Source organism: Citrobacter sp. Cf116, from assembly GCF_030336505.1.
GTDB lineage: Bacteria > Pseudomonadota > Gammaproteobacteria > Enterobacterales > Enterobacteriaceae > Citrobacter > Citrobacter freundii.
Window position 1 is genome coordinate 518,788 of record NZ_JAOWEQ010000040.1, and the last position, 230,686, is coordinate 749,473.

Sequence of the window (230,686 nt, forward strand, 5' to 3'; positions counted from 1 at the left end):
CAAAAAATGACCGAATCAGTAGCCCGTTTGCGTGGCGACCAGTTAACGCTGGGTTATGGCAAGTTTACCGTGGCGGAAAACCTCAATGTGTCGATTCCCGACGGTCACTTCACCGCGATTATCGGGCCAAATGGCTGCGGGAAATCGACATTGCTGCGCACGCTTAGTCGCCTGATGACGCCCGCGAACGGCAAGGTCTGGCTTGACGGCGAACATATTCAACACTATGCCAGCAAGGAAGTCGCCCGAAGAATAGGTTTGCTGGCGCAAAACGCCACCACGCCGGGAGATATTACGGTACAGGAGCTGGTTGCCCGCGGGCGCTATCCGCACCAGCCGCTGTTTACCCGCTGGCGGCAAGAGGATGAAATTGCGGTCTCAAACGCCATGCAGGCGACGGGTATCACCCACCTGGCATCACAAAGTGTGGATACCCTTTCCGGCGGACAACGTCAACGTGCATGGATTGCGATGGTGCTGGCGCAGGAAACGTCGATTATGCTGCTTGATGAACCCACCACCTGGCTGGATATCAGTCATCAGATCGATCTGCTGGAACTGCTGAGTGAGTTAAACCGGGAAAAAGGCTACACGCTGGCCGCCGTTTTGCACGACCTGAATCAGGCCTGTCGCTATGCGACGCATCTGATTGCGCTGCGAGACGGAAAAATTATTGCCGAGGGAGCACCGAAGGAGATCGTCACCGCGCAGCTTATTGAAAAAATCTATGGACTGCGCTGTATGATTATCGACGATCCAGTTGCCGGAACGCCGTTAGTAGTGCCGCTTGGACGCAGCAAATAACACGCGTTATCGTAAGGCGGCTGGCTTGCCGCCATACGACAATTCATCACACCAGTTGCTGATCAATAAACGTCATTTTTTGCTTACGCGACACCATAGCATAGTTCAGCAAAACGCCACCACACGCCACCATTCCACCCAGTAATGCGGCCAGAATAACGATCATTGATTTAGCCGGGCCATCTTTTTTCACCGGCAGCGAAGGCGTAAGTTGATATTTAAACGGTGTGAATTTTACGTCGCTCACATTCATCGCTAACAGTTGCTCAACGTGATACTGCCGATTACGTAATTCACCGTTAATTTCAGCAACATCCGTTACTGATTTTTCTATTTCTAATTTACGTTCGATGCCGTCAGCACCCAGTGAAATAGAGAAATCGGGGTCATCCTTCACCGCCTGACCATTACTGTAGACCGGCTTTTTAATCCCGGCGGCATTGGCAATCTCCAGCGAGTAGTTCAGTCGCTGGATATTTGCTTCCAGCTGGTTCTTGAGCCTGACGCGATCCATCTCCAGCCTTTCTTTCTCGAAGCTGGTTTTGATCGACAGTTTATTGCGAATATCTTCCAGCGTTTCTTTCACTACAATATCAGAAATATACTGGATATATCCCTTCAGCACAGACTGAGCTTCTTCGGCATGAGGTGCGGTAAAACTCAGCGTCCATGAGGTATACAGCGAAGTTTCGTTCTTCTTACCCAGGTTAGTATCAACCGCTTTCATTTTCTCACTAAGCCTGACAATTGCCTGATGCAACTCCATTTCGTCGATATCAGCGCCTTTCAATTGATCCATCACGTAAGGTGAAGAGCGCAGATATTCTTCTAACAATGAAGGCGACTGGAATTTTTTGATAAACAGGTTAAACACATCACCACGGCTAACGCTAATATCCATATCCAGCACGCGCAATTTGGTCAACATATTCTCGAGACTCTGCCACTGAACCGGTTCTGCGGGGGTCACGATTGCCTGACTGGTCCATTTTTGCGGAAGCAGGAAAGATACCAGAATACCCACACAAGCAAAGGCGAAAACGGTCGCTATAATTTTCGTTCTTGCTCGCCATAAGATTTCGATTAGGTTCACTAAATCGATTTCATTTGCGTTTGCCGCTGGCTGAGGATAGCCAGTAAATTCCGAAACGTTATCTTGCTTAATATTTAATGATGACATGTTGCGTGACCTGAAAACTTTCCTAAAAGAAAAACATTCCTGTGGGAGAAGTCTACCAGCTAGTCAGAATTATCCGAAACACTCTTTGCGCTTATCGCCCTACCAAAAATTATATTCGGAATTTATTCACCCCTTTCATCACCTCGCACCGCACAAAAACAACAACTCCACAACATATTTTTTACATTGTGAAGCTGTTCGATCACCGCGACTGCAATATTCGTCTTGTTACACAGATTTATTAATCAGCGTATTTATTACAGGTCCTATCGCCTCAAACGCGGTGGGGGAAATAATATCAACATGCGCGCAGTCGTGGCGGTAAACATCCAGACTGGATATCCACGGCGACCAACTGCGTTCAGGGCTCACACCCGGTGCTAACGTGCGCTCAGCAACGAACAGCGTGGCGTGACCTGCAAACGGCACGCTGTGCGCCGTGGTGAGCAGGCGAACCGCATCGGCGTAGTTGCCTTCGATAGCGTTAAATAAGGCCTCTGACGCATTCCCCTGCTGCGCCGCCAGAAAGGCTTCGCGTTCACGCTCGATCTCCGCCAGCACCGCTGGATCCAGCCCATTGGCCTCTTTTTCTTGCCAGTTTTGCGTCTCTGGCGGCCAGGTATCCAACAGACCGAGGAATGCAACCGACTCTCCTCTGGCATGTAAGCGCGCGGCGATCCCCTGTGCCAGCGTGCCACCCAGCGAATAACCTAATAAATAGTAAGGTCCGTGAGGTTGTTGACTGAGCAGCGTTGCCAGGTGATGTTCGCATACCGAGTCGAGATTTTCCGCCGTTTGCATCGGGCCATCCGGTCGTGGCGACTGAATACCCATAATCGACCACTGAGGGCTGAGATAACGCGACAGCACGCTAAACTGCCAGGCAAAACCCGACGCCGGATGGAAGCAGAACAACGTTGGGCCGTGACTTTCACGCAGTGGCAATAGCGTCTCGAATCCCAGACGCTGCGACTGTTCATCATCATTGCTCTCCAGCAATGCGCTCAGTTGTTCCACGGTGGAAGCCACCATAATCTGCCCGGGCGTCACCTGACGCTCAAAAATGCGGCTCAACTGCGCTGCCAGCTTCATCGCCAGCAGCGAATGCCCACCAAGCGCAAAGAAATCAGCCTCTACATCATTCACCTCACAATCCAGCAAGGCCGCAAAAGACTGCGCGATGGTGGTCTCAGTCCCTGCTCGCGGTGCGCGCCCGGAAACACGCGACGTCAACTGCGGCATCGGTAGCGCTTTACGATCCAGTTTACCGTTCGCGCTAAGCGGCAACTCCGCCAGTTGTAACAATACCGTCGGTACCATGTGCGCAGGCAGTTTTTCGCGCAGACGTTCCCGCAACACAGCCGTATCCAGCGGCAAACCCGATTGCGACACCAGATACCCCACAAGTTGACGCGCATCGCCGCCTGTCGCCGCAGCCTGGTTGAATACGCAGGCATGGGCAACGGCATGCTCGACATCAGGCAACTGCTGCATCACCCGGTCAATCTCGCCGAGCTCAATGCGCTGTCCACGAATTTTAAGCTGGTCATCGCTGCGCCCGAGGTATTCCACCGCGCCATTTTCCAGCCAGCGCGCCACATCTCCGGTACGGTACATACGTTCACCGACGTTAAACGGATCGGCGATAAAGCGGCTCGCCGTCAGATCCGGACGCCCCAGATAGCCTTGCGCCAGTTGGATCCCCGTCAGATACAGGTCACCCGCTACGCCGAAAGGCACCGGGCGCATCATGGCATCCAGAATGCGTAAACCGGTATTCCATACCGGATAGCCAATCGGTACGCTGTTGCCGGTTACGGCAGCGAGATCTTCTCCCCAGGCTGGATACCAGCTCACATCGACCGCAGCTTCCGTTGGTCCGTACAAATTGTGCAGTGGCGCATGAGTCAACTGCTCCCACTCACGGCATAAATCGGCTGGCAAGGCTTCGCCGCTGCAAAATACCCGTTTCAGAGAGGCACAACTCTCCCGCGCGGTTTCCGGCGTCAGTGAAGCGACAAAAGCGGCCAACATAGAGGGGACAAAGTGCGTGGTCGTCACCCCATAACGGGCAAAGAACTGCTGCATCGTCAGCGGATCGCGGTGCGCTTCAGGTTCTGCCATGACAAGTTTTGCCCCGGCAATAAACGGCCAGAAAAACTCCCATACCGAGACGTCAAAACTGCATGGCGTTTTTTGCGCCACCACATCATCTGCGGTCAGCGGATAGTGATTTTGCATCCACAGCAGACGGTTAACGATGGCGGTTTGCCCAACCATCACCCCTTTTGGTCTACCGGTAGAACCGGAAGTAAAAATGATATAGGCCGTATGATTGGGTTGAGATAGCGCCAACGGAGCAGCATCTTCTGCTGGCAGCGGCGAGTCATAGCAGAGACTTTCCAGCCCTGGGATATCGCTAAAACGCGCCAGTTGCTCTTCAGTCGCTATCAACAATTTTGGCTTCGCGTCTTCGAGCATCATCCGCAGGCGATCGTCCGGGTATCCGGTATCCAACGGCAGCCAGGCAGCTCCGGCTTCCACAATACCGTGCAGCGCCAGCGTCAGGAACACAGAACGCGGTAATGCCACAGCTACGCTGTCGCCAGGACGGACGCCGCGTTCGCGCAGAAGGCTCGCCAGCGCCACGACCTGCTGGCGCATTTCGCGATAGCTAAACTGATAACGGGCATCGGCCAGCGCCGGGGCATCCGGCGTTTTATCGGCCTGCTGTGTCACCAGTGCGCTAAGCGTAGTGAACGGGATCTCCACGGTCGTGTCGTTAATCTTCGCCAGCCGCTCATGTTCTGTAGGCAACAGCATCCCGGCGTCGCCGCAGCATAGCGACGGATTGTCAGCAAACTGCTCGATAAGCCCGATTAAACGCGAGGCATGCTGCGCCAGCGTTTCTGCATCGTAGCGCTGTTTATTGGCCAGGATTTCAATACTCAGCCCGCCGTTTTCATCCGGGAACAACGCCAGTTCAAGATCGTTCACCGGTCCTGTCGCCAGCGTATGAGTTTGCGCCTGAACGCCGGGAATATTCAGATGATAGTCGAATATTTTCACGTTCAGCACCGGGCCAAACAGCGGCTCTGCACCGGCTGCACGCCCGCTGTCGCGAACGATTTGTTCGGCATCATAACGTTGATGCCGACGCATTTTCTTCAACTGTCCGGCCAGTCGTTGTGCAAGCGCAGGCAAGTTTTCTGCCGCATCCAGCCTCACACCAAATGGCAGAACGTTTAAAACCGGTCCAGTGGACGTCAACGCCGCCGAGCCCATGCGCCGCATAAAGATAAACCCGGCGGCATAATCCATTCGGCTGCATAAACGTCCCAGCCACAATGCCACCAGCGCGAGGGCCAGATCCGCACGCTGAACGTCAGGCATGCGTGCCGCAAGCCGGCGAAACGCTCCTTCAGGCGCGGTTAACTTCATGCGAATAATATCCGCGCTGGCCGAGCGTCCCGGCAACGGATTGTTCGACAGCGAAGCAGGAGGTGGGAGTTGCTTTCGCTGCTCGCGCCAGAAGGCGCCGTCCCGTTGCCAGGCATCACTTTGACGGTACTGTTGATACTCTTCCACCACCTCGGCGAACGGCGTAAAAGGCGAGTCTGGCGTAGACTCGCCATGTAGCCATGCGCGATAGATTGCGGCTATCTGGCGGGTAATGGCCGGGAAGCTGAAGCCATCGACCAGCAAATGATGGTAACGCTGATACCAATACCAACGTTTATCTCCCACCTGTAAAAGCTGGTGAAAAACCAGCGGCTTATTGCCGTCAGCACGTATGTCCTGCTGCAGGTCTGCCTGCATCAACGCACGCGCCGCCTCATGTGGGTTGGATTTTTCGCGCAGATCGATGATTTCGGGTTGCGCAAAAGTGAGCGCAGGATCCACCCATTGCCAGACCTCGCCGTTATCTTCGCTAAACTGCATTCGCAAGGTATCGGCCTGCTCCAGGCCCGCCACAACCGCTTTCGCCAGCAACAACGCGTCCAGTTCGCCGGTTAATTCTACGTAGTGCGCCACGCTCCACGCCGAGGGCAATGTGGAGAGTTTTTCCGCCATCCAGATCCCCGGCTGAGCCGCCACTAACGGTAAACGCTGAGTCATGGAGCCTCCTGCACATCGACATAGTTCGCGGGCGTCAGCGTGGTCCAGTTTGCATCCAGCCATTGCTGGCAGGCTTCCTGGGATTGGGGTTCGCAAGCAATTTGCCAACCAGCAGGAAGTGAACACTGCTGCGGCCAAAGGCTAAACTGACGTTGGGGATTTTGCAGAATGTAAAACTGGCCCTGCGGATTATCGAAGGGGTTACTGAATTCCATACTCAACTCCTGTCGTGGAACGTCGTCCGGTTAAATCGTGTCGGTAAGCGGTTGCCAGAGCGTCATTAGCCCTTGCATCAAACCGCCGCGCCAGCAAAGCGCATCGTGTCCACCATCAACCTGACGCCAGAAAATAGACTGTGGTGCAGAAGGTAACTGGGCATATAACGCCTGATTAGCGCGATAAATAATGGGCTCGCGGAGCCCCGCTTCCAGGACAATACGCAGTCCCTGAGCGCTGATGGTCCCGGTCTTCAGTTGCTCGACGATCGCTCCGTCCTGACCACCACCACGATGCGGCCACCAGTAAGAGCCCGACTGGCTAAGAACACAGCCAAAGCGCGCGGGCCAGTTCAGCCCGGCATACAGAGATGACAACCCGCCAAAACTTTGTCCGGCGACCACAGTACGCTGTGGATCGTCACTGAACGCGGTCGTCGTCTTCACCAGTGGTAATAGCTCCTCTTGTACCGCCAACCAAAAATCAGCGTTACACGGCAGTTCGCGGCTACGGTGAGCCGTGTCAATGGCATCAATCAGGAGATAAACGGCAGGAGGAAGGTGTCCACGATGCGTAAGTGAAGTTAGCGCAGGCCAGACCGGCATACTCTGTGCCCAAAACTGCCCATCCAGCAGGATAGCCAGCGGACGAGATTCCGCTTGGGCCTCACCGGTGGTAAATACCCATACGCGACGCGTATTACCAAGCCTTGCGCTACGCCATTGCAGGCAAACTGCGGGTGAATCGGGGTTTTCAGGTCGATCCCATCCGGGCTGTACGGGCGCCTCCGGCATTTCCAGCGCAGACACCGCATGGCCGCGACCGCCCTGCCAGCTCTGCGGATTAAGGGGATCGGCAATGGCCTGCGGCAGCAATTGCCGCCAGCCTTCACGCAGTGCGCTTCGGTCAGGCGCTGCGCCCACCGCCAGCGAGGAAAAGATATCGTTTCGTGTTGTCGGGATAAAACAGTAGCTGCCGCGCCAGTTGGCGCTGAGAGAAACACGCCAGCACCAAACATTTGTTCCATCAATGCGTTGCATCGACTGAGGGGTAGCGTTTTGATGATGATCGGTGACGCCAGTGATATAGACCCACACGCGATGAATGGCTGACTCTTTCTCCGTTCCCTGCGGGTCACGCCACCAGAAGGCTACCCGATAATTTCCGTTGTCTTCACGCTCCCACTCCGGGCCTTTTTTTGACTGCCACCACGCCTCGCTTCCCATCTTTAACGTCGTCACCGCCATAACCCCATGTTTATTGTGAAATTTTATGATCTAGCGTGAAATATATTGATAATATTATTGATAACTATTTGCATTTGCAATAGCGTATTGTCGCGCTGTGGGAAGCGCGCACAGTTTTTCACCACTTATAAACCGACCTGGCGCTGCGTACTTTTTCTGGAATGGATAGTTTACGCAGATGCGGGCGACATCAGACCAAATGCCGCACCGAGGCACATTGGTACTCGTGGCTAAAAGAACAGCAGGACATACAATGAACAACAAGATTCATTCACTGGCCTTATTGGTCAATTTAGGGATTTACGGGGTAGCCCTGCCAGCAATGGCAGAAGATCAAACCGATAGCGTAGCTGTCTCTCATGAAGACACCATCGTCGTTACCGCCGCCCAGCAGAACCTACAGGCGCCGGGCGTTTCAACCATTACCGCTGATGAAATTCGTAAGAACCCTCCCGCTCGCGATGTGTCGGAAATCATCCGTACCATGCCTGGCGTTAACCTGACCGGTAACTCAACCAGCGGTCAGCGCGGCAACAACCGCCAGATCGATATTCGCGGCATGGGGCCAGAAAACACCCTGATTTTGATCGACGGTAAACCGGTTACCAGCCGTAACTCCGTACGCCAGGGCTGGCGCGGCGAGCGTGATACCCGCGGCGATACCGCCTGGGTTCCACCGGAAATGATTGAGCGTATTGAAGTGCTGCGCGGTCCTGCCGCGGCACGCTATGGCAATGGCGCAGCTGGCGGCGTGGTGAATATCATCACCAAAAAAGGCAGCAATGAATGGCACGGTTCCTGGGATACCTATTTCAACGCCCCGGAACACAAAGACGAAGGATCGACCAAGCGCACCAACTTTAGCCTGAATGGTCCAATGGGTGGGGATTTCAGCTTCCGCCTGTACGGTAATCTCGATAAAACCCAGGCCGACGCATGGGACATCAACCAGGGTCATCAGTCAGAACGTACCGGCACATATTCAAATACCTTACCAGCCGGTCGTGAAGGGGTGATCAACAAAGACATTAACGGTGTGGTTCGCTGGGATTTCGCCCCACTCCAGTCACTGGAATTGGAAGCCGGTTATAGCCGTCAGGGTAACCTGTATGCGGGCGACACTCAAAACACTAACACCAACCAACTGGTGAAAGATAACTACGGGAAAGAGACCAACCGTCTTTACCGCCAGAACTACTCTCTGACCTGGAATGGCGGCTGGGATAACGGCGTCACCACCAGCAACTGGGTGCAGTACGAACATACACGTAACTCCCGTACGCCTGAAGGTCTGGCGGGCGGTACTGAGGGTATCTTCGACCCGAATGCGTCACAAAAATATCTCGACGCCGACCTGAGTGACGTCATGCTGCACAGTGAAGTCAGCATTCCGTTAGATCTGCTGGTCAACCAAAATCTGACGCTCGGTACTGAGTGGAACCAGCAACGCATGAAGGACATGTTGTCCAATTCACAGACCTTTATGGGCGGTGATATTCCAGGTTCGAGCAGTACCAACCGTAGCCCATACTCAGACGCAGAGATTTTCTCTCTGTTTGCTGAAAACAACATGGAACTGACCGACAGCACTATGTTGACGCCGGGTCTGCGTTTCGACCACCACAGCATCGTTGGCGACAACTGGAGCCCATCTCTGAACCTGTCCCAGGGTCTGGGTGATGACTTCACGCTGAAGATGGGGATTGCGCGAGCCTATAAAGCACCAAGCCTGTACCAGCTCAACCCGAACTACATTCTGTACAGCAAAGGCCAGGGTTGCTACGCCACCGGTTCCGCGACGGGCATTGGTTGCTACATGATGGGCAACGATGACCTGAAGGCCGAAACCAGTATCAACAAAGAGATTGGTCTTGAGTTCAAACGTGACGGCTGGCTGGCCGGGGTAACCTGGTTCCGTAACGATTACCGCAACAAGATTGAAGCGGGTACGGTACCGTTCGACAGAACGTCTATCACCAGCAAAGGGAAGACGACTTACACTGATATCTATCAGTGGGAAAACATTCCTAAAGCAGTGGTTGAGGGTCTGGAAGGTACGTTGAACGTACCGGTTAGCGAAACCGTTAACTGGACCAACAACATTACCTACATGCTGCAAAGTAAGAATAAAGAGACCGGCGAGCGTTTGTCGATTATTCCTGAATACACGCTGAACTCAACGCTGAGCTGGCAGGCGCGTGAAGATTTATCGCTGCAGTCAACCTTCACCTGGTACGGTAAACAGCAGCCGAAGAAATACGATTACCAGGGTAAACCCGTAACCGGTAGTTCGGCGAGTGAAGTCAGCCCGTACAGCATCGTCGGCCTGAGCGCGACCTGGGATGTGACGAAAAATGTCAGCCTGACTGGCGGCGTGGATAACGTCTTCGACAAACGTCTGTGGCGTGAAGGCAATGCCCAGACCACGGGCGATATTGTAACCGGGAACTATATGGCGGGCGCAGGCGCGCACACCTATAACGAACCGGGCCGGACGTGGTTCATGAGCGTTAATACGCACTTCTGATAACGTTTCTCCCTCTCCTCGCTACGGGGAGAGGGAAACAATAACGACGATGCACACAACGCACACAACGCTCACTTTCGCAGACCACACGCTGCACATTGTCGAGTTCGATCCCGACACCTTCCAAGAGCACGACCTGTTCTGGCTCCCCCACCATACTCAGCTTCAATCCTGTGGGCGTAAGCGTAAAGCTGAGCACTTAGCGGGGCGCATTGCCGCAGTACATGCATTACGTGAATACGGTATCAAAACTGTGCCTGGCATCGGCGGGCAGCGACAACCGCTGTGGCCACAAAAGTTGTTTGGCAGCATCAGCCACAGTACGTCAACTGCACTGGCGGTGGTATCGACGCATCCCGTCGGACTGGATATAGAAGCTATTTTTACACCACAAACCGCAGTTGATCTGACTGGCGGCATTATCGATAACTGTGAACAACGGCTTTTACAGTTCAGTTTGGTTCCCTTTCCGCTCGCCTTAACCTTGGCGTTTTCCGCCAAAGAGAGCGTGTATAAAACATTTTCCGCGCAGGCATCGGAGCTGCCGGGATTTGCCAGCGCCAAAATAGTTGCACTCACAGCGACACACTTAACGGTGCAAATCACCCCGTCATTTTCGCAAAACCTCGCCGGGCAGGAAGTTAATGTTCGCTGGTTTCAGCATGATGAAAACATCATTACTCTGTGTGAAGCGACTTTGTAACAAAGTCAGCCATTGACCGGCGTTGCCGCCCGTGTTCATCAAAGTTCTCCGCCGCCAGCCAGCGTTGTAACACGGCGTCACACTGGGGCCATTCACCGTCAATCATCGATAACCAGTCGCTGTCGCGATTGCGACCCTTGCGCACAATCTTCTGACGAAAGCGTCCTTCGAAGATAAACCCAAGGCGCTCCGCCGCCCGGCGCGAAGCGGTGTTCAGAGAATCGCATTTCCACTCCACGCGACGATAACCCAACGCAAACGCCTGGCGCAGCAGCAGCCAGATGCTTTCGGTGCCAAGTACCGTATTTTTCATGCGCGGTGACCAGGTCACATGACCAATTTCGACCGAACCGTGCTCGCGTTCGATCGCCATAAAACACACCAGTCCAACGGCACGTCCGAAACGCTGCTCAATGACGGCATAGGGAACCAGAGAGGCATCAGTGGATTTCCCCTCAACCCAACAAGCTGCAGCCTCAACGCTTGTGGGGCGAGAGCTTGCAAGCCAGGTCCAGTCGCGATCGTCCGGTGCCTGCGCGTAGGCATCAAACAGATCGGCGGCATGGCTGTCGGCATCCAGAGGAACCAGTCGACAATATTGACCGACAAGCGTTTCCCGTGGCAGTACGGCAGCGCCATTCCAGTCCGGCACAACATCGCCGACGGTCTGCCCATAAAGATTTATTTCCGGCACGATTCAACCCCAGTTGCAAAGTAAAAAATAGTTATAACACCAGCTATTTCACCTTCAAAGCGTCACCAGGGAATATCTGACAACGAACAGAAAATCAGCCGCCCTTCTATACTGATTAAAAATCAACGCTGAAGAGAGTCTTATGCCACTTCCCGATTTTCATGTTTCTGACCCTTTCACGTTAGGCATTGAACTGGAAATGCAGGTGGTCAATCCTCCGGGCTACGACCTGAGTCAGGATTCTTCCCGGCTGATTGACGCCGTAAAGTCACGGCTTACCGCCGGAGAAGTGAAGCACGATATCACGGAAAGTATGCTGGAGATGGCGACCGGAGTTTGTCGCAATATCGACCAGGCGAGTGCTGAATTATCCGCTATGCAGCAGATAATCACGCGGGTTGCTGCAGAGCAGCACCTCGCCATTTGTGGCGGTGGTACGCATCCATTTCAAAAATGGCAACGTCAGGAAGTCTGCGATGACGAACGCTATCGGCGTAACCTGGAAAATTTCGGTTATCTTATTCAGCAGGCGACGGTATTTGGCCAGCATGTGCATATCGGCTGCGCAAACGGCGACGATGCCATATACCTTCTGCACGGCCTGTCGCGATTTGTTCCGCATTTTATTGCGCTCTCTGCCGCTTCACCTTATATGCAGACGTCCGACACGCGGTTTGCCTGCGCGCGACTGAATATATTCTCCGGATTTCCCGATAATGGCCCGATGCCATGGGTGAATAACTGGCAAGAATTCGAGGGGCTATTCCGTCGACTGGCTTACACCAGCATGATTGATAGTATTAAAGATTTACACTGGGATATCCGTCCCAGCCCGCACTTTGGCACGGTAGAGGTTCGGGTAATGGATACGCCACTGACCCTTGATCATGCGGTCAATATGGCAGGGCTTATTCAGGCTACCGCCCACTGGTTACTCACCAAACGGCCGTTCAAGCACCAGGAGCGTGATTACCTGTTGTATAAATTCAATCGTTTTCAGGCCTGCCGCTTTGGTATGGCGGGAATCATCACCGACGTCAATACCGGCGACGGTTGTCGCCTGTCAGATGACACATTGCGACTACTGGAGAATGTTGCGGTTTCTGCGGATAAAGTGGGCGCGACCAGCGCGATTGAAGCTATACACCTGCAGGTTAAAAATGATCATGATGAAGCACAAAACATGCGTGACTTCGTCGCCGAAGGCGGGTCACTGAGTGGTCTGGTGAAAAAACATTGTGAGATTTGGACCGGGCTTTGAGCGTGGGAATTTGCGTTGCCCGCAGAGATCCCGGACAATGGCTTTTTAACTCAAGTTTAACAATGTTATGAAACACCCGCTTGAATCACTGATGACCGTAGCAGGGATCCTGCTGCTGGCTTTTTTGTCTTGCCTGCTGCTGCCCGCCCCCTCGCTTGGCCTGGTGCTGGCGCAAAAACTCGTCGCCATTTTTCATCTGATGGATCTCAATCAGTTTTATACTTTGCTGTTTTTTCTGTGGTTTTTACTGCTGGGTGTGATTGAATATTTGGTGCTGCGCTTCATCTGGCGGCGCTGGTTCTCGCTGGCGGATTAGACCCGCGAGAACCCTTTGCTGTTAATGCGTTCGGCTATGATTTTCTTTGCGATAAGCGCCCGGCGGCTGGCTGAACGTACGGGTGAAAATACGCGTAAAGGTCTGCTGCGAATCGAATCCGTATTTCAAACAGATGTCGTACACTTTCTGGTCGGTATCGCGTAGATCGCGCGCGGCCAGTAGCAGCTTACGTTCCCGAATGTAACGCCCGAGGCTTTCGCCTTTATACTGCATAAAAAGACGCTGCAGGTGCCATTTTGAATATCCCGCATGGCGTGCAATATCATCAATGCGCAATGGTTGATTCAAATTATCATCAATCCATTCAACAATCGTATCAATTACCTGAGCAGAAATCGTCATCATGCTCTCCCCTGTATTCATTGAGTCACCTGTTGCCACCAGGCCGTAAACAGTTGGTCCGGTTCGGACAGTATTACCGGTTCACCCAACATTGGCGTCAGCAATCGGTAATTGTAACGACGGCTGGCAAGCGCCAGTCGTTTGTAAGGATCATCCCAGGTATGTTTCGCCAGAACGAAACGACCTGCATGCCCTGGTAGAACGGCTTTCGCATGCAGATCGACCGCAGCCTGTGCCGTCTCTTCCGGCATCATGTGAATAAACTTCCAGTCATGGTCATACTGGCCGTTCTCCATAATCGCCAAATCAACCGAGCCAAACTGCTCGCCGATGGCTTTAAAATGCGGTCCATAGCCGGAATCGCCGCTGTAATAAACGTTCTGCTCCGGCGTTTCAAACATGAAACTCGCCCATAGCGTCTGATTGCGCTTGATGCCTCTCCCCGAAAAATGACGGGCTGGCAACGCATGAACGATCAGCGAATCCGTTACTCTGATGGATTGATTCCAGTCCATCTCGTCGATTATCTCGCCGCGCATTCCCCAATAACGCAGATGTGACCCTACGCCAAGCGGCGTAATCACCCGCTTAATTTTCGGCATTAACGCCTTGATCGTGGCGAGATCCAGATGGTCATAGTGATCGTGCGAGATAATAAGCAGATCGATCTCCGGCATCGTCTGTGCGGACCACGGATAATCACCGGCAAAGGCTTTGTTCAGGAATGAAAGCGGTGCGGCATAGTTGCTAAACACGGGATCGATCAGGATACGTTGACCGGCCAGCTGCAAATACCACGAAGAGTGACCCAGCCAGACAAGCGTGTCCTGCTCTGGAGATAACCCGGCGAGATCGGTCGCCACCAATGGCAACGGATGTGCTGGCCGCGCATTTTCGCGCTTAGCGACCAAAAACTCCCACCAGGCAGCCAGCATACTTTTGTTGCCGGTATAGCCCGGTGTTGGCACCTGGTTATGAAACTGTCCATCACGATAGTGCGGTGACTGTTCAACCTGACTCAGCTGTGCCCCTTTCGGTGCCTGACCAAACCCGGCATTGAGTAAAAACGGTAAACTTGCAGCTGCGCCAATGAGCATAATAACAACCACACAAACTGTGAGACGCTTCATATCCTGACCTTAAACACGCCCCCTTTCCGCTGGTTTGCGTGACTGACTCTTGATTATGAGTGAGTAAGCACTCATTATAGAAATCGAAAGTTCGCCGTCAAGATGATTTTCAATCTTTGACATTCACCGTTGCGGTGCTGCAAAGGCCGTGATTCAATCATGCTTTTTACAACTTAAGGGTAAAGTGTAGTGGCTCGTCCGAAGAGTGAAGACAAAAAATTGGCATTACTGGAAGCTGCAACCACAGCATTTGCACAATCAGGTATTGCGGCGTCTACCGCCGTAATTGCCCGCAATGCAGGTGTTGCGGAGGGAACATTGTTTCGCTATTTCGCGACCAAAGATGATTTAATCAACGAGCTTTACCTCTTTTTAAAGCACGATCTCTGTCAGTCGATGATGGCAAATCTGGATCGCTCAGTGACCGATGCCAAAACCATGACTCACTATATCTGGAACAGCTACATTAGCTGGGGCCTGAACCATACCTGTGGGCATCGCACGATTCGCCAGTTAGCCGTTAGCGAGAAAATCAGCAAAGAAACAGAACAGCAGGCTGACGATATGTTTCCCGAACTGCGCGATCTTTGTCATCGTTACGTACGACCTGAGTTTATGTCTGACGAATATCGCGCCTTTGGCGATGGCCTTTTTCTCTCTTTGGCGGAAACCACCATGGAGTTCGCTGCCCGAGACTCTGCCCGGGCCAAGGAATACATATCGATGGGATTTGAAGCGATGTGGCGCGCTCTAACCCGCGAGGAACAATAATGGACGGCCAGACCCTACCTACCTGTGCGAAACGCCTTGCGCTCGAACTGCCTTTTACCGAACACTGCTGGCCATTCGGCCCGGAGTACGATGTCTTCAAGGTTGGCGGTAAAATTTTTATGCTGGTCACGGAGCTTCGCGGACGTCCGCTTATTAACCTGAAATCCGATCCGCAAAAATCACTGTTAAACCAGCAGATCTACCCCAGCATTAAACCCGGCTATCACATGAATAAAAAGCACTGGATCTCGGTCTATCCGGGCGACGACATTACCGAGTCATTACTGGCAGAGCTGGTGAATGATTCCTGGCACCGCGTCGTTGACGGCTTGCCGAAGCGGGATCAAAAACGCCTGCGTCCAGATTGATTTATCGCTAACCCCGATAAGTGTTTTTGCATTTTCCTGTCTTATCTTTTTCCTGCTAACCCTGTACCCTGCTGAAACAAAACGTACCCGCAGGGTATAAAAAACCACCAGGAGTAGTTATGGATATTGTTTCTGTCGCCTTAAAACGTTACTCCACTAAGGCATTCGATCCGACTAAAAAACTGACCGCTGAGCAGGCAGAAAAATTAAAAACGCTGCTGCAGTTTAGCCCATCCAGCACCAACTCTCAGCCATGGCATTTTATCGTTGCCAGCACTGATGAAGGTAAAGCGCGTGTGGCCAAATCCGCAGCCGGCGGCTTTGTGTTCAACGAACGTAAAATGCTGGATGCTTCCCACGTAGTAGTGTTCTGCGCCAAAACGGCGATGGACGACGCGTGGCTGGAGCGCGTGGTGGATCAGGAAGAGAGCGATGGCCGCTTCGCCACCCCTGAAGCTAAAGCTGCAAACCACAAAGGTCGTACCTTCTTTGCTGATATGCATCGCAAAGAACTGAAAGATGACAACCACTGGATGGCAAAACAGGTGTATCTGAACGTTGGTAACTTCCTGCTGGGCGTTGCAGCAATGGGTCTGGATGCAGTGCCGATCGAAGGCTTTGATGCAGCGGTGATGGATGCAGAGTTTGGTCTGAAAGAAAAAGGTTTCACCAGCGTAGTGGTGGTCCCGGTGGGTCATCACAGCGTAGAAGATTTCAACGCCGCGCTGCCGAAATCCCGTCTGCCGCTGGAAACAACGCTGACAGAAGTCTAGTCCCCACATTTGCATAAGCTCCACACAGCGGTCATCATAGACCGCTGTTTATTAAGGAGACGTTATGCAGGAATTGATATCTCAGGTAGAAGAACTCGGCATTGAAATAAATCACACCACTTCGCTGGTGATGATTTTTGGCATTATTTTTATCACCGCCATTATTGTTCACGTTATTTTGCACTGGGTGGTATTACGCGCATTTGAAAAACGCGCCAGCACCAGTTCCCGTCTGTGGTTGCAAATTATCACGCAGAACAAATTATTCCACCGCCTGGCGTTTACGCTGCAAGGTATCATCGTCAATATACAGGCCACGCTCTGGCTACAAAAAGGCAGTGACGCAGCAGATATATTAGTGACTTGCGCACAGCTGTGGATCATGATGTACGCCCTGCTGTCCCTGTTTTCTCTGCTGGACGTTATTCTCAACCTGTCACAAAAGCTCCCAGCCGCATCCCAATTACCCTTAAAAGGTATATTTCAGGGTATCAAACTGATCGCCGCCATCCTGGTCGGGATCCTGATGATTTCCCTGCTGATAGGTCAATCGCCGGCAATACTGATAAGCGGTCTGGGTGCCATGGCAGCCGTGCTAATGCTGGTATTTAAAGACCCGATTCTCGGTCTGGTGGCCGGAATACAGCTCTCGGCCAACGACATGCTTAAGCTTGGCGACTGGCTGGAAATGCCGAAATACGGTGCAGACGGTGCTGTTATCGATATTGGTTTAACCACCGTCAAAGTGCGCAACTGGGATAACACCATCACCACGATCCCCACCTGGTCACTGGTATCAGACTCTTTTAAAAACTGGAGCGGAATGTCGGCTTCAGGTGGTCGGAGAATTAAACGCAGCATCAGCATTGATGCCACCAGTATCCATTTTCTTGATGAGGATGAGCGTCAGCGACTGCATAAAGCACACCTGCTGAAACCGTATTTGACCACGCGTCACCAGGAAATCAACGAGTGGAATCAGCAATTAGATGCGCCTGAATCGGTATTGAATCACCGCCAAATGACCAATATTGGTACCTTCCGCGCTTATCTGAACGAATATTTGCGTCATCACCCGCGTATTCGCAAAGATATGACGTTAATGGTGCGCCAGCTTGCGCCAGACGATCACGGATTACCAATCGAAATTTATGCTTTTACCAATACGGTGGTCTGGCTGGAATATGAAAGTATTCAGGCTGATATCTTCGACCATATCTTTGCCGTGGTCGAAGAGTTTGGCCTGCGCATTCATCAGTCGCCTACCGGAAACGATATTCGCGCACTGTCTGGCGCGTTTCAGCGTTAATCTGCAGAATAGATAAATCACCGATCTCATCACCAGGATGAGATCGGTAGAAACTTAGCGGGACTTACGACGCAGCAGTTTAAAGGCCACAAACAAGAAAATGATCCACACTGGCAGCAGGATAGCTGACAGGCGCATCTCATCCATCGTACACATCAGCACCAGGATCATGCCAAGGAAAGCAATACACAGGTAGTTCCCTGCTGGATACAGCAGCGCTTTAAACTGTGTGTCACGTCCTTTGCGACGCATCGCCGCCCGGAATCGCAGATGTGCCAGGCAGATCATAATCCAGTTCAGCAGCAGCGTCGCCACCACCAGCGCCATCAGCAGGCTAAAGGCCTTTTGCGGCAGCACATAGTTGATCAGTACCACCAGCGACGTAATAGCACCGGAAAGGATCAGTGAATTCACCGGTACGCCGCGACGGCTGACGCGGGTTAAGAACTTCGGTGCGTTCCCCTGAACCGAGAGACCAAATAGCATACGACTGTTAGAGTAGACGCCACTGTTATACACCGACAGCGAAGCCACCAGGATGACAAAGTTCAGCGCAGAAGCCACCACGTTGCTATCAAGATTATGGAAAATCATCACAAACGGGCTGCTGTTGGATTTCACTTCCACCCACGGGTATAGCGCCAACAGCACCACCAGAGAACCGATGTAAAACAGCAGAATACGGTACACCACCTGGTTTACCGCCTTTGGAATGCTTTTCTGCGGATCCTGCGCTTCCGCGGCGGTAATCCCGATAAGCTCCAGCCCGCCAAAGGAGAACATAATCACTGCCAGCGACAGAATTAACCCGTTCCAGCCGGTAGCAAAAAAGCCGTTGTAACGCCATAGGTTATCGATGCTTGCATGTTCCCCGCCGTTACCGGAAAACAGCATCCACACGCCAAAACCTATCATGCCGATAATGGCCAGCACTTTAATCAGTGCGAACCAGAATTCCGTTTCGCCATACAGACGTACGTTGACCAGATTGACGGCGTTGATGATCACGAAGAATGCCGCGGCCCAAATCCAGGTCGGGACATCGGGCAGCCAGTACTGCATGTAGATCCCGGCCGCTGTCAGTTCCGCCATACCGACCAGCACAAACATCACCCAGTAGTTCCAACCGGACAGAAAACCCGCGAACGGTCCCCAGTATTTATAGGCAAAGTGGGCAAAGGATCCGGAAACGGGTTCTTCCACTACCATTTCGCCCAGTTGACGCATAATCAAAAAAGCGATGATCCCGGCCACACCGTAACCCAGTAACACCGCAGGTCCCGCCATCTGAATAGCCGGGCCAATGCCTAAAAACAGGCCCGTACCAATTGCACCGCCCAGTGCAATTAACTGAATATGGCGGTTTTGCAACCCTCGTTGAAGCGTCGGCTCATTTGTTGACGCGGCATCAGACACGCTGGTGTCAGATGCAGTTGACGCGTTTTTCACGCCCTTCCCCTGTGTCGTTTTTATTGAAGGGGCTTCTTTTAACATTTCAACCTGGTTGTCGCAAGGCGCAATCGATTGGATACGCCGGGCTTCCTTGCCCAACGCACCGAGGCTCTGCAGAAAAACAATAGAAAGAAGGCGAGTTGTTATTGTTTATTCAGGTCAATACGTACCACGTTATCTGGCGCAGAGGTGGAGTGGTCTTTATTAAATTTCTGTTTCACGGTGACAAACAGGGTTTGCCCATCTGCCGAGAGCAGCAGGCTGTTGGGGTTAGGCGGTAAGTCCCAGCTTTTCTTCACACGGTAGTCGGTCGCATTCAGGCTGAGTAATTTCCCTGAATCACGCTGGGTAATATAGATTTCGTTGCGTTTTGCGTTGAATTTCACCGCCAGCGAATCACCCACATCCAATTTTTTCAACAGCTTACCGGTATGGATATCCAGCACCAGGGTGGTCTTCGCTTTCGAGTTGTCGGTAACAAACAAGCGACCCGTTTGCGCGTCCTCTGCCATATTCAGCAGCAGCGCAGGTTGTTCCCACAGCGGCTGCCAGCGTTTCTCAACACGCTGATTACGCGGGTTGATGACAAGAATTTCACCGCCGCCGTTAGCCGCATAAATTCGCTGCGTCACGTCAGAATAATGCAGTCCGGTCATCCATTTACCTGTATTTTTAATGCGGGTTTTCAGTGTCAGGGTTTCAGCGTCAACCACCCAAATCACCGCCGGATCCGCCACGGCGCCAATATAGAGCAAGCCGTTATGCAACAGAACCTGACGTGCACCGTACGGGAACCCTTCTGGGTTACGTTCCGGGAACAATACGCGATTTTTCACTTTACCGTCAGCGGTATTCAGCGCGCTAAGGCCGCCATCCAGTGAGTTGGTGACATACACCGTTTTACCGTCCGGCGAGATAGCCATACCAAAGTTTTTCATATCGGTATGACTCAAGCCGAGCGTTTTAAGCGTTTTCGGATCCAGCTTGTAAACCACACCGCCCTGCACATCTTTAAATCCTTCGGCGCTGGCAACGTACAACGCATCCCCTGCCGGGCTAAGCGCCATTTCATATAACCCAGCCGCCAGCGCGCGTTGCTGTACATCGGTGACGGCAGGTTGCGTTGTTTTTTCCGTAACGCTGGCGTTGCTGGCTGGCGTGGTATGCGGCGCACAACCGCTTAACGCCGCAACAATCAGCAATGCCAGCGCGGATGTTGTTTTTTTCATTGTAGGGATCCTTACCAGAAGTAATACAGAGAGCTAATAACAAAGGAGAATGAGAACTATACGCATTATCTTTACTGAATCAAGAATAATTACCCGAGAGTAAAAAACATGAAACAGAGGTTTGAAGATGCAGACAGGTGCGCGCGACTTCCGGTTTTTCATAATTACAGTGAATTATTCTGGACGAAAAGGCATCGCAGGCCACAGAATGCGCTTTACTGTTTTTCTAACATTTTCAAACGGGTGAACCTGTTGTACTTCAGCCACTCGTTTTTTAGCCAGGCCAGGCAACGACTGTCATGAATAAGATCATCAAACGACTGGAAATCGTCAAAAGCGCTATTGAACTGGAAGATGAGGAGATTATTTTCCAGCAGGTGGCGCATCTTAAAAATGAACCTTTGTCAGTCGTACCTGGCACCATTGTGCAGGCGATCGAAGAACGACGTTTTAGTGATGCCCTGCGTGAAATCTCGGCCTGGCTGCAATCTCAACGGGCAGTCTCTACGTGGCAGGATCCAGCCATTGCCGCTAGTAAGCTGGAACTCAAAGCGCTCGAAACACAGCTGCGTGACCTGATCGATAAGCGCAACACGCGCATTCAAATCCTCGATGATTTCAACGATCTGTATCACCTTCGTCTTGGACCGCTGATGAGCCGCATTCTCGAACTGCGTAAACAGCTCGCCGCCAGCGCCCAGCGCAAACAGGAAGCGGAGCGAAAACGCCGGGAAAAAGACTATCAATCCTGCCAGCACTATATTTCCCAGGCTGTTGATCAACTGGCCAGGCTCAAGCAGCACTGGATGAACCAGAATTCAGATTCGCGCGAATCGGTGGAAACACGCCAACGTATTCAGCAACAAACGGAACTGATTACCGCCCTGCTGGCGGAGATTCGTGAGTTGGAAAACGACTTTTCTCGCCAGGACGACAGCGCAACCCGTCAGGCACAGGAAGAGGCCAGCCATGAATATGATGAATATCAGGAGCAGCAGCAGGATGCGCAGCATCGTTTTAGCCGTGACCAGCGGCTTTCCTCTGATGAACGTAATGAGCTAAAACGCCTGTGGCGTCAGGCCAGCCGTCTTTGCCACCCGGACGTGGTAGCCGATGATCTGAAAGAGAAAGCGCATCAGATGATGGTGCAGCTTAACCAGGCGCGCCAAAATGCCGATCTTGCCGCCGTCCGGGCGCTACTGACTCAATTGCAAAGCGGCCTCGAACCGATGATGGCGAGTGACCGATTGAACGATTTGCAGCATTTACGCAGCAAAATACAACAGCTCAGAGAACACATTAACGCGCTGCTGAAAGAGATTACCGAACTGGAAGCGGAGAACGCCTGGCGGCTTGCCACCTCCGTGACAGATAAAGAGGCCTACTTCTCCGATCAACAACGGGCGCTTACGGAAATCCGCAATACGCTGGAACAACAGGTGCAACAAGTTGAGCAGGAGCTGTTGGCGGGCTAAGCGCTATCGCTAGCGCATTAAGACAAAATGACACCTGCAAGCCAGATTTCAACATTAGGCACAAAAAGACCAAAAAAGGATAAAGCACTAATAAACTGCTTTAACGTAGAAATATCATCTGGAATAATCCTATTTTTAGCCGATAGGTGTAAATTCGGCAATATTTCCCTCTTCTCCTGACCTTCCACCTCCTACGTCCTGGCCAGGATTAAGAATTCTCCTACCCTCAATTAATCCCATGAAGAAAAATGAGTATCTTATTGAAATTAAAGCCATTACATATAAATACCTTTCTTTAACCCTAGGAATACCCTGCCTTTATACAAACCTCCTTCTTGTTATTATCCCGATCCATAAGCGAAATCTATCAATCATTTACGCAGAGCTGAAATAAACGATTTATCTTAAATTTTAACAAAGTGTAATATCCACTTTAGGATAGTTAATGATTCTAATTAATACAGAGAATTTCTGTTTGATCTGGAATTAATAAGGATACGTTCACAGCACAGAACGTTATACGAGATTTAATTAACATTTCACGCGTCGCAAGAAACTCTTTTTTAACCTAAAAAAAGAGGCGACTGCTTGCACCAAAATTTCAAGGAGATCGTTATGTCAAAAGCTATTTTTTTGGGTGACTCAATTTACCCTTGGCTAGGCATGCGAGAAATCCTACGTGGCTCATCATTATTTATTGATATCACGTACTACTCCTCCCAGACACTTTCTGCTGTCAAAATGCTCCCTTATGAAACGGATTGCATCATCATTAATCCTGACAAATCAGATTTTTTAAAATATGCCAGGATTATCCGCAACATGGCTTTACGACCTGTCACCAAAATTATTGTTTTGGCAGATGAAGCTACCTTTGCCATTTTTCAAACCGTTTGCGGGAAGAACATGCAATTTCTCGATCAAGACACCAGCCTTGATCAGCTATTACAGACCGTCACACGTATCACGCAAAACAAAAAACAACAAAGTATCAAAGAACTACACACAAAAATTACAGCTAACGAATTTAACGTAATGATGATGCTTGCCCGAGGATGGTCACTGACACAAATCGCCGGGGCATCACAAAAAAGTGAAAAAACCATCGGGGCGTACAAAAGCAATATTGCCAGAAAACTCGGCAAAAATAACACCCGGCTCAAGTACACCATTTCCCACTATAGCCAGCCGTAACTGACTTATTTAAAGACAATTATCACGGTTATTATTTAAAGAGGTTTTCTTTCGACTCGCTTTTTTAATTCCGCATCGCACGGAAGGGAACCCTATTTCCAAAATCCATTACCGGGTAGCACATCCGCGTGCCAACCATAGCCAACAACTCAACGTATTAACACATACATAACAGGAATGTAGACAAGGGTTATATATGAACAAAGTTTACAGCATTATTTGGAACGCGGCGCTCGGTATCTGGGTGGTCGTTTCTGAATTAACGAAAGGAAAGAAAAAAAGCAGCTCGCGTAAAACTGTCGCCGTACTGGCAGCTGGCGCATTAAGCGGTGCTTCATTGCTGGCTTCTGCAGCCCAGATTACCGCAACGGGTGAACACGATATTCATGAAGACTTCAAGACAGGTATTTCCGCTGGGGTTTATGAGGGTATCCACGACTACGGCTTCTTATATGAAGATAACACCACCGGTCAGGCACTGAATATCAGTGGTGCAATCCCAACATTTAGCCCGGGTCAAAGCGGCGTTGTTGAATCAACCACTATCCGGGAACTGCTGGAAAGCGGCAAAATCACCCTGCTGGCGACCAGCCCTGACCAGAGCGTAAAAACCATTACCAACTCTGAAGAACTGGCGGAATACTTGACTTACAACCAGTCGTCAACGCCTTCGCAGAGCACAGAATTTGATATCAACGATCCGGCGTTTCCCGGCGAAAAAACAACCATCAAAGTCTTTGATACCAATGAGTTAAATGGTTTTCTTACCGAAGCGCAAGTCGGCGATGCGGTATTAAACACCTTTGATGCTCAGAAATCAGAAATCTATAAGCAATTTGGTATCGCCCTGGCGACAAATGGCTCCATTGCGAATCTGAATATTGGCGACGACACCCTCAATGTGCGTGACAAAGCCAATACCATCGAATTGCTGGCAAAAGATTCCTCGCTGCTGGAAGCGCAAGGTACTGCAAGCCAGGTGAACTGGCAGTCAGATAACTATATAAAATTTAACGCAGCCCCGGTGATCCCTGAAAAAACGTTCACCGGTTCAGCGCAAACCTCCGTGTTTGGCGATGAATTTTCGCTGATGACCTATGGCTATGACGAGGATGGCAAGGTCGTCGAAACCGGGGAGCGCACATTTACCATTACCAACACACAAGAACTGGCCGAATTCAATGACTGGCTGTTGGGCAAAAGCGACGACGCGGCACAAAACCCTGATGGTGAAAAAGTCAGCCAAATCCAGCTGTGGATAGATGCGGAGGAAGTCACAACCGTCACCGCAGCACAAACAAAGTACGCCGAGCTGATTGAAAATCTGCTCACCTCCGGTAAGCCAGCTGACATACTCAGCTGGGATTACGACGTCTGGACCGACGGTTTGTCACATACCAACAACGCGACCGCTGGCCGTGGTGAGTTACATGCCATCTATGCCAACGGCGCAGGCACCTCCGGCACCTTGAACAAAGACGCGATTATTGCCGTTGACGGCAGTATTAATGGCGTGATGAAAGCCATTAATGGTGGGGTTATCACTAACCTGGGCGAACTGAACGCATTACGCACGTCTACCGGGCAAAGCCTGGCGATTGGCATGCTGGCAAAAGACGCGACGGCAACCAACAACGGGATCATCAACTCCGGGCTGTTTATTGATAAAGACGGCAACCAAAACGTCAACAGCTATGGCGCATTTGGTATGCAGGGGCAAGGCGCCAGTCAAATCACCAACGAAGGTACCATCAACCAGGCGATCACCACCGATAACTTCGGTACCGCTTCTGCCGCCGATCCCTGGAGCAAGGACAAACCCACTGACTCGCTGACGCTGGCCATTGGTATGCAACTGTCTGACAATGCGCAAGGGGTCAACAACGGCGATATCAACGTCGTGGACGGGCGCAAAAACGGTGCATCCTACGGCAGCGGCATCGCCTATGGCGTAGAAGTCGCCGACAACGCCACCTTTACCAACAGCGCAGGTGCCTCTATTTATCTTGGCCGTAACGCAAGTGATCCGTCTAAAGATGTCACCATGTCAGGCGGTTCAAGTCTGAGCGCCGGGATCATGACCAAGAGCGCCAAAGAGGTGATTAACAACGGCCTTATCACGCTGGGAACCGGTGTACGTAACGCCGCGGGTATGCTGATTGGTAACGCGACCGGCAACGTCATCAATACCGGTAATATCGTGATCAATGGCGATTCCAGCGCGGGGAGTAGCAGGAACTACGGTATCACCGTGCGTGACAGCGGCGCGGAAAATAATCAGGAAATCCGCAACGACGGCAAGATTAACGTCAACGGCACCAACAACGTCGGCATCCACGTCAGCGCAACTAACAAAAATGCCGAAGCCACGACCAGCGCTTCAGGCTCTATCGTAGTTGATGGTGAAGGTAGTGTCGGTAACCGTAACTATGCCGTCTGGGCTGAAGGTGAAAAAGGACAGGCGGTTGTCAACGTCTATTCCAACATCACGCTAAACAAAGCCGGGAACATCGGCGTACACGTGCGTGATAACGCCGTCGCTAACGTCGACAGTCTGAGTAGCCCGGCATTCAACAGCACCGATCAGATTGGCTATTACCTGTATGGTAAAGGCGCAACTGCCAATATTGGTCAGGCGGTAATGAATGACAACGGGCAGGATCGCACAACCATTTTCCGTATTGCCAATGGCGCAATGCTGGCCGGTAACACCACTACTCCTGACGGTCAGGCCAGCTCTAACCTTGACCTGACCTTAAGCGGCGAACAGTCCGTTGGCGTATTAGCGACGGGCACAGGCAGTAGTGTGGATACCGGCGAAGCCACGTTCACCGTGCAGGGTACCGACTCTGCCGCGCTGCTGATAGAAGGCGGTGCCACAGGTAACATCAGCGATAAAACCACCATCAATTTAACCGGTGAAAGAACCATTGCCGGGGTAGTGGACGGTCAGGCTCATCAGTTGAATGGCAACGCAGAAGGTAGCGCCACTCCGACCATCCTCACTTCAAACGCAAAAATCACTTCAGAAGCCAGCGGCAACAAGGTTATTGCCTATGTGGCAAGGAACCAGGGCAGCCTGATCCTCGATACCCAGGCAATTATCGATCTTGCCAGCACCGACAGCATTGGGGTTAACGTGCAACAAGGCGGGAGTTTAACCAATAACGCGACCGCTGCCTTACATGTGAGTAACGGCATTGGCGTACAAGCTTCGGGTTCGAACGCACAGATTAAAAAATTGGGTCAGATTCAAGTTGATGATGGAACCGCAGGGGTTCTGCTGACCAACGGTGCCAGCCTGAGTATTACCGGTAATGCCGGTGATGCCATCACGACTAATGGTTCGGCCGATGGTATTCGTCTTGATACAGGAGCCGGTAAGCTGGCTGCCAAAGGGATGATTATTAGTGCCGAAGGTACTGGTGCTGGCATTCAAAACGACGCCAACAATACCGATATCACACTCAACGATGTCACTATCAATGCCAACGACGGTCCGGGGATCCGTACCAGCGTCGCGTTAAACATGAAAGATGGCCTGAATAACATTCTGAACGTTAACGGTAAAGGTACCGGCTTCGCCTTTGAGCAGCGCAATGGTGACGCAGTGACAGGCAATCTGACCATCGGCAAAGGCTATACCGTTGAGGTGCATAACAGCGAAGGCAGCGGTATCCGCGCCAATACGGACGGTAAGGTCACCACCAATGCCGATATCAACGTCTACGACAGCGCAGGTGGTTCTGCAATCATCGCTAAAAATGTTAGCGCAATAGCCAATAGCGGAAAAATTATCTCTGCCAGCACCACCGCACCCGTTATTGATGCCAGCGGTGACAGCAATAAAAAAATCACCAATACCGGTACCCTTCAGGCTATCAACGATACAGCAGTGGCGATTCAATCTGGCAAGGGCAATGACACCATTGATATCAGCCAGGGTATCACCAGTGGCGTGATCAACACCGGAGAAGGCAAGGACACCTTTAACTGGCAAAGCGGAACCTTTGCGGGCGAGGTGAATTTCGCCGGAACCGGCGGCAACAATAAAGCCAACATCGGCAATGTGACGCTGGATAAAACGCGCCATATCACTACCGAAGCCGGCAGTGGCAACGCCCTCACCTTCACCAATACACACGGTAACAGTGCGAAAATTGGCAGCCTGAGCAGCGATAACCTGACCACCGGTACCAACATCGGCACGGGTTGGGACTCACTGACAATTAGCGGTTCAAGTGCAGATATGCGCATCGTCGATCGTCTGCAACTGGCAAGTAAAACCATTGCGGTTACCAATGGCGCAACGCTGCGTACCGGCGATCACGGCGAGTCCACCAGCACTGCCGCGACCATCGCTGACTACAATGTGACGACTCAGGGTGCAGGCAGCCGGGTCATCTTTGACACGCAGGGCGATACGGCGGCTGCGCAGATCTATAACGGCGTCATCAGCGGTGATGGGAAGTTTGAACGCGCGGCGGGCGGCACCACTGTCTTTACCGCCAACAACACCTATACCGGCTCTACCACTATTGATCAAACCGGTACGCTGCAGTTGGGTGACGGCGGAAATACAGGCGGAGTCAACGCCGTGTCTGACATCATCGACAATGGCGTACTGGCGATTAATCGGGCCAATGATGTGCTGCTTGGCGGCGTAATCTCCGGGATCGGTGCGTTACAGCAGATTGGTAACGGTATTACTCGCCTGACGGGCAATAACACCTATACCGGCGACACGACCGTCACCAGCGGTACGCTACTGGTGAAAGGGAATCAGAGTGCCGCGACGGGTGTGACCAAAGTAAGCGGTACGGCGACGCTGGGGGGTAACGGGGTGATCGGCGGCGACGTGCTGATGAACGATGCCTCTACCCTCAGCGCCGGTGACGGCGGTGCGGGTACGTTATCCATTAACGGTAATCTGCAGCTTGGCAGCAAAACGACCTCCGCTTTCGAACTGGGTCAAGCCTATACGCCAGGCGGCGCGCTAAACGATCTGATTAACGTCGCAGGCGATCTGCAACTGGACGGGACTCTGGACGTCACCACTTCACAGGGTGGTAACTTCGGACCGGGCGTGTACCGTATCTATAACTACGGTGGCACGCTGGATAACCAGACGCTGGAATTAGGCGCGATACCGAATAGCCAGGATAAGAGCAATATTTTTGTTCAAACCTCCATCGACAAACAGGTCAACCTGGTGAATGCCAACGGCGTTACCCTGCAGTTCTGGGACGGCGCAACCGTTAATCAGAGCCACGGCGCGTCCGGCATTGAAGGCGACAGCAAAATTGACGGTGGCGATGGCAAATGGATGGCAATCGGCAGTCAGGGTGATAACAACTGGACCACCGCAACCGGTGAGGGTAACGCCCCTTGGGCACAGAAGTCCTTCGCCGTCTTCACCACCAAAGGCGGTACCGTTACCGTGGATAACGCCGCGGGAGAAGTTAACTTCTCCGGAGCACAGTTTGATGCCGATGGCTATGTCGTTAAAGGCGATGCGCTTAACGCGTATGCCACCACGGAAAACGCGACCCACGCAGGCCAGACGCCGGGGACTGGCGAACTGCTGGTGCGCGTTGGCGCTGGTGGCGCGGGGCAAAACTATACCGCGACCATTGAGTCCGTTATCCGCGAGGCCAGTACTGCTGACAAGCTGACGCTGGTGAAAACCGACCTTGGCCGTCTGATCCTCAGCGGTGACAACGAATATCGCGGCGGCACGCGCATTGATGGCGGCACGTTGCAGATCTCCTCCGACAGCAATCTCGGCCAGAGCGGAACTGACCTGGCCATCAATAACGGTTCAACGCTGCAACTGGGCGCGGACCTGACCAGCAATCGCACCATTGAGCTGGGAGCGAATGAGAATGCTGCGGTGTTTGACCTTAATTCGCACCACTTCACGCCAACCGGTGAGATTACCGGCGAGGGTAAACTGAAAGTTACCAGCAGCTCTAGTGATGCGGGCAGCACCTTGTCGCTCGACCGCGCAAACAGCTACAAAGGCGACACCGAAATTGCCGGTACCGGAAACGCCAACAATGTGACGGTCAACGTCAGCAAAACCGGAGCCTTTGGCAGTAATGAAAGCAGCACCGTGAACGTCAATAAGGGTGCGACGCTCAATGTCAGCGGGACAGATACCAGCCTGAAATCCCTGACTATGAACATCGCCGACAGCCTGTTAACGCTGGCGGATAACATCACCGCCGCAAGCGCAATGCTGAACCTGACAGGCACGGCGAAAGCGGTGTTAACCAACAACGCCAGCGCGGGCAACGCGACGGTTAACGTGTCAAAAGACAGTACCCTGGCGCTGGAAGAAAATGCCAGCGGGGGCAATGCCACCGTGAATAACAGCGGACTGATGACCTTTGCTGACTATGCGATGGCAGAGAACACCGTCGTTAAAAACCTGGTTGGCGGTAAGGTCGATATCAGCGCAGTCGACAGCGCAACGTCTATCGGCTCGTTGTCCGGCGCGGGTAATGTCGAACTGGGCAATAAAGAACTGTCGCTGGGTAATCTGCATCTTGATGACACCATCAGCGGTATTATCAGCGGCAACGACGGCAGCCTGGTGAAAATCGGTGACGGTACGTTGACGCTGACCGGCGATAACACTTACACCGGCACCACGGACGTCAATGAAGGCGTGCTGCTGGTCAACGGTAATCAGTCTGCGGCTACCGGCCAGGTGACGGTGAAATCCGGGGCAACGCTCGGCGGTAACGGTATTATCGGCGGCGCGGTTGATGTGCTGGACGACGCGCATATTACCGCGGGTGCAGCTATCAACAGTGTGGGTAAACTGACTACCGGTTCTCTGACGCTCAGTGATAACGCCCAACTGGATTATCAGTTTGGTCAGGCTTATACCCCGGGCGGTGCCTTCAACGACTTGATTGACGTAAATGGCGATCTGACGCTCGACGGTAAGCTCAACATTGAAACCTCACCAGGCGGAAGCTTTGATGTGGGCGTTTACCGCGTCATCAACTACACCGGCACATTGACCAACAATGTGATGGATATTGCTAACGCACCGGAAGCAGCTGACAGCCTGTACGTGCAGACATCGGTGAAAAATCAGGTCAACCTGGTCAACCACGCCGGACTGACGCTGCGCTTCTGGGACGGCACCGGCGGTGAGAATGGCGAGCTGAAAAATAACGGCGTCATCAACGGCGGCGACGGTATCTGGCAATCCAGCCAGGGTAACGACAACTGGACTACCGATGAATCGACGCCAGAAGGCGCGTTGAACGCACCGTTTACCGATGCCGCATTCGCCGTCTTCCAGGGTGAAGCGGGCAACGTAACCGTCGATAACAGCAAAGGTGATGTCATCATCAGCGGCGCGCAGTTCGCCACCGATGGTTATCGTGTGGGCGGCGAAGCCATTACCACCGACACGGCAAACACCCTGATTCGTGTCGGCGATGGCACAGTAGACGGCGCTAGTTATACCGCCACTATCGACAGCGTTATCCGCGGTGCCGGCGGCCTGAATAAAGGCGATCTCGGTACGCTGATTCTCACCGGCGACAATACTTACAGCGGTGGCACCACCATCACCTCAGGGACGCTGCAGGTGGCGGGTGATACCAACCTGGGTGCGGCAGATACGGGAATTACCTTTAATGGCGGTACGCTGAAGTATGGCGAAGCGTTTGATACTGCCCGTCAGGTGACGCTGGAATCCGGCGGCGGGACATTCGACACCAACGGGCATGACGTTTCTCTGCTGACGGAAGTCGAAGGTAACGGTCAACTGACCAAAACCGGTAAAGGCTCCCTCACCCTGACGCTGGATAACACCTACACCGGTGGCACCACCATCGAACAAGGTGTTTTACAACTGGGTAACGGCGGTGATATTGGCAGCATTCAGGGGGATGTCGTTGATAACGGCGTACTCAACGTCAATCGTGGCGATACCCTGGCGCTGACCGGCAATATCAGTGGTAAAGGCCAGTTGCATCAGACCGGTAGCGGCATTACCGAGCTGCAAGGTGAAAACAGCTACAGCGGCGCTACGTTGATCGCCAACGGCGTGCTGCAAGCGGGTAATACCAACACCCTGAGTAGCGCATCACACCACTATGTAGTCGCAGACACCACGTTGAACACGCAGGGCTATAACCAGACGGTAGCGGGCCTGAGCAACGGTGGCGATGTCTCGCTCATCGGTCAGCAGACTGGCACAACCTTAACCGTCAAAGGGGATTACACCGGCGAAAAAGGGACTATCAACATGGCAGCTATCCAGAATGGTAGCGGAGCAGGCATTGCCGACCGTCTGATTATCGATGGCGGTAAAGCCAGCGGTAGCACACTGCTGGATGTCGATGGCTCTGGTCTTGGCGCGCCGACCATTGGGGATGGTATCGAAGTGGTGACTGCGCTCAATGGCGCAACCACAACCGCGCAAACCTCACGGGATGCCTTCCATCTTGCCGCCGATCGTATGGCTGCAGGTGCGTTTGAGTACCAACTACATGCGGGTAATGCTCAGGGCCAGGGTGAAAACTGGTATCTGAGAAGTGAATACCGTCCAGAAACCATGCTGTATTCTGGCCTCGCCAGCGTAGTACGTCAGGGTGATATTAGCCTGTTAGGTAACATGCACCAACGTATGGGGGACGAGGTTAAACCGGGCATTGATGAAGACAATCGCGCCTGGGCAAGAATGATTGGCTACTCCGGTAAAACCAAACTGGATGATGCTGCCGGTACGCAAACCAGCTCCCATACCATGGGTATCCAGGTCGGCGTTGATATGTATGCTAACGAAAGCTGGAAAGCCGGGATGTATACCAGCATCCTTGATATCGACAGCAACGTGAAAGGCACGAAGACAGGCAGCGATGGCAAAGGCGGTAACATCGACGACAACGCATTTTACGTCGGTGGCTATGCGACCTGGTTCTCGGGTGACGGTATGTATGTTGATAACGTCCTGCAGTACGGTAATCATAAATCCCGCCTGGCGGCGACCGGTAACAACGGCTCGTATACCGTCAGAGGCAACACGCTGACGGCGTCGACAGAGGTGGGTAAATCGTTCCGTTTAGGCGCCAGCGCATGGAGTCTGGAGCCTCAGGCTCAGTTGATCTACCAGTACAGCGACTTTGATAACAGCACGCTGGATGGTGTGACCCCAACGAAAGTGAAAATGGATACCGCAGACTCCTTTACCGCGCGTCTGGGCGTGCGTCTGGTCGCTGACTATGACACCAACCATGGCAAATTCCAGCCGTACGGCAGGGTTAACGTCTGGCAGGGTCTGGGTTCAAAAGACAAAACGCACTTTAGCAATGCGGTAGCCACCACTACGCTGGAATCTTCACAGCAGTACTCCAGCACTGAAGTTGCAGCCGGCCTGTCATGGTCTATCGACAGAAACCTGCAGGTCTACGGTGAGCTGGGTACGCAATTCAGCAACGGCGGCAGTAAGTCGCAGGTCGAAGCGCCGGTCAATGCCTCTATCGGCTTTAAGAAATCGTTCTAAGCTGACATAAACTCGCCAGCCTCCTGTTCAGCAGGGGGCTTTTTTTTGCTTATAGTATTACAGGGGTGGCTGATGCGCGACGCGTATCAGGCCTACAGACTTACCAGCAACGTGGAACAATCAAGGGATTGGGAAACGTAAATACGGAAGGATTAACGATTATATTGCGCTAAGAGTGAAGGGATCTCTTGTGCCTGTACCGGGGGAGAAATGAAAAAGCCTTGAATTTTGTCACAACCAATCTGCATCAACCGGTCCAGTTGGGACTGGGTTTCCACCCCTTCGGCAAGGACTTCGATACCAAAATTATGCGCCAGTGAAATAATACCCTCAACAATCTTTGTCGATCGGGTGTCGGGTTCAATGCCAGTGACAAATTCTTTATCAATTTTTAAGGTATCAAAAGGATATTTCAACAGGTAATTAAGATTAGCATGCCCGGTTCCAAAATCATCAAGCGCAAGCTTGACCCCTATCGCCTTTAATTCCGTCATATTTTTAGCCGCAATCTGACTGTCGTACAGCGGTGACGTTTCGGTGACCTCTATTTGGCATCGATGGACCGGCAATCCGGAGGTGGCAAGATTTTGTCTGACGCGTTGGGGTAACAGAGGATCGCAGAATTCAAGCGCGGAAATATTGACGGATAATACAATGGGGTCAGGCCAGGAAGTTGCAACATCCCACGGAGAGTGAGTAACCATATCTTCAATTGAAATAATATTGCCGCTATCTTCCAGTAACGTAATAAAAACATCGGGAGAGATCATACCCATCTGAGGACTATTCCAACGCATTAATGCTTCAAATCCGCTTATACACTGGGCATGTAAGTTGAAAATAGGCTGATAAACCATATAAAGTTGACTGGTATTCAAAGCCTTTTCAAGCGCGGTTAGCACCTCACTGGAATTAAACATTCCCCTATCCTTCTACAAATCATAACATTAAAAACCAGTCAAAATCACTCCCGAATTGTATCTACTATTAGGTGTATTACATCAGAAAAGAATGGTCAGGTTAGGGTAAAAAAGACATACGATGGGTAAATCTGACAATTAACTTATTTAAATCAGAGGTATTGGTCAGGCCAAGCTTGGCGACGACTCTCATCTTATGTGCCTGAATCGTTTTATAGTTCAGGCTAACTAACTCAGAAATTTCTTTGGCTGTATAACCACTTACCAGTAAGTTCAGGATCTGCTGCTCTCTTTCGGTTAATCTTTTCTGCGAACGATACAGTCGGGGGTTCCATTTCCCGACTGATAATGTCGCCAATTGACCAAAATCACGCAATGAAGATTTTTCAGTCAAAACTATTATTTTTTCGACATATAATAACTCTACGCATAATTTCGCCACCAAACTATCAGCAACAATCACCACGACGTTATTATAAAATTTGAATCGGTTTTTATTCAAAAACTGAACAATGTCCGAACACGCATGTTCATTATCGATGATATTAAAAACCATGGTTTGATGCTGGCATAATGATGACTGATGCAACATATCCTCAAACTGGAATGTTTGTATCGGTACATGTTTGCTGGTGAGGTAGGCAAACATACCATTGCCCACAAAATTATCACTGCCACACATCAACATCCTGTTCACCGTTCCTTATAAGCTTCTAATCTTGTTACTCATTAAAAATTTAATAATAATTTTCTCGACTTCAGTCTCTTCACGACGATTTTTAAAATCAAACTCACACGAAATCTGATGACAGGAATACAACTGGTTATCCTCATCAAACTCATTGATCAGGACGACATCGATCACTTTTAAGTCCAGTTGTAAACTGCCAAATGTATCGAAATCCAGAGATGCATTTTTAATCACCGCATCTTTATAAAGAAAACGGGCGTTTACATCTTTAACGATTAACGCACAACCACCCTGCGAGATATTTTTGATCTTGAAAGAGTAGTTTTCTCCATTTTTGTAACGACCAAAACAGAAAAAGTCATACCCCTTCATGAAGGAAAAACGCTGATTTTGTCTCTGCTGGGCAAAGAAAATCAAATCCGGTATGAGGTAGGATAATCCTACTTCTGCACCTGCTGATGGGGTTTGCTCGAATCTGGCACTAAATTTCACAATCCCGCTTTCGCTGTGCAGGATAAAGTATTGGACCTTTTCAGGAACAATGTCTTCGTGCCAGGAGATAACAAACCGCTCGAAATCAACCTTCTCTAACTGCGTGATAACGCTACTGTTTTCACATAACACTTCCAGTTTCGTTTTCTTGTGCAGCTCTTCACGAAGGGTAGCTATGATTTCAAACTTATCTTCCTTTGCTAATCCAAAGCTCATTCTAAAACCCTTATTTCCATATTTAAGATATGTCCCGCGTTTGGTGACTCACAAAACGCGAGATCAGCATCCACCCCTGGTGCTTAATTACCATAGTGGATTCCATGTCGAACAGTTGATTAAAAATTAAGTTTTTAACTATCTTTAGCCATTTATTGATACGTAAAAACATTTAATCAAAGTTAATTCTAGCTGAAGTCATGCCTAAAACCATGCGAACGTGTTGTTTAATTATAACAAAAGTGAATAACAATCTTTTTTAAAGTGTCATTTTGAGATAACAAATAGCAAGAATTGTACAGAAAAAAACAGAGAAAAATGAATGGGTTTTGATGGAGGAACTACGCAATATGCGAACTGGTGCGCTATCGAAAGAAGAAAGAAGAAAGAAGAAAGAAGAAAGAAGATGCTTACGTCACTATATTATTAATCAGTAATATAAGTCCGACTGGTTATTGTGGCAAAGCGAATCATTGTATTTCATGTATAACATAAATTTCCCTTAGGGCAGAAAAAAGGCCAGCGTCCTGCTGGCCCGGTAATTACCGAATCGAACTATAGTGGCTTACTGTCTTGCAGAGGGTACAACGTTAAAAATTCAATACTTTTGCTTAATAATTAATCGGGAAGAATCCGCGATGATCATCACCGCTCCCGCCAACATTAACGTATCTTTTAACACCAACCGTCCAGCGCCTGACAAGTACGGAAATCCGTGGTGTAAATCACCCAGCGGCATCACCCATGCTTCTGGTGTGGTTATTAAAAATGATAAAGTTACAATTGGTGTGGCAAATGCCAGAACGCCGCCAATTAATCCCAGCCAACGGCTAACAGGATTAGCCAGCACCAGCAAAGCGATAAGAACTTCGACTACGCCCAGGCCATTTGAGAACGTATATGTGTTATTCGCCGTCTGCCATTCACGAGCCTGCGGTTTGAATTCACCTTCGTGGGTTAAATGTTGTTTGTATTCTTCTGGATGCTCATAAAAAAATGACATTACCGGACTATTGGCGACAAACGGCGTAATGCTGTCGGCTTCGTAAGGTACAAATTTTAATAACCCAATCCAGATAAAAACAATCGCGATACTCAGGCGAATCAAGGTTAATCCAACCCTATCACCTTTGCCCAATATACGAAGATATTTTTCCATTCCGGCTCTCCTCACTTGTACAAAATTGCCGTTGCGTGAGTGCTGCTATCAATGCGCATTGAGGTAATTTTCCAGGAAGTCGCTTTCTTTTCCTGTGCCAGTTTCGCAATGGCATCTTCCACCACGGAAGGAGTGCCAGACACAGTCGATACGCTCACGTGGGCAACCTCGGTTTGCGCTAACACGGAAAATGTCACCGGAGCAGTCAGTAATGCAGTCATTAGTAACGTAGTTTTAAACATGTTCATTTCTATTCCCATTAACAAGTTATTTCAGTGGGAATATAATAAAACATGTCACTTTATTTTATTTCATCCGTAACGCCAAAATAACTGTCAATTAGTATCAGGAAATATAAAAAAAGCCCCACACGGGTGGGGCAAATATGTAGACTACGCTATTATTATTTAATGAGAGAAAAGAGATCGTTTAGTGATTCGCTCATGCTTGGATGGGTAAATATTTGGTCACGCAATGTGGTATAAGGTAACCCCGCATCCATAATCGTCTTGATGATATTAATCATTTCATGAGAATCCACGCACAGCAGCGACACACCTAATATTTGTTTCGTTTCGCTATCCACCACCGCTTTAAGTACGCCACGGGTATCATTCATCACCCGCGCACGCGGGATAGCCGCTACCGGCAACGTCACGACCTGCACCGCCGCACCGCTGGCACGAGCCTGTTCTTCAGTCATTCCGACGCGGGAAAGCGGCGGCGTCATAAAGACGGAATATGGTACATTTTGACGATCGCCCGTGTTACGTACCCCCTCGCCTAGCAGGTTGTCGCGCACAATACGGAAGTCATCCAGCGAGATATAGGTAAATTGTAATCCACCAGTGACATCGCCCATTGCCCATATGTTATCTGCCGAGGTACGTAGATATTTATTTACAATAATGGCACCGCGGTCGTTTACATCCACACCCGCATTCTGCAGCTGCAGATTTTCAGTCGCCGGTTTGCGACCCGATGCCACCAGCAGCACATCCACCGTCTGGGTACCTTCCGGCATGTGCAGCTGTACTGCACTATCGTGAGAGGAGACAGACTGCACGTTGGCATTGAGGATCAGCTCAACGCCTTGGTCGCGTAAAATGTTGGCGATAGTGTCAGCAATATCCCGGTCTTCACGAGGCAAAAACTGCGGAGCTGCTTCATAAATAGTGACTTTGCTACCAAAGTTGGCAAACATCGATGCGAATTCAACGCCGATATACCCACCGCCCAAAATGCCCAGACGCTCGGGACGTTGCGTCAAATTCAACAACCCGGTGCTGTCAAATACGCCAGGCGTCGTGGTTAATCCCTCAACGTTCGGAATCGTTGACTGGGCGCCAGTATTAATAAAGATTTTCTCGCCGCTCAGTTCAACCTCACCTGTTGGCTGCACGACCCGCACTGTATGGTTATCAATGAATTCAGCACGACCTTCAATCACATCCACGTTTTCCAGATCGGCAAGATTGTGGAAGTTTTTATCGCGCAGAAAACTGACAACGGAGGTCTTGCGCTGCATCGCTGCGGCAAAGTCATGCTGAAGTTCAGCATCGTGTACCAGGGTTTTGGTGGGAATGCAGCCGATATTGATGCATGTCCCACCATACATGATGTTTGACTGTTCAATAATCGCTACCCGCCAACCCGTTTTGGCCAGTGTTGCCGCCAGCGTTTTACCCGCTTTACCAAATCCGATAATAATCGCCTGATACTGATTCATGCTGTCTCTCCGCCATGTCACTGTTCGTTTGTTGAACTGAATTATAGGTTTAGAGATGCACGAACAATGTATCCATAACGCGCCAATTACTGTCAGATCGTCTAAAAAGCCACTCTTTCCCTTCCACTCAACCTATTGAGTAATTAAACTAACACCATAAAATTATTAATAAAGCTATGTGTTATAGCGTTGTTTTCATCTCAATTAGCATTAGCAAAAACTGCCCAGGAGTCTTCATGGACGCACTTAGCCGATTACTTATGCTTAACGACCCGCAGGGCTCGATTGATCAAAACTGCCTGTTGAGCAGGGACTGGCAACTGCCGCATGCGGCGGGTGAACTGTCCGTTATTCGCTGGCATACGGTAACCCAGGGATTCGCTCAACTGGATATGCCTGACGGAACATCTTCCACATTACGCCCTGGAACAATAGTCATTCTGCCGCAAAACTCCGCGCATCGTCTGTGCCAGACAGGGGAAGAACAAACGCATATTGTCTGCGGGAGCCTGCGATTACAGGCATCTTCACGCTATTTTTTAACCGCGCTTCCGGAAGTATTATTACTGGCGCCTGAGGAGAACAGCTCCGTCAGCCATTGGCTGAAGGCCATGATTGCGCTAATGCAGGAGGAATACATCAACGACCTGCCTGGCTCCAGCATCGTTTGCAGCCAGCAATGCGCTACGCTGTTCGCATTAACCGTTCGCGAGTGGCTCGCCCAGTCGACACCCGCTAAAAATGTGCTGAATTTACTGCTGCACCCCAGGCTTGGATCCGTTGTATTCATGATGCTGGAGTCACCGGCTTTTGCCTGGACCGTCGAAGAACTGGCAAAACGAGCACATATGTCGCGGGCCAGCTTCGCACAGCTATTCCGTGAAGTATCAAACTCCACGCCGCTGGCGGTGTTAACCGCGCTGCGCCTGCAGTTCGCAGCCCAGATGCTATCGCGCGGTACACAGCCGTTAATCGTTATTGCCGAGTCGGTGGGTTACGCCAGCGAATCGTCGTTTCATAAAGTCTTTTTACGGGAATTTGGCTGCACGCCGGGCGAGTACCGCAAACGCGTGAAAGCGTTGACGGTATAACGCAACGCCTGCTTCGGCAGTAAAACCGAGGCAGACGAGCGCTTCAGGGCATTACTTTTGGTGGCGATGCCTGTGCAGCCACATCAGCTTATAAGCGGCCGGAATAATGAACAGAGAGAGCAATGGTGCGGTGATCATGCCGCCAATCATCGGCGCGGCTATGCGGCTCATGACTTCTGAGCCAGCTCCCGTCCCCCACAAGATAGGTAACAGACCCGCAATAATCACCGCCACGGTCATCGCTTTCGGGCGCACGCGCAGCACAGCACCGTGATATAACGCTTCATCCAGCTTATCCGCCGTAAAGGTTTGCGGATTTTCCAGCGCGGGTTCGGCTTCAATAGCGTGGCGCAAGTACATCAGCATCACCACGCCAAACTCCGCAGCAACACCGGCCAGGGCGATAAATCCGGTTCCGGTTGCAACCGACATATGGAACCCCATCCAGTAAAGGAACCAGATGCCGCCCACCAGCGCAAAAGGCACACTGGTGATAATCAGCAGCGCTTCACCAAAGCGACGGAAGGCCAGATAAAGCAGAACGAAGATTATCATCAGCGTCATCGGCACCATCAGTTTGAGCTTATGACTGGCGCGCTCAAGCAGCTCGAACTGCCCGGAAAACGCCACGCTGGTCCCCGGCTTTAACTGTACGTTTTCAGCGATCGCTTTTTTCAGATCGTTCACCACTGAGACCATGTCACGATCGCGGGCGTCGATGTAAATCCAGCTGGTTGGTCGCGCATCTTCGGTTTTCAGCATCGAAGGCCCCGAAACCACCGTCACATCGGCGACATCCGCCAGCGTGATTTGCTGTTTCATGGGCGTCAGAATGGGCAGATTACGCAGCGCTTCCGGGCTATCACGATAGCTCTGCGCATAGCGAAGGTTAATCGGATAACGTGCAATCCCTTCCACCGTTTCGCCGACCATTGCGCCTCCGACCGCAGAGGTGACAAACAGTTGCACCGCGCCGACGGTCATTCCGTACCGGGCCGCTTTCTCCCGATTAATATCCACATTAATATAGCGCCCCCCGACCAGGCGCTCAGCCAGCGCCGAAGAGACGCCCGGCACGGTTCTGGCCACCTCTTCAATTTGCTCCGCCGTGGCGTCGATATCTGCCAGAACATTACCTGACACCTTAATGCCAATTGGGCTTTTGATCCCCGTAGAGAGCATGTCGATACGGTTACGAATCGGCGGAACCCACAGATTCGCCAGTCCCGGCAAGCGTACGGTTTTATCCAGCTCGGCAATGATTTTGTCCATCGTCATCCCCGGACGCCACTGGTCCTGCGGCTTCAGTTGGATCGTCGTTTCAACCATTTCCAGCGGTGCGGAGTCTGTTGCGGTTTCTGCCTTACCGGTTTTACCAAACACGCGCGCCACTTCCGGAACGGTCATGATCAGCTTGTCGGTTTTTTGCAGCATGTCCGCTGCCTGCGCCGCTGAGATCCCCGGCAATGTCGAAGGCATATACAGCAGGTCACCTTCGTTAATCTGCGGCAGGAATTCGCCACCGACTTTATTCAGCGGGTAGATAACCGTCAGTATTGAAAGCACCGCCATCAGAATGGTGGTCTTGGGCCAGTGCAATACCTTCAGCAATAGCGGATGGTAAATACGGATCAGGAAACGGTTAAGCGGGTTGCTGCTTTCTGCAGGTATTTTTCCGCGGATCCAGAATCCCATCAGGATCGGAATAACCACGATGGCCAGAAACGCCGCACCTGCCATGGCATACGTTTTGGTGAACGCCAGCGGCCCGAACAGTCGCCCCTCTTGCCCCTCAAGCGTGAAAATAGGGATAAACGACAATGTGATAATCAGCAGGCTGATGAACAATGCCGGGCCGACTTCTACCGAGGCGTCAGTAATAACCTTCCAGCGCGTTGCGTTATCCAGCTTTTCATGCGGATGCTGATGCCCCCACTCTTCCAGCCGCTTATGGGCGTTTTCAATCATCACGATGGCGGCATCGACCATCGCCCCGACGGCAATGGCAATGCCCCCCAGCGACATGATATTGGCGTTCAGCCCCTGGAAATGCATCACGATGAACGCGATACACAGCCCCAGCGGCAGGGAAATAATCGCCACCAGCGCAGAACGCAGATGCCACAGGAACAATGCACACACCAGCGCAACAACGATAAACTCTTCCAGCAGCTTGTAGCTCAGGTTATCAATGGCGCGGTCAATGAGCTGACTGCGATCGTATGTTGTAACTATTTCTACGCCTTCCGGCAGGCTACTTTTCAGCGTATCGAGCTTGGCTTTAACCGCGGAGATCACCTCACGCGCATTTTTACCGGACCGCAGAATAACCACCCCGCCCGCCACTTCGCCTTCGCCATTCAGTTCGGCGATCCCACGGCGCATTTCCGGCCCAATCTGTACGCGCGCCACATCGCGCAGGTAAACAGGTACACCGTCGGCCCCTGTTTTCAGGACGATGTTATTGAAATCATCGAGCGTTTGCAGATATCCACTGGCGCGGACCATATATTCCGCTTCAGCCATCTCAACAGATGAGCCGCCCGCTTCCTGATTCGACGTATCCAGCGCCGATTTCACGTCCGCCAAACTGATGCCATATTGCGTCAGCTTCATTGGATCAATAACAACCTGATACTGTTTAACCACGCCGCCTACCGAGGCGACTTCCGCTACGTTGGGAATCGTTTTTAACTCATACTTTAAAAACCAGTCCTGAAGAGAACGTAATTCCGCCAGATCGTGTTTCCCGCTGCGATCCACCAACGCGTACTCAAATATCCAGCCGACACCCGTGGCGTCCGGTCCCATTTCCGCGCTAACGCCAGCCGGCAATTTTCCCTGAACCTGGTTGAGGTACTCCAGTACGCGCGAGCGCGCCCAGTAAGGATCGGTACCATCTTCGAAAATGACGTACACGTAGGAATCGCCAAACTGCGAGAAACCGCGCACAGTTTTCGCGCCCGGTACCGACAGCATGGTGGTGGTCAGCGGATAGGTCACCTGATTTTCAACAAGTTGCGGCGCCTGACCCGGATAGCTGGTTTTGACGATCACCTGAACATCAGAGAGATCGGGCAGCGCATCAACCGGGGTATTGATGATGGTCCAGGTTCCCCAAATACTGAGAAACAGCGCCCCCATCATCACCAGAAAACGGTTTGCCACCGAGCGGCGGATAATCCATTCAATCATTTATCATATCCTCAGTGTGAATGGGTAGCCTGGGCTGGCATGGCGGCTGCGTCTTGCGTCTTACTGTTCTGGGCGCGCATACGGTCCAGTGCGCCAGAGATATTCGCTTCGGAATCAATCAGGAACAGACCGCTGGAAACCACTTTTTCGCCTTCGGTCAGGCCGGAGCGGATAGCCGTCAGTCCTTGAGATTCATGGAATACCGCAACCTGTTTCGGCACAAATCGGCCTTCGTTATCAACGGTGATTACCCGCTGCTCGGTACCCGTATCAATTAGCGCTTTAGACGGGATCAGCAGCATTGGCTCGCTTTGTGTTTTCAGTTGCAGGTAAGCATTCATCCCGGGCTTGAGCGCCTCGTCAGGATTATCGACCTGTAAACGGAGCTGGAGCGTACGCGTGGTAGCATCAACGCTGGGTAAGATACTCCACTTGCTGATGGTGAAAGGCTTATCCGGCCAGGCGGGCACGGTGATGGTAAATTGCGAGGCGTCTTTAATCAGCCAGGCGATAGATTCCGGGACCGACGCGCTGACCCATACCGGGTCCATACCCTGAATTTTCGCGACCACATTGTCTTTGGAAATGTTCATACCCGTACGCAAATCGAATGCGGTGATCACCCCATCAATAGGCGCTTTCAGGGTAAAGCGGGTCTGAATTTTACGCGTCGATTTTAAGCGCTGAATATCCGCTTCAGGCATTCCAGCCAGACGTAATCTCTCCAGAATTCCTTCCACCTGCGTCGCGCTGCCGCCAGTTTCTCGCAGCAATAAATATTCGCTCTGCGCCTCAACCCAATCAGGAATAGTCAGGTCGATCAGCGGCGCGCCTTGTTTAATTTTGTCCCCCACGGTCAGTGGGTAAACCTTCTCGATAAAGCCCGCTGAGCGTGCCTGGACAATAACAAACTGGTATTCGTTATAACTAACGTTGGCCGGAAAAGTTTGCGCGTAGTGCAGTGGTCCACGACGCACTGGCTCTGTTTTCAGCCCCAGGTTCTGGGTCTGTGTAGGATCGATGCGCACGCCTGGTGATGACGCGTTCGCGGTCTCTTCATCGGCATATTTCGGGATCAGATCCATATCCATAAATGGCGATTTACCCGGTTTATCAAAACGCGTGTTTGGGTACATGGGGTCGTACCAAAACAACACTTTTCTGGCTTCTTTTGGCGAAGCCTGCCCGGTTTCAGCCGTTGCTTTTGCGGATGAATAATAAGTATAAATACCGACAGAAATAACCCCACCGACAATCATGCCAGCGAGAATAAGCGCGGTATTTTTAATATTTAAAGACGCCATAGTGATTTCCATTGCGCGATAGTCTCACCCGCGTTCGCAAAAACCCGGGCAAGAATAAAAGAGACCAACGAGAACGTTATTTACTGATGTGAATATCGCGTAACACAGAGAGATTTCCCTGCTGAACAAACGTAAACGCGACCTTATCGCCTGGCTTAATATCATCAGCCTTCGTATCGGCAACCAGTGTAAAACGCATCGTCATGGCTGGCCAGTTCACCGCAGGAATAGGATCATGCTTGATCGTAATCTTTTTACTTTCCATATCAACAGCTTCAATCACCCCGGTAGCGCTAATGAGTTGTTCCTGTTGAGCCGCTGGCTGCATATTCATCATCTCACCATGCTGATGCTCATTGGCCTGAGCGTTAAACATGATCATAGAGAAAAGACTAAACAGCACAGCTTTGGTGGTAGTATTCATAATTGATGCTCCTGAAAGGTTAATATTAAGGATTACTCCACCCAACCGCCGCCTAAGGCAGCAAACAGCTTAATTTCATTAACCTGTTGGGCGTAATTAAGATCGAGCAGCGATTGCCGCGTAGCGAATAAAGAACGTTCTGCGTCTAATACTTCGATATAGCTAACTGCACCATTCTGATAAAGCGCTCTGGCGCGTTGTAGTGTGATTTGCAATGAATCCAGATAACGCTGCTGCCCGCTAATTTGATCGGCAATGCTTTGGCGCAACACCAGTGCATCCGCCACTTCTTTAAACGCGTTCTGAATTTTTTGTTCGTAATTCACTACCGACTGTTGCTGGCGAATTTCTGCCAGGTCGAGATTGGACTGATTACGTCCAGCGTTGAATATTGGAATATCTATTTTGGGGACAAAATTCCACATGCCGCTGGCGGCATTAAATAAACTGGAAAGATCGCTGCTGCTACTGGACACGGAACTGGTCAACGTTATAGACGGAAAAAATGCCGCTCGCGCAGCACCGATATTGGCATTTGCCGCCAATAATCCGTGCTCAGCTTCCATAATATCCGGGCGCTGCAACAGTATTTGCGACGAGAGCGATGGCGGCAGCGTTACCGGTTTAATATCCCCACGGCTGCGCGCGTGGTCATCAGGTAATTTCCCGTATGTACCCAGCAACAGCTGCAGCGCGTTATTGGCCTGCGCCAGATCACCTTTACGCTTGGCAATTTCGCTACGCGTACTTTCGATCACACCGCGCGCTTGTTCCAACGCCAGTACGTTGGTGCTACCGGTTACCAGTTGCTTCTCTACAAAAGCGTAAGAGCGCTGGTAGTTTTGCAGTGTTTCTTCAGCAACTTGCAACTGCGCGTAAGCCAGACGCTGATTAAAATAACTTTGCGACACGTTGGAGATTAATGAGATATGCACCGCCCGACGCGCTTCTTCGCTGGCAAAGAAATTCTGTCGCTCAGCTTCACTCATATTTTTTAGCCGCCCAAAGAAATCCAGGTCGAAACTAAGATTGAGTCCAGCTTCGAATTCACGATCGGTGCTGCTATCACCTTTTAATTTACCGCTGTAAGTACCACTGGAGCCTGCCGTGAGCTGCGGGTAGCGGTCAGCGTCCGTGACGCCATATTGCGCTCTCGCTTCCTGAACTTTTAGCACAGCCATACGTAAATCGCGGTTATTAACCAATGCCTCGCCAATCAGCGCCTTTACCTGGGAGTCAACAAAGAAGCTCCGCCAGCCCGTGTCCTGATATTCACCTGGAGCCGCTACCAGGGCATTCTGGCTTAAAGAAAATTGATGCGGCACCGGCAAAGCCGGGCGCTGATAGTCCGGCGCCAATGAACAACCGGCGAGCACGAATATAGCGCTGAGAGTAAGAAGCTTAAATTTGCTCATAGTTCTTCTCGTCCTGACCGGACTGATGTCCCTAAAATGTGTAGGAATTTATAGTGCTGTACTTTAACCAAGTGACTCTGTTTAACCGGTGACAGGAAAATGACAAAACTGTCATTTTCCCAATAACCGATTGCTATCCGATCCCGCTTCCCTAGAATTGAAAGTCCGCACACCAGTGCGAGAAGGAGAATGCGATGAAGGTTTTGATAGTCGAAGATGAGAAAAAAACCGGTGAATACCTGACAAAAGGCCTGACGGAAGCGGGTTTTGTCGTGGATTTAGCGGATAACGGCCTGAACGGGTATCACCTGGCGATGACCGGCGATTACGACCTGCTCATACTCGACATCATGCTGCCGGACGTAAACGGCTGGGATATCGTGCGGATGCTGCGTTCCGCCAACAAAGGAATGCCCATTCTTCTTCTCACCGCACTGGGTACCATTGAACATCGGGTTAAAGGTCTGGAATTGGGTGCTGATGATTACCTGGTTAAACCGTTTGCTTTCGCCGAACTGCTGGCACGTGTCAGAACGCTGTTGCGTCGAGGCGCGGCGGTGATTGTCGAAAGCCAGTTTCAGGTCGCGGATTTAATGGTCGATCTGGTCAGCAGAAAAGTTACCCGCAGCGGTACGCGCATCACTCTGACCAGCAAAGAGTTTACGCTGCTTGAGTTTTTCCTGCGCCATCAGGGGGAAGTTTTACCCCGCTCGCTGATCGCCTCCCAGGTCTGGGATATGAATTTTGACAGCGATACTAATGCCATCGACGTCGCCGTTAAGCGTCTGCGCGCCAAAATTGATAACGATTATGAGCCGAAACTGATTCAGACCGTGCGCGGCGTGGGATATATGCTTGAGGTTCCTGATGGCCAGTAAACGATGGCGGCGCCCTTTTTCACTGGCGACACGACTAACCTTTTTTATCAGCCTGGCGACAATTGCTTCATTTTTCGCCTTTGCATGGATAATGATCCACTCCGTGAAAGTCCACTTCGCCGAGCAGGACATCAATGATTTACAAGAGATTAGCACCACGCTGGAGCGGATTATTAACCAGCCTAACGAGCCAGAATCACGCCGACTGGAAACGCTAAAAAATGTGGTGGCGGGTTACTCGAACGTCATTATTTCTCTGGTAGATAGCAACCAGAAGGCCATTTTTCATTCGCCCAATGCGCCGGATCTTCGGCAATTTATCGCCAGCGCAAGGCCGGATAAAAATGCTCATGCCAGCGACGTTTTTATTATCTCAGGCCCTACACTGCAAACCTCCAGACATATCCACGGACAGAAAACATCGTCTAACTGGCGAATGATTCGTCTGCCAGTAGGAAAGCTTGCCGATGGAAAACCAGCGTATACGCTGTATCTGGCGTTATCGATCGATTTTCACCTGCACTATATTAACGATCTGAAAAACAAGTTAATTATGACGGCTTCGTTGATTAGCATCATGATTGTTTTTATCGTGCTGTTCGCCGTATACAAAGGCCATGAACCGATCCGTAATGTTAGTCGTCGCATCCAAAATATCACCTCGAAAGATCTCGATGTCCGTCTCGATCCGCAGGCTGTGCCTATTGAACTGGAACAACTGGTTAGTTCGTTTAATCACATGCTCGAACGCATCGAGGACGTATTTAAACGTCAGTCGAACTTCTCGGCGGATATTGCCCATGAGATCCGCACGCCAATAACTAACCTCGTCACCCAAACAGAAATTGCGCTCAGCCAGACCCGCAGCCAAAGAGAACTGGAAGATGTGCTGTATTCCAATCTCGAAGAGTTTGGCCGAATGTCGAAAATGGTGAGTGATATGCTGTTTCTGGCGCAGGCAGATAACAATCAGCTGATCCCAGAAAAAAAAGCGCTCAATCTGGCTGATGAGGTCGGTAAAGTGTTCGACTTTTTCGAAGCCTGGGCAGAGGAGCGTGAGGTTGGTTTACGGTTTGAAGGACACGCATGCTGGGTTTCAGGCGACCCATTAATGTTACGCCGGGCAATGAGTAACCTGCTGTCAAATGCCATGCGCTATACGCCAAAGGGTGAGTCGGTAACCGTGCGGGTGAAAGAGGCGGATGACCTGGTCCAGATAGTCGTTGAGAATCCCGGAACCCCCATTCCCCCGCAACATCTTCCGCGACTCTTTGACCGCTTTTATCGAGTGGACCCTTCACGGCAGCGTAAAGGCGAAGGCAGCGGTATTGGTCTGGCGATTGTGAAATCGATTGTGATTGCCCATCACGGAAAAGTCTCGGTAACTTCCAATCCTTATGTCACTCGCTTTATTCTGACGCTTCCCAAGCACGCGATGTAATTTATGGTGATGACGCTTATACCTGTCATCACCTATTCTCTGACACAACCGTCATAATCCTGTCACGCCATTGACAGTCCCCATTAATTATACTTTCTTCCGTAAACCCAAACAGGAGAAATATGATGAATAAGATGTCCTCTTTTTTAGCTATCGCGTTTTTTATTTCAGCTGGCGTTAATGCGGCAGAAACACCTAAAGTGCATCAACAGGCCGCAATGGCTCATGAAATGATGAATAACAGTGATGCCTCTGCACATCAACAAATGGCGCAGGCACATGCCTCGCAGGCAAATAATTCATCGTCAACACCAACCAATGCGCAATCATTTTCACAAATGAATGAGCATGAAAAAGCAATGGTTGTTCACCAATCAGTAAATAACGGCCATTCATTTGCTCATGAGATACAGGCCGAGCAGCACCGCGCACAGATCTCCACTCAAGGGTAAAGACGAGCTGTATTGACGACAATATCCATAAATACGCTAAGTTTGAATATTGTGGACTACTCTCCCCATGCAGGCCTGTTTATATACAGGCCTGCATCCTTGTTCATCGTTAATGTCAATATTAATAATTCATTAAATCTTCTATTAAAAAGTAAAAACCTTTTAACCCTCCATTCAGATTGTATAAAAATCGTAAATCAACTACTCATTATGTTGCGTATCACAACATTTATCACCTCACCCTAATTATAAATTAGGATTCCCCCTGGTATGCGTCGTTAATATTTAATGGGAGACTGCCGTCGTCGTAAAAATGACAGCCAAAAAATTCGTATTCCTATAAATAAACTTAATGATGATAGTGAGTGAAAAATGAATAAACGTCTGCTGACCCTCCTGGTCCTTGGCCTGACAACGGCCACAACGGCATGTGCAATTACCCCGGCAATGCAGAAAAAGTATGTACGTTCAGGTTGTACGCAAATGAGCGAACTCAATGGTTGTGATGTGAACAAATCCTATCAATGGAACCACGATCATGGCTTTATCGAGAACGATAACAGCCAGCAGAATCGTCATCATCGCCATGGTGAAGAGCAGCAAAATACCACAGGCCGGGATAACCACGATAATGCGGGTATTGATGGCAAATTCAGCGGAAATTACGTGGCCAAATTTGCTAATGGTCAACGCAGCGTTGATATTCACGTCGAAGATTCCGGCGTTTACGTCAACGGTAAGGAAGTGCGTGACGTAAATACCTATAAGGATACGATGACCTTCCGCGTCGGTTATGCCACTTACACCATTAAAACAAATGGTCGCGGTAGCTGGAATGACAGCGATGCAGGAAACGCTGGCAAAATTGTGCGTGAATAACAGATATCGCTAAAGAGCGCTGCGATCACAGCACCCTCAAAAGCCATGCATTACAGTATGCTGTTTTAATACTGGAGTCAGACATGGCTTTGACCCTCACGGTGCTGCTTGAAAACCGACGTGCTGCTGGCGCTGGAAAAACATTACTGGCAAAGCCTGGATTAAGTCTGTTAGTTCAGGATGAAACGACCACAATAATGTTTGATACCGGGCCGGATGGCAGCTTCATGCATAACGCTGCACAAATGGGCGTGGACCTGACGCACTTAACCGCCGTGGTGCTGTCGCACGGCCATTACGATCACTGCGGCGGCGTGCCGTGGCTTGCGGATAACAGCCGTATCATTTGCCATCCCCAAATAGCCTGTGAACGATACGCCTCAGTTACGGTTGCGGGAACACCACGAAAAATTAAAAAACTCTCGCGTGATAACAACTACTCTCGATTCATCATGGAATACACCCGCGAGCCGCTGGCTATCAGCGATCGCTTTTTGTGGTCCGGGGAAATTAGCGTCCCCACGCCACAGTCCTATGGTGTGATTAGCGAAAAAACACTCCAACCAGACTACATCAGTGACGAAGGCGTGTTGATCTATAAATCTGAACGCGGGTTAGTCATCATTACTGGTTGCGGGCATCGGGGAATAGAGAACATCGTACGCCATTGCCAGAAAATCACAGGGGTTAACCAAATTTATGCCCTGGTCGGTGGGTTTCATTTACGTGCTGCCTCCCCCGCTAAGCTATGGCGGACCCGACAATTTATTAAGCAACAGCAACCCGAAATACTACTCGGCTGTCATTGCACCGGTTCATGGGGTCGATTGTGGCTACCGGGAACTGACGCCCCGGCAACGGGAGATGTCATTGTGCTGGCAGAGTAACGACAGTAAACGTTGCCCAAACAGCAATAAAAAACGGGAGCCTTACGGCCCCCGTTTATCAGCCATCATCATTACATGGTGACAATTGCTGGCTCATCAAAGACGGTGAGTTTTGGCGCTTCACCGGTGAATTTTTCTGCATATACCAGGCTGGTATTCCCCGCACAGCCATTCGCCAGCCGTGAGGTTGGGATATCCGCCGTCAGCACGTTCGCGCCGCCATTTTTACAGATACCGTTTTCAATATCCGGCCATGCGCCTTCATGGATACAGATGATTCCCGGTTTGATACCGTCGCTGACGTGCGCCCCCACCAGAACCTGTCCGCGAGCATTCCATACACGAACCAGATCGCCCTCGACAATCCCTCTGGCTTTCGCGTCATCCGGATGAATCGTCACCGGTTCACGATTGGCAATCGCGTATTCTTTACGCAGCGACGCGTAGTTCAGCTGGCTATGCAGACGATGTGCCGGGTGTGCCGTCAGTAGCTGCAGCTGATCTTTATCCGCAGTTCCTTTCCATTCATCCGGTTCAATCCAGGACGCATGCGGCGGACAGTCTTTATACTGATAGCCTTCAATCGTTTTCGAGTAGATTTCTATCTTGCCGCTCGGCGTTCCCAGCGCATTCATCACCGGATCGCTGCGGAAATCCGCGTAGCGCACATATTTGTTATTCTTTTCATTCTCACGCATTTCGATCAGTTTATTCTGCTGCCAGAACGCGTTGAACTGAGGCATGGCGACACGCTGGGCGCGGGCGGCTTTTTGCGCAACGTCATAGAACTGCTTCAGCCACGCCATTTCGTCTTTGCCTTCGGTGTAGACCGCCTTACCACCCGGCTTGAGCATCTCAGCCAGATCGGCAAATACGTCAAAATCACTACGCGCTTCAAACTGCGGCGCGATGACCTGCTTCATAGGCACCAGATGCTGGTTACTGTAATCACCGGTCATGGTCAGATCGTTACGCTCAAACGAGGTGGTGATTGGCAGAACAATATCGGCGTGTTTGGCCGCTGCGGTCCAGTAACACTCAGAGATGACAACCAGTTCAGGCTTCTGCCAGGCTTTGATTAAGCGGTTGGTATCCTGATGATGGGTAAAGTTAGCGCCACCAGCCCACCAGATCATTTTGATATCCGGGAAGGTTTGCTCTTTACCGTTATGCTGATATTTGCCGCCTGGGTTTTCCAGCGCCTCGACAATTCGTGCTACCGGCAGGCTGGTCACCGCATCAGAAACCGCCCAGTCGTTGCCAGCAGATGATCCCCCCTCAATTTTGGCGGATATTGCTGGCAATACCCCACCGGTGCGTGTTGGGTTACCGCCGTTAGAATAGTGATAAGAGAACCCGAAACCACCGCCTTCGGTACCAATTTGCCCCAGCATCGCCGCCAGAGTTACCAGCATCCAGTGTTTTTGCTCACCGTATTGCTGACGCTGAATCCCCCAGCCTGCCATGAGCATGGTTTTGTTGCTGGAGAAAATTTCCGCCAGCTTTTCCAGTTGCTCAGCAGGCACGCCACACACGCCAGATGCCCACTCGGCGGTTTTCTCAATTTTGTCGCTCTTGCCGAGCAGGTACTCTTCAAACTGCGGATATCCGGTGGTGTATTTTTCCAGGAAGGCTTTGTCGTGAAGATTTTTCTTCACCAGCGTGTGGGCGATCCCTAACATCATCGCCACATCGGTCCCCATATGTGGCGCAATCCAGGTCGCATTATCACCAAAGAACTCGATGGTTTCAGAACGCATCGGATCGATGGCGATGACGCTTTTCCCTGATTTTTTCAGCAGATTAAAGTATTCAATCCCCTGTTCATCCGTGCTGCTCCAGGCAATTTTAAGGGTATTGAGCGGGTTCATCCCCCACAGCACCACGACCTGACTGTGCTCTAGCACCATCGGCCAGGTGGTTTGCTGCTCATAGACTTCAACCGATCCCACAACGTAAGGCATGATCACCTGCGCTGCCCCGGTTGAATAATCTCCGGTATGACCGGCGTAGCCACCGGCCATGCTCATATAGCGTTGCAGTAGGGTTTGCGCCTTATGCAGAACACCGCTAGAGCGCCAGCCATAGGAACCGGCAAATATTGAGGACGGGCCATAGCTGCTACGGATCCGGCTATGCTGCTCGTTAATGAGCTTCAGCGCTTGTTCCCAACTCACGCGCACGAAAGGATCGTTACCACGTTTACCATCCGCTTTACCCGGGTTTTCCAGATAGCTTTTGCGCACCATCGGATACTTAACGCGGATATTGGTATGAACCTGATCCGGCGCGGTTTGCTGTAATGAGTTCGGCACCGTTTTCGGCAACGCACCTTTTGAGGAAACCACTTTGCCGTCTTTGACTTCCACGTATACCGCACCCCAACGTGCTGCCGTCAGGATTGCCCCACCATTCTGGCCTTCGGCCCAGGCCGGCATTGGGATCACCGAAGAAATCGCCATTGTCCCGGTTGCCGCGCCAGCCGTCTTGATAAAGTCACGTCTTGTGAGTTTCATGATTTCTCCTGATTTATCGCTTATTTGTTCATGTCTTTCGCGTTGTACTGGAAGTAACGGCTCAGGATATCCAGTTCGTTTTCACTGATATTGGTACGAGCACCCATCCCTTTTGCCACAGAAGGCCAGGCGTTGAGCGTGAAATGATTCGCCGGAATTGGCGCATGACAACCCGCGCAGTACACATTGTCGAGTTTGCGTGCGTAATCCCACATGGGTTCGCGGCTGGCGAGAGCGGAACCGCTCCATTCGCCCTGCAGCACGACATCTCGCCACGCATTGCCGTAGTCATCTTTTTTCCAGTCGGAGAGGATCTTCAGCGACTGCTGACCTTTTTCACTCAGGCTGGCAAGAATCAAACGCTGCCCTGCTGCGTAGTAAATAACCTGTTCACTTCCCTGCATCTGGCTACCGCGAATCTCGACCAGTCGCGCGTTGTCCGTTGTTTTCAGAACCTGCATTTTTGTTGCCGGGTAAACGGTTCCCAGATCGCCAAGCGCGGTATTGCTTACGGCATAAAGCTCAGTTGCCGAGGCTGGAGTAGAGGCTGACTGCGCTTCAAGCCCTTTAAGCGCACTGTCATCCATTTTTATTTCAGGTGGGAAATGGGCGACGCCTTTATGGCAATCAATACAGGTTTGCTTTTCCGCGATGCCCATTTTGTGCATCTTCTGGGCATCCGCGCTTTGTGCAGCAAGATCCATGGCGTCCATACTGTGGCAGCTACGGCAGGTCGCAGAATCACTCGCCTTGAGCTGTGCCCAGACGGTTTGCGCCATCTCCAGACGATGTTCTTCAAATTTTTCCGGGGTATCGATTTTTTTGGTTATGAACTGGTGATAAACATCTTTTGAGGCCCGCAGCTTAGCCACCAGATAATCCAGCCCGCCCTCCGGGATATGACAGTCCGCGCACTCTGCGCGAATGCCTTTCTGATTCTGGAAGTGAACCGAGCCGGTATATTCCTCGTAAGGTGCCTGCATCGTATGGCACGACAAACAAAATTCCGTGCTCGAGGTTTTGTGCAATGTCCATTGCCCTGCCAAAACAATAACTGCACCAAGAACAATGCACAGCAGCATCGTCCATATAATAGTTTTATTTATTTTTCTCATCTTATATTTCCATCAGACGAATACCCTTTTAGAGGTAGACAATAAATATACTAAAGCAGCTACTTATTGATATTCATCAAGCGAAGAGAGAAATAAGAATCAGCCAACGGGTAAGTTTGAAGGGGCTCGCATAATTAATGAGAACGAAATGTAAATATCAAATTTCGTTTAAAATTAGAATTTTAAACCAAACATAAAGTTTGATTAACTATTAATCACACAAACATCAGAATAAAAGTTTGATAAAGATTAAAAGCTGCTGAAATTAATCCTTTGGTGACAATCGTTATATAATTAAATATATAATGAAAACACATAAAAAAGAACCCTTTTCTGTTTTTTGATTACACGTATTAATGAAGATACCTGTCTTACAGTTTTGCTCACATATACATATACGGCCAGACATGCGACATACACATTTCATTGACGCACATTTATGCACGTAACCTTGATCTGGTCACTTATTATACAAAGACAACTTTCGCTACACTCAGAGTAGAGGTAAACAAACAGGAGGTAGTGAATATGTATCGCTCAATTCTGGTGCCCATTGATATCTCTGAAACCGATTTAACTCGCCATGTTGTTCCACAGGTTCAGGCGCATGCCAAAACCGCGAAGGTTCACTTTTTAGCCGTTATTCCTACCGTTCCGTTCTATGCCTCGCTGGGGCTAGCCTACTCTACCGAATTCCCGGACAGAAGTGGTCTGCAGGCCAAGGCCAGCGAAAAACTCGAAGAGATTATTAAGCAGTTCAATATTCCTGCAGGCAGGAGTCAAACTCATGTCGTTTACGGACCGCCAAAGGATCAGATCCTCAAACTGGCAGAATCAGTAGACGCCGAGCTTATTGTCATCGCCTCACATAAACCCGGTTTTAGCACTTATCTGCTGGGGTCAACGGCAGCAGCCGTGGTACGCCACGCGAAATGTCCAGTGCTGGTTGTACGGTGATAGGGTTCAAACGGGAGCGAATGTGCTAATGCCATTCAGTTCACGAAGATGAAAGACCATGGAAATAACTGGGGGTGGAACAACCATAGCGAGGTCATCGCTTCAACGCCCTAATTTCCAGTTAAATCTGTTTTGCTGTTCAGCGATTTTCAAATAAAAGCGCAAGAGGTCAAGTGTGGACTGGTCCGGCTGAAAATTGCCGACGTGTTTCCGTAAGGCCGGGAGAACCCGCAGGGATGCGGGTTCAGGGCGCGTTTTACAGGGATGTTGCCTCGCGCCCGGCCCGGTAGCCTGAAGGAATAAGCGGAGGGTATTGCGCAGCAACAATTTTCCCGCCGGGAGCCGGGATTGTTAAGGGTACGGCGATAGTACCCTTAACACGTTCACAGGCAGTATCGTTTCAGAGAAGTGAAAAACATAAGGTGAACGTAGCAATACGACGGAGGCAACAGATTCATTACCGCCGGATGTGCTGCTCTCAGCGCTGATTATCCAGTCTGACCAAAGCCAGCAACAGCTGACTTAGCGCGCCGTAAAAACCAAAGTCATCATACCGACAGCATTTAGTGGTGAACTCCGGTAACCAGCGTAACAGCCCTGCCAGCGTTTCTCTGCGCAACGCATCAACCTGCTGATGACGCGGTCCTGCCTCTGCCAGGGAAAAATGCAGATGGCTCAGCAGTTCGATAAAAATCGCCAGATGATCGGCTGACTCGCTAAACGTATCGCTTACCTGCATGCCCGCATCAGATAATAGTTGTTTAATGACCCCATAGTTTGGCCCTCCTTCAAGATGAGCCGATGCATAGGGTAACGCCGCGTGTTTATCCGACATCAGGAACAAGCTGCAAAAATCAGCCGCCAGTTCCAGGGTAGCGTCTTCCCGTACCTTGAGCGCGGCAATTTTCGCCTCTAGCAAAAGGACCTGCGCCTCAAGCAGCGGCTCACCTTTGAGCACCGCGAACCACTCAGCCATTTCGCTGGACTGCAATTGCGCTAATCCTTCACCATCACGCTCTCGGGAAAACATTTGCGCCAGCCAGGCATAAACGCAGGCCATCTGTTCTGTTGTCAGGGAGGTGTCTTTCATCATGACTTCACCTGCTCAGCCGGGACATATTCACACTGCGCCACCATTTTTATCGGGCCACTGAACGCCGTCACGTTATCCACCTTGCCGGTATACTTCTCAATTTCCACCAGCGTAGTATGGGCGCTGGTCGCCTGTGCCAGCTGAGACGTGCCGATATCTATCGTTAACACGTTCGGATTGCCGTATTTACACATCGCTCCGATTTCTCCACCGTTATCAGGATCGTACCAGGCACCTTCATGGATGCGCGCCACGCCCGGCGAGTAGAGATCGGAGACAACCGCCCCGGCCAGCACTTGTCCACGCGCGTTAAATACACGAACTATATCGCCGTTGCGAATTCCCCTGGCGCTGGCATCCTGCGGGTTGATAAACACCGGCTCTTTGCCACTTACCGCATAATGCTTACGCAGCGCTTCGGACTCGCAGAGCTGTGAATGCAGACGGAAATCCGGGTGCACGGATTGCAAATGTAGCGGCCAACGCTGCGATCCGGGTCCTCCGTGTGAGCGTTCGATTTTCTCAAACCACATCGGATGCCCCTGGCAATCGTCATATTGCATATCGGCAATGGTTTTCGAATATATCTCGATCAAACCGCTCGGCGTGCCCAGCGGTTCAAGGTCGGGATCTTCACGGAAGGCCTGATGACGAACAAACATCTGCGGATGTTCGAATTCAACGTACTCTTGCTGATTCCAGAAAACGTCGAAGGCCGGAAGATGAACGCCGCGTCCCTTCCCTTGCTGGCTTCCTTCCTGCCAGATGCGCTTCAACCAGCCCATCTCATCCAGCCCTTCAGTGAACGCTTCTTCACGGTTAAAGCGGCGGCAAAGATCGCGGAAAATATCGAAATCATTACGCGCTTCAAACTGCGGCTGCACCAACTGCTTCATGGCGATAATTCCGCGGTTGGAGTGGTTGCCATATTGGTCAAGATCGTTACGTTCAAACTGGGTCGTCGCCGGCAATACGATGTCGGCGAATCGACAGGTCGACGTCCACTGATTATCGATGGCGATGACGGTTTCCAGCTTACGCCATCCCTCAATAATGCGATTAATCTGCTGGTGACGATGGAAAGGGTTGGTCCCGGCAAAAACGCACATCTTCAGCGGCGGTAACTTAACGGTTTTGCCGTTCCAGTTAATGTTTTTGCCCGGCTCCAGAATCGCATCGATAAAACGCGCGATCGGAATAGTACTGCTGTAGCCCTTATAATCGGTGCTGTCATGCACAGGAGGCACGGTGGTGGAGCCAGAAAAACCGCTCAGGATAATCCCTTTACGCCCCGGGGTGCCCGCACCGTTGTAATGCCAGCCAAAGCCAAAGCCGCCGCCGGGTAAACCGATTTGTCCGAGCATCGAGGCCAGCACCACGATCATCCACGCCCACTGTTCCCCATGCTGCATACGCTGCACGCACCAGCCGGCAATAATTTGCGTTCTGCCGCCCGCCATCTGCCGCGCCAGTTCACGAATCGTATCTGCATCAATTCCGCAGATTTTTTCCGCCCACTGGGCATCTTTAGGCTGTCCGTCACTTTCGCCCAGCAGATAAGGCAGAAATTGCTCAAACCCAACGCAGTAGTTATCGAGGAAATGCTTATCGTAGAGCTTCTCGGTATACAGCGTGTGTGCCAACGCCAGCTGTAGCGGCACATCAGCCTGCGGGTTCACGGCGATGTGCTTAACCTTGTCGCGGCCCAGATAGTCATGCGTTGAGGTGACGACCGGGTCAACGCTGATGACCGAAATCTCACCCCGCGCCACTTTATCCTTCAGTTGCTCGTAGTATTCGTAGACATCATGATCCGGACACCACCAGTTCGCCTGCTGGTTTTTGATGAGATCGGAACCCCACAGCACAATGGTTTTGCTGTTTTCTAGTACCAGCGGCCAGGAGGTCTGCTGCTCATATACCTCCATTGACCCTACAACGCGCGGCAGAATGACCTGAGCGGCGCCGGTGGAATAGTCTCCCCCGGTACTCACGCTGTTGCCATGCAGCGCAATGGCACGTGCCAGCATCCCGGAAGCATTGTGGAACATCCCAGTCGATTGCCAGCCGCTGGCAGTCAGCAGCGCGCTCGGACCATAGGTCTTCTGAATGCGTTCCAGCTCCTGGTAGAAGAAGTCCAGCGCTTCATCCCACGAAACGCGTACAAAGCGGTTATCTCCGCGCTGAGTGGTATCGCTCTGATGGCGCTTACGCAACCAGTCCACGCGGACCATCGGGTAGCGAATACGCGCTCCACCGTGTACGTGATCCGGGAGTCCAGCGATCATTTTTGACGGGTATTTATCATGCTCAAACGGTTTGGCCTCAATAAAACGACCATCAACCACGGTGGCACGGATAGCCCCCCAGTGAGAACCGGTCAGAATCCCCTCTTTGACGCCAGTGCCCTGGACTTCTGCGGCGTTGGCGCTACGCGGCGTGAGCAGCGAAGGCCCTAACATACCAGCTACGGTCAAGCCCCCCAACTGCATTAGAAAACGTCGGCGAGATGCCTGAAAGAGATCGTTATTTTTCATTGCTTTCTCCCTTATCGCCATGCGGCTTATCCGTAGTGTCAGAGGCATTCATCTGCAAATATTTCAGTAAGGTACGTTCTTCACGTTTATCCAGACTGGTAAAGCCAATCATGCCGTTCAACGTGCCAATCCAACCGTTAGCATCAAAGTGTTCTTTCTCTGGCGCGCCGTGGCATTGGTTACAGGTTCCGTTATAGAGCGAGTCGGCATAAGCCCAGATAGGTTTGATGTCGTTGACCATATCGCCCTTCTGCATCCAGGCGGTGGCCTGCAATTTACTCCATGGCGTATTCGTTTCCGCAACGGTGGTTTGCTCCAGCGTCTTCACGTGCTGCTGGATGTCGCCACGAATGGAAGCCACAAAAATGCGCTTGCCCGGCAGTTGCGCCAACACGCGCTGACGCCCATTACTCTCGGTCCAGCCCACAATTTCAATTTGCAGCCAGTCACCGTCACGCTTTAACACTTTCACTTCAGAAGCGGGTAGCAGTGATCCTGCAGGTTCTTTATCACCTTTGGCGGCATAAATAGGTTTGATGTCCAGAGAGTAGAGCGTCTCGCCATCGTCGTTTGCATTGGCGCGTAACTGGTCAAACTGCTTACGGAAACCGCTACTCATATCGGGAAGCTGATGCGCAATACCTTTATGGCAGTCGATACAGGATTGGTTGTCCTTGGCCGCAATCTTCATCTGGCGCGCAGCTTCAGGATGTTGTTTAGCGTGGTCCATCGCATCATAGTCATGACAAGAACGACAGGTCGCGGAGTTGTTCTCCTTCATTCGCGCCCATTCGCGCTCCGCCAGCTCAGCGCGTTTGGCTTCGAATTTCTCTGGAGTATCAATAGAGTGGGCAACAAAGGTTTGGTAAATATCGTTGCTGGCCTCCAGCTTACGTTTCACCATGCCTGGAATATCGGATGGAATGTGGCAGTCATGACATTCTGCGCGTACCCCGGAGGCATTCTGAAAATGCGCAGACTGTTTATATTCTTCGTAAACCGGCTGCATACTGTGGCAGCTCACGCAAAACTCGGTAGAACTGGTTAATTTAATACCAACGTGCGGCAAGACGATCAGCGCAATACCGACCACAATCCCGATAACGACCAGCGCCAATACTGACCAACGTGCGCTCGGTCTGAGCAGCGCCCTCCATAGTTTCCGCATAATAGCCCCTGTAATCTTATGGTTTAGTTACAGAGGATCTTATTTATCAAATGTGAACAGCAACACTGGTCAGGATGAATGACTTACGGCACAATGTGAACAGATATGAACAGAAAGAGCACGCCATCAGGATGTCGCATCACATTGTAATTGTTGAAGATGAACCCGTCACCCAGGCGAGGTTACAGGCATACTTTGAACAGGAGGGTTACCACGTCTCGGTCACCGCCAGCGCTACAGGCCTACGTGAAATCATGTCACAACATCCTGTCGATCTTATTCTGTTGGATATCAACCTCCCGGACGAAAATGGCTTAATGCTGACCCGTGCCCTGCGCGAACGCTCAACGGTAGGGATCATTCTGGTGACGGGTCGTAGCGATCAAATTGACCGGATCGTTGGCCTGGAAATGGGCGCTGATGATTATGTCACTAAGCCGCTGGAGCTACGTGAACTGGTGGTTCGGGTTAAAAATTTGCTCTGGCGTATCGATCTTGCCCGCCAGGCACAGCCGGAGACCAAAGATAACTGCTATCAGTTTGCCGGATACTGTCTGAATGTCTCCCGGCATACTCTGGAGCTGGGCGATGAGACGATCAAACTCACCCGCGCCGAGTATGAAATGCTGGTCGCCTTTGTCACCAATCCGGGGGAAATTCTCAGCCGCGAACGTTTACTGCGTATGCTTTCGGCACGACGGGTAGACAATCCAGACTTACGCACCGTGGATGTATTGATCCGCCGTTTGCGCCATAAGCTACGGGCCGATTTACTGGTGACGCAGCACGGCGAAGGTTATTTTTTAGCAGCCGACGTGTACTGATACAGATAAACCGGACGGAACCCGCCAGGAGAAAGTGAGCGCTGAACATGCTGGCTGTCGGCATTTTTCGGGGTGAGCACCAGGATCGGCGGACTGATATTTTCCGGCACCGGTTGCCCTTGTAATACTCTGATAGCCTGTTGAATCGCCAGTTCACCTTGCCAGACCATTTGATCGCTGGCAGCCATAATGATTCTTTCGCGTTTAAGTCCGCGGTACACCTGATGCGACAGGTAAAAAGAGACCACGGTTAGCGGCGTCCCCTGATTCCGCTTCTCTCCCATCGCTGCTTCCGCTGCAATTGCTGTACCGGCAACCACATCGACATCCGGGTGACGTTCAAGCATTTCTTGTAACAGGTTGCGCTGAACTTCAATATCATTATCCCCCAACGCCACATCCACGATGTGCACCTGACTACCGGCAATCGCCTGACGGAATCCTGCCACCATTTCGCGGCTGCCTCCGGCGTCATCAGGTCCGGGCAATAATAAAACCTTTAACGGTTTTCCCGCGCTCCACTTAACCAGATAGCGGCCTGGCTGGTAACCCATCTGGAACCATGGAACTCCAACCCGGGCTTTCACCGTCGGATCGTGTATCGCATTCACTACCTCAATGACCGGCAACGTACCAACCTGCGCCTGCAAATCCGGAAAAGTCGTTGTGCTGCTGCCCAATAAAATGGCATCCGCGCCCCACTGCTGGCACTGGGCGATTTGTGTTTTTTGCGTGGTGAACTGACGATACCCTCCCGCCTCAAACACCTTCAGGCTTACTCCATATTTTTTTGCCGCCTCAAGCATGCCGTAATTCACTGAAAGCCAGTAGGAATCCTTCAGGCTGGGATACAACGCGCACAGTTTCCAGACTTTGCTTGCAGTAACGTCCGTCTGCGGTACCGAGACTGACTGCCGGGTATCCTGCCAGCGCAGCAGTGCAGACCCGGCCGCGTGACTTAAGCCGGGAAAAAGTGTGATAAGCAGGAAAACCAATACGCGCATGATAGCCTCAACATTGATAAGGCTTTATCCTAGTTGCTTTCCTCTTTTGGACTCAACCTTTTTAATCTGTGGCGACCAGACAGTGAATTTATCTCTGACTAAACGACTGTGGATAGGCTTTGCGCTGATGGCGGCACTGACTCTTATCAGTACGCTGACAGGCTGGTATAACCTGCGTTTTGTCAGCCAGGTTGAGCAGGCCAATACCCAGGCGCTAATTCCAACCATGGATATGGCGCGCCAGCTCAGCGAGGCCAGTGCCTGGGAACTGTTTTCCGCACAAAATCTGACCACCGCAGACAATGAAAATATGTGGCTGGCTCAGGGGAGAATGCTAACCGCCCAGAGTCTGAAAATAACCACATTACTCAAAACTCTTCGTGAACAGGGCTTTGATACCTCGGCCATTGAACAACAGGAAAAAGAGATCGCCCAGTCGTTAAGCCATCAGGGGGAGATGGTTGGCGAACGCCTGAAATTACGCGCTCAACAGCAACAACTTAGCCAGAAAATTATTGAGGCCACCGCTGACGTTGCCGAAATGGCTCGCGGCCAGGCCAGCAATGCAGCTACTTCGGCGGGCGCCACGCAGGCAAGCATTTATGATTTAATTGAGAGTCATCAGGGGCAAGCGGCTGAACACGCGTTGGACAGGCTCATCGATATCGATCTGGAATATTATAACCAGATGAATGAGCTGCGCCTGAGCGCGCTACGCGTGCAGCAAATGGTGATGAATCTGGGGAATAACCAGGCGCAGAATAACCTGGCTGCGCTGGAAAGCCAGTTGAATGCCGCCGTCAGAGTGCTTCACCGCCGACAAATACGTATTGAAGATCCGGTGGTGCGCACTCAGGTGGCCGACACCGTCAATACGATTAGCCGTTATATTGAGCTGCTGTCCCTGTATCGCCAGGATAATGACATCACGACCCAATTGCAGATCTTATCGCAGAATAATATCGAACAATTTACCCGTTTCAGTAGCGAAGTCAGCCAGTTGGTGGAAATCATCGGCCAACGCAATCAAAGCGGACTGGCACATCTCAAACAGGCCAGCCAGCGCGGGCAACACTTGCTGCTGCTGTTAGGTGGCGTGTCATTATGTTTGTTGATTCTTATACTTTGGCGTGTGGTTTATCGTTCAGTCACACGCCCACTGGCACAGCAAACCCAGGCGTTGCAGCGTCTACTTGAGGGGGATATTGACTCCCCATTTCCGGAAACCGCAGGCGTTCGTGAACTGGATACCATCGGGCGGTTGATGGATGCCTTTCGCAGCAGCGTTCACGCCCTCAATAACCATCGCAAACATCTGGCCGCACAGGTTAAAGCTCGCACCGCCGAGCTGCATTCTATGGTATCTGAACACCGGCAGGCCCGTGCAGAAGCCGAGAAAGCCAACCAGGCAAAATCGGCGTTTCTTGCCGCCATGAGCCATGAAATACGCACCCCGTTGTATGGTATCCTCGGCACTGCGCAGTTGCTCTCAGACAATCCCGCCCTGACACAGCATCGGGAAAATCTACGCGCAATCACCGACTCGGGCGAGTCTCTGCTGACCATCCTCAACGATATCCTCGACTATTCCGCCATCGAAGCCGGTGGAAAAAATGTTGCGATAGGCGATGAGCCTTTTGAACCCAAACCCTTGCTGGAAAGTACGCTTCAACTCATGAACAGCCGCGTTGCCGGTCGTCCGGTCGTGCTGGTTGCGGATTTTGCCGATAACGTTCCCGCTTCCCTACGTGGCGATCCGCGCCGCATCCGGCAAATCATTACTAACTTATTAAACAACGCACTACGCTTTACCGATCGAGGACACATTATCCTGCGTAGTCGGCGTGAAGATCAGGACTGGTATGTTGAGGTTGAGGATACGGGATGCGGAATTGACCCTGCCCGTCAGCACGATATTTTTCAGCCGTTCGTTCAGGTAAGCGGTAAACGCGGTGGAACCGGACTCGGACTCACCATCAGCGCCAGTCTCGCCAAGGCAATGCAGGGAGAGCTAAGCGTCACCAGCACACCCGGCGTCGGGAGTTGTTTCCAGCTGCGTCTGCCATTGCGGGCAACCACGATGCCCATCATTAAACCCGCACAACGTTCCATATCGTTACAGGGCTTACGCTTATTGCTTATCGAGGATAATCCTCTTACGCAGCGCATCAGCACAGAAATGCTCACTCTCAATGGCGCACAGGTCACCGCTGTCGACTGTGCCGAGGAGGCGTTAAGCCTGTTGCGGGAAGATGCCAGCTTTAATGCTGCTCTGGTTGATTTCGATCTTCCTGATATCGACGGGATCACGCTGGCGCAGCAGTTAGCCCACGACTATCCGGCACTTAACCTGATCGGCTTTAGCGCACACGTCATCGACGAAACGCTAAACCAAAGAACCAGTACCCTGTTTCTCGGCATTATTCAAAAACCGGTTCCACGGGATGAACTCAGTCGACTTATTACGCATTATCTGCACGCCAACGAGTCTCTCCCGCTTGCATCAGACAATGACAACAAACGGTTAGATTTTCAGCAATTGGCTGGGGATATCCAGGTCATGGGATGGCAAAAGGTGCACGAATGGTTAGCGCTCTTTAAGCAACACGCCCTTCCTTTATTAGATGAAATTGACACGGCGCGAGATTTAAATGAGCGCGAGCAGATAAAACGTCTGGCACATCAGCTCAAAAGCAGCTGCGCCAGCATGGGAATGCACTCAGCCAGTACGATGTGTGCAGCACTTGAACAGCAGCCGTTGGGTGATTTTTCACTCAGAGAGGAGATCCAACAAAGTCTTTATGAGGTAGAACATTGGCTGGAAGCAGAAAAACCGTCCCACTCGTAACGGTGCGTTGAAGCTGAGCATAGGGACTAACTTTGAATGGTACGCCCTGTAGGATTCGAACCTACGACCTACGGCTTAGAAGGCCGTTGCTCTATCCAACTGAGCTAAGGGCGCATTGCGAAGTAATTACTTCATGCAGATGAAACGCGTGAATTATACGGTCAGCGCCTGCTGAGTCAATGCCTTTTATTTCAGTTGCTGGCGAAGTGTACGAATGTTGATTTTTTCTGCTTGTTCAAGGGTATCCAGGAAATCACCTGGTAACAACTCAGCCCACGAAACGCCAGATTTAAGGATACATGTATTTAGAATATTTATGATTTTGCTTAACATTCCCTTACCCCTCTAGCGGTTCAGGAACTCTTTAATGTTAAGTATCGCCATCAAGGAAGAAAACAGTCACTTCGAACATGGACTGAAAATCATCATCTCCCATCTGGCAAATCAGTGGCATCAGGAGATCTGCTTTTTACCTGTCGAGAATATCGATCGCGCTGACATCGCGTTTATCTCCCTGGATGAAGATTGGCTCAGCGCCGATTGCTATCAGATTCCGATCCATACCCGCCGCCAACACCGGGTTGTCATCTGCAACAGAAATGATAAAGATAAGCTGATGTTCCGGCCCTGCCTGTACATGTTGCCGCTGATCTATCGAGAAGATGACGTTGAGGAAATGACTAAAAAATTAGTCCCCATCCTGCAAAAACGTGCGCTGCGCAGCAACGTGCCTGCAACTATCTGCCATTACTGCACTACCCGCAACTTTTCTGTCGACGAACGCAAGTTCTTAATGTTTCTCGCCAGCGGATATACCTTAGCCGAAACGGCTCACTTACTCTCAATAAGCGATCTTCAGGCCAAAGCGACCCGCCGCGGCATAATGAAAAAGCTGCATGTGAAAAACGATCAGCAATTCTTAAGATACATCCGCGCCCATCTGAATTTTCTACAAAATTAGACGGGGTATCTCTGCCTAATTTTTATTGAGAAATATCTCATCCTCGATTAAGTATCGACTCCTACTGTACCTATCCTCTGCCTGCCAGAATAATCCAGCCATACTATTTCCGGGGTAACAGAAAGACACACCCGGTAATATTTTATCTAATATCAGAGAGAGGTTGAACTGGATAAAACGATCTTTTGGGCATTGAGTAAGACATCAGAAAACTTCCGGCAGATTATTCTGATGGGATACGCAATTGCCAGTCTGATGATTGTTGAAGTACTGAAACCCAACGGCACAAGGACATTGACCTTTACGCTGGCAAAAATTTGGGTCAGGGATGTTTATAGTCAGCAATTTATCCAGACCTGCCGCAACAGAAATGGAATAGAAAAGGATGCACAGCGCAAAACGCCGGGACCGCTATCGCCGCATACGAAACACTAACTGTACCTGGCAATATCCCCACTGTACCTCACAAGTATTTGACCGGCTCGAGTATCTGGCGCAAAAACTCGAATACACATTACCGGACGACACTATATCTCAGGCGATAATTACAACAGACTACTACCTGGCCTACGCGTTAAGTCGACATTTATTCTCAGGCACACGTACGGCGGTCTTCCAGAGCGTTGAGTCGGCCTTACCCAGCATGCAAGAACCAGTAATTAGCCAGTTAGTGATTGACATAGAAAGCTTAACACTCCCCTATTTCGATATACTTGAACGTTTGCGCCAGCTAATTAAGCAGCGTAATGACATCCAGATCTTCATAATGCTTTCAAGTCGTGATGAAGACCTGACTACCTTTATTTCACTATCCGGTCCATTTTATATCCTATCACGCAATTTACGCCTTCCGGAGGTGCGTCACGCCTTATTATCGCCGGTTCCTGACTATATTCATTCCAGACGCATAAATCAGCTCGATTGGGAGATGATTGCCTTACTTTTACAAGGTAACTCCTTAAAAAAGATTGCATTGTTACAAACACAACCTTACCACCGTATCATCTATCGCCTGAACCAATTGATTACGCGCCTGGGGTTATCCAGCAGACAACGCTTTTTGCATCTGATACACCGCCTCAACGTTACCTCTCTTCATTTAATTTAACACCATAACCCTATGTGCGATAAGATTTTTTAGGAAACTACTTATTCTTGAATAAGAAAAAAGATCTAATTTTTACAAATATTTAATATTTACAACTATTCCTGGTATTATGCCTGGTGCCACTGTCACACTTAACCTTACTGATTCTGTGCATTTCAATATAAAAAAGCCTAATTGCAGTCTTAACAAAACCTAAACAATTGGTTTATTGTATCGTTTTTACTATTTAAAAAAATTTTCAATCTGCCATAATTCGAACTGCAGATAAATACTACCAATAGTCATTAACACATCTGGATCTTTCAGAATATCCTAACTGACATTAACAACCGGGATGTTGTAAGTCTTTTCCGAAAGAACAGAGCAGGTATAATCCCCACAGTTTCCTGATTAATTGTTAGTTTTCCCGGTGTGAAATGGATTTTCCACAAATTCATTGTTCTGCAGAAGAACAACCGAATAAACAAGGATGAAATAATATTTATTCGGTTTTCCCGCAGAACAATTCTTGGCTATTTGACAATATTATAACGCCTGATGTTTTATCAAATTCGCAAGATACGCAAACAGTTTGAGGCATACAACAATGAAACCAGCATCCGTTATCATTATGGACGAACACCCTATTGTCAGAATGTCGATAGAAGTACTACTCGAGAAAAACAGTAATATTCAGGTAGTATTGAAAACCGACGACAGCCGTACGGCAATAGAACACCTGCGCACATACCCGGTCGATCTTGTCATCCTGGATATTGAACTACCTGGTTCGGATGGATTTACATTACTCAAGAGAATAAAGTCTCTGCAGGAGAAAACTCGGGTGCTGTTTCTCTCTTCTAAATCGGAGTCTTTTTATGCCGGGCGTGCTATCCGGGCCGGTGCAAATGGTTTTGTCAGTAAACGAAAGGATCTCAATGATATCTACAATGCAGTAAAAATGATTTTATCGGGATATTCTTTTTTCCCGTCGGATACCCTTAATTTCATTAACAATATAAACGCACAAAAAGGTGTGCTGAATGACATGCCGCTCTCTAACCGCGAGGTTACGGTTTTGCGTTATCTGGCAAACGGTCTGTCCAATAAGGAAATTGCTGAACAGTTGTTACTCAGCAATAAAACGATTAGCGCTCACAAGGCGAATATCTACTCCAAGCTCGGGTTGCACACCATCGTTGAGCTGATCGATTATGCAAAAATGCATGAGTTAATGTAATAACACTCCCGGCGAGATGTCGTTCGGGAGCGTTTTGTCAGCTTATTGATTAGTTATAGTTAATCATAAACGTGGCATCAGCCCTGGCGACGCCAGGCTGAACTCCATCGGCTAACGCGATATAGTTGGCGAAAAAGGTCAGCGTGGCATTGCCGTTCTCATCAATCCCCACGGCCTGGCTCGCCTGTTCGAGCGGTAATCGCGTACGATCGCTGTCGTGCAGTTCAATCGCCACCTTTTGCGCCATGACCGCATCATCAAGCGCCAACAGCGTCGTGCCCGGAGCCGGAGTACCGGAAAACGTTATCGACGCGGATCCCGGCGGGCAACCTTCAAGCTTCAGCGTAAACGCGACCGGTTGAGTGGTATCTCCGCTGGTCTGAAGCTGCTTTGTCGGCCAGGTCCCCAACTCCACCGACTTATTGCTGTCGCTGGCAATCACCGCACAGGTAAAGTCCACCACGTTGCCACGCAGCTCAATATTGATTTCCCCCAGCGACGAGGCGGCATGGCCCAACGAACTGAATGTTAGCAGGGACACCATCGCCAGAAGCGCCCCTGCGAATGGTGTTTGCTTGTTAGTCATAATCCACTCGCAGATAGCCACGAGCCGTAAAAGGCCCTTCGGTAGGTTTATTCCCCGTCACGCTGACCGGCCATGCCCGAATACCGACCCTGGCTGCGGCGTTATCATCCAATTGAAATGGGATATTGCTGGACAAATTGTTAGGCGTCAGCGGGTTACCACTGCTATCGGCGACGATAAAACCTAAATCCGGGTTGTCAGAAACCATCATTTGTCCGGTGGCTTTCTCAGCCTCTACACGCATGGTCAAGTAGGCCTGTGCGGCGACGTTGGTGCATTTTATCGCCACGGTTTTGGTCTGCGGATTAATGCCTTCGGGCCGGTTTCCTGCCCCCGCCTTGCTAAACAACGATGCGCCAATATCGCCAAAATCAAACTCAACAATCTGCCCGGCGTTCACTTCACAGTTTTGTGGAACCTCCACCTTACCGCTGTAGCTGATGGTGTACACCGGCGTGCTTAGTGCATCTCCGGTACTGGTCGTGACATAGACGCTGAACATCGTCTGACGCGGAATCGGAACCATGTTAATAAACGAGCGGATCACTTTGAGTTTAAACACCAGCTTTGAATCCATTACGCCAAAAGGCTGCTGCTTAGGTACGTTGGGGTGAGTCCCCATACGGATATAGCTACGCGGGGGATAAAACAGCCCGGCATAGCTGTCGGTGATGCTCATGGCTCCCAGCAGGTAGTCATTGAGCTTCAGGTACTGAAAACCGCCCTCGGTACTTTGAACAGGAAGTTCAGTGACATAACTTCGGTAGGTGTAATCAACCGTCGTTCCGGCCGGACAGGTGGCATTCACGCCAATCCAGCCCGATTTTTCCGGTAACGTTACCACCTGTCCCGGCTGGTTGTTGCTGCTGTTAAAGACATTCGACAGATCGTAAAAAACATCCGTTGGCGTGCCATTCGAGTTATGGCAGACCGTCGCCCATGACGAATGGGCCATCAGCAGTAAGGCGCTTCCCAGTAACAAACCCGTTTGTCTTTTCATCGTATTATTCCTGTCGTGCCGTTGGAGATTCGCACGTCACGTTCGTGAGCGTCACCGCCTGTTTCAGACTCTCCTCAGGCAAGGCATAGCGCGCCACGCAGCGAGCGTTTGCGCCTTCCCCCCATTGGATCAGCAACTCGCCTTTTAGCGGCAGACCACTGAGATAAATTTGCCCGTCTTCGCCCACCATACTGGTCACGCCGCTGGTGTTTTCCCGCACAATAGAGCCAAACGGCACGGGTTTACCGGCATATTTGGCGGTAATCAGCGCCCGCACACCGATTCGTGTATCAAACGCCGCTCGCACCAGCGCCCCTTGCGTTGGTACTACGCTGCTGACGTTATTTTCCACATCGGTATTGTTGTTCATGGAATTGGTGTCTAACGCGACGCGGTTATAGCGATAGACGGTGGCATACGGCATCACCGCGTATCCACGCCAGTCGGTTTGAACGCCGGTCTGGTTTTCTATCCGCACACCCTGTGCGCCAGGCGCTTTAATCAGCACGTTGGTATCACCCAGAGGCTGACTGAGCGTAATGCCATCCGCATGCCCCACCACGCCGCCAGAGAGTTGCCAGTTGTAGTCATGCTGATCGCGATCGTAGTTGTATCCCACGCCCAGCGTGCCATAGGCCGCCTGCCAGTTGGCACTGGCGTTTCCGCTGTAGCCATTGGTGCTGCTGTGCCCCTGATTCACGCTGTAGCTCAGGTTGCGTCCATCCAGCAACGTACCGCCGATCCCGCTCTGCCAGCTGTTTTGTCCATTGCTATTACGGTTAGCATTAAAGGTGGCGTAGGTGCGATCGAAGGCGCTATCTCGCGAGTAGCGCCGTCCGCTCAGCAGGCTGAACGGTATTGACATATTGAACGCGACAATACGGTCGGTGTCGGAGATGCCAACCGATTCATTCCACGACCAGGAGAGTGAATAGCTAATACCTTGCCAGCCGCTGGCATAGCCCAGTTGATACCAGGTATTGGTGTCTGAGGTATTCCAGTACGTTTGCTGACTACCCGAGACATACAGCGATCCGTAATCCCCCAGATTCTGCGAAATGTTTATCTGGAAACGGCCCTTTTTGCTGTAGCTCAGGTTGTGGTAACTCTTCACATCGGGCACATCGTGGCGATTGCCCTCGCTGTCGTATTCGTACTCATAGCCTTCCATACTGCGATACGCCACATCGTCGAGGGTGTAGAAACCACGCGTAGAGTAGCGATATCCCAACAACTGAAAGTTGGTGCCAAAATTGTTCAGCGATTTCGCATATAGAAAACGCAATGACTGCCCCTGATGCGTACTGTCATCCGCCAGTTGGCTGCGGGCATGAGTTAGATCGACAGAAACAGCCCCCCAGTCCCCCAGGTTTCGGCCGGTGCCTAAAACCACCGCCGTGTAGCGTGAGGCCAACTGCGTACCGCCGTAAGCGGTGTAGCCTTCTGGTAACCCAGCAATTAATGTTCCCTGGAAAAAGAATGGAGAAGATTGTTGGCTATTGCCGCTGCGAAAATCCCCTGCGACCACGTCATATTTGAAACGCCCTTCTCGCTGTAACAACGGAACCGTGGAGTACGGCACCGTATAGCGCTGTTGGCTGCCGTCCTTTTCGTCCACCGTCACCTCAAGGTCACCGCTGGATGACGTCGGGTTGAGATCGGTTATCGAGAAAGCGCCCGGTGAAACATAGCTTTGATAAATCACATAGCCATTCTGACGAATGGTTAGCTTTGCCGCTGTTCGCGCAATACCGCGAACGGTAGGCGCGTAGCCCTGTAAGCTGTCGGGATACATACTGTCTGAAGAATAGAGCCGCGCCCCGCGAAATCCGACGCTGTCAAAAACGTCGTTACCGGTGTTGCTGTCACCCATCACCAGCTCGCCCTTCAGCGGGATAATCGCGCGCTGAAGCCATGTGCCGATGTTTTTCCAGCTTTGTGAGTGATATCCGTCACCTTTGGAATAGCTCCATGCGCCGTTATTTCTCAAGCGCCAGGGACCATAGTTCAGGCCACTGAGCATACTTAAGAAATAGCTGTCCGTATCACTCCCGCGGCTGCCGGTAAAGCTGTAGTTGACCAGCGCGGCCGGGATGCCTTCATCCCACTCTTCCGGTGGAATATAGCCACGCGCGCTGTTTAACATCGACGCCTGCGGCAGGCTGACGTTTAGTCGCAGGGTAGAAAAATCAAACGCAATCTCGCTGCCTGGAATCGCCTCAGGTAGATTGATACAGGTATCGTTCGCACCCTTATTGAGTGCCGGAAACGCGGCGATATTGACACCAAGGCGCTTCACCCAGTCGAGCCCAAAGCACGGCATCAGCCCACCAGACTTCTCCCCGGCTTTTCCCGCGCTGGTCGTAAAGCGAATATCCTGAGTAGCCACAAACTCATCGTTGCGCCAGATATCCACGCGATAAACACCTTCAGGCTGGTGATTACCTTTTTCAAAACGTGATAAATCCGCCACGGTTGCCGTATCCGCAGATAAAAAGGCCGGATTAAAATAGCTTTCACCATGGCTTAAAGAGGGAAAGAGCGCCGCCAGCGTGGACAACGCCACCCCCGCCAGCGGTGGCGTAACCCCCGGAAACAGGCCAGGAAAATACGTTGTCTTATTCATCGTTATCTCAACGCACGCTAACCGTTTGGGCCGGGGTCACAGCGCCATAATCATTGACCGTCTGGAACGTAACGTTACCCTGCACGCCTGTTGGCAACAGAACCTGCGCATCGCTTTTCGGTGCAACCATCACGTTATCGACCTTCGTTTTCCCCACGTTGAGATTGACCAACGTGACGTAATACGCTGACGGATTGTTAATTTTCAGGTGGTTGCCGGAACGGGAGAATTTCAGCATCCCGGGCGCATCTTCCGGAATTTGCGGCAAATTATTCGGGCGCACAAAAAGCTTGATGCGGGACAGAATCGCCAGTTGCAGAACGTTTTTGCCCTCAAGGCTGTTTTTATTGACTGACGGAATGGCTTTTACGTTCATCCAGAACAGCGACTCACGATCTTTGGGCAACGGAACACCTGCATAGATAATACGCAACGTGTTTTCGCTTTTGGGCTCGCTGACAAACAACGGAGGCGTAACCACAAACGATGTTTCTTTAACACCTGCGCTATTCTCAATCCATGAATTGACCAGGTAACGTTCTTTGGTATCACTATTGCTAATAGACAGTGACGTTTGTTTGGCATCGGCTGGATAAATAACACGGGTAGCGCCTAATGCAATGCCTCCGGCAGCCTGAACACTGGCAACAGGAAATAAGAATAGTAAAAGGATAAAACCTGATTTTAGATAATTAAACATAGCTACAAATACCTTTGGTGTGATTATCGTTGGGAAATAAATCAGGGATAAACCAACGTAAACCACACGTCTGAACGAAGCGTTCCCGGCGTTATATTTTCCGAGACAGCCCGATAACGAGCAGTGAAATGAAACGTCATCTCTTGCGTTATAATCGGCGCATAATGAAGCGGCAGCGCATTCGGAATAATTTGCCGTTGGCGCTGGTCAAATAACGCCAGGCCGATCCCCGAAGCCGCAGACGCATCTCCACTGGCAAGGAAAACCTGCGGATCTTCCGCTGGCGTCACGCCTGCAAACGCAATCCCAACGTGGTCATAAACATCGGAGCTGCATGACGTTAAGCGCAGTGAAAACGGCACGCTGGTAGAGGCAAAGCTCCCCGTCCCGGAGAAAGCATTGGTGCGATACTGCCCCATTTGCACCCGCAAATTTTGGCTGTCAGTAGCGACCGTACAGGCACCATTGACGAGCTGCCCCCGTAAGTGAAGGCGGCCACTTTCCAGTATTACCGTATGTGCAAACACAGGCAGTACGCACAGCATTCCCGCCAGCGCCACGCCTTTCCCTATCATCTGCCGCATCCTTCATCATCCCCGGAAATTGCCTCATCCAGTGAGGCGAACGTCATCCTTGCGCAAATCAAAACGGCTTATTCGTACTTCATGATGAACGTCGCGTCGGCATTTGCCTGACCCGGCGTAGCGCTGGTGGCAGTGGCTTTGTAACGCGCAGAGAAACGCAGGGTGTTGGTTCCTTCTACCAGCGCCTGAGCGGTAGAGAAGGTGGCTCCATCCGGCTTCAGCGCGGTGGACGTGTTGTCCAGAATTTCGATACCAACACCGCCAGCAGTAGTGGTGTTATTCCCTGAAGAAACAGCCAACAGAGCCGAGTTGGTGGCATCTGCCTGACCAGAGAAAGCAACGGCTGCGGTTGCAGCAACTTTCGGATCACAATCGTTCAGCACGATGGAGAACGGAATTTGTGCCGTTGTATCACCTACTGCGGCAAAACTGGCAGTACGATACTGGCCTAAGGTGACAACCTGATCGGATGACTGAGTACTGACTGCACAGGCTGCATTGACCAGTTCACCTTCAAAATGCACAGTACCGCCGCTCACACTTACCGGATCGGCTGCAACCGCAGCACCTGCGACTAACATCAGGCTGGCAATAACAGAAGAGGTCATTAATTTACGTTTCATGGATTTCCCTTGAATTACACACATCCGGCTCCAGCATCCTGCGGGATCCGTTTTCATTATCGACATTAAATGTCAGGCTAATTATCTCTGCATCCTGTAAAGATATATATCGCAAGAGAATTAGCTAACCTTTTACCCCGACTCTCCTGAGTATTTGATTTACTAATTATCCTTCGCGAATATGACTATTCGTCACAGCGATAAATTAAACATTTCAATTAATGAAAAATACCTGCAAATCCTTTTAATAGCCCTGGTTAATTCTTAATGGGATCTAAGAAAAGTCTTGGTTAATATTACCTAAATGCCGCCGTAATAGTACGTAACAGTCTGGTTTATGAAGCATTACCCATAAAGAACCCAGGGTGATGAGATGTTTCATTCACGTTAATTTTAATTAGCATGCTTATTATTTATTCGTAAGGCTTCAGCCTTTGTGCCGACACCATTTGCAGCCCTGACGGCCCTGGCGCACATAAAAACGCAAACGAAAACTGACAGCACGTCCCGCTTCTGACAAAATAGTGGCATCCCCTTCGATTTAACGTAACAGACGGAATCCTCTCTCTGATGGCAGCAAAGATTATTGACGGTAAAACGATTGCGCAGCAGGTGCGCTCTGAGGTTGCTCAAAAAGTTCAGGCGCGTTTAGCGGCTGGATTACGCGCCCCAGGCCTGGCTGTTGTGCTGGTAGGCAGCAATCCGGCTTCGCAAATATACGTCGCGAGTAAACGCAAAGCCTGCGACGAAGTGGGGTTCGTCTCCCGCTCCTATGACCTGCCCGAAACCACCAGCGAGGCGGAGCTTCTTGAGCTGATCGATACGCTCAATGCAGATACCACCATCGACGGTATTCTGGTACAACTGCCGTTACCTGCCGGTATCGACAACGTTAAAGTGCTGGAGCGTATTGCACCAGATAAAGACGTTGACGGTTTTCATCCGTATAACGTCGGTCGCCTGTGCCAGCGTGCGCCGCGCCTGCGTCCTTGTACCCCGCGCGGTATCGTGACCCTGCTTGAGCGTTACAACATCGACACCTACGGCCTTAATGCGGTCGTCATTGGCGCTTCAAACATCGTCGGTCGCCCAATGAGCATGGAACTGCTGCTGGCTGGCTGCACCACCACCGTCACCCATCGCTTCACCAAAGATCTGCGTCGCCACGTTGAGCATGCTGACCTGCTAATTGTTGCCGTCGGTAAACCGGGCTTTATTCCTGGCGAGTGGATTAAAGAAGGTGCGATTGTGATTGATGTCGGCATCAACCGTCTGGAGAATGGTAAGGTTGTTGGCGATGTGGTCTTTGAAGATGCTGCCGCACGCGCGTCATATATCACGCCAGTGCCGGGCGGCGTTGGCCCCATGACCGTAGCCACACTTATCGAAAACACGCTGCAGGCGTGTGTTGAATATCATGATGTAAAGGACGTTTAAGATGGCCACATTTTCACTGGGTAAACACCCGCATGTTGAACTCTGCGATCTGCTGAAGCTGGAAGGCTGGAGCGAAAGCGGCGCCCAGGCAAAAATTGCTATTGGCGAAGGGTTGGTGAAGGTCGATGGCGTTGTTGAAACGCGTAAACGATGCAAAATCGTTGCCGGACAGACCGTGAGCTTTGAAGGTCACAGCATTAGCGTCGTGGCGTGACCCTAAGTGCCGGATGAGGTAAACACCGTATCCGGCCACTTCTCCCTCTCGTTTTCAGATAATGACTTCATCCCCGCTTCACAGTGAACTGTTAGCATGTTGTTTTTCCACACGAAGCGATCATCATGCCCACTATTGTTACCCACGCAGCCGTTCCGCTCTGTTTAGGGTTAGGTCTCGGACTTAAAGTCATCCCCCCACGATTACTGTTTGCTGGCGTCGTTCTGGCTATGCTGCCAGATGCCGATGTGTTGTCATTTAAGTTCGGTGTCGCCTATGGCAATGTGTTTGGCCACCGGGGATTTACCCACTCACTGCTGTTCGCCTTCGTGGTACCGCTGCTCTGCGTATTGATTGGCCGACGATGGTTTAAGGCGGGATTGATTCGCTGCTGGCTATTCCTGACGGTTTCACTGCTGTCACACAGTCTGCTGGATTCCGTTACGACAGGCGGCAAAGGCGTCGGCTGGCTGTGGCCGTGGTCGGATGAACGCTTCTTTGCACCGTGGCAGGTGATTAAAGTCGCCCCGTTTGCGTTATCACGCTACGCCACACCGTATGGGCATCAGGTAATAACTTCGGAGTTGATGTGGGTATGGCTGCCGGGCGTTATGATGATGGGTGTGCTGTGGTGGTACAAACGTCATTAATAGTGCCTGATGGCGCTACGCTTATCAGGCCTACCGATCATTCCATCGTAGGCCGGATAAGGCGTAAGCCGCCATCCGGCAATATAGAGAGTTACTTACGACGCCAGGTGGTGCCCTGCGGGCCGTCTTCCAGCACGATGCCCATCTCATTGAGACGGTCACGCGCGGCATCAGCCGCCGCCCAGTCTTTCGCTTTACGCGCATCCAGACGCTGTTGGATTAACGCTTCAATTTCAGCAACTTCACCGTCATCCGCCTGCGCCCCGCTTTGCAGGAACGCTTCCGGATCCTGTTCCAGCAGTCCCAGCACGCTGGAGAGCTTGCGCAGATGCGCAGCCATACCGTTAGCCGCCGCCATATCTTCACCCTTCAGGCGGTTAACTTCACGCGCCATATCAAACAGCACAGAGTAAGCTTCCGGCGTGTTGAAGTCATCGTCCATCGCTTCAATGAAACGTGCTTCAAAGGCCTCGCCACCCGCAGGGGCAACGGATTTGTCGGTACCGCGCAGTGCAGTGTACAGACGCTCCAGCGCAGAACGCGCCTGTTTCAGGTTCTCTTCGCTGTAGTTGAGCTGGCTACGATAGTGACCCGACATTAGGAAGTAGCGGATGGTTTCGGCGTCGTAGTATTTCAGCACATCGCGCACGGTAAAGAAGTTGCCCAGCGATTTAGACATTTTCTCGCGGTCAACCATCACCATCCCGGAGTGCATCCAGTAATTAACGTACTCACCGTCATGCGCACAGGTGGACTGCGCGATTTCGTTTTCATGGTGCGGGAACATCAGGTCCGAACCGCCGCCGTGAATATCGAAATGGTTACCCAGTTGTTTGCAGTTCATCGCCGAACATTCGATGTGCCAGCCCGGACGACCAGCGCCCCATGGAGACGGCCAGCTCGGCTCGCCTTCTTTGGACATTTTCCAAAGCACGAAGTCCATCGGGTTACGCTTCACATCAACCACGTCAACGCGAACACCCGCCTGCAGCTGATCCAGATCCTGGCGTGACAGCTGACCGTAGTTCGGGTCAGTCGGCACGTCGAACATCACGTCGCCGTTATCAGCAACGTAAGCGTGACCTTTGGCAATCAGCTGCTCAGTGATTTCGATAATTTCAGCGATATGGTGCGTAGCGCGCGGCTCCAGATCCGGGCGCAGAATATTCAGCGCATCGAAATCGCTATGCATTTCCGCGATCATTCTGTCGACCAATGCGACAAAGCTTTCACCGTTTTCATTCGCGCGCTTGATGATTTTGTCATCAATATCGGTAATGTTGCGTACATACTTCAGCTTATAGCCGAGGAAGCGCAGGTAGCGCGCGACGACGTCGAAAGAAACAAAGGTACGTCCGTGGCCAATATGACAGAGATCGTAAACGGTAATACCACACACGTACATGCCGACTTCCCCGGCATGAATAGGTTTGAATTCCTCTTTTTGGCGCGTCAGTGTATTAAAGATTTTTAACATCGAAGATTCCGTGTAGACGTGTGTGGATAGTAAAGTCTGTATAATACCCATAATTTAGACCGGAAGCAGCACACTTTGCGAGGTGATCACAGCTTGCGGTTATGCTATAACACACCCCTAACTCTGACCCTTGACGGGGTCGAAGCACCAATCTATCGGAACAGGATGCAAAAATGGTTACTTTCCACACTAATCACGGCGATATCGTAATCAAAACGTTTGATGATAAAGCGCCTGAAACAGTTAAAAACTTCCTGGACTACTGCCGCGAAGGTTTTTACAACAACACCATTTTCCACCGTGTTATTAACGGTTTCATGATCCAGGGCGGCGGTTTCGAGCCAGGCATGAAGCAAAAAGCCACGAAAGAAGCGATCAAAAACGAAGCGAACAACGGTCTGAAAAACACCCGTGGTACGCTGGCAATGGCGCGTACTCAGGCTCCGCACTCCGCAACCGCACAGTTCTTCATCAACGTTGCTGACAACGACTTCCTGAACTTCTCCGGTGAAAGCATGCAGGGTTGGGGTTACTGCGTGTTCGCTGAAGTTGTTGAAGGCATGGACGTGGTTGATAAAATCAAAGGCGTTTCCACCGGTCGCAGCGGTATGCACCAGGATGTGCCAAAAGAAGACGTTATCATCGAAAACGTGACCGTCAGCGAGTAATCGTGGCGACACTGTTTATTGCAGATCTTCATCTCTGCACAGAAGAACCGGCGATCACCGCCGGTTTTCTGCGTTTTTTAGCCGGCGATGCGCGCAAGGCCGATGCGCTATACATTCTCGGCGACCTGTTTGAAGCCTGGATTGGCGATGACGACCCGAATCCGCTGCATCATGAAATGGCCGCAGCGATAAAAACGCTGGCAGATTCCGGCGTCCCCTGCTTTTTTATTCACGGCAACCGTGATTTTCTGCTCGGCAAACGTTTTGCCCGTGCGAGCGGCATGACCTTGCTTCCCGAAGAAAAAGTGCTCGATCTGTATGGCCGCAAGGTGCTGATCATGCATGGCGACACCTTATGCACCGACGACGCAGGCTATCAGGCGTTTCGCGCCAAAGTGCATCAACCCTGGCTACAGAAGCTGTTTCTCGCCCTGCCCCTGTTTGTTCGCCAGCGCATTGCCGCAAAAATGCGCGCCAACAGTAAAGCCGCCAACAGCAGTAAATCGCTGGAAATCATGGATGTGAATCCGCAGGCCGTGATTAACGAGATGGAAAAACATCAGGTCCAGTGGTTAATTCACGGACATACACACCGTCCGGCTGTCCACGAACTCACGGCCAATGAGCAACCCGCTTTCCGCGTGGTATTAGGCGCATGGCATACCGAAGGCTCAATGGTGAAAGTCACGCCCAGCGACGTTGAGCTAATCGCGTTTCCGTTTTAATTCTGCAGATATCCAGTTCCTCTTTACACAAAACTATTCGAGTTGCATCGAGGCGGCAAATCTGTGAGTCCCCAGGAGCTTACAAAAGTAAGTGACTGGGGTGAGCAGATGCAGCCAACAAAGAGGCAGCTTGAAGAGTGAAGTGTAAAGCGCGCAATCGTTTTCCTTGAAGGTTAATTATGCTATTCTCTGTGGCCTCAAAAGTCGAGTGTAGTGCACCACAGGAGTTTTCAGACGCATGTCTTCCCGCAATAATCCGGCGCGTGTCGCCATCGTGATGGGGTCCAAAAGCGACTGGGCTACCATGCAGTTCGCCGCCGAAATCTTCGAAATCCTGGACGTTCCGCATCATGTTGAAGTCGTCTCCGCCCACCGCACCCCAGACAAATTGTTCAGCTTCGCCGAAAGCGCTGAAGAGAACGGTTTTCAGGTGATTATTGCCGGAGCCGGTGGCGCAGCGCATTTGCCAGGCATGATTGCGGCGAAAACGCTGGTGCCAGTTCTCGGCGTTCCGGTGCAAAGCGCAGCGTTGAGCGGCGTAGATAGCCTCTACTCCATCGTTCAAATGCCGCGCGGTATTCCGGTCGGCACGCTGGCGATCGGCAAAGCGGGTGCGGCCAATGCGGCCCTACTGGCAGCGCAAATTCTGGCCACACACGACAACGCATTACACCAGCGTCTGGACGACTGGCGCAAAGCACAAACCGATGAAGTGCTGGAAAACCCGGACCCGCGAGGTGCGGCATGAAGCAGGTCTGCGTACTCGGCAACGGTCAGCTAGGACGCATGCTGCGCCAGGCCGGCGAGCCGCTGGGCATTGCGGTCTGGCCCGTCGGGCTGGACGCTGAACCGGCTGGTGTCCCTTTTCAGCAAAGCGTGATCACCGCAGAGATTGAGCGCTGGCCGGAAACGGCGCTCACTCGCGAACTGGCGCGCCACCCGGCATTTGTTAACCGCGACGTCTTCCCGATTATTGCCGACCGTCTGACGCAAAAGCAGCTTTTTGACAAGCTAGGTCTGGCGACCGCGCCGTGGCAACTGCTGGCAGATAAAAGCGAATGGTCTGCGGTATTCGACAAACTCGGCGAGCTGGCGATCGTCAAGCGTCGCGTCGGCGGCTATGACGGTCGTGGACAGTGGCGTTTGCGCGCAAATGAAACCGCACAACTGCCGGATGATTGCTATGGCGAGTGCATCGTCGAGCGGGGAATCAACTTCTCTGGCGAAGTCTCACTGGTTGGCGCTCGGGCGCATGACGGCAGCACCGTTTTCTATCCGCTAACCCATAACCTGCATCAGGACGGCATTCTGCGCACCAGCGTGGTGTTCCCGCAGGCTAACGCCAGACAGCAGGCACAGGCTGAAGCGATGCTCTCCGCCATCATGCAGGAGCTGGGCTATGTCGGCGTGATGGCGATGGAGTGTTTCATCACCCCGGAAGGTCTGCTGATCAACGAACTGGCTCCGCGCGTGCACAACAGCGGACACTGGACGCAAAACGGCGCCAGCATCAGCCAGTTTGAGCTGCACCTGCGCGCCATTACCAACCTGCCGTTACCTACGCCGGTGGTGAACCATCCTTCGGTGATGGTAAACCTGATTGGTAGCGACCTGAACTACGACTGGCTGAAGCTACCGCTGGTACACCTGCACTGGTATGACAAAGAAGTGCGTGAAGGGCGTAAGGTGGGTCACCTGAACCTGAGCGACAGCGATACCGCGCGCCTTAGCGCCACGCTGGAAGCGCTCATTCCCCTGCTGCCGCCGGAATATGCCAGCGGTATTATCTGGGCGCAGTCAAAGCTGAAATAAGCCATTAATGCCGGGGAATGGATTTTATCCTTCCCCGGCCCCTCTCCTGGCGCGTAAAATCCCCTCCATTGCTGTTTTGTATTTTCAGGATCAAACATGAACGATGGAACGGACTATCGCGCAATTCTGCTCGCCGGTACGCCTTTAATCGATGTACGCGCCCCCGTCGAATTTCAGCAGGGCGCCATGCCGGGCGCAATAAACCTTCCCTTAATGAACGATGACGAACGTGCTGCCGTGGGTACCTGTTATAAACGTCAGGGGCCTGAGGCCGCCCTCGCGCTCGGCCATCAACTGGTCTGTGGCGAGACTCGCCAGCAACGCATGAAGGCCTGGCTGAATGCCTGTCGTCAAAATCCTGCGGGCTACTTATGCTGCGCGCGCGGCGGCCAGCGTTCGCACATTGTGCAGCAATGGCTGCACGAGTCCGGTACTGACTACCCGCTAATACAAGGCGGTTATAAAGCATTGCGTCAGGCGGCGATTCAACTGACTGAAGAGCTGGTACAAAAACCGATCGTCTTAATAGGCGGCTGTACCGGGAACGGTAAAACGCAGCTAGTGCAACAGCAGCCAAACGGTGTGGATCTCGAAGGTCTGGCGCACCATCGCGGTTCCTCGTTTGGTCGCACCGTTGAGCCGCAGCTGAGCCAGGCAAGCTTTGAAAACCTGCTGGCGGTCGAAATGCTGAAAACCGACAGCCGTCAGGATCTGCGTCTGTGGGTACTTGAAGACGAAGGCCGCATGATCGGCGCTAATCATCTGCCCGAATGTTTGCGCGAACGCATGAGCCAGGCTGCTATTGCGGTGGTGGACGATCCTTTTGAGCTACGGCTGGAGCGACTGCGCGAAGAGTATTTTGTGCGCATGCACCACGATTTCACTCACGCTTATGGCGAGAGTCAGGGCTGGCAGGAGTACAGCGAGTATCTGCACCACGGTCTGTTTGCTATCCGCCGTCGTCTGGGTTTGCAACGTTTTGCCGAGCTGACCACCCTGCTCGACGTGGCTCTGCGCGAACAGCAGGCAACGGGCAGCACCGACGCGCATATGGGCTGGCTGGTGCCGTTGCTCAACGAGTATTACGACCCGATGTATCGCTATCAGCTGGAAAAGAAAGCCGCGAAAATCGTCTTTCACGGCTCATGGCAGGAGGTGGCTGACTGGCTTAGCGTACAGTAATCAATGTCTGTCGCGCTTGTCTGCGCGTTTCGCCAACCAGTCGCCCAGCACCTGAACGACTTGCACCAGAATAATCAGTGCCACCACGGTGACGATCATGACCTGGGTTTCGTAGCGGTAATAACCAAAGCGAATCGCCAGGTCGCCGACTCCACCGCCGCCAACGATACCGGCCATTGCGGAGTAACCGATCAGACTCACCAGCGTTATCGTCAGCCCACGCAGCAGACCCGCGCTCGCCTCCGGTAACAGAACGGTGCAGATGATGCGCATCGGGCTGGCGCCAAACGCTTCCGCCGCCTCGATAATGCCTTTATCGACTTCACGTAGCGCGCTATCAACCAGACGGGCATAGAAAGCAATTGCAGCTACCGAAAGTGGGACCGATGCCGCGATGGGTCCAATGGTATTGCCGAGCAAAAACTGGGTTAGCGGCAACAACAGAACCAGCAGGATCACAAACGGCACCGAGCGGATAATATTCACCAGCACGGAGCTGAGCAGATACACAAAACGGTTCTGCCAGAATAAATGCCGGTCGGTAACGAAAATAAGAAAACCGAGCGGCAGACCGCCAATAATCGCCAACAGCGTAGAGATGCTCAGCATCTGGAAGGTTTCATTAAACGCCAGCGTCAAATCAGGCAATAAATCATCCACGAATCACCTCCACCTGTGCAGTACGTTGACGAATATGTTCCACGGCGACATCCACCGTAGAAGGGTTATGCGGCGCGGTCAGTTGCACCACCAGAATCCCCAGCGCACGTTCGCCGATATATTCAATTTTGCCGTGCAGAATGTTCACCGCCACGCCAAATTTAACCGCCACTTCTGACAACACCGGCTGTTCTGCCGAATCGCCGATAAAAAGAATTTTCAGCAACTGGCCGGGCAGATGCTGGCGCAGACGCTCGGGTAGCGTCAGATTGAGGGTATGCGACACCAGTTGCTGAGTGAAAGCGTGCTGCGGGTGAGCAAAAACATCAAACACCTCACCAGACTCCACCACCTTGCCACCGGACATCACCGCCACGCGATCGCAAATCGATTTGATTACGTTCATCTCATGGGTGATCAGCACGATCGTGATCCCCAACTGTTGGTTGATCTGCTTAAGCAACGCCAGAATCGTGGCCGAGGTTTCGAGATCTAACGCGGAAGTGGGTTCATCACACAGCAGCACATCCGGGTGATTGGCAATTGCGCGGGCAATACCCACACGCTGCTTTTGCCCACCGCTGAGCTGAACCGGAAAGCGGTTCGCCTTGTCTGACAGCCCCACCAGCGACAGGATTTCGCTCACGCGCGGGCCAATTTTACTGCGTTCCCATCCGGCAGCCTTCAGGCTAAAGGCGACGTTTTGTGCCACGGTACGGGTATGCATCAGATTAAAATGTTGAAAAATCATCCCGATACGCTGACGGGCTTTACGTAGATGCGCGCCTTCCAGTGCGGAAATTTCTACGCCGTTCACCTTAACGCTTCCCTGGCTCGGACGCGTTAAGGCGTTCAGGGTGCGCAGCAGCGTACTTTTTCCCGCGCCGCTGGTCCCGACAATGCCAAATATCTCACCTGCGCCAATGCGCAAGCTAACGTCATCAACCGCCCGGGTTGATGCTCCACGGCCTGCGCTAAAATCCACGCAAACTTTCTCAATCTCAATCATAGCCACCTCAGAAATGCGAAAAGGGCAGTCGTCGCTGCCCCTGTTAACCCTTGTGCGCAGCGATTATTGGGCTGCCGACATCCATTCCGGTTTCTGGAAGGCGCTGTAGATATTTTGCGGATCGTCGATCACCGCACGATACGCCGGAGATTTCACCGCCTCGACAATATCTTTCGCGAATGGTTTATCCGCATCTTCACTGCGTACCGCGATGATATTTTTCAGATTTTCGTCCAGGTGTTCCTGCTTGATGGCGCTGGCGAGATCCAGTTTTGCCGCTACGGCAAAGTTGCCGTTGACCAGCGCACCGGTCACACCGTCCAGCGTACGCGGCAGTTGTGCCGCTTCCAGCGGTTTAAACACCAGCCCTTTCGGGTTGCTGGCGATATCGCGCTCAGAGGCTTTAGTCGGGTCGATGTTATCTTTGATAGTGATAAGGCCAATTGATTGCAGGAAACGCAGACCGCGAGCCAGGTTAGTGGGATCGTTGGAAAGCGTGATCACATCCCCTTTTTTCAACTCATCCAGGCTTTTGATTTTATGTGAGTAAAACCCCATCCCGGCCGTCGGGACCACAATCAGCTTACTCAGCTTCAGGCCTTTATCGGCGGTGAATTTGTCAAAGTAGAGTGAATGCTGGAACAGGTTGGCATCGATGCTGCCGTTGGAGAGCGCCATGTTCGGCTGCACGTAGTCGCTAAATTCGCGCACCACGACCTTATAGCCTTTCTCTTTCAGCGTAGGGGCAATGGCTTGTTTTACCATATCGCCGTACGGCCCAGGTGCGACGCCAAATACGATGGTGTGCGGATCACTGTTCGCATGAGCAAATTGTAATCCACAGGCCAGTAACAGCGCCCCGGTCGCGACGCGTAAACTCTGACGCAATCCCATAATCTCTCCATTTTAACGTTGTGGTGTCATGTCTCACGCCGTTCTTGCGGCGTTGTTCTTGTTGGCCTGTTAACAGGCTGATTGTTAACATGACACAGATCACAACCTGCTGTCCTTGAAATTATTTCATGATGTTGCAGAGTGTGTTTTTAAATGTGAGAAGGCATGAAAAAGCCGGATGTCGGCACAAGTGCCTTATCCGGCCTACAAATAACGCGATCCCCCTGCTCTCGTAGGCCCGATAAGCGCAAGCGCATCGGGCGGCAGGCGTTCGATTAGAAGTCGTAACGCAGACGCACCAGGTTCATGTCGCCCAGATTGTCGGTGCTGGAGGTGAAGACGTGTTCGTAATCCACACGGAAACCGTAATCCAGCTGGAAGCTGATACCCACACCGTTGTCGGTACGCAGGTAGTTACGGCCATTCACGTATTCAATACGATCGCCCATAAAGTATGGCTGCACGGATTTCAGCGCATACTGACCAACTGGGAAGGTGTAACCCGCGAAGTATTCCAGACCCCAAGCATCACCGGCAAAGTAGTCGTTAACCGAGACTTTTTTGGTGGTCATGAAGTTCTGATACCAGCCGCCGCCCATTGAGAAGGTCCAGTTGTCCGGTTTCCAGCTCAACGCAGTACCGACGATGTTTTGATCGTAGGTTTTGCTGGTGTTGCCGCGCATTTCCGCGCGGGTGTAGTTCCACGCCGTACCCCAGGTCAGGTCATCGGTGATGTGATAATCCACACCCAGCGAGCCGCCGCCTTTACGTTTGTAGCGCAAACCGTTGTTCGGGTTGTAGTCATCGCTGAACAGATAAGACGCGTAAAGATCAACATCGCCTACCGTATTTTTATACTTCAGTGACTTACGTGTACGATAGGAACCGTCGTAGTCGCCATTGATACCGTTACCTGGCGCCTGGCCGATCATGTCGTAGTCCCAGATATCCGTTTTCGCACCCACCACATCATAGTAAATGCTGTTCTGTTGACCGAAGGTCAGCGTACCCCAGGTCGCGCTCTTCAGACCGGTGTACAGCATACGACGCGTAGTATCGTTGGCGCCGTTAGCATAGTGATTGTCCCAGTTGAACATCGCCGGGAAGTTAACGCCCAGCTCGTAATAGCTCACCCAACTGATGTCATCAAACAGATAGTAGTCAGCGGCGAAGCGGAAACGCGTTCCACCGTCGAAGCCATTACGTTTGTAGCCATTCTTACCATCGTCACCGGCCATATTCTGGAACTGCGGACGAATACTCCCGCCGACGGTGAAATTAAGACGGCTCAGCGGGTTGCCCGCCTGCGGATCTTGTTTCAGGACCGTGATTTCCGCCTGGGAGGCGAAAGTCGTTAATGCCACTGCTGCGCCGATCGATACCGCCAGCGCCGTTTTTTTTATAGTCATTATTTGTACCTTGATAGATAGCCTGCCAATTATTCAGCATACAAATATTAACGTTTATTAATACACTCGTGTTGTCGGGTTTTTATTGTTCTGTGCTGTTAAATATCAATGAGTTATCATTTTGTGCTACATAGATAAAAAAAAGCACCGATTTAAAAAAACCGGTGCGTAATCATCACGAATATGAATTAACTGCTGAACTGACGGAACAGCGCTTTGCCTTTAAGAAGACGTGAACCGAGCCATCCGCCACAGAGAGAGAGCAGCAATGCCCCACAAAGCGGCAACACAACCCACAGCCGCCAGTCTGGCTCCCAGGGGAAATCAAACACGCGGGTTTGCAGCACCGCCAGCGCAGTTTCCGCCCCGATGGCCGCCACCAGTCCGGCGACCATCCCGAGCATGGCGAACTCGCACCACAGCGTGGTACGCAGCAGCTTCTTGCCCGCGCCCAACGTGCGCCAGACCACCAGTTCCTGATGACGCTGACGCATCCCGACCTGCACCTGCGCCAATAGCAGCAACATACCGCAAGCGGTGACCAGCACTACCATCACCTCCAGCGCGCGGCTCACCTGCTCCAGCACCTGACTCACCTGTTTGAGAATAGCGCCAATATCCAGCAGGCTGATAGTCGGGAATTCGCGGTTAAGCTGCGTCAGCATGCCGTTGCCGTTCTCCCAGCGAAAGCTGGTTAACCAGCTTTGTGGCTGAGCATCCAGCGCGCCGGAAGGGAAGATAAAGAAAAAGTTTGGTCGCAGGCTTTCCCAGTCCACTTTGCGCAGACTGCTGACCGTGGCGCTGAAATCCTGGGTATCCCCCATAAAGGTCACCCGATCGCCAAGCTTAACGTTCAGCCGTTTCGCCAGCCCCTCTTCCATCGACACTTCGCCCGCTTTTGGCGGCCAGCTCCCGGCAACGATCGGGTTATGATCCGGGCGGGTATCCTGCCAGGTCAGATTAAGCTCGCGGTTCAGCGCTTCATCCTGATTGCCTTCGGTCGATTTCTCATTGATCGCCGTCAGACGCGCCCGCACTATCGGGTAGAACGACTCAGGGATCACCTGATGCTCAGCAAGGAAAACCTTCAGCGGAGCCACCTGCTCAGTGGCAATGTTGATCAGAAAATAGTTTGGACTTTCCGGCGGCATTTGCTGCTGCCAGCGGTCGAGGAGATCGCCGCGCAGCACCAGCAACAGCGCCAGCAGCATAAAGGACAGCGAAAATGCCGACAGTTGACTCAGCGTTGACCACGGCTGGCGCAACAGCCGGCTGACCGCCAAACGCAGCGGCAGCGAGGTCAGCGTCAGACCACGCAGCAGGTTAAGCAACATCCAGCCCAACACGCCGCACAGCAGCGCCAGCACCACAGCCCCGGCCAGTACCGCCCACAGCAGCATACTTCCGCCCATCAATCCGGCCAGCAGCGCAACCACAACTATCGTTGCTACGGGCAGATAGACCTTAAGCGGCCAGACGTTTGCCACCACGTCGCGACGCAGTACCCGCAGCGGCTGCGTCGCCAGCAGCAGGCGATAAGGGCGTAGCCCCACCAGCAGAGAAATGACGGTCATCGTACCGAGTGCCCACAGCCACGGCCACAGGCTGGCGGGCGGCAGCTCACCGGGCAGAACTGGCTTCAGTAATACCACCAGCACCCGCTCAAATAACAGCCCGAACAGCCCGCCGGTCACGCCAGACAGCGCCAGCACCATCAGCCACTGGCCAATAATCAGCTTGCGCAGCTGCGCCCTGCCCGCACCGAGCGTTTTTAATATCGCCACCAAATCGTAACGACTGCGACAGTAATGATTCATCGCCACGGCAACGGCAGCAACCGCCAGCAGTAGCGTTAACAGTGCCGACAGCAGCAGGAACTGTTGCGAACGCTCCAGTGATTTCCCCAACGCCCCTTCATCCTGCTCCAGCCCATACCAACGCTGTTCTGGCTTTAACTGCGGAAGCAGCCATTTTTCATAGGCTTCCAGTTGCTGTGGCGTACCACCAAATTTATAGCGCCAGGTCACACGGCTTCCCGGCTGGACCGCCGCCGTTTTTTCGACATCCGCCATGTTCATCATCAGGCGCGGCGCTATCTGGAAGGGATTAAAACCGGAATCCGGTTCCTGCACCACTTCTCCGGCGATGCGCAGGGTGGCATCGCCAACGTCGATGGAATCACCGATTTTTAAGTTGAGTAGCGCCATCAGACGCGGGGCCAACAGCACTGAGCCCGGCTGCGGTTTCAGCCCCGGCGGATTGGTTTGCAGCGTGCCGTACATCGGATACACATCATCCACTGCTTTGACGTTCGCCAGTTGCGGCGTATCCCGGGCAAAGGTCATGGTGGCAAAGGTGAGCTGTTCACCCACCTTCAGACCACGCTGTCGCGCCTCGTCAATCCACGCTTTCGGTACGGCGCGCGAACTTTGCAGCGACCGATCGCCCGCCATAAACTCACGACTTTGCTGGCTCAACCCTTTTTCCATGCGATCGCTGATATTGCCAAGCGCCAGTACACAGGCCACCGCCAGGCTTAACGCCAGCCAGACAATCAGTAATGAAGGCGAGCGCCATTCGCGCCAGAACCAGCGTGCAATCATGCCTCCTCCTGCAACTGTCCGTTCACCAGGCGTAAACGCCTATCGCAACGCGCCGCCAGCTGCGGGTCATGGGTCACCAGAATCAGGGTGGTACCGTGTTCCCGGTTCAGAGAAAACAGCAGGTCGGCGATTTTGTCTCCGGTCTGGCGGTCCAGATTGCCCGTTGGTTCATCGGCAAACAGCACGTCAGGGCGTCCGTTAAACGCCCGTGCCAGCGCTACGCGTTGCTGCTCCCCGCCGGAAAGCTGGGCCGGAAGATGATCAAGACGTTTTCCCAACCCCAGTTGCTCCAGCAGCGTTTTTGCCCCGTCACGGCTTTTTCCGCTATTTTCGCCGCGTAGCAGCGCGGGCAGTTCGACGTTTTCCAGCGCGTTGAGGGTTGGAATTAACATGAATGACTGGAAGACAAAACCCACGTGCCGCGCCCGCAGCTGCGCCCGGGCTTCTTCGTCCATAGTGTGCAGCGCCTGCCCCACCAGGCTGACTTCACCGCTGGTGCCATCGTCCAGCCCGGCGAGGATCGCCAGCAGCGTGGATTTCCCCGATCCCGACTCGCCAATCAACGCAATGGTCTCGGCGCGTTTGACAACCAGTTCAACTCCGGTAAGGATGGATAGCTCTTGATCACCCTGACCGACGGATTTCTTAAGATGATGAACTTCAACAATGTTTTCCGCTGGCATTGGCCTTTCCTGTTCCTGGTCCTGTTAACTTTCCGCGCCGCCGCTGCGGACACGTTATTAATTCTGGGTGACAGCCTGAGCGCCGGATACCGTATGTCCGCCAGCGCCGCGTGGCCTGCGCTACTTAATGATAAATGGCAAACCAAAACGCCAGTGGTGAATGCCAGCATTAGCGGCGACACCTCGCAGCAAGGTCTGGCCCGTCTGCCTGCATTACTCAAGCAGCACCAGCCGCGCTGGGTGCTGGTCGAACTTGGCGGTAACGATGGCCTGCGCGGCTTTGCGCCTGCGCAAACCGAACAAACCCTGCGCACGATTCTGCAGGATGTCAAAGCGGCAAATGCCGAACCGCTGCTGATGCAAATTCGTCTGCCGGCAAACTATGGCCGCCGTTATAATGAAACCTTTAGCGCGATTTATCCAAAGCTCGCCAAAGAGTTTGATATTCCTCTGCTGCCATTTTTTATGGAAGAGGTTTATCTGAAACCCCAGTGGATGCAGGATGATGGTATTCATCCTAACCGTGACGCTCAGCCGTTTATTGCCGACTGGATGGCGCAACATCTCACTCCTCTAGTAAATCACGACTCATAAAACAACGGAGATCCTGACAGGTAAAGTTATGCAAAAATCGGTCTTAATAACAGGATGTTCCAGCGGAATCGGTCTGGAAAGCGCACTTGAACTAAAGCGCCAGGGTTTTCAAATTCTGGCAGGCTGTCGCAAACCTGACGATGTCGCGCGTATGAACAGTATGGGATTCACTGGCGTATTGCTGGATCTGGATTCACCTGAAAGCGTGGATCGTGCCGCCGATGAAGTGATCGCCCTGACCGATAATCGTTTATATGGGATCTTTAACAACGCCGGATACGGTGTCTATGGTCCCCTGCCCACCATCAGCCGTGAACAGATGGAACAGCAATTTTCCGCCAACTTCTTTGGCGCACATCAGCTTACCATGCGCCTGTTGCCCGCTATGCTCCCTCACGGCGAAGGGCGTATCGTGATGACTTCATCGGTGATGGGATTGATCTCAACGCCGGGACGCGGCGCCTATGCCGCCAGCAAATATGCGCTGGAAGCCTGGTCCGACGCGCTGCGTATGGAACTGCGCCACAGCGGCATTAAGGTCAGCCTGATTGAGCCCGGCCCCATCCGTACCCGCTTTACCGAAAACGTCAACCAGACCCAGAGCGATAAGCCCGTCGAGAACCCCGGCATTGCCGCGCGTTTTACGCTGGGACCAGAAGCGGTTGTCGCCAAAGTACGTCATGCATTTGAGAGCGATAAACCAAAGCTACGTTATCCGGTTACGCTGGTGACCTGGGCAGTGATGCTACTTAAACGCCTGTTGCCAGGCCGCATAATGGACAAAATTTTACAGGGTTGAGTTGAAGCACGCGCGTCAGCCCCCATGTAACAAGAAATCGACAAAAGAGAGTAACTCCATGTCCACACAGAATATTGTTAACATTAACGAATCGAACCTGCAGCAGACCCTTGAACAGTCGATGACCACGCCGGTCCTGTTCTATTTTTGGTCTGAGCGCAGCCAGCACTGCCTGCAATTGACGCCGGTACTGGAGAGCCTTGCCGCCCAGTACAACGGTCAGTTTATTCTCGCCAAGCTCGACTGCGACGCCGAGCAGATGATCGCTTCTCAGTTTGGCCTGCGCGCCATCCCTACGGTTTATCTGTTCCAGAACGGTCAGCCAGTAGACGGATTCCAGGGCCCGCAGCCGGAAGAGGTTATCCGCGCACTGCTGGAAAAAGTGTTGCCGAGCGAAGAAGAGCTGAAAGCGCGTCAGGCTATCGAATTCATCGAAGCCGGTAATCACGCGGATGCACTGCCGCTGCTGAAAGAAGCCTGGCAGATCTCCAACCAGAGCAGCGAAATTGGCCTGCTGCTGGCGGAAACGCAAATCGCCCTCAATCGTTCTGACGATGCCGAAGCGGTGCTGAAAACCATTCCGTTGCAGGATCAGGATACCCGCTATCAGGGACTGGTGGCGCAGATAGAACTGCTGAAGCAGGCGGCGGATACGCCGGAAATCCAACAGCTGCAGCAGCAAGTCGCCAGCAATCCGCAGGATGCGGTGCTGGCAACTCAACTAGCCATCCAGTTACATCAGGTCGGACGTAACGAGGAATCACTGGAACTGCTGTTCAGCCACCTGAAGAAAGATCTCACTGCTGCCGACGGTCAGGCACGTAAGACCTTCCAGGAGATCCTTGCCGCACTCGGAACCGGCGATGCGCTGGCCTCAAAATACCGCCGCCAACTGTACGCACTGTTGTACTAATCCGTTTGATTTTGCCCGATGGCGCTTGCGCTTATCGGGCATACAAATTCTACCAATACCGATCCCTCCGGCATCACATCACGTCTTCTTCAAATGCGTTACGACTAATTGGTGGCGCGAATTATAGAACTTCCGATAAGTCAGGTAGCAGGCAATAATGGTCGACAGGCTGGCGGTAGAAAGCAGCATAAACGTCACCATAATCTGATATTTAATCGCTTTTACTGGATCAATACCCGCGAAGATCAACCCGGACATCATCCCCGGTAAACTTACCAGCCCTACCGTTTTTGCAGAGTCGATCGTTGGGATCAGCGAGGCGCGAATGCTGTCGCGAATCAGCGGCGCAGAGGCCACTTTCGGCGTCGCGCCGAGGCTAAGTTTTTCCTGAATTTGCTGCTGTTCGCTGTTAAACCGCTGTCCCAGATTGTTGTAACACAGCCCCACTGCCACCATCGCATTGCCTGCAATCATGCCGGAGATCGGGATGACCTGCATCGGCGTGAACTCGATAGAGCCAGACAAAACCAGCACCGCCAGCGTTAGCCCCGCCCCCACCGTGATAGCGATAAACGACGAGAGGAAAGCTTTATCAATATATTTACTGCGCTTTTGTGCGTTATAAGCCGCGTTAAAGCAGATAAACAGCACCATCAGTAAGGTCAGAATACTGTGGTTAACGCCAAAAATATATTTCAGCACATAGCCGACGATAATCAGCTGAACCACTGCCCGGCAAACGCTCCAGAGAATATCTTTCTCCAGCGCCAGTTTTTCTTTGTGGCTAATCAGAATCGCCACCACCACCAGCATCATCGCTAATGCCAGGGACTCATTGGTAATATTATGCTCGTTCATTGCGTGCTTCCTGCATTTCTCCGGCGTGCGGTTGAAGGGTTATGACATTATCCGCATGCGTAATTTCATCTTTGTCGTGCGTCACCCACAGCACCGCAATATTCTTATCGCGAACATAGTGGTGAATTAATTCGTTCACATTACGTTTATTAGCCTCATCCAGCGCGCTGGTGATTTCATCAAGCAGCAGAATTTTGGGCAGAAACTGCAAATTACGAATTAGCGAGACGCGCTGCTTCTCGCCACCGGACAGCTCATTGATGCTTTTTTTGAGGATCGTCTCGGGGAGATCAAAATGGGCCAGATCGCTCAGAAACGCATCCGGCTCCGGACGTTTGTTACGGATTTGCCAGGGGAAAATGAGGTTGTCGTAAACGGTGTCACCAAATAAAGCAGGCGTTTGCGCACAATAGGAGACCTGCTGGCGATACGTTTCCGGCTTGAGGGTATTTATCTCCTTGCCTTCAAAGAGAATTTCACCGGCAGTCGGACTCATTAATGACGCCACAATCTTGAGTAACGTACTTTTCCCACAGCCGGACTGGCCGGTAATCAGCTTAAATTCTCCGGCGCGGAGATCAAAACTGATGTTATTGAGAACCTGCGTCTCCCCTGCCTGCCATGCGACATTTTTTAACTGAAGCAAAATACTGCTTTCTTCCATTACCCATTCCTTTTTTACATCTTTCGTGCAGACAGTCTATGCCTGTAATTTATTATAAGGGAGCCCACCTTGATAAATCGGGTATAATTTGATTAATGAGGCAGTAAAGGACAGCACAACAGGAGTTTTCATCAATGCTCATTTTTATTCCTATTCTTATTTTTGTCGCGCTGGTGATCGTCGGCGCTGGCGTCAAAATCGTCCCGCAGGGATATCAGTGGACGGTAGAGCGTTTTGGCCGTTACACCAAAACCCTGCAACCGGGTTTAAGCCTTGTTGTGCCGTTCATGGACCGCATTGGTCGTAAGATCAACATGATGGAACAGGTGCTTGATATCCCTTCTCAGGAAGTCATCTCCAAAGATAACGCCAACGTCGCAATTGATGCCGTGTGCTTTATTCAGGTGATCGACGCGCCGAAAGCCGCCTATGAAGTCAGCAACCTGGAACTGGCGATTATCAACCTGACCATGACCAACATTCGTACCGTTCTCGGTTCGATGGAACTCGATGAAATGCTCTCCCAACGCGACAACATCAACACGCGCCTGCTGCATATTGTTGATGAAGCCACGAATCCCTGGGGCATCAAAATCACCCGTATCGAGATCCGCGACGTGCGTCCTCCGGCAGAACTTATCGACGCGATGAACGCGCAGATGAAAGCCGAACGTACCAAGCGCGCCTACATTCTTGAGGCCGAAGGGATCCGTCAGGCAGAAATCGTCAAGGCCGAAGGTGAGAAACAGTCGAAGATCCTTAAAGCGGAAGGTGAACGCCAGTCCGCGTTTTTACAGGCTGAAGCGCGTGAACGTTCAGCAGAAGCCGAAGCTCGCGCAACGCAGATGGTGTCTGAGGCCATTGCTGCTGGGGATATTCAGGCAGTGAACTACTTCGTGGCACAGAAATACACCGAAGCGCTGCAGCATATCGGCTCGTCGAATAACAGCAAAGTGGTGATGATGCCGCTGGATGCCAGCAGCCTGATGGGCTCTATTGCCGGGATCGCCGAACTGGTTAAGGACAGCGCCAGCGAGCGGAAAAAATCATGATAGCGATGATTCTGGTGCACCCGCACATCTTCTGGCTCAGCCTCGGCGGTTTGCTACTCGCCGCCGAGATGCTGGGCGGCAACGGCTATCTGCTGTGGAGCGGCGTGGCAGCGGTGATTACCGGTCTGGTCGTCTGGCTCGTTCCGCTAGACTGGGCGTGGCAGGGGGCAATGTTCGCCGTCCTCACCCTGCTGGCGGCGTGGCTGTGGTGGAAATGGCTGGCAAGGCGCGTTCAGGAGCAGAAACCCGCCGACAGCCATCTTAACCAGCGCGGACAGCAGCTGGTTGGCCGACGATTTATTCTGGAAACCGCCCTGGTCAATGGTCGCGGACACATGCGCGTCGGCGATAGCTCATGGCCCGTTAGCGCCAGCGACGATTTGAGCGCCGGAACGCAGGTTGAAGTCATTGCCGTTGAAGGGATAACCCTGATTATTAAAGCGGTATCACACTAAAAAGACAGGAAATAAGACTATGGTCAGGAAGACACCCCTTGCCTTTGCCCTTTGCACATTACTGACCGCCGCCCCGCAGGCATTCGCCTCTTTCGATATGGAAGACTGCAAATGGAGCGACGACAGCTGCCTGCTGAAAGGCACGCCGACCTTCAACCCTGAAAACGACAGTCGCGACAACCTGCTGCGGCTGCTGAGCCAGGAAAAATCATTTGCTCTGCCGGTGCAATCAATGCCAGCAGATATCACCCGCTCCCGGGATTTCTATTTTGCCTATCACCCGCAATGGGATGAGGCAACCTCGCAGCCAGCCGCTGCTCCGGCATCCGCCGCAGACAGCCCACTCTCCCGACAGATGGCCGAACTGAACATTAGCGCAGACGAAATAAACGTCAACGACGCTGAGCTTGAGAACCGTCATGTTTCGAATAACACCGAGAGCGTCAGCGCATTTTTTGCCGCACTGCTGGCCGACTCGACGTTAACGGCGGAACAGCGCCAGGCCTTAGCCCAGGCGCGTACGGGGCTGCTATCCGGGGCAACCCGCGAGCAAATTGAGTCTTCACTTGCCACCCTCCCGGCTGATTCACCGGCTCAGTCCTATAAAAATTATCTGGCCGCAGCTGCCAGTTTCTATGCCGGTGATTATGCCAGCGCCGAACGGGATTTCACTCAGCTTGCCAAAAGTGAGCGCCCGTGGCTGGCAGAGACCGCGCAATACATGCTGATGCGTGCGGCCTTGAACAAGAGCAGCCAGAACAGCGTAGGCGAGTACGGCGATTTTGATATTGCAAAAATTAACCGCGAGGACGCGACTCAGGCTCAGACGCAGGCACAAGCCTACCTGCAACGCTTCCCGCAAGGCCTGTATGCCGACTCCGCGCGCGGTATGCTGCGTCGCATCAACTGGTATTTACAGGCGTGGCCGCAGCTGGCCGGGTTGTATGAGCAGACGCTCCAGCAGTCGGCTGACGCTCGGCAACTGCGAGAAATAGTCATCGAATACGATAATGTCTACGGTATGGCGTTCTACGAACAGTCCGTGGTGGAAGCATTCCCCGATGCGCCGCTTGTCAGCTATATCGAACTGCTGCGCGCGCTGCGTCTGGATAACAACAGTAAACCCACGCTGACCCAGGCGCAGCTCGATGCCAGCAAACCGGTGTTTGAGCAGAGCCAAAAACTGCCGCTATGGCGCGATCTGCAACTGAATCTGTGGCTGGCGACGGAGAACTACGCGGCGATTATTCAGGCAGTTACGCCAGAGCAGAAACTCGCCATTCACGATAACCTCGCCTTCAGCGAACAAGTGCTGTACGGCGAAGCGCTGATGGGCCAGAAGAACTGGCGCGCGGCGAGTGATTTCTGGCAGCAGTTGCTAAAACTCAGCCAGGACAACGAACAGCAGCAGTATGTACAGGCTAAGCTCGCCGCAACGCTGGTTTATAGCGGCGACGTGGCGGCGGTTTTTGCCCCAGAAAGCGCAGTAACCAACCTACGTTTTCGCTCGCAGATACTGAAAACACAGGCCTCGCCTGAACTGCTGCGCCAGCAGGCCGTCCATGGACCTAACAATGAAGAGCGTACCATCGCCCTGCATACGCTGCTGGTACGCGATCTTACCGAAAACCGCTTTGGCGACTGGTTGAATGACAGAAAACTGGCCAGCGCCATTACTCCGCCGGTTATTGGCGACGCGTTTGATGACGTTAATCTGAGTATTTTCGACTGGAATGGCGACGCTGCCGAGCGCGGTTACACCTGTCGCAGCCTCAATGAAACGGTAACGGTATTGAGCAAAAAAGCGGATGATGCCCACGCGCTGAACTGCTTAGGCGAATTCTTCCGCACCACGCAAACCCACGTCGATTTGTGGAAAAACAGTGCTGGCAACGACGTTCTTGAATCAGCAATATCGCGCAAGGAGCCGTTCGGTCAGTTCGACAGGCAACGCTACTATCAGCAGGTGATCACTTCGCCGAAAGCAGAGGTTGAAGACAAGAGCTTCGCGCTGTATCGCGCCATCATGTGCTATGCGCCGTCAGGCTCTAACGAGTGCGGCGGTGAGGAAGTGGATAAACTGCAGCGTAAAGGCTGGTTCACCCAACTGAAAACGCAGTATCCGGGAAGTCCGTGGGCGCAAAAACTCAAATACTACTGGTAACCGCGCTGCTGACAGGCCAGCCGCAGGCGGCGGATATCGTCGCCGCCCGTGAGCATCCGGCCTTCTGGCTGTGGTCCGGCGTGAAGGCCAGTGATGAGCTGAAAGACGCACAAACGGTCTATCTGCATCAGGGTGAGGTGCTGGTTCGTTCGGGTAACGTGGTTTTCCAGCGTCTCGGGCTGCCGGTCAGCCGCCTGTCTTTTCCCTCGATCTGGCTGACCGTGCGCTTTACCACGCTCGACGTACCGGAGGCGATCCCGGCTCGAATCATAAGATTGATGCAACGCTGGCAGGCCGCCGGGAATCATGTAGTCGGCCTGCAGGTTGATTTTGACGCGGCGACCCATCAGCTTGCCGATTACGCCCGCTTTCTGCAGCAATTACGCCAACAGTTACCGGCCGAGTTTGCACTTGGCGTGACTGGACTGCTGGATTGGGCAAAAACGGGCGACGTCGCCACGCTGAATGCGCTGGCGGTCGATGAACTGGTGGTCCAGAGCTATCAGGGCCGTCATACGGTAACGAATTATCAGGCGTATCTGCCCGCACTCAGTCGTCTGCGCATTCCGTTTAAGCTGGGGCTGGTGCAAAACGGTAGCCGGGACCCGCAGGCTGAAGCGCAGCTTGAGAAATCCCCGTGGTACCGCGGCACGGTGGTATTTATGCTTAATCCCCCTCGCCGTTAAGCCTTCGCTTTATGGTGGCAGCAGCCGGAGAGGTTATCAATGATCGGGCATTCGGCGCTGTCATCGCCAGGGCAACTCTCCGCCAGTGCCAGCAAATGCAAGCGCATGGCCTGCAGCTCGCTGATATGCCGCTCAATGTCCGCGACCTTTTCTAAGGTACGCTTTTTCACATCTGCGCTATGACGCGCCGGATCGTTAAACAGATTCACCAGTTCGCCGCACTCTTCGAGATTAAAACCCACCTGGCGTGCCTGGCGCAGCAGCGTAAGTTCATTCAGATGCTGTTGGTTGTATGTGCGATAGCCATTTTCGCTACGCAGCGGCGGCGTCACTAAGCCTTTTTCTTCATAAAAGCGTATCGCTTTGCTGGTCAAACCGGTTCTTTTCGCAACATCGCTAATATTCACATTTCCCCCGCGGATCTTGTTGGTACTGAGCCCATTATAGCCCAGATTGTCCTGATGATTTACCCGAGAACCCTGCACATTTCCCACCCTCACCGCGATGCACAAATCCTTTTAATTCACATTGTTATATCCGATTTAGATCACATTTATGCATTTAATGACTGCACGAAATTGACTCAAATCAAAAGATATATTGGTTCTACATCTTTCATCTTGAACAAAGGGAAACAATTTTATATATAAACGCGAATGATAATGATGATCATTTACATTCAATAAAGGTTCTCTTATGTTGCCACGGAATAACCAAAGGCCATTTATTCTTTCAGCCCTGACATTATGCATGTCCGGCGCCGCTTTTGCAGCTACCTCTCCAACACACGCTTCTACGTCCGACGAAGACACGGTTATCGTCACGGCTAACCGCACAGAAAGTAGCCTTTGGGATAGCCCAGCAACCATACAGGTTATCGATCGCCAGACGCTGCAAAACTCCACCAGCGTTTCTATTGCTGATGATTTACAAGATATTCCCGGCGTCGAAGTCACCGATAACGCCCTCGCAGGGCGGAAACAAATTCGTATCCGTGGCGAAGCGTCTTCGCGGGTGCTGATTTTGATCGACGGCCAGGTCGTCAGTTACCAACGTGCCGGACAAAACTACGGAGCCGGTTTGCTGATTGACGAATCCGCGCTGGAACGGATTGAAGTGGTCAAAGGCCCCTATTCTGTCCTCTACGGTTCGCAGGCGATTGGCGGTGTCGTAAACTTTATTACCAAAAAAGGCGGTGATAAGCCTCTCGGCGGCAGCGTTAAGGCTGTTTATAACTCCGCAACGGCAGGATGGGAAGAGTCGGCAGCGGCCTGGGGGAGCATCGGAAACTTTGACTACCGCATCAATGGCAGCTATTCCGACCAGGGGGACCGCGATACGCCTGACGGAAGATTGCCCAACACCAACTTCCGTAATAACGGCCAGGGCGTATGGCTGGGTTACAACTTCGATCGCCACAAAATTGGGCTCTCCCTCGATCGCTACAAACTGTCTACTCAAACCTGGTTTGACGATCCAGAGGGCCAGTTCGACGACTTTAGCGTCAAAATACCTAAGCTGGAACGCGAGAAAATCGGTCTTTTCTACGACTACGCGGCCGATGGGGGTTACCTGAAGAACATCCATGTTGACGCATACAGCCAGACAATAGAGCGCAAATTTGAAAACCGGGTCAAAACGACCCAGGTTATCCCCAGCCCGATGATTAAAGCGCTGACGGTCAGCAATCAGACCAATACCAACGACAAACAGTATACCCAAGGGGTAACGCTACAGAGCAACTTCTCCCTGCCTGCTAACAACGAGCTGGTGATTGGCACTCAATATCAGCATGACAAAATAAAACAGGACACGGACGGCAGTACGCGCCAGACCGCAGCTACCGGCTTCTTCGATACGCAAACACGTACCCTGTCATACAACGAAGCGGAGCAAAGCAACACCTCATTGTTCGCGCAAAACGACTGGCGCTTTGCCGATGACTGGACGTGGACCGTAGGCGCACGCCAGTACTGGCTGTCTTCGAAGCTCAAGCGCAACGATACGCAAACCCTGCAAAGCAGCGGCAGCACCTGGCAATCCACCGGAGGAAATTCCGTTCACGATGATGAACTGGTGACCTCAACCAGCCTACGCTATTCCGGTTTTAAAGATCTTGAACTTCGGGCTGCATATGCCCAGGGCTATGTCTTCCCCACGCTGACTCAGCTGTTTATGCAGACGTCCGCAGGCGGCAGCGTAACCTACGGCAATCCAAACCTGAAGGCGGAACACTCGAATAACTATGAGCTGGGTGCACGGTATAAAGGGAATATGTGGCTGATTGACGGCGCCATTTATTACTCCGAAGCCAAAGACTATATCGCCAGCCTGGCCTGTTCAGGTCAACCCGTATGCAGCGGTAATACCACCTCTTCACGGGGCGGCTATTACTACTACGACAACATCGATCGGGCCAAAACCTGGGGCATGGAACTCACCGCAGAATACAACGGCTGGGCAGTTTCACCTTACCTGAGCGGTAATCTCATTCGCCGTCAGTACGAAGGCAATACCCTTAAAACCTGGGATACCGGCGAACCCACTCTGACCGGGCGCGTCGGCCTGAAACATACCTGGTTGATGAACGCCGCTAACCTGACGTCCGATGTCTTTATCCGCGCGGCGTCCAGCGCCAAAGATAATACCGGCACCACGGAAATCAACTACCCAGGCTGGGCCACGCTTAACCTTGCATTCAACACCGAGTTCGGTCCGCAGGATCAGTATCAGGTCAACCTCGCGCTCAACAACCTGACCGACAAGCGTTACAGAACCGCGCATGAATCTATTCCAGACGCTGGTTTCAATGCCGCCGTTGGCTTTGCGTGGAATTTCTGACGATGAAAAAACTCTTGATTGGCTTACTGAGCCTCGCCTGCGTTTTCAGTGCCCAGTCCGCCGACCGCCTGGTGGTGGCGGGCGGCTCTCTTAGCGAACTGATATACGCCATGGGCATCGGCAACCGGGTGGTCGGCGTTGATGAAACCACCTCGTATCCACCCGAAACTGCCGCACTCCCGCATATCGGCTACTGGAAGCAGTTAAGCAGCGAGGGCATTTTATCGCTGCATCCGGACAGCTTTATCACCTGGCAGGATGCTGGCCCTCAAATCGTGTTGGATCAGTTGCGGGCGCAAAAAGTTAACGTCGTGACGTTGCCGCGCGTACCGGCCACCGTCGAACAGATGTACGCCAACATTCGGGAACTGGCTCAAACCCTGCGCATTCGCGAACAAGGTGAGACGTTGATCGATCGCATACGTCAACGTCTGGATCGCGTTCAGCACAACGTGGCAGCGAAAAACGCGCCGGTCAAAGCCATGTTCATTCTCTCCGCTGGCGGCAGCGCGCCACAGGTCGCCGGAAAAGGCAGCGTAGCCGATGCCATTATGACCCTCGCAGGCGCACAAAATGTCGCCACCCATGCGCAGTATAAAAGCTACAGCGCGGAATCGCTGATCGCCGCCAACCCAGAGGTGATCGTGGTGACGTCGCAAATGGTGGATGGCGGTCTGGCTCGTCTGAGCGCGATTGCCGGTATTACCCACACTGCGGCCTGGAAAAACCAGCGCATTGTGGCGGTTGACCAGGCGCTAATTCTGGGTATGGGGCCGCGCGTCGCCGATGCGGTTGAAGCCCTGCACCAGCAATTCTGGCCTCACTAACTGGATTTATAAAGAACAATGAAAACTGAACACTCGCTGGATCTCACCGCGCATTTTGCGCTCGAGGGAAGTCAGCCATTTAAGGATCGCCGCGCCACGATGCCCTGGCGTGGGGCGATCCCGGTAGCCAAAGAGCTATTGTCACAAACCTGGCAGGAGGTCATCAGCCAGCCAACCCCACCGCGGAAACGGTTGGTGTACTTGCATATCCCTTTCTGTGCAACACATTGTACTTTCTGCGGTTTTTATCAAAACCGCTTTGAAGAGGATCACTGCGCCCGCTACACCAACGCGCTATTACGCGAAATAGAGATGGAAGCCGATAGCGCATTGCATCAGTCGGCCCCGATTCACGCCGTCTATTTTGGCGGCGGTACACCGTCTGCGCTGTCGGCACGGGATCTGGCCAGAATCATCACCGCACTACGTGACAAGCTACCGCTGGCGCCGGACTGCGAAATCACCATTGAGGGGCGGGTACTCAATTTTGACGATGCGCGAATAGATGCCTGCCTTGACGCTGGCGCCAATCGATTTTCGATCGGCATTCAGTCATTTAACAGCCGGATCCGCAAGAAAATGGCGCGCACTTCGGACGGCCCGACCGCGATGGCCTTTATGCAGGGGTTGGTAAAACGGGATCGAGCCGCCGTGGTCTGCGATCTGCTGTTTGGTCTGCCAGGACAGGACGCAAAGGTGTGGAGCGAGGATCTGGCGATTGCCCGCGACATCGGCCTCGACGGCGTAGATCTTTATGCGCTGAACCTGCTCCCTAATACACCGCTTGGCAAAGCGGTTGAAACCGGGCGCACAACGGTTCCCTCTCCTGCCGAACGTCGCGACCTCTATCTTCAGGGCTGCGATTTTATGGACAGCGCGGGCTGGCGCTGCATCAGCAACAGCCACTGGGCGCGCACCACACGGGAACGCAATCTGTACAACCTGCTGATTAAACAGGGCGCAGACTGTCTGGCATTCGGTTCTGGCGCAGGAGGGTCAGTCAATGGCTATTCCTGGATGGTCGAGCGCAATCTGACCACATGGCATGAATCCATCGCCGCCGGAAAAAAACCGCTCATGATGATGATGCGCACCGCTGAGCGTGGTTTCCAGTGGCGACACACCCTCCAGGCCGGTATTGAAACGGCCCGCGTCCCGCTGGATGAACTGACACCTCATGCACAAAAACTGACCCCGCTACTGACCCAGTGGCATCACGCAGGACTGACGCGAGATGCCAGCACCTGTGTACGCCTGACCAATGAAGGGCGTTTTTGGGCGAGCAATATTTTGCAGTCTCTTGATGAACTGATTCAAACACTTAACACGCCGCGTATTGCGGTAGAGCAACCATAAAAGGAGTGAAGTATGAGCCATGTCTCTTTACAGGATTTTTTGAAAACTGAGCCGGACGGTACGCTGGAAGCTATCGCAGCCCAGTACAACACCACGCTGCTGGAGGTGGTGAAAAACCTCCCCTCCCCGACGCTGGTTTCCGGCGATCAATTTGATACCGTCTGGGAAACCGTCAGCGAATGGGGCAAAGTCACCACCCTGGTCCATACTGCTGATGTCATTCTGGAATTCACCGGTGAATTACCTTCCGGATTCCACCGCCACGGTTACTTCAACCTGCGCGGCAAAAAAGGCATGACCGGTCATATCAAGGCAGAAAACTGCACACATATCGCCCTGATTGAACGCAAATTTATGGGCATGGACACCGCGTCCATTCTCTTCTTTAACCAGGCGGGTAGCGCTATGTTCAAAATTTTCCTCGGTCGGGATGAGCATCGTCAGCTACTGGCCGACCAGGTCAGCGCCTTTCACGCGCTGTCTTCATCCTTAAAGGAACATGCCTGATGGCTCCATGGCTCATTTTTGGTGCAGGTGGTAGCGGCGTCGGCGCGAAAACACTGGCACTCGCACTGGCGGAACAACGTCCGGTGATTGCCGTCGTTCGCAACGCGCAGGTCGCTGCCGGGTTGCAGGAAAAAGGTGTGCAGGTCTTCATTGGCGACGCCTGCGACAGCCAGGTCACCGCCTGTGCCTGTCGCGCAGCGGGTCAACATGCCACGGTGATCTCCTCCATGGGCGGTGCCCAGGATTATCTGGCGCACAGAACCGTCATTGATGAAGCAGAAAAAGCGGAGATCAAACGCATGATTCTGGTGACTTCGCTTGGCTGTGGCGACAGTTGGCCCTTTTTGTCCCCACGCGCCAGGGCCGCATTTGGTCGGGCGGTACGCGAAAAATCGTTGGCTGAAAGCTGGCTACAAACCAGTCAACTGGACTACGCCATTCTCCGCCCCGGCGGTTTGCTGAACGGTGCAGCCACAGGTCAGGCGCAACGGATACAGGCCGAGGAGTGCCATGGTTTTGTGATGCGTGCAGATGTTGCAAGGCACATTCACGAACTGGCTACAGCCCCGTCACTCAATAACCAGATTTACAGTTTGGTTGAGCCAGGACTGAAACCCGCGTAAACCCCTCGCGGCGCGGGAACTTCGCGCCGCAAAGACGTTATGGAGCGTTGCGTGCTTAAGGACTCGCTTTCTTCCGTCAGCATTCTGACGGGTCTTTCTCTGTTGTTGGTCGCTCTGATGCTCTTCGGAGCCAGCCAGGGGGCGCTGAACATTAGCTTCAGCGCGCTGTTCAACGACGAATACCGTGACATCTGGTTGAACATCCGTTTGCCCCGTGTGTTGCTGGCCGTTCTGGTAGGCGCAGCGCTGGCAACGGCAGGGGTTATCATGCAGGGGCTTTTTCGCAATCCGATGGCCGATCCTGGCCTGCTTGGTGTCAGTAGCGGCTCCGCGCTGATGGTCGGTATCGCGATAGTTATCCCCTTTTCGTTTCCCGTGGTGCTGGTGCTGTATGAGCAGATGATTTTTGCCGTCGCGGGCAGCATGGTGGTCTGCACGATTATTTTCCTGATAAGCCAGCGTCATAGCCACGGCGGAATGATGCAACTGCTGTTAGCCGGTATCGCTATCAATGCTTTGTGCGGTTCGGCTATTGGCGTACTGAGCTATGTGGGCGATGAGCAACAGCTACGTCAACTTACGCTGTGGATGATGGGCAATCTCGGCCAGGCCCAGTGGCCAACGCTGCTGGTTGCCAGTACCTTTGTTCTTCCAGCCATTGCTGTCACCGTCTGTATGGCGGGCACGCTTAATTTGCTGCAATTGGGTGATGAAGAGGCGCATTACCTCGGCGTGAACGTCAAACGTAAGCGCCAGCAGTTACTGTTGCTCAGCTCGCTACTGGTTGGTGCTGCCGTTTCCGTCAGCGGCGTAATTGGTTTTATTGGCCTGGTGATCCCACATCTGATCAGAATGACTACCGGCGCCGATCATCGCTGGTTGATTCCCTGCTCGACGCTGGCGGGCGCCTGTCTACTCCTGATTGCCGATACGCTGGCCCGCACTCTGGTGCAGCCTGCCGAAATGCCCGTTGGTCTGTTAACCAGCCTGATCGGAGGACCGTATTTTCTGTGGTTAATACTGCGTAGCCGGAGGGTGTCATGATCGTTGCTGAAAATCTGGTTTACCACATTCAGGGCAGACGATTGACCGACGATGTTTCCCTGACGCTACCTGAAGGAGAGATTATCGCGATTCTTGGCCCGAATGGCGCCGGGAAATCAACGCTGCTACGCCAGCTCACGGGTTATCTGCAACCTCACAGTGGGCGCTGTAGCTTATTCGGCAAGCCGCTGAACGAATGGTCAATCACCGAGCTGGCAAAAACCCGTGCCGTGATGCGCCAGAACAGTCATATGGCCTTCCCGTTTAGCGTGCAGGAGGTTATTCGCATGGGCAGGCATCCGTATCGCACGCGCAATACGGGCGATGAAACGGAACACATCATGACGTTGTGCGACTGCCAGGCGCTGGCCGCGCGCGATTACCGGCATCTGTCGGGAGGAGAACAACAGCGGGTACAGCTGGCACGTCTGCTGGTTCAGCTTTGGGAGCCCGAGCCTCGGCCCAAATGGTTATTTCTCGATGAACCCACCTCCGCCCTGGATATTCACCACCAGCAGCACCTTTTTCGTCTGCTGCGTCGCCTGGTGCGTGAACGGCAGTTTAGCGTCTGCTGCGTCCTGCACGATCTCAACCTCGCAGCGCGTTATGCCGACCGCGTGGTATTGATGGAACGCGGCAGGATTGTTGATAACGGGTATCCGCAGGATGTCCTGAAGCAACGGGCGCTGAACGCGCTGTACGGTGCCGATCTCACAGTCATAAATGAACCGGAGCATCGAACGCCGCTTATCGTCCTCAATCAATAACAGACCGGGAACGCTCTGAGGTGACGTTCCCGTTTTTTCCCCCTTCGCCCCTTTTTTCATCTTTTCTAAAAACACCCTTGACCTTCCCCTTGCTGGAAGGTTTAACCTTTATCACAGTCAGTTAAACCTGCAATGAAGGAGTTGGTTATGTCTCAAACAATCGATCTAACCCTGGACGGTTTGTCCTGTGGTCACTGCGTAAAACGCGTTAAAGAAAGTCTGGAACAACGTCCGGATGTTGAGCAAGCGGATGTCTCCGTGACAGAGGCGCATGTTACCGGGAGCGCCAGCGCAGAAGCGCTGATTGAAACCATCAAACAAGCCGGTTACGGCGCGGAGTTAAGCCACCCAAAGGCTAAACCGCTGACGGAGTCATCAATCCCGTCGGAAGCACTGGCAGCGGTCCCTTCCGAGCTTCCGGCAGCTACGGCTGATGATGACAGCCAACAGTTGCTGTTAAACGGCATGAGCTGCGCCAGTTGTGTGACCCGTGTACAAAATGCATTGCAAAGCGTACCGGGTGTCACCCAGGCACGGGTAAACCTGGCGGAACGCACTGCGCTGGTAATGGGCAGTGCCTCCGCCGCAGATTTAGTGCAGGCGGTAGAAAAAGCAGGTTACGGCGCAGAAGCCATTGAAGATGATGCTAAGCGCCGCGAGCGTCAGCAAGAAACCGCCGTGGCAACCATGAAACGTTTTCGCTGGCAGGCGGCCGTCGCGCTGCTGCTGGGTATCCCTGTCATGGTATGGGGAATGATTGGCGACAACATGATGGTGAGCGATGACAACCGCAGCCTGTGGCTGACGATTGGTCTGGCAACGCTTGCGGTGATGGTTTTCGCGGGCGGTCACTTTTACCGCAATGCGTGGAAAAGCCTGATGAACGGCACCGCGACTATGGATACGTTGGTCGCGCTGGGTACAGGGGTGGCATGGCTCTATTCCATGAGCGTCAACCTCTGGCCGCAATGGTTCCCGATGGAAGCGCGACACCTCTATTATGAAGCCAGCGCCATGATTATTGGTCTGATTAACCTCGGACACATGCTAGAAGCGCGGGCTCGCCAGCGCTCGTCCAAAGCGCTGGAAAAACTGCTTGATTTGACGCCACCGACCGCACGCGTCGTTACTGACGAAGGTGAAAAGAACGTGCCGCTGGCAGACGTTCAGGCGGGAATGTTGTTGCGCCTGACCACCGGCGACCGCGTGCCAGTCGATGGAGAAATTACGCAGGGCGAAGCCTGGCTAGATGAAGCGATGCTGACCGGTGAGCCGATTCCGCAGCAAAAAGGTGAAGGCGATAGCGTCCACGCCGGTACGGTCGTACAGGACGGCAGCGTGCTGTTCCGCGCCAGCGCCGTTGGCAGCCACACCACGCTGTCACGCATTATTCGTATGGTGCGTCAAGCGCAAAGCAGCAAACCGGAAATTGGCAAACTGGCCGACCGTATCTCCTCGGTGTTCGTTCCGGTCGTGGTCGCCATTGCGCTGGTCAGTGCGGCTATCTGGTATTTCTTTGGACCAGCACCGCAGATTGTCTATACGCTGGTCATTGCCACCACCGTTCTGATTATCGCCTGCCCTTGTGCGTTGGGTCTGGCAACGCCGATGTCGATTATTTCCGGCGTGGGGCGTGCCGCTGAGTTTGGGGTACTGGTACGCGATGCCGATGCGCTGCAGCGCGCCAGCACGCTCGATACTCTCGTCTTTGATAAGACCGGGACGCTGACTGAAGGCAAACCGCAGGTTGTCGCCATCAAAACGTTTGGCAACACCGATGAAGCGCGGGCAATTCGTCTGGCTGCAGCCCTTGAACAGGGTTCCAGCCACCCGCTGGCAAGGGCGATTCTGGACAAAGCTGGCGATGTCTCGCTGCCGCAGGTCAACGGTTTCCGTACGCTGCGCGGGTTAGGCGTCAGTGGCGAGACCGAAGGTCATACGTTGCTGCTGGGAAATCAGGCTCTGCTCAATGAACAGCAGGTTGATACCACTGAAATGGAAGCTGAAATCACCGCTCAGGCTTCCCAGGGTTCAACTCCGGTCCTGTTGGCGATTGATGGTAAAGCGGCGGCGCTGTTAGCGGTTCGTGATCCACTGCGTAGCGACAGCGTGGCAGCGCTCCAGCGCCTGCACCGCGCCGGGTATCGTTTGGTGATGCTGACCGGCGACAACCCAACGACCGCCAACGCTATTGCCAAAGAGGCGGGTATTGACGAGGTGATTGCGGGTGTTCTGCCGGACGGTAAGGCCGAGGCGATCAAGCGTCTGCAGAGCCAGGGGCGTCAGGTCGCCATGGTCGGTGACGGTATCAACGATGCGCCTGCGCTGGCTCAGGCCGATGTAGGGATCGCCATGGGTGGCGGCAGCGATGTGGCGATTGAAACAGCCGCGATTACGCTGATGCGTCATAGCCTGATGGGCGTTGCGGATGCGCTGTCTATCTCCCGGGCAACGCTACGCAATATGAAGCAGAACCTGCTCGGCGCGTTTATCTACAACAGCATCGGCATCCCGGTTGCCGCTGGGATTCTGTGGCCGTTCACCGGCACGCTGCTCAACCCGGTAGTCGCCGGGGCGGCGATGGCGCTTTCTTCCATCACCGTGGTGAGCAACGCGAACCGACTGCTGCGCTTCAAACCTAAAGAGTAACCCTTTGCCGGATGGCGCTATCAACTGCGCCATCCGGCAATTCACACATTGCGACTTTTCCGGCCACGCGCTAGCATGGTTCTCCACTTAGGGAGGTCGTATGGATTTGTTATACCGGGTAAAAGCATTATGGTCTGCACTGCGCGGCAACCACTATACCTGGCCTGCCATCGACATCTCTTTGCCCGGCAACCGCCATTTTCATCTGATTGGCAGCATTCACATGGGCAGCCGCGATATGGCGCCTCTGCCTGCCAAATTACTCAAAAAGCTCAAGCATGCCGATGCGCTGATTGTCGAAGCGGATGTTTCCGGTGACGACGCGCCGTTTGCCAACCTTCCGACCTATGCTGCACTCGAAGAACGTCTCAGCCCGGAGCAGTTAGAAAACCTGCGTAAAGTCACCAACGAACTGGGCATTTCCCCATCCCTGTTATCTACTCAGCCGTTGTGGCAAATTGCCATGGTATTACAGGCAACGCAGGCACAGCAGCTGGGGCTGCGAGCGGAATACGGGATTGATTATCAACTGTTGAATGCGGCTAAACAGGCGCATAAACCGATAATCGAACTGGAAGGCGCATCCAGTCAAATCGAGCTGTTATGTCAGTTGCCTGATAACGGACTGGCCCTGTTGGATGATACTCTGACGCATTGGCATACCAATGCCAGACTGCTACAGCAGATGATGGGCTGGTGGCTTGAAACGCCGCCGCGCAATAGCGAACTGACGCTTCCCAATACCTTTAGCCAGTCGTTGTATGACGTATTGATGCATCAACGCAACACAGCCTGGCGCGATCGGCTCAGAGCGATGCCTGCTGGTCACTACGTCGTGGCCGTTGGCGCGCTGCATTTATACGGAGAAGGAAATTTGCCGGAGATGTTACGGTAAAAAAATGGCCAATATCTCTATTGGCCCGTCAAAGAGGAATTTCATCATTATTATGATCCCGGCGCTTAAAGCGTCGGTGTAGTTCGATTGTCGCTCAAAGTCATCATCCTGCCAATACTATTGCGCAAGATGGTACTATTTTTTAGACAGACATCAGGCGTATGCTTGAGTCGTATTTTGTCTGGGCCAGGAAAATTGCTATGACACCCGCCGTTAAATTACTCGAAAAAAACAAAATTTCTTTCCAGATCCACACCTACGATCACGATCCGTCCGAGACGAACTTTGGTGATGAAGTGGTGCGAAAGTTAGGTCTGAACGCGGACCAGGTTTACAAAACGCTGCTGGTTGCCGTGAATGGCGACATGAAGCATCTGGCGGTCGCCGTCACACCGGTAGCAGGTCAACTGGATCTCAAAAAGGTTGCCAAAGCATTGGGTGCCAAAAAGGTCGATATGGCCGATCCCATGGTCGCGCAACGCACTACCGGCTATCTGGTAGGCGGTATCAGCCCGCTGGGGCAGAAAAAAAGATTGCCGACGCTTATCGACGCGCCAGCCCAAACGTTTGACACCATTTATGTTTCCGGCGGCAAACGCGGGCTGGATATCGAACTGGCAGCGAGCGACCTGGCGAAAATTCTGGATGCGAAATTCGCCGATATCGCCCGCCGGGATTAAGCGGTTATAGAATGAATGCCTGATGGCGCGCAGCTTTAAGGCCTACAAATCGCACTGACCTGTAGGCCGGATAAGGTGCCAGCACCGCCATCCGGCACTCCGCCCTGTTACTGCCAGCTCACCTCACCCTTCGGCTCATACGCACTGGCATCCAGCGGTGAGTTCTTCTGCACGTACTCTTTCAGCACTTCCGCATCAATAAACCCGGTATTCACATAGCCTGGTTTGTTATCAATGCGCGGATAGCCATCACCGCCGGTGGCGTTGAAGCTCAGCGTTGCCATACGATAGGTTTTGGCTGGGTCAACAGGTTCGCCTTTGATTTTCAAATCGTTAAGTTTGCCGTCTTTCGCTACAAAGCTGACGTTGGCAAACTGCGGGTAGGCTCCGGAGTCCGGCTTCATTTGCGCCACCGCGGTCAGATAATCAATCACTTCTTTCCCGCTCATATCGGCGTACACCACGATGTTGCCAAACGGCTGTACCTTCAGCACGCTCTTATAGGTGATATCGCCGCCTTCGATGGAGTCACGGATACCGCCGCCGCTCATCACGCCAAAATCAGCGCTGGTTCGCGCTATTTGCGCAGCCAGCAGCAAGTGCCCCATGTTGGTTTGCACGAAACGGACTTTGCTACGGTCGCCTTCGAGGCGCGCATTGACGCTACCGATTTTCACGTCGAGCTGCGCTTTACCTTTATTCTGGAACGGCGTCAGCAGCGAAAGCATTTGCTGATTTTCAACAATCTCCGGGGTGTAGAGTACGCGCTCACTTTTACCGTTGTCCCAGGTCACTTTTTTCTTCAGATTAACGGGAATGAGCTGGTAGTTAACCATTTTCATTTCGCCGTTACGGAACTCAAAGTCCGCCCGGCCCACGTATTTCCCCCACTCGTGGGCCTGTACAATCCAGATCCCATTTTGCTTATCTGGCGCACACGGCGTACCCGGTACGTAATCAACCTGCTTCTTATTTTCCGCAGCCATACACACCGGATCCTGCGAGTGGCCACCGACAATCATCGCCAGCGAACCTGCTGGCAGGCTGCGCGCCATTTCGACATCGCCAGGGGCGTTCGAGCCGTGGTTGCCATTGTCATAATGTCCCATATGGGTGGTCGCGATAATGATGTCTGGCTTTTCCCCCATATTCAGTTCCTGAATAACCAGTTTGGCTTCATCAGCAGGTTTACGGAATTCGATATCGGTAAAGAACTCAGGGTTGCCAATTTTCGCCGTATCGTCAGTGGTTAAACCAAGTACGGCAATTTTTAAATCCTGGCGCTTAAAGATGGCCCACGGCTTAAATAAACGCTCGCCGGTGCTTTTCTGATAAATATTGGCCGAGAGAAACGGAAATTTGGACCATTTTTCCTGCTGCCGCAATACGCTAAGCGGATTATCAAACTCGTGGTTTCCGACCGCCATCGCGTCATAGCCAATCAGGTTCATCCCGCGAAAATCAGGTTCCGCATCCTGCAGATCGGACTCCGGTACGCCGGTATTAATATCACCACCAGAAAGCAGCAGTACGCTGCCCCCTTCCTCAGCCACCTCTTTACGAATACCGTCCACCAGCGTTTTTTGCGCCGCCAGTCCGTATTCCCCATATTCGCTACGCCAGAAGTGACCGTGATGATCGTTGGTATGCAGAATGGTAATTTTGTAGGTTTTATCTTTTTCGTACGCTTGCGCTGGCTGACCTGCCAGCGTAAATGCGGCTAATAACGCTAGCGCCACGCCCCGTTTTAAAAACTTCATATTTCTCTCCCTGAGCCAAAATCAACGACTGAAATTACAATGATATGAAATAATAGTCGAAAATGTTTTCAGAAATGAGACTTCCTTCAAACACCTTCCGCAGGTATGTTAGTCAGGTAATAATAACAAATTAGATTACCCTCATAATCGCAACCCAAACAGAAGTGACTTTCTATGGCAATAAGTGAACCAACCCAGCCTGTGGCTGGCGCGTCAGCGTCGGTTGCTAAAGCACGCACCTCATTTGGCATTTTAGGAGCGATCAGCCTCTCCCATTTGCTAAACGATATGATTCAGTCGCTGATCCTGGCGATTTATCCGCTATTGCAGTCAGAGTTCTCGCTGACGTTTATGCAGATCGGGATGATCACCCTAACCTTCCAGCTAGCTTCTTCGCTGCTGCAACCGGTGGTGGGTTACTGGACGGACAAATATCCGATGCCATGGTCGCTGCCCATAGGAATGTGCTTCACGCTGAGCGGGCTTGTTTTGCTGGCCATGGCCGGCAGCTTCCATATGGTGCTGCTCGCCGCGGCGCTGGTTGGCACCGGCTCTTCGGTATTTCACCCGGAATCGTCCCGTGTGGCGCGTATGGCCTCCGGCGGTCGCCACGGCCTTGCCCAGTCGATTTTCCAGGTTGGCGGCAACTTCGGCAGCTCACTGGGACCGTTGCTGGCGGCTGTCATCATCGCGCCATATGGTAAGGGTAATGTGGCCTGGTTTGTTCTGGCTGCGCTATTAGCGATTGTCGTCCTGGCGCAAATCAGCCGTTGGTATGCCGCGCAGCATCGGATGAGTAAAGGAAAGCCGAAGGTCGCTATCGTTAATCCGTTGCCGCGTAATAAAGTGGTGCTGGCTGTAAGCATCCTGCTGGTACTGATTTTCTCCAAATACTTCTATATGGCGAGTATCAGCAGCTATTACACCTTTTATCTGATGCAAAAATTCGGATTATCGGTACAAAACGCCCAGTTTCACCTGTTTGCCTTCCTGTTTGCCGTCGCGGCCGGGACGGTGATTGGCGGACCATTAGGCGATAAAATTGGCAGAAAATATGTTATTTGGGGGTCTATCCTCGGCGTTGCGCCATTTACCCTCGTTTTACCCTACGCAACGCTGGAATGGACCGGGATTTTAACCGTGATCATTGGTTTTATCCTCGCATCGGCGTTTTCTGCTATTCTGGTTTACGCACAGGAGCTGCTTCCTGGGCGTATCGGCATGGTTTCTGGGTTATTTTTTGGTTTTGCCTTCGGCATGGGCGGCTTGGGAGCCGCGGTGCTAGGGCTGATAGCCGACCATACCAGCATCGATTTGGTCTACAAAATATGTGCTTTCCTGCCACTTCTGGGGATACTGACCATATTCTTACCTGATAACCGACACAAAGCCTGATTTTCTGACGGCCAAAAGTAAATTTTGGCCGTCATTACTTACAGTAGCCATCAGCCTTTACCTCTCACATATCACCGTACTTTTCCGATCCGTGCTTTTTTACGCTTAAAATCCCGTTTTCTTCAAAATTCAATAATTATTCATAAACATAAACATTAAAATTGTCATAAACTATTACTCGTAGTTTGGGTTTTTAGGATCATCACAGCAACCAAAGGAGACGGAATGCATCACGCCACCCCGCTTATCACCACCATTGTCGGCGGCCTTGTGCTCGCTTTTATATTAGGCATGATTGCCAATAAACTACGTATTTCTCCTCTGGTGGGATATCTGTTAGCGGGCGTTCTGGCCGGTCCATTTACACCTGGTTTTGTTGCTGATACTAAGCTCGCGCCTGAACTGGCCGAGCTTGGCGTTATTCTGCTGATGTTCGGCGTCGGGCTGCACTTTTCCCTGAAGGATTTGATGGCGGTAAAGTCAATCGCCATTCCCGGCGCGATTGCCCAGATAGCAGTGGCAACGCTGCTGGGTATGGCGCTTTCAGCTGTATTAGGCTGGTCGCTGATGGTGGGGATCGTGTTTGGTCTGTGTCTTTCAACCGCCAGCACCGTGGTGCTACTGCGTGCGCTTGAAGAACGACAGCTCATTGACAGCCAGCGCGGGCAAATCGCCATTGGCTGGCTGATTGTCGAAGATCTGATGATGGTGCTGACGCTGGTTCTCCTGCCAGCCGTCGCCGGAATGCTGGAAAAAGAAGATGTCGGCTTCGCTTCGCTGGCCGTCGATATGGGCATTACCATCGGTAAGGTGGTGGCGTTTATCGCGATTATGATGCTGGTGGGTCGTCGCCTGGTACCGTGGATTATGGCCCGCAGCGCCGCAACCGGTTCACGCGAACTGTTTACCCTCTCAGTCCTCGCCCTCGCCTTAGGTATCGCCTTCGGCGCAGTAGAGCTGTTTGATGTCTCCTTTGCGCTGGGCGCATTCTTCGCCGGTATGGTGCTGAATGAATCTGAGCTGAGCCACCGTGCGGCGCATGACACCCTGCCGCTGCGCGATGCGTTCGCCGTGCTGTTCTTCGTTTCCGTCGGAATGCTGTTCGATCCGTTAGTCCTGATCCAGCAACCGTTGGCAGTACTGGGCACGCTGGCGATTATCATCTTTGGTAAATCCCTTGCCGCCTATTTCCTGGTGCGCCTGTTTGGTCACTCTCAACGCACGGCGCTCACCATTGCCACCAGTCTGGCGCAGATTGGTGAATTTGCCTTTATCCTGGCGGGTCTGGGAATGGCGTTAAACCTGCTGCCGCAGGCCGGACAGAATCTGGTGCTGGCAGGGGCAATCCTGTCCATAATGCTCAACCCGGTGCTGTTCGCGGTGTTAGAAAAATATCTCGCCAAAACAGAAACGCTGGAAGAGCAGACTCTGGAAGAGGCTATCGAAGAAGAGAAGCAAATTCCGGTGGATATCTGCAATCACGCCCTGCTGGTTGGCTTTGGTCGCGTCGGCAGCCTGCTGGGTGAGAAATTGATGGCTGCGGGGATCCCGCTGGTGGTTATCGAAACCTCACGTACCCGGGTGGATGAACTGCGCGAGCGTGGGATCCGCGCGGTGCTAGGAAATGCCGCTAACGAAGAGATTATGAATCTGGCGCATCTGGATTGCGCACGCTGGCTGTTGCTAACCATTCCGAATGGCTATGAAGCGGGTGAAATTGTCGCTTCCGCTCGCGAGAAGTGCCCGTCGATTGAGATTATCGCCCGCGCACATTATGACGATGAGGTGGAATATATTACCGAGCGCGGCGCCAATCAGGTCGTCATGGGCGAGCGTGAAATCGCCCGCACCATGCTGGAGCTAATTGAAACACCGCCTGCCGGTGAAGTTGCTACCGCCAGTTAATGTTACGCGTAGGCCCGATAAGCGTAGCGCCATCGGGCAAGAACTCAGCGATCCCAGTACGACTCTTCAAGACTGTCTTCACGTTCCGGCAAACCGCGCGTCAGGCGCGGTGAATGCTGGTTCAGCACCTGGTAACTCACGCGGTTAGCATATTTACACACCTGGGCTAGCGACGAATAGGTCAGCCAGGTGAACTTGTGCTTGCTGGAGTTAGGCACGTTACTGCGGTGATAGCTGTTGGCGGTAATATCATGCAGCAATGCCGCCAGCGCGCCGTCGCCAGCACCGTTGGTATTCATTATCTTTTCAGGCCCGCCCATATACGGTGCAATGTGCGAATACACACGCAGCGGATTGGTACAGTCTTTATGGCGCATGGCGCGGCTGAATTCGTACTGATTGAATTCGGCAATCGCTCCAGGCAGCAGCGGATGCTGGGTTTTACGTTTGACTTCTTCTTCCGTAAAGCCCGCCATATACAGACCTGCCGGACCCGCAGTGCACAGCACCAGATCCACCCAATCCAGCGCTTTGTCGGACGCCAGTAGCGGATCGTTCTCGCCGGTCAGCGCTTCAGCCTCTTCTTCATTCATCGCCAGAATAGAGACATGCTCTTTGAGGAATGCCTGCCACCACTGCGGGTTATCGGCAATGACGAATTTGGTGCCCAGCGTCAGTACCACCGGCACATTGTGTTTTTTAGCGTATTCAATCGCCTTCATGGTCGCTTCCGGCATCGGCTCACCCGGCTCGCAGCGCACCAGATAGGACGTCAGCACCAACGCGGACGCTCCGGCAATTACCGATTCAGGGATGCTATCCGCCCGTAGCTTATTCATATGCCCAGGGCTAATGGCGAAGGTACGCTCTCCGGATTCACCAATCAGCGTAAAGCAACGACCAATCGGTCCATTAACGCCTTGCAGGTAGTTCAGATCGGTACGGCTGGAGGTATTGCATAAATAACGGTACGCATAGCTGCCAATCTCGATATTGCTGCACATCACGCCCAGCAGCACCGAGCGGTCATCCGCCAGCACGGAGTAGTTGTGCATCGTGTTACCGATCGTACCGCCCGCAAACTGATGGGTGATCAAATTTTCACGCACCAGTTCCTGATAGAGCGATTCTGCGACATCATCGGCAATCACCAGAGAATGCCCGGCGCTTAATCCATAACGTTTTACAAAGTCATCATCCACTTTGGCTTCAATATCCACCAACGTCTGGTCGATGCCCACCACCCAGGCTGCGCTGGTTTCATTTTCTGGCTGAATTTGTTGCAACAACGGATCGCGCGCGCTGACGGGAAAATAGTGTTTGGATTTACGTTTACCGGGAAATTTCATGGTCGATTTTACGGGTGGTTAACTGAGCGATGCATGGTAGCACATTCCCTGCTGCGCATGCGATGCGACGCTGAGTTTCAATATCGGACGGTGAGATCGCAGTTTATCCGGGATTAATTTCTACAATAACTCACCTTCACAAGGAGCGTTTTATGAAGCCGGAAAACAAAATCCCCGTACTCGACAAAATTTCGGATGAAATGAAAAGCGTGGTGAATTTTCATCGCGACGATTTGCCGCCGTGGCCCGCTGCCGATGACTTCGTGGCCCAGCGCCAACACTACATTCATGAGCGGCGACTGTGGAATGCCGATGCCCCGCAGATGCATACCCGAGAATGCGTGATTTCTACCGCGTGCGGCCCCGTTGCCACACGCATCTACGCTCCGCAGCCCCAAAGCCAGGCCACGCTGTATTACCTGCACGGCGGCGGTTTTATTCTCGGTAATCTGGATACCCATGACCGGATTATGCGTTTACTGGCGCACTACACCCAGTGCACAGTTATTGGCATCGACTATTCGCTGTCGCCGGAAGCGCGCTACCCACAAGCCATCGAAGAGATCGTCGCCGTTTGCCAGTACTATCATCAACATGCTGGCGACTATTCCCTCAATATCAATACGATTGGTTTTGCGGGCGATTCCGCCGGAGCCATGCTGGCGCTTGCCAGCGCGCTGTGGCTGCGGGATAAACGCATTGCCTGCGGCAAGGTGGCTGGCGTGCTGTTGTGGTATGGGCTTTACGGGCTGCAGGATTCACTGAGCCGACGGCTGATGGGCGGAGCGTGGGATGGGTTAACCCGCGAGGACTTGCAGATGTATGAAAACGCGTACCTACGTAGCGCTGACGATCGCGAGTCACCGTACTATTGCCTGTTTAATAACGACCTGACGCGCGACGTACCGCCGTGTTTTATCGCCGGTGCGGAGTTCGATCCACTGATTGACGATAGCCGCTTATTATTCCAGACGTTACAAGCGCATCAGCAGCCCTGCCAGTACAAAATGTATCCCGGTACGCTGCACGCCTTCCTGCACTATTCGCGGGTGATGAAAACCGCCGATGAAGCTCTGCAGGACGGCGCGCGTTTCTTTAAGCAACAGCTTTAGCGGTAGGCGGCGGTCAGTTTAACCATCATTTCGATATGTTCCGGTGTGGCATTCAACGCCGGAATATACTCATATTGCTTACCGCCAGCCTCAAGGAAAATTTCCCGGTTTTGCACCGCTATCTCTTCCAGCGTTTCGAGACAATCAGCCGCGAAGCCCGGACACATAACCTGGATATGTCGGGTTCCTTTCTCCGCCAGCATTTTTAGCGTTTCATCGGTATACGGCGTCAGCCAGGGTTCGCGGCCAAAGCGAGACTGGAAGGTCATCATGACTTTTTCCGGCGGCAGACCAAGCGCTGAAACCAGCTCACGCGTCGTATCGCGACAGCGCTGCGGGTAGTCATCGCCTTCATCGGCGTAGCGCTGCGGAATGCCGTGGTAGGAGAGCAGCAGTAAATCAGGTTCGCCATGTTGAGCGAATGAATCCCGGGCACTCTTGGCCAGCGCATCAATGTAGCTGCTGTCATCGGCGTAATCACGAATAAAAGAGACGCCGGGAATACCGCGTTTACGCGCTAAGATGCGCGCCAGCTCGTCCCAGACTGCTGCAACCGTCGAACAGGAATATTGCGGGTACAGCGGTAACACCACCATGTGTTCCACTCCGCTTGCCAACAGTTCATCGACCGCGCTTTCGAGCGATGGCGAACCGTAGCTCATCCCCAGCGCGACAGGGGTATCAGGCAGACGTTCTGCCAGCGCCTGCTGTTGCGCCTTGCTGTAGACCATCAGTGGGGAACCGTCTTCCATCCAGATTGACTGGTACAGCTTTGCCACACGCGGCGCTCGCAGCGGCAAAATCACACCACGCAGCAGCGGCCACCACAGCGCAGGGGACGTATCGACTACGCGTGGATCGCTTAAAAACTGGCGCAGGTAGCGCTTAACGGCTTCGGGAGTTGGGGCATCGGGAGTGCCGAGGTTTGCCAGCAGGATACCGGTTTTCGTCTGACGCATTACCGCCTCTTATCGATTCAAATTGTTGATAATTGTAGCGGAAAAGCGGTAAAGAAGAACTAATTGCTGTGAAAGGTAAGACGAGAATTTGCCTGATGGCGCTGCGCTTATCAGGCCTACGAGATATTGGCAGACCTGATAAGAGGTTTAATTACGCGAAAAAATTAGCCGAGGATTTTTTCCAGCGCTGCGCGCACGTCAGCCACGGCCTGAGTGCCGTCAACTTTCGCGTATTTGGTGTTACCCGCCTGCGCTTCTTTAGAGTAGTAGCCGATCAGCGGTGCGGTCATCTGATGGTATTCCACCAGGCGCTTACGTACGGTCTCTTCCTGATCGTCTTTACGGGTGGTCAGCTCTTCGCCGGTCACGTCGTCTTTGCCTTCAACCTTAGGCGGGTTGAATTTGATGTGGTAAACGCGGCCAGAAGCAGCGTGTACGCGGCGACCGACGATACGGTCAACGATCAGTTCGTCAGGTACGTCAAACTCCAGAACGTAGTCCACGTTGATGCCCGCTTCTTTCATGGCGTCTGCCTGCGGAATAGTACGCGGGAAGCCATCAAGCAGGAAACCATTACGGCAGTCTTCCTGAGCAATACGCTCTTTTACCAGCGCGATCACCAGCTCATCAGTCACCAGCTTACCGGCGTCCATGATGTCTTTCGCTTGTTTGCCCAGCTCGGAGCCAGATTTCACGGCGGCACGCAGCATATCACCGGTGGAGATTTGCGGAATACCATACTTCTCCATGATGAACTGAGCCTGAGTTCCTTTACCCGCGCCCGGAGCGCCAAGCAGAATGATACGCATTACGAAAATCCCCTTAAAGGTTGTCGATATTTTTTAAAAAGCGCTAAACGATACCACCATCACGCAATTGGCTCAAGGAAGGTAGTCTACGCTGAAACGGTTAATGGCGGGAAAATTGAAAATAAGGAAAGAAATTGCCGGATGGCGGTGTAAACACCTTATCCGGCCTACGATCAAAAAGATGTTGTAGGCCGGATAAGCGTTAGCGCCATCCGGCATTACATTACAGGTATCAGGATACCAGCAACTGGTTCATACGACGGATGAACTGGTTCGGGTCTTCCAGCGTGCCGCGCTCAGCAAACAGCGCCTGATCCAGCAGCAGCTCAACCCACTCTTTGAACTGTGCTTCGTCCTGAGTATCCGCCGTGCGTTTTACCAGCACGTGGTCCGGGTTCAGTTCAAAGATATATTTCACTTCCGGTACGGCCTGGCCCGCAGCGGCAAAGAGTTTCGCCATCTGGGTGCTCATTTCATCCGCATCGGTGGTAACGATGGCTGGCGTGTCGGTCAGACGGTGAGTCAGACGCACTTCCTTCACGCGGTCACCCAGCAGGGTTTTCACACGCTCAACGAACGGCGTCAGCGCTTTTTCCGCTTCTTTTGCCGATTCGTCAACTTCATCCGCCAGCTTGTCGATGGACTCGTCAGCTTTAGCAACGGACTGGAATGCCTTACCGTCGAACTCGGTCAGGTAGTTCATCATCCACTCATCGATGCGGTCAGAAAGCAGCAGCACTTCGATGCCTTTCTTACGCAGCAGTTCCAGGTGCGGGCTGCTCTTCGCCGCCGCATAGCTGTCTGCAGTGATGTAGTAGATTTTCTCCTGCCCTTCTTTCATTCGCGACACGTAATCTTCCAGCGACACGGTTTGCGCGGAGGAGTCAGTGTGCGTAGACGCGAAGCGCATCAGTTTAGCGATCGTTTCCTGGTTGGCGTGGTCTTCCGCCGGGCCTTCTTTCAGCACCAGGCCGAATTGCTTCCAGAAAGTCTGGTATTTTTCCGCGTCGTCTTTCGCCAGTTTTTCCAGCATCTGCAGTACGCGTTTGGTCAGCGCGCTGCGCAGGTTACGGGTGACGGTGCTGTCCTGCAGGATCTCGCGAGAAACGTTCAGCGGCAGATCGTTAGAATCTATCAGACCACGGACAAAGCGCAGGTAGTTCGGCATGAACTGCTCGGCATCGTCCATGATGAAGACACGCTGGACGTACAGTTTCAGACCATGCTTGTGATCGCGGTTCCACATATCCCACGGCGCCTGCGACGGGATATACAGCAGGCTGGTGTACTCCTGCTTACCTTCCACACGGTTGTGGCTCCAGGTCAGCGGGTCAGTGAAGTCGTGGGCGATGTGCTTGTAGAATTCGTTGTACTCGTCGTCTTTGATTTCCGACTTGTTACGCGTCCACAGCGCCTGCGCCTTGTTGATTTTTTCCCAGGAAACCACGGTCTCGCCGTCTTTCTCTTCGGATTTTTCGATCTCTACCGGCAGCGCGATATGGTCGGAATATTTGCTGATGATGGAACGTACGCGCCAGTCATCGAGGAACTCGTCTTCGCCTTCACGCAGATGCAGAGTGATTTCGGTACCACGGTCTTCTTTGGTAATATCAGCAACGGTGTACTCGCCTTCGCCCGCAGATTCCCAGAACACGCCGTTTTCCGGTTTATCACCCGCAGCACGGGTACGCACGGTGACTTTGTCCGCCACGATGAAGGCAGAGTAGAAACCAACCCCAAACTGACCGATCAACTGGCTGTCTTTCGCCTGATCGGAGCCCATGGATTCGAGGAAAGATTTGGTGCCGGATTTCGCAATGGTCCCCAGATGATCGATAACGTCATCACGGTTCATCCCCACGCCGTTATCGGCAATGGTCAACGTACGCTTATCTTTATCGAAGGAAACACGCACACGCAGCTCACCGTCACCTTCATACAGGTCCGGGTTAGACAGTGCGCGGAAACGCAGCTTGTCTGCCGCATCCGAGGCGTTAGAGATAAGCTCACGCAGGAAGATTTCTTTATTGGAATACAGAGAATGGATCATCAGGTGCAGAAGCTGTTTTACTTCTGACTGAAAACCACGAGTTTCTTGTCCTTTCATGTAGATCTACCTCAACAATGCCATATTCAATGGTAAAAACACGTTGAGGGTGAAATGGGGACAAGCGGGAAGGATTTCAAGCGGAAGCCGCCGTCGCGGCCTCCGTTTGTTCAGAATTTAATCTTGTGTCGTCCTGCCAGAGAGTGCGACAGCGTGGTGCCATCGACCATCTCCAGCTCGCCGCCTACCGGAACGCCATGGGCGATACGGCTGGCTTCAACGCCATATTGCATGCAAAGCTCAGCAATATAGTTGGCGGTCGCCTCTCCTTCGACCGTGGGATTGGTCGCCAGAATCAGTTCGTTGATTTGCTCAGACGCCAGTCGCTGTTCAAGACGATCCAGCCCGATATCATCAGGACCAATACCGTCCAGCGGCGACAGGTGTCCCATCAGCACGAAGTAACGTCCGGAAAATTGCCCGGTTTGCTCAATGGCGTAGATGTCCGCCGGACTCTCCACCACGCAAATCTGACCGTTTTCCTGGCGACGCGGGTTCGAACAGATGTTGCAGACGTCTTGCTCTGTGAAGGTGCGGCAATCGGCACAGTGGCCGATTTCCGACATCGCCTTCGTTAACGCCTGCGCCAGACGCATCCCGCCGCTGCGATCGCGCTGAAGCAGCGTGAACGCCATGCGCTGCGCCGACTTCGGGCCAACGCCCGGCAGACAGCGCAGTGCTTCCATAAGCTGAGTTAACAGCGGGCTGGTTTGCATCAGAACGGCATCTTAAAGCCAGGCGGCAGCTGCATTCCGGAAGAAACAGAGGCCATCTTCTCTTTCTGCGTCTCTTCAATGCGACGCGCCGCGTCGTTGAATGCCGCAGCAACCAGGTCTTCCAGCATCTCTTTGTCGTCTTCCAGCAGGCTTGGATCGATCTCCACGCGACGGCAGTTATGCGCGCCGTTGATGGTCACTTTTACCAGACCCGCGCCAGATTCGCCGGTCACTTCCAGCTTGGCGACTTCTTCCTGCATCTGCTGCATTTTTTCTTGCATCTGCTGGGCCTGTTTCATCAGGTTACCCAGACCGCCTTTACCAAACATAGGCTTCTCTCTCAATCACGTTAAGGGATGACGACCGTCAAACCATTAGGCTGACGATCAAATGGGGCGAATACTCTCTTCGTCCAGCTCCGCATCGAAAAAACGACGCAGCGTCTGGATGTTATTATCCGCAATAATCGACTCACGCGCCTGCGCGAGCTTCTCTTCATAAATGGCCTGACGCCACTCCAGCGGCGTACGCACCGCAGGATTATCATCTTCAACGATGGTCAATTCAACCGTTGACCCCGTTAAGGAACTCAGTGCTTCGGCCAGTTTTTGCTGCGCGCCGCTGGAATTAAGGTGTCGCTGCGTGGAACGCAGGTGCAGGCAAACCACGTTGCCATTCTCTTCTTTCCAGGCATTAAGCGCCACCTGCTCTACCAGTTTAGGCAGCGAGAGCTGGCTCACCTGGGCGGCCCACGGGTCGCGTTCAATGGCTTCAGCCGCAAGCTTTGCCGCCAGTTCTGGCGTTTTTTCATGCTCAAGCGCTTTTTTCAGCGCTTTCGGCGTGGCGACGACTTCTTTGACTTCTGCAACAGGATTGGTCGCTTTCCAGCGATACGCTTCTTTCTTCGCTGGTGCTTTTTCCAGCGCAGAGACTGCCGGACGTGCCTGAACACGTTCCGACACCGAAGCCAGTCTTTCCAGCGCAGCATTATTCACCGGCCGCGCGCGGGAAGCGGCTGCCGGTTCACTCTTTTTTGCTTTGGTTGCTCCCTGAGCACGTTGCAGTTGACTGCGCGCCGCCAGCACCTGACTGGTGGCATCGGAAAGCGGCACATTCTGTTGCTGTTGCGCTGGCGCAGGTTGCTGCTGTGGCACCTGCGTCGGGGTCATCACCGCTGTGGGTGCGACCGGGGCAAACGACTGGCGCGGGACTTCAGGTTCCGGGAGCGGCATGCGCGGATGAAAAGCCAGCGCACGCAGCAGCGTCATTTCGACGCCCATTCGTCTGTCTGGTGCATACGGCAGTTCTTTGCGCCCGATTAACAGGGTCTGGTAGTAAAGCTGCACATCGGTAGGCGGTACAATTCGCGCCAGTTCACGCATACGCTGTTCAATGGCGGCCATATCGCTACCGAGCGCAGCAGGTGAAAGCTGAACCATGGCAATACGATGCAGCAAAGCCGACATCTCAACCAGCAGCGCTTCCCATTCGATACCACGCGCGGCGGCGTCGTTCACCAGCGTCATCACGCGTTCGCCGTCCGCAGCCACAACCGCTTCAACAAGCGAGAGCGCCTGGTCGTCGTCCAGCGTGCCGAGCATAGTGCTGACCGCGTCGGTCGAGACCTGACCATCGCCGCTGGCAATCGCCTGATCGGTCAAACTCAGCGCATCGCGCAGGCTGCCGTCTGCGGCACGAGCCAGCAGTTGCAGCGCACGTGGCTCATGGGCGATATGCTCTTCTTTGAGAATATGCTCAAGCTGATGGCGAATCTGTTCGACATCCAGCGCTTTAAGATGGAATTGCAGACAGCGCGACAGGATGGTCACCGGCAGCTTCTGCGGATCGGTGGTCGCCAGCAGGAATTTGACGTGCGCGGGCGGCTCTTCGAGCGTTTTCAGCAAGGCGTTAAAACTGTGGCGCGACAGCATGTGCACTTCGTCGATCAAATAGACCTTAAAGCGACCGCGCGCAGGCGCATACTGGACGTTATCCAGCAGATCGCGAGTATCTTCGACTTTGGTGCGTGAGGCGGCATCGATTTCAATCAAATCGACAAAACGCCCCTGCTCAATTTCCCGACAGTTATCGCACACGCCGCACGGCGTAGCGGTGATGCCAGTTTCACAGTTTAATCCCTTCGCCAGCAAGCGGGCGATAGAGGTTTTTCCGACGCCACGGGTACCGGAAAACAAATAAGCATGATGAATACGCCCTAACGACAAGCCGTTCGCCAGTGCCGTCAGCACATGTTCCTGGCCGACGACGTCAGCAAAGGTTTGTGGGCGCCATTTTCGGGCTAAGACCTGATAACTCATTGGCAGGCTCTGAAAGGCTGGAGGGTGGATTCACAGGAGGGTAATGCTAACACAACCTCGCAGCAACGGCGAGGTTGTGTGTCTCGGTATTACTTCAACCGGGATAAGATAGCCCGACTTAGTGGCCCGGGAATGGAACCAGGCTATAACAAGTCAGCCCCTGCTTTTCCAGACGCTGCTCGCCGCCCAGATCAAACAGGTTAATGATAAAGGCAGCATCGGTCACTTCGCCACCCAGACGGCGGATCAGCTTCACGGTCGCTTCAATCGTGCCGCCAGTTGCCAGAAGATCGTCCACAACCAGGACTTTATCACCCGGTTTGATGGCATCAACGTGGATTTCCAGCTGATCGGTGCCGTACTCCAGCTCATAGGTCTCAGCAATAACTTCACGCGGAAGCTTACGCGGTTTGCGTACCGGAACAAAGCCGACACCCAGCCCCAACGCTACCGGCGCGCCAAACAGGAAGCCACGCGCTTCGGTGCCAACCACTTTAGTGATCCCCGCATTTTTGTAGCGCTCAACCAGCAATTCAATGCTGAGGGCGTAGGCTTTCGGATCTTCCAGTAAACTGGTGACATCACGGAAAAGAATGCCCGGTTTTGGGTAGTCGTGGATGCTTTTGATGCTATTTTTGAGAAACTCAAGCTGCTGTGCAGTCGCGGTCATAAGTTTGTGCCTGATTAATACAGTATTACTTCACGGCGCACTATACACTTCATCCTCGACGTATCTTGAATGATTTTGTGTCTATATTAGGGCCAAGGTTACACTTGGTTAACCTTTGACCATCTGCGCCTGTGCTCGAAAACGGTCGAATTTACTGGCTGCGAGAGACAATTGCAACAGCGATTATTGCGCTTTACTGCTTTTGTTGTTTTTCATCAATCACCGGGATCCGCCACATAAAAATCAGTAAACAGGCGAGAATAACCAGCAGCAGGCCGCGTACCCACATCATATTGACCAGCCAGAGGGAAATAGCAAACGTCACCAGGATCAACAAAATAGCGCGCGGTTTTGCTCCCGGCGGCATCGCGCGGTGCTTTTGCCAGTGACGCAGATACCCGCCGAACCACGAACGGTAAAGCAACCAGTCGTGAAAACGCGGCGATGAGCGGGCAAAACACCAGGCGGCCAGCAGGATAAACGGCGTCGTCGGCAACAGAGGCAATACTACGCCCAGCGTACCTAGCACTACCGCTATCCAGCCAATGATGATTAGAATAATGCGTTGCATAATATCAGTACTTAACACAGAGAATCGCTACTTTAGCATAACAGTTCTCATTTTCATCGGAGTGTTGTTGTGAAAACCGCCATGCTGTTACAGACGCTCGAAAACCAGCTTAACCGCCTGCGACAGCGTTGTGCTCCGCTGGCGCACCACACAACGCTTAGCGCCCGCTTTGACAGGCATCTGTTTCACACGCGCAGCACATTGCTGCAGGCCTGCCTGGATGAAGCTGACGATAATCTTACTGCCCTACGTCGCGCCGTTGAGCAGCAACAACTACCACAAATCACCTGGCTTGCGGAACACCTTGCCTCACAGTTAGAGGCGATTTCACGTGAAACTGCCAGTTGGTCGCTACGCGAGTGGGACAGTGCATCTCCAGGTCTGGCGCGCTGGCAGCGTAAGCGGGTCCAACATCAGGAGTTTGAACGCCGTCTGGTTGAAATGACGCGTGAACGCAAAGAGCGTCTGGCTCAGGCTACCGGCTTTGCAGAACAGCAAAAACTGCATCGTGAAGTAGAAGCATTCGAGGCGCGACTGGCGCGCTGCCGTCATGCTCTGGCAAGAATAGAAAACGTGCTGGCGCGTTTAACCCGTTAATCCCCGGAGAATTTATGTCATTAGAGAACGCCCCGGACGAGGTCAAACTGGCCGTCGATTTGATTGTTTTACTTGAGGAAAATCAGGTTGCACCTGAAACCGTACTGAAGGCGCTGGAGATTGTTAAACGGGATTACGAAAAGAAACAGCTCTCTTCTTCAAAAAACGCGCTATAGCTGAAATGCCTGATAGCGTTGCACTTACCAGGCCTACGAATGAATCGAAGCTCGCAGGCCTGATGAGTTTTTCTATTAACCTACCGAAGGCGTCGGATCATCACCTTTAATGATATCACGCTTAACCTCGGTCACGGTGTCGCCCTTCGCGTTGTGCAGGTGCACTTCAAGCTGGTTAAAGGCGATATCAATGTCGTTTTCACGGCATAAACGATCGACCGCACGGTTCAGTTCATCAACCGTGTGGCTACGATCGCGCAGTTCACGCACGTATAAACGCAGTTCATGATCCAGCGTGCTGGCGCCGAAGGCGGTAAAGAACACAGCAGGCTCCGGATCGTGCATCACTTTCGGGTGTTCCATCGCCGCCTGCAGCAGCACTTTCTTCACTTTGTCCAGATCCGAACCGTAGGCCACGCCGATGCGGATCACCAGACGCGTGGTGGTATCGGAAAGCGACCAGTTGATCAAACGCTCCGTCACAAAGGCTTTGTTCGGGATGATCACCTCTTTGCGATCGAAGTCGGTAATGGTGGTGGCACGGATACGGATCTTGCTGACCGTTCCTGAGAACGTACCGATAGTCACGGTATCGCCGATGCGGACCGGGCGTTCAAACAGAATAATCAGACCCGAAACAAAGTTACCGAAGATTTCCTGCAAACCAAAACCAAGACCAACCGACAGGGCTGCTGCCAGCCACTGTAGCTTATCCCACGAAACACCGAGCGATCCGAAGACCGTCATCGCGCCGATGGCGATGATCGCGTAGTTAAGGATCGTGGTGATCGCATACGAAGCGCCCTGACGCATCTTCAGTCGCGAGAGCACCAGCACTTCCAACAGGCCGGGTAAGTTACGGATCAGCGCCCACGCGACCATTGAGGCAATAATCGCAAACAGCAGGCTACCCATGGTGACGTCTTTCACCACTGCCGCACCCGCTTCGGTACCGTTGTAATGCCAGAGCGTAATGCTGTCGAGATAGCTGAACACGGTGATCAAATCAGACCAAATGGCCCAGAACAAGACACCAAACAGGGCAACCATCACCAGCATAGTTATACGCAGCGTTTGCTGGTTAACCTGCTCAAGCGCGATGGTCGGTTCTTCCTGCGGTTCGGCACCTTCCGCTCCTTCTTTCACCAGGTTCTGACGACGCGCCAGCGCACGACGCCAGGCGATACGGCGTGCCGCGACGCTCAATCCACGCAGTACGGTCTGGTACAGCAGGTTCCAGAGAATGACCAGATAAACCGTTTCAATCCAGCGTCCCGCCAGACGCAGCGTGGTGTAGAAATAGCCGGTCGCCGTCAGCACCATTAATGCTATCGGGATAATAGACAGCACGGTAATCGTCACCAGACGCAGACCATGCGACTCTTTATCACGCCAGCTTTCGCGGCACATTGGCCATACCAGGAAGGCGATCAGCAGCAGGTTGAGGAAAATCACCACCTGACCCAGCACATCGTCCATCAGATTGAGCGGTGACAGTTCAGCAATGACCGACCAAAAATTAAGCGGCAACAGCGCCAGGCTAATACGCACGATTTGGCGGCGCCAATGGCTAGTTTGTTTTGCTGGCATACCAAAATGACGAATTGCCACGCCATCTTTTTCCAGCACCTTCCAGCACAGACCAAACACCAGCCAGAAGACTGTCATCTTCTTACTGAACGCCCACAGCAGGTCGCTGATATTCAACTGCATGGTAAGCAGAATCAGACCTACCGCGAGGATAATCAGGCACGCCGGCAAGGCTCTGATGAGATCGATCAGAATCGCTTTTGGCGTGTTGAGCTGACTGTCATTACGCAGGTTACCCACCGCAGCGGCTAATTTCGCCTGATACTCTTTCAACCATTTCAGACGCCAGCGGATTAACCCGGCAATGAGCAGCAGCGGCAATCCCGCCAGGAACGCAATAAATACTGCAGGCCACGCTTTTTCCCAGTTCACCGTGATTTTCATCGACTTAAACTGGTCTTTAAGCGTTTGCGGGAAAGCTTTGATCCAGTCCCAGTCCATCGGACGGTTACTGTTAACCCAGAAAATCTGCTGCGTGAGGATCCCTTTCAGGTTTTTCGACACGCTCATTAACTGCTGCTGGTTAATTTGCAGATTAATCGCCATCATCAGCTGGTTGCCCAGTTGCTTATTGAGCTGATCCAACAGTTCACGACGCATATCCACAACCTGCAGTAAGGCATCATGGACTTCGCCGTTAACTTCGTTGCTGTGCCCTTCTTCCAGTTTGGCGACAAACGCATCATTCTGGAACAGCGCGTCGCGCTGCTGGTTGACCTCGAACTGCTCCAGACGCAAGTCGGCGATCCGGTTGGTCATATCGGCAAGTTCATCCGCCGACGGCAGCGTTTGTTGTTGCTGATACAGAATACGCGACAGCAGCAGACTGCCTTTCAGAACGGCGATCTGTTCTTTAATGTTGCGTTCGGATTGCAGCGCGCGGTCAAGCCAGTTTTTGACTTTGATATTTTGCTGCATCAGGCTGTTGCCGTTTTCGGTAGCTGCAATCAGACGCTGGCTGAGCTGATGGTTAACATCAAGCTCCTGCTTCACTAACGGATTGGACTGAATACGCTCGGCTTCATCCGGCGTGACTGCTTCCTGCGCCGTTTTTTCGGTTAACGTCAGTCGCTTGCTGTTCACCGCTTCCTGCAGGAGCTGGAGCTGATGCTCAAGGCGGTTACTGTTCGCCGTCACGTAATCACGTTGTTTTTGCAAGGTATCCTGCAAAATCGTATTACCTTCGAGGCTCTTTCGCTGTTGGTCGATCTGCGCATTCAGCAGCGCCTGCTGCGCCTGTAACAGTACCTGCTGGCTGGGGCGTAAAGCACCTTCGCCTACATTAGTGCCATCAAGTCGGTTGCGGATTTGCTGCATCTGCTGCGACGCAGTGTACATCGCATTTTGTACGCGCTCTGGCTGGGTCTGGAGCGACACCAGTTGGCTGTTGTAGGCAGCAAGATCGTTTTGCGAGCTTTGCAGGTCATCAAGCACCTGCGCGACGCGTGACTCAAGCTGTCGTAAGGAAAGCGTGCTCAGCGTTTTTCGCGTTTCGTCGTCATTGTCGACATCGCTGAGCGAATTTAGCGCATCCGTCGCCTGACGCATTTTCTCCGGCGCCTGGGCCACTTTCTGGCGAAGCTGTACGGTCTCATCTTTCACGCGATCGATTTTATCCAGCGTGGCGATAGTATCGATGAGATCCTGTTGGACCAGCTTATCCTGCGCGGAGAGATCTTTTTGTTTACTCAGTGCGTCCAGTTGGCTCTGAATATCTGCTTTCGTCGGCAGTTCACCACTCTGTTGCGCCCGCGCAAATGCAGATGACTGGCAGGATAACAATAGAATGAAGAAAAGTATGCTAATAGCAATTACATGCTGTGAACGTTTATAGAGCTGCAACATAGTCATGAGAATGAATGTTTCTGAACCGGGAAAGTGACCGGAAATAGTCAAGCGGCAAGAATATCACGGCTGTGACCAGCAGAATAGCAGCAGGCAAAACGACCAAGAGAATTCCTGGTGCAGAATGGCAAACTAGCTTGTCTCTCCTGCCTGCAGGCGCAAGCTTGGACAAAGCAGACACATCTCCAGCAGCACCGCCACGTACTGGCGAGCCTCATTCTTCAGATCAAACGATTCGGGAGCAAATAACCAGTTCTCCATGATCCCGGAAATATAGCTACGCATTAACACCGCTACACGACGTGTGTTCAGGTTTTCCGGCAACATGTTGACATCCATACAGTGGCGTAACGTTTTTTCTATACGGTCATAGTTTTCCAGACACAGGCTACGTTCGACTAACTGAACTGATGCTATTTCCCCGACAAATTCGCATTTGTGGAATATAATCTCCATCAATAAACGTCGGCGTTCTTCTGTCACGGTAGTTTCAAGAACGTAAATTAAAATTTCTCTTAATACTGATAGTGGATCGTCAGGGAATTTTGCCTGATACTCAGTCTCTAACTCATCAATGTTAGGTTTTGCTAGCTCCCAGATTTCACTGAATAAATCCGATTTGTTTTTGAAATGCCAATAGATTGCACCGCGCGTCACACCAGCGGCTTTTGCGATCTCAGCCAGCGAGGTGGATGAGACCCCTTGTTGCGAAAACATACGCAGAGCGACATCAAGAATGTGTTGTCGTGTTTCCTGTGCTTGTTGTTTGGTTTTTCGTGCCATAGGTCAGTGAATTTACAGGCGTTAGATTTACATACATTTGTGAATGTATGTACCATAGCACGACGATAATATAAACGCAGCAATGGGTTTATGGGCTTTAAGCCATTGATCAATTTGAAATCGGACACTCGAGGTTTACATATGAACAAAAACAGAGGGTTAACGCCTCTGGCAGTCGTTCTGATGCTCTCAGGCAGCTTAGCGCTAACAGGATGTGACGACAAACAGGCCCAACAAGGGGGCCAGCAAATGCCAGAGGTTGGAGTTGTTACGCTCAAAACTGAACCTCTACAGATCACAACCGAACTTCCGGGTCGCACCAGTGCGTTTCGTATTGCTGAAGTTCGTCCTCAGGTTAGCGGGATTATCCTGAAACGTAATTTCACGGAAGGTGGTGACATCGAAGCGGGTGTATCTCTCTATCAGATTGATCCTGCTACCTACCAGGCCGCTTATGAAAGTGCAAAAGGCGATCTGGCTAAAGCACAAGCCGCAGCAAACATTGCTCAACTGACGGTGAAACGTTATCAGAAACTGTTGGGTACTAAGTACATCAGCCAACAGGACTACGATAGCGCGTTGGCTGACGCACAGCAGGCAAACGCCGCCGTTGTTGCCGCGAAAGCTGCGGTAGAAACTGCACGCATCAATCTGGCTTACACCAAAGTGACGTCACCGATCAGCGGTCGCATTGGTAAATCATCCGTTACGGAAGGCGCTCTGGTGCAAAACGGTCAGGCGACCGCACTGGCGACCGTTCAGCAGTTGGATCCCATCTATGTAGACGTGACGCAGTCAAGCAACGACTTCCTGCGCCTGAAACAAGAGCTGGCCAACGGCACGCTGAAGCAAGAGAACGGTAAAGCGAAAGTCGAACTGGTGACCAATGACGGCATTAAATACCCGCAGTCCGGTACGCTGGAATTTTCTGATGTGACGGTAGATCAAACCACTGGGTCGATTACGTTACGCGCAATTTTCCCGAACCCGGATCATACCTTACTGCCGGGTATGTTCGTCCGCGCACGTCTGGAAGAAGGGATTAACCCAACTGCATTACTGGTTCCACAGCAAGGCGTTACCCGCACACCGCGTGGCGATGCCAGTGCATTGGTTATCGGTGCAGACAACAAAGTTGAAACTCGTCAAATTGTCGCCGCACAAGCGATTGGCGACAAATGGTTAGTCACTGATGGACTTAAGCCGGGCGACCGCGTGATTGTTACTGGGCTGCAGAAAGTACGTCCTGGCGCGCAGGTAAAAGCGCAGGAAATCACCGCTGATAACAACCAGCAAGGCCAAAGCGGTAGCCAGCCTGAACAGTCCAAGTCTTAACTTAAACAGGAGCCGTTAAGACATGCCTAATTTCTTTATCGATCGCCCAATATTTGCGTGGGTGATCGCCATTATCATCATGTTGGCAGGGGGGCTCGCGATCCTCAAATTGCCGGTAGCGCAATATCCGACTATTGCACCGCCAGCAGTGACGATCTCCGCGACCTATCCTGGCGCTGATGCCAAAACAGTACAGGATACTGTTACGCAGGTTATCGAACAGAATATGAACGGTATCGATAACCTGATGTACATGTCCTCAAACAGTGACTCCACGGGTACCGTGCAGATCACCCTGACCTTCCAGTCTGGTACTGATGCGGATATCGCACAGGTACAGGTGCAGAACAAACTGCAGCTGGCCATGCCGTTGCTGCCTCAGGAAGTACAGCAGCAAGGGGTTAGCGTTGAGAAGTCATCCAGCAGCTTCCTGATGGTTGTCGGTGTTATCAACACCAACGGCACCATGACGCAGGAGGATATTTCCGACTACGTTGGCGCCAACATGAAGGATGCCATTAGCCGTACTTCAGGCGTGGGCGACGTTCAGCTGTTTGGTTCTCAGTACGCGATGCGTATCTGGATGGATCCGAACAAACTGAACAACTTCCAACTGACACCGGTTGATGTAATCAGCGCCATCAAAGCGCAGAACGCCCAGGTTGCAGCCGGTCAGTTAGGTGGTACGCCGCCGGTGAAAGGTCAGCAGCTTAACGCATCGATCATCGCGCAAACCCGTCTGACCTCCGCTGATGAGTTCGGCAAAATTCTGCTGAAAGTGAATCAGGATGGTTCCCAGGTTCGTCTGCGTGACGTGGCGAAAGTGGAACTGGGCGGTGAGAACTACGACATCATTGCGAAGTTCAACGGTAAACCAGCATCCGGTCTGGGTATCAAGCTGGCAACAGGTGCTAACGCCCTGGACACCGCAAACGCTATCCGCGAAGAACTGAAGAAAATGGAGCCGTTCTTCCCGTCAGGTCTGAAGATCGTTTACCCGTATGACACCACGCCGTTCGTGAAAATTTCTATTCACGAAGTAGTGAAAACGCTGGCAGAAGCAATCATCCTCGTGTTCCTGGTAATGTATCTGTTCCTGCAGAACTTCCGCGCGACGCTGATTCCGACTATCGCCGTGCCGGTGGTACTCTTGGGTACGTTTGCCGTCCTGGCGATTTTCGGCTTCTCAATAAATACCCTGACGATGTTCGGGATGGTGCTCGCCATCGGCCTGCTGGTGGATGACGCCATCGTGGTGGTCGAGAACGTTGAACGTGTAATGGCTGAGGAAGGACTACCGCCGAAGGAAGCAACGCGAAAATCGATGGGCCAGATTCAGGGCGCATTGGTGGGTATCGCGATGGTGTTGTCAGCGGTATTTATCCCAATGGCGTTCTTCGGAGGGTCGACCGGTGCAATTTACCGTCAGTTCTCCATCACCATTGTTTCCGCGATGGCGCTGTCTGTACTGGTGGCATTGATTCTGACCCCTGCCCTGTGTGCGACCATGCTCAAACCGATTGCTAAAGGCGATCACGGAGAAGGCAAAAAAGGCTTCTTCGGCTGGTTTAACCGCATGTTCGATAAGAGCACGCATCATTACACCGATAGCGTGGGCGGTATTCTGCGCAGCACCGGTCGTTATCTGGCGCTGTATCTGATTATCGTTGTGGGCATGGCCTATCTGTTCGTTCGTCTGCCAAGTTCGTTCCTGCCAGATGAAGACCAGGGGGTATTCCTGTCTATGGCTCAGCTGCCAGCGGGTGCGACGCAAGAGCGTACCCAGAAGGTACTGGACGAAATGACGGATTACTACCTGACCAAGGAAAAAGCGAACGTTGAATCGGTGTTTGCCGTTAACGGTTTCGGTTTTGCTGGTCGTGGTCAGAACACCGGCATCGCGTTCGTTTCTCTGAAAGACTGGAGTGAACGTCCTGGCGAAGAGAACAAGGTTGAAGCGATTACTCAGCGTGCAATGGGCGCATTCTCGCAGATTAAAGACGCAATGGTCTTTGCCTTTAACCTGCCAGCGATTGTGGAGTTAGGGACCGCAACCGGTTTTGACTTCCAGTTGATTGACCAGGCGGGTCTGGGCCATGAGAAGCTGACTCAGGCGCGTAACCAACTGTTTGGTGAAGTCGCGAAGCATCCTGATCTGTTGGTCGGTGTTCGTCCTAACGGTCTGGAAGATACGCCGCAGTTCAAGATCGATATCGATCAGGAAAAAGCGCAGGCTCTGGGCGTTTCCATTAGTGATATTAATACAACGCTGGGTGCAGCATGGGGCGGAAGCTACGTGAATGACTTCATCGACCGTGGTCGTGTGAAGAAAGTTTACGTCATGTCTGAAGCGAAATACCGTATGTTGCCGGAAGATATTGGCAACTGGTATGTCCGCGGTAGCGATGGACAGATGGTACCGTTCTCCGCCTTCTCTACCTCACGTTGGGAATACGGTTCGCCGCGTCTGGAACGCTATAACGGTTTGCCTTCCATGGAAATCTTAGGCCAGGCCGCTCCGGGTAAAAGTACCGGTGAAGCCATGGCAATGATGGAGCAACTGGCCAGCAAACTGCCATCCGGTATCGGTTATGACTGGACTGGTATGTCCTACCAGGAACGACTGTCCGGCAACCAGGCTCCTGCCCTGTATGCTATTTCACTGATCGTCGTATTCTTGTGTCTGGCAGCGTTGTACGAGAGCTGGTCAATTCCGTTCTCCGTAATGCTGGTTGTACCGCTGGGTGTTATCGGTGCATTGCTGGCAGCAACGTTCCGCGGCCTGACCAACGACGTTTACTTCCAGGTAGGCCTGCTCACAACCATTGGGTTGTCGGCGAAGAACGCGATACTTATCGTCGAATTCGCCAAAGACTTGATGGATAAAGAGGGTAAAGGTCTGATAGAGGCGACGCTGGACGCAGTACGCATGCGTTTACGTCCAATCCTGATGACGTCACTGGCCTTTATTCTGGGCGTAATGCCGCTGGTCATCAGCTCCGGCGCAGGTTCCGGTGCGCAGAACGCCGTTGGTACTGGCGTAATGGGTGGGATGGTGACGGCAACCGTGTTGGCGATCTTCTTTGTTCCGGTGTTCTTTGTGGTGGTACGCCGCCGCTTTAGCCGCAAAAATGAAGATATTGAGCATAGCCACTCAGTAGAGCATCATTGATACATCTCTAAAGATAAGGCCGCGCAAGCGGCCTTTTTTCTGAAAAAATCATAAAAATCACTTATTGCCATTCCGTTTATTTTCTATCGGGTAAATAAGCGATATAATCCTTGTAGCCTTAAAGGCTATTCTTAAAAAACAGCGAGAGTTCTTATTTACTTTAATAAATATTAAGATTAATCCTATCCACTGGTTCACATTGTCGGTTGTTGCCTTTCGTTGCTAAACCTAAACAAGATAACCCGATGATTGCCCGAAGAATAAAGAAATTGTCCCATTTCGAATAGCGGCATTTATCTGTTAAAATGTAAAAATGACGTAGCATCATAATTTTACATAATTGTAATTTTTCGTGATATGACGATGAAATCTTTTTTAGAGTAGATTATAGTTAAATCATCAGGAGTCGCGGGCAAGTTCCAGGTAGTTGTTGTATCCATCCCGAAAGGTGTTCGGTTAGTTTAAGCCACTAAGAAGGGGATGCGTTATGGATGAATACTCACCCAAAAGACATGATATCGCGCAGCTTAAATTTCTCTGCGAAACTCTGTATCATGACTGTCTTGCAAACCTTGAACAAAGTAACCATGGCTGGGTTAATGACCCTACCTCTGCAACCAGCTTGCAGCTCAATGAACTGATAGAGCATATTGCAACCTTCGCACTTAATTATAAAATTAAGTACAATGAGGACAATAAGCTGATCGCGCAGATAGATGAATACCTGGATGACACTTTTATGTTGTTCAGCAGTTATGGTATTAATACGCAGGATCTGCAGAAATGGCGGAAGTCAGGTAATCGACTGTTTCGCTGTTTTGTCAATGCCACCAGGGCTAATCCTGTTAGTTTGTCTTGTTAAAAATTATTACAATCATAGGTAAGAGTTATGTCCGATAAACCATTAACTAAAACAGATTATTTGATGCGCCTGCGACGTTGCCAGACAATTGATACGCTAGAGCGCGTTATTGAAAAAAATAAATATGAATTGTCCGACAACGAACTGGCTGTATTTTACTCAGCAGCAGATCATCGCCTTGCTGAATTGACCATGAATAAGCTTTACGACAAGATTCCAACTTCTGTTTGGAAATTCATTCGCTAATTGCACTCAAGGTTAAGTCAGGTATAGCGGCACATTTGTCTGGCTGACCGTTTTCGTATTTATACCTGTCATACTTCAAGTTGCATGTGCGTTGGCTTTCCTCGCTCACCCTAGTCACGTACTAATGTACGCTCCCAGGGATTCGCTGCGTCGCCGCCTTCCTGCAACTCGAATTATTTAAGGTATACAATGGTTATTTAATTCAAATCACGTGACAATGATCACAGCAAAGAAGCGGGAACGTTCCCCTTGCTTGCATTACGTTTTACTGTGCTGAAATAACCTTCAGTACACAGGGAAATCGTAATGCGTAATGAAAAGCAAAAAATGATCGCCGGCGAATACTATCGCCCGGCAGATGAAACACTGCGCAGTGACCGACTACGCGCTCGTCAATTGATCTATCGTTACAATCTCACCGCTCCCGATGAAAAAAATGAGCGTCAGGCAATCCTGCATGATCTGTTAGGTCAGAGTGAGGGTGCCTATATTGAACCCTCTTTCCGGTGTGATTACGGTTATAACATCTATCTTGGTAAAGACTTTTACGCTAATTTCGACTGCGTTATGCTCGACGTCTGTCCAATTCATATTGGCGACAACTGCATGCTGGCACCTGGCGTTCATATCTATACCGCGACCCATCCGCTGGATGCTACCGAGCGCAACAGTGGCCTGGAGTTCGGAAAGCCAGTGACTATCGGCAATAATGTCTGGATAGGTGGCCGTGCAGTGATCAATCCTGGCGTCACGCTGGGCGATAACGTGGTTGTGGCATCAGGTGCAGTAGTCACTAAAAGCGTTCCAGCGAACACCGTGGTTGGGGGCAATCCCGCAAGGATCATCAAAACGCTGTGATCTTAAATGTAACTGTTATGCTAAATTACGGTTAATCTGTTACTTTCTTCAAAGGGTATCCCCTTTTAAAATAGGGCGATCCCTCCTGAATTTTGCAGATATCACGAAGGCAAGAGATGACAGAAATACAGCGCCTGCTTACTGAAACAATCGACGACTTAAATATTCGCGAGAAGCGCGACAACAAACCGCGCTTTAGCATCAGCTTTATTCGCAAACACCCTGGGCTGTTTATCGGCATGTATGTTGCCTGGTTTGCCACGCTGGCGGTGATGCTACAGTCAGAAACGTTAGTCGATTCAGTATGGCTGCTGGTGGTACTGTTCGTTGTACTCAACGGCTTTTTCTTTTTCGACGTTGCGCCACGGTACCGCTTTGAAGATATCGACGTTCTGGATTTTAGAGTTTGCTATAACGGAGAATGGTACAACACGCGCTTTGTCCCCTCCTCGCTCATCGATACTATCCTGCACTCACCGTCCGTGGATAGCGAACATAAAGCACAGCTGCAAAAGATGATATCGCGTAAAGGCGAACTCTCGTTTTACGATGTCTTTACGCTTACCCGCGCCCAGACCACCCAGTAACGGCATCTCAGCGCAGATAAAAAAAGTGCGTTCCAGCCCAGGCAACGCACTTTAATCCCTGAAATGCTGGCAAAGAAACTAACGTCTCTTTTTACGCCCCTGTACTGCTTTAAAGCGCGGATTCGTTTTGCAGATAACGTACAAACGCCCTTTGCGTTTTACTATCTGGCAGTCAGGATGGCGCTGTTTTGCGCTGCGAAGTGAATTGAGTACCTGCATTTTAACCCCGCTTAACGCCAATAAAATGACCAAAACGTTTTTGGAAACGTGCTGCACTACCTTCATTATCAAAGGTTTTTTGCTTCCCGGTATAATACGGATGCGATTTAGAAGAGATATCGAGAGTCACGTACGGGTACATTTCCCCCTCAAACTCAATTTCACGCTCAGTCTTAATGGTCGAACCGACCTTAAAGAATTCATTGGCACTGGTATCGTGAAACACCACGGTACGGTAAAAAGGATGAATATCCGGTTTCATAGCAACCTCAATTTGTTACGTTATAACATAACTAACAAAGTACACCACTCTTGTACAAACCACAACCTGATTTACGCTACAGGGAGTTAAACGGGATGATAAGTGGCCGTAAATATATGATGTCAATCGAATAGCTTTTCGGGGTTTCAGATATACTTTCCCTACGCTGTGTAAATAAGGATATCACTGTGACAACACGACATCTGATAAGCCTGGTGACTGGGGTACTGTTCCTTTCCATCCTCGCGCCTGTAGGTTTAAGCCTGTGGCTGGCACATCGTCAGGTCGAAACGAAATTTATCGATGAACTCGACATGTTCTCAACACGAGTCGCATTACGTACGGAACGCGTAGGCGAGCAGGCGAAAAAAGCATTACGCCATATTGAAGCATTTCAGGGGGTGCCTTGTAGTGATGAGCATCTGCTGGAAATGCGTCGTTTGTCATATAGCTATCGCTATATTCAGGAAGTGCTGTACCTCAAAGATAACGTTCCGCAATGCTCATCCCTGGAAAAAAGAAGCCAGGCAGACGCATTTCCACCCGCAATGAAAGTCACTCCTGATGGATATCGCGCATGGCTTACCACGCAAAATGATTTGGGCATCAAGCGCTTTATGGCAGCATTAGGGAGCGAACATTATATTGTGATGGTCGATCCGGGTTCTTTCATTGACGTCATCCCGTTTGGCTCATGGCCGATTGAAGTGACTATCATTGGCACCATGCGCAACGTCGTGGTTGCCAGTAGCGCCGATCTGCCATCGGACGTTTTGCAGCATATACAGCAAGAACGATCGATTACTCATTTTAACAAAGATGGCAGCATTTATAACGCCCGCCCCTTTCCTGAGTTGGGCATCACGATCGTAACCTGGGCGTCTACCCTACCATTGCAAAAAACCTGGCACCGGCAGGCACTGATCTGGCTCCCGGCAGGTATTCTTATCGGTTTGCTCACCGCCGCCTTTGTTTTGCGTATTTTGCGCCGCTTACAGTCGCCCCATCACCAGTTGCAGGACGCTATCCAGCATCGGGACATCAAAGTCCACTATCAACCAATTATCTCGCTCAAAACGGGGAAAGTGGTTGGGGCAGAGGCGCTGGCTCGCTGGCAGCAGGCCGATGGGAGTTATCTGTCACCTGAAATTTTCGTCGCGCTGGCGCATGAAACCGGGCTGACAGAGTCCCTCACCCGGTTGATTATTGAAAGCGTATTTGAAGATTTAGGCAAATGGCTGCGTCAGCATCCTGAGCAGCATATATCAATCAACCTTGAGTCAGCCGATCTGTCCTCCGAAACGCTTCCTGCCCTGTTAAGCCAGAAGGTGAACCACTGGCAACTTAAGCCTGCGCAAATCGCGCTGGAGCTAACTGAACGCGAATTTGCTGACCCAAAAAATAGCGCGCCGTTTATTGCCAAATACCGTCAGGCGGGTCATTCAATCTATATTGATGACTTTGGTACCGGCTATTCCAGCCTGAGTTATTTGCAGGATCTGGATGTAGACATTCTGAAGATAGACAAATCGTTCGTCGATGCACTGGAGTACAACAACGTCACGCCACATATCATCGAGATAGCAAAAGCGTTGAAACTTGAGATGGTGGCGGAAGGTATCGAAACCGAGAATCAGGAAACCTGGCTACGCAAGCACGGAGTGCAGTACGGTCAAGGCTGGCTTTACAGCAAAGCGCTGCCGAAAACGGAATTTATACTGTGGGCAGAAAAACGGCTTTAACATGGCTGTTGATGTTGAGATGGCTGGCGGCACGCCGCACAGCCAGTCACATCACTCTTCCATAATGGGCGCAAATCCACCGTAGATCATTCGCTTGCCATCAAATGGCATAGATTCACCGAATTCCTTCATACGGGGATCGGACATCATCTTCTGATTCGCCGCGTCGCGGACCTCTTTGGAAGGGTATTCAATCCAACTGAATACCACTTCTTCATGATCCTGCGCTTTCACAGCCATGCGAAAATCGGTCAATTTGCCGTCAGGGACATCATCTGCCCAGCACTCCACCACGCGCAATGCACCGAACTCCTTGAAAAGCGGAGCTGCTTTTGCCGCCATCGCAATGTACGCCTCCTTGTTTTCAGCGGGTACGGCAACCACAAAGCCATCAACATACTTCATGAGAAAAACCTCCGAAGTGTACTGCGCGGCAAGCCGATTCCGGCCGCGTCAGTCGAGGTTAAGTTTAGTCGCCAGCAGGCGATCGCGCCCCAGGCGTATTCTTGATGCGAATACGTGCCTGCGGCTGATGGCGAAACCACGGCAGGCAAAGCTGAATGAGTGGTCCGATAGCCAAGGCATACAGCACCGTACCAACCCCCACGGTTCCTCCCAGCAACCAACCGATAAGCAGCACCGACACTTCAATTGCGGTTCGAATTCGTCGTACTGGCCAGCCGGTACGTGCGTGGATACCGGTCATCAGACCATCACGCGGACCGGCGCCAAAACCGGCACCAATGTACAGGCTGGTTGCTAACGCATTCAGGATCACCGCTGACACCAACAGCCCGCTGCGCGCCAGCAGGGATTCAAATCCCGGAATCACCAGCAGCGCGGCATCTGCCGCCAGCCCGATCATAATCACGTTGCTCAACGTGCCAAACCCTGGACGCTGGCGCAGCGGTATCCACGCCAGCAGTACCAACACACCCACGGCAATAATCACCACGCCGATATTCATCGACAATAAATTGGCCACGCCCAGGTGAAACACGTTCCACGGATCGGCCCCTAAATCGGCACGGACAAACATCGCCGTCGACACACCGTACAGCGTCAGCCCGATAAACAGCTGAAGTAAACGACGCAGCATGCTTTTCCCCTCTCACTCTCAGATAACTTTCATCATCACCGCAATTGGCACTATGATTAATGTCCAGTTTTCAAAAAGTGGACTGCTATGTCATCACGCCGTTACGGAAGCCAGTCTTTGCAGCGCCTGCTCGGACACTGGCAGGAAAACCCCTCACGAACGCCCATCTGGCGACAGCTGGCAGAAGCGTTACGTTTGCTGATCCTTGATGGTCGACTGGCGCTGGATAGTCGCTTACCCGGCGAACGCGAGCTCGCTGCCGTTCTGCAAGTGAGCCGAACCACCGTCGCCAGCGCCATGGCGCAACTGCGTGAAGAGGGATATCTGGAAAGCCGTCATGGGAGCGGCTCACGGGTGATCCTGCCGGAACACATTCGTCATGTGCCTACACGAACCAGTACCGGTACAGCGCTGGATTTGTCCACGGCGGCGCTGAGTGCCGGTCCCGAAATTCACCATGCTTACCAACAAGCGCTGTTTGCGATGCCGCAGCATTTGCTGAGTTCCGGGTATTTACCACAGGGACTGGCGGTTTTGCGTGAATCCATCGCCCGGCATTATTGCGAACGCGGACTCCCGACGCAGCCCGATGAGATTATGGTCGTGAACGGCGCGGTCAGTGGCCTGGCGCTGATCCTGCGTTTACTCACCGGCCCAGGCGATCGCGTGGTGGTCGATCATCCCACGTATCCGCTGGCGATTGCCGCGATTCAAGGTGCATCATGTCGTCCCGTCGGTGTGTCGCTGCCCGAACACGGTTGGGATACGGCAGGTCTGGTCGCCACCATCGCGCAAACCGCACCGAGAATGGCCTATCTGATGCCGGACTTTCACAATCCGACCGGGCGTTGCATGGACGCTGCAACTCGCCAGGTCGTGGCAGATATTGCTGAAAGGACCCGCACCACGCTGGTGATTGATGAGACCATGGTGAACCTGTGGTATGACGCCCCGCCACCACCGCCGCTTGCCGCCTTCAACCGCGATGCGCCGATCATCCTGCTGGGATCTGCCGGGAAAAGCTTTTGGGGAGGATTACGCCTGGGCTGGATTCGGGCGTCGGCGCGAACCATTGCGGCGCTGGTACAAACTCGCGACACCTTCGATTTAGGCTCCCCGGTGCTTGAACAACTCGCCACCAGCTGGCTGCTGGATAATGCCGCCGACTTTCTTCCTGACAGAAGACGGCTACTCACATCGCAGCGAGATCTGTGCTCGGATCTGATGAACGCACATTTCCCGGAGTGGCAGTTTACCCAGCCACAGGGAGGACTCTCTTTTTGGGTTGAACTGCCCGATACGCTGGCAACGCTATTCGCTACGCGCGCCGAAATCGCAGGCATTCAGTTGGGAACCGGTACGCGTTTCGGTCTTGATGGTGCATTTGACCGCTTTTTGCGTATGCCCTTCACATTACCGGATGACACAACGCGTGCCGCCTTCCGGGTGTTGCAACCCATTTGGGATAATCTGCGTTTGCAGGCCAGCAGCGGGAAAATACGTAAAATAATCTAAGCGACGAGTCAAAGGACTCGTCCTTGAATGCCGTGATGGACGAGGATGTCCCGGCAATATTAACGCTGAGGAGGAACCGGAAACCCCTTCAGAGAAATCACGAAATTCTCACCGTCTTTCTTAATTTTTGCCCCGGCATCACACCAGTCGGAGGCAATACGGAAGAACTCATCGCTGCCGACGTTCCAGCTCAGACGAACATGTTTCACATAACCGGAACGCAGCATTTCACAGGCTTCGCCATAATTACAGGCGGTTGAGAGCGGTTGTTGTTTCATTTTTTCTTCTTCAGTAGTCTTCGCAATGCTTTGATTTCTTTAGGAGTCAGTGCTTCAACCACGGATTCTTCCGTATGCTGGCTATCGATATCCTCAGCGGAGACTCCCGCCTCTTCAACGGCGGAAAACGCGATCAGCAGTAGTTTTTCCGTCGCGATACTTAAATTTTCACTATGCACTTCAGCGTAATGGCGAAGCTTTTCTTTTAGCGCCTCATCAATTTTGACATTCAATACAGCGGTCGACATCGTAGAAAATCCTTGTGGTCAGCCAAAACACACCGAATGTAAGACCCTGTCGTTACAGTGCGATGGCGGCGGCAAAAGCATCAAATAACATCCCCGAAACACATTGACAGCATTTGATGACATTAAAATGACAATACGATGACAAAGAAAAGAAGCTAAACAGAAGGAAAATTGCCGGACGGCAGAATTGGGTGGGGGCCCTGCCAGCTACATCCCGGCACACACGTCATCTGCCTTGGCTGCTTCCTTCCGGACCTGACCTGGTAAACAGAGTAGTGTTGCGGGAGAACCAACAGAGCCCCCATTGAGAGCGTTGTTAACCAACGCGCAGGCGCATTATCACTGCTGCACCCTGTAATTGCAACCCATCCAGCATCGGATGCTGTTTTCTTGTGCAATGCGGCTTCACTCCTTCGCCGTTCAGCATTATGCTGGAGGATTAGCGCAGGAATAAATGATGGATATACAAGACACTTTCCCCCAACGCGTCTGGCAAATCGTCGCGTCAATCCCCGAAGGTTTCGTCACCACCTATGGCGATGTTGCAAGGCTTGCCGGTTCGCCGCGTGCTGCGCGCCAGGTAGGCGGCGTGCTTAAGCGTCTCCCCGAAGGCAGCACTCTGCCCTGGCATCGGGTGGTTAATCGTCATGGTGCCATTTCGCTGACAGGCCCCGACCTGCAACGGCAGCGTCAGGCGTTGCTGGCTGAAGGAATAGTGGTTTCAGGAAGCGGACAGATCGATTTACAGCGCTATCGCTGGGTGTACTAACCCTCTCTGGGCGGAGAGGGTTACGACTGCCTTAGTACTGTGTGGGAGCAGGGACGGCAGAAGACGGATTCACTTGGGTTGGTGACGTTGACGGCACCGTGGTGGCAGCCCCACCGCTCGCCTGAACCGGTACTGCCGTTTGCTGTACAGGGACCAGCGTCAGGTCAGCTTTTGTCCCCCCCTGATTAATGACCGTCTGCACGGTATCAGTAATGAAGACCAGTTTGTCATTAACCGTAATTGCCGCACTTAGCAGAATACGGGCGTTAGGTTGAATATCAGCCGGGTTAAACGGTAATACGAAGCTGAATGGCGCCTGTTTACCCTCAGTACGGACCGCTTTTTGCGACAGCACTTTTGACGGTGCATCGGCCAGTGAAGCATCTGACAGCGTTACGGTCAGCACCGCATCAGGTGGCAAGGCCACTTTCTGGCGGATCCATACTGTACCGGAGACATTAGGCTGCTGAATTTTAGACTGTGTGTCAGCAATTGACGTATTAGGGCTTGGCGCAGGTGTCTGAATATCCGCACTTTTATCGGCGCAGGCTGCCAGAGCGACCGCAACCGCTAAACCACTTACCATGTGCACGAGTTTCATTAAATTCTCCTTTTCATCTATGCACCAGCGAGAACTTTCCTCGCCAGAAGAGTGGTTAACAAAAACATAACGTGACTAAGTGTGGCACAAGACAGCTGTTTTTGCCTGTAATAGGCCTTTAATTCAGACAATTGCACCCATCGGACCACTTTCAAAATTGCGTTATACTCTGCCTACCTCGCTGCGAGATCGATATAACCTGGAGAGCACGTATGAGTCTGGCGCTGAAAAATTTGCTGACATTGTTAAATCTGGAAAAAATTGAAGAAGGACTCTTTCGGGGCCAAAGTGAAGACTTAGGGTTACGTCAGGTTTTTGGGGGACAGGTTGTCGGTCAGGCTCTGTATGCCGCAAAGGAAACCGTACCAGAAGAGCGTCTGGTCCACTCCTTTCACAGCTACTTTTTGCGCCCCGGCGATAGCCAAAAGCCCATCATCTATGATGTAGAAGTCCTGCGTGATGGTAACAGCTTCAGCGCGCGCCGCGTTGCCGCAATCCAGAATGGTAAACCTATTTTTTACATGACAGCCTCTTTCCAGGCGCCGGAAGATGGATTTGAACATCAGAAAACCATGCCGGATGCGCCGAGTCCCGATGAGCTTAAATCAGAAACAGAAATTGCCCGCTCAGTGGCGCATTTGCTGCCGCCGCTGTTGAAAGAAAAATTTATCAACGATCGTCCATTGGAAGTGCGCCCGGTTGAATTTCATAACCCCTTAAAAGGTCACGTCGCACCTCCGACGCGCCAGGTTTGGATCCGCGCAAACGGCGAGCTACAGGACGATCTGCGCGTCCATCAATATCTGCTGGGTTATGCTTCAGACCTGAACTTCCTGCCTGTTGCGCTGCAGCCGTACGGAATTGGTTTTCTGGAAAAAGGGATTCAGATCGCCACCATTGACCACTCCATGTGGTTCCACCGTCCGTTCAATATCAATGAGTGGTTGTTGTATAACGTCGAGAGTACTTCGGCCTCCGGTGCCCGGGGTTTTGTACGCGGGGAGTTTTATACGCAGGACGGCGTGCTGGTCGCCTCTACCGTGCAGGAAGGGGTAATGCGTAATCGTAATTGAGAATTACCGGATGGCGGCGCAAAAGCGTTGCCATCCGGCAGATTGAAACATCAAGCGTTGTAAGCGTTCTCGCCGTGGCTGTTCACATCCAGACCTTCGCGTTCCTGCTCTTCCGGTACACGCAGACCCACCGTCATATCCGCCAGCTTATAGCCAATGAAAGCCACCACACCGGACCAGACGATGGTAATCGCCACGCTTTCCAGTTGCACCAGCAGCTGATGCCCCATGGTCACGCCCTCGGCAAAGCCCACGCCGCCCAGAGAGCTGGCAGCGAACACCCCGGTCAGGATGCAGCCGACAATGCCGCACACGCCGTGCACGCCAAACACATCACACGGATCGTCCACGCGCAGAATACGCTTCAGGATGGTCACACCCCACAGGCCAGCCAGTCCCGCAACGACACCAATAATCAGCGCGCCGCCGACACCAATATAGCCACATGCCGGTGTTACCCCCACCAGACCCGCAATAGCACCAGAACACGCGCCCAGCAGGGACGGTTTGCCACGCAGCGCCCATTCACCGAAGATCCATCCGAGGATGGCTGCGGCGGTGGCGACCACGGTATTGACGAAGGCCAGTGCGGCAATCTCATTCGCCGTTCCCGCTGAACCGGCGTTAAAGCCAAACCAACCAATATAGAGAATAGCGGTACCGGTGAAGACCATCGGCAGGTTATGCGGTTTAAAGGCTTCTTTGCCAAAACCGACGCGTTTGCCAATCAGATACGCACCAACCAGACCGGCAATCGCCGCGTTGATATGCACGACTGTTCCGCCGGCAAAATCCAACGCACCGTGGGAAGCCAGCAAGCCGCCGCCCCAGACCATATGGGCAATGGGGATGTACGACAACGTTAACCATACCACTACAAAAATCAGCACCGCAGAGAAGCGAATACGTTCAGCCAGCGCCCCGACAATCAGCCCAACGGTGATGCAGGCGAAAGAACCCTGAAAAGCAACGTGAATGTACTGGTAGAAGCTCCCCGTGACCGCCGTCAGCGCGATGTTCTTCAACAATACCCAGTTGAAGTTGCCGAAGAAATTATTCCCTTCGCCAAAGGCTAGTGAGTAGCCATAAACCACCCATAGAATACAAACCAGAGCGAATGTCACCGTCACCTGAGTCAGCATCGACAGCACGTTCTTACCGCGAATCAAACCGCCGTAGAACAACGCAATGCCAGGGATAGTCATAAACAGCACCAGCGCGGTACAGATCATCATAAAAGCGTTATCTGCTTTATCCGCAACCGCCGGTGCCGCCATTGCCAGTCCCGGCAGTAGCGCCAGTGAAGCAATACCTGTTTTCATCGTTGCTATCTTCATTTTTTGGTTTCCTATCACTGTGTGCCAGAAGTTACAGTGCGGCTTCGTCGGCTTCGCCGGTACGAATACGAATCACACGTTGCAGCTCGGCGACGAAGATTTTGCCGTCGCCAATTTTTCCGGTGTATGCCGCTTTACTGATGACATCAATCACGCCATCCAGTTGGTCGTCGGCAATCGCCACATCAATCTTCACCTTGGGCAGAAAATTGACGCTATATTCAGCCCCACGGTACAGCTCAGCATGACCTTTCTGTCGGCCAAAGCCCTTCACTTCGGTGACGGTCAGCCCCTGAATACCAATAGACGACAGTGCTTCACGGACGTCTTCCAGTTTGAACGGTTTGATTACCACGGTAACCAGCTTCATAGATCCCCTCCAGTCAGAATTCAGTAGTGGCTGCAGATACACGAGAGGAATATTGCAAGGGGTGTGCCAGGAATGAAAAACGCGGAATAATTCAGGCTTGCAGGGTATTGCCGGGGGAGAAAAAGAAAAAACGCACTATGACGGTGCATAGTGCGTTACATTTTTGCACCAGATTGTTGATTGCCGGATGGCGGCGTAAACGCCTTATCCGGTCTACAAAACCGCGTTGACCGTAGGCCTGATAAGCGTAGCGCCATCAGGCGATAACCGAATCCTCATGTGCGCTGGCCGCCAGCTCTTCACCCGCCAGTTGCAACTGATACATCTGCCAGTAACGGCCCTGCGCCGCCAGTAGTTGCTGGTGCGTACCACGCTCAACCGCCTGCCCGCGATGCAGCACCAGAATGGTATCCGCATCGACAATTGTCGATAACCGATGTGCAATCACCACCAGCGTGGTGTGTTCACGCACCGCCGCCAGCGCGTGCTGAATGGCCTGTTCAGTACCGGAATCAATACTGGCCGTGGCTTCATCGAGGATCAGTACCTGCGGCGTTTCCACCAATACCCGCGCCAGCGCCAGCAGCTGTTTCTGCCCAACGGAGAGATTATTGCCCTGCTCGCCCAGCCGGGTATGGATCCCCTCGCTCAGCCCCCGCGCCAGTGCTGCCAGTTGCACAGTCTCCAGAGCCTGCCATACCCGCTCTTCTGAGATATCACGACCCAGCGTGACGTTTGCCAGGAAGGTATCCGCCATCACCACCGGATCCTGCTGCACCATCGCGATGCCCTGACGTAACGCACTGTGGCTCAGAGAAGACAGCGGACGTCCGTCAAGGCGGATTTCGCCCTGCGTCAACGGGTAGTACCCCATCAGCAGACTGGCCAGCGTACTTTTGCCGCTACCGGTGTGTCCGACCAAAGCAACAAAGCTGCGCGAAGGCACGGACAGACTGATATTTTGCAGCACCAGATTGTCGTCACGATAGGCAAATGAAACGTTATCCACCTCAATATCCCCACTCTTCAGCGGTCGATCATCGTCACCATAGCGCTGACGTGGTCCGTCCATCAGCTCGAACACTCGCTCACCGGCGACAACCGCCTGCTGCAGCATGGATTGCTGGGTGGTCAGCTCGATCAGCGGCTCGTTCAAACGGCCGAGGTAGCTGATAAACGCGTACAGCACGCCAACCTCAATGGAGCTGCCAGAGGTAAAGCTGAACAGCATCAGCAAACCGCAGAGGATCAGCGCCGAGAAAAGGCTCAGCAGTGGGCGCAGCAAAAAGCCATCCAGTCGCAGGGTTTGCATACGCGCCATATAGTGCGAGCGGCTGGCCTTCCCCATTCTCTCGCCAAATCGCGCCTGCTGGCGGAACTGCTGGATAACGCTCATGCCGTTGATGACTTCGTTAAAGCCATCGTTAATATCCGCCAGATAAGCGCGCACCCGACGCACAATCGGGGTGCTGTAGCGTTGATAAATCACCATCACCACCATCACCGCCGGGAAAATAGCCATCGCCACCAGCGCCATACGCCACTCGAGGCTGAACATCGCCACCAGCATGGCACCGATTAAGGCCGCGCTGCGCAGGACCGTTGCGACCACCGTCACGTACAGGTCGCGAATAACTTCGGTGTCATTGGTCACACGTGAGATAAGCTGCCCGACGGGCTGAGTATCAAAGGCGCTGAGCGGCTGGCGCAGCGCAGCGTCCATTACGTCAGTGCGTAACTGTTGTACGACGCCAACCGCCGCCTGGTTAAACAACAACGACTGCGCGTAATGCAGGCCTGCCGCCAGCAGTTGCAGACCGACATAGGCCGCAACCAGCCCGACAACCATCGCCAACGGCAGATTGTTCTTCGCCACCATGTTATCGATAAAATAGCTAATCAACAGCGGACCGCTGACTTCCGCCGCAGCCGCCACCCACAGCATAACTACCGCAATCGCCAGCTGTTTTCGCCATGGTGAACCATACGCCAGCAATCTTTTCAGGGTCGGCCATAGTTGCCCAAAACTACGCATTAGCCGCCTCCTCGTTTATTTCTGGCGCATCAGACAGCGCCGCTTCCAGTTGCTGATAGCGGTACATATCGCGATACCAGCCGGGCTGTTGCACTAAAGATTCATGCTCACCGCGCTGGGCAATATGCCCATGCTGCATCACGATAATCTCGTTGGCTTCCGTCAGAGCCGATAAACGGTGGGCGCTGATAATCACGGTTCTGCCTTCGCCCCACTGACGCAGGTTATGCAGGATCTGATGCTCGGTACGACCATCTACCGCCGACAACGCATCATCCAGAATCAGGATTTCAGCGTTCAGCAGTAGCGCCCGGGCGATAGAAATACGCTGTTTTTGTCCACCAGACAGCATCACCCCGCGTTCGCCCACTTCGGTGTCATAGCCCTGAGGAAGACGTAAAATATCCTCATGAACGCTGGCAAGGCGCGCCACATGCTCGATCTCTGCCTGGGTGGCCTGCGGGCGTCCTAAGGCGATGTTATTGCCGACGGTATCGGAAAACAGGAATGGCGTCTGGCTGACAACCGCCAGCCGGCTGCGCCAGCTATCCAGCTGTAAGCGCGTTAATGGGATATCATGAAAGCGTACATCGCCTTGGGTGATATCAAAATGACGCTGGATCAGCGACAGCACCGTACTTTTCCCCGCGCCGGTCGGACCACAGATGCCCAGCATCTGCCCTGGTTTAAGCTGAAAATTCACATTTTCCAGCGCCGGGTGGGTGGTTTGCGGGTAACAAAATTCGCGAATCGCCACCGCCAGCTCGCCGCGTCCTTCCGGCACCAGTTCAGTACCGTCATCCACTACCGGCGCTTCTGCCAGCATGGCGCGAATTCGGCTATACGCGGCGCTGCCACGCTCGACGATGTTAAACATCCATGCCAGCGCCAGCATCGGCCAAATCATCAGACCGAGATACATCATAAAGCTGGTGAGCTGGCCGAGCGTCAGCGAACCGTGAACCACCATCCAGCTTCCCCCGGCAATCGCCAGCAGGTTAGCCATTCCAATGGCGATATAAATCGTGGGATCAAAGCGGGCGTCAATGCGCGCCACGCGCAGGTTTTTCTTACCTGTATCTTCAGCATCAGCGGCAAATAATGCCGACTGCCGATCCTCCAGACCAAAGGCCTTGATCATACGAATACTGGTCAGGCTTTCCTGAGTACGATCGTTGAGGCTGGAAAACGCCGCCTGCGCCAGCTTAAAGCGGTTATGGAGTCGATCACCGTAACGTTTGATCATTATCGCCATCACCGGCATAGGCAGCAGCGCAATCAACGTAAGTTGCCAGCTTATCTGCGTTGACATCACGATCAGCACCGCACATCCCATGACCAGCGAATCTACCAGCGTCAGTACGCCTTCCCCGGCGGCGAATACCACGCGGTCAACATCGTTAGTTGCACGCGCCATCAGATCGCCCGTGCGGTGACGCAGATAAAACTCTGGATGCTGACGACTCAACTGACGGTAATAATCTTCCCGCAGCTCAACCGCCAGTTGGTAGGATGCGCCAAACAGCAGCACGCGCCAGACATAGCGCAGTAAATAAACCACCACGGCGATCAGAGCAATGGTTCCCACCCACATCAGCAGCCGCTCGGTGGTGAAGCGTTGTGTCGTTACGCCATCCACAATGATCCCCACCACTTTCGGCGGAATAAGCTGAAGGATAGCGATGATGATAAGCAGGGCCACCGCCCCGAGGTAGCGACGCCACTCCCGGCGGAAGTACCAGCTTAATTGAGCAAATAATCGCACGCGTTATGTCCTGACAAAATTTCCGGCAATAAGCACCGGGAGAATTATTCAATAGGGAGAGCAGTTGTGTATTTAATCTGTTCCATGGCAAAGCTGGAGGTGACGTCAGACAGGCCCGGTACGCTGTTCACCAGGCGCTTATAAAATTCATCGTAGCTTTTCATATCAGCGACCTGCACTCGCATCAGGTAATCATACTCCCCTGCCATACGCCAGAACCCCAGAACCTCGGGCATTCCGGTCACTTCAGTGACAAAGCGGCAATACCATTCGCTGCTGTGATGCTGAGTTTTGATCAGCACAAACGCAGTTAAGCCCAGCCCCAGTTTTTCCGGATCCAGCAAGGCGACTCTGCCCAGCAGAACACCGTCATCCTCGAGCCGTTTGAGGCGTTTCCAACAGGGAGTGGTAGTCAGATTAACGGCATCTGCTAACGCCTGCAAAGAAAGGGTGCAGTCCTGTTGCAGTAAGCCAAGCAGCTTACGGTCAATTTTGTCTAGCATATCCACTCCACAGAGAAGAATTTTCTACTTACATTCTATTTTAAAGGCTAAATGGCAACAATTTTTTCCGTGCTTTTCGCTATTCTGGGCACAAAATGACAAACGGATATCTATTAATGATGAATAGCTCCTGGGTTAAAAACGCCATCAATGAAATCAACGCGGATTATCAGCGTTCTGCAGATACGCATCTCATTCGTCTGTCGCTACCGGCATTTCCGGGCATTCAGATCTATTTAAAAGATGAGAGCACGCATCCGACCGGGAGCCTGAAGCATCGTCTGGCGCGCTCACTGTTTCTGTACGGACTGTGCAATGGCTGGATCAAAGAAGGCACCACCATCATTGAATCATCGTCCGGTTCAACGGCGGTATCTGAGGCTTATTTCGCTCGACTGTTAGGGCTGCCGTTTATTGCTGTCATGCCTTCCTGTACAGCGAAACGTAAAGTTGAACAGATTGAATTTTACGGCGGTCGCTGTCATTTCGTGCAAAGCGCCTGCGAAATCTACGCGGCCTCTGAACAATTGGCGCGTGAGCTGAACGGTCATTACATGGACCAGTTCACTTATGCTGAGCGCGCCACCGACTGGCGTGGCAATAATAATATTGCCGACAGCATTTTTCGTCAGATGCAGTGCGAGCCCAATCCCGTTCCCCGCCATATCGTGATGAGCGCCGGCACCGGCGGCACCTCAGCAACCATTGGCCGCTATATCCGCTGTCAGGGCTACGATACTCGCCTGATGGTAGTAGATCCGGAGAATTCGGTATTTCTGCCCTTCTGGCAGGATCGCGATGCGACATTGCGCAGCCCGGTAGGAAGCAAAATTGAAGGTATCGGGCGTCCACGCGTAGAACCCTCTTTCATTCCTGATGTGGTCGATGAAATGCTGCGCGTGCCGGATGCCGCCAGCGTGGCTACCGCGCACTGGCTGGAAACGCAGTTGGGTCGTAAAGTCGGTGCCTCAACCGGCACCAACATGTGGGGAACGCTGCAACTTGCCGCGCGCATGCGCAACGCCGGAGAAACCGGTTCACTGGTGACGCTGCTCTGCGACAGCGGTGAACGCTATCTGGAAACCTACTACAACCCGCAATGGGTTGACGCGCACATCGGTGATTTAACGCCGTGGAAAGCGGAACTTGCCCAGTTGCTGAATACACACTAAGCAGACAAAAAAAAGCCAGACGCGAAGTCTGGCTTGCTGGAAGGGATCTCTCATTCGGGGGAATAAGGTAGATGCGGATTGTCCAGCCAATGCGTCAAAAAGTGTGACACCGCCTGATTACGGCAATGTCCAATCACCGATAAATGAGGCAGTTCAGCCATCAGTTGCGGCATTGCGTTACCCATAATCAGGCCGCGCCCAACGCTGCCTAACATTTCGCGATCGTTCATAGCATCGCCAAACGCCATACACTCGGACATTGAATATCCTAAGTAGTCACTCAACACCGCCAGCGCGGATCCTTTGTTACAGCCCAGTGGTAGTACCTCAAGGCAATCAACTGCGGAGAAACAGAGATTCGCCTGTTCTCCCAGCGCTTCATTCAGTTGAATGCGCAACTGGATCAGAGACTCATGATCGCCGCAGAAACAGACCTTCGTTACCTGATGAGCCGGAATACGTTTCACATCGACGATCTGGTAGCGAAATCCGCTATACACATGCGCCTGTAGCAGCGAGGGGATCTCTTGTCCGGTAAACCAACCGTTGTCATTAAAGACATGCATGCTGGCGGTGGTATCCCATTTCTGATGTAACACGATATCCGCAACATTCGGATCCAGATCCTGACGGTGCAACACATCGCCCTCAAGAGAGTGAATGCGCGTGCCGTTACCGGTGATCAAAAAGGCGTCCAGTGAGATAGAACCCAAAATGTGGCGCATTTCCAGCACATGGCGGCCAGTGGCAAATGTCAGAGTGATATCGCGTTCACGCAAGCGCGCCAGCGTTGAAAGCGTTTCGTCACCTAAATGGTGATTCGGCATCAAAAGGGTGCCATCCATATCAAATGCAGCCAGACGAGCCATTTCTTTCTCCACACTGTGACGCGGTTAACTTGTGATTCAGTATCACCTGAGATATACGGAAGTAATAGTGAATATATAAAATGAATTGTTCCGGGTTTATTACAGAAAATCATTCAAGTTGCATCAAGGCGGCAAGTGAATGAACGCCCAGGAGCATACATTTCAGTATGTGACTGGGGTGAATAAACGCAGCCAACAAAGAGGCAGCTTGAAGGATGAAGTGTATATGAGATTGTTGAATCGCCTGAACCAATACCAACGCCTGTGGCAGCCTTCGAACGGCGAACCGCAGTCGGTGACCGTCGGGGAACTGGCCGAACGCTGTTTTTGCAGTGAGCGCCACGTGCGAACCCTGCTGAAGCAAGCGCAGGATGCTGGCTGGCTGGAGTGGCACGCCCAGTCTGGGCGTGGGAAACGCGGGCAATTACGCTTTTTGGTGACGCCGGATTCCCTGCGCAACACCATGATGGAACAGGCGCTGCAAAAGGGAGAACAGCTTAGCGTGCTGGAACTAGCTCAGTTAGCACCGGGAGAATTAAGAACGTTGCTACAACCGTTTATGGGCGGCCAATGGCAAAACGACACGCCAACCCTGCGTATCCCCTATTACCGCCCGCTTGACCCTTTGCACCCTGGATTTCTCCCCGGCCGCGCGGAGCAACACCTTGCTGGACAAGTTTTCTCTGGCCTGACCCGATTTGACAGCACTACGCAACGTCCCTGTGGAGACTTAGCCCACCACTGGAATATCTCCGCTGACGGCCTGCGCTGGGATTTCTATATTCGTTCCACCCTGCATTGGCATAACGGCGATACGGTAAGCAGCACGCAACTACATCAACAGTTGCTGAAGCTGTTAGAATTACCTGCGCTGAATAAGCTGTTTATCAGCGTAAAGCGCATTGAAGTGACGCATCCCCAGTGTCTGACCTTTATTCTGCATCGTCCCGACTTCTGGCTGGCGCACCGTCTGGCGAGCTACAGCAGTCACCTGGCGCATCCTGAGCACCCGTTTGTGGGTACCGGCCCGTTCCGGTTGACACTGTTTACTCCTGAGCTGGTGCGTATCGAGAGTCACGATCACTACCATCTGAGTCATCCGCTGCTAAAAGCCATTGAATACTGGATAACCCCGCAGCTCTTCTCCCAGGATTTGGGCACCAGCTGCCGCCATCCGGTGCAAATTGCGATTGGTAAACCCGAAGAGTTACCTATGCTAAGCCAGGTAAGCAGCGGGATCAGCCTTGGTTTTTGCTATCTCACGCTAAGAAAAAGCGCGCGCCTGAATACGCAGCAGGCTCGTCGACTGGTCGATATTATCCACCGTTCTTCCCTGCTACAAACGCTTGAAGTGGATGAAAATCTGATCACGCCAAGCAATGCACTGCTGCCCGGATGGAGTATCCCGCAATGGGATGAACTCGACGAGGTAGCATTACCGGAAAAGCTGACGCTGGCTTATCATCTACCGGTAGAACTTCACGCTATGGCTGAACAGCTTTGCCATGCGTTGGCTCTGCTCGGCTGTGAATTAACGCTTATTTTTCATAATGCTAAAAACTGGGATGGCAATCATCCCCTAGCCCAGGCCGACCTGATGATGGGCGACAGGCTGATTGGTGAAGCACCTGAATATACTCTCGAACAGTGGTTGCGCTGCGATCAGCTCTGGTCACATGTATTGAATGCACCAGCATACACACATTTGCAAACGACCCTGGATGCCCTACAAATCCAGGCCGATGAGGACGATCGCCACGCGGCTTTACAACAAGTTTTCGCCACGCTAATGCATGACGCTACCCTGACGCCTCTGTTCAATTATCACTATCGCATCAGCGCGCCACCAGGGGTGAACGGCGTACGCCTGAATCCTCGTGGCTGGTTTGAGTTTACCGAAGCCTGGCTGCCACCTCCTTCAGCGTGAAGAAGCTGGTCGGCGACACGCCCAGGCGCTACCATAAGGGCTTCGTTATTTTGTCAGGAAAAGCCATGAAACGTGCCGTTGTTGTATTCAGTGGAGGTCAGGACTCCACGACTTGTCTGGCGCAAGCGCTGCATCAGTATGATGAAGTGCACTGCGTGACCTTTGATTATGGTCAGCGCCATCGCGCTGAGATTGATGTCGCACGTGACCTGGCCTTAAAACTTGGCGCACGCGCGCACAAAGTGCTTGATGTCACGCTGCTCAGTGAACTGGCTGTCAGCAGCCTGACCCGCGATAATATTCCGGTACCCGATTACGAACCGGATGCGAACGGCATTCCCAATACCTTTGTGCCAGGACGCAATATTCTGTTCTTAACGCTGGCAGCAATTTACGCGTACCAGGTGCAGGCAGAGGCAGTCATTACCGGCGTTTGTGAAACGGATTTCTCTGGATACCCGGACTGTCGCGATGAGTTCGTCAAAGCCCTGAACCATGCCGTAAGCCTGGGGATGGCGAAAGATATTCGCTTTGAAACCCCACTGATGTGGATCGATAAAGCCGAAACCTGGGCGCTGGCTGATTACTGGGGCAAGCTGGACCTGGTACGCGAAGAAACACTAACCTGCTATAACGGCATCAAAGGTGACGGTTGCGGTCACTGTGCGGCGTGTAATCTGCGTGCCAACGGCCTGAACCATTATCTGGCGGATAAACCGGCAGTGATGGCGGCAATGAAGCAGAAAACCGGCCTGAAATAATTGAGTGAATAGTGCCGGATGGCGGCGTAAACGCCTTATCCGGCCTACCGACAGCATTCATCGTACACAATATCGCCCGTAGGCCTGATAAGCGAAGCGCCATCAGGCAACGTTGAGCTACTGCACCATCTGCTCCAGTTTTTCGCGTAACTCCCCTTCCAGCGGCAGCGCTTTTTGCGTTTTCAAATCAATACAGACGAAGGTAATCAACGCGTCGGCTACTACCTGCCCTTCCGGTTCCAGGGTAATTGTCTGGTTTAACACCCCGCTTTTGCCATTTAGCTGTTGCACCTGACTAGTGATGGTCAGCAGGTCGCTTAGCACCGCTGGACGACGGTAGTTAATATTTATATTCACGACCACAAAAGCGATGTTATGTGCAGTCATCCATTGAAAGCTGTCGCTGTTTTCCAGACCATCCCAGCGGGCTTCTTCCAAAAACTCGAGATAGCGGGCGTTGTTGACGTGCTGATAGACATCAAGATGAAAACCACGGACTTTGATTTGTGTTTGCATAGCGCAGGAACCTTACGTTTTTATAAGAATATATTCAGGGTAGTGAGGCCATAACTGGTATGACCTCTCTAGTCTGGCAAATTTTCAGCGCTGTGCAAGTTATTAAAGTGTTAAAACTGCCAAATTACGCTCCACCAGCGAACTGCCCATACCCGGTACCTGCTTTAAATCCTCCACCGTTTTAAACGGTCCGTACTCCTCACGATAGCTCACAATCGCCTGCGCTTTCTTCAGACCTACGCCATTCATGACTCGCGCTAAATCCTCCGCTGAAGCGCTGTTGATGCTTACCCTGGTGCCTTCATCGTCGCTTGCTTTAGCGGGCAGTGTGGCTTTGCTTTGTGCCGCCCCTGAGTTTTCCGCTTTGGTTTGTGTCGCCTGGCTTTTGGCGACAGGCTCAGCCGCCAATGCAGTTTGGGCCATACCGGCGCAGGTCAATGAAAGAGTGATAAGCAGGGCTTTGATTCCATGTTTCATACTGTTTTCTCCTTGTTTGTTAACAGTGGAATCACGATAGCGAGGTGCAGAACGGCAGACAAATGGCAAATATCAGAAATGGAAAAGGCCGCGAAAGCGGCCTTTGGTAGATACAACTTTTTGCAATTTTTTGCGAACTGCCTCGGTTATTGCTGCTGTTCCAGCGCATCACCGATTTTAATTTTTGCGGCTTTACGCAGGTTGCTCATCAGCGCTTCGAAGACAATCTGCGCGTTGTTCTGAGTGATCCCCTGAACCATCGCTTTCTTCTGCGCTTCAGGCATAGAACCGGCTTTCACCTCGTCCAGCGCCAACAGAACAACGTTACCCTGCATGTCGTTCGCTACGCCGTAGCTCGGCTTGTCTTTCGCCGGCAGGCTCAGACCAAAGGCAGCCTGGCTCAACGGATCCTGACCCGTACGGCTCAGCGTTTTTGCCTCGCCAAAGCTCAGACCCGCAGCTTTCATCGCTTCATCGCCTTTACCGGCTTTCAGATCCGCCAGCAGTTTATCGGCATCAAGCTTCGCCTGCTGCTCTGCTTTATTGTGCTTAACGAGCGCAGTTACCTGCTCTTTCACTTCAGCCAGTGGCTTCACGGCTTCGGCTTTGTGCTCTGCAATACGCAGCACGAACGCGCGATCGCCATCTACGGTGATGATATCGGAGTTACTGCCAGGTGTACCGTTCTCGCCTACCAGACCACCATTGAAAATGATGTCAGCGACTGGTTTGAAATTCAGTTCTTCCGGCAGGCTGTCACGGCTGAACCAGCCCGTTTCAACCGCTTTCATACCTGCTGCCTGCTCTGCACCCGCCAGAGATTCGTTATCGTTGCTGGCCGCATCGCTGACTTTCTGTTGCAGCGCATAGTAGGCATCCAGCGCTTTTTCCTGCTTCACTTTTGCCGCAATGTCGTCACGGGCTTCGCTCAGCGGTTTAACCTGTGCAGGCTGTACGTCGTCAAGACGCGCAACGAGGAAACCAACGGAAGACTTAATTACGCCAGACAGTTGGCCTTTTTCTTTCAGACCGGCATTTTTCAGCTCATCCGGGGTGGTGGAATCTTCCAGCCATCCCATATCGCCGCCTTTACGGGCAGAGATGATATCAGCAGATTTTTCTTTCGCCAGCGCAGCAAAGTCACCGCCTTTATTCAGCTCGTCCAGTACCGCTTTGGCTTCATCTTCAGTTTTGGTCTGAATGATGCTATAGCGGTTACGCTGCGGCTGAGTGAACTGATCCTGATGCTGGTCATAGTAAGACTGAATATCAGCATCGCTGGCCGTCTCCTGCATAGCAGCAGCATCCAGCTTGATGTAGCTCACGCGGAACTGTTCCGGCGTCATAAAGTTGTTTTTATTCTGCTCGTAGTAGCTGGCAACTTCCTGCTCGGTAACAGACTGCTTCGCGGCCAGTGCGTTAACGTCAATCGTCGCCTCGCGCACGATCCGCTGCTGTGCGACCAGCGCCGCCAGTTCATCCGTTTCGCCTTTCAGCATAAAGTCCGTACCGGCAACGCCATTAATCAGCTGCTGGGTAGTAAGCTGATTACGTAATGCCTGAGCGTACTGATCTGCGGTCATGCCCATCTGATTAACAATTGCGTTATAGCGGTTGTTATCAAATTTACCGTCGACCTGGAAAGCAGGCGTGGCAAAAATAGCCTGTTTAATCTGATCGTCGCTGATGTTGAGCTTAAGCTCGCGGGAATACTGATCCAGCAGCGCTTCGTCAACAAGACGATTCAGCACCTGCTGACGCAGCGTTTTCATGTAACCTTCGTTCGCGGCCAGCTCGGAGTATTGATCGCCCAGCTGTTGCTGCATGCGGTTACGTTCGCTGTTGAACGCATTCTCGAACTGCCCGCGGCTGATCTCCTGGCCATTCACTTTGGCGGCGAAGTTATTGCCCCCGCCAATCAGGTAACCACTCACGCCGGTCAAAATGAACGACACGATAATGATACCGAAAATAATCTTGAGCACGAGACTGTTAGCAGCCGTGCGTAAGCTGTCCATCATGGTGTAACCACACTCCGCTGTAGATGACTATACGCGTTATCTCTAAAGCCGCCTGCGCGTTGACACAACAACGGCGGCAAGGATTATGAGTATATATGCTTCACGCAGCATAGCGTTTCCTGAACGCTGCGCACAAAGGCCTATTGTGACAAGAAACAGGGGTAATTGTCAGCCCACAACACGTAGAAAGTACCGGAATTACAAATAAAAAAGGCACATCAGTCGATGCGCCCTTGTACTTCGTCACATCCCCAAAGGGGAAATCACTTAGTTTACCGCGTCTTTCAGTGCTTTACCTGCACGGAAGCCCGGTACTTTAGCCGCGGCAATGGTGATCTCTTTACCTGTTTGCGGGTTGCGACCAGTACGGGCAGCACGCTCTTTAACGGCAAAAGTACCAAAACCTACCAGCGCTACGTCATCACCTTCTTTCAGAGATTCGGTAACAGAAGCAATAATTGCATCTAACGCACGTCCAGCCGCAGCTTTAGAGATATCAGCCCCTGCAGCAATTTTGTCGATCAGTTGAGATTTATTCACTCTTCTCTTCCTCTTTATAATTTATATCGCACCTGAATCCTTCAAAGTGCGACCGCGCAGCAGTTATATCAGGCCTGCCATGCCCTTACAACACCCGTTAATGATGGCAAGCCTAATCCGTCATCTAAATTAGCTATACAAAAAAAGGCTGGCAAGCCCGAAATGGCCTGCCAGCCCTGTTTTTATTAATGCTCTTTGCGCGAGGTCACTATTTTGCCGTCACAACCTGCATTCCAGAGGGTTCATTTTGCAACGCAAGAGCCAGAACTTCCTCAATGCGTTTCACCGGATGGATGTCCAGATCGGCAATTACGTTATCCGGAATCTCTTCCAGGTCACGTTTGTTCTCATCAGGAATTAAGACCGTTTTAATACCGCCACGGTGTGCCGCCAGCAGTTTTTCTTTCAAACCACCGATTGGCAGAACCTGACCACGCAGGGTGATCTCGCCGGTCATCGCCACGTCGGCGCGAACCGGGTTACCGGTAAGACAAGAAACCAGCGCGGTACACATCGCAATACCCGCACTTGGGCCATCTTTCGGCGTCGCTCCTTCAGGTACGTGAACGTGAATGTCGCGTTTTTCGTAAAAATCCGGATTAATACCCAGTTTTTCCGCACGCGCACGCACAACGGTCAGTGCAGCCTGAATGGATTCCTGCATGACTTCACCCAGAGAACCGGTGTAGGTCAGCTTACCTTTACCCGGTACACAGGCGGTTTCGATGGTCAGCAGATCGCCGCCCACTTCCGTCCACGCCAGGCCGGTTACCTGACCAACGCGGTTTTCGTTGTCCGCGCGGCCATAATCAAAGCGCTGTACGCCCAGATAGTCGTGCAGATTATCGCCATTAATCTCGATATGTTTCAGCGACTTGTCGAGCAGCAGCTGTTTCACCGCTTTACGGCACAGTTTGGAGATTTCGCGCTCCAGACTACGCACACCCGCTTCTCGGGTGTAGTAACGAATAATGCCTACAATGGCGCTATCGTCGACCGTCAGCTCACCTTTTTTCAGCGCGTTACGCTCAATCTGTTTCGGCAACAGGTGACGTTTTGCAATATTCAGCTTCTCGTCTTCGGTATAACCGGACAGACGGATCACTTCCATACGATCCAGCAACGGCGCCGGAATATTCATGGAGTTAGAGGTCGCAACGAACATCACGTCGCTGAGATCGTAGTCCACTTCCAGGTAGTGATCGCTGAACGCCACGTTCTGCTCTGGATCCAGCACCTCAAGCAGTGCGGAAGCCGGATCGCCACGCATGTCGGAAGACATTTTGTCGATCTCATCAAGCAGGAACAGCGGGTTTTTAACGCCCACTTTAGCCATTTTCTGGATCAGTTTACCCGGCATAGAACCGATATAGGTCCGGCGGTGACCGCGAATTTCAGCCTCATCACGCACGCCGCCCAGCGCCATACGGATGTATTTACGCCCGGTCGCCTTGGCGATGGACTGCCCCAGAGAAGTTTTACCTACCCCCGGCGGCCCAACCAGACACAGGATCGGCCCCTTGATTTTATTCACACGGCTTTGGACCGCGAGATACTCAAGGATACGATCTTTGACGCGTTCCAGACCGTAATGGTCGGTATCGAGGATTTCCTGCGCCTGACGCAGGTCTTTTTTGACCTTGCTACGCGCATTCCACGGTACCTGAACCATCCAGTCGATGTAGCCACGCACTACGGTCGCTTCCGCCGACATCGGAGACATCATTTTCAGCTTCTGCAGTTCCGCTTCCGCTTTCTCTTTTGCCTCTTTCGGCATTTTCGCCGCGTCGATCTTACGCTTCAGCGCTTCGTTTTCGTCCGGCGCATCGTCCATCTCGCCGAGCTCTTTCTGAATAGCTTTCATCTGCTCGTTCAGATAGTACTCACGCTGGGATTTTTCCATCTGCTTTTTCACGCGGTTGCGAATGCGTTTCTCAACCTGCAGCAGATCGATTTCAGACTCCATCATCGCCATCAGATATTCCAGACGTTCGTTAACGTCGGACATCTCCAGCACGGACTGTTTGTCAGCCAGCTTCAGCGGCATGTGCGCTGCGATGGTGTCCGCCAGACGTGCAGGATCGTCGATGCTGTTCAGCGACGTCAGCACTTCTGGTGGGATTTTCTTGTTCAGCTTGATGTAGCCTTCAAACTGGCTGATAGCAGTACGCACCAGCACTTCCTGTTCGCGCTCATCAATAGCAGGCGAGTCAAGGTACTCTGCTTTCGCAGAGAAATGCTCGCCGTTGTCAGACAGCGCTGAAATACGCGCGCGCTGTAACCCCTCGACCAGCACTTTTACGGTGCCGTCAGGCAGTTTCAGCATCTGCAAAATAGAGGCCACGGTCCCGACGGTGAAAAGATCGTTTACACCCGGCTCATCCGTTGACGCTTCTTTCTGTGCGACCAGCATGATTTTTTTATCATGGTCCATAGCCGCTTCCAGACAACGGATAGATTTTTCCCGCCCTACAAATAAGGGTATGACCATGTGCGGATAAACCACCACATCGCGCAACGGCAATACGGGGATTTCAATGCGTTCAGAACGCTCAGGATTCATAGAGCTCTCTCTTAGTTTAGTTTCCGCCAGGTAATCAGGTGGTACGACTGTGCTTCACACCACCTTTAACATGTATGTCAGTATATGGGGATGTTTCCCACACATTCAACGCCATGTTTACGGAAAAATAAAAGGGGAGATAAAATCCCCCCTTTTTAATTAAATGTCTGTATGAATTGATGAATTATTCGCCAGATGCCTGTTGTGCTTCCGGCTTACCGTAAATCAGCAATGGCTTGCTCTGGCCGCCAATCACCGACTCGTCGATCACCACTTTTTCGACGTCTTCCATCGAAGGCAGATCGTACATGGTGTCGAGCAGCGCGGCTTCGACGATAGAACGCAGACCACGGGCACCGGTTTTACGCGCCATCGCTTTCTTGGCGATCGCATCCAGCGCTTCCTCACGGAACTCCAGATCAACACCTTCAAGATTGAACAACGCCTGATACTGCTTGGTCAGGGCATTTTTCGGCTCTTTGAGGATCTGAATCAGCGCTTCTTCACTCAGTTCGCTCAGGGTTGCCACAACCGGCAGACGACCGATGAACTCAGGGATCAGACCAAATTTGATCAGATCTTCCGGTTCGACCTGCGACAGCAGTTCACCTTCGCTGGCTTTATCAGACTGTGCTTTTACCGTTGCGCCAAAACCAATGCCGGAGCCAGTTTCAACACGGTTAGCAATCACTTTATCCAGACCGGCAAAGGCACCACCGCAGATAAACAGGATCTTGGAGGTATCAACCTGCAGGAATTCCTGCTGAGGATGTTTACGACCACCCTGCGGCGGAACGGCAGCAACCGTACCTTCGATCAGTTTCAACAGCGCCTGCTGTACGCCTTCGCCAGAAACGTCACGGGTAATGGACGGGTTGTCAGACTTACGAGAAATCTTGTCGATTTCATCGATATAGACGATCCCACGCTGTGCTTTCTGCACGTCGTAATCGCACTTCTGCAACAGTTTCTGAATAATATTTTCAACATCTTCACCCACATAACCGGCTTCGGTCAGCGTGGTGGCGTCGGCCATAGTGAACGGAACGTCCAGCAGGCGCGCCAGCGTTTCAGCCAGCAGCGTTTTACCGGAACCCGTCGGGCCAATCAGCAGGATGTTACTTTTGCCCAACTCGACGCCATTGCTGGTGTCGCCATTGCGCAGACGTTTGTAATGGTTGTATACCGCGACCGCCAGCACTTTCTTCGCCTGCTCCTGACCGATAACGTAATCGTCCAGGTGGTTGCGAATTTCATGTGGCGTCGGCAGCGCACTGCGTTCACGGTGCGGTGCTACTTCCTTAATCTCTTCGCGAATGATGTCGTTGCATAAATCAACACATTCGTCGCAGATATACACGGATGGACCGGCAATCAGCTTACGCACTTCATGCTGGCTTTTGCCGCAAAAAGAGCAGTACAACAATTTGCCCGAGCCATCTTTGCGTTTATCTGTCATGGGTCAAAACCTCTTCTTTGTTCTTTGTGCCGCACACGACGACGCAAATGCCATTCTCAGGCGCAAGACGCTAGTCAGCGTTGTGCCGCTCCAGGTAATTATAGCGGCACACCTGCGCACTGGGCATTAATTACGATGGGTCAAAATCGAGTCGACCAGACCGTACTCTACCGCTTCAGAAGCGGAGAGGAAGCGATCGCGCTCGGTATCACGTTCAATCTGCTCAAGAGATTGACCCGTATGATGCGCCATAAGTTCGTTCATGCGCCCTTTTACCTTCAGGATTTCACGAGCATGAATTTCAATATCCGTTGCCTGGCCCTGGTAACCGCCCAGAGGCTGGTGGATCATGACGCGAGAGTTAGGCAGGCAAAAACGTTTGCCTTTCGCCCCGGCGGTCAGCAGGAACGCCCCCATTGAGGCCGCCTGGCCCATACAAATGGTGCTGACGTCCGGCTTAATAAACTGCATGGTGTCATAGATAGACATCCCGGCAGTGATCACTCCACCAGGGGAGTTGATGTACAGGTAGATATCTTTTTCTGGGTTTTCTGCTTCCAGGAACAGCATCTGCGCCACGATCAGGTTAGCCATATGGTCTTCGACCTGGCCGGTCAGAAAAATGACGCGTTCCTTAAGTAGACGAGAATAGATATCAAAAGAGCGCTCACCACGTGAGGTCTGTTCAATGACCATCGGCACCAGCGCCATATGGGGTGCAAAGTTATCTCGTTCGCCGCTGTATGACATTTCCGTCTCCTGGATAAAATTTGAAAAAACCTGCTGTGCTGATTGTAACCTTATGGACGGATTATCAGCTAGTCCCTCAGTAATGGGTACGACATCGCCATAATTCAAGCATAACAATCTTTTGTTGTAACGCTAACACTGAAACGCTGTTTTCGCACTCTTCCCATGCAAAATGCGTGACAAAAAAAAACCCGCCACCAAAAGGTGACGGGCTTGCGTACGAAATTCGAGCTAAAAAAGCGACGAATTACGCCTGCTGGTTCATCAGCTCGTTGAAGGAAGTGGCTTTTTCAGTCACTTTCGCTTTCGCCAGAACGGCTTCAACAGCCTGCTCTTCCAGAGCGACGTTACGCATGTTGTCCATCAGCTCTTTATTTTTGCTGTAGAACTCAACCACTTCTTTCGGATCTTCGTAAGCAGAAGCCATCTCTTCGATCAGGCCTTTAACGCGATCTTCGTCAGCTTTCAGTTCGTTGGTGCGAATCACTTCGCCCAGCAGCAGACCAACAACTACGCGACGCTTAGCCTGTTCTTCGAACAGTTCACGCGGCAGTTCCAGAGCTTGTTTCTCGTTGCCGCCGAAACGCTGTGCAGCCTGACGACGCAGAACGTCGATTTCGCTGTCGATCAGCGCAGCCGGAACGTCGATGTCGTTAGCTTTTACCAGACCTTCGATCGCCTGAGACTTAACGCGGTTACGCACAGCGCCTTTCAGCTCGCGTTCCATGTTTTTGCGTACTTCAGCGCGCAGACCTGCTACGGAACCATCTTCAACGCCGAAACGTTTGATGAATTCTTCAGTCAGTTCCGGCAGTTCGCGTTCTTCAACTTTCTTCAGGTTGATAACGAACTTAGCGGCTTTACCTTTCAGGTTTTCAGCGTGGTACTCTTCCGGGAAAGTCACGTCGATAGTGAACTCTTCGCCAGCTTTGTGGCCTTTAACGCCTTCTTCAAAGCCTGGGATCATACGACCCTGGCCCATCGCCAGTACGAAGTCAGACGCTTTGCCGCCTTCGAACTCTTCGCCGTCTACAGAACCGGTGAAGTCGATGGTTACACGGTCTTCTGCATCAGCAGCGCCGTCTTTGTCTTTCCAGGTAGCCTGCTGCTTACGCAGGGTATCCAGCATCACGTCAACGTCAGCGTCGGTGACTTCAACAACCGGTTTTTCAACTTCGATTGCTTCCAGACCAGTCAGCTCAACTTCCGGGTAAACTTCGAACTCTACCGCGTAAGTAAAATCTTCACCCAGTTTGTATTCGCCCGGAACGTAGTTCGGTGCGCCAGCCGGATTGATTTTTTCTTTGATGATCGCGTCAACGAAGTTGCGGCTCATCAGGTCGCCCAGAACGTCCTGGCGAACAGATGCGCCATAACGCTGAGCAACAACATTCATCGGTACTTTTCCTTTGCGGAAACCGTCAATACGCACTTTCTTCGCTACGTTGACCAGCTCGCTTTTCACAGCGGTCTCGATGCTGTCAGCAGCGATAGTAATCGTTACACGGCGGCCAAGGCCTTGAGTGGTTTCAACTGAAACTTGCATCTTGTTACCTCAAAAAATCACAGTGCTCGGTCAACTCTTCTCCGCAAGCACAGGTTGTTGGCTTCGCGGAACTGGGATGTTCTCATAAGCAATCACATTCCCTGTCGTCAGAATCATCCCGAAGACATTCCGAAAAATAAGACGCGCATTATAGCGGCATCACTTTTATGAGTCGAGAACGGTTATCGCGCGTTGCTGCGGCTTTTTTCACAATTCCCGGCTAATTTTTGTCTGAATACTGTACGACTGCCCCAGAATTCAGACAAAACAAAACGGCCCGCAGGCCGTTTTCACATAATCTGTAGCAACATACTGGAAAAGCGTCGGTTGTTGCAAATCCGTTTTACGCGATGCTTCCCGCCCCACGACACGGAGGCGATGCAAAAATCGTATCCTGCAACGCTTCCCACTCCTTAATGGTGTAGGTATGCAGGGCAAGTGCGTGAACGGTTGTGGAAAGCTCCGCCGTTAACGTGCTGTAAATCATCCGATGACGATTAAGAAAACGTTCACCTGTAAAGCGATCGCTAACCAGCACAACCTTAAAGTGGCTTTCAGAACCAGCCGGGACATTGTGACGATAGCTTTCATCCACAACTTCGAGGAACACGGGTTCGAACGCTGCCCTTAATTTTTCTTCTATTTGCTCACGAATCATCATGAAATTTTCCTCCGACAACGCTGAGATGTCACCCATCCCTTTAAATACTAGCCGCTTTTACCGTTTTCATTACACCTTAGCAACAAAAAATTAGCGCTTGTCTGATTTTCTCAGCCAAACGGATGAAGTTCACTGAATCCTCACTTCGTTTTATTGCAAAAAGTCCGTTTATGGTCTCCACAAAGTCATAAAACGGACAACACAATGAATTTACATGCGTTACCCACTTCCCCTCATCGTTGGCGATGTTATGATGGCGGGAATTTTCTCTAACCATACAATTTAGATTCGCTGAGAGCCCTGGCATGTTTAAAAAAATCCTCTTCCCGTTAGTCGCGATGTTCATGTTAGCTGGATGCGCAACGCCGCCGACCACTATTGAAGTCTCCCCGAAAATTACCCTGCCACAGCAGGACCCAAGCCTGATGGGCGTGACCGTTAGCATCAACGGTGCCGACCAGCGTCAGGATCAAGCGCTGGCAAAAGTCACCCGCGACAACCAGCTGGTTACGCTGACTGCGTCCCGCGATCTGCGCTTCCTGCTGCAAGAAGTACTGGAAAAACAGATGACCGCACGCGGTTATATGATTGGACCAAACGGCGCTGTAAACCTGCAAATCATTGTTAGCCAGCTGTACGCTGACGTGTCTCAGGGTAGCGTGCGCTATAACATTGCCACCAAAGCAGATATCGCCATCATTGCGACCGCTGCTAACGGCAACAAGATGACCAAAAACTACCGCGCAAGCTATTCTGTTGAAGGCGCACTGCAGGCCTCTAACAAAAATATCGCTGACGCCGTTAACAGCGTGCTGACCGACACCATCGCTGATATGTCTCAGGACACCAGCGTTCACGATTTCATCAAGCAGAACGCTCGTTAATTTCTGCCCATATGGCCCGGCGTTCGTCGGGCCTATAGAAGCCCATGTCCAGTCATTACTTACGTATTTTTCAGCAACCACGTTCAGCTATCCTGCTTATTCTGGGGTTCGCCTCCGGTTTACCGCTCGCACTCACCTCCGGTACGCTTCAGGCGTGGATGACGGTCGAGAATATCGATCTTAAAACCATCGGTTTCTTTTCCCTGGTAGGTCAGGCCTACGTATTTAAGTTTCTCTGGTCCCCGTTGATGGACCGTTACACGCCACCGTTTTTAGGTCGACGTCGCGGCTGGCTGCTGGCGACCCAGGCGCTGTTGTTAATTTCTATCGCCGCGATGGGCTTTCTGGAGCCTGGCACACAGTTACGCTGGATGGCCGCACTCGCAGTAGTGATCGCTTTTTGCTCGGCCTCGCAGGATATCGTCTTTGATGCCTGGAAAACCGACGTGTTGCCCGCAGAAGAACGCGGCACCGGCGCGGCAATCAGCGTGCTGGGCTATCGATTAGGGATGCTGGTTTCAGGCGGACTGGCCCTGTGGATGGCCGATCGCTGGCTGGGCTGGCAAGGGATGTACTGGCTGATGGCAGCGCTGTTAATTCCTTGTATCATCGCCACCCTGTTAGCACCTGAACCGACTGACACCATTCCGGTACCTAAAACGCTGGAACAGGCGGTTGCGGCTCCGCTGCGAGACTTCTTTGGTCGTAACAACGCCTGGCTTATCCTGCTGCTTATTGTGCTGTATAAGCTCGGGGATGCCTTCGCCATGAGCCTGACCACCACCTTTTTGATCCGCGGCGTTGGATTTGATGCGGGTGAGGTTGGTGTGGTGAATAAAACGCTCGGGCTTCTGGCAACCATCGTTGGTGCATTGTACGGTGGGATCCTGATGCAGCGCCTTTCGCTGTTCCGCGCATTGCTGATATTTGGCATCCTGCAAGGGGCGTCAAATGCAGGCTACTGGCTATTGTCCATCACTGACAAACACATGTTCAGTATGGCGGCCGCCGTCTTCTTTGAAAACCTGTGTGGCGGAATGGGCACAGCGGCGTTTGTCGCTTTATTAATGACGCTGTGCAATAAGTCCTTCTCAGCGACCCAGTTCGCCCTGCTCTCCGCGCTTTCAGCCGTTGGTCGCGTTTATGTTGGCCCGGTAGCGGGTTGGTTTGTCGAAGCACACGGCTGGCCGACGTTTTATCTGTTCTCCGTGTTTGCCGCGATCCCCGGCCTCATACTGCTGCTGGTATGTCGCCAGACCCTGGAACATAGCTGGCAAAATGAAAGCTTTATTCCGCGTACGGAATTTCGTGGAGCGTACAGTCTGGCATTAATGACGTTGGTAGTGGGTTGCTGCTTGCTGCTGGTTTGGCTGCTACTGTTAACCATGAACGCGCTGGATTACACCAACTTCTCCTTCCTGCCGGAACTGCTTGAAGTCTCGGTGGCGGTCGCGGTCTGCGGGGTGATTTTTGGTGGATTGCTGGATTATCTGGCTCTGCGCAAAAACCGTCTGGCGTAAAAAACCGTATTAATAAGCCGTTGTAATCACCCTGCGTAATTATAACGGCTAAATAAACAACAATTGATAAAAATAATATTTGTTATTTTGTGCGCCAAAGAATTTGGAAATTATTGACGCCTTTTATATATTTTATTTTCCTTACTCGATTCAGCCACTACAGATTTATTTTTTGTTCCCAATTTGTCTTTTTATTGATAATCAATTGTTAAACAATTGTTTTATTTTCGTATTGGTTATACCAATTGCCCTCAGCCTGTCCCTCACCTGCCTGCTTTCGTTATAACGTGATGTTGCAACAGGTTCTTAAAGTCAAAGCGACATATATTGCAACATATGTGACATGCACGGCAGAACCCAGTAACACAGATCCAAGGATGTTTACAGTAATGTAACCTTCCCGTAAAATGCCCTCACACTTTAAACGCCACCCGGTCCCGTGGAATTGAGGTCGTTAAATGAGACTCAGGAAATACAATAAAAGTTTGGGATGGTTGTCATTAATTGCAGGCACTGCGTTACTCAGTGGCTGTAATTCTGCGCTGCTTGACCCTAAAGGACAGATTGGACTGGAACAACGTTCACTGATACTGACGGCATTTGGCCTGATGTTGATTGTCGTTATTCCTGCCATCTTGATGGCTGTTGGTTTTGCCTGGAAGTATCGTGCAAGCAATAAAGATGCGAAGTACAGCCCGAACTGGTCACACTCCAATAAAGTGGAAGCTGTGGTCTGGACGGTGCCGATCTTAATCATCATTTTCCTTGCCGTTCTGACCTGGAAAACCACTCACGCTCTTGAGCCAAGCAAACCGCTGGCGCATGACGAGAAGCCCATTACCATCGAAGTGGTTTCCATGGACTGGAAATGGTTCTTCATCTATCCGGAACAGGGTATCGCTACCGTGAATGAAATCGCCTTCCCGGCGAATACTCCGGTTGAGTTCAAAGTGACATCCAACTCCGTGATGAACTCCTTCTTTATCCCGCGTCTGGGTAGCCAGATTTATGCCATGGCCGGTATGCAGACTCGACTGCATCTGATCGCCAACGAAGTCGGTACTTATGATGGTATCTCCGCAAGCTATAGCGGACCAGGCTTCTCCGGTATGAAGTTCAAGGCTATCGCAACAAAGGACCGCGCCGAATTCGACCAATGGGTTGCTAAAGCTAAACAGTCCACGAACACCATGAGCGACATGGCTGCGTTCGAGAAAGTGGCTGTGCCAAGCGAATACAACCAGGTGGAATACTTCTCCAACGTGAAACCCGATTTGTTTAAAGATGTTATTAACAAATTTATGGCTCACGGTAAGAGCATGGACATGACCCAACCCGAAGGTGAGCACAGCGCACACGAAGGCATGGAAGGCATGGACATGAGCCACGCGGAATCCGCTCACTAAGGGGCCGAGGAAGAATACGATGTTCGGAAAATTGACGCTGGATGCAGTGCCGTTCCATGAACCCATTGTCATGGTTACGATCGCTGCCATTATCATCGGTGGTGCGGCCTTACTGGGCCTAATCACTTACTTCGGTAAGTGGACCTACCTGTGGAAAGAGTGGCTGACTTCGGTTGACCACAAACGCCTTGGCATCATGTATGTCATCGTCGCAATCGTCATGTTGATTCGTGGCTTTGCCGACGCCATCATGATGCGTAGTCAGCAAGCGCTGGCTTCTGCAGGTGAAGCGGGCTTCCTGCCTCCTCACCACTACGATCAGATCTTCACGGCTCACGGCGTGATTATGATCTTCTTCGTGGCAATGCCATTTGTTATCGGTCTGATGAACCTGGTGGTTCCGTTGCAGATCGGCGCACGTGACGTTGCATTCCCGTTCCTGAACAACCTGAGCTTCTGGTTCACCGTTGTCGGCGTAATCCTGGTTAACCTGTCTCTGGGCGTGGGTGAATTCGCGCAGACCGGTTGGCTGGCGTATCCACCACTTTCGGGAATAGAGTACAGTCCAAGCGTCGGGGTCGATTATTGGATATGGGCAGTCCAGTTGTCCGGTATTGGTACAACCCTGACCGGTATCAACTTCTTTGTGACCATCATTAAGATGCGTGCGCCAGGAATGACCATGTTCAAGATGCCGGTATTCAGCTGGGCGTCTCTGTGCGCGAACATCCTGATTATCGCTTCTTTCCCAATCCTGACGGTTACCGTCGCGTTGCTGACCCTGGATCGCTATCTGGGTACCCATTTCTTTACCAACGATATGGGCGGCAACATGATGATGTACATCAACCTGATTTGGGCCTGGGGCCATCCGGAAGTGTACATTCTGGTACTGCCGGTCTTCGGGGTGTTCTCCGAAATCGCGGCAACCTTCTCACGTAAACGTCTGTTTGGTTACACCTCGCTGGTGTGGGCAACCGTGTGTATCACCGTTCTGTCGTTCGTTGTTTGGCTGCACCACTTCTTCACCATGGGTGCAGGCGCTAACGTAAACGCCTTCTTCGGTATTACCACCATGATTATCGCCATCCCGACCGGGGTGAAGATCTTCAACTGGCTGTTCACCATGTATCAGGGCCGTATCGTATTCCACTCAGCGATGCTGTGGACGATTGGCTTTATCGTGACCTTCTCAGTCGGCGGCATGACCGGCGTACTGTTGGCGGTTCCGGGTGCAGACTTCGTACTGCACAACAGTCTGTTCCTGATTGCGCACTTCCATAACGTTATCATCGGCGGCGTCGTATTTGGCTGCTTCGCAGGTATGACCTACTGGTGGCCGAAAGCGTTTGGCTTCACGCTGAACGAAACCTGGGGTAAACGCGCATTCTGGTTCTGGATCATCGGCTTCTTCGTAGCATTTATGCCGCTGTACGTGCTGGGCTTCATGGGTATGACTCGTCGTCTCAGCCAGCAGATTGACCCACAGTTCCATCCGATGCTGGTCGTTGCCGCCTGCGGTGCCGCGCTGATTGCACTGGGTATCCTGTGCCAGCTGATTCAGATCTTCGTTTCTATTCGCGACCGCGAGCAGAACCGTGATCTGACCGGTGACCCATGGGGTGGTCGTACGCTGGAGTGGGCAACCTCTTCCCCGCCTCCGTTCTATAACTTTGCCGTTGTGCCGCACGTTCACGAGCGTGATGCCTTCTGGGAAATGAAAGAAAAAGGTGAAGCGTACAAGCAGCCTGCGCACTATGAAGAAATTCATATGCCGAAGAACAGCGGTGCCGGTATCGTCATTACCGCCTTCGCAACACTGTTTGGTTTCGCCATGATCTGGCATATCTGGTGGCTGGCGATTGCAAGCTTCGCAGGCATGATCATCAGCTGGATTGTGAAAAGCTTTGATGAAGACGTGGATTACTACGTGCCGGTCCCGGAAGTCGAAAAACTGGAAAACCAGCATTTCGATGAGATTACTAAGGCAGGGCTGAAAAATGGCAACTGATACTTTAACGCACGCGACTGCCCACGCGCACGAACACGGGCACCACGATGCAGGCCAGACCAAGATCTTCGGATTCTGGGTCTACCTGATGAGCGACTGCATTCTGTTCTCTATTCTGTTTGCAACCTATGCCGTTCTGGTGAACGGCACCGCAGGTGGCCCGACAGGTAAGGACATTTTTGAACTGCCGTTCGTTCTGGTTGAAACATTCCTGCTGTTATTCAGCTCCATTACTTACGGTATGGCAGCGATTGCCATGTACAAGAACAACAAGAGCCAGGTTATCTCCTGGCTGGCGTTGACCTTCTTGTTCGGTGCCGGATTCATCGGGATGGAACTCTATGAATTCCATCACCTGATTGTTAACGGCATGGGCCCGGATCGCAGCGGTTTCCTGTCTGCGTTCTTCGCGCTGGTCGGCACGCACGGTCTGCACGTCACCTCCGGTCTTATCTGGATGGCGGTTCTGATGGTGCAAGTCGCTCGTCGCGGCCTGACCAGTACTAACCGTACCCGCATCATGTGCCTGAGCCTGTTCTGGCACTTCCTGGATGTGGTATGGATCTGTGTGTTCACTGTTGTTTATCTGATGGGGGCGATGTAATGAGTCATGCTAACGAGAGCGGCGGCGCATCCCATGGCAGCGTAAAAACCTACATGACAGGTTTTATCCTGTCGATCATCCTGACGGTTATTCCGTTCTGGATGGTGATGACAGGTTCTGCCTCTCCGGCCGTCATTCTGGGAACTATTCTGGCAATGGCAGTGGTACAGATTCTGGTGCACCTGGTGTGCTTCCTGCACATGAATAGCAAATCTGATGAAGGTTGGAACATGACGGCCTTTGTCTTTACTGTGCTAATCATCGCCATCCTGGTTGTGGGCTCCATCTGGATTATGTGGAACCTTAACTACAACATGATGATGCACTAAGAGCGGCGATTATGATGTTTAAGCAATACCTGCAAGTAACGAAACCAGGCATCATCTTTGGCAACCTGATCTCGGTGATTGGGGGGTTCCTGCTGGCCTCGAAAGGCAGCATTGATTATCCCCTGTTTATCTACACGCTGGTTGGGGTGTCACTGGTTGTGGCGTCGGGTTGTGTATTTAACAACTACATCGACAGGGATATCGACAGGAAGATGGAGAGGACCAAAAACCGCGTGCTGGTTAAAGGTCTGATTTCCCCTGCGGTCTCACTGGTATACGCCACCCTGCTGGGTATTGCTGGCTTTATGCTGCTGTGGTTTGGCGCGAACCCTCTGGCCTGCTGGCTGGGGGTAATGGGCTTCGTGGTCTATGTGGGCGTCTATAGCCTGTACATGAAGCGCCATTCCGTTTATGGCACGCTGATTGGCTCACTCTCCGGCGCTGCGCCGCCGGTGATTGGCTACTGCGCCGTAACCGGTGAGTTCGATAGCGGTGCGCTGATTCTGCTGGCTATTTTCAGCCTGTGGCAGATGCCGCACTCTTACGCGATTGCGATTTTCCGCTTTAAGGATTATCAGGCTGCCAACATCCCAGTACTGCCGGTGGTGAAAGGCATTTCAGTCGCGAAAAACCATATCACGCTGTATATCATCGCATTTGCTATCGCCACGCTGATGCTAACCCTGGGCGGCTATGCAGGTTATAAATACCTGATTGTTGCTGCGGCGGTGAGCGTCTGGTGGTTGGGCATGGCGCTGCGCGGTTATAAAGTGGAAGATGACAAAGTCTGGGCGCGCAAGCTGTTCGGCTTCTCCATCATCGCCATTACCGCGCTTTCCGTGATGATGTCCGTCGACTTTATGGTGCCAAACTCGCAGAACCTGCTGACTTACGTCTGGTAAAATCTGCTGATACGAAAAGGGTGCTTCGGCACCCTTTTTTATTACTATGCAGTTTGGAGAGCATTAGGTCTCGTCTTTTTGTTTATCATCCCAGACCTCAAACAGCCATTTCCCCGCTTCAGCCGACTCAGCAAACATCCTTACGGTTAACGGTATGCGCGTTGCTTCCACTTCTTCCCGGTTAGCCTTGAACCATCTCGTGAATAGCGGTAGATTGTGCCATGGATAATAAGGTTTCCAGTTCACACATGATAAATCGACTTTGAACTCTTTCTCATATCGATCCAGAGCCCAGTAGAGATCATCACCGGGGGCACCAAACAAATCTGAATCAAGTTCTAAAGGAACCTCTTTCCAGTTTTCATCCAAATACCCAGGTATTTCTTCCCTGAACAGCCTTAACACATCGTCTTGAATGCTCATTAGAATGATGTCCACTGAATACGATCTTTGGGCCTAGCAATCAGATTGTATTTTGTCTGCGTCTTTCTGGAGACTTGCACAAGCGCATTTATAAGACCAATCCACCCAAACCAAGGTACATAACGAGCAATCACAGCAGCGAGTTTGTTGGTTCTTTGTATCCTGAACCCCACCGGAGTGGGGACTTTAATACCAAATGGTACCCGCGCATCTCTCAGAAGCATTCTCCCGTATTTGGAAACAACACTTGTTCCTTCAATAGCCCCAGAAGGTTTCTGTCTTGTGTTCAACCAAGGTTGACCAGCCAGAATCGCGGCTCCCGATTCAATGCCAATTCCTAACTCATCACAAAATTGTTCCAGAAAGATGAGATCTAACAATTCCCCAGCTGACAGATTGCTGTGACCATGATACCAATAGGTTCCATTCGCTTCTTCAGTTGTGTCCATTCAATCACCCATTATGCCGTCTGCCGGTCATTCCATGCGTCGGTATAGATAATGTTCCCGTCGCAATGCTTCCATGTGATTTTTTCGTAGCGTAACTCTATGGTTTCAAGGTGATTGTTGTTTTTGTCTTCTGGCCCAGCCATCGTCGGAGAGACCGAGACAATCCGCACGCCCTCGAGCAGCATGTTGAAATACTCCACTTCCTGACCGGCATCATTGATTTTGTACCAACGAATCTCTGCAGACTTAAGATTCTGACCAGAAGCGACCGCTTTGTATAAATAGGGACTCGAGTAGTCAAACTCTTTGACGATCATCATCGGTGAATGTTGGCGTGTGCCTGTTGGTTTACCCGTTGCATTATCAGTTGGAATAGAGAGATTGTGATGAAAACCTTTAAATTCAATACTGTATTCTCTTCCCTTTACGTCACACCCGCCCTTAATCAGCGCGCCACCATCGTCATAAATCCACATATTGCCTGGAATCGCCATTTTCCTTTTCCCTCTTTCCATTAGAAATAACCACAAAAAGACTACACCTGTAATTATCGCAAGTAAATTAGTTGCAGCTGTAACTATTTAAGTTTCCGCGCTACACAATTCCACATATCGTAGAGGTTTACCCCATTCCTTCCCCGCTTTACACTAGGCGCGAAATTAATACAGAGGTGGGAATGAACGATTACAAAATGACGCCCGGTGAGTTGCGCGCCACCTGGGGTTTAGGGACCGTATTCTCGTTGCGCATGCTTGGCATGTTTATGGTTCTACCGGTTCTGACCACATACGGCATGGCGCTACAGGGCGCCAGTGAAGCGCTGATAGGCCTTGCCATCGGCATTTATGGCCTGGCGCAGGCCGTCTTCCAGATCCCCTTTGGTTTGCTCTCTGACCGCATCGGCCGTAAGCCGCTTATTGTCGGTGGGCTGGCGGTATTTGTTCTCGGCAGCGTAATTGCCGCCCTTTCCGATTCAATCTGGGGAATTATTCTAGGCCGCGCCCTACAAGGCTCTGGCGCGATTGCTGCCGCCGTGATGGCGCTGCTTTCCGACTTAACCCGCGAGCAAAACCGCACCAAAGCGATGGCGTTTATCGGCGTCAGCTTTGGTATCACCTTTGCCATTGCGATGGTGCTAGGGCCAATCGTTACCCATGCGCTGGGGCTACACGCGCTGTTCTGGATGATTGCCGCCCTTGCCACCACGGGTATCGTGCTGACCATTTGGGTCGTTCCCAATAGCACCAGCCACGTACTAAACCGCGAGTCGGGCATGGTAAAAGGCAGCTTCAGCAAAGTGCTGGCGGAGCCCAAACTGCTGAAGCTTAACTTTGGCATCATGTGCCTGCATATTTTGCTGATGTCCACTTTCGTCGCGTTACCAGGACAACTGGCGAAAGCCGGTTTCCCCGCCGCAGAACACGGGAAAATTTATCTGGTGACGATGCTGCTGTCCTTTGTTTCCCTGGTGCCGTTCATCATTTACGCCGAAGTAAAGCGCCGGATGAAACGCGTATTCCTCGCCTGCGTGTTCCTGATCCTTATTGCAGAGATTGTATTGTGGAGCGCTAACATTCGTTTCTGGGGGCTGATTGCGGGCGTGCAGATCTTCTTCCTCGCCTTTAACCTGATGGAAGCCCTCCTCCCCTCGCTTATCAGCAAAGAATCGCCTGCGGGTTACAAAGGCACGGCAATGGGTGTTTACTCCACCAGCCAGTTTCTTGGCGTGGCGATTGGCGGTTCGCTCGGCGGTTGGGTGGTTGAAATGTTTGATGGTCAGGCCGTATTTCTGGCCGGTGCGCTGCTGGCGGCAGTTTGGTTGATTGTGGCAAGCACAATGAAAGAGCCACCGTACGTCAGCAGCCTGCGTGTGGAAATTCCACCAGAAATTGCCGCAGATGACACGTTAAAGCAGCGCCTGCTGGCAAAAGAAGGAATAAGCGAAGTGTTAATTGTGGCGAAAGAGCATTCGGCCTACGTGAAAATCGACAGCAAAGTCACCAATCGATTTGAGGTTGAGCAGACCATCAGCCAGGCGTGATGATTGCCGGATGGCGACTATCGTCTTATCCGGCCTACCAATAGCGTGTGCTACCTGTAGGCCGGATCAGGCATTACGACTTAATCGCGGAAGTTCTTGAACTGGAACGGTTGACCGAGATCGCCGCCGCGAACCAGCGCCATGACGGATTGCAGATCGTCGCGCGCCTTACCGGTCACACGAATTTCTTCACCCTGAATCTGCGCCTGCACCTTCAGCTTGCTGTCTTTGATCAGCTTAACGATTTTCTTTTGCACCGCGCTTTCAATGCCCTGCTTCAGCTTAGCTTCAACAAACCAGGTTTTACCGCTGTGCACGAAAGTTTCTGGTACGTCCAGCGAGGTGCCTTCAATACCGCGTTTCAGCAGCTTGGCACGCAAAATATCCAGCAGCTGATTAACCTGAAAATCAGACTCGCTCAGCACCTTAATCGTCTTATTTGACTCATTCAGCTCAAAAGTGGCTTCAACGCCACGAAAATCAAAGCGTGACTCGACTTCACGGCTGGCGTTATCCACCGCGTTACGGGCTTCCTGAAGATCAACTTCAGAGACAATATCGAAAGATGGCATCTTTTCCTCTCCCTTCATTTTTGATGCGAAGCATAATACCTGCAAAGTTACTCAACAGACAGCGCTATACTAGGCTGTATCCTTTCATTGTACGTGGTAGCGACATCTGCGAACAATAATAGGGTGCGGTCGATATGGATTAACACCTGGTGCTGTTGCAGGTGAGGAGGAAGAATGAAAATTACCGTACTGGGATGTGGAGCGTTAGGACAGCTATGGCTTACAGCGCTGTGCAAACATGGACATGAGGTGCAAGGGTGGCTGCGCGTACCGCAACCCTACTGCAGCGTAAACCTGATCGACACGGATGGCTCAGTTTTTAATGAATCCCTGACGGCAAACGACCCCGACTTTTTGGCAAAAAGCGACCTGCTGCTGGTCACTCTGAAGGCCTGGCAAGTTTCTGATGCGGTAAAAGGCCTGTCTGCAATTCTGCCTGAAACCACGCCCATTCTGCTTATTCACAACGGCATGGGGACGATTGAAGAGTTACATAACATTAAGCAACCCTTGCTGATGGGAACCACCACCCACGCAGCACGCCGTGACGGGAACGTCATCATTCATGTCGCTCAGGGAACAACGCGTATTGGGCCGGCGCGTGAGCAAGACGGCGATTTCAGCTATCTGGCTGAAACCCTGCAAGAGGTGCTGCCGGACGTCGCCTGGCACAACACCATTCGCGCCGAGCTGTGGCGCAAGCTGGCCGTCAACTGCGTCATTAACCCGCTGACCGCATTATGGGATTGCCCAAACGGTGAGCTACGCCATCATCCCGAAAAAATAGCGCTCATCTGTGAGGAAGTGGCAGCGGTGATCGAACGCGAAGGCCACCACACATCAGCGGATGATTTACGCTATTATGTTGAGCAAGTGATTGACAGTACGGCGGAAAATATCTCATCTATGCTGCAGGACATTCGCGCCATGCGTCATACCGAGATCGACTACATTACCGGTTATTTGTTAAAACGTGCACGCGCGCACGGCATCGCCGTTCCGGAAAATGCCCGCCTGTTTGAAATGGTTAAAAGAAAGGAAAGTGAGTATGAGCGCTCAAGCACTGGTATGTCTCGCCCCTGGTAGTGAAGAAACCGAAGCGGTTACTACTATCGATCTACTGGTTCGCGGCGGAATTAAGGTCACAACCGCCAGCGTCGCCAGCGATGGCAACCTGACGATCGTGTGCTCGCGCGGTGTGAAACTGCTGGCGGATGCGCCATTAGTCGAAGTAGCTGACGGCGATTTCGACATTATCGTACTGCCCGGTGGTGTCAAAGGCGCCGAGTGCTTTCGCGACAGCCCTCTGCTGGTCGAAACCGTGAAGCAGTTTCATCGCTCCGGACGCATTGTCGCGGCAATCTGCGCCGCTGCCGCGACCGTCCTCGTCCCACACGACATTTTTCCCATCGGTAACATGACCGGCTACCCGGCGCTGAAAGACAAGATCCCCGCGGATCAATGGCAGGACAAGCGTGTCGTGTGGGATCCACGCGTCAACTTGTTAACCAGCCAGGGACCGGGAACCTCAATCGATTTCGGTTTGAAAATCATTGATCTTCTGGTCAGTCGTGAAAAGGCTTACGAAGTTGCGTCACAACTGGTGATGGCAGCGGGAATCTATAACTACTACGAATAAATCTTCAGGCCACTCCCTTATAAGGAATCATAATGAAAGGATATCTAAGTGGAGTGGCTTTACTGCTCCTTTCCGGTTATGCCACTGCGACGCAACTCGACATAAAGAGTATTGAGTATCGCTATCCCGGAAGCACTGAAATGCAATATCGCGTGCCATGGTTTTCCTCGACGGATAACCCCAAGGTTGCGAAACGTATTAACGATTATATTTTCGCAAGCTTTATCAATCAGCTACCGGGTAATAATCCACAAACAACAGTGAACCAGTTTGCGAAATCAGAGAGAAACCCCACCGCAAACCTTGACTACACGGTTGAGTATCGCGACGCCAAAGTTCTAACTCTGAACATGTTTGTCGAAGGCTGCGGGGCATATTGCGAGTCGTTCAATGTGCCGATCAGCTTTGATTTAGCCAGCGGCGCAGCCATTACCCTTAACGATCTTTTCTCCCGCTCCACGATGGGTGAATTAAACACCCGTATCAGAAAAGATATCCGTGGCCAGATTGATACCTTTGTTACGGCGCATAATTCGCAAACACCAGAACAAATAAAAGAAGAGAAAGGTGAAGTTTTCAACTACATCGAATTCTACGCATCGTGCGCAACCTACACCGACGGTTTGTACTACATCGACAAATTCTCCCTGCAAAAAGACCATCTGGCTTTCCTGAACGGGCGCTGTAGCAACCACGCCAGCCGCGCGCTCGACGAGTTGGGTGATTTCACAACGAAAATCCCAACCGCGGAACTGCAAAATCGGCTCACGCCGTACGGCCAGTATCTGACTGGAGCAAAGAGTACAACACAGGTTTCCCCAGCGCCCGGCATTGACGGCAAAGTCATGTACGGCACGCTGGGAAAAAGCATGCGTATTGTGTTGAAGGTGGACTGCAAATACGGTGATTTTTTTGAAGGGGCTTACTTTTACCAGAAATTTGGCTCACCGATTGAATTAACCGGTAAGTGCGATACAGCCGATAATCAACATTATGAACTGAAGACGTCTGCAGCTGAACAAGCGCAAGAGAAGATAACGCTGGAGTTAAAAGACGGTGCCTATCAAGGCGTCTGGGAGTCGAACGGGAAGACGCTTCCCGTGCGTTTTGAATAATATCGTTATATCGCCGGATGGCGGCGTAACCGCCTTATCCGGCCTACAACACGGTGTTTACTCAATTACGGGCGATACACCTTCACGTTCTCAAAGCCCTGCTCGCGCAGATAAAGCGCCTGCAGGCGGCTCATCACCCCGCGTTCACACCACAGCAGCCAGGTTTTGCTCTGGTCCAGATCGCCGAATTTGGTGCTCAGCTTGTAGAACGGCAGAGAAACGACGTCCACGCCGTCAACCTTCAGCGGTTTATCATCCTGTTCATCCACAGAACGGATATCCAGGATCATATCGTTCGGGCCGAAACCGCTCACGGTTTCTACTTCTACCACGGTTTGCTGCGTCTGCTGGGCGATATCGCGAATATCAATATTGTTCGCTTCTTCAACCACTTTATCGAGGATAGAGAAATCGAAGTTTTCTTCTTCGGCCTCAATCTTTGCTTTGATCGCTTTCACCGTCGGGCTTTTTGAAATTACACCGCAGTATTCCGGCATGGTACGAGCAAAATCCTCGGTGCCAATTTCACGCGCCAGATTGATGATGTGCTCTTTATCGTGAGAGATAAGTGGGCGCAGGATCAGGGTGTCTGATACGTTATCGATCAAACGCAGGTTGGTCAGCGTCTGACTGGACACCTGACCCAGTGCTTCACCGGTTACCAGCGCCTGTACGCCGTAGCGCTCAGCGACTTTCGACGCCGCGCGAACCATCATACGCTTGAGAACCACGCCCATCTGGCCGTCATCAACTTTCTCCAGGATCTCACCGACCACCGGTTCAAAGTTGATAGCAACAAAACGCACGCGATGCGAACTACCGAAGCGATTCCACAGGTAATGCGCCACCTGGCGAACACCGATTTCATGCGCTGCCCCGCCAAGGTTGAAGAAGCAGTAGTGCACGCGGCAGCCGCGACGCATCAGCATGTAGCTTGACACGCCGGAGTCGAAACCACCGGAGATCAGCGACAGTACGTCTTCCTGCGTACCAATTGGGAAACCGCCAATACCTTCATAGCGGCCTTTAACCAGCAACAGACGGTCGTTTTCGATTTCAAGATTAACCGTCACGTCCGGCTTCGTCAGCTTCACGCGCGCGGATTCAATATGCTGGTTCAGTCCACCGCCAACATAACGTTCCACCTCAATGGAGCTAAACTCATGCTTACCACGACGCTTAACGCGTACGCAGAAGGTTTTACCTTCCAGTTGATCGCGATACTGCACCAGTGCTTTCTCGAAAATATCGTGCATATCGGTAAACGGCACGTCTTCTACTTCGAGAATGTGGTGGATCCCCGGAATACGGGTCAGCGCGTCGCGAATGTCCAGGCGCTGGCTTTCATCTTTAGCGCGAACCTCAACGTGATCCCAGTGACGGACAACAGCAAGGTCTTCATCATAGTGCTTTAAAACGTTACGAATGTTCCCTGTCAGAATTTTTATAAAGCGCAAACGCACAGATTGGCTTTTGATGGTGATTTCTGGGAACAATTTAATGATAAACTTCATGGCGGCAATGGTTCTTAGGCAAGTCTGAATGACTTGTAATGGAAAAAAATACAGCAGCCCATACCCGCGACTGCATCCAGGCGTGCAAGTATATCACCATCACGCGGCTACTGTGCACATTGCGCGTTATTTGCTTATCAGTGCGAGTCCGTTACCATAGTCTTGTGCTGCCAATACAGAGAGTCAGACATTCATTATGCCGAAGAAAAATGAAGCGCCCGCCAGTTTTGAAACCGCGCTGAGCGAGCTGGAACAAATTGTTACCCGTCTGGAAGGCGGCGACCTGCCGTTAGAAGAAGCGTTGAACGAATTCGAACGCGGCGTACAGTTGGCGCGTCAAGGACAGGTCAAATTGCAACAGGCTGAACAGCGCGTACAAATCCTGCTGTCAGATACTGAAGACGCGGCCCTTACGCCTTTTACACCGGATAATGAGTAAATGGATTTTACGCAGCAGTTACAGGCTTGCGTTGAGCAGGCCAACCAGGCACTGAGCCGTTTTATCGCGCCACTGCCCTTTCAGAACACTCCCGTGGTCGAAACCATGCAATATGGCGCATTATTAGGCGGTAAACGCCTGCGCCCGTTCCTGGTGTATGCGACCGGTCAGATGTTTGGTGTCAGCCTGAGTACGCTTGATGCTCCCGCTGCCGCCGTCGAATGCATTCACGCCTATTCGCTGATGCACGATGATTTACCCGCGATGGACGACGATGACCTGCGCCGCGGTCTGCCGACTTGCCACGTAAAATTTGGTGAGGCAAACGCGATCCTGGCCGGAGATGCGCTGCAAACGCTGGCATTCTCCATTATCAGCGACGCTCCAATGCCGGAAGTATCTGACCGTGACCGCATCGCGATGATCTCTGAACTGGCTCAGGCCAGTGGTATCGCCGGTATGTGCGGCGGTCAGGCACTGGATCTGGAAGCTGAAGGTCATCAGGTTGAGCTGGATGCGCTGGAGCGTATTCACCGCCATAAAACCGGGGCATTGATTCGCGCCGCCGTACGTCTGGGAGCATTAAGCGCAGGCGATAAAGGGCGAGAATGCCTGGCAATACTCGACAAATACGCAGAAAGCATCGGTCTGGCCTTCCAGGTTCAGGATGACATCCTGGATGTGGTAGGCGATACTGCAACATTGGGTAAACGTCAGGGTGCTGACCAGCAGCTTGGCAAAAGTACCTATCCTGCACTTCTGGGTCTTGAGCAAGCCCAGAATAAAGCCCGGGATTTAATCGAGGATGCCCGCCAGTCGCTAAGTTTGCTGGCCGCACAGTCACTCGATACCTCGGCACTGGAAGCGCTAGCGGACTACATAATCCAGCGTGATAAATAAACCAACATATCCCATGAGCTTGCGATGAGTTTTGATATAGCCAAATACCCGACCCTGGCGCTGGTCGACTCCACCCAGGAGTTACGTCTGCTGCCAAAAGAGAGCCTGCCAAAGCTTTGCGACGAACTGCGCCGCTATTTGCTCGACAGCGTAAGCCGTTCCAGCGGGCACTTCGCCTCTGGTCTGGGCACGGTGGAACTCACCGTCGCGCTGCACTATGTCTACAATACCCCGTTTGACCAGTTAATCTGGGATGTAGGACATCAGGCTTACCCGCACAAAATACTGACCGGACGCCGTGATAAAATCGGTACCATTCGTCAGAAAGGCGGTTTGCATCCGTTCCCGTGGCGCGGTGAGAGCGAGTATGACGTACTGAGCGTTGGGCACTCTTCAACCTCCATTAGCGCAGGTATCGGTATTGCGGTTGCCGCTGAGAAAGAAGGCAAAGAACGTCGTACCGTATGTGTGATTGGCGACGGCGCTATCACCGCCGGGATGGCGTTTGAAGCGATGAACCACGCAGGCGATATTAAACCCGACATGTTGGTTATCCTCAACGACAACGAAATGTCGATTTCAGAGAACGTTGGCGCGCTGAACAATCATCTGGCGCAACTGCTCTCTGGCAAACTTTACTCCTCGCTGCGCGAAGGCGGGAAAAAAGTCTTCTCCGGCGTGCCGCCAATTAAAGAGTTGCTCAAACGTACCGAAGAACACATTAAAGGCATGGTTGTGCCGGGTACGCTGTTTGAAGAACTGGGCTTTAACTATATCGGTCCGGTGGACGGTCACGACGTGCTGGGGCTTATTACCACACTGAAGAACATGCGCGATCTGAAAGGCCCGCAGTTCCTGCACATCATGACCAAAAAAGGTCGTGGTTACGAGCCGGCAGAAAAAGATCCAATCACCTTCCACGCGGTACCAAAATTCGATCCATCCAGCGGATGCCTGCCGAAAAGCAGCGGCGGCCTGCCGAGCTATTCAAAAATCTTCGGTGACTGGCTGTGCGAAACCGCAGCGAAAGACAATAAGCTGATGGCAATCACCCCGGCAATGCGCGAAGGCTCCGGTATGGTGGAGTTTTCACGTAAGTTCCCGGACCGCTACTTCGATGTGGCGATCGCCGAACAGCACGCGGTGACGTTTGCTGCCGGTCTGGCGATTGGCGGCTATAAGCCGGTCGTGGCTATTTACTCGACCTTCCTGCAGCGCGCCTACGATCAGGTGCTGCATGATGTCGCCATCCAGAAACTGCCAGTTCTGTTCGCCGTTGACCGGGCAGGAATTGTTGGCGCAGATGGACAAACCCATCAAGGGGCGTTCGATCTTTCCTTCCTGCGCTGCATCCCGGAAATGGTCATTATGACCCCGAGTGATGAAAACGAATGCCGCCAGATGCTGTTCACCGGCTATCACTACAACGACGGTCCAACGGTCGTGCGTTATCCGCGAGGTAACGCGGTGGGCGTAGAGTTGACCCCGCTGGAACAACTGCCTATCGGGAAAGGTATAGTGAGACGTCACGGGGAGAAAGTGGCAATTCTCAACTTCGGTACCCTGATGCCGGAAGCCGCTCAGGTCGCAGAGTCGATGAACGCCACGCTGGTCGATATGCGTTTTGTGAAACCACTGGATGAAACGTTGATCCTTGAAATGGCTGCCCAACACGAGGTGCTGGTTACCATTGAAGAGAACGCCATTATGGGTGGTGCTGGCAGCGGTGTAAACGAAGTGCTGATGGCCCATCGTAAGCCCGTCCCGGTGCTGAACATTGGCCTACCAGACTTCTTCATCCCGCAGGGAACTCAGGATGAAGCTCGCGCCGATCTGGGTCTGAATGCCGTCGGAATTGAGGCCAAAATCAAGGCCTGGCTGGCATAATCCCCTCCCCGCTCCTGCTATGCTTAATTCATCACGAGCTAAGCAGGAGTGGATTGATGAAATACAACATCTTAGGAAAAACCGACCTACGGGTCTCCCGCCTTTGCCTGGGCTGCATGACGTTTGGCGAGCCTAATCGCGGCAATCACGCCTGGACGCTACCTGAAGAAAGCAGCCGCCCGATAATCAAACACGCCCTTGAGGGCGGCATTAACTTTTTCGATACCGCCAACAGCTACTCCGCTGGCAGTAGCGAAGAGATTGTCGGTCGCGCGCTGCGTGATTTCGCCCGCCGCGAAGATGTCGTGGTCGCTACCAAGGTTTTTCACCAGGTTGATGATTTAGCAGAAGGATTATCCCGCGCACAAATCCTGCGCTCAATCGACGACAGCCTCAGACGTCTGGGTATGGACTATGTCGACATCCTGCAAATTCACCGCTGGGATTACAACACACCTATTGAAGAAACCCTTGAGGCTCTAAACGACGTCGTGAAAGCCGGTAAAGCGCGCTATATCGGCGCCTCCTCCATGCACGCTTCGCAATTTGCTCAGGCGCTGGCCTTACAGAAGCAACACGGCTGGGCGCAGTTCGTTAGCATGCAGGATCACTACAATCTGATCTACCGCGAAGAAGAACGCGAAATGCTGCCACTGTGCTACGAGGAAGGCGTGGCAGTGATCCCCTGGAGTCCACTGGCACGTGGACGCCTGACGCGCCCATGGGGAGAAACGACAGCACGTCTGGTTTCCGATGAAGTCGGTAAAAATTTGTACAACGAGAGCGATGAAAACGACGCGCAAATTGCCGCACGGCTGACCGGCGTCAGTGAGGAACTGGGCGTAACGCGCGCGCAGGTTGCGCTGGCCTGGCTGCTGAGCAAACCGGGTGTGGCAGCGCCGATTATCGGTACATCGCGCGAGGAACAGCTGGATGAGTTGCTCAATGCGGTGGATTTAACGCTGAAGCCGGAGCAGATTGCCGAGCTGGAAACACCGTACAAACAGCATCCGGTGGTGGGATTTAAATAAGTATTGGCGATGGCTAATTGTAGGCCGGATAATCATAGCGCATCCGGCCTACAACAGCCCCCAAAAGGGTTAAATGATACCTACCGGCCAGTGATGACCGATAAAATACAAAATTCCGGCAGAGAGTATTCCGGCCACAATATCGTCGATCATGATCCCCGTCCCGCCATGCACGTTGCGATCGAACCAACGAATCGGCCACGGCTTCCACATATCCAGAATACGGAAAATCACAAATCCGGCGGCAACCCACTGCCAGTCATTGGTCGGCAGCGCCATCAGGGTAATCCACATCCCGACAAACTCGTCCCAGACAATGCTACCGTGATCGTGCACACCCATATCTTTCGCCGTTTGATGGCACAGATAAACGCCGATACAGATAGATAACATCACCACCAGTGAATACAGCTGCCACGGTAGAAAGGTCATTAAATACCAAAAAGGGATCGCCGCCAGCGATCCCATCGTGCCAGGAACAATTGGGCTCAACCCGCTGCCAAAACCGGTGGCTAGCAGGTGCCACGGATTGCGCATACTCAGGCGGCTTTTGGCGACATCTTTTTTAAGGCGCGGCAAAATGGTCATATCCTTTCCAGTCAAACGTGACGGATTTTCCATCGCGCGTAAAGTGAATGCCTTCCACGTCTGCGCTCATCTGCCCAATGCAGGTAAACGCTGCGCCGAGATTTCCCAGCGCCACATCCAGCGCACCACGGTTAATTTCCGGTACGGTAAAGCATAACTCATAATCTTCACCGCCCGAGAGCGCCCAGCGTAGGGCCTGTTCCGGCTCAACGTGCCGGGCTAATGCCGTGGAGTAAGGCAGCGCATCGACGTTAACCCGCGCGCCACAGCCGCTGGCATTAACGATATGCCCCAGATCGGAAATCAGGCCATCGGAGATATCGATAGCCGCACTGGCCAGATCGCGCAGGGCTTGTCCCTGTAAAATACGCGGCGTGGGACGCAGATGGCGTTTAAGCAGATAGTCTGCGTCGTTTGCATCTCCAACCTGCAACCGATTCTGTAAAATCGCCAGCCCCGCCGCGCTGTCTCCCGGCGTACCGGTAACATAAATCCAGTCCCCCGGCTTCGCACCAGAGCGTTTTAAGGCCCGCCCAATGGGGACGTAGCCATGGATACCCAACGTCATCGACAGTGGCCCACGCGTGGTGTCACCGCCAATCAGCTGCATATCATAGTAATTAAGGAGTTCAAACAGGCCATCGCTGAAGGCTTCAAGCCAGGCTTCATCAACGTCAGGTAACGTGAGTGCCAGCGTCAACCACGCAGGATCGGCCCCCATCGACGCCAGATCGCTCAAATTCACCGCCAGTGCTTTCCAGGCGAGATCGGTGGGATCAATGTCGGGGAGGAAGTGGTTGCCAGCCACCAGCGTATCGGTACTGATCGCCAGCGTCTGTTTTTCAGGGATATTCAGAAGTGCGCAGTCGTCACCAATACCGGTTTCGACATCAAGACGAGACGTTCTTACGCGGTCAAAATAACGGGCAATCAGGGAAAACTCGCCGCATGCCATACGTTATGCCTCAGCAGAAAAAAAGAAAAAGCCGGGGACAGCGGAAACAGCTTCCACCATCCAGCCGGCCTCGGGATTACTTTTTGTTGGGGCGAATCACAGGTGCTGCTTTATCCAGTACGCCGTTCACGAATTTATGGCTATCTTCAGCGCCGAAGGTTTTCGCCAGTTCAATCGCTTCGTTGATGGCCACTTTGTACGGCACATCACTACGTTTAGACAGTTCAAACAGCGCAATACGCAGTACGGCTTTTTCTACCTGACCCAGCTCTTCTAACAGACGAGACAGGTAAGGCTTCATTAATCCATCCAGGTACGCGCTGTTAGTCGCCACCCCGGACAGCAGTTCACGGAAATACAGAACGTCGACATCTTTAACGTCCTGTTCCGCCAGGAACTGGTATTCAACATCAGCGATGTCGTTCTGGGACAACTGCCAGGAGTAGAGCGCCTGGACGGCACACTCACGGGCGCGGCGACGAGCAGCAGGTTTCACGGATTTCCCCTTACAAAAATCAGGCCTTAATGGCTTTCAATACATTAATCATTTCAAGCGCAGTCAGTGCTGCTTCTGCGCCTTTGTTGCCGGCTTTAGTGCCAGCACGTTCGATGGCTTGTTCAATACTTTCGGTGGTCAGAACACCGAAGGCTACCGGAATGCCACTGTCCTGAGCGACATGCGCCAGGCCATTACTTGCACCGCCAGCCACATATTCGAAGTGCGCGGTACCGCCACGGATCACCGTACCGAGCGCAATCACCGCGTCGTATTTACCGGTTTTTGCCAGTGCGTCAGCGGCCAGCGGCAGCTCATATGCACCTGGAACCCAAACAACGGTAATGTTTTCATCTTTAACCTGGCCAATACGTTTCAGGGCGTCGATAGCCCCTTCCAGCAGGCTGTCATTGATAAAGTTGTTGAAACGCGCAATGGTGATGGCGACGCGAGCGTCCGGGGTAGCAACGTTAGCTTCAATAATGTTCATATTCTTCCTTCGGGTTCGATTTATGGCCCCGTAAGGGGGGCGGATTTTATCATAATATTCTGTGCGCTGCTTCCTCTAAATCAGAAAGCCTCACGCAGTCGTTAAATGCAGGCAAACGTCCGGGCCCACCTGGCGTATCTCATTGAATTTAAAATGGGGTGCGTCAGCCAGTTTCTCAAGGCCTGGAAGCACACATAATCCTCGCGCATCGCTGCCTAACAGTTTAGGCGCAACATACACGATTAGCTCATCGACCAAACCGGCCTGTAATAATGCCCCCGCGAGCGTTGGGCCTGCCTCAACCCAAATACTGTTAATTTGCTGTTTGCCCAGTTGCATCATCAGCACCACCAGATCCAGATGCCCGTTATGTTCCGGCACCTTCAGGCTACGAACCGTCTCCGGCCAGCTACGGGGGTCGTCTTCAGTCCGGACAATCCAGGTTTCTCCAGGCTGTTGCACAATACGGTGCTCCGGCGTGACCTGATTCTGGCTATCCAGAACAATGCGGATTGGTTGGCGCAACTCTTCCTGCGGGTAACTCGCCTGAGTTGACTCCCCAAGCTCCGACCAACGCACGGTAAGCTGAGGGTCGTCTGCCAGCACCGTAGCACTGCTGGTTAAAATGGCATGGCTTTGCGCGCGCAAGCGTTGCACATCGCGGCGCGCCTGTGGTGAGGTAATCCACTGGCTTTCACCGCTGGCCATCGCCGTACGGCCATCAAGCGACGCGCCAAGCTTAAGCTGCAGATACGGGAATCCCGTACGCATGCGCTTGAGAAAGCCTTTATTCAGTTGCTCAACTTCGCTCATCATCAGCCCGTGGCTGACGTCGATGCCCGCCTGCTGCAAACGGTAGAGCCCACGTCCTGCGACTTGCGGATTGGGATCCTGCATCGCCGCAACCACACGCGATACACCCGCCGCAATCAGCGCATCGCAACACGGCGGCGTGCGACCATGATGACTACAGGGTTCAAGCGTCACATAGGCCGTTGCCCCTTGCGCTTTTTCTCCAGCCATCCGCAGAGCATGAACTTCGGCATGCGGTTCGCCCGCACGGTGGTGATATCCTTCACCGACGATCTCCCCATCCTTCACAATCACGCAGCCCACGTTGGGGTTGGGGTGAGTGGTAAAACGTCCGCGCGCAGCAAGCTTCAGCGCACGCGCCATGTACAATTCATCCTGCATGGCTTAGTCCTGTAGGCGAGCAATCTCTTCGCCAAATTCTTTGATATCTTCGAAACTCCGGTAGACAGAGGCAAAGCGGATGTAGGCGACTTTATCGAGCTTTTTCAACTGCTCCATCACCAGGTTGCCAATCATTTTGCTCGGCACCTCACGCTCACCAGTCGCACGCAGCTGTGATTTGATATGGTTTAACGCCATTTCGACGTCATCCGCGCTAACAGGCCGTTTCTCAAGCGCTCTGAGCATGCCGCTACGCAGCTTTTCTTCATTAAAGGGTTCACGCACGTCGTTGCTTTTCACAACGCGCGGCATGACAAGTTCAGCCACTTCAAAAGTGGTGAAACGTTCGTTACAGACCAGACACTGCCGACGGCGGCGTACCGAGGAGCCCTCGCCTACAAGACGAGAGTCAATTACCTTAGTGTCTACGGCGAAACAGAATGGGCAATGCATACGGCGTCCTGTACCTCAGTGGTTAACAGAATCTATTTTACCCTGAACTGCCGTGACAACAAAGGCACTGCGCTTTTGAGACAAAGGATCGATGCCTTCGTGCTCAGTCCACACTACCATTATGCTATCGCGACAATGAAGGAAGTAATCACAATGACAAGACGTTACCTAAGAATTCTCCTGGTGGGAAGTCTCTTTAGTCTTAGTGCCTGCGCACAGCAAAGCGAAGTACGCCAGATGCATCAAAGCGTTAGCACATTGAATAAAGAGATGGCGCAGCTTAATCAGGAAACAGTAAAAATTACGCAACAAAATATGTTGAATGCAAAATCAACCAGCGGCGTCTATCTGCTACCGGGTTCCAAAACTCCGGCACGGCTGGACAGCCAGATTGGCACTTTACGCATGTCGCTGGTAAACATTGCACCGAACGCGGATGGTACGCGCCTGACGCTACGGATTCAGGGTGAATCCAACACGCCTTTACCCGCCTTTAGCGCCACCGTCGAGTACGGGCAAATTCAGGGCACCACGGACAATTATCAGGAAGTGAACGTTCACAACCAGTTGGTCAACGCTCCGGCGAGTATTCTTGCTCCCAGCGACGTAGACATTCCGTTGCAGATAAATGGCCTCACTCCAGATCAGTTAGGATTTGTTCGCATCCACGACATCCAGCCTGTTAGCCAATAAACTTTTTTGCGGAACGTTTTGTTCGTTCCGCAACATCACTCCGCTCCATTTTGTTACTCCCCTGACATAACCGATATTTCTGGTAAAACTTGGCAACATTCATGAGAGCCAGTACAATTCGCCGCCTAAAGTACGCAAACGTGAACGCAATCGATTACGTAAATGATAGAACTGTGAAACAAGACATATTTTTGTGAACAATGATTTTTATAATAGGCTCCGAAGAATTACGAAATATTTAGAAACGCAAATTGCGCATTTTTCACTCCCGAAAGGGATTTCAAACAGTGGCATACATATGAAAAAAACATTACTTGCAGCCGGTGCAGTGCTGGCGCTCTCCTCGTCTTTTACTGCCAACGCAGCAGAAAATGACAAACCGCAATATCTGTCCGACTGGTGGCACCAGAGCGTTAACGTGGTGGGTAGCTATCACACCCGTTTCTCTCCGAAACTGAACAACGACGTGTATCTGGAATACGAAGCATTTGCCAAAAAAGACTGGTTTGATTTCTATGGCTACATCGATATTCCGAAAACCTTCGACTGGGGTAACGGCAACGATAAAGGTATCTGGTCTGACGGTTCCCCGTTGTTTATGGAAATCGAACCGCGTTTCTCCATCGATAAACTGACCGGTGCTGACCTGAGCTTTGGTCCGTTCAAAGAATGGTATTTCGCCAACAACTACATCTACGACATGGGTGATAACAAAGCCAGCCGCCAGAGCACCTGGTATATGGGTCTGGGTACCGATATCGATACCGGTCTGCCGATGGGTCTGTCCCTGAACGTCTATGCTAAATACCAGTGGCAGAACTATGGCGCATCCAACGAAAACGAGTGGGATGGCTACCGTTTCAAAGTGAAATACTTTGTGCCGATCACCCAGGTTTGGGGCGGCCAGCTGACCTACATCGGCTTCACCAACTTCGACTGGGGCTCAGATTTGGGTGATGACCCGAACCGCACCAGCAACTCTATCGCTTCCAGCCACGTCCTGGCGCTGAACTACGATCACTGGCACTACTCTGTCGTAGCGCGTTACTTCCATAACGGCGGTCAGTGGAAAGGTGGGGATACTCTGAACTGGGGCGAAGGCGACTTCAGCGCGAAATCTACCGGTTGGGGTGGTTACCTGGTCGTAGGTTACAACTTCTAATCCAGACAATTTATCGCAAACAAGCCAGCTTAACCGCTGGCTTTTTTATGGCTGGTCTTCACAGCGTACTTTACGTAAAAAGTCACTTAGCGAACGATCCGCAGATTCGCGAAAGTGCCTGTCGAGTGGCGTGATCTTCAGACATCGATCAACGCGAAAACAACGATAATCATCACGCTTCTCGCACCAGCCAACCAGCAGCCAGTGCTCGCCCCAGAAAAATAATCCCAGCGGCTGAACGTCGCGCCACGAGAGGTTCCCGGACTCATCGCGATAATGCAGCGCCAGCACCTGCTGAGCTGAAACCGCGCGATGTATGAGATCGAACGCACTGCGTGAATGCGGCTGATTACCAAAATCTGGCGCGAAAATCCGCGTTTGCTCGGCTCTGCGCCGACTCTCTGGCGGCAATATCGCCAACACTTTTTCCTGTGCTGATTCCAGCGCCTGTGAGAGTGAATCCCCGCCCCATGTTTTCAGCAACCGAATCGCTACCATCAACGCTTCTGATTCGTGCTGGGTTAACATCAACGGCGGCAGATCAAACCCCGCCATTAAGCGGTATCCACTGCCCACTTCGCCTTCAATGGGCACGCCGGATAAAGAGAGATCGCGGATATCGCGATAAATCGTCCGTTCAGAAACTTCAAGACGTTCTGCCAGCAGCGCCGCCGTTGTCACTCGCCTGCCACGCAGGATTTGTACAATCTGAAACAAGCGGTCGGCGCGTCTGCTCATTTTAATCCTCAGTGCTGAAAATATTACGCGGGTTGATGTAAACCAACACGATTGCCTTCGCTGTCAGTAAATAGCGCAATCGTACCAATGTCCTGCCCCAGTTCGAGTGGGCCAAACACACACTGACCGCCAGCAGTGGCGACGCGTTCAAGCGTTGCAGTCAAATCGTCCGTATGCAGATAAATAATAGCGCCCTGCGCTGAAGGAGTAATACCTTCAAATTTAGCCAGCGCCCCGCCGGGAGCGGGATCCTGATGCGGAAATACGGCCAGCTCAGCGCAGTCCATGTTCTCCCGACGCAAAGAAACCTGCATCACTGGTTCATAAAAAGCGATGGCGCGATCCATTTGTGCTACAGGGATTTCAAACCAATTAATTACGTTGCTCATACTTCCTCCTGCCTGTGTGGGTAATCTCAGAAGGACTATAAGACAGGGCTACTGACAGCATACTGTCAGTAGTATGGCGACAGGAAAAGATAATTGCCTGTCGCTAATTCACAGGCAAAAAAAAATCCCGACCTTACGATCGGGATTCCAGTATCTTCACTCTTAATGGTTAAGGAAGAATCGACGGTTGATCCGCCCCTTCTTTCTCGACCTTCTGCTGCAGCATGTGCTCACGCTTCATACCCAGCTTCAGCGCCAGCGCCGATGCCACGTAGATAGAGGATGCGGTACCGATGGAAACACCGATCAGCATCGTCAGCGAGAAGCCTTCCAGTACCGGACCACCGAACAGGAACAGCATCAGAATAACCATCAACGTTGTACCGGACGTAATCAACGTACGGTGCAGCGTTTGAGTCAGTGACACGTTAAAGATTTCGTAAGGCGTACCGCGACGAATTTTGCGGAAGTTTTCACGAATACGGTCAGATACAACGATACTATCGTTCAGCGAGTAACCGATTACCGACATCAGTGATGCGACGATCGTCAGGTCAATCTCGATATGGAACAACGACAGGATCCCAAGTGTGATAATCACGTCGTGCGCCAGAGCGATAACCACCCCCGCCGCCAGTCGCCACTCAAAGCGGAAACCGACGTACACCAGGATGGAGATCAGCGCCGCCATTAGCGCCATCGCACCGGTTTGCGCCAGATCAGCCCCCACGCTCGGACCCACGAATTCAATTCGCTTCACCGCGGCGTTTTGGTTGGTGGATTCGTTAATCACACTCAACACTTTGCTGCCCAGCACCTGACCGCCGTCTGCACCTTCAGTTGGCGGCATACGTACCATAATGTCGTGGCTGCTGCCGAAGTTCTGCAGAAGCGGATCAACGAAGCCCGCTTTCTCCAGTGCATCGCGCATCACGTCCATATCGGCCGGTTTTTCCAGCGTGATTTCAATAACCGTACCACCGGTGAAATCGAGACCCCAGTTAAACCCGCGTACGCCCATCACCACGATGGCCGCAATCAGCAGGAAACCTGAAATGCCGAAAGCCCAGTAGTCCCAGCGCATAAAGTCCCAGACTTTACGACCGTGGTTTAATTGTTCAACAGTATATTCCTGTGCCACTTCGCACTCCTCAGATTGACAGCTTTTTGACGCGCTTGCCGCCATACAACAGGTTTACGATGGCACGTGTACCGACAATCGCGGTAAACATCGACGTCGCCACACCAATACCGGTAGTAATCGCGAACCCTTTAATTGCCCCGGTGCCAACTGCGTACAGGATGATGACCTTGATCAGCGTCGTAATGTTCGCATCAAAGATGGAGCTAAATGCGCCCGCATAACCTTCGTTGATGGCCTGCTGCACCGAACGCCCGTTACTCAACTCTTCTTTGATACGTTCGTTGATCAGTACGTTCGCATCGACCGCGACGGCAAGGGTTAAGACAATCCCCGCAATCCCCGGCATACTTAGCGTAGCGCCCGGCAGCAACGACATAATACCGACAATCAATACCAGGTTAGCAATCAGCGCACTGGTCGCAATCAGACCGAACTTCTTATAGAAGAAGATCATGAACAGGATAGACACCACCAGACCGGCCAGACACGCTTCCAGACCCTGTTTAATGTTCTGCATACCCAGGGTTGGGCCGATGGTACGTTCTTCCACAATCTGAATCGGCGCAATCAACGCACCGGCACGTAACAGCAGAGAAAGCTGACGCGCTTCGTTCGGGTTGTTGATACCGGTGATACGGAAGCTGTTACCCAGGCGAGACTGGATATTGGCAATGTTAATCACCTCTTCCTGTTTCACCAGTACTGCACGACCGTTAGCATCTTTCTTACCGCTGTCTTTGTACTCCACGAACAGGGTCGCCATCGGCTTACCGATGTTGTCCTTGGTGAAGTTGGACATGATGTTACCACCCGCGCTATCCAGCGAGATGTTAACCTGCGGCTGATTGTATTCGTCCTGGCTGGAAGTGGAATCGGTGATATGGTCACCGGTCAGGATCACGCGCTTGTACAGCACAACAGGCTGACCTTCACGAGACTGTTTCACTTCCGAATCACCCGGAACACGACCCGATGCTGCAGCGGACTGGTCAACGTTGGTGTTTACCAGACGGAACTCCAGCGTCGCGGTTGCGCCCAGAATTTCTTTCGCACGCGCGGTATCCTGAATACCCGGCAGTTCGACCACGATGCGGTCAGCGCCCTGACGTTGTACCACCGGCTCAGCAACACCCAGTTGGTTAACACGATTACGCAGAATGTTGATGTTCTGCTGTACCGCGTACTCACGGGCTTCGCTCAGGCGCGCATCGGTCATTACAGCACGCAGTGCATTGCTGCCCTGGCTGGAAATAACCAGATCCTGGTGACGTTTGCTCAAGTAAGAGATAGCTTCATCACGGGCGCTGCTATCACGGAAAGTGATGCTCAGACCGTAGTTATCTTCTTTGCGAACGGTAGTATAAGGAATGCCTTTTTCACGCAGATCGCTGCGCAGGCTATCGATATTTTGTTCCTGCAACTTACTCAGCGCGGTATCCATATCCACTTCCATCAGGAAGTGAACACCGCCACGCAGGTCAAGGCCGAGTTTCATCGGTTCTGCATGAATGGCAGCCAGCCAGCGCGGGGTTGCCGGAGCAAGGTTAAGCGCCACGACGTACTGATCGCCCAGTACGCCCATTAATACTTCACGTGCGCGCAGTTGGGTATCAGTGGAGTCGAAGCGCGCGAGAATAGCACCCTCTTCCAGAGCCACAGACTTAGGTGTGATTTTATCTTCTTGTAACGTTTTCTGGACCTGGATCAGCGTTTGCTCACTGGCGGCGGCACCGCGCACGCCAGTGATTTGAACAGCCGGATCCTCACCATACAGGTTGGGAAGCGCATAGAGCAGACCGACGACAATCACGACGATCAGCATGACATACTTCCACAAAGGATAACGGTTTAACACGGCAGTTCCCTTTGGGAAAACAATAAATTACAGCGCCTTAATGGTGCCTTTCGGCAGAACGGCAGCTACGAAATCACGTTTAATAACCACTTCGGTGGTGTCGTTCAGCGCGATAGCGATGTAGCCAGATTCTGCTACTTTGGTCACGCGACCCACCAGACCACCGTTAGTCAGCACTTCATCGCCTTTAGCAATGGAGTTCATCAGATTTTTGTGTTCTTTGGTACGCTTTTGCTGCGGGCGCAGGATCATGAAGTAGAAAATCAGACCAAACACCACCAGCATCAGAATCAGAGACATCGGGCTGCCCTGCGCCGGAGCACCTGTTGCCGCTACCGCATCAGAAATAAAAAAGCTCATTCAAATTCCCTCATTATTAAAATTAATCAACGTTCACAGGTGGAACTGGTCTACCCTGACGTTGGTAAAAATCGGTCACGAAGCTCTCTAATTTACCCTCTTCAATAGCCTTGCGTAAACCCGCCATCAAACGCTGGTAGTAGCGAAGGTTATGAATCGTGTTGAGACGCGCGCCCAATATTTCGTTGCAACGGTCGAGATGATGCAAGTAAGCGCGCGAATAATTGCGACAGGTGTAGCAATCACACTCAGCATCGAGCGGACTGGTGTCGCTTTTATGTTTCGCGTTACGAATTTTTACCACGCCGTCAGTCACAAACAAATGACCATTACGGGCATTTCGCGTTGGCATCACACAGTCAAACATATCGATACCGCGACGCACGCCTTCAACCAGATCTTCTGGTTTACCGACGCCCATCAGGTAACGCGGTTTATCTGCCGGAATCTGCGGGCAAACATGTTCCAGAATGCGGTGCATATCTTCCTTCGGCTCACCGACAGCCAAACCGCCGACAGCGTAGCCATCAAAGCCGATATCTACCAGACCTTTGACGGAGATATCACGTAAATCTTCGTAAACACTGCCCTGAATGATGCCAAAAAGCGCATTTTTGTTGCCGAGGCTATCAAAACGGTCACGGCTGCGCTTCGCCCAACGCAGAGACATCTCCATCGAGCGTTTAGCATAGTCCCAGTCGGCCGGATACGGTGTACATTCGTCGAAGATCATCACGATATCGGAACCGAGATCGTATTGAATCTCCATCGACTTCTCGGGATCGAGGAAAATCGGATCGCCGTTGATCGGGTTACGGAAATGCACGCCTTGTTCGGTTATCTTCCGGATATCGCCCAGGCTGAACACCTGGAAGCCGCCGGAATCGGTGAGGATCGGCCCTTTCCACTGCATAAAATCGTGCAGATCGCCGTGCAGTTTCATGATTTCCTGCCCCGGGCGCAGCCACAGGTGGAAAGTGTTGCCGAGGATGATCTGTGCGCCGGTCGCTTCAACTTCTTCCGGCGTCATGCCTTTTACTGTGCCGTAAGTACCGACCGGCATAAAAGCAGGCGTTTCTACTACGCCACGATCAAAAACCAGGCGGCCGCGGCGAGCGCGACCGTCTGTGGTATCCAGTTCAAATTTCATCTTCACTCCTGCGTCAGAAAAACAGTCCGACGTTTTAAACACTCATGCCGGAAACTTATTCCCCGACACGCTCAGAAATAGCCTGCGGATTGTACGTGATAAACATCGCATCCCCGTAACTAAAAAAGCGATATTCCGCTTTTACCGCTTCATGATAGGCGTGCATGGTGTTTTTATAACCAGCAAATGCGGAAACCAGCATAATCAATGTCGATTCCGGCAGGTGGAAGTTGGTGACCAGAGCATCAATCACCTGATATTTATAGCCTGGATAAATAAAGATTTGTGTATCGCCGAAGAACGGCTCGATTAGATCGTTTTTGGCCGCCTGCGCCGCACTTTCCAGTGAACGTACGGAGGTGGTGCCCACCGCAATCACGCGGTTACCGCGCGCTTTCGCCGCCAGCACCGCATCCACCACATCCTGCGGCACTTCCGCATATTCGGAGTGCATAATGTGGTCTTCAATAGTGTCTACGCGCACCGGCTGGAAAGTACCCGCTCCAACGTGCAGGGTGACGAACGCCATTTCAATGCCTTTATCGCGCAGTTTAGCCAGCAGCGGATCGTCAAAATGCAGACCCGCGGTCGGCGCAGCGACGGCACCCGGTTTTTCGCTGTACACGGTCTGGTACAGCTCGCGGTCGGCGTCTTCATCCGGACGGTCGATATACGGCGGCAACGGCATATGGCCAATCGCGTTGAGGATATCCAGCACGCTGCGTTCGTCGTTAAACTCAACTTCAAACAGCGCGTCATGGCGCGCCACCATCGTTGCTTTAATGCTTTCGTCATCGCCCAGCAGCAGCTCGGCGCCCGGTTTCGGCGCTTTCGAGGCACGAATATGCGCCAGAATACGTTTGTCATCCAGCATACGCTCGACCAGCACTTCAATTTTACCGCCGCTGGCTTTACGACCAAACAGACGCGCAGGAATGACGCGGGTGTTGTTAAAGACCAGCAAATCGCCAGGGTTGAGCTTATCGAGCAAATCGGTGAAAGTACCGTGCGTCAGCGCGCCCGTCGGCCCGTCCAAAGACAGCAAGCGACAGCTACTGCGCTCAGCTTGCGGATAGTGGGCAATCAGGGATTCGGGTAGTTCAAAGGTGAAATCGGTAACGCGCATGACACTGACTCAGACTAAAATAAGAGGCGGGTAGTCTAGTGCCGGGGCGTTCTCCCTGCAACCTTTACCCCTCTGGATAAACATTTAACTATGAATTTTCTTGCACATTTGCATCTCGCTCACCTTGCCGACAGTTCGCTTTCCGGCAATCTGCTGGCCGATTTTGTCCGGGGTAATCCGGAAACGCACTACTCGCCTGATGTGGTAGAAGGCATCTTCATGCATCGTCGTATCGACGTGATGACAGATAACCTGCCGCAGGTGCGTGAAGCCAAAGAATGGTTTCGTAGCGAAACGCGCCGCGTCGCGCCGATTACGCTGGATGTCATGTGGGATCATTTTCTGTCGCGCCACTGGTCGGAGATCTCCCCTGACTTCCCGCTGACGGACTTTGTGCGCTATGCCCGTACCCAGGTAACCACTATTTTGCCGGAATCGCCGCCACGCTTTATCAATCTGAATAACTATATATGGTCAGAGAAATGGCTTGAGCGCTACCGGGACATGGATTTTATCCAGAACGTCCTGAACGGCATGGCCAGCCGCCGTCCACGGCTCGATGCCCTACGCGACTCATGGTATGACCTCAATACGCATTACGATGCGTTAGAAGAACGATTCTGGCAGTTTTATCCGCAAATGATGGACCAGGCGCGGCGTAAAACCCTTTGATTGCAACCCGCATTCCCCGCCGGATAAGCCGTAGCCGTCATCCGGCAAAAGATTGATAGACAAAACCTGTCTCATTGATTGCCAGCGCCTCTTTGTCTTATTCACGAACACTCTCTATACTGGCCCGCGTTGCGTTCCAAAAACCCCTTAACATTGCAGGAGAATTATATGGTACTGGTAACTCGTCAGGCTCCGGATTTCACAGCAGCTGCGGTACTGGGTAGCGGTGAGATCGTTGAAAACTTCAACTTCAAACAGCATACCAACGGTAAAACTACCGTTCTGTTCTTCTGGCCGATGGACTTCACCTTCGTTTGCCCGTCTGAACTGATCGCATTCGACAAACGTTACGAAGAATTCCAGAAGCGCGGCGTTGAAGTTGTTGGCGTTTCCTTCGACTCTGAATTTGTCCACAACGCATGGCGTAACACCCCTGTCGACAAAGGCGGCATCGGTGCAGTGAAATACGCAATGGTTGCTGACATCAAACGCGAAATCCAGAAAGCCTACGGCATCGAGCACCCGGAAGCTGGCGTTGCTCTGCGCGGTTCTTTCCTGATCGACGCTAACGGCGTTGTTCGCCACCAGGTGGTTAATGATCTGCCGCTGGGTCGTAACATCGACGAAATGCTGCGCATGGTTGACGCGCTGCAGTTCCACGAAGAGCACGGCGACGTATGCCCGGCACAGTGGGAAAAGGGTAAAGAAGGTATGAACGCGTCTCCGGACGGCGTAGCAAAATACCTGACCGAGAACGTTTCCAGCCTGTAATTGGCATGAATCGACAAAAGGCCCGCTAGTGCGGGCCTTTTTTATTGTTCGTAGGTCAGGTAGGCGATTGCGTCACTCTCTGTAAGTATCACCCGCGACAATACGCTTATCCAAACCACAATTAAAACGCGAAGCAGGAACAGCCAAGCGCCCCCCAGAAAGCCCGGTCATCTGACACCGGAATGCCTGATTGACGCGCAATATCATGCTGATGACCGTGTACGCCACAGCTACCACAGCACTGATGCATCTGCACCATTGCGCCAATTTTTGCCGCAGCAGGCGGCGCTGAGCGATAGTGCCCCGGCACCTTCACCACCGGCGACCAGTCCGGCACAACCGGGATGGCTGGTGGTGCCAGCGGGGTGAAATGCCCTGCCGCATACACGACTTTGCCATCGACAATGGTCATCACTGACTCAATGCCTTTGATCTCTTCTTCCGCCACGTTGAAGTAATCTTTAGACAGCACCACCAGGTCGGCCAGTTGATCTTTCTCGATTCGCCCTTTCTTACCCTGCTCGCTGGAGAACCAGGCGCTGCCAGCGGTCCACAGTTCCAGCGCCACGTCACGCGGCAAGCGGTTGTTATCATCGTACATCGCCATACCGCCAACGGTGCGGCCCGAAACCAGCCAGTAGAGCGCTGTCCACGGATTGTAGCTGGCCACACGGGTGGCGTCAGTCCCCAGCCCTACCGGAACTTCAGCCGCCAGCATTTTCGCCACCGGCGGCGTGTGTTTGACCGCATCTTTGCCATAACGCTCGACAAAATATTCGCCCTGGAACGCCATTCGGTGCTGAACAGCAATACCGCCGCCCAGCGCTTTAACGCGCTCGATATTCCGTTCAGTAATGGTTTCGGCATGATCGAAGAACCAGTGCAGGCCATTGAACGGGATATCACGATTCACCTTCTCAAACACGTCCAACATGCGGCTGATAGATTCATCGTAGGTGGCGTGCAGGCGGAACGGCCAGCGGTGCTCCACCAGGTGTCGCACCACGCGCTCCAGCTCATCTTCCATACCCTCCGGCAGGTCCGGGCGCGGCTGGAGAAAATCTTCAAAATCCGCTGCCGAAAAGACCAGCATTTCCCCGGCCCCATTGGCGCGGTAGAAGTCGGTCCCCTGCCCCGGTTTGAGCATATCGGTCCAACGTTCAAAGTCTTCCAGTTCCTGTTTTGGACGCTGGGTAAACAGGTTGTAGGCAATACGCACCGTCATCTGCTTGTTGGCGTGTAACTGCTCAATAATCTCGTAATCTTCCGGATAGTTCTGGAAGCCGCCGCCCGCATCGATGGCACTGGTAAGTCCCAGACGGTTCAGTTCACGCATAAACTGGCGGGTCGAGTTAACCTGCATTTCCAGCGGCAGTTTTGGTCCTTTTGCCAGCGTCGAATAAAGGATCATGGCGTTTGGTTTAGCGATCAACATCCCGGTCGGGTTGCCGTTGCTATCACGCACAATCTCACCGCCCGCCGGATCCGGCGTCGCTTTGGTGTAGCCGACGGCTTTCAGCGCAGCGCGGTTCAGCAAAGCCCGGTCATAGAGATGCAGAACAAAAACCGGGGTATCCGGAGCAGCTTCATTCAGTTCTTCCAGGGTTGGCATGCGACGTTCGGCAAACTGGAATTCGCTCCAGCCGCCCACCACGCGTACCCATTGCGGCGACGGCGTTCTGTCCGCCTGGTCTTTGAGCATACGTAGGGCGTCCGCCAGCGACGGCACGCCTTCCCAACGTAATTCCAGGTTGTAATTCAGTCCACCACGAATAAGGTGCAGGTGAGAATCGTTCAGACCCGGGATCACCGTATGTCCTTGCAGATCGACAACCTGCGTCCCTTCGGCAGCAAAGCTCATTACCCGCTCGTGGCTACCGGTCGCCAGGATCTTTCCGTTGGCAATCGCCACCGCCTCGACCTGCGGGCGTTGCCTATCGAGAGTATGAATTTTTCCGTGAGTCAGAATCAGTGTGGCAGTTTGAGACATAACAATCTCCTGAGATACCGGTCAGGCTTTTTTCAGCCATCCGGCAAACAGACGGGTTACGATGGGCATCCAGAACCAGACCACCAGCGCAACCACACAGGCATCATTGATGAGATGCAGGAGTAACGAGCCCTTCATTGCAGGCAGCACAATGCCGGTCAACCACGGCACCAGATTGGTGCTAGGAAATATCACCAGCAGGGTTATCAGAAACTGTTTCCAGCGTTTGGGCTGGCGTACATGTGGCGCTGGCGGCGTAAACCAGAATGCCGCTTCGGTACGAATTTCGGTTTTATCACCTTCCGCCAGCAGTGGGACGATCTCTTCCACCAACACGCGGCGTGTATCAGACTGGGTCCAGTTATACAGATGCTCAAGCGTGTCGAAGCGAATGATGATATTCCACAGGTTGTCGCCATCCGCAGGGCGAATCACGTTCGCTCCGAGATGACCGGGAAACTCGGCCGCTACCGGCATGATTTTCCCCAGCCACTGCTCATACCGCTGCGCCTGCTCAGGCAGCAGGGTGTGGGTAATCACCAACGTCACATGTTTGTTCTGCGCCATGAAGGGTTCCTTGTTGAGAGGAAACAGGCCGCTTAGGCCAGGAAAGCAATACACAAAACCATTCATGGTGCATCGAGGTTGTGGTTCCCCGGGAGCTTACATAAGTAAGTGACCGGGGTACGCAAGCGAAGCCAACAAAGATGCAGCATGAAGGATGGCGTGTATTTAGGCTTTACGTTCTGGCGCGCCATGCACCATGGTATAGGCATAATCCACGCCCATACCGTAGGCACCGCTGTGCTCACGTACCAGATCCATGACGGCGTCGTAGGTTTCTTTGCGAGACCAGTCGCGCTGGTACTCGAGAAGAACCTGTTGCCAGGTTACAGGTACGGCACCTGCCTGTACCATGCGGTCGATAGAACGCTCATGGGCATCCACGGACGTGCCGCCGGAAGTGTCGGTCACCACATATACTTCGTAACCCGCTTCCAGCGCCATCAGTGCCGGGAAAGTCAGGCATACTTCGGTCCACAGCGCGGAGATAATCAGTTTTTTACGCCCAGTCGCTTCCACGGCCTTCACAAACGCCGCATCTTCCCAGGAGTTCATCGAGGTGCGTTCAATGGGTTTTACATCAGGATGAACCGCTAACAATTCTGGCCAGATATATCCGCTAAAACTTTTCGTTTCAACAGAAGTATAAATCACCGGAACATTGAATATTTTCCCGGCTTTCGCTAATGCCACGGTATTATTTTTTAAAGTCTGGCGATCGATATTCGCTACACCAAATGACATTTGCGGCTGATGATCAATAAAAATAAGCGTAGAGTTTTGAGGGTCAATCAGTTCCCGAATAGACATATCACACCTTCTTAATCAATAAGTTAAAAGGCAACGGTCTGTATCTGCCGTCAGCAGCAGGATCCTGAATCAGAAAGCTTGTTGAGTATAGCGGGAAATTTCTAACGAGTTATTAAAGAAAACTTACCATCCTGTGAAACTATTAATTCTGTGTTGAGATATATCCTAAACAACATCAAAAAAATGCGCATGATTCATCTAATTTATTCACTGGCATTGTTTTTCTTCATTCGGTACAACAGAAGGGTTTAATTTTCAGGATCTTTTCTGCTTATGCGCATTAATCTGGATGTTTTGCTTATTCTCGACGCACTCGACAAACAGGGTTCATTTGCCGCGGCGGCCGAATCGCTGTTTAAAACGCCTGCGGCACTCAGCTATATGATTCAAAAGCTGGAAAGCGACCTGAATATCGAGTTGCTTGACCGTTCCGGACACCGGGCTAAATTTACCGACACCGGACAGATGATGCTGGAAAAGGGACGTTTATTGCTAAGTGCGGCAAAAGATCTCGAAAAACAGGCGGTACAGCTGAGTTCAGGCTGGGAAAAAGAGCTGGCGATTGCGCTGGACGACTCCTTTCCTTTCGCCTCGCTGTTACCCATTATCGATGAATTTCACGCGCTGAATAAGCAAACCCGCCTCAGTTTTACCCATCATACGCTGGCGGGTTCCTGGGAAGAACTGACCCATAATGGAGCAGATATTATTCTGGGGGCGATTAATGAACCACCAACGTCAGCGGCCTGGTCCTACAAAATGCTCGGTACATTGGACAATGTGTTTGTCGTTGCGCCTGAGCATCCGCTGGCCGCAGCACCTGATGGCCTGACCAACGAGCAGTTGTGCCTGCATCGGGCGATTATTATCAGCGACAGCGCCCGCTTCTGCCATCCGTTACAAACTAATCTGATGGAGGAGCAGGCGCAGATCCGTGTCGATGACTTCCACAGTAAAGTGATGCTACTGCGAGCCGGCATGGGCTGCGGATTTCTCCCCCGCCATATTGCCAGCCCGTGGCTTGCTACGGGCGAGCTGGTGGAAAAAACGGTTATCTCATTTCGCCAAAAAGACGTGGCCTATATGGCATGGCGTAATAACCGTGATGGGCTGGCGCAGCGCTGGTGGCGAGACGCGCTGCTGGCAAGCCCGGCGATTGCGCACTTATATCAATGACCTGACCATACCGAGGCGGAAATCGCCGGCAACGTCAGGATATCGTCGGCAAGCACACCTTTGCCTTCTTTGTGCTGCCAATGACTCACGCTCAGTAATGGCGAGGCTGGCAGGACCACTTCACAAGCCTGGCCACGGTTAATCGCCACTAACACGCGCTGGCGGTTTAGCACCCGTACAAACACCACCACGTTATCCTCGGCGTAAATCACCTGACAACCACCGTGGCGTAGCGCCTGGCTCTGGTGGCGTAATTTTGCCAGCCGCTGGTACAACGCCAGCAGGTTAGCGTCCTGTTTTTCAGGCTGCCATGGGAAAGGTTTGCGGCAAAACGGATCGTTGTTGCCATCCAGCCCCACTTCGTCGCCGTAGTAAATACAGGGCACGCCAGGCCAGGTAAATAGCCACACCACCGCCAGCGGTAAACGTGCGACGTCTTTACCGAGCAGAGACTTAAAGCGAGCGGTATCGTGGCTGTCGAGCTGGTTAAACATGCGCAATTGCTGTTGATGCGACAACCCCGCGCGGTAGTTATCCATCCACGCCATACAGGTCTGGGCGTCAATGGATTGTGGGTCGTATGAAATATCGGTATTGGCGAGGAATCCCCAGAGAGGGAAAGTAAAGCCGCGATAGTTCATGGCGGCATCTTCCGCGTCGGCCTGCAACCACTGGCGCGCATCGCCAAAATGTTCACCCACCACATACGCCTCTGGCTGGGTTTCTTTAGCCGCCTGCGTAATGCCGGCCACGTGTTGTAGGTTGTTACGTGCGCCTCCTGCCTCTCCCAGCATGTGCACCACATCAAGACGCCAGCCGTCCATACTCCACGGCGCTTTCAGCCAGTGACGGACGATACTGTCTTCGCCGCGATAAATTTCATTTACCAGGCTTTCCGAAGAAAAGTCCAGCTTGGGCAGGCTGGAATACCCCAGCCAGTCGAGCGCAACGCCGTCGGCTGAGAAATGATACCAGTCGCGCCAGGGGGATTCTGGGTTATGGCACGCCCCATCCGTTCCCCTACTATGCCGGTCAAACCAGGCGTGCGAATCGCCGCTATGGTTAAAAACACCGTCCAGAATCAAGCGCATGCCCTGCTGTTGGGTGTTGTGCCGCAGGCGCAGCAGCGCAGTGTCGCCGCCAAATTGCGGATCAACATGACGGTAATCTTCGGTATCGTATTTATGCACGCTCGGCGCGGTAAACACAGGATTCAGGTACAGCGCCGTGACCCCTAACGTTTTCAGGTACGGTAGCTTTTCGCTGATGCCGTCCAAATCACCGCCATAGAACGTGGAGCCACCGGCCTGAGCCGTAAGCGGTTCGTCCCATTCGCGCCGCACGATGTCGTGCCCGGCCGCGTGATGGTAATAGACGTTATCCTGGCCCGCTTCACGCGACTGGCTGCGGGCAAAACGGTCCGGGAATATTTGGTAAAAGACCTGGTCAGCGACCCACTGCGGACCGTTATCCGGCACATCGACGGCAAACTGCTCCAGACGCGCAGGCGGAAAACGGCTGAATCCCTGTGGGGTGAACCACAACTGACGATCGAGCCAAAGTAATTTAAAGCTATAGCGTCGACGAGGCTGCCCGCTGGAGAGATCAATCGCCGCTCGCCACGCGGTCACACCCGGCTGCGGCTGGCTGCGCTGCTTGTGCATAGCCAGCGAAATCTCTTCGTTATCGTTTTCTGCGCGTAGCGTCACCCGCTGGGGTGGATTTTCCCCCGCCAGCCATAATGTAATCGTCAGTTGATCTTTGTTTTGCTTAACAAATGGGGCAACCGGAAGGTGCCAGGCGTTCAACATCACGTATCCCCTTTGATGATAATGACGTCACCTTGCCATAGCGAAGTGCAGGATCACTCATCATCTTAACGTTTATTGGGGGAGGAGTTCGGGGGAGGAGAAAATTGCCGGGTAACGCAAAGCTACCCGGCAAAAATATTACTGTGCTTCAGCCAGTTGGCGCTCGCGACGGCGCTTGAATCCCCAGCCGACCAGCAGCAGGACAATCCACGCAAAGCCGACGTACAGCGAAATGCGGGTATCCGGATGATAGCCGATAAGCGCGATGATAAAGACCAGGAAAATCAGACCAACAACGGTCGTCGTTACCCCACCCGGTACTTTAAATTTCAGCGCTTTGACCTCTTCTGGCGGCAGACGACGACGGAAAGCAATCTGCGACAGCAGGATCATAATCCACACCCAAACCGTGGCGAACGTTGCCAAAGAGGCGATCACCAGGAAGACGTTTTCCGGCATGATGTAGTTAAGATAAACCGCAAACAGCAGCGCGATGGTCATCACCATCACCGTAACCCACGGCACGCCACGACGCGACGTCTTGGCAAACATTTTTGGGGCACTGCCCTGTTCCGCCATGCCGTGTAGCATACGTCCCACACCGAAGACGTCAGAGTTAATTGCCGACAGCGACGCAGTCAGAACCACAAAGTTGAGGATCCCGGCAGCAAAGGTAATGCCCATATGCTGGAACGTCATAACGAACGGGCTACCGTCGGTACCCACCTGGTTCCACGGGTAGATAGACATAATGACGAACAACGTCCCCACATAAAACACCAGGATACGCATTGGTACGGAATTGATAGCGCGCGGAATAGATTTTTCCGGGTCTTTGGCTTCGCCTGCGGTAATCCCGATAATCTCAATCCCGCCGTAAGCGAACATCACCATTTGCAGCGACATCACCATGCCGAGCCAGCCGTTGCTGAAGAAGCCACCGTTGCTCCATAAGTTATGGATACCGGTCGGTTGCCCGCCGTTGCCAATCCCCCAAATGATGATACCGAAACCAGCGACAATCATGATGATAATGGTGGCGACTTTGAAGAACGAGAACCAGAACTCCAGCTCGCCAAACACCTTCACGCTCATCAGGTTGATGGCGCAGATAATCAGCACTACGCTGAGTACCCAAATCCAGTGCGGTACGGCCGGGAACCAGACGCCCATGTAAATACCAAAGGCAGTCACATCGGCAATGGCGACAATCAGGATTTCAAAACAATAGGTCCAGCCGGTGATATAGCCTGCCAGCGGTCCGAGGTTTTCCTGCGCATAGCGCGAGAAGGAGCTGGCTGCAGGGTTATGAACAGACATTTCGCCCAGCGCGCGCATAATAATATACGCCGCTACGCCGCCGATAATATAGGCCAGCAACACGCTTGGCCCCGCCATTTTGATGGCATCGGCCGAGCCATAGAACAGCCCGGTACCAATTGCTGAACCTAATGCCATAAAGCGGATGTGCCGGGTGCTCAGCCCACGCTTTAGCTTGTTATTACTTTCCATCGATTCCTAACCTGTTAACACAATAAAAAAACCACGGGGCCATGTTAATAGCCCCGTGGTTAAAACTTATTGTCAGTGATATTAGTGTGCGCTGGAGGTCACTTGTCGACCCGCGGCGCGATCCCAGATAACTGCCAGGACCACCATCACGACTGTTGGCATCAACCACGCCAGCCCCTGCTCCGCCAGCGGTAAACGCTGGGTCCAGGCCGGTAACACGTCGCCAATTGCAGAAGCTTTAATGCCATCAAGGATACCAAAAATCAGGCTGATAAACATCGCAGGTGCAATGACGCGGGAAGAATTATGCCACCATGAGCGGGTAAAGCTTAATACAACCAGTGCGATACATGGCGGATAGATAGCCGTCAGCACCGGAATAGAGATCTGAATCAGATGGCTCAGACCCAGGTTAGAAACCACCATCGAGAAGCCGCCGAGGATAAATACCAGCGTACGATAAGACAGTGGAACGTACTGGGCAAAGAACTCTGCGCACGCACAGGTCAAGCCAACCGCGGTGACCAGACAGGCGATGAAAATCAGCGCCGCCAGCAGGAAGCTTCCTGCACCGCCAAAGGTGTGCTGAACATACGCATGCAGAATCGCCGCGCCGTTAGCAGACTGATCGACCAGAATCGCGCTATCTGAACCCAAACGGAACAGCGCGAGATACAGCAGCGTTAAGCCCACACCCGCCATTAAACCCGCCCAAACGGTGTAACGAGTCAGCAGACGCGCTTCAGTAACACCACGCGAGCGAGCGGCGTTAACGATAACAATACCAAACACCATCGCGCCCAGCGTATCCATGGTCAGATACCCGTTCACGAAGCCATTAGAAAATGCCGCAGTTTGGTAGGCTTCCATCGCATTACTGATCGGACCTGCTGGCCAGACGATTGCGGCGACAGACAGAACCACCAGCGCCAGGATTTTCAGCGGCGCCAGGAAATTACCCACCGTATCCAGCAGTTTGCCCGGATACAGCGAAACCAGAATCACAATCGCGAAATAGATAACGCTATAGATAAACAGCGGCAGCGCAGAGTCACCGGTCAGCGGTGCAATCCCGACTTCGAAAGAGACCGTCGCGGTACGCGGGGTAGCAAATAACGGCCCAACGGCCAGATAGCAAACAGTCGCCAGTAGCAGACCAGCAACTTTACCGATAGGTGTGCTCAGTCGGTCCACGCCACCACCGACTTTCGCCAGCGCGACAACGGTAAGTACCGGCAGGCCAACGGCGGTAATCAAAAAGCCAAAAGCCGCAGTCCAGACGTGTTCACCTGCCTGCAAACCAACCATTGGGGGGAAGATGATGTTACCTGCACCAACGAACAGTGCAAATGTCATAAATCCCAAAGCGATAATATCGCGCGATTTTAACTGATGGGTCATAAAGTCTTACTGCCTGTGGATGTGGTGTTGAAAATAGTAAATTTTTGCCTTTCCCTGGGGGACAATACAGCGGCATTTTTGCTCAATTCCAGCGGGAAACACTCCCGACCTGGCGCGGCGAAGAATAGTTTTTCGATTTACCGCGTAAATGCAGTCGGTATGACAGCATCTGGAGCGCAATTTAAACGCTTATAACGTTTTAAAGCAAGGTGGGATCCAAAAACCAGAACAATATAGCGATATGAAAAATGGGGTTAGCACAAAACACCATTTCATGGAAAAAGGTATGGGTAATAGTTCGAACAAAAAACAATCAAACGTCGTAAAATTCAGGAGTCATATATTGACCGCATAGAAAAAGCCAGCTTGTGCTGGCTTTTGGAAAGATAATCTTACGAATGTGCTTTAACCGTTACTTTTGGCAATCAAACGTTCCGGGATCACGAAACTAAATCGCGTCCCTTTGCCTGGTTCGCTTTCGATATTCAAACGGCTGTCGTGATGATGCAGCGCATGTTTCACGATGGCAAGGCCCAACCCGCTACCGCCCGTTTGCCGCGATCGCGCCTTATCTACCCGATAAAAACGCTCGGTCAGGCGTGGAATATGCTCGGCGGCAATGCCTGGACCGTTGTCTTCCACACAAAACTCCGCTCCCGAGGCCACCTGCCGCCAGCGTACGGTAATGTGCGTTCCCGCAGGGGTGTGGTTCACCGCGTTATAGACGAGATTCGAGATAGCGCTACGCAACTGTTCCTCGTTGCCCCGCACGTTCAGGCTGTTATCGACATCAAAGGTAAACGTATGTTTATGCTGGCTCAGGGTTTGCGCTTCGTGCTCGATCACGCGCAGCATCATGGGCACATCGACTTTCTCATTCAGTTGCAACGTCGGAGCAGCTTCAATTTTTGACAGCGTCAGCAGCTGCTTCACCAGGCCTTCCATACGGTACGTTTGTTCGCGCATGGTATGCAGCGCTTTTTCGCGCGTTGTCCCTTCCAGCGGATGCTCCTGCATCATTTCCAGATAACCTTGCAGCACCGTCAGCGGTGTGCGCAGCTCATGGCTGGCGTTGGCGAAAAAGTTTCGCCGTGAACCTTCCAGTTGGTGCATCTGGGTAACGTCGCGCGCCACCATCAGCAGTTGCTTATCCGTGTAGGGCATCACGCGAATTTCCAGATGCCGTCCGGTATTGAGCACCAGATTGATAGGCCGGCTAAAGTCGCGCGTTTTCAGATATTGTGTGAATTCCGGGTATCGCAGCAGGTTAAGAATATTTTGCCCGCTATCATCCGGCCAGCGCAGTCCCAGAACCTGCTGAGCCAGTCCGTTACACCAGAAGATACCGCCTTCTTCGGTGGTCAACACCACCGCGTCGGGTAGTGATTCCGCCCCGCTGCGAAAACGTTTGATCAGGTTACCCAGTTCTCGACGGCGCTTTTTGTTGCGCAGCTGCATTTGATGCAGCCCATATAACAACGGTTCCCAACTGCCTCGCCCCGGCGGCGGCGTCATGCTTCTGTCGACCCATAGCCACCAGGACAAACGTAATAGATTCCAGAAATGCCAGATAAGCAGGCCCGTTACCGACGCCAGTAAAAACCAGGGCAGGTAACCGAAAAAAGCGCTAAGGATAAATGCCGGTATGCAGCACAGGATCAGCTCCAGTACCAACCTTTTCCATGACAATCGTTCTAGCAAACGTCTTACTCCATAAACGGCCTAATCCATCAGGCCCTGATTCTTGTCAGTCAGAAGCGGGTCGAAAAACGATATCCCGTCCCGCGAACTGTCTGCACCATTCGATCGTGTCCGCTGTGCTCCAGCGCTTTACGTAAGCGGCGGATATGCACATCCACTGTCCGGTCTTCCACGTAGACATTGGTTCCCCAGACATGATTGAGGAGTTGTTCCCGGCTGTAGACGCGCTCAGGGTGGGTCATAAAGAAGTGCAACAGTTTGAATTCGGTCGGCCCCATATCCAGCGGATCCTCGCCGGTCATCACGCGATGCGAGGTCGGATCAAGGCTTAGCCCCTGCATCTCAATAACCTCTTCCACCGCCATCGGTGAAATACGACGCAGAACCGCTTTAATACGCGCCACCAGCTCCTTGGGAGAAAACGGCTTGGTAATATAATCATCCGCACCGGTTTCCAGACCCCGGACGCGGTCTTCCTCTTCACCTCTCGCCGTCAGCATCATCACGGGGATATCCCGCGTCATGGCTTCGCGCTTGAGATGTTTAATAAATTGCAGACCCGAGCCGCCGGGAAGCATCCAGTCAAGCAGGACGAGATCCGGCCAGGGTTCATTGAGTTGGTTCACAGCACTGTCATAGTCTTCGGCTTCTACGGGTTGAAAACCGTTTTGCTCGAGCACGAAGCAGACCATTTCACGAATTGGAGCTTCATCTTCTACGACCAGAATACGTCTCGCCATGATTTGCCCTGTTTATAATTAAATCGTTTGCCATCAATACGGTGCCATTATGCGTCAGTTTTATGACAGATTTATGAAAAGATAGCCCAGGTTTAACGCAGCCCGGCGAATTATGACAGCCCGGAGACAAGATATTACCGTCCTTGAAAGGTTATAATCCCCACCACTGTTTTATCGTCATGGAACTCTTATGCGCATCCTTCACACGTCTGACTGGCATCTGGGCCAAAATTTCTACAGCAAGAGCCGCGCCGCTGAACATCAGGCCTTTCTCGACTGGCTGCTGGAAACGGCACAATCCCATCAGGTGGATGCCATTATTGTGGCGGGTGATATTTTCGATACCGGCTCACCGCCAAGCTACGCCCGTGAGCTGTATAACCGTTTTGTCGTTAATTTACAGCAAACCGGGTGTCATCTGGTGGTGCTGGCAGGCAACCACGACTCCGTCGCCACACTCAATGAATCCCGCGATATTCTGGCATTTCTCAACACCACGGTCGTTGCCAGCGCCGGTCATGCGCCGCAGATTCTGCCGCAACGTGACGGCACGCCGGGGGCGATTCTGTGCCCGGTTCCTTTTTTACGTCCACGCGACATCATTACCAGCCAGGCCGGGCTAACCGGGCAAGAAAAACAGCAGCATTTGCTGTCAGCCATCACCGACTATTACCAGCAGCAGTATCAGGATGCCTGCACACTGCGTGGTGATCAGAATCTGCCCATCATCGCGACCGGGCATTTGACCACCGTCGGCGCCAGTAAAAGTGACGCCGTCCGTGACATTTATATCGGTACGCTGGACGCCTTCCCTGCACAAAACTTCCCTCCGGCGGACTACATCGCGCTGGGCCATATTCACCGGGCGCAGGTTATCGGTGGCACGGAGCATATTCGCTACTGCGGCTCGCCGATTGCGCTCAGTTTTGACGAGTGCGGCAAAAGCAAATGCGTGCATCTGGTGAGCTTTGAAGCAGGGAAACTCAACGCCGTCGAGAATCTCACCGTACCGGTCACCCAGCCGCTTGCGGTACTGAAAGGCGATCTCGCCGCCATTACCGCCCAGCTTGAGCAGTGGCGCAACGTACAGCAAGAGCCGCCTGTATGGCTGGATATTGAAATCACCACCGATGACTATCTGCATGATATGCAGCGTAAAATCCAGGCCTTGACCGAAGATTTACCGGTAGAAGTGTTATTGGTGCGCCGCAGTCGGGAACAGCGCGAACGTATTATGGCCAATGAACGTCGTGAAACATTAAGCGAGCTGAGCGTGGCGGAGGTTTTTGACCGCCGACTGGCGCTGGAAGAACTCGAAGAACCGCAGCGCGAGCGGCTTAATCAGCTGTTTAGCGCAACCGTACAGACGCTTGCCGGGGAGGCTGAAGCATGAAAATTCTCAGCCTGCGCCTGAAAAACCTCAACTCCCTGAAGGGAGAATGGAAAGTCGATTTCACGGCAGAACCTTTTGCCAGCAACGGGCTGTTCGCCATCACCGGGCCCACAGGCGCGGGGAAAACCACCCTGCTGGACGCAATTTGCCTTGCGCTGTACCACGAAACGCCGCGCCTGAATACTGTGTCACAGTCGCAAAACGACCTGATGACCCGCGACACAGCGGAGTGTCTGGCCGAGGTGGAATTTGAGGTGCGGGGCGAAGCCTACCGCGCATTCTGGAGCCAGAACCGGGCACGCAACCAGCCTGAGGGCAACCTGCAAGTCCCGCGCGTAGAGCTGGCCCGCTGCGCCGACGGTAAAATCCTCGCCGATAAAGTCAAAGACAAGCTGGAGATGACCGCCGAGCTTACCGGGCTGGATTACGGTCGTTTTACCCGTTCCATGCTGCTCTCTCAGGGCCAGTTTGCCGCATTTCTCAATGCCAAACCAAAAGAGCGCGCCGAGCTGCTCGAAGAGTTAACCGGTACTGAGATCTACGGTCAAATCTCCGCCATGGTGTTTGAAAAGCACAAATCAGCGCGTACGGAGCTGGAAAAACTGCAGGCCCAGGCCAGCGGCGTGGCGCTGTTAGCGCCAGAGCAGGTGCAATCTCTGACAGAAAGTTTGCAGGTACTTACTGACGAAGAAAAACAATACCTTACCAGCCAACAAACCCAGCAACAGCACCTCAACTGGCTCATTCGGCAAAATGAGCTACAAACGGATATAAACCGCCACCAGCAGGCATTACAGGCAGCGCTTCAGGCGCAAGAAGACGCGCAGCCGCAGTTGGCGGCACTGAGTCTGGCACTGCCGGCCAGGGCGTTACGCCCACACTGGGAGCGAATTCAGGAACAAACGGCTACCATCGAGCGTACGCGCCAGAAGATTCAGGAAGTGAATGCTCGCTTACAAAGCAGCTTAACGCTGCGCGGGCGTATTCGTCAGCAGGCGCAAATGCAGTCGACCTTGATGCTAGCCGAACAACAGACGTTAACCGACTGGCTTAATGAGCATGATCGCTTCCGCTTATGGAGTAGCGAACTGGCAGGATGGAAAGCGCTGCTGGCCCAACAGTCCGACGCCAGCACCCAGCTACGCCAATGGCAGCAGCTGCGAGAAAACGACACGCGTAAGCTCAATGCACTAACGCTTCCCGCGCTGACCCTTTCGCCGCAGGAGGTAACGGATGCGCTGGCGCAACATGTGCAGCTTCGTCCGTTACGCCAGCGGCTGAGCAATTTACACGGGCAAATCACCCCGAAGCAAAATCAACTGGCACAGTTACGCGCCACGCTTGTACAGCATCAACAAGAGTTGACCCAGCGCAACGCGGTGCTTGCCGAAAAACGTCAGCGCTATAAAGATAAAAATCAGCAACTTACTGATGTGAGAGTCATTTGCGAGCAAGAAGCCCGCATCAAAGATCTGGAAAGCCAACGGGCATTGTTGCAATCCGGCATGCCTTGCCCGCTATGCGGCTCCACCGCACATCCGGCGATTGAACGCTATCAAACGCTCGAACTGAGCGTGAATCAGACGCGGCGTGAGGTACTGGAAAAAGAGGTCAAAACGCTGGCCGATGAGGGTTCAACGTTACGCGGCCAGCTTGAGGCGATAACCCAGCAACTTCAGCGGGATGAACGCGAAGCACAGACGCTTTCTCAGGAGGAGCAAGCACTTACTCAAGAATGGCTGACCGTCACCGCCAGCCTCAACGTCACGCTGCAACCGCAGGATGACATTGCCCCGTGGCTGGCCGCTCAGGAAGAGCACGAACAACAGCTTCACCAGTTGAGCCTGCGTCATACCTTGCAGGCGCAAATCACCGCGCATACCGAGCAGATTACCCAGCTCCAGTTGCATATTGACCAGCGCCAGGCGACGCTAACCGCCGAGCTTTCCCGTTATGGTCTGGCCCTTCCGCCTGAGGATGACGTCGCCTCATGGCTAAGCGAACGGGCGAACGAAGCACAAATGTGGCAACAGCGTCAGAATGAACTGACCGAGTTACAGGCCCGGATTGCCCAGCTTGCGCCGCTGCTGGAAACGCTGCCTGAAACCGAGGCGCTTTCTGAAAACATTGAGGATTTGTCGCTGGAAAACTGGCGTCAGGTGCACGACGATTGCCTCTCTTTACAGGGACAGTGGCAAACCTTGCAACAGCAGGAGGCGCAGGACGTTCAGCGCGCCGCGGAAATCCAGGCGCAGTTTGATGCCGCATTGCAGGCCAGCATCTTTGCCGATCGCGACGCCTTTATTGCCGCCCTGCTGGACGAAGAGACCTTTAATCGCCTGGAGCAGTTGAAGCAATCACTGGAAGGCCAGCGACAGCAGGCGCAAACGCTGGTTAATCAGGCCCAGCAGGCACTGGCGGCTCATCAACAGCAGCAACCAACAGAAGTGGATCTCACGCTGACGGCGCAGCATCTGCACGACGCGCTGGCGCAGCTCACCCAACTGCTACGCGATAACACTACTCGTCAGGGCGAAATTCGCCAGCAGCTCAAACAAGATGCTGAAAACCGCCAGCAGCAGCAGGCGCTGATGCAGGAGATTGAAAAAGTCGCGCAGCAGGTCGAAGACTGGGGGTATTTGAATGCGCTGATCGGCTCGAAAGAGGGAGATAAGTTCCGCAAATTTGCCCAGGGGCTGACGCTGGATAACCTCGTCTGGCTTGCCAACAACCAGTTAACCCGTCTGCACGGTCGCTATTTGTTGCAGCGCAAGGCCAGCGAAGCGTTAGAGCTGGAAGTGGTTGATACCTGGCAGGCCGATGCCGTACGTGATACGCGTACGCTTTCCGGCGGCGAGAGCTTCCTCGTGAGTCTGGCGCTGGCGCTGGCATTATCTGATCTGGTCAGCCACAAAACGCGGATTGACTCCCTGTTCCTCGACGAAGGTTTCGGCACGCTGGACAGCGAAACGCTGGATACCGCCCTGGACGCGCTGGATGCGCTCAACGCTACCGGTAAAACCATTGGCGTGATCAGCCACGTTGAAGCAATGAAAGAACGCATTCCGGTGCAGATCAAGGTGAAAAAAATCAACGGTCTGGGCTACAGCAAACTCGACAAAATGTTTGCGGTGGAGTAATCGGCCAGCGGATGTGGTGTCACAGGCCGGATAAGCGCTAACGCTATCCGGCACGCTAGGTAGCACAATATTGCATACTCAGGGACGGATATGAAATGGCATTCCACTTCACTTATCCGCAAGCTATCGCTATTGGCGGCGAACATTCGTCGCTATGACGCATATCCTGCGTCTTTCTTGTTGGCAGGTGGTATGAAAAAAGTCATTTTCTCTTTAGCGCTCGGAACATTTGGGCTGGGCATGGCCGAGTTTGGCATCATGGGTGTCCTCACTGAGCTGGCGCGGGACGTGGGAATTTCCATTCCTGCCGCTGGCCATATGATTTCGTTTTACGCCTTTGGCGTAGTGCTGGGCGCGCCCATTATTGCGATCTTTTCCAATCGCTTTTCGCTCAAACATATTTTGCTGTTTCTGGTCACCCTGTGCGTGATTGGCAACGCCATCTTCACCCTCTCTTCCTCGTATTTTATGCTGGCGGTGGGCAGGCTGGTTTCCGGCTTCCCTCATGGCGCATTTTTCGGCGTGGGCGCGATTATCCTGTCGAAGCTGGCCCGTCCGGGAAAAGTCACCGCCGCCGTCGCGGGCATGATTTCGGGGATGACCGTTGCCAATCTGGTTGGCATTCCCGTCGGCACCTGGCTAAGCCAGGAATTTAGCTGGCGCTACACGTTTCTGCTGATAGCCGTCTTTAATATCGCCGTAATAGTCTCGGTCGCTTTTTGGGTCCCCAACATTAGCGATGAGGCAAAAGGGAAACTGCGCGAACAATTTCACTTTTTGAAAAGCCCCGCCCCGTGGTTCATTTTTTCCGCCACCATGTTTGGGAACGCCGGGGTTTTCGCCTGGTTCAGCTACGTCAAACCGTACATGATGTATATCTCCGGCTTCTCCGAGGCGCTAATGACCTTCATCATGATGCTGGTGGGATTGGGAATGGTGTTGGGAAATCTGCTAAGCGGTAGGCTGTCAGGCCGTTATACGCCGCTGCGAATTGCGGTAATAACCGACTTCGTCATTGTGCTGGCTCTGCTGCTGCTCTTTGCCTTTGGCGGCATCAAAGCCGCGTCGCTGACCTTCGCTTTCATTTGCTGCGCGGGTCTGTTTGCTCTGTCGGCGCCGTTGCAAATTTTGCTGCTGCAAAATGCTAAAGGGGGAGAACTACTGGGCGCGGCTGGCGGGCAAATTGCCTTCAATCTCGGCAGCGCGATTGGCGCGTACTGCGGTGGCATGATGTTGACGCTGGGATTTACCTACAACTACGTGACGCTGCCGGCTGCACTGCTGTCGTTTTCTGCGATGTCCTCGCTGCTGCTCTATGGTCGCCTGAAGCGCGGCGTGCAACAACAGGTTGCACCCGCGACATAACAACCGTTTATACGTGCGGCCACAGCCAGGCCGCGCCGCGCACGCCGCTGGAGTCACCGTGCAACGCCTGGCGTAGAGGCGTTTCACACTCGCCACCAAAAACAAATTGCTGCATCAACGTCGGAACGTTTTGATACAGTCGATCGACATTGCTCATTCCGCCACCCAGCACAATGACGTCCGGATCGAGAATATTCACCACATGTGCCAGTGATTTCGCCAGACGAAGCTCATAGCGGCTCAACGCTTGCTCCGCAAGAGTATCCTGCGCATTAACAAGGCTGATAATTTCACTGCCTTTGAGCGGCTTACCGCTCAGGCGCTGGTAGTCGGTGGCAAAACCGGTCCCGGAAATGAAGGTTTCAATGCAGCCTTGCTTGCCGCAATAACAAGGGACTTCCTGCCGATAACGCAGCTCATCTTCGTCCATCCACGGCAGCGGATTATGCCCCCACTCCCCTGCGGTACCGTTACCGCCGGTGTGTGCCCGACCATTCAGCGCCACGCCTGCGCCACATCCGGTGCCTATAATCACCGCAAACACGGTTTGCGCCCCCGCCGCCGCACCATCCACCGCTTCAGAAACCGCCAGACAGTTGGCATCATTTGCCAACCGCACTTCGCGATTCAGACGCGCACTCAGGTCTTTGTCAAAAGGTTGCCCGTTAAGCCAGGTCGAGTTGGCATTCTTTACCACCCCGGTGTAGGGCGAGATTGAACCGGGAATGCCCATTCCAACGGTTCCCGTCTGCCCGGTGGCGTTTTCCGCCATCTCCACCAGCATGGCGATGGTTTCTATCGTTTGCCGATAATCATCACGCGGCGTGGGCAGGCGATGGCGAAAAAGCTGTTCGCCCGCATCGCCAAGCGCAATAACTTCCGTTTTCGTACCGCCCAAATCGATACCTATACGCACTGTTTGCTCCTCTTCCCGATTAACAATGCAAGCATAGCGACAATTCGCTATCATGCCCGCTGGATTTAACGACAAGGCCGTGGAAATTATCATGCTGTGGTTCAAAAATTTAATGGTTTACCGTCTTAGCCGCGATGTTTCTTTGCGTGCCGAAGAGATGGAAAAACAGCTGGCATCAATGACGTTCACCCCTTGCGGTAGCCAGGATATGGCAAAAATGGGCTGGGTTCCGCCGATGGGATCGCACAGCGATGCATTAACGCATACCGCCAATGGCCAAATTATTATCTGCGCCCGCAAAGAAGAAAAAATTCTGCCGTCGCCGGTTATCAAACAGGCGCTGGAAGCCAAAATATTCAAACTGGAAGCTGAGCAAGGTCGCAAACTCAAGAAGACCGAAAAAGACTCACTGAAAGATGAAGTTCTGCACTCATTGCTGCCGCGCGCCTTTAGCCGCTTCAGCCAGACAATGATGTGGATCGACACCGTCAACGATCTGATCATGGTCGACTGTGCAAGCGCGAAGAAAGCGGAAGATACGCTGGCGCTGCTGCGTAAAAGCCTCGGTTCGCTGCCGGTCGTTCCGCTGACGATGGAAAACCCTATTGAGCTGACGCTGACCGAATGGGTTCGCTCCGGCACAACAGCACAAGGATTCCAGTTACTGGATGAAGCTGAACTGAAAGCGATCCTTGAAGACGGCGGTGTGATCCGCGCGAAAAAGCAGGATCTGGTCTGCGACGAAATCGCCGTGCATATTGAGGCGGGCAAACTGGTCACCAAGTTGGCCCTCGACTGGCAGCAGCGTATTCAGTTCGTTATGTGTGACGACGGCTCCATTAAGCGTCTGAAGTTCAGCGACGAGCTGCGCGATCAGAACGAAGATATCGACCGTGAAGATTATGCTCAGCGTTTTGATGCCGATTTCATCCTGATGACAGGTGAACTGGCGGCGCTGATTAAAAGTCTGGTGGAAGGATTAGGCGGCGAAGCGCAACGTTAGCCCTGTTTAGCGAATGGCGACACAATATCGCCATTCGTCATTTTTACGCTTACAAATAGCGGCAAAGATAGGATGTTGGCTCTGCTACCTGCAGATGAAACTCACTGTTGCCCGGTACGTTAAACACGTCTCCTGCGGCATATACTTTCCACTCGGTTTCCCCCGGCAGCAGCACGTTCAGTGCGCCACTAACCACCGTCATCTCTTCAGGCGCCGCAGTACCAAAGGTATATTCACCTTCAGCCATCACGCCTACACTGGCGCGGCCAGTACTGCTGCTGGTAAAACCGATCGATTTTACTTTGCCGGAAAAGTATTCATTACTTTGAAGCATACAACTGGCCCTATCTCGTGATTAAGTTAGGAACCAATATAGGGGGCTGACGTTCCACCTGTCACGCAAAATTACGCCAGCAATTCCGAAGCTAGTCGGGCAATCAACACATTGGACAGCAAAACCGGGACATCCAGCGACTTTTGCAGTAAATCACGATGGCGTTGATGAAAACCCAGGCAGTCCAGCATGAGAACATCAGCGCCTTGCTCAAGGAGATATTTCCCGGCATCAATCAGCTGTTGTTCAGAACCTTCTACTGGATTCGCTACGGCATACACTGGCGGCGTTTGTAACACCTGCCACTTTTGTGTCTGGGCTTTGAGCAATTCAGCAACAGGTACTATGACCCCAACCTGATGCCCTTCGACAATCGAAGCCACTAACGGGGGAATAATGCGTATGGGTTCCAACAAGATGCTATTGCGGGCGGTCAGACGGGTGATTGAAGCGGTACTCATCAGCAGGATCACGTCAAAGCCCTGATTATCCAGCACCTCCACGATACTTTGTAGCGAGCGTTCTACCTTCAGGCGCGAGACATGTGCAAGCTGATGGTCGCTAAGCAGCGTTAATAACAGCTCATCACCGGGTGAAGCTCCGTACTCAGCCATCACATCTTCTCGCTGCATCTGCCCCAGCAGACTGTGGTGAGTAATGTGCTGTTCATCAATATATTCCGTCAGGAGCGGTAACACCTCACACATCGGCACAACGCCAATCGTGAGGATAGCCAACGACGTACTCATTTGTTGCTCCACCGTTTTCTTACTTTGCCGTGAAATCCCGGACACGTGCCGGACGCTAACCTGTGCTACAAATGCTCAAAAGCGTAGCAGTAGATCGGCGGTGTATTGTGTAAAGATTCCAGATCATTCCAGTACTGGATTGTTATTGTTTAATTTTCAATTTTTACTGTATACAGCGAAATTTAAAAAAATGTGATGCACGCCCGGACTGGCACTTTTAAGACTCGTGCCAGGGCGGTCTTCATATCAGGTTTTATCGGAGTCTTCGTAGCGTTTTTTAGCATCCATCGCTTCCTGAGCCGAAGGATGCTCACTGATCAACGAATTCGGTTTAGGGTGATCGGCACGAAGTTGATACCAGGTTACCGTCTGGCCTGGCGTCCCTTTTTCAACCGTAACAATGGTCGCTTGACGTGGGTAAGGTGGTTGTGTCGGCATAGTTCTTCCTTTTCACTGGATGAACATTAAGTATAGACACAGCCCTGCAACCGTGGCGCTGCCTGCGCCAGTCTCCCAAGAATGTCTTCCACCACCTGCGCAGGCGCATTGGTGGCATCAACGATATAGTGCGCGGCTTCGCGATACAAAACATCTCGCTGGGCGAGCACTTCCTGCACTTCTTCAGTCAACGGCTTGCCGGTTAAGGTTGGTCGTAATCCTTCTTCAGGCGTGGCCTCCAGACGATCAACCAGTACCGATACCGGTGCGCTTAAATAGATAACCACGCCGTGGCTGCGCATGTAGTGGCGGTTAAATTCGGTAAGAATGATACCGCCGCCAGTCGCAACAACCGTTGCTGGTGCTGTGACAGCCTGCAGAGCGGTCGTTTCCTGGGCACGAAACCCTTCCCATCCTTCTCTTTCGACGATTTCCGCCACGGTCATTTGCACGTGCGATTGCAACCAGCGATCGGTATCAACGAACTGGAAATCAATAGCCTTTGCCAGCGCCATACCGGTTGTCGTCTTACCACACCCCCGGGGGCCAACAAGAAAAAGAGGTTGCGTCATCACAGAATTTCCCCAGAGAGCCGCCAACAAGCGGGATCTGATGCGGTTAAAAATATAATCATATCATCAAACTAGTACGCCGCCAAAATCGTAAAGAAAAAATTACATAAAGAATGGCGAGATGAGTTAATCCCTACTATAACAAGAATTCACAACGAATAAAGTGTAAATAATAAATTACACATACTATTTTCTACGCTGAACTTCCAGCCACCATTTATCAAGTTCAGCCGCAAAATGCTGTCTGTCACGGGACGAAAGGCTGTCCGGCCCCCCGGTCTGAATACCGCTAGCGCGTAGCGTATCCATAAAATCACGCATCATCAGACGCTCGCGGATCGTGGCTTCGGTATAACGTTCGCCACGCGGGTTAAGCGCCGCCGCACCTTTTTCAATCACTTCAGCCGCCAGCGGAATATCGGCCGTTATCACTAAATCACCAGCGCTGCACTGACGCACAATCTCGTTATCAGCCACGTCAAAGCCCGCAGGCACACGTAATGTGCTGATGAAACGCGAAGGCGGGACGCGCAGGCTTTGGTTGGCCACCAAAACAAGCGGCATTTGCATGCGCTCAGAAGCGCGGTACAAAATGTCTTTAATCACATTCGGACACGCATCGGCATCCACCCATATTGTCATAACTTCTCCCCACTGTTGTGCTGCCGCACATTGTCGCGTGCTTTTACTTTCAGGCAAAGTGCTGTTTCTCCTTCTGAACATATTCATTCCGCGCTAAGCTTAGCTTTCCCAGATTTCCCCCAAATACTTCAAGTAACTTGAAGTAATTAGGGTATAAAACAATGAATATCATCCATAGGGAGTGACAAGATGGACAAGAAAATTGGTTTTATCGGCTGCGGTAATATGGGCAAAGCCATTCTTGGCGGCATGATCGCCAGCGGTCAGGTTCTCCCCGGACAAATCTGGGTCTATACCCCTTCCCCCGATAAGGTCGCCGCGCTACACGACCAGTACGGCATTAATGCGGCGCAGTCTGCACAAGAAGTCGCGCAGATCGCTGATATTGTTTTTGGGGCCGTAAAGCCAGGCATTATGATTAAGGTGCTGAGCGAAATTACCTCCAGCCTGAACAAAGACTCCCTGGTCGTCTCAATTGCCGCAGGCGTCACCCTCGATCAGCTTGCCCGCGCGCTGGGTCACGATCGTAAAATCATTCGCGCAATGCCAAACACGCCGTCGCTGGTGAACGCCGGAATGACCTCCGTCACGCCAAACGCCTTAGTCACGCCGGAAGATACGGCTGACGTGCTGAATATCTTCCGCTGCTTTGGCGAAGCTGAAGTCATTGCGGAGGCAATGATTCATCCGGTCGTTGGTGTCAGCGGTTCAGCACCGGCCTATGTATTTATGTTTATCGAAGCAATGGCAGATGCCGCCGTTCAGGGGGGGATGCCCCGCGCGCAGGCTTATAAATTTGCGGCACAAGCGGTAATGGGTTCGGCGAAGATGGTGCTGGAAACGGGTAAACATCCTGGCGAATTAAAGGATATGGTGTGCTCACCAGGTGGAACCACCATTGAGGCGGTACGCGTCCTGGAAGACCGCGGTTTCCGTTCATCAGTAATTGAAGCGATGATTAAGTGCATGGAGCAATCGGAAAAACTCAGCCGCTCCTGAGTTAACACCGCCGGACGTCATGCCGCCGCTTCAGTGCGGTTACGTCCGGAATTCTTTGCTTTATAGAGCGCCATATCTGCTGATTTTAACCATTCTCTATAGTGTTCAGTTTCAGATGTCAGCGGCGCAACGCCCACGCTAATGCGCAGGTCAACCTGCGGCGCGCAAGATAAACGCAGTTGGGTAAGCCGTTCGTGAACACGAGACATCGCTGCAATCGCGCTGCTCGCCGACGTGCCACACATGATTACCGCAAACTCATCACCGCCAAAACGCCCAATCACATCGCTACCGCGTAAGGTCATCTGTAACTGGCGGGTCAGTGCAACAATGGCCTGATCCCCTACGTCATGGCCCCAGGTATCATTGATACTCTTAAAATGGTCGATATCGATGATAAGGAGCGTGGCATCACGCTGATGGCGACGGCAATTATCAAACTCATTACGCAGCAACAGTTCCCAATGACGTCGGTTATACACCCCGGTCATCCCATCTCGCGTACTCATAACCTGTAAGCGACGTTTATGTTCTGCCAGCCGGATGAGCGTCTTATAACTCACCCAGGCAAACAGCAACGGGTAAACCACTAACACTGGCAGTGACAACAGCACGCTCAGCTGCGTACTGCTAAAAGCCATGGGGATATCCGTTAACTGTAACGTCACCAGGCAGGAAACCACCATCAACACGGCGCCTGCGATGAAGACTCGCATACCTCCTGCGCCCATCAGGTTGATACAGATAATCATCAAAAGCGCCGTGGATGGCAGCAAGTTTATCCCCATAATCCCCATCCACATCCCGGCGAGGATGGCATCGGCTTTTAAGTTGGTATATTCGCTATGCAGTGGATCGACAGCTTTACTTGCCAGTTGCCATGCCAGATGTGGCCAGACAAATGCCCATCCCACCAGCAAAAGCCACCAGCCTCCGGTTATTGGCTGAGAAACTAATACCGACGCGATAGGGAAAAACATTCCCCCCAGTCCCACCGCTCGCGGCAGCCTGATTCGTCGGGCAAATCGCAGACCGGAACGTTGGTGGTCATTTTGATGAAGCAATATAAATGCTTCATTTGAGACGACCTTCTTTTGATAAAAATTTTCATCATTCATCGTATTTGGGAATATTCTGAAACAAATTTCCCAAATTATAGGAAGGGGTCTGGCGGCGGAAGTATGATATTTCGGGTGAGCGATTTTATCTGCTCACCCGGAAGTGCTAAGCAGATTTTTTCAGGCAAGCACTCATAAACTTATTACGATCATCGCCTTTCAGAGACTGCTCCGTCGCCTTGACGTTGCATTCACGCATTTTCTGCTGCTGCGGCGTCAGGCTCTTTTCCTCAGGCCCAGATTTACTGTTTTTCAGGCAATCACTCATATACGTCTTACGCGCATCCCCTTTTAAGGTCTGCGCCGTTGCCTGCTGATTGCAGGTGGTCATACGTTGTTGTTGCGGGGTTAATGTCTTCTCGGCAGCACCGACGGTAGTTAAAAAAATAAGACCAAAAAGCAACGTCATTAATAATGTAATTTTCATAGCTCCATCCTTTTCTGAACGACGACACACAGGTAAGTTTGGCTGCTAACGATAAAAATACCACCCGACGGCAAAAGTATTGCCGCCGGGCGTCGGGTTATTTCAGTCCTAACGCCGCTTTCATGGTGTAGAACAGGTCGGTTTGATCGGTCAGGCCAACCACATTCGCCGCATGAGGGCCATAGGCTGCAATACGCAGTTGGCTGCCGGTGTGCTCCTGGGACTCTTCTTCAGAGTTGCCATAGCTAATGACCATCACCGCGCCATCTTTGGTGTTCAGCGCTTGCGTTAAACCGGGTGCTTTAGTATCCGGTGCGACTATCTGGCTGGCATGCGCGTGATCAGCGGTTACCACGACCAGGGTGTTGCCATCTTTCTTCGCAAAAGCAAGCGCACGCTGCACCGCTTCATCCAGATCGACAGTTTCACCAATTTGTCCACACGGGTTAGCGGCGTGATCTTGTTTGTCGATTGACGCGCCTTCCACTTGCAGGAAGAAGCCTTTCTCATTTTTGCTTAACAGCTCAATCGCTTTATCCGTCATCTGTGCCAGAGTCGGCACGCTGTCGTTACGTTTTGGATTTGGCGTGCAAGTCACTACCGGCTTATCCAGATTTCCGTGATAAGACGCTTTCGGGCCTTCCCAACGCACTGGCATATTACCGTCAGAGAACAGACCCAACAGCGGTTTATCCTGATTCGCTTCGGTAATCGCCGCCAGCGTCGCGGTATCACTCACCATCTGGTAACCACGGGCCTGTGCTTGTTCACGCAGCGTTTTACCCTGCCACTCACCTGCCGTAGCGGTTTCAGTAAAAGTCTTTGCCCCGCCACCTAACGTAACATCCGCACGGGCATTCAATAATTGTTCGGTAATCGACCCTTTACCGCCTTTTTCCAGCGCGTTCGTCGGGCATTTTTCAGCCGTCACGCTCGGGCCATAGCATTTACGCGAAGTGACATGGGCAACCAGCGCGGCCGGCGTGGCATCCTGCAATTCAGCCGTGGAAACGTTGCCTGTCGCCAGACCCGCCGCTTTGGCCATTTCCAGAATAGTAGCGTGATCTTTCTCATGAATATCAACGCCCAGAGCACCATTGTAAGTTTTAACACCAGTCGTCCACGCCGTCGCCGATGCTGCAGAATCTGTCACATAATCGGGCTTGCCGGTTTTCTTATCCAACGCATAATGGGTGTATTGTCCGGTCAACGGTAAAGCATCAATACCTTTAAAAAAGCCGCCCGCGCCTTCAGCATAATTTCGCGCTGCCGTTATTTCGGAATCACCCATCCCATCGCCAATCAGTAAAATAATATTTTTGGCCGGTTTGTCGCTCAGGGATTCGCGCAGAGCCACAGTTTGGTCGGCAGACAATCGGCGAGCGCCACCCGGCGTGGAGATATCACCTTGAGCGGCACGATTATCCAAAACCGCTACAGTAGATGTTTCTGCATTAATAACCGGGGTAAACAGCAAAGGTAACAGGGCAATAGCGAGTGCGCTTTGTTTCACTTTATATTCTCCATGTATAAATACGGTAAAATTAAAACAAAGCGACTATAAGTATTTGATGTGACACTTTTATGATAATTTGTGGGTGCCCCGCCACAGATGGTTCAAAACGCTTTTGGTACGATCTCGCAAGCGTTATGTATGTTCGTCAGAAACGCGGGCATGCGGTTTACATCAGCCAGCGCCCCCTCAATTTGACGAATAAATATTTGCCGATCGTTCCACGCCATATTGCGCAGCATTTCGATGATTACCCGCTCTAACGTTTCGACCTGTACCGCCAGATCTTGCGACTCTTCTTCTTTTTGCGCGAGTTTAAGTAACAACTCAGTGACGAGGTTTTTCATTTGCCTATTCCCTTAACAAAATATGGGTCACGTTATCATTAAGGCTCACGACTGCCTAGAGGATGAAAGTTGTATTTTTATAAGTAATAAAACGATTTGCGAAAACAATCACAACACAAAATAAGGGTAAATGCGTCTTGACGCAGAATGATTCAATATAAAAAGGTAAGAAAATTAATAATCACACAAATATATAATACACAATTATAGATTAACAACGCTGACAGGCAGCGTTGTTAATCAGGAACTCAACGCCCCCCGCGCCGACGTCGCAACGCAATAGCCAATTGCCAGATATTGATAAGCACAATGCTTGCTGTAGCAATGAACACCCAACGGAACCCCGCCATTGCCGAAACCGTCGCCCCCATTAATGGCCCGGCGACGTTGCCGAGATACATAAATGACTGGTTATAACCAAAGATGCGCCCGGTTATCTGGTCGCTGGAGTATTTCACTAACAGCGTCTGCACCGCCGGCAACATCGCACCGTCGGCAAAGCCAAGCAGAAAACGGAGAACTCCCAACTGCAACGGCGTGGTGACCCACGACATAGCGAAAAACAGCACCACCGCGAAGATTAACGTCGCCATTAAAATCCGCTCAGTACCAATACGGTCGCCTAATTTACCAAGTCGAGGCGCGGAAATCAGAGCAGAAATGCCCGGTACAGAGGCTATCAGCCCGCTGAGAAAGGCAATATTCGAACTATCTGGGACCATTGATTTAATAAACAGCGCCAGAATTGGCCCAATTGAACCGTTACACAGTTGAATCACCATGGTGGTAAAAAACAGGCTGATCACCAGCGCCGGATGTGAAAGCGAGGCAAATACGGCCTTCCCACTCAGACGTTCGCTTTTTTTAATCGTAGGACGAACGCCCTCTTTGATCAAAAACAGTGTGACCAGAAAACTCACCACCAGCAAAGCGGCAGTAATACAGAATACCGCCCGTAAGCCAACGTGATCGGCAATAAAGCCCCCCATTAACGGTCCACCAATGACACCGCTAATTTGCGCCGTCGACAGCGTACTCAGCGCCCAGCCGCTGCGTTCACGCGGAACCTGTGACGCGACCAGCGCCATCGCATTAGGAATATAACCGGAGGTTAACCCCATCACCCCGCGCAGCAGAAAAAGCTGCCAGACGTTAGTAGCAAATGCCTGTAGCAAAATCGCAATGGCCATACCCAGTGAGGCCCGCAGCAGCATTAGCTTGCGTCCTTTGCGGTCGGCTAAACTGCCCCACATTGGAGAGACAATAGCTGAAATCAGGAAGGTGACGCTGAACGTTAATCCGGACCACATTGAGAGCGCTTCATGCGAGGTCACGCCCAGTTGGGAGATATAGAGTGGTAAAAAAGGCAAGATTTGGCTAATCGCCAGTCCGGTAAAAAAGCACCCGAACCAAACGGAAATAAGGTTAACTCTCCAGGATTCCATAAGGACTCATAACGATAAGTAGCTGAAAACTGCGAGCAGCTTAACAAATTACTTAGCGGAATAAGGGTCCACAGGTGCGATAAATCACAGTTTAGTATTTTATCTTCCCGCTCATCATATTTGTGATACAGCTCACATCAAACCCATAATATAAGCAGGGGATTATGCTTCGCGTGCGGGCCGCTTGTTTGTTATGTTCTATTCCCCTGTCGTCAGCCAAAACAATCTGCCAGAAGCCGAGGAAACCTGCGTTTTGTCGTGGTAATGTATGTGCTTTGCATTCATGGAATGGGTTTTTAAGATGGCAAAGTTGCGGGTAGGAATCGTATTTGGTGGTAAATCAGCGGAACATGAAGTGTCATTGCAATCGGCAAAAAATATTGTCGATGCCATCGACAAGACTCGCTTTGACGTTGTGCTGTTAGGTATTGATAAACAAGGGCAATGGCACGTCAGCGATGCCAGTAATTATCTGCTCAATTCAGACGACCCGGCGCATATTGCATTGCGACCTTCTGAGACCAGCCTGGCGCAGGTACCGGGTAAACAAGCGCACCAGTTGATCGATGCACAAAACGGTCAACCGCTGCCGACGGTCGATGTTATTTTCCCGATCGTACATGGCACTCTGGGTGAAGATGGCTCTCTGCAGGGCATGCTGCGCGTGGCAAACCTACCGTTCGTAGGTTCTGATGTGCTGGGTTCTGCGGCCTGTATGGATAAAGACGTGACCAAACGTCTGCTGCGTGATGCCGGATTAAACATCGCGCCATTTATTACGCTCACTCGCGCCAATCGCAACAGCATCAGCTTTAGCGAAGTGGAATCCCGCCTGGGTCTGCCGTTGTTTGTAAAACCGGCCAACCAGGGATCGTCCGTTGGCGTCAGCAAAGTAACCAGCGAAGCCCAATACGATCAGGCCGTCGCGCTGGCATTTGAATTCGATCATAAAGTCGTGGTGGAGCAAGGGATCAAAGGCCGCGAGATCGAATGTGCTGTACTGGGCAACGATCATCCGCAGGCCAGTACTTGTGGAGAGATTGTGCTGAACAGCGATTTTTACGCTTACGACACTAAATACATTGACGATAACGGTGCCACAGTTGTCGTTCCGGCAGCAATTGCACCAGAGATTAACGACAAGATCCGCGAAATCGCCATTCAGGCCTACCAGACACTGGGCTGTGCCGGCATGGCGCGCGTGGACGTTTTCTTAACTGCTGAAAACAACGTTGTGATCAATGAGATCAACACGCTGCCAGGCTTTACCAACATCAGTATGTATCCGAAGCTGTGGCAGGCGAGCGGTTTAGGCTATACCGATTTGATCACTCGCCTGATCGAACTGGCGCTGGAACGCCATGCTGCGGATAGCGCGCTGAAAACCAGTATGTAAACCCGCCAGGATGCCTGATATAGCTATTGGGCATCCTTTACTTCATCATCTTCAACGCGGCGACGGATGATTAATCCGGCCAGCCAAAAGCTAATCACCCAGGTCACCAGCCCCACCGCATAGGTTTGCCACCCCTGCGCTTCAAAACCGAGTAAGCCCACCACGCCGTTGAGAATAAAGATAAGCCCAATAGCGAAGGCATAATAGTGCCAGTCTCGGCGGATTTTAACAGGCAGGTTCATAACGGCTCCGGTGGATATACAACATGAAAACGCATCCTCGCACATTTCCTCATACACGTCTGTGGCCTGTGCGGAATTTCTGAAATGTAAATTAATTTCACTTAAAGTTGCGTAATTGTGATGCTAAGCAAAAAACCGAAATCCAGGAATAATCTCTACCTGAAATTACCATCATTCTGATATTGACATTGCCGATCACCTGTCAGACTCACTTTCAGTTACAGGCATTACGTCAAAAAAAGCAGGTTATTTCCGGAGGTCTTTATGGCTGATTTTACGCTCTCAAAATCCCTTTTTAAGGGCAAGCATCGGGATCCCTCCTCCCTGCCCGGCAACATTGCGTATGCCGTATTTGTGCTGTTTTGCTTCTGGGCAGGCGCGCAGATTTTAAATCTGTTGGCCCACGCTCCCGGCATCTATGAGCAGTTGATGCAGTTGCAAATGCAAGAGACAGTGCGCCCGCGAGTTGAAATCGGCCTGGGCGTCGGAACCCTTTTTGGACTGGTCCCTTTTCTCGCCGGAAGCCTGATTCTTGGCGCCATCGCGGCATTCGCGCGCTGGCGCCGCCGTCATCATAACGATGACTGACCCATACATTTCGCCCGACGATCGTCCACGCGTTTAGCAAACCACGCGGTAGTCAGATTACGTGTGATCTTCGGGCTTTCCAGTTGAATGCCAGGCAGCATCTCACGGGGAAGCGTTTTCCCGGCCTTCGCTTCCGCCAGCTTATAGACTTTCTCGTACAGCGCGGTCTCTTCAAAGGCCAGGCTGTCGCCTTTTTGCAACTGACGGCGGATCTCACTCTCGCTCATGTCCAGCCTCCCGGCCAGTTTACGTACCGCCAGCTCCGTTTTGCCCGGCTCGCTGCTGCCATAGAGAATTAAATCACCGTCCATCGCCAGCTTCACGCCGCTGGCTTTACTGACCGCATTCTGGAAAGCTGCATTGCGGCTGGCATACCACCCGGCATTGAAATCGGCGAAGCGGAAAATTGGCGCACTGTAATTCGCCGGGTAGTTAAGCAGATGATACGTACCGAACCACAGCCCACCGCGGCGGCTAAATACTTCCTGGCGCACGGTTCCCGCCATTTTCCACGGGTAGCCGCTGGCATGCTGCTCAGCAAAGGCGATGC

209 protein-coding genes, 1 tRNA gene, 1 other RNA gene, 1 pseudogene and 1 other annotated feature (2 of these 213 running past the window's edge) are annotated in these 230,686 nt (G+C 52.3%); of the genes and pseudogenes, 95 read left to right on the forward strand and 117 right to left on the reverse strand.

All coding sequences use genetic code 11. The features are described from left to right. Both fepG and fepC read left to right on the forward strand, forming a co-directional pair. On the forward strand, positions 1-10 hold the 3' end of the coding sequence (gene fepG / locus OGV74_RS19225) for an iron-enterobactin ABC transporter permease (protein ID WP_003022026.1). It extends 983 nt beyond the left edge of the window; the window shows 10 of its 993 coding nt (coding positions 984-993); its start codon lies beyond the left edge, outside the window; its stop codon occupies positions 8-10. Continuing rightward, complete coding sequence (fepC, locus tag OGV74_RS19230) at positions 7-804, forward strand: iron-enterobactin ABC transporter ATP-binding protein (protein ID WP_003022023.1); 798 nt, start codon at positions 7-9, stop codon at positions 802-804. Before fepG ends, fepC begins: the two co-directional genes overlap by 4 nt. Positions 805-850: 46 nt before the next feature. Here fepC and wzz(fepE) read toward each other — a convergent pair whose 3' ends face one another. From wzz(fepE) to fes, 4 genes are all read right to left on the reverse strand, one after another. Then, entirely contained in the window at positions 851-1,984 is a 1,134-nt protein-coding gene (wzz(fepE), locus tag OGV74_RS19235) for an LPS O-antigen length regulator Wzz(fepE) (RefSeq protein ID WP_086503812.1), read from the reverse strand. A 228-nt stretch (positions 1,985-2,212) separates the two neighbouring features. Next, complete coding sequence (entF, locus tag OGV74_RS19240; RefSeq protein WP_086503811.1) at positions 2,213-6,103, reverse strand: enterobactin non-ribosomal peptide synthetase EntF; 3,891 nt, start codon at positions 6,101-6,103, stop codon at positions 2,213-2,215. Then, complete coding sequence (locus tag OGV74_RS19245; protein WP_003835654.1) at positions 6,100-6,318, reverse strand: MbtH family protein; 219 nt, start codon at positions 6,316-6,318, stop codon at positions 6,100-6,102. The genes entF and OGV74_RS19245 overlap by 4 nt, the downstream gene beginning before the upstream one ends. A gap of 30 nt (positions 6,319-6,348) precedes the next feature. After that, positions 6,349-7,566, reverse strand: coding sequence for an enterochelin esterase (gene fes, locus OGV74_RS19250; protein ID WP_286521389.1), 1,218 nt, complete (start codon positions 7,564-7,566; stop codon positions 6,349-6,351). 253 nt (positions 7,567-7,819) lie between these two features. Between fes and OGV74_RS19255 the strand changes: the two genes are divergently transcribed. Together OGV74_RS19255 and entD are read left to right on the forward strand one after the other, a co-directional pair. After that, positions 7,820-10,093 carry a TonB-dependent siderophore receptor gene (locus OGV74_RS19255; RefSeq protein ID WP_003835658.1) on the forward strand — a complete coding sequence of 758 codons (2,274 nt, stop codon included), beginning with the start codon at positions 7,820-7,822 and terminating at the stop codon, positions 10,091-10,093. A gap of 49 nt (positions 10,094-10,142) precedes the next feature. Beyond that, complete coding sequence (gene entD, locus OGV74_RS19260; RefSeq protein WP_049002150.1) at positions 10,143-10,796, forward strand: enterobactin synthase subunit EntD; 654 nt, start codon at positions 10,143-10,145, stop codon at positions 10,794-10,796. Here the strand turns inward: entD and OGV74_RS19265 are convergent. Further along, positions 10,771-11,490, reverse strand: coding sequence for a GNAT family N-acetyltransferase (locus OGV74_RS19265; RefSeq protein WP_003835662.1), 720 nt, complete (start codon positions 11,488-11,490; stop codon positions 10,771-10,773). The two genes, entD and OGV74_RS19265, sit on opposite strands and share 26 nt — an antisense overlap. Before the next feature lie 142 nt (positions 11,491-11,632). Between OGV74_RS19265 and OGV74_RS19270 the strand changes: the two genes are divergently transcribed. Continuing rightward, the gene (locus OGV74_RS19270) at positions 11,633-12,751 is read left to right on the forward strand and encodes a YbdK family carboxylate-amine ligase (protein ID WP_086503808.1); all 1,119 of its coding nucleotides are present in this window, start codon (positions 11,633-11,635) and stop codon (positions 12,749-12,751) included. Between the two features lie 67 nt (positions 12,752-12,818). After that, positions 12,819-13,067, forward strand: coding sequence for a DUF1158 domain-containing protein (locus OGV74_RS19275; protein WP_003021999.1), 249 nt, complete (start codon positions 12,819-12,821; stop codon positions 13,065-13,067). Positions 13,068-13,088: 21 nt separating this feature from the next. Here the strand turns inward: OGV74_RS19275 and OGV74_RS19280 are convergent, their stop codons facing one another. Together OGV74_RS19280 and OGV74_RS19285 are read right to left on the reverse strand one after the other, a co-directional pair. After that, a complete protein-coding gene (locus tag OGV74_RS19280) occupies positions 13,089-13,430 on the reverse strand; it encodes a RamA family antibiotic efflux transcriptional regulator (protein ID WP_003021996.1) in 342 nt (113 codons plus the stop codon). 17 nt (positions 13,431-13,447) lie between these two features. After that, a complete protein-coding gene (locus OGV74_RS19285; protein ID WP_032948766.1) occupies positions 13,448-14,560 on the reverse strand; it encodes an MBL fold metallo-hydrolase in 1,113 nt (370 codons plus the stop codon). A gap of 189 nt (positions 14,561-14,749) precedes the next feature. On the opposite strand from OGV74_RS19285, the gene OGV74_RS19290 reads away from it, so the two are divergent. The 4 genes from OGV74_RS19290 (at position 14,750) to OGV74_RS19305 (ending at position 17,781) form a co-directional block, all read left to right on the forward strand. Further along, entirely contained in the window at positions 14,750-15,331 is a 582-nt protein-coding gene (locus OGV74_RS19290; RefSeq protein ID WP_003021988.1) for a TetR/AcrR family transcriptional regulator, read from the forward strand. Continuing rightward, positions 15,331-15,699 carry an MmcQ/YjbR family DNA-binding protein gene (locus tag OGV74_RS19295; RefSeq protein ID WP_032948764.1) on the forward strand — a complete coding sequence of 123 codons (369 nt, stop codon included), beginning with the start codon at positions 15,331-15,333 and terminating at the stop codon, positions 15,697-15,699. Before OGV74_RS19290 ends, OGV74_RS19295 begins: the two co-directional genes overlap by 1 nt. A 119-nt stretch (positions 15,700-15,818) precedes the next feature. Then, positions 15,819-16,472, forward strand: coding sequence for an oxygen-insensitive NAD(P)H nitroreductase (nfsB, locus tag OGV74_RS19300; RefSeq protein WP_003021982.1), 654 nt, complete (start codon positions 15,819-15,821; stop codon positions 16,470-16,472). A gap of 64 nt (positions 16,473-16,536) precedes the next feature. Continuing rightward, on the forward strand, positions 16,537-17,781 hold the full coding sequence (locus tag OGV74_RS19305; protein ID WP_086503807.1) for a mechanosensitive ion channel family protein: 1,245 nt from the start codon (positions 16,537-16,539) through the stop codon (positions 17,779-17,781). 54 nt (positions 17,782-17,835) lie between these two features. Here the strand turns inward: OGV74_RS19305 and pheP are convergent, their stop codons facing one another. Then, on the reverse strand, positions 17,836-19,230 hold the full coding sequence (pheP, locus tag OGV74_RS19310) for a phenylalanine transporter (protein WP_003021979.1): 1,395 nt from the start codon (positions 19,228-19,230) through the stop codon (positions 17,836-17,838). Between the two features lie 146 nt (positions 19,231-19,376). Continuing rightward, the gene (locus OGV74_RS19315; protein ID WP_086503806.1) at positions 19,377-20,462 is read right to left on the reverse strand and encodes a YncE family protein; all 1,086 of its coding nucleotides are present in this window, start codon (positions 20,460-20,462) and stop codon (positions 19,377-19,379) included. Positions 20,463-20,761: 299 nt separating this feature from the next. On the opposite strand from OGV74_RS19315, the gene OGV74_RS19320 reads away from it, so the two are divergent. Next, on the forward strand, positions 20,762-21,937 hold the full coding sequence (locus OGV74_RS19320; protein WP_003021972.1) for a coiled-coil domain-containing protein: 1,176 nt from the start codon (positions 20,762-20,764) through the stop codon (positions 21,935-21,937). A gap of 17 nt (positions 21,938-21,954) precedes the next feature. Here OGV74_RS19320 and OGV74_RS19325 read toward each other — a convergent pair whose 3' ends face one another. Further along, positions 21,955-22,125 carry a hypothetical protein gene (locus OGV74_RS19325; RefSeq protein ID WP_158655874.1) on the reverse strand — a complete coding sequence of 57 codons (171 nt, stop codon included), beginning with the start codon at positions 22,123-22,125 and terminating at the stop codon, positions 21,955-21,957. A gap of 427 nt (positions 22,126-22,552) precedes the next feature. Here OGV74_RS19325 and OGV74_RS19330 point away from each other — a divergent pair, with 427 nt between their 5' ends. Both OGV74_RS19330 and OGV74_RS19335 read left to right on the forward strand, forming a co-directional pair. Then, positions 22,553-23,131, forward strand: a complete 579-nt coding sequence (locus tag OGV74_RS19330; RefSeq protein ID WP_003835695.1) for a LuxR C-terminal-related transcriptional regulator — start codon at positions 22,553-22,555, stop codon at positions 23,129-23,131. Positions 23,132-23,327: 196 nt separating this feature from the next. Further along, a complete protein-coding gene (locus OGV74_RS19335) occupies positions 23,328-32,663 on the forward strand; it encodes an autotransporter outer membrane beta-barrel domain-containing protein (protein ID WP_286521393.1) in 9,336 nt (3,111 codons plus the stop codon). A 152-nt stretch (positions 32,664-32,815) separates the two neighbouring features. Here the strand turns inward: OGV74_RS19335 and OGV74_RS19340 are convergent, their stop codons facing one another. From OGV74_RS19340 to rclA, 6 genes are all read right to left on the reverse strand, one after another. Then, positions 32,816-33,583 carry a putative bifunctional diguanylate cyclase/phosphodiesterase gene (locus OGV74_RS19340; RefSeq protein ID WP_003021969.1) on the reverse strand — a complete coding sequence of 256 codons (768 nt, stop codon included), beginning with the start codon at positions 33,581-33,583 and terminating at the stop codon, positions 32,816-32,818. Positions 33,584-33,683: 100 nt separating this feature from the next. Next, the gene (locus tag OGV74_RS19345) at positions 33,684-34,265 is read right to left on the reverse strand and encodes a helix-turn-helix domain-containing protein (RefSeq protein ID WP_008319941.1); all 582 of its coding nucleotides are present in this window, start codon (positions 34,263-34,265) and stop codon (positions 33,684-33,686) included. Between the two features lie 21 nt (positions 34,266-34,286). Next, positions 34,287-34,982, reverse strand: coding sequence for a flagellar brake protein (locus OGV74_RS19350; RefSeq protein ID WP_003021965.1), 696 nt, complete (start codon positions 34,980-34,982; stop codon positions 34,287-34,289). A 598-nt stretch (positions 34,983-35,580) separates the two neighbouring features. Further along, on the reverse strand, positions 35,581-36,141 hold the full coding sequence (rclC, locus tag OGV74_RS19355; protein ID WP_032948756.1) for a reactive chlorine resistance membrane protein RclC: 561 nt from the start codon (positions 36,139-36,141) through the stop codon (positions 35,581-35,583). A gap of 11 nt (positions 36,142-36,152) precedes the next feature. Continuing rightward, positions 36,153-36,383: a reactive chlorine resistance periplasmic protein RclB gene (gene rclB, locus OGV74_RS19360; RefSeq protein ID WP_003835706.1), complete on the reverse strand. Its 231-nt coding sequence runs from the start codon at positions 36,381-36,383 to the stop codon at positions 36,153-36,155. A 161-nt stretch (positions 36,384-36,544) separates the two neighbouring features. After that, positions 36,545-37,870: a reactive chlorine resistance oxidoreductase RclA gene (gene rclA / locus OGV74_RS19365; protein WP_286521397.1), complete on the reverse strand. Its 1,326-nt coding sequence runs from the start codon at positions 37,868-37,870 to the stop codon at positions 36,545-36,547. Positions 37,871-38,106: 236 nt separating this feature from the next. On the opposite strand from rclA, the gene rclR reads away from it, so the two are divergent. Further along, entirely contained in the window at positions 38,107-38,961 is an 855-nt protein-coding gene (gene rclR, locus OGV74_RS19370) for a reactive chlorine-specific transcriptional regulator RclR (RefSeq protein WP_086503802.1), read from the forward strand. Between the two features lie 51 nt (positions 38,962-39,012). Here the strand turns inward: rclR and OGV74_RS19375 are convergent, their stop codons facing one another. From OGV74_RS19375 to OGV74_RS19390, 4 genes are all read right to left on the reverse strand, one after another. Further along, entirely contained in the window at positions 39,013-42,156 is a 3,144-nt protein-coding gene (locus tag OGV74_RS19375) for a CusA/CzcA family heavy metal efflux RND transporter (protein WP_086503801.1), read from the reverse strand. An 11-nt stretch (positions 42,157-42,167) separates the two neighbouring features. Next, positions 42,168-43,460, reverse strand: a complete 1,293-nt coding sequence (locus OGV74_RS19380; protein WP_061548165.1) for an efflux RND transporter periplasmic adaptor subunit — start codon at positions 43,458-43,460, stop codon at positions 42,168-42,170. Between the two features lie 76 nt (positions 43,461-43,536). Further along, positions 43,537-43,884 carry a cation efflux system protein CusF gene (gene cusF, locus OGV74_RS19385; protein WP_061548164.1) on the reverse strand — a complete coding sequence of 116 codons (348 nt, stop codon included), beginning with the start codon at positions 43,882-43,884 and terminating at the stop codon, positions 43,537-43,539. A 32-nt stretch (positions 43,885-43,916) separates the two neighbouring features. Continuing rightward, a complete protein-coding gene (locus tag OGV74_RS19390; RefSeq protein WP_086503800.1) occupies positions 43,917-45,299 on the reverse strand; it encodes an efflux transporter outer membrane subunit in 1,383 nt (460 codons plus the stop codon). Positions 45,300-45,493: 194 nt separating this feature from the next. On the opposite strand from OGV74_RS19390, the gene cusR reads away from it, so the two are divergent. The 5 genes from cusR (at position 45,494) to OGV74_RS19415 (ending at position 49,836) form a co-directional block, all read left to right on the forward strand. Next, on the forward strand, positions 45,494-46,177 hold the full coding sequence (gene cusR, locus OGV74_RS19395; RefSeq protein WP_003021940.1) for a copper response regulator transcription factor CusR: 684 nt from the start codon (positions 45,494-45,496) through the stop codon (positions 46,175-46,177). Then, positions 46,167-47,618, forward strand: a complete 1,452-nt coding sequence (locus OGV74_RS19400; RefSeq protein ID WP_086503799.1) for a Cu(+)/Ag(+) sensor histidine kinase — start codon at positions 46,167-46,169, stop codon at positions 47,616-47,618. The genes cusR and OGV74_RS19400 overlap by 11 nt, the downstream gene beginning before the upstream one ends. A 125-nt stretch (positions 47,619-47,743) precedes the next feature. Continuing rightward, positions 47,744-48,070, forward strand: coding sequence for a PcoE/SilE family metal-binding protein (locus OGV74_RS19405; protein WP_003021934.1), 327 nt, complete (start codon positions 47,744-47,746; stop codon positions 48,068-48,070). A 372-nt stretch (positions 48,071-48,442) separates the two neighbouring features. Then, positions 48,443-48,949 carry a hypothetical protein gene (locus OGV74_RS19410; protein ID WP_086503798.1) on the forward strand — a complete coding sequence of 169 codons (507 nt, stop codon included), beginning with the start codon at positions 48,443-48,445 and terminating at the stop codon, positions 48,947-48,949. Positions 48,950-49,032: 83 nt separating this feature from the next. Then, positions 49,033-49,836 (forward strand): MBL fold metallo-hydrolase, encoded by an 804-nt coding sequence (locus tag OGV74_RS19415; RefSeq protein WP_086503797.1) that lies wholly within the window; start codon positions 49,033-49,035, stop codon positions 49,834-49,836. 71 nt (positions 49,837-49,907) lie between these two features. Here OGV74_RS19415 and OGV74_RS19420 read toward each other — a convergent pair whose 3' ends face one another. Next, positions 49,908-52,352: a trimethylamine-N-oxide reductase 2 gene (locus OGV74_RS19420; RefSeq protein WP_086503796.1), complete on the reverse strand. Its 2,445-nt coding sequence runs from the start codon at positions 52,350-52,352 to the stop codon at positions 49,908-49,910. 20 nt (positions 52,353-52,372) lie between these two features. Then, positions 52,373-53,467: a NapC/NirT family cytochrome c gene (locus OGV74_RS19425; RefSeq protein WP_003835730.1), complete on the reverse strand. Its 1,095-nt coding sequence runs from the start codon at positions 53,465-53,467 to the stop codon at positions 52,373-52,375. Positions 53,468-53,995: 528 nt separating this feature from the next. On the opposite strand from OGV74_RS19425, the gene uspF reads away from it, so the two are divergent. Then, complete coding sequence (gene uspF, locus OGV74_RS19430; protein WP_003835732.1) at positions 53,996-54,424, forward strand: universal stress protein UspF; 429 nt, start codon at positions 53,996-53,998, stop codon at positions 54,422-54,424. A gap of 478 nt (positions 54,425-54,902) precedes the next feature. Here uspF and torD read toward each other — a convergent pair whose 3' ends face one another. The 3 genes from torD to torC are packed head-to-tail and all read right to left on the reverse strand — an operon-like array spanning position 54,903 to position 59,222. Next, positions 54,903-55,517, reverse strand: a complete 615-nt coding sequence (gene torD / locus OGV74_RS19435) for a molecular chaperone TorD (RefSeq protein ID WP_086503794.1) — start codon at positions 55,515-55,517, stop codon at positions 54,903-54,905. After that, the gene (gene torA / locus OGV74_RS19440) at positions 55,514-58,054 is read right to left on the reverse strand and encodes a trimethylamine-N-oxide reductase TorA (RefSeq protein ID WP_086503793.1); all 2,541 of its coding nucleotides are present in this window, start codon (positions 58,052-58,054) and stop codon (positions 55,514-55,516) included. The genes torD and torA overlap by 4 nt, the downstream gene beginning before the upstream one ends. Next, a complete protein-coding gene (torC, locus tag OGV74_RS19445; protein WP_003021915.1) occupies positions 58,044-59,222 on the reverse strand; it encodes a pentaheme c-type cytochrome TorC in 1,179 nt (392 codons plus the stop codon). The genes torA and torC overlap by 11 nt, the downstream gene beginning before the upstream one ends. Positions 59,223-59,353: 131 nt before the next feature. On the opposite strand from torC, the gene torR reads away from it, so the two are divergent. Next, complete coding sequence (torR, locus tag OGV74_RS19450) at positions 59,354-60,046, forward strand: two-component system response regulator TorR (protein WP_003021912.1); 693 nt, start codon at positions 59,354-59,356, stop codon at positions 60,044-60,046. On the opposite strand, the gene torT is transcribed toward torR, so the two are convergent. Beyond that, positions 60,019-61,050, reverse strand: coding sequence for a TMAO reductase system periplasmic protein TorT (gene torT, locus OGV74_RS19455; RefSeq protein WP_057063235.1), 1,032 nt, complete (start codon positions 61,048-61,050; stop codon positions 60,019-60,021). The two genes, torR and torT, sit on opposite strands and share 28 nt — an antisense overlap. 82 nt (positions 61,051-61,132) lie before the next feature. Between torT and torS the strand changes: the two genes are divergently transcribed. Further along, positions 61,133-63,898, forward strand: coding sequence for a TMAO reductase system sensor histidine kinase/response regulator TorS (torS, locus tag OGV74_RS19460; protein ID WP_086503792.1), 2,766 nt, complete (start codon positions 61,133-61,135; stop codon positions 63,896-63,898). Between the two features lie 37 nt (positions 63,899-63,935). On the opposite strand, the gene OGV74_RS19465 is transcribed toward torS, so the two are convergent. Further along, positions 63,936-64,012: transfer RNA gene (locus OGV74_RS19465), tRNA-Arg, on the reverse strand. A gap of 253 nt (positions 64,013-64,265) precedes the next feature. On the opposite strand from OGV74_RS19465, the gene fimW reads away from it, so the two are divergent. The 3 genes from fimW (at position 64,266) to fimZ (ending at position 67,186) form a co-directional block, all read left to right on the forward strand. Next, positions 64,266-64,859, forward strand: a complete 594-nt coding sequence (gene fimW, locus OGV74_RS19470) for a fimbria biosynthesis transcriptional regulator FimW (RefSeq protein ID WP_016149736.1) — start codon at positions 64,266-64,268, stop codon at positions 64,857-64,859. A gap of 385 nt (positions 64,860-65,244) precedes the next feature. Beyond that, positions 65,245-65,967, forward strand: coding sequence for a fimbria biosynthesis regulator FimY (gene fimY / locus OGV74_RS19475; protein ID WP_286521414.1), 723 nt, complete (start codon positions 65,245-65,247; stop codon positions 65,965-65,967). A 586-nt stretch (positions 65,968-66,553) separates the two neighbouring features. Continuing rightward, positions 66,554-67,186 (forward strand): fimbria biosynthesis transcriptional regulator FimZ, encoded by a 633-nt coding sequence (gene fimZ, locus OGV74_RS19480; protein ID WP_003021902.1) that lies wholly within the window; start codon positions 66,554-66,556, stop codon positions 67,184-67,186. A 49-nt stretch (positions 67,187-67,235) separates the two neighbouring features. On the opposite strand, the gene sfmF is transcribed toward fimZ, so the two are convergent. The 6 genes from sfmF to fimA form a co-directional block, all read right to left on the reverse strand. Beyond that, positions 67,236-67,772 carry a fimbria assembly protein gene (sfmF, locus tag OGV74_RS19485; protein WP_003021899.1) on the reverse strand — a complete coding sequence of 179 codons (537 nt, stop codon included), beginning with the start codon at positions 67,770-67,772 and terminating at the stop codon, positions 67,236-67,238. Further along, positions 67,765-68,772: a type 1 fimbria D-mannose specific adhesin FimH gene (gene fimH / locus OGV74_RS19490; protein WP_016149735.1), complete on the reverse strand. Its 1,008-nt coding sequence runs from the start codon at positions 68,770-68,772 to the stop codon at positions 67,765-67,767. The genes sfmF and fimH overlap by 8 nt, the downstream gene beginning before the upstream one ends. 4 nt (positions 68,773-68,776) lie before the next feature. After that, a complete protein-coding gene (locus OGV74_RS19495; protein WP_086503790.1) occupies positions 68,777-71,398 on the reverse strand; it encodes a fimbrial biogenesis usher protein in 2,622 nt (873 codons plus the stop codon). 7 nt (positions 71,399-71,405) lie between these two features. Next, positions 71,406-72,098, reverse strand: coding sequence for a type 1 fimbria chaperone FimC (gene fimC / locus OGV74_RS19500; RefSeq protein ID WP_016149733.1), 693 nt, complete (start codon positions 72,096-72,098; stop codon positions 71,406-71,408). Between the two features lie 41 nt (positions 72,099-72,139). After that, positions 72,140-72,673: a type 1 fimbrial protein subunit FimI gene (gene fimI / locus OGV74_RS19505; protein ID WP_003847496.1), complete on the reverse strand. Its 534-nt coding sequence runs from the start codon at positions 72,671-72,673 to the stop codon at positions 72,140-72,142. Positions 72,674-72,750: 77 nt separating this feature from the next. Next, a complete protein-coding gene (gene fimA / locus OGV74_RS19510; RefSeq protein WP_032947919.1) occupies positions 72,751-73,305 on the reverse strand; it encodes a type 1 fimbrial major subunit FimA in 555 nt (184 codons plus the stop codon). A gap of 570 nt (positions 73,306-73,875) precedes the next feature. Here fimA and folD point away from each other — a divergent pair. From folD to OGV74_RS19525, 3 genes are all read left to right on the forward strand, one after another. After that, on the forward strand, positions 73,876-74,742 hold the full coding sequence (gene folD, locus OGV74_RS19515) for a bifunctional methylenetetrahydrofolate dehydrogenase/methenyltetrahydrofolate cyclohydrolase FolD (RefSeq protein WP_003021887.1): 867 nt from the start codon (positions 73,876-73,878) through the stop codon (positions 74,740-74,742). A 1-nt stretch (position 74,743) separates the two neighbouring features. Next, entirely contained in the window at positions 74,744-74,956 is a 213-nt protein-coding gene (gene ybcJ, locus OGV74_RS19520) for a ribosome-associated protein YbcJ (RefSeq protein WP_003021885.1), read from the forward strand. A 125-nt stretch (positions 74,957-75,081) separates the two neighbouring features. Continuing rightward, on the forward strand, positions 75,082-75,606 hold the full coding sequence (locus OGV74_RS19525; protein WP_003021883.1) for a metal-dependent hydrolase: 525 nt from the start codon (positions 75,082-75,084) through the stop codon (positions 75,604-75,606). A 91-nt stretch (positions 75,607-75,697) separates the two neighbouring features. Here the strand turns inward: OGV74_RS19525 and cysS are convergent, their stop codons facing one another. Continuing rightward, positions 75,698-77,083, reverse strand: coding sequence for a cysteine--tRNA ligase (cysS, locus tag OGV74_RS19530; protein WP_086503789.1), 1,386 nt, complete (start codon positions 77,081-77,083; stop codon positions 75,698-75,700). 173 nt (positions 77,084-77,256) lie between these two features. On the opposite strand from cysS, the gene ppiB reads away from it, so the two are divergent. The 5 genes from ppiB to mnmH all read left to right on the forward strand — a co-directional run bounded on the left by ppiB (position 77,257) and on the right by mnmH (position 81,470). Then, positions 77,257-77,751, forward strand: coding sequence for a peptidylprolyl isomerase B (gene ppiB / locus OGV74_RS19535; RefSeq protein ID WP_003021875.1), 495 nt, complete (start codon positions 77,257-77,259; stop codon positions 77,749-77,751). Between the two features lie 2 nt (positions 77,752-77,753). Further along, positions 77,754-78,476 (forward strand): UDP-2,3-diacylglucosamine diphosphatase, encoded by a 723-nt coding sequence (gene lpxH, locus OGV74_RS19540; protein ID WP_003835755.1) that lies wholly within the window; start codon positions 77,754-77,756, stop codon positions 78,474-78,476. 238 nt (positions 78,477-78,714) lie between these two features. Beyond that, positions 78,715-79,224, forward strand: coding sequence for a 5-(carboxyamino)imidazole ribonucleotide mutase (gene purE, locus OGV74_RS19545; protein ID WP_003021871.1), 510 nt, complete (start codon positions 78,715-78,717; stop codon positions 79,222-79,224). Beyond that, positions 79,221-80,288 (forward strand): 5-(carboxyamino)imidazole ribonucleotide synthase, encoded by a 1,068-nt coding sequence (gene purK, locus OGV74_RS19550; RefSeq protein ID WP_086503788.1) that lies wholly within the window; start codon positions 79,221-79,223, stop codon positions 80,286-80,288. Before purE ends, purK begins: the two co-directional genes overlap by 4 nt. Positions 80,289-80,384: 96 nt before the next feature. Next, positions 80,385-81,470 (forward strand): tRNA 2-selenouridine(34) synthase MnmH, encoded by a 1,086-nt coding sequence (mnmH, locus tag OGV74_RS19555; RefSeq protein WP_061547893.1) that lies wholly within the window; start codon positions 80,385-80,387, stop codon positions 81,468-81,470. Here mnmH and OGV74_RS19560 read toward each other — a convergent pair whose 3' ends face one another. The 6 genes from OGV74_RS19560 to ybbA all read right to left on the reverse strand — a co-directional run bounded on the left by OGV74_RS19560 (position 81,471) and on the right by ybbA (position 88,728). Then, complete coding sequence (locus OGV74_RS19560) at positions 81,471-82,130, reverse strand: methionine ABC transporter permease (RefSeq protein WP_003021866.1); 660 nt, start codon at positions 82,128-82,130, stop codon at positions 81,471-81,473. It abuts the gene before it with no gap. Further along, positions 82,123-83,139 (reverse strand): virulence-associated ABC transporter ATP-binding protein SfbB, encoded by a 1,017-nt coding sequence (gene sfbB, locus OGV74_RS19565; protein ID WP_086503787.1) that lies wholly within the window; start codon positions 83,137-83,139, stop codon positions 82,123-82,125. Before sfbB ends, OGV74_RS19560 begins: the two co-directional genes overlap by 8 nt. 63 nt (positions 83,140-83,202) lie before the next feature. Beyond that, positions 83,203-84,033, reverse strand: a complete 831-nt coding sequence (locus OGV74_RS19570) for a MetQ/NlpA family ABC transporter substrate-binding protein (RefSeq protein ID WP_003021862.1) — start codon at positions 84,031-84,033, stop codon at positions 83,203-83,205. A 275-nt stretch (positions 84,034-84,308) separates the two neighbouring features. Beyond that, positions 84,309-85,442: a porin gene (locus tag OGV74_RS19575; RefSeq protein ID WP_048212385.1), complete on the reverse strand. Its 1,134-nt coding sequence runs from the start codon at positions 85,440-85,442 to the stop codon at positions 84,309-84,311. Positions 85,443-85,630: 188 nt separating this feature from the next. Then, entirely contained in the window at positions 85,631-88,045 is a 2,415-nt protein-coding gene (gene ybbP, locus OGV74_RS19580) for a putative ABC transporter permease subunit YbbP (protein WP_086503786.1), read from the reverse strand. Then, the gene (gene ybbA, locus OGV74_RS19585) at positions 88,042-88,728 is read right to left on the reverse strand and encodes a putative ABC transporter ATP-binding protein YbbA (protein ID WP_048233212.1); all 687 of its coding nucleotides are present in this window, start codon (positions 88,726-88,728) and stop codon (positions 88,042-88,044) included. The genes ybbP and ybbA overlap by 4 nt, the downstream gene beginning before the upstream one ends. Between ybbA and tesA the strand changes: the two genes are divergently transcribed. The 3 genes from tesA to OGV74_RS19600 are packed head-to-tail and all read left to right on the forward strand — an operon-like array spanning position 88,699 to position 91,034. Then, positions 88,699-89,322, forward strand: a complete 624-nt coding sequence (tesA, locus tag OGV74_RS19590) for a multifunctional acyl-CoA thioesterase I/protease I/lysophospholipase L1 (RefSeq protein ID WP_032932667.1) — start codon at positions 88,699-88,701, stop codon at positions 89,320-89,322. The two genes, ybbA and tesA, sit on opposite strands and share 30 nt — an antisense overlap. Before the next feature lie 28 nt (positions 89,323-89,350). Continuing rightward, a complete protein-coding gene (locus OGV74_RS19595; RefSeq protein WP_003021847.1) occupies positions 89,351-90,121 on the forward strand; it encodes an SDR family oxidoreductase in 771 nt (256 codons plus the stop codon). A 58-nt stretch (positions 90,122-90,179) separates the two neighbouring features. Further along, a complete protein-coding gene (locus OGV74_RS19600; protein WP_003021844.1) occupies positions 90,180-91,034 on the forward strand; it encodes a co-chaperone YbbN in 855 nt (284 codons plus the stop codon). Positions 91,035-91,112: 78 nt separating this feature from the next. On the opposite strand, the gene fetB is transcribed toward OGV74_RS19600, so the two are convergent. Both fetB and fetA read right to left on the reverse strand, forming a co-directional pair. Then, positions 91,113-91,892, reverse strand: coding sequence for an iron efflux ABC transporter permease subunit FetB (gene fetB / locus OGV74_RS19605; protein ID WP_003835795.1), 780 nt, complete (start codon positions 91,890-91,892; stop codon positions 91,113-91,115). Next, a complete protein-coding gene (fetA, locus tag OGV74_RS19610; protein ID WP_003021838.1) occupies positions 91,879-92,556 on the reverse strand; it encodes an iron efflux ABC transporter ATP-binding subunit FetA in 678 nt (225 codons plus the stop codon). Before fetA ends, fetB begins: the two co-directional genes overlap by 14 nt. 134 nt (positions 92,557-92,690) lie before the next feature. On the opposite strand from fetA, the gene OGV74_RS19615 reads away from it, so the two are divergent. The 4 genes from OGV74_RS19615 to OGV74_RS19630 are packed head-to-tail and all read left to right on the forward strand — an operon-like array spanning position 92,691 to position 96,913. Beyond that, positions 92,691-93,608, forward strand: a complete 918-nt coding sequence (locus OGV74_RS19615; protein ID WP_003021835.1) for an SPFH domain-containing protein — start codon at positions 92,691-92,693, stop codon at positions 93,606-93,608. Beyond that, a complete protein-coding gene (locus OGV74_RS19620; protein ID WP_003021832.1) occupies positions 93,605-94,063 on the forward strand; it encodes an NfeD family protein in 459 nt (152 codons plus the stop codon). Before OGV74_RS19615 ends, OGV74_RS19620 begins: the two co-directional genes overlap by 4 nt. A 19-nt stretch (positions 94,064-94,082) precedes the next feature. Beyond that, complete coding sequence (locus tag OGV74_RS19625; RefSeq protein WP_286521419.1) at positions 94,083-96,227, forward strand: PA5441 family protein; 2,145 nt, start codon at positions 94,083-94,085, stop codon at positions 96,225-96,227. Further along, positions 96,197-96,913 carry a DUF3142 domain-containing protein gene (locus OGV74_RS19630; RefSeq protein WP_003021825.1) on the forward strand — a complete coding sequence of 239 codons (717 nt, stop codon included), beginning with the start codon at positions 96,197-96,199 and terminating at the stop codon, positions 96,911-96,913. Before OGV74_RS19625 ends, OGV74_RS19630 begins: the two co-directional genes overlap by 31 nt. On the opposite strand, the gene cueR is transcribed toward OGV74_RS19630, so the two are convergent. Next, positions 96,910-97,320, reverse strand: coding sequence for a Cu(I)-responsive transcriptional regulator (cueR, locus tag OGV74_RS19635; protein ID WP_003021822.1), 411 nt, complete (start codon positions 97,318-97,320; stop codon positions 96,910-96,912). The two genes, OGV74_RS19630 and cueR, sit on opposite strands and share 4 nt — an antisense overlap. 289 nt (positions 97,321-97,609) lie before the next feature. Between cueR and OGV74_RS19640 the strand changes: the two genes are divergently transcribed. The 10 genes from OGV74_RS19640 (at position 97,610) to ybaK (ending at position 109,102) form a co-directional block, all read left to right on the forward strand. Continuing rightward, positions 97,610-99,754 (forward strand): TonB-dependent receptor plug domain-containing protein, encoded by a 2,145-nt coding sequence (locus OGV74_RS19640; RefSeq protein WP_086503784.1) that lies wholly within the window; start codon positions 97,610-97,612, stop codon positions 99,752-99,754. A 2-nt stretch (positions 99,755-99,756) separates the two neighbouring features. Further along, positions 99,757-100,581, forward strand: a complete 825-nt coding sequence (locus OGV74_RS19645) for a heme/hemin ABC transporter substrate-binding protein (RefSeq protein WP_003021816.1) — start codon at positions 99,757-99,759, stop codon at positions 100,579-100,581. Positions 100,582-100,599: 18 nt separating this feature from the next. Then, positions 100,600-101,937, forward strand: a complete 1,338-nt coding sequence (hutW, locus tag OGV74_RS19650) for a heme anaerobic degradation radical SAM methyltransferase ChuW/HutW (protein WP_032948719.1) — start codon at positions 100,600-100,602, stop codon at positions 101,935-101,937. A 12-nt stretch (positions 101,938-101,949) separates the two neighbouring features. Further along, positions 101,950-102,444, forward strand: coding sequence for a heme utilization cystosolic carrier protein HutX (gene hutX, locus OGV74_RS19655; protein WP_003021812.1), 495 nt, complete (start codon positions 101,950-101,952; stop codon positions 102,442-102,444). Beyond that, the gene (gene chuY, locus OGV74_RS19660; protein ID WP_086503782.1) at positions 102,444-103,067 is read left to right on the forward strand and encodes an anaerobilin reductase; all 624 of its coding nucleotides are present in this window, start codon (positions 102,444-102,446) and stop codon (positions 103,065-103,067) included. Before hutX ends, chuY begins: the two co-directional genes overlap by 1 nt. 51 nt (positions 103,068-103,118) lie before the next feature. After that, entirely contained in the window at positions 103,119-104,111 is a 993-nt protein-coding gene (locus tag OGV74_RS19665) for a FecCD family ABC transporter permease (RefSeq protein ID WP_003021806.1), read from the forward strand. Next, entirely contained in the window at positions 104,108-104,878 is a 771-nt protein-coding gene (locus tag OGV74_RS19670) for a heme ABC transporter ATP-binding protein (RefSeq protein ID WP_003835815.1), read from the forward strand. Before OGV74_RS19665 ends, OGV74_RS19670 begins: the two co-directional genes overlap by 4 nt. A gap of 147 nt (positions 104,879-105,025) precedes the next feature. Further along, positions 105,026-107,527 (forward strand): copper-exporting P-type ATPase CopA, encoded by a 2,502-nt coding sequence (gene copA, locus OGV74_RS19675; protein WP_044712822.1) that lies wholly within the window; start codon positions 105,026-105,028, stop codon positions 107,525-107,527. 100 nt (positions 107,528-107,627) lie between these two features. Continuing rightward, on the forward strand, positions 107,628-108,422 hold the full coding sequence (locus OGV74_RS19680; RefSeq protein WP_086503781.1) for a TraB/GumN family protein: 795 nt from the start codon (positions 107,628-107,630) through the stop codon (positions 108,420-108,422). A gap of 200 nt (positions 108,423-108,622) precedes the next feature. Beyond that, positions 108,623-109,102, forward strand: coding sequence for a Cys-tRNA(Pro)/Cys-tRNA(Cys) deacylase YbaK (gene ybaK / locus OGV74_RS19685; protein WP_003021794.1), 480 nt, complete (start codon positions 108,623-108,625; stop codon positions 109,100-109,102). Between the two features lie 107 nt (positions 109,103-109,209). On the opposite strand, the gene ushA is transcribed toward ybaK, so the two are convergent. Further along, a complete protein-coding gene (gene ushA, locus OGV74_RS19690; protein WP_086503780.1) occupies positions 109,210-110,862 on the reverse strand; it encodes a bifunctional UDP-sugar hydrolase/5'-nucleotidase UshA in 1,653 nt (550 codons plus the stop codon). 174 nt (positions 110,863-111,036) lie between these two features. On the opposite strand from ushA, the gene fsr reads away from it, so the two are divergent. Both fsr and ybaL read left to right on the forward strand, forming a co-directional pair. Beyond that, the gene (gene fsr / locus OGV74_RS19695) at positions 111,037-112,257 is read left to right on the forward strand and encodes a fosmidomycin MFS transporter (protein ID WP_003021788.1); all 1,221 of its coding nucleotides are present in this window, start codon (positions 111,037-111,039) and stop codon (positions 112,255-112,257) included. 225 nt (positions 112,258-112,482) lie between these two features. After that, the gene (gene ybaL / locus OGV74_RS19700) at positions 112,483-114,162 is read left to right on the forward strand and encodes a YbaL family putative K(+) efflux transporter (protein ID WP_003021783.1); all 1,680 of its coding nucleotides are present in this window, start codon (positions 112,483-112,485) and stop codon (positions 114,160-114,162) included. Positions 114,163-114,206: 44 nt separating this feature from the next. Here the strand turns inward: ybaL and gsk are convergent, their stop codons facing one another. Further along, positions 114,207-115,511, reverse strand: coding sequence for an inosine/guanosine kinase (gene gsk / locus OGV74_RS19705; protein ID WP_057063196.1), 1,305 nt, complete (start codon positions 115,509-115,511; stop codon positions 114,207-114,209). 152 nt (positions 115,512-115,663) lie between these two features. Between gsk and aes the strand changes: the two genes are divergently transcribed. Beyond that, on the forward strand, positions 115,664-116,623 hold the full coding sequence (aes, locus tag OGV74_RS19710; protein WP_003021777.1) for an acetyl esterase: 960 nt from the start codon (positions 115,664-115,666) through the stop codon (positions 116,621-116,623). On the opposite strand, the gene hemH is transcribed toward aes, so the two are convergent. The 8 genes from hemH to OGV74_RS19750 all read right to left on the reverse strand — a co-directional run bounded on the left by hemH (position 116,620) and on the right by OGV74_RS19750 (position 124,773). Further along, on the reverse strand, positions 116,620-117,582 hold the full coding sequence (hemH, locus tag OGV74_RS19715; RefSeq protein WP_286521423.1) for a ferrochelatase: 963 nt from the start codon (positions 117,580-117,582) through the stop codon (positions 116,620-116,622). The two genes, aes and hemH, sit on opposite strands and share 4 nt — an antisense overlap. Positions 117,583-117,746: 164 nt before the next feature. Next, a complete protein-coding gene (adk, locus tag OGV74_RS19720) occupies positions 117,747-118,391 on the reverse strand; it encodes an adenylate kinase (protein ID WP_003021773.1) in 645 nt (214 codons plus the stop codon). Positions 118,392-118,623: 232 nt separating this feature from the next. After that, positions 118,624-120,498, reverse strand: coding sequence for a molecular chaperone HtpG (htpG, locus tag OGV74_RS19725; RefSeq protein ID WP_003021770.1), 1,875 nt, complete (start codon positions 120,496-120,498; stop codon positions 118,624-118,626). A 110-nt stretch (positions 120,499-120,608) separates the two neighbouring features. Then, complete coding sequence (gene recR / locus OGV74_RS19730; protein WP_003021767.1) at positions 120,609-121,214, reverse strand: recombination mediator RecR; 606 nt, start codon at positions 121,212-121,214, stop codon at positions 120,609-120,611. Continuing rightward, on the reverse strand, positions 121,214-121,543 hold the full coding sequence (locus tag OGV74_RS19735; RefSeq protein WP_003021764.1) for a YbaB/EbfC family nucleoid-associated protein: 330 nt from the start codon (positions 121,541-121,543) through the stop codon (positions 121,214-121,216). The genes recR and OGV74_RS19735 overlap by 1 nt, the downstream gene beginning before the upstream one ends. Positions 121,544-121,600: 57 nt before the next feature. Next, on the reverse strand, positions 121,601-123,532 hold the full coding sequence (gene dnaX, locus OGV74_RS19740; protein WP_003021761.1) for a DNA polymerase III subunit gamma/tau: 1,932 nt from the start codon (positions 123,530-123,532) through the stop codon (positions 121,601-121,603). Continuing rightward, positions 122,204-122,268 (reverse strand) — a sequence feature (DnaX frameshifting element). (Overlaps the previous gene by 65 nt.) Positions 123,533-123,650: 118 nt before the next feature. Continuing rightward, positions 123,651-124,202, reverse strand: a complete 552-nt coding sequence (gene apt / locus OGV74_RS19745) for an adenine phosphoribosyltransferase (protein ID WP_003021759.1) — start codon at positions 124,200-124,202, stop codon at positions 123,651-123,653. Positions 124,203-124,395: 193 nt separating this feature from the next. Further along, positions 124,396-124,773: a DUF454 family protein gene (locus OGV74_RS19750; protein ID WP_003847534.1), complete on the reverse strand. Its 378-nt coding sequence runs from the start codon at positions 124,771-124,773 to the stop codon at positions 124,396-124,398. A 69-nt stretch (positions 124,774-124,842) separates the two neighbouring features. On the opposite strand from OGV74_RS19750, the gene priC reads away from it, so the two are divergent. Together priC and rsmS are read left to right on the forward strand one after the other, a co-directional pair. Beyond that, positions 124,843-125,370, forward strand: coding sequence for a primosomal replication protein N'' (priC, locus tag OGV74_RS19755; protein ID WP_003021753.1), 528 nt, complete (start codon positions 124,843-124,845; stop codon positions 125,368-125,370). A 14-nt stretch (positions 125,371-125,384) separates the two neighbouring features. Continuing rightward, the gene (gene rsmS / locus OGV74_RS19760) at positions 125,385-125,546 is read left to right on the forward strand and encodes a pleiotropic regulatory protein RsmS (RefSeq protein ID WP_003021750.1); all 162 of its coding nucleotides are present in this window, start codon (positions 125,385-125,387) and stop codon (positions 125,544-125,546) included. Positions 125,547-125,621: 75 nt separating this feature from the next. On the opposite strand, the gene mscK is transcribed toward rsmS, so the two are convergent. Both mscK and acrR read right to left on the reverse strand, forming a co-directional pair. Continuing rightward, positions 125,622-128,987 (reverse strand): mechanosensitive channel MscK, encoded by a 3,366-nt coding sequence (gene mscK / locus OGV74_RS19765; RefSeq protein ID WP_048219469.1) that lies wholly within the window; start codon positions 128,985-128,987, stop codon positions 125,622-125,624. A gap of 126 nt (positions 128,988-129,113) precedes the next feature. Continuing rightward, on the reverse strand, positions 129,114-129,764 hold the full coding sequence (acrR, locus tag OGV74_RS19770) for a multidrug efflux transporter transcriptional repressor AcrR (RefSeq protein WP_003021744.1): 651 nt from the start codon (positions 129,762-129,764) through the stop codon (positions 129,114-129,116). A 141-nt stretch (positions 129,765-129,905) separates the two neighbouring features. Between acrR and acrA the strand changes: the two genes are divergently transcribed. The 6 genes from acrA (at position 129,906) to OGV74_RS19800 (ending at position 136,824) form a co-directional block, all read left to right on the forward strand. Beyond that, a complete protein-coding gene (gene acrA, locus OGV74_RS19775) occupies positions 129,906-131,099 on the forward strand; it encodes a multidrug efflux RND transporter periplasmic adaptor subunit AcrA (RefSeq protein ID WP_003835922.1) in 1,194 nt (397 codons plus the stop codon). Positions 131,100-131,121: 22 nt separating this feature from the next. Then, positions 131,122-134,271, forward strand: coding sequence for an efflux RND transporter permease AcrB (acrB, locus tag OGV74_RS19780; RefSeq protein WP_003021736.1), 3,150 nt, complete (start codon positions 131,122-131,124; stop codon positions 134,269-134,271). 487 nt (positions 134,272-134,758) lie between these two features. Beyond that, positions 134,759-135,133 carry an Hha toxicity modulator TomB gene (gene tomB, locus OGV74_RS19785; protein ID WP_003021733.1) on the forward strand — a complete coding sequence of 125 codons (375 nt, stop codon included), beginning with the start codon at positions 134,759-134,761 and terminating at the stop codon, positions 135,131-135,133. A 27-nt stretch (positions 135,134-135,160) separates the two neighbouring features. Next, positions 135,161-135,379 carry a hemolysin expression-modulating protein Hha gene (hha, locus tag OGV74_RS19790; RefSeq protein WP_002892050.1) on the forward strand — a complete coding sequence of 73 codons (219 nt, stop codon included), beginning with the start codon at positions 135,161-135,163 and terminating at the stop codon, positions 135,377-135,379. A 306-nt stretch (positions 135,380-135,685) separates the two neighbouring features. Next, positions 135,686-136,237, forward strand: coding sequence for a maltose O-acetyltransferase (gene maa, locus OGV74_RS19795; RefSeq protein ID WP_003021728.1), 552 nt, complete (start codon positions 135,686-135,688; stop codon positions 136,235-136,237). A gap of 116 nt (positions 136,238-136,353) precedes the next feature. Continuing rightward, complete coding sequence (locus tag OGV74_RS19800) at positions 136,354-136,824, forward strand: YlaC family protein (protein WP_003021724.1); 471 nt, start codon at positions 136,354-136,356, stop codon at positions 136,822-136,824. A 78-nt stretch (positions 136,825-136,902) separates the two neighbouring features. Here the strand turns inward: OGV74_RS19800 and ykgO are convergent, their stop codons facing one another. Further along, entirely contained in the window at positions 136,903-137,043 is a 141-nt protein-coding gene (gene ykgO, locus OGV74_RS19805; RefSeq protein ID WP_005125190.1) for a type B 50S ribosomal protein L36, read from the reverse strand. A gap of 1 nt (position 137,044) precedes the next feature. Continuing rightward, the gene (locus OGV74_RS19810) at positions 137,045-137,305 is read right to left on the reverse strand and encodes a type B 50S ribosomal protein L31 (protein ID WP_003021719.1); all 261 of its coding nucleotides are present in this window, start codon (positions 137,303-137,305) and stop codon (positions 137,045-137,047) included. 188 nt (positions 137,306-137,493) lie between these two features. Between OGV74_RS19810 and pdeB the strand changes: the two genes are divergently transcribed. Next, positions 137,494-139,047: a cyclic di-3',5'-guanosine monophosphate phosphodiesterase PdeB gene (pdeB, locus tag OGV74_RS19815; RefSeq protein WP_003835927.1), complete on the forward strand. Its 1,554-nt coding sequence runs from the start codon at positions 137,494-137,496 to the stop codon at positions 139,045-139,047. A gap of 51 nt (positions 139,048-139,098) precedes the next feature. On the opposite strand, the gene OGV74_RS19820 is transcribed toward pdeB, so the two are convergent. Continuing rightward, positions 139,099-139,452: a DUF1428 domain-containing protein gene (locus tag OGV74_RS19820; RefSeq protein ID WP_003831033.1), complete on the reverse strand. Its 354-nt coding sequence runs from the start codon at positions 139,450-139,452 to the stop codon at positions 139,099-139,101. A gap of 64 nt (positions 139,453-139,516) precedes the next feature. Next, positions 139,517-140,146 carry a membrane protein YczE gene (yczE, locus tag OGV74_RS19825; protein ID WP_003835929.1) on the reverse strand — a complete coding sequence of 210 codons (630 nt, stop codon included), beginning with the start codon at positions 140,144-140,146 and terminating at the stop codon, positions 139,517-139,519. A gap of 87 nt (positions 140,147-140,233) precedes the next feature. On the opposite strand from yczE, the gene yczR reads away from it, so the two are divergent. Continuing rightward, positions 140,234-141,661 (forward strand): MocR-like transcription factor YczR, encoded by a 1,428-nt coding sequence (gene yczR, locus OGV74_RS19830; RefSeq protein WP_032936970.1) that lies wholly within the window; start codon positions 140,234-140,236, stop codon positions 141,659-141,661. A gap of 59 nt (positions 141,662-141,720) precedes the next feature. Here the strand turns inward: yczR and OGV74_RS19835 are convergent, their stop codons facing one another. The 3 genes from OGV74_RS19835 to ffs all read right to left on the reverse strand — a co-directional run bounded on the left by OGV74_RS19835 (position 141,721) and on the right by ffs (position 142,482). Continuing rightward, positions 141,721-141,939, reverse strand: coding sequence for a hypothetical protein (locus OGV74_RS19835; protein WP_003021701.1), 219 nt, complete (start codon positions 141,937-141,939; stop codon positions 141,721-141,723). Next, a complete protein-coding gene (locus OGV74_RS19840) occupies positions 141,936-142,187 on the reverse strand; it encodes a hypothetical protein (protein WP_003021699.1) in 252 nt (83 codons plus the stop codon). Before OGV74_RS19840 ends, OGV74_RS19835 begins: the two co-directional genes overlap by 4 nt. Before the next feature lie 198 nt (positions 142,188-142,385). Continuing rightward, positions 142,386-142,482: signal recognition particle sRNA small type (gene ffs, locus OGV74_RS19845), an RNA gene on the reverse strand. A gap of 84 nt (positions 142,483-142,566) precedes the next feature. On the opposite strand from ffs, the pseudogene OGV74_RS19850 reads away from it, so the two are divergent. Continuing rightward, a pseudogene (locus OGV74_RS19850) lies at positions 142,567-142,956 on the forward strand (MGMT family protein). A 31-nt stretch (positions 142,957-142,987) separates the two neighbouring features. On the opposite strand, the gene OGV74_RS19855 reads toward OGV74_RS19850, so the two are convergent. Then, entirely contained in the window at positions 142,988-143,557 is a 570-nt protein-coding gene (locus tag OGV74_RS19855) for a YbaY family lipoprotein (RefSeq protein WP_003021666.1), read from the reverse strand. A 212-nt stretch (positions 143,558-143,769) separates the two neighbouring features. Here OGV74_RS19855 and tesB point away from each other — a divergent pair, with 212 nt between their 5' ends. Beyond that, complete coding sequence (tesB, locus tag OGV74_RS19860) at positions 143,770-144,630, forward strand: acyl-CoA thioesterase II (protein WP_003021663.1); 861 nt, start codon at positions 143,770-143,772, stop codon at positions 144,628-144,630. 50 nt (positions 144,631-144,680) lie between these two features. Here tesB and amtB read toward each other — a convergent pair whose 3' ends face one another. From amtB to OGV74_RS19885, 5 genes are all read right to left on the reverse strand, one after another. Continuing rightward, the gene (amtB, locus tag OGV74_RS19865) at positions 144,681-145,967 is read right to left on the reverse strand and encodes an ammonium transporter AmtB (protein ID WP_003835936.1); all 1,287 of its coding nucleotides are present in this window, start codon (positions 145,965-145,967) and stop codon (positions 144,681-144,683) included. A gap of 31 nt (positions 145,968-145,998) precedes the next feature. Further along, positions 145,999-146,337, reverse strand: a complete 339-nt coding sequence (gene glnK, locus OGV74_RS19870) for a P-II family nitrogen regulator (protein ID WP_003021657.1) — start codon at positions 146,335-146,337, stop codon at positions 145,999-146,001. A 256-nt stretch (positions 146,338-146,593) separates the two neighbouring features. Further along, positions 146,594-148,372, reverse strand: coding sequence for a SmdB family multidrug efflux ABC transporter permease/ATP-binding protein (locus OGV74_RS19875; protein WP_086503769.1), 1,779 nt, complete (start codon positions 148,370-148,372; stop codon positions 146,594-146,596). Beyond that, positions 148,365-150,137 carry a SmdA family multidrug ABC transporter permease/ATP-binding protein gene (locus tag OGV74_RS19880; RefSeq protein ID WP_016149705.1) on the reverse strand — a complete coding sequence of 591 codons (1,773 nt, stop codon included), beginning with the start codon at positions 150,135-150,137 and terminating at the stop codon, positions 148,365-148,367. Before OGV74_RS19880 ends, OGV74_RS19875 begins: the two co-directional genes overlap by 8 nt. A gap of 44 nt (positions 150,138-150,181) precedes the next feature. Then, a complete protein-coding gene (locus OGV74_RS19885; RefSeq protein WP_003021649.1) occupies positions 150,182-150,640 on the reverse strand; it encodes an Lrp/AsnC family transcriptional regulator in 459 nt (152 codons plus the stop codon). A 116-nt stretch (positions 150,641-150,756) separates the two neighbouring features. Between OGV74_RS19885 and OGV74_RS19890 the strand changes: the two genes are divergently transcribed. After that, positions 150,757-151,812 (forward strand): PLP-dependent cysteine synthase family protein, encoded by a 1,056-nt coding sequence (locus OGV74_RS19890; protein WP_016149704.1) that lies wholly within the window; start codon positions 150,757-150,759, stop codon positions 151,810-151,812. Positions 151,813-151,862: 50 nt separating this feature from the next. On the opposite strand, the gene cof is transcribed toward OGV74_RS19890, so the two are convergent. Then, positions 151,863-152,681, reverse strand: a complete 819-nt coding sequence (cof, locus tag OGV74_RS19895; protein WP_054528151.1) for an HMP-PP phosphatase — start codon at positions 152,679-152,681, stop codon at positions 151,863-151,865. Positions 152,682-152,907: 226 nt separating this feature from the next. On the opposite strand from cof, the gene OGV74_RS19900 reads away from it, so the two are divergent. Beyond that, positions 152,908-154,608 carry an SgrR family transcriptional regulator gene (locus tag OGV74_RS19900; protein WP_003021640.1) on the forward strand — a complete coding sequence of 567 codons (1,701 nt, stop codon included), beginning with the start codon at positions 152,908-152,910 and terminating at the stop codon, positions 154,606-154,608. Between the two features lie 65 nt (positions 154,609-154,673). Then, complete coding sequence (gene queC, locus OGV74_RS19905) at positions 154,674-155,369, forward strand: 7-cyano-7-deazaguanine synthase QueC (RefSeq protein WP_003021638.1); 696 nt, start codon at positions 154,674-154,676, stop codon at positions 155,367-155,369. Between the two features lie 117 nt (positions 155,370-155,486). On the opposite strand, the gene fadM is transcribed toward queC, so the two are convergent. From fadM to bolA, 9 genes are all read right to left on the reverse strand, one after another. Continuing rightward, positions 155,487-155,885, reverse strand: coding sequence for a long-chain acyl-CoA thioesterase FadM (gene fadM / locus OGV74_RS19910; RefSeq protein WP_003021636.1), 399 nt, complete (start codon positions 155,883-155,885; stop codon positions 155,487-155,489). A 102-nt stretch (positions 155,886-155,987) separates the two neighbouring features. Continuing rightward, on the reverse strand, positions 155,988-156,362 hold the full coding sequence (locus OGV74_RS19915; protein WP_003021633.1) for a helix-hairpin-helix domain-containing protein: 375 nt from the start codon (positions 156,360-156,362) through the stop codon (positions 155,988-155,990). Positions 156,363-156,508: 146 nt separating this feature from the next. Further along, positions 156,509-158,383 (reverse strand): peptidylprolyl isomerase, encoded by a 1,875-nt coding sequence (ppiD, locus tag OGV74_RS19920; RefSeq protein WP_016149702.1) that lies wholly within the window; start codon positions 158,381-158,383, stop codon positions 156,509-156,511. Positions 158,384-158,650: 267 nt separating this feature from the next. Continuing rightward, the gene (gene hupB / locus OGV74_RS19925; protein ID WP_219352570.1) at positions 158,651-158,941 is read right to left on the reverse strand and encodes a nucleoid-associated protein HU-beta; all 291 of its coding nucleotides are present in this window, start codon (positions 158,939-158,941) and stop codon (positions 158,651-158,653) included. 190 nt (positions 158,942-159,131) lie between these two features. After that, a complete protein-coding gene (lon, locus tag OGV74_RS19930; protein ID WP_003021627.1) occupies positions 159,132-161,486 on the reverse strand; it encodes an endopeptidase La in 2,355 nt (784 codons plus the stop codon). Positions 161,487-161,670: 184 nt separating this feature from the next. Beyond that, positions 161,671-162,945, reverse strand: a complete 1,275-nt coding sequence (gene clpX / locus OGV74_RS19935; protein ID WP_003831013.1) for an ATP-dependent protease ATP-binding subunit ClpX — start codon at positions 162,943-162,945, stop codon at positions 161,671-161,673. 126 nt (positions 162,946-163,071) lie between these two features. Next, on the reverse strand, positions 163,072-163,695 hold the full coding sequence (gene clpP, locus OGV74_RS19940) for an ATP-dependent Clp endopeptidase proteolytic subunit ClpP (RefSeq protein ID WP_003021624.1): 624 nt from the start codon (positions 163,693-163,695) through the stop codon (positions 163,072-163,074). Between the two features lie 247 nt (positions 163,696-163,942). Continuing rightward, positions 163,943-165,241 (reverse strand): trigger factor, encoded by a 1,299-nt coding sequence (gene tig / locus OGV74_RS19945; protein WP_003021622.1) that lies wholly within the window; start codon positions 165,239-165,241, stop codon positions 163,943-163,945. A 343-nt stretch (positions 165,242-165,584) separates the two neighbouring features. Next, the gene (gene bolA, locus OGV74_RS19950; RefSeq protein WP_003021619.1) at positions 165,585-165,902 is read right to left on the reverse strand and encodes a transcriptional regulator BolA; all 318 of its coding nucleotides are present in this window, start codon (positions 165,900-165,902) and stop codon (positions 165,585-165,587) included. 305 nt (positions 165,903-166,207) lie between these two features. Here bolA and OGV74_RS19955 point away from each other — a divergent pair, with 305 nt between their 5' ends. The 7 genes from OGV74_RS19955 (at position 166,208) to cyoE (ending at position 173,558) form a co-directional block, all read left to right on the forward strand. Continuing rightward, positions 166,208-166,786, forward strand: a complete 579-nt coding sequence (locus OGV74_RS19955) for a lipoprotein (RefSeq protein WP_003021617.1) — start codon at positions 166,208-166,210, stop codon at positions 166,784-166,786. A gap of 44 nt (positions 166,787-166,830) precedes the next feature. Then, positions 166,831-168,306 carry a muropeptide MFS transporter AmpG gene (ampG, locus tag OGV74_RS19960; RefSeq protein ID WP_003847579.1) on the forward strand — a complete coding sequence of 492 codons (1,476 nt, stop codon included), beginning with the start codon at positions 166,831-166,833 and terminating at the stop codon, positions 168,304-168,306. A gap of 458 nt (positions 168,307-168,764) precedes the next feature. Further along, entirely contained in the window at positions 168,765-169,712 is a 948-nt protein-coding gene (gene cyoA, locus OGV74_RS19965; RefSeq protein ID WP_003847580.1) for a cytochrome o ubiquinol oxidase subunit II, read from the forward strand. Positions 169,713-169,731: 19 nt separating this feature from the next. Beyond that, positions 169,732-171,723, forward strand: a complete 1,992-nt coding sequence (cyoB, locus tag OGV74_RS19970) for a cytochrome o ubiquinol oxidase subunit I (RefSeq protein ID WP_003831008.1) — start codon at positions 169,732-169,734, stop codon at positions 171,721-171,723. Then, positions 171,713-172,327: a cytochrome o ubiquinol oxidase subunit III gene (locus tag OGV74_RS19975; RefSeq protein WP_003831007.1), complete on the forward strand. Its 615-nt coding sequence runs from the start codon at positions 171,713-171,715 to the stop codon at positions 172,325-172,327. The genes cyoB and OGV74_RS19975 overlap by 11 nt, the downstream gene beginning before the upstream one ends. After that, positions 172,327-172,656: a cytochrome o ubiquinol oxidase subunit IV gene (locus tag OGV74_RS19980; RefSeq protein WP_003021607.1), complete on the forward strand. Its 330-nt coding sequence runs from the start codon at positions 172,327-172,329 to the stop codon at positions 172,654-172,656. The genes OGV74_RS19975 and OGV74_RS19980 overlap by 1 nt, the downstream gene beginning before the upstream one ends. 11 nt (positions 172,657-172,667) lie before the next feature. Next, entirely contained in the window at positions 172,668-173,558 is an 891-nt protein-coding gene (gene cyoE / locus OGV74_RS19985) for a heme o synthase (protein WP_003835956.1), read from the forward strand. 63 nt (positions 173,559-173,621) lie between these two features. Here the strand turns inward: cyoE and OGV74_RS19990 are convergent, their stop codons facing one another. The 3 genes from OGV74_RS19990 to OGV74_RS20000 are packed head-to-tail and all read right to left on the reverse strand — an operon-like array spanning position 173,622 to position 174,924. Continuing rightward, positions 173,622-173,981, reverse strand: coding sequence for a DUF1493 family protein (locus tag OGV74_RS19990; protein WP_003021603.1), 360 nt, complete (start codon positions 173,979-173,981; stop codon positions 173,622-173,624). After that, a complete protein-coding gene (locus OGV74_RS19995) occupies positions 173,981-174,430 on the reverse strand; it encodes an STM2901 family protein (protein WP_003021601.1) in 450 nt (149 codons plus the stop codon). The genes OGV74_RS19990 and OGV74_RS19995 overlap by 1 nt, the downstream gene beginning before the upstream one ends. Positions 174,431-174,441: 11 nt before the next feature. Beyond that, on the reverse strand, positions 174,442-174,924 hold the full coding sequence (locus OGV74_RS20000; RefSeq protein WP_003021598.1) for an Hcp family type VI secretion system effector: 483 nt from the start codon (positions 174,922-174,924) through the stop codon (positions 174,442-174,444). Between the two features lie 182 nt (positions 174,925-175,106). Here OGV74_RS20000 and OGV74_RS20005 point away from each other — a divergent pair, with 182 nt between their 5' ends. Further along, positions 175,107-176,471: an MFS transporter gene (locus tag OGV74_RS20005; RefSeq protein WP_286521427.1), complete on the forward strand. Its 1,365-nt coding sequence runs from the start codon at positions 175,107-175,109 to the stop codon at positions 176,469-176,471. Between the two features lie 80 nt (positions 176,472-176,551). Here OGV74_RS20005 and OGV74_RS20010 read toward each other — a convergent pair whose 3' ends face one another. Then, the gene (locus OGV74_RS20010; protein WP_003831002.1) at positions 176,552-177,043 is read right to left on the reverse strand and encodes a YajQ family cyclic di-GMP-binding protein; all 492 of its coding nucleotides are present in this window, start codon (positions 177,041-177,043) and stop codon (positions 176,552-176,554) included. A 174-nt stretch (positions 177,044-177,217) separates the two neighbouring features. On the opposite strand from OGV74_RS20010, the gene panE reads away from it, so the two are divergent. Genes panE through OGV74_RS20025 form a run of 3 tightly spaced genes read left to right on the forward strand, consistent with a single transcriptional unit; the run spans position 177,218 to position 179,797 of the window. Further along, the gene (gene panE / locus OGV74_RS20015; protein WP_003021593.1) at positions 177,218-178,129 is read left to right on the forward strand and encodes a 2-dehydropantoate 2-reductase; all 912 of its coding nucleotides are present in this window, start codon (positions 177,218-177,220) and stop codon (positions 178,127-178,129) included. Continuing rightward, the gene (gene yajL, locus OGV74_RS20020) at positions 178,092-178,682 is read left to right on the forward strand and encodes a protein deglycase YajL (protein ID WP_057063754.1); all 591 of its coding nucleotides are present in this window, start codon (positions 178,092-178,094) and stop codon (positions 178,680-178,682) included. The genes panE and yajL overlap by 38 nt, the downstream gene beginning before the upstream one ends. 32 nt (positions 178,683-178,714) lie before the next feature. Then, complete coding sequence (locus OGV74_RS20025; protein WP_286521429.1) at positions 178,715-179,797, forward strand: hypothetical protein; 1,083 nt, start codon at positions 178,715-178,717, stop codon at positions 179,795-179,797. A gap of 65 nt (positions 179,798-179,862) precedes the next feature. Here the strand turns inward: OGV74_RS20025 and thiI are convergent, their stop codons facing one another. After that, positions 179,863-181,311 carry a tRNA uracil 4-sulfurtransferase ThiI gene (gene thiI / locus OGV74_RS20030; protein WP_032948689.1) on the reverse strand — a complete coding sequence of 483 codons (1,449 nt, stop codon included), beginning with the start codon at positions 181,309-181,311 and terminating at the stop codon, positions 179,863-179,865. A 196-nt stretch (positions 181,312-181,507) separates the two neighbouring features. On the opposite strand from thiI, the gene xseB reads away from it, so the two are divergent. Genes xseB through yajO form a run of 4 tightly spaced genes read left to right on the forward strand, consistent with a single transcriptional unit; the run spans position 181,508 to position 185,568 of the window. Further along, complete coding sequence (xseB, locus tag OGV74_RS20035; RefSeq protein WP_003021586.1) at positions 181,508-181,750, forward strand: exodeoxyribonuclease VII small subunit; 243 nt, start codon at positions 181,508-181,510, stop codon at positions 181,748-181,750. Continuing rightward, a complete protein-coding gene (ispA, locus tag OGV74_RS20040; protein ID WP_003021584.1) occupies positions 181,751-182,650 on the forward strand; it encodes a (2E,6E)-farnesyl diphosphate synthase in 900 nt (299 codons plus the stop codon). 24 nt (positions 182,651-182,674) lie between these two features. Next, on the forward strand, positions 182,675-184,537 hold the full coding sequence (gene dxs / locus OGV74_RS20045) for a 1-deoxy-D-xylulose-5-phosphate synthase (RefSeq protein WP_003021581.1): 1,863 nt from the start codon (positions 182,675-182,677) through the stop codon (positions 184,535-184,537). A gap of 56 nt (positions 184,538-184,593) precedes the next feature. Continuing rightward, positions 184,594-185,568 (forward strand): 1-deoxyxylulose-5-phosphate synthase YajO, encoded by a 975-nt coding sequence (gene yajO / locus OGV74_RS20050; protein ID WP_003835964.1) that lies wholly within the window; start codon positions 184,594-184,596, stop codon positions 185,566-185,568. Positions 185,569-185,637: 69 nt separating this feature from the next. On the opposite strand, the gene pgpA is transcribed toward yajO, so the two are convergent. The 6 genes from pgpA to nrdR form a co-directional block, all read right to left on the reverse strand. Next, complete coding sequence (pgpA, locus tag OGV74_RS20055; protein ID WP_003021578.1) at positions 185,638-186,156, reverse strand: phosphatidylglycerophosphatase A; 519 nt, start codon at positions 186,154-186,156, stop codon at positions 185,638-185,640. Then, entirely contained in the window at positions 186,134-187,111 is a 978-nt protein-coding gene (thiL, locus tag OGV74_RS20060; RefSeq protein ID WP_086503765.1) for a thiamine-phosphate kinase, read from the reverse strand. The genes pgpA and thiL overlap by 23 nt, the downstream gene beginning before the upstream one ends. Before the next feature lie 76 nt (positions 187,112-187,187). Further along, positions 187,188-187,607 carry a transcription antitermination factor NusB gene (gene nusB, locus OGV74_RS20065; RefSeq protein ID WP_000801129.1) on the reverse strand — a complete coding sequence of 140 codons (420 nt, stop codon included), beginning with the start codon at positions 187,605-187,607 and terminating at the stop codon, positions 187,188-187,190. 19 nt (positions 187,608-187,626) lie between these two features. Next, positions 187,627-188,097, reverse strand: a complete 471-nt coding sequence (ribH, locus tag OGV74_RS20070; RefSeq protein WP_003021575.1) for a 6,7-dimethyl-8-ribityllumazine synthase — start codon at positions 188,095-188,097, stop codon at positions 187,627-187,629. A 90-nt stretch (positions 188,098-188,187) separates the two neighbouring features. After that, positions 188,188-189,291 (reverse strand): bifunctional diaminohydroxyphosphoribosylaminopyrimidine deaminase/5-amino-6-(5-phosphoribosylamino)uracil reductase RibD, encoded by a 1,104-nt coding sequence (gene ribD, locus OGV74_RS20075; RefSeq protein WP_003021573.1) that lies wholly within the window; start codon positions 189,289-189,291, stop codon positions 188,188-188,190. A 3-nt stretch (positions 189,292-189,294) separates the two neighbouring features. Beyond that, positions 189,295-189,744, reverse strand: a complete 450-nt coding sequence (gene nrdR, locus OGV74_RS20080) for a transcriptional regulator NrdR (protein WP_003021571.1) — start codon at positions 189,742-189,744, stop codon at positions 189,295-189,297. Positions 189,745-189,897: 153 nt separating this feature from the next. On the opposite strand from nrdR, the gene OGV74_RS20085 reads away from it, so the two are divergent. After that, positions 189,898-190,437 (forward strand): SadB/YajI family lipoprotein, encoded by a 540-nt coding sequence (locus OGV74_RS20085; RefSeq protein WP_003021567.1) that lies wholly within the window; start codon positions 189,898-189,900, stop codon positions 190,435-190,437. A gap of 298 nt (positions 190,438-190,735) precedes the next feature. Further along, positions 190,736-191,599 carry a nucleoside-specific channel-forming protein Tsx gene (locus OGV74_RS20090; RefSeq protein WP_003021561.1) on the forward strand — a complete coding sequence of 288 codons (864 nt, stop codon included), beginning with the start codon at positions 190,736-190,738 and terminating at the stop codon, positions 191,597-191,599. A gap of 45 nt (positions 191,600-191,644) precedes the next feature. On the opposite strand, the gene OGV74_RS20095 is transcribed toward OGV74_RS20090, so the two are convergent. The 7 genes from OGV74_RS20095 to queA all read right to left on the reverse strand — a co-directional run bounded on the left by OGV74_RS20095 (position 191,645) and on the right by queA (position 198,361). Next, positions 191,645-192,337, reverse strand: a complete 693-nt coding sequence (locus tag OGV74_RS20095; RefSeq protein ID WP_003021558.1) for a helix-turn-helix transcriptional regulator — start codon at positions 192,335-192,337, stop codon at positions 191,645-191,647. Between the two features lie 23 nt (positions 192,338-192,360). Beyond that, on the reverse strand, positions 192,361-192,726 hold the full coding sequence (locus tag OGV74_RS20100; protein WP_054528147.1) for a VOC family protein: 366 nt from the start codon (positions 192,724-192,726) through the stop codon (positions 192,361-192,363). Positions 192,727-192,895: 169 nt separating this feature from the next. Further along, positions 192,896-193,867 (reverse strand): protein translocase subunit SecF, encoded by a 972-nt coding sequence (gene secF, locus OGV74_RS20105; RefSeq protein ID WP_003021550.1) that lies wholly within the window; start codon positions 193,865-193,867, stop codon positions 192,896-192,898. A 10-nt stretch (positions 193,868-193,877) separates the two neighbouring features. Further along, positions 193,878-195,725, reverse strand: a complete 1,848-nt coding sequence (secD, locus tag OGV74_RS20110) for a protein translocase subunit SecD (protein WP_003021547.1) — start codon at positions 195,723-195,725, stop codon at positions 193,878-193,880. Between the two features lie 27 nt (positions 195,726-195,752). Continuing rightward, positions 195,753-196,085 (reverse strand): preprotein translocase subunit YajC, encoded by a 333-nt coding sequence (yajC, locus tag OGV74_RS20115; RefSeq protein WP_286521431.1) that lies wholly within the window; start codon positions 196,083-196,085, stop codon positions 195,753-195,755. 22 nt (positions 196,086-196,107) lie between these two features. Continuing rightward, positions 196,108-197,235 carry a tRNA guanosine(34) transglycosylase Tgt gene (gene tgt / locus OGV74_RS20120; protein ID WP_003021535.1) on the reverse strand — a complete coding sequence of 376 codons (1,128 nt, stop codon included), beginning with the start codon at positions 197,233-197,235 and terminating at the stop codon, positions 196,108-196,110. A 55-nt stretch (positions 197,236-197,290) separates the two neighbouring features. Next, positions 197,291-198,361 carry a tRNA preQ1(34) S-adenosylmethionine ribosyltransferase-isomerase QueA gene (gene queA / locus OGV74_RS20125; protein ID WP_003021529.1) on the reverse strand — a complete coding sequence of 357 codons (1,071 nt, stop codon included), beginning with the start codon at positions 198,359-198,361 and terminating at the stop codon, positions 197,291-197,293. 90 nt (positions 198,362-198,451) lie between these two features. Between queA and acpH the strand changes: the two genes are divergently transcribed. Both acpH and OGV74_RS20135 read left to right on the forward strand, forming a co-directional pair. Then, complete coding sequence (gene acpH / locus OGV74_RS20130; RefSeq protein ID WP_016149694.1) at positions 198,452-199,033, forward strand: ACP phosphodiesterase; 582 nt, start codon at positions 198,452-198,454, stop codon at positions 199,031-199,033. Between the two features lie 168 nt (positions 199,034-199,201). After that, on the forward strand, positions 199,202-199,804 hold the full coding sequence (locus tag OGV74_RS20135; protein WP_003021524.1) for a peroxiredoxin: 603 nt from the start codon (positions 199,202-199,204) through the stop codon (positions 199,802-199,804). A 121-nt stretch (positions 199,805-199,925) separates the two neighbouring features. On the opposite strand, the gene OGV74_RS20140 is transcribed toward OGV74_RS20135, so the two are convergent. From OGV74_RS20140 to OGV74_RS20150, 3 genes are all read right to left on the reverse strand, one after another. After that, entirely contained in the window at positions 199,926-201,794 is a 1,869-nt protein-coding gene (locus OGV74_RS20140) for an amidohydrolase (protein WP_071684866.1), read from the reverse strand. 21 nt (positions 201,795-201,815) lie between these two features. Further along, positions 201,816-202,361, reverse strand: coding sequence for an antibiotic biosynthesis monooxygenase (locus OGV74_RS20145; RefSeq protein ID WP_003021516.1), 546 nt, complete (start codon positions 202,359-202,361; stop codon positions 201,816-201,818). Positions 202,362-202,526: 165 nt separating this feature from the next. Beyond that, entirely contained in the window at positions 202,527-203,168 is a 642-nt protein-coding gene (locus OGV74_RS20150; protein WP_003021513.1) for a hydrolase, read from the reverse strand. Positions 203,169-203,441: 273 nt separating this feature from the next. On the opposite strand from OGV74_RS20150, the gene OGV74_RS20155 reads away from it, so the two are divergent. After that, complete coding sequence (locus OGV74_RS20155) at positions 203,442-204,344, forward strand: LysR family transcriptional regulator (protein WP_003021510.1); 903 nt, start codon at positions 203,442-203,444, stop codon at positions 204,342-204,344. On the opposite strand, the gene malZ is transcribed toward OGV74_RS20155, so the two are convergent. The 5 genes from malZ to phoB form a co-directional block, all read right to left on the reverse strand. Further along, positions 204,338-206,155, reverse strand: coding sequence for a maltodextrin glucosidase (gene malZ, locus OGV74_RS20160; protein WP_032941218.1), 1,818 nt, complete (start codon positions 206,153-206,155; stop codon positions 204,338-204,340). The genes OGV74_RS20155 and malZ overlap by 7 nt on opposite strands. 138 nt (positions 206,156-206,293) lie before the next feature. Then, on the reverse strand, positions 206,294-207,667 hold the full coding sequence (gene proY, locus OGV74_RS20165) for a proline-specific permease ProY (protein ID WP_003021504.1): 1,374 nt from the start codon (positions 207,665-207,667) through the stop codon (positions 206,294-206,296). Between the two features lie 81 nt (positions 207,668-207,748). Further along, complete coding sequence (brnQ, locus tag OGV74_RS20170) at positions 207,749-209,068, reverse strand: branched-chain amino acid transporter carrier protein BrnQ (RefSeq protein ID WP_003021501.1); 1,320 nt, start codon at positions 209,066-209,068, stop codon at positions 207,749-207,751. A 405-nt stretch (positions 209,069-209,473) separates the two neighbouring features. After that, the gene (phoR, locus tag OGV74_RS20175; protein WP_060855545.1) at positions 209,474-210,769 is read right to left on the reverse strand and encodes a phosphate regulon sensor histidine kinase PhoR; all 1,296 of its coding nucleotides are present in this window, start codon (positions 210,767-210,769) and stop codon (positions 209,474-209,476) included. Positions 210,770-210,819: 50 nt separating this feature from the next. Then, the gene (gene phoB / locus OGV74_RS20180) at positions 210,820-211,509 is read right to left on the reverse strand and encodes a phosphate response regulator transcription factor PhoB (protein ID WP_003021496.1); all 690 of its coding nucleotides are present in this window, start codon (positions 211,507-211,509) and stop codon (positions 210,820-210,822) included. Between the two features lie 190 nt (positions 211,510-211,699). On the opposite strand from phoB, the gene sbcD reads away from it, so the two are divergent. From sbcD to araJ, 3 genes are all read left to right on the forward strand, one after another. Beyond that, a complete protein-coding gene (gene sbcD, locus OGV74_RS20185) occupies positions 211,700-212,902 on the forward strand; it encodes an exonuclease subunit SbcD (protein WP_048219508.1) in 1,203 nt (400 codons plus the stop codon). Continuing rightward, positions 212,899-216,042 (forward strand): exonuclease subunit SbcC, encoded by a 3,144-nt coding sequence (gene sbcC, locus OGV74_RS20190; RefSeq protein ID WP_086503762.1) that lies wholly within the window; start codon positions 212,899-212,901, stop codon positions 216,040-216,042. Before sbcD ends, sbcC begins: the two co-directional genes overlap by 4 nt. A 192-nt stretch (positions 216,043-216,234) precedes the next feature. Continuing rightward, entirely contained in the window at positions 216,235-217,407 is a 1,173-nt protein-coding gene (araJ, locus tag OGV74_RS20195; RefSeq protein ID WP_071687750.1) for an MFS transporter AraJ, read from the forward strand. Between the two features lie 7 nt (positions 217,408-217,414). Here araJ and mak read toward each other — a convergent pair whose 3' ends face one another. Continuing rightward, positions 217,415-218,323, reverse strand: a complete 909-nt coding sequence (gene mak / locus OGV74_RS20200) for a fructokinase (RefSeq protein ID WP_044712870.1) — start codon at positions 218,321-218,323, stop codon at positions 217,415-217,417. Positions 218,324-218,414: 91 nt separating this feature from the next. Here mak and rdgC point away from each other — a divergent pair, with 91 nt between their 5' ends. Continuing rightward, positions 218,415-219,326 carry a recombination-associated protein RdgC gene (rdgC, locus tag OGV74_RS20205; RefSeq protein WP_003021479.1) on the forward strand — a complete coding sequence of 304 codons (912 nt, stop codon included), beginning with the start codon at positions 218,415-218,417 and terminating at the stop codon, positions 219,324-219,326. Positions 219,327-219,375: 49 nt separating this feature from the next. On the opposite strand, the gene ppnP is transcribed toward rdgC, so the two are convergent. The 5 genes from ppnP to OGV74_RS20230 all read right to left on the reverse strand — a co-directional run bounded on the left by ppnP (position 219,376) and on the right by OGV74_RS20230 (position 222,061). Continuing rightward, on the reverse strand, positions 219,376-219,660 hold the full coding sequence (gene ppnP / locus OGV74_RS20210) for a pyrimidine/purine nucleoside phosphorylase (RefSeq protein WP_003021477.1): 285 nt from the start codon (positions 219,658-219,660) through the stop codon (positions 219,376-219,378). 71 nt (positions 219,661-219,731) lie between these two features. After that, positions 219,732-220,409 carry an AroM family protein gene (locus tag OGV74_RS20215; protein WP_003021474.1) on the reverse strand — a complete coding sequence of 226 codons (678 nt, stop codon included), beginning with the start codon at positions 220,407-220,409 and terminating at the stop codon, positions 219,732-219,734. Positions 220,410-220,655: 246 nt separating this feature from the next. Then, positions 220,656-220,847 (reverse strand): protein YaiA, encoded by a 192-nt coding sequence (yaiA, locus tag OGV74_RS20220; protein WP_061547918.1) that lies wholly within the window; start codon positions 220,845-220,847, stop codon positions 220,656-220,658. Between the two features lie 26 nt (positions 220,848-220,873). Further along, positions 220,874-221,419 (reverse strand): shikimate kinase AroL, encoded by a 546-nt coding sequence (aroL, locus tag OGV74_RS20225; RefSeq protein ID WP_286521437.1) that lies wholly within the window; start codon positions 221,417-221,419, stop codon positions 220,874-220,876. Positions 221,420-221,605: 186 nt separating this feature from the next. After that, positions 221,606-222,061 carry a YaiI/YqxD family protein gene (locus tag OGV74_RS20230; RefSeq protein WP_003021467.1) on the reverse strand — a complete coding sequence of 152 codons (456 nt, stop codon included), beginning with the start codon at positions 222,059-222,061 and terminating at the stop codon, positions 221,606-221,608. A gap of 189 nt (positions 222,062-222,250) precedes the next feature. Here OGV74_RS20230 and proC point away from each other — a divergent pair, with 189 nt between their 5' ends. Further along, positions 222,251-223,060, forward strand: coding sequence for a pyrroline-5-carboxylate reductase (gene proC, locus OGV74_RS20235; protein WP_032948672.1), 810 nt, complete (start codon positions 222,251-222,253; stop codon positions 223,058-223,060). Between the two features lie 17 nt (positions 223,061-223,077). Here proC and adrA read toward each other — a convergent pair whose 3' ends face one another. The 5 genes from adrA to OGV74_RS20260 all read right to left on the reverse strand — a co-directional run bounded on the left by adrA (position 223,078) and on the right by OGV74_RS20260 (position 227,910). Continuing rightward, on the reverse strand, positions 223,078-224,193 hold the full coding sequence (gene adrA / locus OGV74_RS20240; RefSeq protein ID WP_085954043.1) for a diguanylate cyclase AdrA: 1,116 nt from the start codon (positions 224,191-224,193) through the stop codon (positions 223,078-223,080). 91 nt (positions 224,194-224,284) lie between these two features. Then, positions 224,285-224,605 (reverse strand): phosphate starvation-inducible protein PsiF, encoded by a 321-nt coding sequence (gene psiF / locus OGV74_RS20245; RefSeq protein ID WP_003021454.1) that lies wholly within the window; start codon positions 224,603-224,605, stop codon positions 224,285-224,287. 97 nt (positions 224,606-224,702) lie between these two features. Continuing rightward, on the reverse strand, positions 224,703-226,118 hold the full coding sequence (phoA, locus tag OGV74_RS20250; RefSeq protein WP_086503761.1) for an alkaline phosphatase: 1,416 nt from the start codon (positions 226,116-226,118) through the stop codon (positions 224,703-224,705). Positions 226,119-226,222: 104 nt separating this feature from the next. After that, positions 226,223-226,465 (reverse strand): sigma-S stabilization anti-adapter protein IraP, encoded by a 243-nt coding sequence (locus OGV74_RS20255; RefSeq protein ID WP_003021448.1) that lies wholly within the window; start codon positions 226,463-226,465, stop codon positions 226,223-226,225. 248 nt (positions 226,466-226,713) lie between these two features. After that, positions 226,714-227,910, reverse strand: a complete 1,197-nt coding sequence (locus OGV74_RS20260; protein WP_003021445.1) for a multidrug efflux MFS transporter — start codon at positions 227,908-227,910, stop codon at positions 226,714-226,716. A gap of 301 nt (positions 227,911-228,211) precedes the next feature. Here OGV74_RS20260 and ddlA point away from each other — a divergent pair, with 301 nt between their 5' ends. Next, positions 228,212-229,306 carry a D-alanine--D-alanine ligase gene (ddlA, locus tag OGV74_RS20265; RefSeq protein WP_003021442.1) on the forward strand — a complete coding sequence of 365 codons (1,095 nt, stop codon included), beginning with the start codon at positions 228,212-228,214 and terminating at the stop codon, positions 229,304-229,306. A 23-nt stretch (positions 229,307-229,329) separates the two neighbouring features. Here the strand turns inward: ddlA and OGV74_RS20270 are convergent, their stop codons facing one another. Further along, positions 229,330-229,548 (reverse strand): DUF2754 domain-containing protein, encoded by a 219-nt coding sequence (locus tag OGV74_RS20270; RefSeq protein ID WP_003021440.1) that lies wholly within the window; start codon positions 229,546-229,548, stop codon positions 229,330-229,332. Positions 229,549-229,812: 264 nt separating this feature from the next. Between OGV74_RS20270 and OGV74_RS20275 the strand changes: the two genes are divergently transcribed. Continuing rightward, complete coding sequence (locus tag OGV74_RS20275; RefSeq protein ID WP_086503759.1) at positions 229,813-230,136, forward strand: DUF2755 family protein; 324 nt, start codon at positions 229,813-229,815, stop codon at positions 230,134-230,136. On the opposite strand, the gene OGV74_RS20280 is transcribed toward OGV74_RS20275, so the two are convergent. Next, a protein-coding gene (locus OGV74_RS20280) for a DUF1615 domain-containing protein (protein ID WP_086503758.1) crosses the window boundary here: on the reverse strand, positions 230,121-230,686 show its 3' portion. The gene runs 538 nt beyond the window's last position; only the last 566 of its 1,104 coding nucleotides appear in the window; its start codon lies beyond the right edge, outside the window; it ends in the stop codon at positions 230,121-230,123. The two genes, OGV74_RS20275 and OGV74_RS20280, sit on opposite strands and share 16 nt — an antisense overlap.

Coding starts and splice junctions, on each gene's coding strand:
- OGV74_RS20085 (WP_003021567.1), top strand. CDS start 189,898: ATGACAAGACGTTACCTAAGAATTCTCCTGGTGGGAAGTCTCTTTAGT.
- dnaX (WP_003021761.1), bottom strand. CDS start 123,532: ATGAGTTATCAGGTCTTAGCCCGAAAATGGCGCCCACAAACCTTTGCT.
- yczR (WP_032936970.1), top strand. CDS start 140,234: ATGTCATCACGCCGTTACGGAAGCCAGTCTTTGCAGCGCCTGCTCGGA.
- xseB (WP_003021586.1), top strand. CDS start 181,508: ATGCCGAAGAAAAATGAAGCGCCCGCCAGTTTTGAAACCGCGCTGAGC.
- OGV74_RS20260 (WP_003021445.1), bottom strand. CDS start 227,910: ATGGAATCCTGGAGAGTTAACCTTATTTCCGTTTGGTTCGGGTGCTTT.
- OGV74_RS19330 (WP_003835695.1), top strand. CDS start 22,553: ATGTCAAAAGCTATTTTTTTGGGTGACTCAATTTACCCTTGGCTAGGC.
- OGV74_RS19345 (WP_008319941.1), bottom strand. CDS start 34,265: ATGTGTGGCAGTGATAATTTTGTGGGCAATGGTATGTTTGCCTACCTC.
- torA (WP_086503793.1), bottom strand. CDS start 58,054: ATGAAAAATAACGATCTCTTTCAGGCATCTCGCCGACGTTTTCTAATG.
- lon (WP_003021627.1), bottom strand. CDS start 161,486: ATGAATCCTGAGCGTTCTGAACGCATTGAAATCCCCGTATTGCCGTTG.
- OGV74_RS19405 (WP_003021934.1), top strand. CDS start 47,744: ATGAATAAGATGTCCTCTTTTTTAGCTATCGCGTTTTTTATTTCAGCT.
- OGV74_RS19320 (WP_003021972.1), top strand. CDS start 20,762: ATGAATAAGATCATCAAACGACTGGAAATCGTCAAAAGCGCTATTGAA.
- OGV74_RS19980 (WP_003021607.1), top strand. CDS start 172,327: ATGAGTCATGCTAACGAGAGCGGCGGCGCATCCCATGGCAGCGTAAAA.
- torR (WP_003021912.1), top strand. CDS start 59,354: ATGTCGCATCACATTGTAATTGTTGAAGATGAACCCGTCACCCAGGCG.
- OGV74_RS20255 (WP_003021448.1), bottom strand. CDS start 226,465: ATGAAAAACCTCGTCACTGAGTTGTTACTTAAACTCGCGCAAAAAGAA.
- fetB (WP_003835795.1), bottom strand. CDS start 91,892: ATGAACGAGCATAATATTACCAATGAGTCCCTGGCATTAGCGATGATG.
- recR (WP_003021767.1), bottom strand. CDS start 121,214: ATGCAAACCAGCCCGCTGTTAACTCAGCTTATGGAAGCACTGCGCTGT.
- OGV74_RS19640 (WP_086503784.1), top strand. CDS start 97,610: ATGTTGCCACGGAATAACCAAAGGCCATTTATTCTTTCAGCCCTGACA.
- OGV74_RS19295 (WP_032948764.1), top strand. CDS start 15,331: ATGGACGGCCAGACCCTACCTACCTGTGCGAAACGCCTTGCGCTCGAA.
- OGV74_RS19595 (WP_003021847.1), top strand. CDS start 89,351: ATGCAAAAATCGGTCTTAATAACAGGATGTTCCAGCGGAATCGGTCTG.
- OGV74_RS19375 (WP_086503801.1), bottom strand. CDS start 42,156: ATGATTGAATGGATTATCCGCCGCTCGGTGGCAAACCGTTTTCTGGTG.
- OGV74_RS20275 (WP_086503759.1), top strand. CDS start 229,813: ATGGCTGATTTTACGCTCTCAAAATCCCTTTTTAAGGGCAAGCATCGG.
- OGV74_RS20100 (WP_054528147.1), bottom strand. CDS start 192,726: ATGAGCAACGTAATTAATTGGTTTGAAATCCCTGTAGCACAAATGGAT.
- nrdR (WP_003021571.1), bottom strand. CDS start 189,744: ATGCATTGCCCATTCTGTTTCGCCGTAGACACTAAGGTAATTGACTCT.
- OGV74_RS19575 (WP_048212385.1), bottom strand. CDS start 85,442: ATGACTATAAAAAAAACGGCGCTGGCGGTATCGATCGGCGCAGCAGTG.
- OGV74_RS19670 (WP_003835815.1), top strand. CDS start 104,108: ATGATCGTTGCTGAAAATCTGGTTTACCACATTCAGGGCAGACGATTG.
- OGV74_RS19855 (WP_003021666.1), bottom strand. CDS start 143,557: ATGAAACTCGTGCACATGGTAAGTGGTTTAGCGGTTGCGGTCGCTCTG.
- queC (WP_003021638.1), top strand. CDS start 154,674: ATGAAACGTGCCGTTGTTGTATTCAGTGGAGGTCAGGACTCCACGACT.
- ispA (WP_003021584.1), top strand. CDS start 181,751: ATGGATTTTACGCAGCAGTTACAGGCTTGCGTTGAGCAGGCCAACCAG.
- ykgO (WP_005125190.1), bottom strand. CDS start 137,043: ATGCAGGTACTCAATTCACTTCGCAGCGCAAAACAGCGCCATCCTGAC.
- cusR (WP_003021940.1), top strand. CDS start 45,494: ATGAAGGTTTTGATAGTCGAAGATGAGAAAAAAACCGGTGAATACCTG.
- rclA (WP_286521397.1), bottom strand. CDS start 37,870: ATGAATCAGTATCAGGCGATTATTATCGGATTTGGTAAAGCGGGTAAA.
- sfbB (WP_086503787.1), bottom strand. CDS start 83,139: ATGATTGAGATTGAGAAAGTTTGCGTGGATTTTAGCGCAGGCCGTGGA.
- torT (WP_057063235.1), bottom strand. CDS start 61,050: ATGCGCGTATTGGTTTTCCTGCTTATCACACTTTTTCCCGGCTTAAGT.
- clpX (WP_003831013.1), bottom strand. CDS start 162,945: ATGACAGATAAACGCAAAGATGGCTCGGGCAAATTGTTGTACTGCTCT.
- fimI (WP_003847496.1), bottom strand. CDS start 72,673: ATGATAGGGAAAGGCGTGGCGCTGGCGGGAATGCTGTGCGTACTGCCT.
- OGV74_RS19915 (WP_003021633.1), bottom strand. CDS start 156,362: ATGAAACATGGAATCAAAGCCCTGCTTATCACTCTTTCATTGACCTGC.
- ribD (WP_003021573.1), bottom strand. CDS start 189,291: ATGCAGGATGAATTGTACATGGCGCGTGCGCTGAAGCTTGCTGCGCGC.
- purE (WP_003021871.1), top strand. CDS start 78,715: ATGTCTTCCCGCAATAATCCGGCGCGTGTCGCCATCGTGATGGGGTCC.
- proC (WP_032948672.1), top strand. CDS start 222,251: ATGGACAAGAAAATTGGTTTTATCGGCTGCGGTAATATGGGCAAAGCC.
- fimH (WP_016149735.1), bottom strand. CDS start 68,772: ATGAAAAGACAAACGGGTTTGTTACTGGGAAGCGCCTTACTGCTGATG.
- OGV74_RS19285 (WP_032948766.1), bottom strand. CDS start 14,560: ATGAAGCGTCTCACAGTTTGTGTGGTTGTTATTATGCTCATTGGCGCA.
- OGV74_RS19995 (WP_003021601.1), bottom strand. CDS start 174,430: ATGGACACAACTGAAGAAGCGAATGGAACCTATTGGTATCATGGTCAC.
- fimA (WP_032947919.1), bottom strand. CDS start 73,305: ATGAAACGTAAATTAATGACCTCTTCTGTTATTGCCAGCCTGATGTTA.
- tesA (WP_032932667.1), top strand. CDS start 88,699: ATGAACTTCAACAATGTTTTCCGCTGGCATTGGCCTTTCCTGTTCCTG.
- OGV74_RS19390 (WP_086503800.1), bottom strand. CDS start 45,299: ATGAGCAAATTTAAGCTTCTTACTCTCAGCGCTATATTCGTGCTCGCC.
- ybbA (WP_048233212.1), bottom strand. CDS start 88,728: ATGCCAGCGGAAAACATTGTTGAAGTTCATCATCTTAAGAAATCCGTC.
- malZ (WP_032941218.1), bottom strand. CDS start 206,155: ATGTTGAACGCCTGGCACCTTCCGGTTGCCCCATTTGTTAAGCAAAAC.
- fetA (WP_003021838.1), bottom strand. CDS start 92,556: ATGGAAGAAAGCAGTATTTTGCTTCAGTTAAAAAATGTCGCATGGCAG.
- copA (WP_044712822.1), top strand. CDS start 105,026: ATGTCTCAAACAATCGATCTAACCCTGGACGGTTTGTCCTGTGGTCAC.
- sbcD (WP_048219508.1), top strand. CDS start 211,700: ATGCGCATCCTTCACACGTCTGACTGGCATCTGGGCCAAAATTTCTAC.
- OGV74_RS20270 (WP_003021440.1), bottom strand. CDS start 229,548: ATGAACCTGCCTGTTAAAATCCGCCGAGACTGGCACTATTATGCCTTC.
- tesB (WP_003021663.1), top strand. CDS start 143,770: ATGAGTCTGGCGCTGAAAAATTTGCTGACATTGTTAAATCTGGAAAAA.
- OGV74_RS19410 (WP_086503798.1), top strand. CDS start 48,443: ATGAATAAACGTCTGCTGACCCTCCTGGTCCTTGGCCTGACAACGGCC.
- htpG (WP_003021770.1), bottom strand. CDS start 120,498: ATGAAAGGACAAGAAACTCGTGGTTTTCAGTCAGAAGTAAAACAGCTT.
- rdgC (WP_003021479.1), top strand. CDS start 218,415: ATGCTGTGGTTCAAAAATTTAATGGTTTACCGTCTTAGCCGCGATGTT.
- hutW (WP_032948719.1), top strand. CDS start 100,600: ATGAAAACTGAACACTCGCTGGATCTCACCGCGCATTTTGCGCTCGAG.
- aroL (WP_286521437.1), bottom strand. CDS start 221,419: ATGACGCAACCTCTTTTTCTTGTTGGCCCCCGGGGGTGTGGTAAGACG.
- OGV74_RS19835 (WP_003021701.1), bottom strand. CDS start 141,939: ATGAAACAACAACCGCTCTCAACCGCCTGTAATTATGGCGAAGCCTGT.
- maa (WP_003021728.1), top strand. CDS start 135,686: ATGCGTAATGAAAAGCAAAAAATGATCGCCGGCGAATACTATCGCCCG.
- OGV74_RS19990 (WP_003021603.1), bottom strand. CDS start 173,981: ATGAGCATTCAAGACGATGTGTTAAGGCTGTTCAGGGAAGAAATACCT.
- entD (WP_049002150.1), top strand. CDS start 10,143: ATGCACACAACGCACACAACGCTCACTTTCGCAGACCACACGCTGCAC.
- ushA (WP_086503780.1), bottom strand. CDS start 110,862: ATGAAGTTTTTAAAACGGGGCGTGGCGCTAGCGTTATTAGCCGCATTT.
- OGV74_RS20145 (WP_003021516.1), bottom strand. CDS start 202,361: ATGGCGCAGAACAAACATGTGACGTTGGTGATTACCCACACCCTGCTG.
- aes (WP_003021777.1), top strand. CDS start 115,664: ATGAAGCCGGAAAACAAAATCCCCGTACTCGACAAAATTTCGGATGAA.
- fimY (WP_286521414.1), top strand. CDS start 65,245: ATGCACAGCGCAAAACGCCGGGACCGCTATCGCCGCATACGAAACACT.
- cusF (WP_061548164.1), bottom strand. CDS start 43,884: ATGAATACTACCACCAAAGCTGTGCTGTTTAGTCTTTTCTCTATGATC.
- OGV74_RS20090 (WP_003021561.1), top strand. CDS start 190,736: ATGAAAAAAACATTACTTGCAGCCGGTGCAGTGCTGGCGCTCTCCTCG.
- torC (WP_003021915.1), bottom strand. CDS start 59,222: ATGCGGAAACTATGGAGGGCGCTGCTCAGACCGAGCGCACGTTGGTCA.
- amtB (WP_003835936.1), bottom strand. CDS start 145,967: ATGAAGATAGCAACGATGAAAACAGGTATTGCTTCACTGGCGCTACTG.
- OGV74_RS19280 (WP_003021996.1), bottom strand. CDS start 13,430: ATGACGATTTCTGCTCAGGTAATTGATACGATTGTTGAATGGATTGAT.
- yaiA (WP_061547918.1), bottom strand. CDS start 220,847: ATGCCGACACAACCACCTTACCCACGTCAAGCGACCATTGTTACGGTT.
- OGV74_RS19620 (WP_003021832.1), top strand. CDS start 93,605: ATGATAGCGATGATTCTGGTGCACCCGCACATCTTCTGGCTCAGCCTC.
- ybcJ (WP_003021885.1), top strand. CDS start 74,744: ATGGCCACATTTTCACTGGGTAAACACCCGCATGTTGAACTCTGCGAT.
- hha (WP_002892050.1), top strand. CDS start 135,161: ATGTCCGATAAACCATTAACTAAAACAGATTATTTGATGCGCCTGCGA.
- hutX (WP_003021812.1), top strand. CDS start 101,950: ATGAGCCATGTCTCTTTACAGGATTTTTTGAAAACTGAGCCGGACGGT.
- OGV74_RS20215 (WP_003021474.1), bottom strand. CDS start 220,409: ATGAGTACGTCGTTGGCTATCCTCACGATTGGCGTTGTGCCGATGTGT.
- proY (WP_003021504.1), bottom strand. CDS start 207,667: ATGGAAAGTAATAACAAGCTAAAGCGTGGGCTGAGCACCCGGCACATC.
- folD (WP_003021887.1), top strand. CDS start 73,876: ATGGCAGCAAAGATTATTGACGGTAAAACGATTGCGCAGCAGGTGCGC.
- ppiB (WP_003021875.1), top strand. CDS start 77,257: ATGGTTACTTTCCACACTAATCACGGCGATATCGTAATCAAAACGTTT.
- OGV74_RS19495 (WP_086503790.1), bottom strand. CDS start 71,398: ATGAATAAGACAACGTATTTTCCTGGCCTGTTTCCGGGGGTTACGCCA.
- torD (WP_086503794.1), bottom strand. CDS start 55,517: ATGATGAAAGACACCTCCCTGACAACAGAACAGATGGCCTGCGTTTAT.
- pgpA (WP_003021578.1), bottom strand. CDS start 186,156: ATGACCATTTTGCCGCGCCTTAAAAAAGATGTCGCCAAAAGCCGCCTG.
- OGV74_RS19255 (WP_003835658.1), top strand. CDS start 7,820: ATGAACAACAAGATTCATTCACTGGCCTTATTGGTCAATTTAGGGATT.
- thiI (WP_032948689.1), bottom strand. CDS start 181,311: ATGAAGTTTATCATTAAATTGTTCCCAGAAATCACCATCAAAAGCCAA.
- OGV74_RS19525 (WP_003021883.1), top strand. CDS start 75,082: ATGCCCACTATTGTTACCCACGCAGCCGTTCCGCTCTGTTTAGGGTTA.
- OGV74_RS20010 (WP_003831002.1), bottom strand. CDS start 177,043: ATGCCATCTTTCGATATTGTCTCTGAAGTTGATCTTCAGGAAGCCCGT.
- entF (WP_086503811.1), bottom strand. CDS start 6,103: ATGACTCAGCGTTTACCGTTAGTGGCGGCTCAGCCGGGGATCTGGATG.
- OGV74_RS20230 (WP_003021467.1), bottom strand. CDS start 222,061: ATGACAATATGGGTGGATGCCGATGCGTGTCCGAATGTGATTAAAGAC.
- OGV74_RS19615 (WP_003021835.1), top strand. CDS start 92,691: ATGCTCATTTTTATTCCTATTCTTATTTTTGTCGCGCTGGTGATCGTC.
- OGV74_RS20135 (WP_003021524.1), top strand. CDS start 199,202: ATGGTACTGGTAACTCGTCAGGCTCCGGATTTCACAGCAGCTGCGGTA.
- yajL (WP_057063754.1), top strand. CDS start 178,092: ATGAGCGCTCAAGCACTGGTATGTCTCGCCCCTGGTAGTGAAGAAACC.
- OGV74_RS19420 (WP_086503796.1), bottom strand. CDS start 52,352: ATGAAACTCACAAGACGTGACTTTATCAAGACGGCTGGCGCGGCAACC.
- dxs (WP_003021581.1), top strand. CDS start 182,675: ATGAGTTTTGATATAGCCAAATACCCGACCCTGGCGCTGGTCGACTCC.
- OGV74_RS19820 (WP_003831033.1), bottom strand. CDS start 139,452: ATGAAGTATGTTGATGGCTTTGTGGTTGCCGTACCCGCTGAAAACAAG.
- ribH (WP_003021575.1), bottom strand. CDS start 188,097: ATGAACATTATTGAAGCTAACGTTGCTACCCCGGACGCTCGCGTCGCC.
- OGV74_RS19340 (WP_003021969.1), bottom strand. CDS start 33,583: ATGTTTAATTCCAGTGAGGTGCTAACCGCGCTTGAAAAGGCTTTGAAT.
- mnmH (WP_061547893.1), top strand. CDS start 80,385: ATGAACGATGGAACGGACTATCGCGCAATTCTGCTCGCCGGTACGCCT.
- ybaL (WP_003021783.1), top strand. CDS start 112,483: ATGCATCACGCCACCCCGCTTATCACCACCATTGTCGGCGGCCTTGTG.
- ppiD (WP_016149702.1), bottom strand. CDS start 158,383: ATGATGGACAGCTTACGCACGGCTGCTAACAGTCTCGTGCTCAAGATT.
- OGV74_RS19305 (WP_086503807.1), top strand. CDS start 16,537: ATGCAGGAATTGATATCTCAGGTAGAAGAACTCGGCATTGAAATAAAT.
- OGV74_RS20025 (WP_286521429.1), top strand. CDS start 178,715: ATGAAAGGATATCTAAGTGGAGTGGCTTTACTGCTCCTTTCCGGTTAT.
- OGV74_RS19335 (WP_286521393.1), top strand. CDS start 23,328: ATGAACAAAGTTTACAGCATTATTTGGAACGCGGCGCTCGGTATCTGG.
- rclB (WP_003835706.1), bottom strand. CDS start 36,383: ATGTTTAAAACTACGTTACTAATGACTGCATTACTGACTGCTCCGGTG.
- uspF (WP_003835732.1), top strand. CDS start 53,996: ATGTATCGCTCAATTCTGGTGCCCATTGATATCTCTGAAACCGATTTA.
- rclC (WP_032948756.1), bottom strand. CDS start 36,141: ATGGAAAAATATCTTCGTATATTGGGCAAAGGTGATAGGGTTGGATTA.
- OGV74_RS20000 (WP_003021598.1), bottom strand. CDS start 174,924: ATGGCGATTCCAGGCAATATGTGGATTTATGACGATGGTGGCGCGCTG.
- ybaK (WP_003021794.1), top strand. CDS start 108,623: ATGACACCCGCCGTTAAATTACTCGAAAAAAACAAAATTTCTTTCCAG.
- OGV74_RS19245 (WP_003835654.1), bottom strand. CDS start 6,318: ATGGAATTCAGTAACCCCTTCGATAATCCGCAGGGCCAGTTTTACATT.
- cyoB (WP_003831008.1), top strand. CDS start 169,732: ATGTTCGGAAAATTGACGCTGGATGCAGTGCCGTTCCATGAACCCATT.
- acrR (WP_003021744.1), bottom strand. CDS start 129,764: ATGGCACGAAAAACCAAACAACAAGCACAGGAAACACGACAACACATT.
- cyoA (WP_003847580.1), top strand. CDS start 168,765: ATGAGACTCAGGAAATACAATAAAAGTTTGGGATGGTTGTCATTAATT.
- tig (WP_003021622.1), bottom strand. CDS start 165,241: ATGCAAGTTTCAGTTGAAACCACTCAAGGCCTTGGCCGCCGTGTAACG.
- yczE (WP_003835929.1), bottom strand. CDS start 140,146: ATGCTGCGTCGTTTACTTCAGCTGTTTATCGGGCTGACGCTGTACGGT.
- thiL (WP_086503765.1), bottom strand. CDS start 187,111: ATGGCATGCGGCGAGTTTTCCCTGATTGCCCGTTATTTTGACCGCGTA.
- OGV74_RS19750 (WP_003847534.1), bottom strand. CDS start 124,773: ATGCAACGCATTATTCTAATCATCATTGGCTGGATAGCGGTAGTGCTA.
- OGV74_RS19955 (WP_003021617.1), top strand. CDS start 166,208: ATGTTTAAAAAAATCCTCTTCCCGTTAGTCGCGATGTTCATGTTAGCT.
- OGV74_RS19400 (WP_086503799.1), top strand. CDS start 46,167: ATGGCCAGTAAACGATGGCGGCGCCCTTTTTCACTGGCGACACGACTA.
- OGV74_RS19570 (WP_003021862.1), bottom strand. CDS start 84,033: ATGGGATTGCGTCAGAGTTTACGCGTCGCGACCGGGGCGCTGTTACTG.
- fepC (WP_003022023.1), top strand. CDS start 7: ATGACCGAATCAGTAGCCCGTTTGCGTGGCGACCAGTTAACGCTGGGT.
- queA (WP_003021529.1), bottom strand. CDS start 198,361: ATGCGCGTTACCGATTTCACCTTTGAACTACCCGAATCCCTGATTGCC.
- OGV74_RS19600 (WP_003021844.1), top strand. CDS start 90,180: ATGTCCACACAGAATATTGTTAACATTAACGAATCGAACCTGCAGCAG.
- OGV74_RS19975 (WP_003831007.1), top strand. CDS start 171,713: ATGGCAACTGATACTTTAACGCACGCGACTGCCCACGCGCACGAACAC.
- OGV74_RS19840 (WP_003021699.1), bottom strand. CDS start 142,187: ATGTCGACCGCTGTATTGAATGTCAAAATTGATGAGGCGCTAAAAGAA.
- fimZ (WP_003021902.1), top strand. CDS start 66,554: ATGAAACCAGCATCCGTTATCATTATGGACGAACACCCTATTGTCAGA.
- fadM (WP_003021636.1), bottom strand. CDS start 155,885: ATGCAAACACAAATCAAAGTCCGTGGTTTTCATCTTGATGTCTATCAG.
- OGV74_RS19645 (WP_003021816.1), top strand. CDS start 99,757: ATGAAAAAACTCTTGATTGGCTTACTGAGCCTCGCCTGCGTTTTCAGT.
- adk (WP_003021773.1), bottom strand. CDS start 118,391: ATGCGTATCATTCTGCTTGGCGCTCCGGGCGCGGGTAAAGGAACTCAG.
- sfmF (WP_003021899.1), bottom strand. CDS start 67,772: ATGACTAACAAGCAAACACCATTCGCAGGGGCGCTTCTGGCGATGGTG.
- bolA (WP_003021619.1), bottom strand. CDS start 165,902: ATGATGATTCGTGAGCAAATAGAAGAAAAATTAAGGGCAGCGTTCGAA.
- OGV74_RS19415 (WP_086503797.1), top strand. CDS start 49,033: ATGGCTTTGACCCTCACGGTGCTGCTTGAAAACCGACGTGCTGCTGGC.
- ppnP (WP_003021477.1), bottom strand. CDS start 219,660: ATGCTTCAAAGTAATGAATACTTTTCCGGCAAAGTAAAATCGATCGGT.
- fimC (WP_016149733.1), bottom strand. CDS start 72,098: ATGTTTAATTATCTAAAATCAGGTTTTATCCTTTTACTATTCTTATTT.
- clpP (WP_003021624.1), bottom strand. CDS start 163,695: ATGTCATACAGCGGCGAACGAGATAACTTTGCACCCCATATGGCGCTG.
- psiF (WP_003021454.1), bottom strand. CDS start 224,605: ATGAAAATTACATTATTAATGACGTTGCTTTTTGGTCTTATTTTTTTA.
- acrA (WP_003835922.1), top strand. CDS start 129,906: ATGAACAAAAACAGAGGGTTAACGCCTCTGGCAGTCGTTCTGATGCTC.
- glnK (WP_003021657.1), bottom strand. CDS start 146,337: ATGAAGCTGGTTACCGTGGTAATCAAACCGTTCAAACTGGAAGACGTC.
- OGV74_RS19380 (WP_061548165.1), bottom strand. CDS start 43,460: ATGGCGTCTTTAAATATTAAAAATACCGCGCTTATTCTCGCTGGCATG.
- gsk (WP_057063196.1), bottom strand. CDS start 115,511: ATGAAATTTCCCGGTAAACGTAAATCCAAACACTATTTTCCCGTCAGC.
- tomB (WP_003021733.1), top strand. CDS start 134,759: ATGGATGAATACTCACCCAAAAGACATGATATCGCGCAGCTTAAATTT.
- OGV74_RS19275 (WP_003021999.1), top strand. CDS start 12,819: ATGAAACACCCGCTTGAATCACTGATGACCGTAGCAGGGATCCTGCTG.
- ddlA (WP_003021442.1), top strand. CDS start 228,212: ATGGCAAAGTTGCGGGTAGGAATCGTATTTGGTGGTAAATCAGCGGAA.
- yajC (WP_286521431.1), bottom strand. CDS start 196,085: ATGAGCTTTTTTATTTCTGATGCGGTAGCGGCAACAGGTGCTCCGGCG.
- acrB (WP_003021736.1), top strand. CDS start 131,122: ATGCCTAATTTCTTTATCGATCGCCCAATATTTGCGTGGGTGATCGCC.
- OGV74_RS19350 (WP_003021965.1), bottom strand. CDS start 34,982: ATGAGCTTTGGATTAGCAAAGGAAGATAAGTTTGAAATCATAGCTACC.
- cof (WP_054528151.1), bottom strand. CDS start 152,681: ATGGCTCGTCTGGCTGCATTTGATATGGATGGCACCCTTTTGATGCCG.
- OGV74_RS19735 (WP_003021764.1), bottom strand. CDS start 121,543: ATGTTTGGTAAAGGCGGTCTGGGTAACCTGATGAAACAGGCCCAGCAG.
- fes (WP_286521389.1), bottom strand. CDS start 7,566: ATGGCGGTGACGACGTTAAAGATGGGAAGCGAGGCGTGGTGGCAGTCA.
- nfsB (WP_003021982.1), top strand. CDS start 15,819: ATGGATATTGTTTCTGTCGCCTTAAAACGTTACTCCACTAAGGCATTC.
- ampG (WP_003847579.1), top strand. CDS start 166,831: ATGTCCAGTCATTACTTACGTATTTTTCAGCAACCACGTTCAGCTATC.
- OGV74_RS20155 (WP_003021510.1), top strand. CDS start 203,442: ATGCGCATTAATCTGGATGTTTTGCTTATTCTCGACGCACTCGACAAA.
- OGV74_RS19315 (WP_086503806.1), bottom strand. CDS start 20,462: ATGAAAAAAACAACATCCGCGCTGGCATTGCTGATTGTTGCGGCGTTA.
- OGV74_RS19885 (WP_003021649.1), bottom strand. CDS start 150,640: ATGCTAGACAAAATTGACCGTAAGCTGCTTGGCTTACTGCAACAGGAC.
- cysS (WP_086503789.1), bottom strand. CDS start 77,083: ATGTTAAAAATCTTTAATACACTGACGCGCCAAAAAGAGGAATTCAAA.
- apt (WP_003021759.1), bottom strand. CDS start 124,202: ATGACCGCGACTGCACAGCAGCTTGAGTTTCTCAAAAATAGCATCAAA.
- fsr (WP_003021788.1), top strand. CDS start 111,037: ATGGCAATAAGTGAACCAACCCAGCCTGTGGCTGGCGCGTCAGCGTCG.
- OGV74_RS19875 (WP_086503769.1), bottom strand. CDS start 148,372: ATGCGTAGTTTTGGGCAACTATGGCCGACCCTGAAAAGATTGCTGGCG.
- fimW (WP_016149736.1), top strand. CDS start 64,266: ATGTTAAGTATCGCCATCAAGGAAGAAAACAGTCACTTCGAACATGGA.
- OGV74_RS19425 (WP_003835730.1), bottom strand. CDS start 53,467: ATGAGAAAAATAAATAAAACTATTATATGGACGATGCTGCTGTGCATT.
- OGV74_RS19680 (WP_086503781.1), top strand. CDS start 107,628: ATGGATTTGTTATACCGGGTAAAAGCATTATGGTCTGCACTGCGCGGC.
- sbcC (WP_086503762.1), top strand. CDS start 212,899: ATGAAAATTCTCAGCCTGCGCCTGAAAAACCTCAACTCCCTGAAGGGA.
- yajO (WP_003835964.1), top strand. CDS start 184,594: ATGAAATACAACATCTTAGGAAAAACCGACCTACGGGTCTCCCGCCTT.
- chuY (WP_086503782.1), top strand. CDS start 102,444: ATGGCTCCATGGCTCATTTTTGGTGCAGGTGGTAGCGGCGTCGGCGCG.
- OGV74_RS20150 (WP_003021513.1), bottom strand. CDS start 203,168: ATGTCTATTCGGGAACTGATTGACCCTCAAAACTCTACGCTTATTTTT.
- ybbP (WP_086503786.1), bottom strand. CDS start 88,045: ATGATTGCACGCTGGTTCTGGCGCGAATGGCGCTCGCCTTCATTACTG.
- phoB (WP_003021496.1), bottom strand. CDS start 211,509: ATGGCGAGACGTATTCTGGTCGTAGAAGATGAAGCTCCAATTCGTGAA.
- mscK (WP_048219469.1), bottom strand. CDS start 128,987: ATGACTATGTTGCAGCTCTATAAACGTTCACAGCATGTAATTGCTATT.
- rclR (WP_086503802.1), top strand. CDS start 38,107: ATGGACGCACTTAGCCGATTACTTATGCTTAACGACCCGCAGGGCTCG.
- rsmS (WP_003021750.1), top strand. CDS start 125,385: ATGTCATTAGAGAACGCCCCGGACGAGGTCAAACTGGCCGTCGATTTG.
- hemH (WP_286521423.1), bottom strand. CDS start 117,582: ATGCGTCAGACGAAAACCGGTATCCTGCTGGCAAACCTCGGCACTCCC.
- OGV74_RS20140 (WP_071684866.1), bottom strand. CDS start 201,794: ATGTCTCAAACTGCCACACTGATTCTGACTCACGGAAAAATTCATACT.
- purK (WP_086503788.1), top strand. CDS start 79,221: ATGAAGCAGGTCTGCGTACTCGGCAACGGTCAGCTAGGACGCATGCTG.
- tgt (WP_003021535.1), bottom strand. CDS start 197,235: ATGAAATTTGAACTGGATACCACAGACGGTCGCGCTCGCCGCGGCCGC.
- OGV74_RS19900 (WP_003021640.1), top strand. CDS start 152,908: ATGAGATTGTTGAATCGCCTGAACCAATACCAACGCCTGTGGCAGCCT.
- OGV74_RS19890 (WP_016149704.1), top strand. CDS start 150,757: ATGATGAATAGCTCCTGGGTTAAAAACGCCATCAATGAAATCAACGCG.
- OGV74_RS19625 (WP_286521419.1), top strand. CDS start 94,083: ATGGTCAGGAAGACACCCCTTGCCTTTGCCCTTTGCACATTACTGACC.
- OGV74_RS20005 (WP_286521427.1), top strand. CDS start 175,107: ATGAACGATTACAAAATGACGCCCGGTGAGTTGCGCGCCACCTGGGGT.
- OGV74_RS19800 (WP_003021724.1), top strand. CDS start 136,354: ATGACAGAAATACAGCGCCTGCTTACTGAAACAATCGACGACTTAAAT.
- acpH (WP_016149694.1), top strand. CDS start 198,452: ATGAATTTTCTTGCACATTTGCATCTCGCTCACCTTGCCGACAGTTCG.
- cyoE (WP_003835956.1), top strand. CDS start 172,668: ATGATGTTTAAGCAATACCTGCAAGTAACGAAACCAGGCATCATCTTT.
- araJ (WP_071687750.1), top strand. CDS start 216,235: ATGAAAAAAGTCATTTTCTCTTTAGCGCTCGGAACATTTGGGCTGGGC.
- OGV74_RS19810 (WP_003021719.1), bottom strand. CDS start 137,305: ATGAAACCGGATATTCATCCTTTTTACCGTACCGTGGTGTTTCACGAT.
- OGV74_RS19270 (WP_086503808.1), top strand. CDS start 11,633: ATGCCACTTCCCGATTTTCATGTTTCTGACCCTTTCACGTTAGGCATT.
- brnQ (WP_003021501.1), bottom strand. CDS start 209,068: ATGACCCATCAGTTAAAATCGCGCGATATTATCGCTTTGGGATTTATG.
- OGV74_RS20095 (WP_003021558.1), bottom strand. CDS start 192,337: ATGAGCAGACGCGCCGACCGCTTGTTTCAGATTGTACAAATCCTGCGT.
- panE (WP_003021593.1), top strand. CDS start 177,218: ATGAAAATTACCGTACTGGGATGTGGAGCGTTAGGACAGCTATGGCTT.